General features: G+C 62.9%; 192 protein-coding genes, 1 tRNA gene, 2 pseudogenes and 2 riboswitches (2 of these 197 only partly in view). Of the genes and pseudogenes, 100 read left to right on the plus strand and 95 right to left on the minus strand.

All coding sequences use genetic code 11. The features are described 5' to 3' along the window. Together RHP72_RS04565 and RHP72_RS04570 are read left to right on the plus strand one after the other, a co-directional pair. Positions 1-894: the 3' portion of a TetR/AcrR family transcriptional regulator gene (locus RHP72_RS04565; RefSeq protein WP_007734242.1), read on the plus strand. Its footprint begins 366 nt before the window's first position; only the last 894 of its 1,260 coding nucleotides appear in the window; its start codon lies off the left edge, out of view; the stop codon is at positions 892-894. A gap of 34 nt (positions 895-928) precedes the next feature. Beyond that, complete coding sequence (locus tag RHP72_RS04570; protein WP_007734244.1) at positions 929-2,134, plus strand: winged helix-turn-helix domain-containing protein; 1,206 nt, start codon at positions 929-931, stop codon at positions 2,132-2,134. Positions 2,135-2,379: 245 nt separating this feature from the next. Here RHP72_RS04570 and RHP72_RS04575 read toward each other — a convergent pair whose 3' ends face one another. Together RHP72_RS04575 and RHP72_RS04580 are read right to left on the minus strand one after the other, a co-directional pair. Next, the gene (locus RHP72_RS04575) at positions 2,380-3,534 is read right to left on the minus strand and encodes a Rieske 2Fe-2S domain-containing protein (RefSeq protein ID WP_007734246.1); all 1,155 of its coding nucleotides are present in this window, start codon (positions 3,532-3,534) and stop codon (positions 2,380-2,382) included. Positions 3,535-3,617: 83 nt separating this feature from the next. Continuing rightward, positions 3,618-4,382 (minus strand): SDR family NAD(P)-dependent oxidoreductase, encoded by a 765-nt coding sequence (locus RHP72_RS04580; protein WP_007734247.1) that lies wholly within the window; start codon positions 4,380-4,382, stop codon positions 3,618-3,620. Between the two features lie 250 nt (positions 4,383-4,632). On the opposite strand from RHP72_RS04580, the gene RHP72_RS04585 reads away from it, so the two are divergent. Beyond that, entirely contained in the window at positions 4,633-5,352 is a 720-nt protein-coding gene (locus RHP72_RS04585; RefSeq protein WP_007734248.1) for an IclR family transcriptional regulator, read from the plus strand. Between the two features lie 78 nt (positions 5,353-5,430). On the opposite strand, the gene RHP72_RS04590 is transcribed toward RHP72_RS04585, so the two are convergent. The 4 genes from RHP72_RS04590 to echA20 are packed head-to-tail and all read right to left on the minus strand — an operon-like array spanning position 5,431 to position 8,933. Further along, positions 5,431-6,492, minus strand: coding sequence for a nitronate monooxygenase family protein (locus RHP72_RS04590; protein WP_007734249.1), 1,062 nt, complete (start codon positions 6,490-6,492; stop codon positions 5,431-5,433). Continuing rightward, a complete protein-coding gene (locus tag RHP72_RS04595; protein WP_042920450.1) occupies positions 6,489-7,244 on the minus strand; it encodes a CoA-transferase subunit beta in 756 nt (251 codons plus the stop codon). The genes RHP72_RS04590 and RHP72_RS04595 overlap by 4 nt, the downstream gene beginning before the upstream one ends. Next, positions 7,241-8,149, minus strand: a complete 909-nt coding sequence (gene ipdA, locus RHP72_RS04600) for a cholesterol ring-cleaving hydrolase subunit IpdA (protein ID WP_042449482.1) — start codon at positions 8,147-8,149, stop codon at positions 7,241-7,243. Before ipdA ends, RHP72_RS04595 begins: the two co-directional genes overlap by 4 nt. Before the next feature lie 7 nt (positions 8,150-8,156). After that, complete coding sequence (echA20, locus tag RHP72_RS04605; RefSeq protein WP_003945611.1) at positions 8,157-8,933, minus strand: (7aS)-7a-methyl-1,5-dioxo-2,3,5,6,7,7a-hexahydro-1H-indene-carboxyl-CoA hydrolase; 777 nt, start codon at positions 8,931-8,933, stop codon at positions 8,157-8,159. A 102-nt stretch (positions 8,934-9,035) separates the two neighbouring features. Here echA20 and RHP72_RS04610 point away from each other — a divergent pair, with 102 nt between their 5' ends. Beyond that, positions 9,036-9,950 (plus strand): SDR family oxidoreductase, encoded by a 915-nt coding sequence (locus RHP72_RS04610; protein ID WP_003945561.1) that lies wholly within the window; start codon positions 9,036-9,038, stop codon positions 9,948-9,950. A gap of 67 nt (positions 9,951-10,017) precedes the next feature. On the opposite strand, the gene RHP72_RS04615 is transcribed toward RHP72_RS04610, so the two are convergent. From RHP72_RS04615 to RHP72_RS04630, 4 genes are all read right to left on the minus strand, one after another. Then, positions 10,018-10,689 (minus strand): GNAT family N-acetyltransferase, encoded by a 672-nt coding sequence (locus RHP72_RS04615; protein ID WP_003945460.1) that lies wholly within the window; start codon positions 10,687-10,689, stop codon positions 10,018-10,020. A gap of 94 nt (positions 10,690-10,783) precedes the next feature. Beyond that, positions 10,784-11,197: a hypothetical protein gene (locus tag RHP72_RS04620; RefSeq protein WP_007734258.1), complete on the minus strand. Its 414-nt coding sequence runs from the start codon at positions 11,195-11,197 to the stop codon at positions 10,784-10,786. Positions 11,198-11,254: 57 nt separating this feature from the next. Continuing rightward, positions 11,255-11,743 carry a nitroreductase family deazaflavin-dependent oxidoreductase gene (locus tag RHP72_RS04625; protein WP_054188074.1) on the minus strand — a complete coding sequence of 163 codons (489 nt, stop codon included), beginning with the start codon at positions 11,741-11,743 and terminating at the stop codon, positions 11,255-11,257. A 1-nt stretch (position 11,744) separates the two neighbouring features. Continuing rightward, the gene (locus RHP72_RS04630; protein WP_003945509.1) at positions 11,745-12,908 is read right to left on the minus strand and encodes a steroid 3-ketoacyl-CoA thiolase; all 1,164 of its coding nucleotides are present in this window, start codon (positions 12,906-12,908) and stop codon (positions 11,745-11,747) included. A 174-nt stretch (positions 12,909-13,082) separates the two neighbouring features. Here RHP72_RS04630 and RHP72_RS04635 point away from each other — a divergent pair, with 174 nt between their 5' ends. Beyond that, entirely contained in the window at positions 13,083-14,333 is a 1,251-nt protein-coding gene (locus RHP72_RS04635) for a cytochrome P450 (protein WP_007734267.1), read from the plus strand. 194 nt (positions 14,334-14,527) lie between these two features. Here RHP72_RS04635 and RHP72_RS04640 read toward each other — a convergent pair whose 3' ends face one another. The 6 genes from RHP72_RS04640 to RHP72_RS04665 form a co-directional block, all read right to left on the minus strand. After that, positions 14,528-14,908 (minus strand): VOC family protein, encoded by a 381-nt coding sequence (locus RHP72_RS04640; RefSeq protein ID WP_020906296.1) that lies wholly within the window; start codon positions 14,906-14,908, stop codon positions 14,528-14,530. A 173-nt stretch (positions 14,909-15,081) separates the two neighbouring features. Beyond that, a complete protein-coding gene (locus RHP72_RS04645; protein ID WP_007734269.1) occupies positions 15,082-15,492 on the minus strand; it encodes a nuclear transport factor 2 family protein in 411 nt (136 codons plus the stop codon). A 9-nt stretch (positions 15,493-15,501) separates the two neighbouring features. Next, positions 15,502-16,365 carry a TIGR03619 family F420-dependent LLM class oxidoreductase gene (locus RHP72_RS04650; RefSeq protein ID WP_019746978.1) on the minus strand — a complete coding sequence of 288 codons (864 nt, stop codon included), beginning with the start codon at positions 16,363-16,365 and terminating at the stop codon, positions 15,502-15,504. Between the two features lie 36 nt (positions 16,366-16,401). Next, on the minus strand, positions 16,402-17,583 hold the full coding sequence (locus RHP72_RS04655) for a thiolase domain-containing protein (RefSeq protein WP_007734272.1): 1,182 nt from the start codon (positions 17,581-17,583) through the stop codon (positions 16,402-16,404). Next, positions 17,583-18,653 carry a thiolase domain-containing protein gene (locus RHP72_RS04660; RefSeq protein WP_007734273.1) on the minus strand — a complete coding sequence of 357 codons (1,071 nt, stop codon included), beginning with the start codon at positions 18,651-18,653 and terminating at the stop codon, positions 17,583-17,585. Before RHP72_RS04660 ends, RHP72_RS04655 begins: the two co-directional genes overlap by 1 nt. Positions 18,654-18,663: 10 nt before the next feature. Further along, positions 18,664-19,641, minus strand: a complete 978-nt coding sequence (locus RHP72_RS04665; RefSeq protein WP_019746979.1) for a Zn-ribbon domain-containing OB-fold protein — start codon at positions 19,639-19,641, stop codon at positions 18,664-18,666. Positions 19,642-19,714: 73 nt separating this feature from the next. On the opposite strand from RHP72_RS04665, the gene RHP72_RS04670 reads away from it, so the two are divergent. Together RHP72_RS04670 and RHP72_RS04675 are read left to right on the plus strand one after the other, a co-directional pair. Then, the gene (locus RHP72_RS04670; RefSeq protein WP_019746980.1) at positions 19,715-20,752 is read left to right on the plus strand and encodes an LLM class F420-dependent oxidoreductase; all 1,038 of its coding nucleotides are present in this window, start codon (positions 19,715-19,717) and stop codon (positions 20,750-20,752) included. Positions 20,753-20,928: 176 nt separating this feature from the next. Next, entirely contained in the window at positions 20,929-21,903 is a 975-nt protein-coding gene (locus RHP72_RS04675) for a hypothetical protein (protein WP_042920440.1), read from the plus strand. Between the two features lie 137 nt (positions 21,904-22,040). Here RHP72_RS04675 and RHP72_RS04680 read toward each other — a convergent pair whose 3' ends face one another. Beyond that, entirely contained in the window at positions 22,041-22,865 is an 825-nt protein-coding gene (locus RHP72_RS04680) for a crotonase/enoyl-CoA hydratase family protein (RefSeq protein ID WP_007734275.1), read from the minus strand. Between the two features lie 79 nt (positions 22,866-22,944). Here RHP72_RS04680 and RHP72_RS04685 point away from each other — a divergent pair, with 79 nt between their 5' ends. Both RHP72_RS04685 and RHP72_RS04690 read left to right on the plus strand, forming a co-directional pair. Continuing rightward, positions 22,945-24,618: an acyl-CoA synthetase gene (locus RHP72_RS04685; RefSeq protein WP_039973409.1), complete on the plus strand. Its 1,674-nt coding sequence runs from the start codon at positions 22,945-22,947 to the stop codon at positions 24,616-24,618. Continuing rightward, positions 24,618-25,733, plus strand: coding sequence for a nitronate monooxygenase family protein (locus tag RHP72_RS04690; RefSeq protein ID WP_007734277.1), 1,116 nt, complete (start codon positions 24,618-24,620; stop codon positions 25,731-25,733). The genes RHP72_RS04685 and RHP72_RS04690 overlap by 1 nt, the downstream gene beginning before the upstream one ends. A 55-nt stretch (positions 25,734-25,788) precedes the next feature. Here RHP72_RS04690 and RHP72_RS04695 read toward each other — a convergent pair whose 3' ends face one another. The 6 genes from RHP72_RS04695 to RHP72_RS04720 form a co-directional block, all read right to left on the minus strand. Beyond that, positions 25,789-25,944, minus strand: coding sequence for a hypothetical protein (locus RHP72_RS04695; protein WP_003945810.1), 156 nt, complete (start codon positions 25,942-25,944; stop codon positions 25,789-25,791). A 67-nt stretch (positions 25,945-26,011) separates the two neighbouring features. Continuing rightward, complete coding sequence (locus RHP72_RS04700) at positions 26,012-26,749, minus strand: FadR/GntR family transcriptional regulator (RefSeq protein ID WP_007734278.1); 738 nt, start codon at positions 26,747-26,749, stop codon at positions 26,012-26,014. A 60-nt stretch (positions 26,750-26,809) separates the two neighbouring features. After that, positions 26,810-27,628, minus strand: coding sequence for an ABC transporter ATP-binding protein (locus tag RHP72_RS04705; protein WP_042449495.1), 819 nt, complete (start codon positions 27,626-27,628; stop codon positions 26,810-26,812). Next, entirely contained in the window at positions 27,625-29,703 is a 2,079-nt protein-coding gene (locus RHP72_RS04710) for a dipeptide/oligopeptide/nickel ABC transporter permease/ATP-binding protein (protein WP_039973385.1), read from the minus strand. Before RHP72_RS04710 ends, RHP72_RS04705 begins: the two co-directional genes overlap by 4 nt. Continuing rightward, on the minus strand, positions 29,703-30,662 hold the full coding sequence (locus RHP72_RS04715) for an ABC transporter permease (RefSeq protein WP_003945671.1): 960 nt from the start codon (positions 30,660-30,662) through the stop codon (positions 29,703-29,705). The genes RHP72_RS04710 and RHP72_RS04715 overlap by 1 nt, the downstream gene beginning before the upstream one ends. Before the next feature lie 43 nt (positions 30,663-30,705). Then, positions 30,706-32,331: an ABC transporter substrate-binding protein gene (locus RHP72_RS04720; protein WP_007734285.1), complete on the minus strand. Its 1,626-nt coding sequence runs from the start codon at positions 32,329-32,331 to the stop codon at positions 30,706-30,708. Positions 32,332-32,605: 274 nt separating this feature from the next. On the opposite strand from RHP72_RS04720, the gene RHP72_RS04725 reads away from it, so the two are divergent. From RHP72_RS04725 to nagB, 9 genes are read left to right on the plus strand one after another with little or no spacing between them, the layout of a single operon-like run. Further along, positions 32,606-33,664: a Gfo/Idh/MocA family protein gene (locus tag RHP72_RS04725; protein ID WP_065456125.1), complete on the plus strand. Its 1,059-nt coding sequence runs from the start codon at positions 32,606-32,608 to the stop codon at positions 33,662-33,664. Next, positions 33,661-34,656 (plus strand): Gfo/Idh/MocA family protein, encoded by a 996-nt coding sequence (locus tag RHP72_RS04730; protein WP_007734295.1) that lies wholly within the window; start codon positions 33,661-33,663, stop codon positions 34,654-34,656. Before RHP72_RS04725 ends, RHP72_RS04730 begins: the two co-directional genes overlap by 4 nt. After that, positions 34,653-35,711, plus strand: a complete 1,059-nt coding sequence (locus RHP72_RS04735; protein WP_311094397.1) for a Gfo/Idh/MocA family oxidoreductase — start codon at positions 34,653-34,655, stop codon at positions 35,709-35,711. Before RHP72_RS04730 ends, RHP72_RS04735 begins: the two co-directional genes overlap by 4 nt. A 46-nt stretch (positions 35,712-35,757) precedes the next feature. Next, positions 35,758-36,687 carry a dihydrodipicolinate synthase family protein gene (locus RHP72_RS04740; protein ID WP_007734313.1) on the plus strand — a complete coding sequence of 310 codons (930 nt, stop codon included), beginning with the start codon at positions 35,758-35,760 and terminating at the stop codon, positions 36,685-36,687. A 1-nt stretch (position 36,688) separates the two neighbouring features. Further along, the gene (locus RHP72_RS04745) at positions 36,689-37,618 is read left to right on the plus strand and encodes an ROK family protein (RefSeq protein ID WP_007734314.1); all 930 of its coding nucleotides are present in this window, start codon (positions 36,689-36,691) and stop codon (positions 37,616-37,618) included. Continuing rightward, positions 37,615-38,322 carry an N-acetylmannosamine-6-phosphate 2-epimerase gene (locus RHP72_RS04750; RefSeq protein WP_218749156.1) on the plus strand — a complete coding sequence of 236 codons (708 nt, stop codon included), beginning with the start codon at positions 37,615-37,617 and terminating at the stop codon, positions 38,320-38,322. The genes RHP72_RS04745 and RHP72_RS04750 overlap by 4 nt, the downstream gene beginning before the upstream one ends. Beyond that, positions 38,319-39,011: a GDSL-type esterase/lipase family protein gene (locus tag RHP72_RS04755; protein WP_047269587.1), complete on the plus strand. Its 693-nt coding sequence runs from the start codon at positions 38,319-38,321 to the stop codon at positions 39,009-39,011. The genes RHP72_RS04750 and RHP72_RS04755 overlap by 4 nt, the downstream gene beginning before the upstream one ends. Further along, positions 39,011-40,192, plus strand: a complete 1,182-nt coding sequence (locus RHP72_RS04760) for an N-acetylglucosamine-6-phosphate deacetylase (protein ID WP_042449511.1) — start codon at positions 39,011-39,013, stop codon at positions 40,190-40,192. The genes RHP72_RS04755 and RHP72_RS04760 overlap by 1 nt, the downstream gene beginning before the upstream one ends. Before the next feature lie 11 nt (positions 40,193-40,203). Further along, a complete protein-coding gene (gene nagB, locus RHP72_RS04765; RefSeq protein WP_042449513.1) occupies positions 40,204-40,983 on the plus strand; it encodes a glucosamine-6-phosphate deaminase in 780 nt (259 codons plus the stop codon). Between the two features lie 9 nt (positions 40,984-40,992). Here the strand turns inward: nagB and RHP72_RS04770 are convergent, their stop codons facing one another. From RHP72_RS04770 to RHP72_RS04780, 3 genes are all read right to left on the minus strand, one after another. Further along, positions 40,993-42,624, minus strand: a complete 1,632-nt coding sequence (locus RHP72_RS04770; protein WP_042920426.1) for a long-chain-fatty-acid--CoA ligase — start codon at positions 42,622-42,624, stop codon at positions 40,993-40,995. A 61-nt stretch (positions 42,625-42,685) separates the two neighbouring features. After that, positions 42,686-43,807: an acyl-CoA dehydrogenase family protein gene (locus RHP72_RS04775; protein WP_311094398.1), complete on the minus strand. Its 1,122-nt coding sequence runs from the start codon at positions 43,805-43,807 to the stop codon at positions 42,686-42,688. 12 nt (positions 43,808-43,819) lie between these two features. Next, positions 43,820-45,001 carry an acyl-CoA dehydrogenase family protein gene (locus RHP72_RS04780; RefSeq protein WP_311094399.1) on the minus strand — a complete coding sequence of 394 codons (1,182 nt, stop codon included), beginning with the start codon at positions 44,999-45,001 and terminating at the stop codon, positions 43,820-43,822. A gap of 265 nt (positions 45,002-45,266) precedes the next feature. On the opposite strand from RHP72_RS04780, the gene RHP72_RS04785 reads away from it, so the two are divergent. The 12 genes from RHP72_RS04785 (at position 45,267) to RHP72_RS04840 (ending at position 57,239) form a co-directional block, all read left to right on the plus strand. Beyond that, positions 45,267-45,458 carry a ferredoxin gene (locus tag RHP72_RS04785; RefSeq protein ID WP_007734330.1) on the plus strand — a complete coding sequence of 64 codons (192 nt, stop codon included), beginning with the start codon at positions 45,267-45,269 and terminating at the stop codon, positions 45,456-45,458. A gap of 109 nt (positions 45,459-45,567) precedes the next feature. Beyond that, positions 45,568-46,485 (plus strand): 3-oxoacyl-ACP reductase, encoded by a 918-nt coding sequence (locus tag RHP72_RS04790; protein WP_007734334.1) that lies wholly within the window; start codon positions 45,568-45,570, stop codon positions 46,483-46,485. A gap of 501 nt (positions 46,486-46,986) precedes the next feature. Beyond that, positions 46,987-47,751, plus strand: coding sequence for an ABC transporter permease (locus RHP72_RS04795; RefSeq protein WP_003945687.1), 765 nt, complete (start codon positions 46,987-46,989; stop codon positions 47,749-47,751). A 64-nt stretch (positions 47,752-47,815) separates the two neighbouring features. Continuing rightward, the gene (locus RHP72_RS04800; RefSeq protein ID WP_003945759.1) at positions 47,816-48,667 is read left to right on the plus strand and encodes an ABC transporter permease; all 852 of its coding nucleotides are present in this window, start codon (positions 47,816-47,818) and stop codon (positions 48,665-48,667) included. Between the two features lie 11 nt (positions 48,668-48,678). Further along, complete coding sequence (locus RHP72_RS04805; RefSeq protein WP_042449518.1) at positions 48,679-49,863, plus strand: MCE family protein; 1,185 nt, start codon at positions 48,679-48,681, stop codon at positions 49,861-49,863. Then, positions 49,863-50,882, plus strand: a complete 1,020-nt coding sequence (locus tag RHP72_RS04810) for an MCE family protein (protein WP_311094843.1) — start codon at positions 49,863-49,865, stop codon at positions 50,880-50,882. The genes RHP72_RS04805 and RHP72_RS04810 overlap by 1 nt, the downstream gene beginning before the upstream one ends. Continuing rightward, positions 50,879-51,937 carry an MCE family protein gene (locus RHP72_RS04815; protein ID WP_054781758.1) on the plus strand — a complete coding sequence of 353 codons (1,059 nt, stop codon included), beginning with the start codon at positions 50,879-50,881 and terminating at the stop codon, positions 51,935-51,937. Before RHP72_RS04810 ends, RHP72_RS04815 begins: the two co-directional genes overlap by 4 nt. After that, entirely contained in the window at positions 51,934-53,238 is a 1,305-nt protein-coding gene (locus RHP72_RS04820; RefSeq protein ID WP_007734341.1) for an MCE family protein, read from the plus strand. Before RHP72_RS04815 ends, RHP72_RS04820 begins: the two co-directional genes overlap by 4 nt. Further along, complete coding sequence (locus RHP72_RS04825) at positions 53,238-54,485, plus strand: MCE family protein (protein WP_020968506.1); 1,248 nt, start codon at positions 53,238-53,240, stop codon at positions 54,483-54,485. The genes RHP72_RS04820 and RHP72_RS04825 overlap by 1 nt, the downstream gene beginning before the upstream one ends. Beyond that, positions 54,482-55,876 carry an MCE family protein gene (locus tag RHP72_RS04830; RefSeq protein ID WP_065351964.1) on the plus strand — a complete coding sequence of 465 codons (1,395 nt, stop codon included), beginning with the start codon at positions 54,482-54,484 and terminating at the stop codon, positions 55,874-55,876. The genes RHP72_RS04825 and RHP72_RS04830 overlap by 4 nt, the downstream gene beginning before the upstream one ends. Then, positions 55,876-56,694: a hypothetical protein gene (locus RHP72_RS04835; protein ID WP_311094400.1), complete on the plus strand. Its 819-nt coding sequence runs from the start codon at positions 55,876-55,878 to the stop codon at positions 56,692-56,694. Before RHP72_RS04830 ends, RHP72_RS04835 begins: the two co-directional genes overlap by 1 nt. Then, on the plus strand, positions 56,691-57,239 hold the full coding sequence (locus tag RHP72_RS04840) for a hypothetical protein (protein WP_007734345.1): 549 nt from the start codon (positions 56,691-56,693) through the stop codon (positions 57,237-57,239). The genes RHP72_RS04835 and RHP72_RS04840 overlap by 4 nt, the downstream gene beginning before the upstream one ends. An 88-nt stretch (positions 57,240-57,327) precedes the next feature. Here the strand turns inward: RHP72_RS04840 and RHP72_RS04845 are convergent, their stop codons facing one another. Then, a complete protein-coding gene (locus tag RHP72_RS04845; protein WP_085989962.1) occupies positions 57,328-58,791 on the minus strand; it encodes a trehalose-6-phosphate synthase in 1,464 nt (487 codons plus the stop codon). 103 nt (positions 58,792-58,894) lie between these two features. Then, positions 58,895-59,068, minus strand: a complete 174-nt coding sequence (locus RHP72_RS04850; protein ID WP_164490548.1) for a hypothetical protein — start codon at positions 59,066-59,068, stop codon at positions 58,895-58,897. Between the two features lie 156 nt (positions 59,069-59,224). Between RHP72_RS04850 and RHP72_RS04855 the strand changes: the two genes are divergently transcribed. After that, the gene (locus RHP72_RS04855) at positions 59,225-60,979 is read left to right on the plus strand and encodes an ABC transporter ATP-binding protein (protein ID WP_082239007.1); all 1,755 of its coding nucleotides are present in this window, start codon (positions 59,225-59,227) and stop codon (positions 60,977-60,979) included. A gap of 23 nt (positions 60,980-61,002) precedes the next feature. Next, the gene (locus RHP72_RS04860) at positions 61,003-62,778 is read left to right on the plus strand and encodes an ABC transporter ATP-binding protein (RefSeq protein ID WP_311094844.1); all 1,776 of its coding nucleotides are present in this window, start codon (positions 61,003-61,005) and stop codon (positions 62,776-62,778) included. A gap of 44 nt (positions 62,779-62,822) precedes the next feature. Here the strand turns inward: RHP72_RS04860 and RHP72_RS04865 are convergent, their stop codons facing one another. Beyond that, positions 62,823-63,758 (minus strand): methionyl-tRNA formyltransferase, encoded by a 936-nt coding sequence (locus RHP72_RS04865; RefSeq protein WP_007734348.1) that lies wholly within the window; start codon positions 63,756-63,758, stop codon positions 62,823-62,825. 109 nt (positions 63,759-63,867) lie between these two features. Here RHP72_RS04865 and RHP72_RS04870 point away from each other — a divergent pair, with 109 nt between their 5' ends. Continuing rightward, the gene (locus tag RHP72_RS04870) at positions 63,868-64,671 is read left to right on the plus strand and encodes an alpha/beta fold hydrolase (RefSeq protein ID WP_003945829.1); all 804 of its coding nucleotides are present in this window, start codon (positions 63,868-63,870) and stop codon (positions 64,669-64,671) included. Between the two features lie 59 nt (positions 64,672-64,730). Here the strand turns inward: RHP72_RS04870 and RHP72_RS04875 are convergent, their stop codons facing one another. The 3 genes from RHP72_RS04875 to RHP72_RS04885 all read right to left on the minus strand — a co-directional run bounded on the left by RHP72_RS04875 (position 64,731) and on the right by RHP72_RS04885 (position 67,752). Next, positions 64,731-65,000 (minus strand): metal-sensitive transcriptional regulator, encoded by a 270-nt coding sequence (locus RHP72_RS04875; protein ID WP_007734349.1) that lies wholly within the window; start codon positions 64,998-65,000, stop codon positions 64,731-64,733. A gap of 90 nt (positions 65,001-65,090) precedes the next feature. Next, positions 65,091-65,501 (minus strand): DUF302 domain-containing protein, encoded by a 411-nt coding sequence (locus RHP72_RS04880; protein WP_003945447.1) that lies wholly within the window; start codon positions 65,499-65,501, stop codon positions 65,091-65,093. A gap of 103 nt (positions 65,502-65,604) precedes the next feature. After that, on the minus strand, positions 65,605-67,752 hold the full coding sequence (locus tag RHP72_RS04885; protein ID WP_311094401.1) for an MMPL family transporter: 2,148 nt from the start codon (positions 67,750-67,752) through the stop codon (positions 65,605-65,607). Positions 67,753-67,895: 143 nt separating this feature from the next. Here RHP72_RS04885 and RHP72_RS04890 point away from each other — a divergent pair, with 143 nt between their 5' ends. The 4 genes from RHP72_RS04890 (at position 67,896) to RHP72_RS04905 (ending at position 87,017) form a co-directional block, all read left to right on the plus strand. Then, positions 67,896-68,480, plus strand: a complete 585-nt coding sequence (locus RHP72_RS04890; RefSeq protein WP_070161487.1) for a bifunctional 2-polyprenyl-6-hydroxyphenol methylase/3-demethylubiquinol 3-O-methyltransferase UbiG — start codon at positions 67,896-67,898, stop codon at positions 68,478-68,480. A gap of 85 nt (positions 68,481-68,565) precedes the next feature. Then, complete coding sequence (locus RHP72_RS04895) at positions 68,566-85,275, plus strand: amino acid adenylation domain-containing protein (RefSeq protein WP_397517605.1); 16,710 nt, start codon at positions 68,566-68,568, stop codon at positions 85,273-85,275. 150 nt (positions 85,276-85,425) lie between these two features. Further along, entirely contained in the window at positions 85,426-86,772 is a 1,347-nt protein-coding gene (locus tag RHP72_RS04900; protein ID WP_007734359.1) for a lysine N(6)-hydroxylase/L-ornithine N(5)-oxygenase family protein, read from the plus strand. Continuing rightward, positions 86,769-87,017, plus strand: coding sequence for an MbtH family protein (locus tag RHP72_RS04905; protein ID WP_003945538.1), 249 nt, complete (start codon positions 86,769-86,771; stop codon positions 87,015-87,017). Before RHP72_RS04900 ends, RHP72_RS04905 begins: the two co-directional genes overlap by 4 nt. Positions 87,018-87,108: 91 nt before the next feature. Here the strand turns inward: RHP72_RS04905 and RHP72_RS04910 are convergent, their stop codons facing one another. Next, entirely contained in the window at positions 87,109-88,536 is a 1,428-nt protein-coding gene (locus RHP72_RS04910; protein WP_003945646.1) for a threonine/serine exporter ThrE family protein, read from the minus strand. A gap of 122 nt (positions 88,537-88,658) precedes the next feature. On the opposite strand from RHP72_RS04910, the gene RHP72_RS04915 reads away from it, so the two are divergent. After that, a tRNA-Thr gene (locus tag RHP72_RS04915) sits at positions 88,659-88,730 on the plus strand. Between the two features lie 70 nt (positions 88,731-88,800). On the opposite strand, the gene RHP72_RS04920 is transcribed toward RHP72_RS04915, so the two are convergent. The 5 genes from RHP72_RS04920 to RHP72_RS04940 form a co-directional block, all read right to left on the minus strand. Further along, the gene (locus RHP72_RS04920; RefSeq protein ID WP_003945473.1) at positions 88,801-89,598 is read right to left on the minus strand and encodes a GAF and ANTAR domain-containing protein; all 798 of its coding nucleotides are present in this window, start codon (positions 89,596-89,598) and stop codon (positions 88,801-88,803) included. Positions 89,599-90,076: 478 nt separating this feature from the next. After that, the gene (locus tag RHP72_RS04925; protein WP_311094403.1) at positions 90,077-90,892 is read right to left on the minus strand and encodes an ABC transporter; all 816 of its coding nucleotides are present in this window, start codon (positions 90,890-90,892) and stop codon (positions 90,077-90,079) included. Positions 90,893-90,939: 47 nt separating this feature from the next. Then, positions 90,940-91,254, minus strand: coding sequence for a multidrug efflux SMR transporter (locus RHP72_RS04930; protein WP_007734365.1), 315 nt, complete (start codon positions 91,252-91,254; stop codon positions 90,940-90,942). Between the two features lie 14 nt (positions 91,255-91,268). Next, a riboswitch (guanidine-III (ykkC-III) riboswitch) is annotated at positions 91,269-91,334 on the minus strand. Between the two features lie 43 nt (positions 91,335-91,377). Then, positions 91,378-92,649 carry a hypothetical protein gene (locus tag RHP72_RS04935; protein ID WP_081557391.1) on the minus strand — a complete coding sequence of 424 codons (1,272 nt, stop codon included), beginning with the start codon at positions 92,647-92,649 and terminating at the stop codon, positions 91,378-91,380. Then, the gene (locus RHP72_RS04940) at positions 92,636-93,136 is read right to left on the minus strand and encodes a hypothetical protein (protein ID WP_063314994.1); all 501 of its coding nucleotides are present in this window, start codon (positions 93,134-93,136) and stop codon (positions 92,636-92,638) included. Before RHP72_RS04940 ends, RHP72_RS04935 begins: the two co-directional genes overlap by 14 nt. 146 nt (positions 93,137-93,282) lie before the next feature. Here RHP72_RS04940 and RHP72_RS04945 point away from each other — a divergent pair, with 146 nt between their 5' ends. After that, positions 93,283-93,999, plus strand: coding sequence for a response regulator transcription factor (locus RHP72_RS04945; protein ID WP_007734368.1), 717 nt, complete (start codon positions 93,283-93,285; stop codon positions 93,997-93,999). Further along, on the plus strand, positions 93,996-95,447 hold the full coding sequence (locus tag RHP72_RS04950) for a cell wall metabolism sensor histidine kinase WalK (RefSeq protein ID WP_003945873.1): 1,452 nt from the start codon (positions 93,996-93,998) through the stop codon (positions 95,445-95,447). The genes RHP72_RS04945 and RHP72_RS04950 overlap by 4 nt, the downstream gene beginning before the upstream one ends. A gap of 25 nt (positions 95,448-95,472) precedes the next feature. Here RHP72_RS04950 and RHP72_RS04955 read toward each other — a convergent pair whose 3' ends face one another. Both RHP72_RS04955 and RHP72_RS04960 read right to left on the minus strand, forming a co-directional pair. Then, a complete protein-coding gene (locus RHP72_RS04955) occupies positions 95,473-96,783 on the minus strand; it encodes an alanine racemase (RefSeq protein WP_311094404.1) in 1,311 nt (436 codons plus the stop codon). Between the two features lie 47 nt (positions 96,784-96,830). Beyond that, complete coding sequence (locus RHP72_RS04960; protein ID WP_218695518.1) at positions 96,831-98,306, minus strand: amidohydrolase family protein; 1,476 nt, start codon at positions 98,304-98,306, stop codon at positions 96,831-96,833. 203 nt (positions 98,307-98,509) lie between these two features. Between RHP72_RS04960 and RHP72_RS04965 the strand changes: the two genes are divergently transcribed. The 7 genes from RHP72_RS04965 to RHP72_RS04995 all read left to right on the plus strand — a co-directional run bounded on the left by RHP72_RS04965 (position 98,510) and on the right by RHP72_RS04995 (position 106,674). Continuing rightward, positions 98,510-99,355, plus strand: a complete 846-nt coding sequence (locus RHP72_RS04965; protein WP_276116537.1) for a M55 family metallopeptidase — start codon at positions 98,510-98,512, stop codon at positions 99,353-99,355. 208 nt (positions 99,356-99,563) lie between these two features. Beyond that, on the plus strand, positions 99,564-100,844 hold the full coding sequence (locus RHP72_RS04970; RefSeq protein WP_311094405.1) for an MFS transporter: 1,281 nt from the start codon (positions 99,564-99,566) through the stop codon (positions 100,842-100,844). A gap of 14 nt (positions 100,845-100,858) precedes the next feature. Then, complete coding sequence (locus tag RHP72_RS04975) at positions 100,859-101,716, plus strand: tryptophan 2,3-dioxygenase (protein ID WP_003945883.1); 858 nt, start codon at positions 100,859-100,861, stop codon at positions 101,714-101,716. 143 nt (positions 101,717-101,859) lie between these two features. Next, the gene (locus RHP72_RS04980; protein ID WP_007734375.1) at positions 101,860-102,954 is read left to right on the plus strand and encodes a M20 family metallopeptidase; all 1,095 of its coding nucleotides are present in this window, start codon (positions 101,860-101,862) and stop codon (positions 102,952-102,954) included. A gap of 2 nt (positions 102,955-102,956) precedes the next feature. Next, a complete protein-coding gene (locus tag RHP72_RS04985; protein WP_202426978.1) occupies positions 102,957-103,895 on the plus strand; it encodes a GNAT family N-acetyltransferase in 939 nt (312 codons plus the stop codon). Next, the gene (gene menC, locus RHP72_RS04990) at positions 103,892-105,007 is read left to right on the plus strand and encodes an o-succinylbenzoate synthase (protein WP_311094406.1); all 1,116 of its coding nucleotides are present in this window, start codon (positions 103,892-103,894) and stop codon (positions 105,005-105,007) included. The genes RHP72_RS04985 and menC overlap by 4 nt, the downstream gene beginning before the upstream one ends. A 47-nt stretch (positions 105,008-105,054) precedes the next feature. After that, on the plus strand, positions 105,055-106,674 hold the full coding sequence (locus RHP72_RS04995) for a CdaR family transcriptional regulator (protein WP_058039306.1): 1,620 nt from the start codon (positions 105,055-105,057) through the stop codon (positions 106,672-106,674). Positions 106,675-106,745: 71 nt separating this feature from the next. On the opposite strand, the gene RHP72_RS05000 is transcribed toward RHP72_RS04995, so the two are convergent. The 3 genes from RHP72_RS05000 to RHP72_RS05010 form a co-directional block, all read right to left on the minus strand. Then, positions 106,746-107,642, minus strand: a complete 897-nt coding sequence (locus tag RHP72_RS05000) for a serine hydrolase (protein WP_007734380.1) — start codon at positions 107,640-107,642, stop codon at positions 106,746-106,748. 156 nt (positions 107,643-107,798) lie between these two features. After that, complete coding sequence (locus tag RHP72_RS05005) at positions 107,799-108,434, minus strand: ScbR family autoregulator-binding transcription factor (protein WP_007734383.1); 636 nt, start codon at positions 108,432-108,434, stop codon at positions 107,799-107,801. 238 nt (positions 108,435-108,672) lie between these two features. After that, positions 108,673-109,101, minus strand: coding sequence for an HIT family protein (locus RHP72_RS05010; protein ID WP_042449536.1), 429 nt, complete (start codon positions 109,099-109,101; stop codon positions 108,673-108,675). Between the two features lie 87 nt (positions 109,102-109,188). On the opposite strand from RHP72_RS05010, the gene RHP72_RS05015 reads away from it, so the two are divergent. After that, positions 109,189-110,430: a glycosyltransferase gene (locus RHP72_RS05015; protein WP_007734387.1), complete on the plus strand. Its 1,242-nt coding sequence runs from the start codon at positions 109,189-109,191 to the stop codon at positions 110,428-110,430. Further along, the gene (locus RHP72_RS05020) at positions 110,427-112,574 is read left to right on the plus strand and encodes a glycosyltransferase family 39 protein (protein WP_161120918.1); all 2,148 of its coding nucleotides are present in this window, start codon (positions 110,427-110,429) and stop codon (positions 112,572-112,574) included. Before RHP72_RS05015 ends, RHP72_RS05020 begins: the two co-directional genes overlap by 4 nt. A gap of 85 nt (positions 112,575-112,659) precedes the next feature. On the opposite strand, the gene RHP72_RS05025 is transcribed toward RHP72_RS05020, so the two are convergent. The 6 genes from RHP72_RS05025 to RHP72_RS05050 form a co-directional block, all read right to left on the minus strand. Continuing rightward, complete coding sequence (locus RHP72_RS05025; RefSeq protein WP_311094408.1) at positions 112,660-113,964, minus strand: DUF222 domain-containing protein; 1,305 nt, start codon at positions 113,962-113,964, stop codon at positions 112,660-112,662. A gap of 70 nt (positions 113,965-114,034) precedes the next feature. After that, the gene (locus tag RHP72_RS05030) at positions 114,035-114,682 is read right to left on the minus strand and encodes an ATP-binding cassette domain-containing protein (protein ID WP_311094409.1); all 648 of its coding nucleotides are present in this window, start codon (positions 114,680-114,682) and stop codon (positions 114,035-114,037) included. A gap of 1 nt (position 114,683) precedes the next feature. Beyond that, entirely contained in the window at positions 114,684-115,601 is a 918-nt protein-coding gene (locus RHP72_RS05035) for an ABC transporter ATP-binding protein (RefSeq protein ID WP_042452684.1), read from the minus strand. After that, positions 115,598-116,419 (minus strand): ABC transporter permease, encoded by an 822-nt coding sequence (locus RHP72_RS05040; protein ID WP_007734397.1) that lies wholly within the window; start codon positions 116,417-116,419, stop codon positions 115,598-115,600. The genes RHP72_RS05035 and RHP72_RS05040 overlap by 4 nt, the downstream gene beginning before the upstream one ends. Continuing rightward, entirely contained in the window at positions 116,412-117,446 is a 1,035-nt protein-coding gene (locus tag RHP72_RS05045) for an ABC transporter permease (protein WP_083059453.1), read from the minus strand. Before RHP72_RS05045 ends, RHP72_RS05040 begins: the two co-directional genes overlap by 8 nt. Further along, positions 117,443-119,065, minus strand: a complete 1,623-nt coding sequence (locus tag RHP72_RS05050) for an ABC transporter substrate-binding protein (RefSeq protein ID WP_311094410.1) — start codon at positions 119,063-119,065, stop codon at positions 117,443-117,445. Before RHP72_RS05050 ends, RHP72_RS05045 begins: the two co-directional genes overlap by 4 nt. A 171-nt stretch (positions 119,066-119,236) precedes the next feature. Here RHP72_RS05050 and purD point away from each other — a divergent pair, with 171 nt between their 5' ends. Further along, positions 119,237-120,493, plus strand: a complete 1,257-nt coding sequence (purD, locus tag RHP72_RS05055; protein WP_007734401.1) for a phosphoribosylamine--glycine ligase — start codon at positions 119,237-119,239, stop codon at positions 120,491-120,493. Positions 120,494-120,735: 242 nt separating this feature from the next. Beyond that, positions 120,736-122,304: a GMC oxidoreductase gene (locus tag RHP72_RS05060; protein ID WP_197487702.1), complete on the plus strand. Its 1,569-nt coding sequence runs from the start codon at positions 120,736-120,738 to the stop codon at positions 122,302-122,304. Positions 122,305-122,378: 74 nt separating this feature from the next. On the opposite strand, the gene RHP72_RS05065 is transcribed toward RHP72_RS05060, so the two are convergent. Further along, entirely contained in the window at positions 122,379-122,834 is a 456-nt protein-coding gene (locus RHP72_RS05065; RefSeq protein ID WP_054188021.1) for a MarR family winged helix-turn-helix transcriptional regulator, read from the minus strand. 99 nt (positions 122,835-122,933) lie between these two features. Between RHP72_RS05065 and RHP72_RS05070 the strand changes: the two genes are divergently transcribed. Then, the gene (locus RHP72_RS05070; RefSeq protein ID WP_311094411.1) at positions 122,934-124,016 is read left to right on the plus strand and encodes an iron-siderophore ABC transporter substrate-binding protein; all 1,083 of its coding nucleotides are present in this window, start codon (positions 122,934-122,936) and stop codon (positions 124,014-124,016) included. A gap of 3 nt (positions 124,017-124,019) precedes the next feature. Here the strand turns inward: RHP72_RS05070 and RHP72_RS05075 are convergent, their stop codons facing one another. Both RHP72_RS05075 and RHP72_RS05080 read right to left on the minus strand, forming a co-directional pair. Further along, positions 124,020-124,670: a DedA family protein gene (locus RHP72_RS05075; protein ID WP_311094412.1), complete on the minus strand. Its 651-nt coding sequence runs from the start codon at positions 124,668-124,670 to the stop codon at positions 124,020-124,022. Next, complete coding sequence (locus tag RHP72_RS05080) at positions 124,667-125,473, minus strand: phosphatase PAP2 family protein (protein ID WP_223304466.1); 807 nt, start codon at positions 125,471-125,473, stop codon at positions 124,667-124,669. The genes RHP72_RS05075 and RHP72_RS05080 overlap by 4 nt, the downstream gene beginning before the upstream one ends. A gap of 117 nt (positions 125,474-125,590) precedes the next feature. Here RHP72_RS05080 and RHP72_RS05085 point away from each other — a divergent pair, with 117 nt between their 5' ends. Beyond that, entirely contained in the window at positions 125,591-126,265 is a 675-nt protein-coding gene (locus RHP72_RS05085) for a response regulator transcription factor (protein WP_037132434.1), read from the plus strand. Between the two features lie 3 nt (positions 126,266-126,268). On the opposite strand, the gene RHP72_RS05090 is transcribed toward RHP72_RS05085, so the two are convergent. The 4 genes from RHP72_RS05090 to RHP72_RS05105 all read right to left on the minus strand — a co-directional run bounded on the left by RHP72_RS05090 (position 126,269) and on the right by RHP72_RS05105 (position 134,196). Further along, on the minus strand, positions 126,269-127,657 hold the full coding sequence (locus RHP72_RS05090; RefSeq protein ID WP_311094413.1) for an ATP-binding protein: 1,389 nt from the start codon (positions 127,655-127,657) through the stop codon (positions 126,269-126,271). Positions 127,658-127,744: 87 nt separating this feature from the next. Beyond that, positions 127,745-129,142, minus strand: coding sequence for a serine hydrolase (locus RHP72_RS05095; RefSeq protein WP_007734413.1), 1,398 nt, complete (start codon positions 129,140-129,142; stop codon positions 127,745-127,747). Between the two features lie 20 nt (positions 129,143-129,162). Continuing rightward, a complete protein-coding gene (locus tag RHP72_RS05100; RefSeq protein WP_311094414.1) occupies positions 129,163-132,531 on the minus strand; it encodes a serine hydrolase in 3,369 nt (1,122 codons plus the stop codon). A gap of 54 nt (positions 132,532-132,585) precedes the next feature. Continuing rightward, positions 132,586-134,196, minus strand: coding sequence for an ABC transporter substrate-binding protein (locus RHP72_RS05105; protein ID WP_218679725.1), 1,611 nt, complete (start codon positions 134,194-134,196; stop codon positions 132,586-132,588). A gap of 162 nt (positions 134,197-134,358) precedes the next feature. Here RHP72_RS05105 and RHP72_RS05110 point away from each other — a divergent pair, with 162 nt between their 5' ends. From RHP72_RS05110 to RHP72_RS05130, 5 genes are all read left to right on the plus strand, one after another. Next, the gene (locus RHP72_RS05110) at positions 134,359-135,519 is read left to right on the plus strand and encodes a pyridoxal phosphate-dependent aminotransferase (RefSeq protein WP_042920356.1); all 1,161 of its coding nucleotides are present in this window, start codon (positions 134,359-134,361) and stop codon (positions 135,517-135,519) included. Between the two features lie 64 nt (positions 135,520-135,583). Further along, positions 135,584-136,189: a TetR/AcrR family transcriptional regulator gene (locus RHP72_RS05115; protein ID WP_003945736.1), complete on the plus strand. Its 606-nt coding sequence runs from the start codon at positions 135,584-135,586 to the stop codon at positions 136,187-136,189. Positions 136,190-136,244: 55 nt separating this feature from the next. Continuing rightward, the gene (purB, locus tag RHP72_RS05120) at positions 136,245-137,666 is read left to right on the plus strand and encodes an adenylosuccinate lyase (protein ID WP_003945775.1); all 1,422 of its coding nucleotides are present in this window, start codon (positions 136,245-136,247) and stop codon (positions 137,664-137,666) included. 66 nt (positions 137,667-137,732) lie between these two features. After that, complete coding sequence (locus RHP72_RS05125; RefSeq protein ID WP_042920316.1) at positions 137,733-138,146, plus strand: HIT family protein; 414 nt, start codon at positions 137,733-137,735, stop codon at positions 138,144-138,146. A gap of 55 nt (positions 138,147-138,201) precedes the next feature. Beyond that, a complete protein-coding gene (locus tag RHP72_RS05130) occupies positions 138,202-139,590 on the plus strand; it encodes a DUF1254 domain-containing protein (RefSeq protein WP_070162184.1) in 1,389 nt (462 codons plus the stop codon). Between the two features lie 13 nt (positions 139,591-139,603). On the opposite strand, the gene fes is transcribed toward RHP72_RS05130, so the two are convergent. Then, positions 139,604-140,839: an enterochelin esterase gene (fes, locus tag RHP72_RS05135; protein ID WP_070162186.1), complete on the minus strand. Its 1,236-nt coding sequence runs from the start codon at positions 140,837-140,839 to the stop codon at positions 139,604-139,606. Between the two features lie 66 nt (positions 140,840-140,905). Here fes and fepB point away from each other — a divergent pair, with 66 nt between their 5' ends. The 3 genes from fepB to RHP72_RS05150 all read left to right on the plus strand — a co-directional run bounded on the left by fepB (position 140,906) and on the right by RHP72_RS05150 (position 143,985). Beyond that, entirely contained in the window at positions 140,906-141,901 is a 996-nt protein-coding gene (gene fepB, locus RHP72_RS05140; protein WP_311094416.1) for a Fe2+-enterobactin ABC transporter substrate-binding protein, read from the plus strand. Between the two features lie 111 nt (positions 141,902-142,012). Beyond that, on the plus strand, positions 142,013-143,326 hold the full coding sequence (locus RHP72_RS05145) for a sensor histidine kinase (protein ID WP_003945842.1): 1,314 nt from the start codon (positions 142,013-142,015) through the stop codon (positions 143,324-143,326). Further along, the gene (locus RHP72_RS05150; RefSeq protein WP_003945911.1) at positions 143,323-143,985 is read left to right on the plus strand and encodes a response regulator transcription factor; all 663 of its coding nucleotides are present in this window, start codon (positions 143,323-143,325) and stop codon (positions 143,983-143,985) included. Before RHP72_RS05145 ends, RHP72_RS05150 begins: the two co-directional genes overlap by 4 nt. Before the next feature lie 96 nt (positions 143,986-144,081). Here RHP72_RS05150 and RHP72_RS05155 read toward each other — a convergent pair whose 3' ends face one another. After that, a complete protein-coding gene (locus tag RHP72_RS05155; RefSeq protein WP_054781000.1) occupies positions 144,082-145,014 on the minus strand; it encodes a tyrosine-protein phosphatase in 933 nt (310 codons plus the stop codon). A gap of 250 nt (positions 145,015-145,264) precedes the next feature. Between RHP72_RS05155 and RHP72_RS05160 the strand changes: the two genes are divergently transcribed. The 3 genes from RHP72_RS05160 (at position 145,265) to RHP72_RS05170 (ending at position 149,459) form a co-directional block, all read left to right on the plus strand. After that, complete coding sequence (locus RHP72_RS05160) at positions 145,265-146,299, plus strand: ABC transporter substrate-binding protein (protein WP_277376622.1); 1,035 nt, start codon at positions 145,265-145,267, stop codon at positions 146,297-146,299. Positions 146,300-146,454: 155 nt separating this feature from the next. Then, the gene (locus tag RHP72_RS05165; protein ID WP_003945463.1) at positions 146,455-147,348 is read left to right on the plus strand and encodes a phosphoribosylaminoimidazolesuccinocarboxamide synthase; all 894 of its coding nucleotides are present in this window, start codon (positions 146,455-146,457) and stop codon (positions 147,346-147,348) included. Next, positions 147,345-149,459: a S9 family peptidase gene (locus RHP72_RS05170; protein ID WP_158170189.1), complete on the plus strand. Its 2,115-nt coding sequence runs from the start codon at positions 147,345-147,347 to the stop codon at positions 149,457-149,459. Before RHP72_RS05165 ends, RHP72_RS05170 begins: the two co-directional genes overlap by 4 nt. A 44-nt stretch (positions 149,460-149,503) precedes the next feature. Here RHP72_RS05170 and RHP72_RS05175 read toward each other — a convergent pair whose 3' ends face one another. Beyond that, entirely contained in the window at positions 149,504-150,193 is a 690-nt protein-coding gene (locus tag RHP72_RS05175; RefSeq protein ID WP_003945570.1) for a response regulator, read from the minus strand. Continuing rightward, positions 150,190-151,776: a sensor histidine kinase gene (locus RHP72_RS05180; RefSeq protein WP_054826964.1), complete on the minus strand. Its 1,587-nt coding sequence runs from the start codon at positions 151,774-151,776 to the stop codon at positions 150,190-150,192. Before RHP72_RS05180 ends, RHP72_RS05175 begins: the two co-directional genes overlap by 4 nt. Positions 151,777-151,895: 119 nt before the next feature. On the opposite strand from RHP72_RS05180, the gene RHP72_RS05185 reads away from it, so the two are divergent. After that, a complete protein-coding gene (locus RHP72_RS05185; RefSeq protein WP_007734438.1) occupies positions 151,896-153,308 on the plus strand; it encodes a C4-dicarboxylate transporter DctA in 1,413 nt (470 codons plus the stop codon). Between the two features lie 128 nt (positions 153,309-153,436). Here RHP72_RS05185 and RHP72_RS05190 read toward each other — a convergent pair whose 3' ends face one another. From RHP72_RS05190 to RHP72_RS05200, 3 genes are all read right to left on the minus strand, one after another. Beyond that, positions 153,437-154,660 (minus strand): acyl-CoA dehydrogenase family protein, encoded by a 1,224-nt coding sequence (locus RHP72_RS05190; protein WP_311094419.1) that lies wholly within the window; start codon positions 154,658-154,660, stop codon positions 153,437-153,439. After that, entirely contained in the window at positions 154,657-155,934 is a 1,278-nt protein-coding gene (locus RHP72_RS05195) for an acyl-CoA dehydrogenase family protein (protein ID WP_311094421.1), read from the minus strand. The genes RHP72_RS05190 and RHP72_RS05195 overlap by 4 nt, the downstream gene beginning before the upstream one ends. 125 nt (positions 155,935-156,059) lie before the next feature. Then, on the minus strand, positions 156,060-156,884 hold the full coding sequence (locus RHP72_RS05200) for a sucrase ferredoxin (protein ID WP_231917209.1): 825 nt from the start codon (positions 156,882-156,884) through the stop codon (positions 156,060-156,062). Between the two features lie 277 nt (positions 156,885-157,161). Here RHP72_RS05200 and RHP72_RS05205 point away from each other — a divergent pair, with 277 nt between their 5' ends. The 4 genes from RHP72_RS05205 (at position 157,162) to RHP72_RS05220 (ending at position 161,042) form a co-directional block, all read left to right on the plus strand. Continuing rightward, on the plus strand, positions 157,162-158,100 hold the full coding sequence (locus RHP72_RS05205; protein ID WP_311094422.1) for an iron-siderophore ABC transporter substrate-binding protein: 939 nt from the start codon (positions 157,162-157,164) through the stop codon (positions 158,098-158,100). Between the two features lie 47 nt (positions 158,101-158,147). Continuing rightward, positions 158,148-158,645: a glutathione peroxidase gene (locus RHP72_RS05210; RefSeq protein ID WP_003945816.1), complete on the plus strand. Its 498-nt coding sequence runs from the start codon at positions 158,148-158,150 to the stop codon at positions 158,643-158,645. A 94-nt stretch (positions 158,646-158,739) separates the two neighbouring features. Next, the gene (locus RHP72_RS05215; RefSeq protein WP_007734443.1) at positions 158,740-159,444 is read left to right on the plus strand and encodes a DUF2334 domain-containing protein; all 705 of its coding nucleotides are present in this window, start codon (positions 158,740-158,742) and stop codon (positions 159,442-159,444) included. A 227-nt stretch (positions 159,445-159,671) separates the two neighbouring features. Beyond that, the gene (locus tag RHP72_RS05220; protein WP_311094423.1) at positions 159,672-161,042 is read left to right on the plus strand and encodes an Ig-like domain-containing protein; all 1,371 of its coding nucleotides are present in this window, start codon (positions 159,672-159,674) and stop codon (positions 161,040-161,042) included. Positions 161,043-161,050: 8 nt separating this feature from the next. Here RHP72_RS05220 and RHP72_RS05225 read toward each other — a convergent pair whose 3' ends face one another. Continuing rightward, positions 161,051-161,698, minus strand: a complete 648-nt coding sequence (locus RHP72_RS05225) for an MBL fold metallo-hydrolase (protein WP_054825454.1) — start codon at positions 161,696-161,698, stop codon at positions 161,051-161,053. Positions 161,699-161,863: 165 nt separating this feature from the next. On the opposite strand from RHP72_RS05225, the gene purS reads away from it, so the two are divergent. Both purS and purQ read left to right on the plus strand, forming a co-directional pair. Next, positions 161,864-162,103, plus strand: coding sequence for a phosphoribosylformylglycinamidine synthase subunit PurS (purS, locus tag RHP72_RS05230; RefSeq protein ID WP_003945817.1), 240 nt, complete (start codon positions 161,864-161,866; stop codon positions 162,101-162,103). Further along, complete coding sequence (gene purQ, locus RHP72_RS05235) at positions 162,100-162,777, plus strand: phosphoribosylformylglycinamidine synthase subunit PurQ (protein ID WP_003945887.1); 678 nt, start codon at positions 162,100-162,102, stop codon at positions 162,775-162,777. Before purS ends, purQ begins: the two co-directional genes overlap by 4 nt. A 79-nt stretch (positions 162,778-162,856) precedes the next feature. Here the strand turns inward: purQ and RHP72_RS05240 are convergent, their stop codons facing one another. Then, a complete protein-coding gene (locus RHP72_RS05240; protein ID WP_311094424.1) occupies positions 162,857-164,077 on the minus strand; it encodes a pyridoxal phosphate-dependent aminotransferase in 1,221 nt (406 codons plus the stop codon). Between the two features lie 138 nt (positions 164,078-164,215). Between RHP72_RS05240 and RHP72_RS05245 the strand changes: the two genes are divergently transcribed. Together RHP72_RS05245 and RHP72_RS05250 are read left to right on the plus strand one after the other, a co-directional pair. Continuing rightward, entirely contained in the window at positions 164,216-165,622 is a 1,407-nt protein-coding gene (locus RHP72_RS05245; RefSeq protein ID WP_311094425.1) for a PLP-dependent aminotransferase family protein, read from the plus strand. 57 nt (positions 165,623-165,679) lie between these two features. After that, complete coding sequence (locus RHP72_RS05250) at positions 165,680-166,126, plus strand: hypothetical protein (protein ID WP_311094426.1); 447 nt, start codon at positions 165,680-165,682, stop codon at positions 166,124-166,126. A gap of 6 nt (positions 166,127-166,132) precedes the next feature. Here the strand turns inward: RHP72_RS05250 and RHP72_RS05255 are convergent, their stop codons facing one another. Next, entirely contained in the window at positions 166,133-167,341 is a 1,209-nt protein-coding gene (locus RHP72_RS05255) for a macrolide family glycosyltransferase (RefSeq protein WP_218749186.1), read from the minus strand. 162 nt (positions 167,342-167,503) lie between these two features. Between RHP72_RS05255 and RHP72_RS05260 the strand changes: the two are divergent. Then, positions 167,504-167,794: pseudogene (locus tag RHP72_RS05260) on the plus strand (YiaA/YiaB family inner membrane protein). On the opposite strand, the gene RHP72_RS05265 reads toward RHP72_RS05260, so the two are convergent. Next, positions 167,778-168,914 (minus strand): ATP-binding protein, encoded by a 1,137-nt coding sequence (locus RHP72_RS05265; RefSeq protein WP_311094428.1) that lies wholly within the window; start codon positions 168,912-168,914, stop codon positions 167,778-167,780. The pseudogene RHP72_RS05260 and the gene RHP72_RS05265 overlap by 17 nt on opposite strands. After that, complete coding sequence (locus tag RHP72_RS05270) at positions 168,911-169,624, minus strand: response regulator transcription factor (RefSeq protein WP_311094429.1); 714 nt, start codon at positions 169,622-169,624, stop codon at positions 168,911-168,913. Before RHP72_RS05270 ends, RHP72_RS05265 begins: the two co-directional genes overlap by 4 nt. Before the next feature lie 216 nt (positions 169,625-169,840). On the opposite strand from RHP72_RS05270, the gene RHP72_RS05275 reads away from it, so the two are divergent. Then, on the plus strand, positions 169,841-170,491 hold the full coding sequence (locus RHP72_RS05275; protein WP_054188009.1) for a DUF305 domain-containing protein: 651 nt from the start codon (positions 169,841-169,843) through the stop codon (positions 170,489-170,491). A 142-nt stretch (positions 170,492-170,633) separates the two neighbouring features. After that, on the plus strand, positions 170,634-172,682 hold the full coding sequence (locus RHP72_RS05280) for a heavy metal translocating P-type ATPase (protein ID WP_230691615.1): 2,049 nt from the start codon (positions 170,634-170,636) through the stop codon (positions 172,680-172,682). 18 nt (positions 172,683-172,700) lie between these two features. On the opposite strand, the gene RHP72_RS05285 is transcribed toward RHP72_RS05280, so the two are convergent. From RHP72_RS05285 to RHP72_RS05300, 4 genes are all read right to left on the minus strand, one after another. Beyond that, positions 172,701-173,471, minus strand: a complete 771-nt coding sequence (locus RHP72_RS05285) for an alpha/beta fold hydrolase (protein WP_311094845.1) — start codon at positions 173,469-173,471, stop codon at positions 172,701-172,703. Positions 173,472-173,613: 142 nt separating this feature from the next. After that, entirely contained in the window at positions 173,614-174,195 is a 582-nt protein-coding gene (locus RHP72_RS05290) for a hypothetical protein (protein WP_235808455.1), read from the minus strand. Between the two features lie 8 nt (positions 174,196-174,203). After that, a complete protein-coding gene (locus RHP72_RS05295) occupies positions 174,204-175,805 on the minus strand; it encodes an ABC-F family ATP-binding cassette domain-containing protein (protein ID WP_042452635.1) in 1,602 nt (533 codons plus the stop codon). 218 nt (positions 175,806-176,023) lie between these two features. Next, the gene (locus RHP72_RS05300; RefSeq protein WP_311094431.1) at positions 176,024-176,578 is read right to left on the minus strand and encodes a hypothetical protein; all 555 of its coding nucleotides are present in this window, start codon (positions 176,576-176,578) and stop codon (positions 176,024-176,026) included. Between the two features lie 96 nt (positions 176,579-176,674). On the opposite strand from RHP72_RS05300, the gene RHP72_RS05305 reads away from it, so the two are divergent. From RHP72_RS05305 to RHP72_RS05315, 3 genes are all read left to right on the plus strand, one after another. Continuing rightward, positions 176,675-178,492 carry a penicillin-binding transpeptidase domain-containing protein gene (locus RHP72_RS05305; RefSeq protein WP_058227302.1) on the plus strand — a complete coding sequence of 606 codons (1,818 nt, stop codon included), beginning with the start codon at positions 176,675-176,677 and terminating at the stop codon, positions 178,490-178,492. A 107-nt stretch (positions 178,493-178,599) separates the two neighbouring features. After that, the gene (locus tag RHP72_RS05310; RefSeq protein WP_193595592.1) at positions 178,600-180,279 is read left to right on the plus strand and encodes an NTF2-like N-terminal transpeptidase domain-containing protein; all 1,680 of its coding nucleotides are present in this window, start codon (positions 178,600-178,602) and stop codon (positions 180,277-180,279) included. Positions 180,280-180,309: 30 nt separating this feature from the next. Continuing rightward, positions 180,310-181,047, plus strand: a complete 738-nt coding sequence (locus RHP72_RS05315; protein ID WP_003945554.1) for a sulfite exporter TauE/SafE family protein — start codon at positions 180,310-180,312, stop codon at positions 181,045-181,047. 6 nt (positions 181,048-181,053) lie between these two features. Here the strand turns inward: RHP72_RS05315 and RHP72_RS05320 are convergent, their stop codons facing one another. The 4 genes from RHP72_RS05320 to RHP72_RS05335 all read right to left on the minus strand — a co-directional run bounded on the left by RHP72_RS05320 (position 181,054) and on the right by RHP72_RS05335 (position 185,389). Then, positions 181,054-182,526 (minus strand): peptide MFS transporter, encoded by a 1,473-nt coding sequence (locus RHP72_RS05320; protein ID WP_003945468.1) that lies wholly within the window; start codon positions 182,524-182,526, stop codon positions 181,054-181,056. Between the two features lie 57 nt (positions 182,527-182,583). Beyond that, positions 182,584-182,961, minus strand: coding sequence for a DUF3054 domain-containing protein (locus RHP72_RS05325; protein WP_311094433.1), 378 nt, complete (start codon positions 182,959-182,961; stop codon positions 182,584-182,586). A 64-nt stretch (positions 182,962-183,025) separates the two neighbouring features. After that, a complete protein-coding gene (locus RHP72_RS05330) occupies positions 183,026-183,574 on the minus strand; it encodes a YceI family protein (protein WP_003945643.1) in 549 nt (182 codons plus the stop codon). A 78-nt stretch (positions 183,575-183,652) separates the two neighbouring features. Further along, positions 183,653-185,389 carry a 2-isopropylmalate synthase gene (locus tag RHP72_RS05335; RefSeq protein WP_064111939.1) on the minus strand — a complete coding sequence of 579 codons (1,737 nt, stop codon included), beginning with the start codon at positions 185,387-185,389 and terminating at the stop codon, positions 183,653-183,655. Between the two features lie 163 nt (positions 185,390-185,552). Here RHP72_RS05335 and RHP72_RS05340 point away from each other — a divergent pair, with 163 nt between their 5' ends. Next, complete coding sequence (locus RHP72_RS05340) at positions 185,553-186,233, plus strand: FadR/GntR family transcriptional regulator (RefSeq protein ID WP_007734477.1); 681 nt, start codon at positions 185,553-185,555, stop codon at positions 186,231-186,233. Here the strand turns inward: RHP72_RS05340 and RHP72_RS05345 are convergent. Beyond that, positions 186,230-187,336 (minus strand): YbhN family protein, encoded by a 1,107-nt coding sequence (locus RHP72_RS05345; RefSeq protein WP_042452628.1) that lies wholly within the window; start codon positions 187,334-187,336, stop codon positions 186,230-186,232. The two genes, RHP72_RS05340 and RHP72_RS05345, sit on opposite strands and share 4 nt — an antisense overlap. A gap of 9 nt (positions 187,337-187,345) precedes the next feature. After that, the gene (locus RHP72_RS05350) at positions 187,346-188,824 is read right to left on the minus strand and encodes an adenylate/guanylate cyclase domain-containing protein (RefSeq protein ID WP_003945952.1); all 1,479 of its coding nucleotides are present in this window, start codon (positions 188,822-188,824) and stop codon (positions 187,346-187,348) included. 192 nt (positions 188,825-189,016) lie between these two features. Between RHP72_RS05350 and RHP72_RS05355 the strand changes: the two genes are divergently transcribed. Genes RHP72_RS05355 through RHP72_RS05370 form a run of 4 tightly spaced genes read left to right on the plus strand, consistent with a single transcriptional unit; the run spans position 189,017 to position 192,809 of the window. Continuing rightward, positions 189,017-190,195: an AI-2E family transporter gene (locus tag RHP72_RS05355; protein WP_007734480.1), complete on the plus strand. Its 1,179-nt coding sequence runs from the start codon at positions 189,017-189,019 to the stop codon at positions 190,193-190,195. Next, entirely contained in the window at positions 190,188-191,411 is a 1,224-nt protein-coding gene (macS, locus tag RHP72_RS05360) for a MacS family sensor histidine kinase (RefSeq protein ID WP_058039158.1), read from the plus strand. Before RHP72_RS05355 ends, macS begins: the two co-directional genes overlap by 8 nt. A gap of 28 nt (positions 191,412-191,439) precedes the next feature. Then, on the plus strand, positions 191,440-192,072 hold the full coding sequence (locus tag RHP72_RS05365) for a response regulator transcription factor (protein WP_047269712.1): 633 nt from the start codon (positions 191,440-191,442) through the stop codon (positions 192,070-192,072). A 17-nt stretch (positions 192,073-192,089) separates the two neighbouring features. Then, the gene (locus RHP72_RS05370; RefSeq protein WP_007734485.1) at positions 192,090-192,809 is read left to right on the plus strand and encodes a DUF1707 domain-containing protein; all 720 of its coding nucleotides are present in this window, start codon (positions 192,090-192,092) and stop codon (positions 192,807-192,809) included. A gap of 4 nt (positions 192,810-192,813) precedes the next feature. On the opposite strand, the gene RHP72_RS05375 is transcribed toward RHP72_RS05370, so the two are convergent. Both RHP72_RS05375 and RHP72_RS05380 read right to left on the minus strand, forming a co-directional pair. Next, on the minus strand, positions 192,814-193,266 hold the full coding sequence (locus tag RHP72_RS05375) for a MaoC family dehydratase (RefSeq protein ID WP_003945664.1): 453 nt from the start codon (positions 193,264-193,266) through the stop codon (positions 192,814-192,816). A gap of 35 nt (positions 193,267-193,301) precedes the next feature. Further along, entirely contained in the window at positions 193,302-193,829 is a 528-nt protein-coding gene (locus RHP72_RS05380; protein WP_311094434.1) for a cupin domain-containing protein, read from the minus strand. Between the two features lie 152 nt (positions 193,830-193,981). On the opposite strand from RHP72_RS05380, the gene RHP72_RS05385 reads away from it, so the two are divergent. Together RHP72_RS05385 and RHP72_RS05390 are read left to right on the plus strand one after the other, a co-directional pair. Further along, a complete protein-coding gene (locus RHP72_RS05385) occupies positions 193,982-194,554 on the plus strand; it encodes a TetR/AcrR family transcriptional regulator (RefSeq protein WP_042920278.1) in 573 nt (190 codons plus the stop codon). Positions 194,555-194,691: 137 nt separating this feature from the next. After that, entirely contained in the window at positions 194,692-196,554 is a 1,863-nt protein-coding gene (locus tag RHP72_RS05390; protein WP_311094435.1) for a DUF2339 domain-containing protein, read from the plus strand. Here the strand turns inward: RHP72_RS05390 and RHP72_RS05395 are convergent. Genes RHP72_RS05395 through trmB form a run of 3 tightly spaced genes read right to left on the minus strand, consistent with a single transcriptional unit; the run spans position 196,529 to position 200,941 of the window. Further along, complete coding sequence (locus RHP72_RS05395; RefSeq protein ID WP_007734492.1) at positions 196,529-199,468, minus strand: MMPL family transporter; 2,940 nt, start codon at positions 199,466-199,468, stop codon at positions 196,529-196,531. The genes RHP72_RS05390 and RHP72_RS05395 overlap by 26 nt on opposite strands. A 10-nt stretch (positions 199,469-199,478) precedes the next feature. Further along, positions 199,479-200,186: an NYN domain-containing protein gene (locus tag RHP72_RS05400; protein WP_003945733.1), complete on the minus strand. Its 708-nt coding sequence runs from the start codon at positions 200,184-200,186 to the stop codon at positions 199,479-199,481. Next, positions 200,183-200,941: a tRNA (guanosine(46)-N7)-methyltransferase TrmB gene (gene trmB / locus RHP72_RS05405; protein WP_007734493.1), complete on the minus strand. Its 759-nt coding sequence runs from the start codon at positions 200,939-200,941 to the stop codon at positions 200,183-200,185. Before trmB ends, RHP72_RS05400 begins: the two co-directional genes overlap by 4 nt. Before the next feature lie 199 nt (positions 200,942-201,140). On the opposite strand from trmB, the gene RHP72_RS05410 reads away from it, so the two are divergent. From RHP72_RS05410 to epsC, 6 genes are all read left to right on the plus strand, one after another. Continuing rightward, positions 201,141-202,037 (plus strand): GTPase domain-containing protein, encoded by an 897-nt coding sequence (locus RHP72_RS05410; RefSeq protein ID WP_165638638.1) that lies wholly within the window; start codon positions 201,141-201,143, stop codon positions 202,035-202,037. A 181-nt stretch (positions 202,038-202,218) separates the two neighbouring features. Then, positions 202,219-203,370, plus strand: a complete 1,152-nt coding sequence (locus tag RHP72_RS05415) for a hypothetical protein (protein WP_311094436.1) — start codon at positions 202,219-202,221, stop codon at positions 203,368-203,370. A 134-nt stretch (positions 203,371-203,504) separates the two neighbouring features. Then, positions 203,505-203,843, plus strand: coding sequence for a DUF6802 family protein (locus RHP72_RS05420; RefSeq protein WP_042920271.1), 339 nt, complete (start codon positions 203,505-203,507; stop codon positions 203,841-203,843). Between the two features lie 277 nt (positions 203,844-204,120). Then, entirely contained in the window at positions 204,121-205,950 is a 1,830-nt protein-coding gene (locus RHP72_RS05425) for a phosphoenolpyruvate carboxykinase (GTP) (RefSeq protein ID WP_029254577.1), read from the plus strand. A 181-nt stretch (positions 205,951-206,131) separates the two neighbouring features. Next, the gene (cysK, locus tag RHP72_RS05430; RefSeq protein WP_003945916.1) at positions 206,132-207,067 is read left to right on the plus strand and encodes a cysteine synthase A; all 936 of its coding nucleotides are present in this window, start codon (positions 206,132-206,134) and stop codon (positions 207,065-207,067) included. 5 nt (positions 207,068-207,072) lie between these two features. Further along, complete coding sequence (gene epsC, locus RHP72_RS05435; RefSeq protein WP_003945907.1) at positions 207,073-207,651, plus strand: serine O-acetyltransferase EpsC; 579 nt, start codon at positions 207,073-207,075, stop codon at positions 207,649-207,651. A 57-nt stretch (positions 207,652-207,708) separates the two neighbouring features. Here epsC and RHP72_RS05440 read toward each other — a convergent pair whose 3' ends face one another. The 3 genes from RHP72_RS05440 to RHP72_RS05450 are packed head-to-tail and all read right to left on the minus strand — an operon-like array spanning position 207,709 to position 209,942. Further along, on the minus strand, positions 207,709-208,017 hold the full coding sequence (locus tag RHP72_RS05440) for a hypothetical protein (RefSeq protein WP_007734501.1): 309 nt from the start codon (positions 208,015-208,017) through the stop codon (positions 207,709-207,711). A gap of 28 nt (positions 208,018-208,045) precedes the next feature. Further along, on the minus strand, positions 208,046-208,993 hold the full coding sequence (locus RHP72_RS05445; protein ID WP_214924770.1) for a cation diffusion facilitator family transporter: 948 nt from the start codon (positions 208,991-208,993) through the stop codon (positions 208,046-208,048). 10 nt (positions 208,994-209,003) lie between these two features. Next, positions 209,004-209,942, minus strand: coding sequence for an alpha/beta hydrolase (locus RHP72_RS05450; protein ID WP_007734503.1), 939 nt, complete (start codon positions 209,940-209,942; stop codon positions 209,004-209,006). Between the two features lie 52 nt (positions 209,943-209,994). On the opposite strand from RHP72_RS05450, the gene RHP72_RS05455 reads away from it, so the two are divergent. The 5 genes from RHP72_RS05455 (at position 209,995) to RHP72_RS05475 (ending at position 214,451) form a co-directional block, all read left to right on the plus strand. Beyond that, the gene (locus RHP72_RS05455; protein WP_081557423.1) at positions 209,995-210,603 is read left to right on the plus strand and encodes a TetR/AcrR family transcriptional regulator; all 609 of its coding nucleotides are present in this window, start codon (positions 209,995-209,997) and stop codon (positions 210,601-210,603) included. A 6-nt stretch (positions 210,604-210,609) separates the two neighbouring features. Then, positions 210,610-210,757, plus strand: a riboswitch (cobalamin riboswitch). A gap of 115 nt (positions 210,758-210,872) precedes the next feature. Further along, entirely contained in the window at positions 210,873-211,880 is a 1,008-nt protein-coding gene (locus tag RHP72_RS05460) for an iron ABC transporter permease (protein ID WP_007734507.1), read from the plus strand. Further along, complete coding sequence (locus RHP72_RS05465; RefSeq protein ID WP_064074124.1) at positions 211,877-212,695, plus strand: ABC transporter ATP-binding protein; 819 nt, start codon at positions 211,877-211,879, stop codon at positions 212,693-212,695. Before RHP72_RS05460 ends, RHP72_RS05465 begins: the two co-directional genes overlap by 4 nt. Further along, positions 212,692-213,753: an ABC transporter substrate-binding protein gene (locus RHP72_RS05470; protein WP_311094437.1), complete on the plus strand. Its 1,062-nt coding sequence runs from the start codon at positions 212,692-212,694 to the stop codon at positions 213,751-213,753. Before RHP72_RS05465 ends, RHP72_RS05470 begins: the two co-directional genes overlap by 4 nt. Beyond that, the gene (locus RHP72_RS05475; RefSeq protein ID WP_064688528.1) at positions 213,750-214,451 is read left to right on the plus strand and encodes a (2Fe-2S) ferredoxin domain-containing protein; all 702 of its coding nucleotides are present in this window, start codon (positions 213,750-213,752) and stop codon (positions 214,449-214,451) included. The genes RHP72_RS05470 and RHP72_RS05475 overlap by 4 nt, the downstream gene beginning before the upstream one ends. 331 nt (positions 214,452-214,782) lie before the next feature. On the opposite strand, the gene RHP72_RS05480 is transcribed toward RHP72_RS05475, so the two are convergent. The 5 genes from RHP72_RS05480 to RHP72_RS05500 all read right to left on the minus strand — a co-directional run bounded on the left by RHP72_RS05480 (position 214,783) and on the right by RHP72_RS05500 (position 220,393). Further along, entirely contained in the window at positions 214,783-216,228 is a 1,446-nt protein-coding gene (locus tag RHP72_RS05480) for an aldehyde dehydrogenase (RefSeq protein ID WP_311094438.1), read from the minus strand. Positions 216,229-216,232: 4 nt separating this feature from the next. Beyond that, positions 216,233-217,402, minus strand: a complete 1,170-nt coding sequence (locus RHP72_RS05485; protein ID WP_042452600.1) for a hypothetical protein — start codon at positions 217,400-217,402, stop codon at positions 216,233-216,235. Position 217,403: 1 nt separating this feature from the next. Further along, a complete protein-coding gene (locus tag RHP72_RS05490) occupies positions 217,404-218,591 on the minus strand; it encodes a phosphotransferase family protein (RefSeq protein WP_007734522.1) in 1,188 nt (395 codons plus the stop codon). Between the two features lie 139 nt (positions 218,592-218,730). Then, positions 218,731-219,618 carry an ROK family protein gene (locus tag RHP72_RS05495; RefSeq protein ID WP_118602740.1) on the minus strand — a complete coding sequence of 296 codons (888 nt, stop codon included), beginning with the start codon at positions 219,616-219,618 and terminating at the stop codon, positions 218,731-218,733. A 4-nt stretch (positions 219,619-219,622) separates the two neighbouring features. After that, on the minus strand, positions 219,623-220,393 hold the full coding sequence (locus RHP72_RS05500; protein ID WP_311094440.1) for a class I SAM-dependent methyltransferase: 771 nt from the start codon (positions 220,391-220,393) through the stop codon (positions 219,623-219,625). A gap of 173 nt (positions 220,394-220,566) precedes the next feature. On the opposite strand from RHP72_RS05500, the gene RHP72_RS05505 reads away from it, so the two are divergent. Continuing rightward, on the plus strand, positions 220,567-221,781 hold the full coding sequence (locus tag RHP72_RS05505; RefSeq protein ID WP_058039147.1) for a glycosyltransferase family 4 protein: 1,215 nt from the start codon (positions 220,567-220,569) through the stop codon (positions 221,779-221,781). Here the strand turns inward: RHP72_RS05505 and RHP72_RS05510 are convergent. Continuing rightward, a complete protein-coding gene (locus RHP72_RS05510) occupies positions 221,728-223,467 on the minus strand; it encodes a hypothetical protein (protein WP_311094441.1) in 1,740 nt (579 codons plus the stop codon). The two genes, RHP72_RS05505 and RHP72_RS05510, sit on opposite strands and share 54 nt — an antisense overlap. A 33-nt stretch (positions 223,468-223,500) precedes the next feature. Here RHP72_RS05510 and RHP72_RS05515 point away from each other — a divergent pair, with 33 nt between their 5' ends. Continuing rightward, complete coding sequence (locus RHP72_RS05515; RefSeq protein WP_007734534.1) at positions 223,501-224,727, plus strand: lipopolysaccharide biosynthesis protein; 1,227 nt, start codon at positions 223,501-223,503, stop codon at positions 224,725-224,727. Here the strand turns inward: RHP72_RS05515 and RHP72_RS05520 are convergent. Both RHP72_RS05520 and RHP72_RS05525 read right to left on the minus strand, forming a co-directional pair. Beyond that, the gene (locus RHP72_RS05520) at positions 224,708-225,664 is read right to left on the minus strand and encodes an ABC transporter substrate-binding protein (protein ID WP_058039145.1); all 957 of its coding nucleotides are present in this window, start codon (positions 225,662-225,664) and stop codon (positions 224,708-224,710) included. The two genes, RHP72_RS05515 and RHP72_RS05520, sit on opposite strands and share 20 nt — an antisense overlap. A 169-nt stretch (positions 225,665-225,833) precedes the next feature. After that, entirely contained in the window at positions 225,834-226,967 is a 1,134-nt protein-coding gene (locus RHP72_RS05525) for a DUF3068 domain-containing protein (protein ID WP_209448369.1), read from the minus strand. A 216-nt stretch (positions 226,968-227,183) separates the two neighbouring features. Between RHP72_RS05525 and RHP72_RS05530 the strand changes: the two are divergent. Then, a pseudogene (locus RHP72_RS05530) lies at positions 227,184-228,233 on the plus strand (acyltransferase family protein); the annotation flags it as partial. A gap of 23 nt (positions 228,234-228,256) precedes the next feature. Here the strand turns inward: RHP72_RS05530 and RHP72_RS05535 are convergent. Further along, positions 228,257-230,686, minus strand: partial view of an alpha-(1->3)-arabinofuranosyltransferase gene (locus RHP72_RS05535; RefSeq protein ID WP_311094846.1) — the 3' portion only. 1,905 nt of this gene lie beyond the right edge of the window; the window shows 2,430 of its 4,335 coding nt (coding positions 1,906-4,335); its start codon lies beyond the right edge, outside the window; the stop codon is at positions 228,257-228,259.

Here is a 230,686-nt window from a genome sequence, read left to right on the forward strand (position 1 = left end):
AATCGGCGTACGGCCGGAATCTATCGTTGGGAGAGCCGGTTTCTCGACACCGATGATCGGAAATCCGTTCGAGCGCAAGCCAGTACGGTCAATCGCCGAGTAGCCCGGTATCTTTCGCGCTCCGAACCCGCGATGACGGCGAGGGACGAGACCCTTGTCGTGGCAGCGATGTTCAGCGTCATCGGCAGTATCACCGTCCATAACCTGTTGCTGCCCCAGCGAGCGATGGAGAAGGTTCTGCTCGACGCGTGTCTGGCGATAGATCAAGGTGAGGGTGCAATCACCGCTAGCCGCTTGGAGCAGTCCTCGTTACCTCGAACCGTGACCACGAACAAACGTGAACGTCTCTTGCAGGAAGCCGTGCGCCTTTTCGACTCTCGCGGGTATCACGACGTCAGCATCGAAGAGATCGCCGCGGCCGCCGGCTTGAACGCGTCCGGTATGTACCGCTACTTTCCCAGCAAGGCAGAGCTTCTCGGCGCCGTGTTCTATCGAGCTGCAGATCGCTTGGACTTGGCGACGGCAGCGGTCTTCGACTCCGCGACTTCGCACGAACAAGTGCTCCGGTCACTGTCGGCGATGTACGTGGAGTTGTCGTTTGCACAGCACGAATTGATGTCGGTCTACTTCTCCGAGATGAACAACCTTCTGCCGAGTCATCGAAGCGATCTGAAGAATCGCCAGAAGCTTTACGTGGTCGAATGGGCGCGAGTGCTCGGCGAGATTCGTCCTGAGCTGTCGGCAGTAGAGGCGAAGTTCGTAGTTCACGCTGCGCTCAACCTGGTCCCGGATGTCGGCCGCATGATGAAGTTCGACGCTGCCGCAGAGAACGCGGCCATGTTGCAGGTGTTCATGTCGGCAGTACTGTTCGGCCGTCGGGCTTCGGCCGCCTGAAGCGTGTCGGTGGGTGTGCGTAGTCTGGCCCACTATGAGCGAAGTCGTGTCACTGGCAGCTGCCCGTCGCATAGCGCTTGCCGCTCAGGGATTCGGCAAATCGCATCCCACGACGGTGACGCGTCGCAATCTGGTCGGCGTGATGGACCGGCTGCAGGTGCTGCAGATCGACTCGGTCAATGTCTTCGAACGCAGTCACTACCTACCCGTTTATGCGCGATTGGGCGCATACGACAAATCCAGACTCGATCAGCTTGCCTTCACCCCCGGTTCGGGATACCTCGAATACTGGGGTCACGAAGCAACGTTCTTGCCGGTGGACATGTGGCCGTTGTTCCGCTGGCGGATGGACCAGTTTCGCGCCAAAGCGTTGAGTGACAAGGACGGGTGGGCTTCCGATCGGCGCGTCTTCCTCGATTGGTTGCGGCAGGAGTTGCGCGACAACGGTCCGATGGCGGCGAGCGAGATCGAACACGAGGCGAACACGCGGCGCGGTCCGTGGTGGGGGTGGTCCGACGTGAAGGTCGGGCTCGAGACGCTGTTCCGTTGGGGCGAGGTGGTCTCGGCGGGGCGCGCCGGTTTCGAGCGTCGTTACGGCCTGGCCGAGCAGATGCTTGCACCCGAGATACTCGACGCACACGTCGAGCGGTCGGAGGCGATACGCGAACTGGTGCTGCGGGGTGTGAAGGCACACGGTCTCGGCACCCTCGACGACATCGCCGACTACTTTCGTCTGCCCAGCGCAGAAGCACGAACGGCCTTGCAGGAACTCGAAGACGCCGGCAGCGTGCGCCGGGTGTCCGTCGACGGCTGGGAGCGTCGAGGCAAGGCAAGGGAGGTGTGGATCGATCCGCGAGCGAAGCGTCCCAGGTCCATCCGTGCGGATGCGCTGTTGTCACCCTTCGACCCGGTAGTGTGGGCACGCGATCGAGCGTTGCGGCTCTTCGACTTTCACTACCGGATCGAGATCTACACTCCGGCGCACAAGCGAGTTCACGGATACTACGTGCTCCCGGTGTTGATCGACGACAAGATCTGCGCCCGAGTCGATCTGAAGAACGACCGTCAGAACCGTCGACTGCTTGTCCGCGCGGCGTGGGCCGAACCCACCGCGGACGCCGACACTGCGCCGCGGTTGGCGGAACTCCTTCGGAGAACTGCGCGTTGGCAGGGCTGCGACACCGTCGAGGTGGAGAACAAAGGTACGTTGTCTCAGCAGTTGGCCGCCGCTATGACGTGAGCCTTCAGGTCGCGAGGACGATTGTCATTCGGGAACTGTTATGCGTCCGTCGGTAGCTGCCTGATTGATGGAATTTCTCAATGCGGAACAACTTCCGGATCGAATTCTCGGCGGTTCAGCATCGTCGCGGTACTCCAAACATGCCGTGCGCGAATCTGATCGCCACTGGGTCGACGTGTGATGCCAGCTGTTCTTCTCCACCAGGACGTATGTTCCGCACCGCTCGCAGTCCAGCGGTTCCATGGTCATTGCCCTACTCCTGCGGCGGCCCTGCGTGCGATGTTGTCAGCGACTTCCTGCTTCCACACTTCGATGGGTTTGCTTGTGTCCATCTCGAATTCGAAACGGTCGACCATGTCCGGGGTGATGTCGGCGACGTCCACGTAGAACTGTTCGTACCAACGGCGTAGTTGGTAGACCGGGCCGTCCTCGGTGCAGAGCAGTGGATTGTCGATACGGGTCTTGTTCTTCCAGATCTCGATGTCCTGTTCGAATCCGACGCCGATGTACCCGATCATCGCGTCGACAAGTTGATCGGCGAACTCGGCGGGCATCTCTGCGGACTTCTGGACGGTAATGCCGTACATGAGTACGAATTTGTTCGGGCTCACCGGGTAGTGGCAGTTGATCAGCACCGAATCGGTCGTGAAGTTCTCGTAGACGTAGCGCAAGTCGTCGATCATGAACGACGGTCCGTGGTAGGCCGCTGTCGAAAGATTCGACACCAACTTCGGTACGTCGGGGTCGGTCCAGGTCACGATGTCGTCGCGGTTGATGCCGCTCTGCTCCTGGATGGCGACGTGTCCTTCGAAGACGTTCTTGAAATAGGTGGGGAACGAGAAGTGCACGTAGAAGAAGTGCGCCATGTCAACGACGTTGTCGACGATTTCTCGGCAGTTCGTATCGATGACTATCGACTTCCAGACCCAATCGGTCCACTCGTGCTCCGCAGACTTGATGATCGGTATAGCGACTTCGGCAAGAGGCGGATTGCCTTCGGGGTCGTGCCAGACGAAGAGCAGCCCGTCTTGTTCGAGCGCAGTCCAAGCGCGGGTCTTGGCAAGCGGGGGGACACGTCGAGCATAGGGAATCGCGGTGCACTTACCGTTGCCTCCCCACCTCCAGTCGTGGAAGGGGCACGCGATCGAATCGCCCTTGACCGTGCCCTGACTCAGGTCGCCGCCCATGTGACGGCAGTACGCGTCGAGGATCTTCAGTTCGCCATGCGAGTCGGAGAAGACGACCAGTTTGGTACCGAAAGCTTCGACGGAATGCGGGTTCCCGTCGCTGTAGTCCTTGGCGAGGCCGAGGCAGTGCCATCCGCGGGCAAATCGAGTGGGAGGTTCTCCCTGGTCGATGATGCGAACCTCTTCCGATTCATTGACATCCGCAATTGTCATGTTCTTCCTTTCGTGAGTGCACCCGGTGGGCTGGACCGAGCGACGTTGTACGACAGTCGAAGGGGTGTGAATCTCTGGGCAAGTCACATACGTTGCGACGAGATGTTGCCGCCGTCGACAACCAATTCCGTTGCGGTGATGTAACTTGCTTCGTCGGACAGCAGGAAGCGGACAGCGTGTGCGATTTCCTCCGGGCGACCGAGCCTGCCGAGGAGGATGCGTCGTTCGAATGCCCCGTCACCCAATGCGTCTACGGTCGGCTGAAGCAGAGGGGTCAGAATCTGTCCGGGAGAGACGCAGTTGATCCGAATGCCGTCCGGGCCCAGTCGGTCCGCCAGCGATCGGACCATCGACAACATCCCACCCTTTGCAGCGGAGTAGACAGGGTTGATTGCATTGCCCAAAGTTGCGTTGATCGAAGCGATTCCGACTATTGCCGAACCGGGATTGGCCGTGAAATCAGGCATCAACTGTTGAACCAACAGGATGAGCGGACGTAGATGGGTGTTGATACCCGTCTCCCACACGTCGAGCGTCACTCCTTCGAGGGATCCGATATCGACGACCCCGGCGGAGTGAACAAGTCCGCCGATGGAGGGAAGTGAGGAACGGGTTGTGGCCAATGCGGCCGCGTAGTCGTCCGCTCTCGTGAGATCGATTCCCACTCCGATGGCGTCGATGCCGAATTCGGAGGAGATCACTGCTGCCTGATCGACCGCTTTTGCCTCGTCGATATCCCAGAGAGCGACTGGTCGTCGGATCGCCGCGAGCGCGCGGGCGGAGGCCAATCCGATTCCGGATGCGCCGCCGGTGATGATCACGCCTGTCGACGGGGATGAAGCATTCATGTGTCCTCCTGATTTTGAAGCGTTCTGCTCGGCGCCGCATGATCTGATGGGCTCCGGTCATCACTGTGACGAGGGATGGATTCGGGCTCAACGAACATGACCGATCATCGGTATAGGTGCTGGTGAGAGCCCATGCAGATGCATCTCCCGCTGCGTGGGAAACGTACTGGCGTCGTGTGTCCACGGAAGCTCAGATGGGCGGAACGAATGTTGGCTGCCGAAGCGGCGGGCCACCGGAACGGAGACATCGATGTTGGTCGGACCGATCACCGAAGAGTCCATCCCCATGTCAACTCTCGACAGACTGTCGGTGGTGGTGGACTGCTTTCGTGACGCGCCTCGGCTGACATTGGGGGAGGTGGCGCGCCGAACCGGGATTCCGCGATCGTCCGTGCACCGGATGCTACTGAAACTCGTGAGGATGAACTGGCTACGCCGCGAAGGACTCGAGTACGAGATAGGCGACAAGCTAGGAGATCTGGGCGCGCTCTCGCTGTATCGAAACAAAGTGGATCGAGTGGTTACGCCCCTACTTCAGCAATTACATTTCGTGACTGGACACGCCGTGCACCTCGGGGTGTTGGAAGGAAACCATGTGCGCTACATCCAGAAGATCGGGAGCCTGATGGTCCCCGACCTTCAGACTCGCGTCGGCTCACGTATCCCAGCGCAAGCGTCGACCATCGGGAAGTCACTGTTGAGCGCCGGCAACAGATCGGTGGCATCGTCGCACAACGCCAATGGCGTTCGCCAACACTCAGTTGCGTTCGGAATCTGCAATTCCGGGATGGGCTGTATCGGTGCGCGAATCGGGGTGCTCGACCACATGCCAGTAGGTCTCTCGATTTGTGGGCCCTTGATTCGCGGCACGATAGACAAGCGGAACGCCGCTCCCGTACAGATGGCGGCAGCAGCGATCTCGCAGTATTTCGGAATGATCGACGGGTTCGAGCAGGAGAAGACGGGATAGTCCGACAAACGCAAAGAGTGCGCCTCCCCCCACTACGCGTAAAGCGCAGTGGGGGAGACGCACTCGGATAGAGCTGTGTCAGCGAAGAGCCGCAAGCGCGTCGATACGCCCCGCGGCACCTTCCATGATGCTTTCGATCAGTTCCTTGCAGCTGGGCAGATCGTTGATCATGCCGACAACCTGACCCGAAGCAAGAACACCGGCTTCCGTGTTGCCCTCGACCAGTCCGGCCTTGAGCAACATCGGGGTGTTGGCTGCCATGATGATCTGCATCAGCGTGCGGTCACCCGACCGCTTCATCGCGAGACCGTCCTTGGCGAGGGTCGACCACTTCATGCCCGTCATGGCCTTGAACTTTGTGGCATTCTTGGCCGCGGCGATCAAACCGGTTGCATAGCTGGAACCTTCGAGGCTGTTGACCAGGTCGGTGTTGAGCACACGATGAGGCATGCCATCGACCTTGCGGGAGACAGTCGTATCCGTCAGTCCGCGCTTGAGATACTCCTGTTTGACGGAATCGGGCACCGAAGAGTCGCTGGTGAGAAGGAATCGCGTTCCCATCGCGACACCGGCAGCGCCGTACGCCAGTGCGGCAGCCAGCCCGCGGCCGTCGAAGAATCCGCCACCGGCGATGACCGGAATATCGACCGCGTCGAGAACCGAGGGGAGAAGCAATGTCGTGGCCACACCGCCGGTATGGCCACCACCTTCGCCGCCTTGGACGATGACGGCGTCCGCGCCCCAGGATGCAACCTTGACCGCGTGCTTCGCGGCACCGATCGAGGGCACGACGACGATGCCGTGGTCCTTGAGCTTGGCGATCAGTTCCTTCTTGGGAGCCAACGCAAACGACGCGACCTTGACGCCTTCACGGATCAGCAGATCCGCGCGTTGCGGGGCGTCAGTGGCGTCGGCACGCATGTTGACGCCGAACGGCTTGTCCGTGAGCTGCTTCGTCTTCTTGATCGCGTGCTCGAGCTCGTCGTACGTCATCGTGGCCGAAGCCAGGATGCCGAGACCACCGGCGTTAGCCGTTGCCGACGTGAGAGCGGGACCGGAAACCCAGCCCATACCCGTCTGCACGATCGGGTACTCGACACCGACCAGTTCGGTCAGCGCGGTCTTCAGGGTGGGGGTCATGCCGAGACCTCACGGTCCCGGAGGTTGCGCGGATCGAGGGTTTCGCGGATGAGGTGAAGTTCTTCGACGGTGGGGTCACGGGTGATACCGGCCTCGGCGAGTCCGGCAACCTCGAACGAGGTGTTCTCGGCTACCTCTTCGGCGGTGACGCCGGGGTGAAGGCTCAACGCGCGGAAGGTGTTTCCTGGTCCGCCGAAGTCGAAGACACCGAGGTTGGTGACAACGCGGGGGATGTTCAGGTACTTGTAAGCCGGATTCTCGGGATCGATCTGGTCGTAGCCGACACCGCACACCACGTCGACCTTGTCGACGAACACTCGCTTGGAGTGCTTGGGGACGAAGTAGCTCGTCGCGTGGTTGATGGTGTTACCCGGGGCGCCGCGCACACCGAACATCTGACGCGTCGGCTGCTGAAGCGGGCCGAAGGCGGAGAGGTTCTGGTTGCCGTGGCGATCGAGCTGATTGGCGCCCATGACTACGTGACGGCGGCCGGAAGCGACGACGTCGAACACCTTGCGGAAAGGCATCCATCCTTCGACGGGGCCCTTTGTTCCGACGGCCGGAGTGTCCTCGAGAATGAGGGCTTCACCATCGGTGATCAGCAGGTCGGGTTCGGTGGTGAGTCGAGCCAGGCGAGCGCCGATGGTGGACGACGTCGACATCGGGCTGGCCATGATTTCGCCTGCACCGGAGAAGATTTCAGCGCAAGCGAGAACAACGTACTCTGCGCGGGTGACGGTGGATTCGCTCATTTTGCCTGCTCCCCTGCCTTTGATGAATCGGCAAACTTCTTTACTGCGGCTTGGTAGTCCTCTTCGCTGCCGGAGAGGAAGGTGTCGACGAACGCCTGCCACGACTCGGGGGTCTTGGCGGACTCGGCGTAGTGACGCTGGAACTTCTCGTCGCGGCCGTAGCTTTCGCCGGCCAACGTGAAGTGCGCACCATTGGGTGCCTCGACGACGGCGTCAACCATCATGCGGTTGAGCAGAAGGTTCTGCAGTGGAACGGATTTGACCAGTTCCTCGGTCTCGACAATGCGTTCGACGGAGACGTATCGCTTTTCGGCGGCCATGCAGTACAGGTCGTCGAAGTACGGGTCGACGCCGTTGTACGCGGCATTGCCGTGCTTGTCACCGAGATTGAGATGAACGAACGACGCATCGAGGTTGAGCGCAGGCATCGCGATCAAGGTCTCGGAGCGGCCGTCGGCCTCGGGGTACGGGGAGGTGACGGTCTTGAGTTCGTCGCCCCAGAAGTTGCGGACATCCGAACCCAGGCCGGCGCGGATCGGGAGGAAGGGAAGGCGAGCGGCAGCTGCTTCGAGGCCACACTTGACCATGCCCTCGTCCATCTCGCGGACTTCGATCTCACCGGCGGTGCGTGCCTTGGCAAACCACGGGTCGTAGAACGGCGCGGAGTCGAGGGACACGAAACCGTAGTATGCCTTCTTGACCTTGCCGGCCGAGCACAGCAGTCCGAGATCCGGTCCGCCGTAGGTGACCACGGTCAGGTCTTTGACGTCCGAACGCAGAATCGCACGCACGAAGGCCATCGGCTTGCGGCGAGATCCCCAGCCGCCCAAGCCGATCGTCATTCCGCTGCGGAGTTCGCCGACTACCTCGTCGAGCGACTTCGTCTTGTCACGCTTGCTAGCCATGTTTGTCTCAGCCTTCCTTCTGGGTTGCGTTCTCGCGCGGCTTGCCGGTGGCGACGAACTCGTCGCGGTGTTCGTCGGACACGCCGAGGAGGTTGAGTTCGAAGGTGTAGCCCTGCTCGAGGCGGTAGCTGCCCTTGACGTCCACCGGGTCGATGCCGTTGATGGCTTCCTTGGCGCACCGGATGATGCGGGTGTCCTTGGCGGCGATCTTCGCGGCGATCTCGCGAGCGCACTCGTCGAGCTTCTCGCGCGGGACCACGTCGTAGACGCTGCCGAACTGCTTGAGTGTGTGTGCGTCGACGCTCTGTGCGGTGTAGTAGAGCGTGCGCATCATGTGCTGTGGCACCAGCCTCGAGAGGTGTGTGGCAGCGCCGAGTGCGCCGCGGTCGACCTCGGGGAGGGAGAAGATCGCGTCGTCGGAAGCGACGATCACGTCCGCGTTGCCGACGAGTCCGATGCCGCCGCCGACACAGAATCCGTTGACGGCCACGACGACGGGTACAGCACAGTCGTAGACGGCCGCGAAGGCCGCGGCGCAACCGCGGTTGGCGGCGACCAGCGCGTCGAATCCCTCGGTGGCCTGCATCTCCTTGATGTCGACGCCGGCGTTGAATCCGCGTCCCTCGGCTCGCAGGATCACCACGTGAGTGTTGAGATCCTTGCCCGCGTCGAGGATGGCGTCGGCAAGCTCGAACCATCCCTTGGACGGGATTGCATTGACCGGCGCGTAGTCGATGGTGACCGTGGTGATGCCGGTTCCGTCGGAGGAGGTGCTGATGCCCATATCGGGATTCCTTACGTCTGTGTACCAAACCAAGCGATTGCTTGGTAAGTTAGCACACAAGCGGAGCCGACAAGCCCGAGCAGAGTGCATTAGGAGACAAATATGAGTGGATTGGTCGACGGACGCGTAGTCATCATCACCGGGGCTGGCCGCGGTATCGGACGTGCGCATGCATTGGCATTTGCTGCCGAGGGCGCCAAGGTTGTCGTCAACGACATCGGTGCGGGTGCCGACGGTTCCGCGACCGGTGAGAGTCCGGCCGAGCAGGTTGTCGCGGAGATCATCGCCGCCGGTGGCCAAGCAGTGGTCAACGGAGACGACGTCGCCGACTGGGCGGGCGCCGAGAATCTGATCAAGACCGCGATCGACACCTTCGGTGGCCTGGACGTACTCGTGAACAACGCAGGCTTCCTGCGGGACCGCATGCTGGTCGGTATGAGCGAGGGCGAGTGGGACGCGGTGATCCGCGTGCACCTCAAGGGGCACTTCGCGCCGCTCCGTCACGCAGCTGCCTACTGGCGCGCCGAGGCCAAGGCAGGCAAGACCGTCGACGCACGCATCATCAACACCAGTTCGGGTGCAGGACTGCAGGGTTCGATCGGCCAGGGCAACTACGCCGCGGCCAAGGCCGGCATCGCCGAGATGACCATCCAGGCCGCCGCCGAGCTCAAGAATTACGGAGTCAGTGTCAACGCGATCGCGCCTGCTGCGCGCACACGCATGACTGTCGGCGCGGGCGGGGCGATGGCAGAAGCGATGGCAGCTCCGGAAGAGGGCTTCGACGCCATGGCTCCCGAGAACATCTCGCCGCTGGTCGTCTGGCTCGGTAGCGCCGAGTCCAAGGACGTCACGGGCCGGGTGTTCGAGGTAGAGGGCGGAAAGATCACCGTCGCGGAGGGCTGGCGTCACGGCCCGAGCGAGGACAAGGGAGATCGCTGGGACCCGAAGGAGATCGGGCCCGTCGTGGCAACGCTGTTGGAGAAGGCGGAGATTCCGACGCCGGTGTACGGGGCGTAGGGCCTCCGGCCCTGTGAGTGGTTAAGGAGTGCAGGAACTCCTCAACCACTCACAGGCGGCGTGCCGCCTACGCGGGCGCCCGAACCACCAAGACGGTGCCGGGGAACTCAGCTGCGAGTTCGCGCCGCGAATGCTTCACGCAGGCGGTGCCGTAGCCCTTCTTGCGAGATTCCGGCGCGATCCAGATCGCCACGTTCACCTCTTGGCCGTCGAGTTCGCCGAATACCAGGCCGACGCTCTTCGGGCCGTCACCGGAGACGTCCTCGGCGACGAACCAGGCAGCGCTCTCGTCGTCGATCCGACCGAGACCGCCGACGCGCTCGGCTTCGATCCGATCCTCGCTCCACGGCTTGCCGTCTTCGCCGAGCTGCTCGGCCGAGCGAATCGTGAACAGTGCCTTGTCTTCTGCGCTGTCGCTGAACGGACGCAGGGTGAAGTTCTGCCCGCTGCTCGCGGGACGATCGAGCGTCGTCCATTCGAGAGTGGCGTCGAGATTCTCCAGCTCGCCCTGGATGCGATCGCGCGCTGCCTTGGTCAGTGCGCTGAACTTGAGGCTCAGAACTGCTTCGGCATTTGCTTCCGACGTGCCGAGGAGTTCCGCGACGGTGGTCAGTGCCTCCTGGTGGTCCTTGCTGTCGACCACTGCGTCCAGCACCTCGTGGCGACGCTCCAGCGCACGCACGAGGGCTGAGGTGATCTCGCGTCGGTCCAGGATTTGATCTTGAATATGCGTCGTCATATATGCGACTCCTTGCTGTGTTCGAGGCTCTGTCGAAACGCCGTGCGGACCGTACGAGTCAATAGTGCTCCAACTCGCCGGTTATGGCACGCGTTCAGCCTCCGGTGCGGCGAACGAGCCGTTCGTAGCGCTGGCGGGCGGCTTGAGTGCTTCCGAGTCCCAGTCCGAAAGCGATGTCCTGCCAGGTCATGCCCCGTTCGCGGGCAATCCCGAGGAACAGTGCTTCCAGCTGTTCCATTTCGGCTCGGGCCTTGGGGATCAGAGTCAACGCAGCCATGACGTCGGCATCGTCGACCTCGGGTTCGTTCGGCTGCGGTGTGTCGGTGCCACCCGCAAGACGAGCCACGACGCGCACCGCGCCGTAGGGCTCGAGCATCTCCGGATGAGATTGCCGCGCGCGCTGGCTTGGGGTCGCGCCGTGGCGCTCGCTGATTCGAAAGAGTCCGGCGTACTCGCGATGTGCGCGTTCGCGGCCGGAATCGATCGGTCTGAACTGGTCATCGGTCATGAACCCAGGGTGGCACGAACCCGGGTCGATGTAAACGTTTTGTTGTAAACAGTCCGTTTAATTCTTCAGTGGCTCGCACACGATGACGGGAATGACCCGGTCGGTCCAGGCCTGATAGTTGTCGAAATCCGGATACATCGCCCTCAACATCGGCCACAGCCGAGCACGCTCGTCCTCGGTCGCGACGCGGGCTTTCATCGAGCGGATCCGAGACTTGATCTGCACCGTCACCACCGGGTCTGCCTTGATGTTGAGGTACCACATCGGGTTCTTCGGAAGACCGCCTTGCGACGCCACCAGAATCACGTTCTCGCCGTCCTCGAGGAACAGCAACGGACTGATCCGCTCCTCGCCGGATTTGCGACCGGTGGTGGTCAGCAGGCAGATCGGCAGCCCGCGAGGGAACGCGCTGCCGACCCGCCACTTGCTACCCAGCCGCCCGTCGGTGGCGCGATACATCGCGACGTTCGCCTTCGACATCCACTTGATGATCTTGACCGTCGCCGGAGCGTCGAGTCCCTTGGGTTTGGCTGGGGGAGTAGTCATCTCAGATACGCTCGATGATGGTTCCGGTGGCCAGTGCGCCGCCGGCGCACATCGTGATCAGAGCCGTCGAGCCGTTGCGACGCTCGAGTTCGTGCAGTGCGGTGGTGATCAGGCGAGATCCCGTGCTGCCGACCGGATGGCCGAGAGCGAGCGCGCCGCCGTTGACATTGACGTTGTCGAAGTCAGGTTCGTGAACCTGAGCCCAGGACAGTGCGACGGATGCGAATGCTTCGTTGATCTCGAACAGATCGAGATCGCCGATCTTCATTCCGCTCTTCTCCAGGACACGGCTGGTTGCCTGCACCGGTCCGTCGAGGTGGAATTCCGGTTCCGAGCCGACCAGCGCCTGGGCGATGATGCGGGCTCGCGGCTTCAATCCGAGCGCGCGAGCCTTGTCCTCGTCCATGAGCAGGACTGCGGCCGCGCCGTCGGAGATCTGGGAAGACGTTCCGGCCGTGTGAATCCCGCCTTCGAGGACGGGCTTCAGTCGGGCAAGGGACTCCGCCGTCGTATCGCGCAGGCCCTGATCGCGATTGACGACCTTGGTCTCGCCCGTGAGGTTTCCTTCCTTGTCGACCTGGGGTGCCGAGAGTTCGAGAACCTCGCGGTCGAAACGTCCTTCCTCCCAAGCCTGCTTGGCCAGCGCCTGCGAGCGGACGCCGAGGGCTTCGACGTCGTCGCGGGTCAGTCCGCGTCGACGCGCGATGCGTTCTGCAGCTTCGAATTGGTTGGGCATGTCGATGTCCCACGTCGCGGGTCGGCGCGGTCCGGCCTGATCGCCGACGTTGGCGCCGAGGGGAACCTGGCTCATGGCTTCGATGCCGCAGGCGATACCGGCGTCGATGGCGCCGGTGGCGATCAGACCGGCGATCAGATGGTTCGCCTGCTGGGCCGAACCGCACTGGCAGTCCACGGTGGTTGCGCCGGTCTGCCACGGAAGTCCGGCGTGCAGCCAGGCCGTGCGCGTGATGTTGTTGGACTGAGCGCCGGCCTGGGTGACGCAGCCGCCGATCACCTGCTCGATCAGCAACGGGTCGATTCCCGACCGGTCGAGAACTCCCTTTTGTGCAGCTCCGAGGATCTCGGCGGCGTGCAGACCGGCGAGCCAACCTCCGCGCTTGCCGATCGGTGTACGGACAGCCTCGACGATTACTGGTGTGCCCACAGCGGGCTCCTTTCCTTGTAATGAAAAAGTAGAACAGGTTCTCTGCGGGAAGCAAGACCTGCCGACGTTTCCTTTCCTAGTAAGCAGGCTTGTGTTTCAATGAGAGTAGAACGTGTTACACATCACGGATCCCCATCACCCCTGTGATGAAAAGGCTTAGGGCAGGAGACATCAGTGGCACAGCCCGCATTCCCCGAGGGAATCGACTTCACGGACCCCGACATCTACGCGGAACGCATGCCGTTCGAGGAGTTCGCCGAACTCCGGAAGACGGCCCCCGTGTGGTGGAATCCGCAGCCCCCGGAAATCGGTGGATTCCAGGACGAGGGCTTCTGGGTGGTCACCCGTCATGAAGAGGTCAAGGAAGTTTCGCAGCGAAGCGACATCTTCTCGACCCACGAGAACACTGCGATTCCTCGCTTCGCCGACGACATCCCGCGTGAGAACGTCGAGATGCAGCGATTCATTCTCATCAACAAGGACGCTCCGGAGCACACCAAGCTGCGCAAGCTGGTATCTCGTGGATTCACCCCGCGCGCCATCAACAGCCTGCGCGAGGAACTGACCGAGCGTGCCGAAAAGATCGTCACGACCGCGGCTGCCGGCGGTGCCGGTGACTTCGTGGTTCAGGTCGCGTCCGAACTTCCGCTGCAGGCAATCGCCGAGCTTCTCGGTGTGCCGCAGGAAGATCGAATGAAGCTCTTCGACTGGTCCAACCAGATGACGTCGTACGACGATCCCGAGTTCGACATCGACCCGCAGGCAGCCTCGATGGAGATTCTGGGATACGCGTACCAGATGGCGGATCAGCGCAAGAAGTGTCCCGCCGATGACATCGTCACCAAGCTCATCGAAGCTGACATCGACGGAAATGAGCTCTCCCCAGAGGAATTCGGCTTCTTCGTGATCCTGCTTGCGGTCGCGGGTAACGAGACCACTCGCAATGCCATCACACACGGCATGGTTGCCTTCCTCGACAATCCCGACCAGTGGGAGCTGTACAAGAAGGAACGCCCCAAGACGGCGGCCGACGAGATCGTTCGTTGGGCGACCCCGGTGACTTCCTTCCAGCGCACCGCGCTCGAAGACACCGAACTCGGCGGACAGAAGATCAAGAAGGGCGATCGCGTCGTGATGATGTACGCGTCGGCCAACTTCGACGAGGACGTCTTCGAGAACCCGACGAAGTTCGACATCATGCGTGACCCCAATCCGCACCTCGGATTCGGCGGCACCGGTGCGCACTACTGCATCGGCGCCAACTTGGCCCGTCTGGAAATCGATCTGATCTTCAATGCGATCGCCGATCACCTACCCGACATCACCAGGCTCGGGGATCCCCGACGCCTTCGCTCGGGCTGGCTCAACGGCATCAAAGAGTTTCAGGTTGATTACAAGACATCGGGCTGCCCGGTCAAACACTGATCCGGACATATACTGACCTGGTAACCGGCGAGTAGGTTCTGTGTAGGTTTTCGGGAGTTGCCTCTGCGCTCTCGAACACGCAGAACTACAGTAGACGTTCCGGGAAGCCACTTGTTGGCAACCTGGAACTGCGGCGGCGTCTGCGGGATCCCTCATCTCCCGTAGGCGCCGCCGTTTGTAGTTCAATCTCCAATTCAGCCGCCGTACGGTTTGGTGATGGCTTCCAGGAAATGTCCCGACGGGTCGAGGAAGTAGACCCCACGCCCACCGTCGTTGGTGTTGAAGCCGGTACTCGACTGGCGCGGATCGGCCCAGTGATCCAGTTTCAACGCCTGTATCCGCTGGTAGATGCCGTCGAAGTCATCCTCGGAGACGAGGAAGGCATAGTGCTGAGACGCAACCTCGGCGCCTTCTTCCACCTGTGCGAAGTCCAACGTCACGCCGTGCTCGAGTTCAACGCCGAGAAAGTAGCCGGCTTCGACTGGGCCTGGAAGACCGAACATGTGAGTGAAGAACCACGCCGACTCTTGTCGGTCTTTTGCGGCGATGATGGTGTGATTGAACGAAATGGTCATGAGTGACCCCTTGCGGTACGACGCCTCCATGCCTGACGCAGTCCGTCATCGACACGCGACGTTGGGAACCAGGAAACCATTTCGAGGTTCTCGGTGCAAGTACGACAGGCTGATTCGAATACGACGAGCGCGGCCCCGGTCGATGACCGGGGCCGCGCTCGTACTGTGGGTTCTCAGGCTTTGCGTGCCGTCTTCATCGCACGGTCCACTTCCCAGAATGCTCGAAGCGACGCGATCTTGCCGTCGTCGTTCACGCGATAGACGAACACGCCCTCGGCGTCGATGATCGAGCCGCCGATGGTGGTCCGGATCTTGCCGATGTTGACGTTCTCGTTGCCGCACACCAGTGAATCGTCGATCAGAAATTCGAGCTTGTCCGCGTTCGCGATCGTCATGTCGTAGAACTTGGAGATCGCTTCGCGCCCGTGATGGCCTTTGCCTTCGGGATCGAAGCCCGAAGGCCCGACCGGATCTTCCACCCAACCGTCCTCGGCGAAGAGGTCCAGCCAGGCTTCCTTGTTTTTGCCACTCGCTGCGGCGCGCGAAGCGTTACCCGCGACGCGGGCGGGGTGTTCGTCGGTCATCGCGGCTCCTCAGTTGATGTACTGCTCGGCGAATTTGCGCATCGAATCCTGCTTTGCCTCCAGCGGGGCATCGAATCCGATTCCGTCGAAAACCCAAGGCACGGTGATGATGTCCGTGACGCCGGCATCTTCGAGCTCTGCGTAACCGTCCTTGCCGAAACGGTCGATGCACACCGTCTGGATTTCGAATGGCTCGTTCTCGCGGCCGTACTCGGCGCGCAGTTCGCGTAGTCGTGCGATCACACCCACCAGGTCGTCGAACTTGATCATCGCCGAGGTCCAACCGTCGCCGACTCGCGCAGCACGCTTGAGTGCGACCTCGGTGTGGCCGCCGACGTAGAACGGAACCGGCTTGGTGGGGGCCGGGCTCATCTGCAGGCGATCGAAATCGAAGAACTCACCGTGATACTCGACCATGCCGCCGCCGAGGATCAGTTTGAGGACGTCGATCATCTCGTCCACACGTGCGCCCCGACGCTTGTACGGAGCGCCGCACCACTCGAACTCTTCCGGAGCCCAACCGATTCCGACGCCGAAGCCGAAACGGTTGTTCGTCAATGCGGCCACGGAACCGACCTGCCGCGCGAGCAGGACGGGATTGCGGCTACCCAGCTTGAGCACCTGGGTGTAGAACTCGATCTTCTCGGTCACCGCGCCCATTGCAGCCGCGGCGATGAGCGGATCGACCCAGGGGGTCTCGGCATTCCACATCCGAGACCCGTCCGGGGTGTACGGGTAATCCGCCGCCTGCGTTTCCATGAAGAACAGTGAATCGGGGAGAGCGATCGACGAAAAGCCGCATTCCTCGGCAGTTTTGGCGATACCGGCTAACTGGTCCAAGGGGTTCATGGCAACCCCGACGGTGTACTTCATCTTCGGCCTCTTCCTGATCGGCGTGTGTGCTGCTGCTTACGTGGTGGGACGTTCGGAGCCGACGACCCACATCGAGAAGTACTGCGAGCCACCGCCGTAGGCATGGCCGAGAGCCTTGCGAGCATCGGCTACCTGGTGATCGCCGGCGCGGTGCATGACCTGCATCGCCGACTCGGCAAAACGGATCATGCCCGAGGCGCCGATCGGGTTGGAGGAGAGAACACCGCCCGAGGCATTGACCGGGAGCTTGCCGCCGATCGCGGTTTCACCCGCCTCGGTGAGCTTCCAGCCCTGGCCTTCCTCCGCGAAGCCGAGGTTCTCGAGCCACATCGGCTCGAACCACGAGAACGGGACATAGATTTCGGCGCAGTCGATCTCGTTGAGCGGATCGGTGATTCCCGCTGACTTCCACAGTGCTGCTGCAGCGTCACGGCCGGCCTGCGGATTGACCTGATCGCGTCCGGCATAGAAGGTCGGCTCGGTGCGCATCGCCGTCGCGTGGATCCACGCGACCGAACGACCCTCGGCCTCGACCTGTGCGGCCGCTTCCTCGTTGCCGATCACCAGAGCGCACGCGCCATCCGAGGACGGGCAGGTCTCGTCGTAGCGGATCGGATCCCAGAGCATCTGAGATGCCTGTACCGATTCGAGAGTGATGTCCGGCTGCCGCAAGTGCGCATACGGATTGAGGCTGCCGTTGAGTCGATCCTTCACAGCGACGAGGTAGCCGATGTGCTCCGGTGCGCCCGATCGACGAATGTACGAACGGACGTGCGGCGCGAAGTATCCACCGGCACCGGCGCCGACGGGCATGTTGAACGGAACCGGTACGGACAGCGCCCACATGGCGTTCGACTCGGACTGCTTCTCCCAGGAAACCGTCAGAACCCGCTTGTGGACACCGGATTTGACCAGGCTGGAGGCGACGATAGCCGTCGAACCGCCCACCGATCCGGCAGTGTGAACACGCAGCAACGGCTTTCCGTTTGCGCCCAGAGCATCCGACATGGCGAGTTCGGGCATCATCGAACCCTCGAACAGGTCGGGGGCCTTTCCGATGACGACGGCGTCGATGTCGTCCCAGCCGACGTTGGCGTCGAGCATCGCGGCGTCGATGGCTTCACGAACCAAGCCCGCCATCGAGACATCGTGACGCTTTGCGACGTAGTGAGTTTGGCCGGTGCCGAGCACGGCCGCGAGTTGAGGCGTTCCGGCCATCAGTTCCGTCCCTCCAAGACTGCTACCAGGTTCTGCTGCAGCACAGGGCCGCTTGTTGCATGGGCCAGAGCGCGATTCGCCTGGCCGTCGAAGATTGCCTTGGCGGCGTGGCCGATTCGTTCCAGACCACCGGCGAACAGTGGGTTGCCGCTGAGCGGACCGCCGGACGGATTGATCGTGGTGGCGTCGGTCAGGCCGATCGCTTCCTTCAAGATCAATTCCTGGTGAGTGAACGGTGCGTGCAGTTCGGCGACGTCGATGTTGCCGACCTCGCCGCCCGTTGCCGCCTTGGCTGCGGACGTAGTGGACGGTGAGGTGGTCAGGTCACGTGCACCCAGGTTGGGGGAGTCGATGCGATGCTCGAGTCCGGTGATCCACGCCGGCCGCTCGCAGAGATCGCGGGCGCGGTTACCCGAGGCCAGGACGATTGCTGCCGCGCCGTCGGTGATGGGCGCACAATCGTGTGCGCGCAACGGATCTGCGAGGAAGGGGCTGGCGAGAAGGGCCTCGATGTCGACCTCGCCTGCGAGCTGAGCCTTCGGATTGCTCAGCGCGTGACGACGGCTACGAGCGGCAACCTCCGCCATGTCCTCGTGCGTCCACTTACCCGCGTCGAGTCCGAGTCGGGCTTGAAGTCCGGCGATCGAGACGGAGTCCGGCCACAGCGGAGTGACGAGGTACGGATCGAGCTGCATGGACAGGATCTTGCGCAGGTGCCCGGCGGAGGATTTGCCGAAGCCGTATACCAGCGCGGTCTCGACCTCGCCGGTCAAGATCTTGATCCACGCTTCGTAGAAGGCCCACGCAGCGTCCATCTCGACGTGAGATTCGTTGATCGGCGGGACCGCTCCGATGGAGTCGATGGCCGAGATGAAGGAGAACGCTCGTCCGGCCAGGTAGTCGGAAGATCCGGAGCACCAGAAGCCGATGTCTGACTTGGTGATTCCCAGATCGCTGTAGAGCTGCTGGAAGCACGGGACGAGCATCTCGACGCCGTTGGTGGTGCCGTTGGTTTCGCGGACGTGGGGTGCCTGAGCAAAGCCCACGACTGCGATGTCTGCAGAAGTCATTTCAGGAGCCTCACAGGTGGTGTTGGAAGGTGGAGTACTCGGCGTCGGGTTCACCTGTCGGCCGGAAGTATTCGATGTTCTCGAGGGTGTAACCCCACTCTTCGCGAGGCTTCCACTTGGCTTCGACGCGCATGCCCATCCGTACGTCCGCGGCATCACATTCGAGAATCAAGTGCAGGAACGGAATGTCAGCCCCGTCGAGAAGCACGTAGGCGGCCACGTAGGGCGGTTTGATTCGCTGCCCGAGGAACGGGACGTTGACGATGCAGAAGGTGGTGACAATTCCCTTGTCCGGCAGTTCGATCTGCTCGCTCGTCGGCTTCCCGTTGGTGGGATTCGCGCCGCGCGGTGGGATGTAGATCTTGTCTTCGGGTCCGCTGCGACCACCGATCAGCTTGCCTTCTGCGAGACCACGGAGGTAGAAACTCTCCTCGGCCGAAGCGGAATGCATGAAGTGCAGGTCGACAGGCGTCGTGATCATGGTGACAGGATCGGCGCTGGAATCGACTGTCGCGATTCCATTTTCGCTCTCACCTGGTTCGAAGCACTCGATATCCTTGATCTGCCCGATCCGCTCCGACGCCCAGCGAGCACGAACCCGCAGGCCGGTGCTGATGTCGTCGGGGGAGTCGACGTCGACTGCGTGGAGCATGGACGTGTCCGCGCCGTCGAGCTTGATCAGGGCCCACGCGAAAGGCTTCGTCAGTGGTTGACCCTCGATGGGTTCGGGCATCCACGTCCAACTCACGACCGTTCCGCCGTCGGAGACTCCGACGAAGTCGGTCAGTGGCTCGGCCGTGTCCGGATCGAATTCCGGTGGCGGAACGAAGACACGACCGTTCGACCCGCGTGCGCCGATCACCTTGCGATCACGCAGGGCAGTCACGAACGCGCCGATGGTCGGTCCCGTCGATCTGGTGTAGTCGAAATGGAGATTCAATGGTGCGCTCAGGGGCTTGTCGGCCACCCCGCTCTTTCCGATGGTCACAAGATCGAGTAGAACAGGTTCTAGAGATTGTGGCAAGAGTCACTTCTGATCACCGGCAATGTGGAGGCCTGCGATGAAGCTTGGGTTGCAACTCGGATACTGGGGCGCACAGCCGCCGGCAAACGCCCCGGAACTGATCGAGGCCGCGGAAGGCGCGGGATTCGACGCGGTTTTCGCGGCGGAGTCGTGGGGCTCGGACGCTTTCACCCCGCTCGCCTGGTGGGGATCGCGCACCGAGAACGTCCGTCTCGGCACCTCCGTCGTACAGATTTCGGCGCGAACACCGACCAGCTGTGCCATGCACGCGCTCACTCTCGATCACCTCAACGGTGGGCGAACGATCCTCGGGCTCGGCGTATCCGGACCGCAGGTCGTCGAAGGTTGGTACGGCCAGCCGTTCGAGAAGCCGCTCGCGCGCACCCGCGAATACGTCTCGATCGTGCGCCAGGTCCTCGCCCGTGAAGCGCCCGTCACCAGCCCCGGCCCCCACTACCCTCTGCCGTATGCGGGACCGGGCAGTTCGGGACTTGGCAAGCCGCTCAAGCCCATTACGCACCCGCTGCGTGCGGACATCCCGATCTGGCTCGGCGCCGAAGGGCCGAAGAACGTCGCGCTCGCCGGTGAAATCGCCGACGGCTGGCTGGCGATCTACTACACCCCGCGCCTGGCCCCGATGTACAACAAGTGGCTCGACGAAGGGTTCGCGCGCGCCGGGGCCCGTCGCAGTCGCGAAGACTTCGAGGTGGCCGCCACGTGCCAGGTCATCGTGACCGACGATCGCGCCGCTGCCATCGCTGCTCTCAAGCCGATGACCGCCCTCTACGTGGGGGGAATGGGCGCCCCGGAGTTGAACTTTCACGCGCAGGTCTACAAGCGGATGGGCTACGAGAAGGAGGTCGACGAGATCGGTCGCCTCTTCATGTCGGGCCGCAAGGACGAAGCTGCTGCCGTCGTCCCCGACGAGATGGTCACCGAGACCATGATCATCGGCAACGTCGACGAGGTGCGCGCAGACGTGAAGCGTTGGGAGGAAGCCGGAGTCACGATGCTGCTGGTGACCTGCCGCGACGCCGACCATGTGCGAGAGCTCGCGGCCGCGGTGGGTGGTTGAGCGGGGCACCCCCTTTTTTTTCGAGCGGTACCCCCCTTTTTTCTTCGAGCGAACGGCACGTTCAGCGCATCTGAGGCGCTGAACGTACCTTTCGCTCGCCCAAAGTTATCCACAGGCGCACCGAAACCCCAGTTCGCCGCCGGGGCCCGCGCTGATGCTCGAGTCATGCTGCAACCATGCGGCGAGGAACGTGGGGCGATGATCTGGACGCGATTTACCGCGTCAGTCGAAGCGGAGTGATCCGAACGGCGGAGTTGGCGCGATTGGGCGTGTCCAACTCCGCAGTGCACACCCGGTGTCGGGTAGGTGGACCGTGGCAGCGCATATTGCCGGGGGTCATTCTGCTCAGAAACGGTCAACCGACGCCACGTCAACGCTCGATCGCTGCGCTCATGTTGAGCGGTGACGATTCCCTGCTGACGGGGCGATCAGCCATGTCGGAGTACGGATATCGAACGCACTCGGGGGATGTGCAGGTGCTCATCCCCATCGACCGTCGAGTTCAATCGGTTGGGTTCGTCACGGTGGAGCGCACTGTTCGACTGCCCGAGCCGGAGATTCGGAACGGTCTGCGCTGTGCTCCGCTGCCGCGAGCGTTACTCGACGCTGCGAGGCGGTACAAGGCGCTCGATCCCACACGGGCACTCATCGCTGAGGCTGTTCAGCGCGGCGATGTCTCGGTGCGCGAACTTGCGAAGGAACTCGAAGCGGGTAGCAGTCGGGGTTCCGCGCTACCTCGGGTCGTGTTGCGCGAAGTGAACGCGAACGTCCACTCGGTTCCGGAGGTTCACGCGCGAAAATTGTGGCAGCGGAGCGGGCTGCCGGAAATGTTGTTCAACCATGAGATCCGGGATGCCAACGGGGACTTCATCGCAGTTCCGGACGGATGGATCGATTCGGTTGCCTTCGCGTGGGACATCGACTCCTTGGAATGGCATGCCGCACCGACGGACTACAAGCGCACGGTGGAGCGTCGGACGCGTATGCAGAATGCGGGAATCATCGTGTTGCCGACGGTGCCCAGTGCACTGCGAACGGACCCTGATCGCGTGATCGAGGACCTGCGTGCGCACTACAGATTGGCGCAGTCACGTCCCCGGCCGCAGGTGTTCGCGAGGTCGAGATGGGTGAAATTGGACGAAACCGGCTGAGCGAAAGTGCCTTTCGGCGCACTGAAGGCGCCGAAAGGTACGTTCGCTCGAAAAGGGGGTGGGTGGGACCGAGAGCGGACAGGAAAGGGGGCTCAGGCGGGGGTCGGTCAGACGGGGGTGGCTCAGACAGGGGTGGGTCAGACACCCTTGAACTGGGGCGCCCGCTTCTCACCGAAAGCCCGCGGGCCCTCCTTGGCGTCGGCGCTCATGAACACCTTCATACCCAGCTGTGCGTCGATCTGGAAGGCCTCTTCCTCATGCATGCCCTCGGTGTCGCGGATGGTCTTGAGAATCGCCTGCACGGCGAGAGGGCCGTTTGCACTGATCAGGTCCGCGAGCTCCAGCGCCTTGTCGAGGGCCTGGCCGTCCGGGACCACGTGGCCGATGAGCCCGATCTCCTTGGCCTCCGGAGCCTTGATGTGACGACCTGTGAGCAGGATGTCCGCCGCGATCGTGTACGGAATCTGTCGCACCAGACGCACTGCGGAACCGCCGAGCGGGAAGAGCCCCCACTTGGCTTCGGAGACGCCGAACTTGGCGCTCTCACCCGCGACGCGGATGTCGGTGCCCTGCAGGATTTCGGTTCCGCCGGCGATAGCTGCACCCTCGACGGCGGCGATCAGTGGCTTGGTCAACCGACGGCCCTTGAGGAGGCCTTCGATCTTGGACATGTCGACGCCACCGCCCGCGAAGGAATCTCCCGGCGGCTTGGCGGACATGTTCTTGAGGTCGGCGCCGGCGCAGAAGTCGCCGCCCGCACCGGTGAGGATGGCGACACGAATTTCGGGGTCGTTGTCGACCTGATCCCAGGCGTCGACCATGATCGCCATCATCTCGCCGGTGATGGCGTTCTTACGCTCGGGGCGATTCATGGTCACGATGAGAACGTGGCCACGCTTCTCCACGAGGCAATGCGGCGCGGTTTCCGAAATGTCTGATTTTTCGGTCGTCGAAGTGGACACTGATGGCTCCTGGCGGGTCTGTGAGCTGGCTCTCAAATTGGGTCTTGCCAGAAACGGTAACACGTTCTACTTTGAACTCGTGGCCCTTAACATCGCAGACTTCGTAGAGCACGCAATCGACCTCGTTCCGGACCGCGTTGCGCTGGTCTCGGACAACCGCGAGATGACTTATGCACAGTTGGAGGACCGAGCAAACCGCCTCGGTCACTACCTGCGTGAACATGGCGTTCAGCCGGGTGACAAGGTCGGCATCTACTGCCGGAACGTCATCGAGGCGATCGAGGCCATGGTCGCGGTCTTCAAGATCCGGGCCGTGATGGTGAACATCAACTACCGGTACGTCGAGAACGAGTTGCAGTACATCTTCGACAACTCCGACATGGTTGCGCTCATTCACGAGCGCCGCTACTCGGACAAGGTCGCGAACGTCCTGCCGAACACTCCCAAGGTCAAGTCCGTCATCGTGGTCGAGGACGGCACCGATCTGGACTTCAGTGCTTTCGGCATCGGCTACGAGGACGCACTCGCGCAGAGTTCGGGTGAGCGTGATTTCGAAGAGCGCAGCAACGACGACATCTTCATGCTCTACACCGGCGGCACCACCGGAAGTCCCAAGGGCGTCATGTGGCGTCACGAGGACTGGTGGCGTGTTCTCGGCGGAGGCATCAACTTCGTCACCGGAGTTCCGGTCGAGGACGAGTACGAGATGGCGAAGGTCGGCGCAGCCAACCCGAGCATGATCCGCTACCCGATCCCTCCGATGATTCACGGCGGTTCGCAGTCGGCGGTATTCCACAGCCTCTTCGGCGGTGGAACCTGTTTGATGCACCCGGAATTCGACGCCCACGAGGTGTGGCAGAACATCGACAAGCACAAGGTCAACCTGATCTTCATCACGGGTGACGCGATGGGCCGTCCGATGCTCGACGCACTCATCGCCGGAAACCCGGAGACCGGTGAGCCGTACGATCTTTCGACGCTCTACGTGATGGCCAGCAGTGCTGCACTCTTCTCGCCGAGTATCCAGGAGCAGTTCCTCGAACTGTTGCCCAACCGCCTGCTGACGGACTCCATCGGAGCATCCGAGACCGGCTTCGGTGGACTCGCCGTGCTGAGCAAGGGCCAGAAGCACACTGGCGGTCCGACGGTCAAGATCGACGCCTCCACAACGGTTCTCGACGACGACGGCAACGAGGTCGAACCCGGATCGGGCAAGCGCGGCATGCTCGCTCGCAAGGGCAACATCCCGCTCGGCTACTACAAGGACGAGGTCAAGACGGCCGAAACCTTCCGCACCATCAACGGCGTTCGCTACTCGATCCCCGGCGACTATGCGCAGGTCGAAGCCGACGGCACGGTCACGATGCTCGGCCGCGGTTCGGTGTCGATCAACAGCGGCGGCGAGAAGGTGTACCCGGAAGAGGTCGAGGGCGCTTTGAAGGCGCACCCGGACATCTTCGACGTCCTGGTGGTCGGTATCCCCGACGAGCGCTTCGGTCAGCGCGTTGCCGCAGTGGTCCAGGTACGCGAAGGCACGTCGCCGACGCTGCACGACATCGCCACCGCAGCACGCAAAGAGATTGCCGGATACAAGGTTCCGCGCAGCGTGTGGTTCGTGGACCAGATCAAGCGCAACCCGGCAGGCAAGCCCGACTACCGCTGGGCGAAGGCCGAAACGGAATCGCGCGAGGCCGATGATCACAACGGAAACGGCGCTCCTGTGGCGTCCGCAAACGAAAGCGTGGAAGCCTGATGCGTTCGGATCTCGCCGACAAGTTCGGCATCGAATACCCGATTTTCGGATTCACTCCTTCCGAGCACGTCGCGGCCGCGATCAGCCGCGCGGGAGGTCTGGGCGTGCTCGGTTGCGTCCGGTTCAACGACCCGGAAGAGCTCGAAGCCGCACTGACGTGGATGGACGAGAACACCGACGGTAAGCCGTACGGCGTCGACATCGTCATGCCGGCCAAGGTGCCGACCGAGGGCGGCGCCGTCGATCTCGACAAGCTGATTCCGGAGGAGCACCGCGCCTTCGTCAACCGCACGCTCGACGAGCTCGGTGTGCCGCCGCTTTCCGACGACGTCGAGCATGCGACCGGCGTACTGGGATGGCTTCACTCGGTGGCGCGGTCACACGTCGATGTTGCTCTGGGACACCGGATTGCGTTGATTGCGAATGCACTGGGATCACCGCCGAAGGACGTCATCGATCAGGCACACGAGAAGGGCGTACCGGTAGCAGCGCTGGCCGGCGCCGTCGAGCATGCACGTCGTCACGTCGAGAACGGTGTCGACATCGTGATCGCGCAGGGCTACGAGGCCGGCGGTCACACCGGCGAAATCGCATCGATGGTTCTCGTTCCGGAAATCGTTGATGCACTGGGTGATTCAGCTGCCGTACTGGCTGCCGGCGGTATAGGCAGCGGCCGTCAGGTGGCTGCCGCACTTGCACTCGGTGCGTCCGGAGTGTGGATGGGCTCGTACTGGCTCACCACGTCCGAATACAAACTCGGCAGTGCATCGGGCGATGGCCCGTCCGCTATTCAGCGTGCACTGTTGGGCGCGACGTCGGCCGACACCGTTCGTTCGCGCATCTACTCGGGTAAGCCCGCTCGGTTGCTCAAGACCAAGTGGACGGAAGCCTGGTCGAACCCGGGAGCACCGGCGCCCTTGCCGATGCCGCTGCAGAACCTTCTGGTCAGCGACGCTCATCAGAGAATCGCTGCATCGGAGAACCCGGAAGTTGTGGCAATGCCCGTCGGTCAGATCGTGGGACGGATGAACGAGATCCGCCCGGTCGCCGAGGTCATGGCAGAGCTGGTGTCCGGGTTCGAGGACGCGCGAACCCGGCTGGATTCGATGAAGTAGTAGATGACACGTGCGTGTGCCCTCGGCCGAGTTTCGGCCGAGGGCACACGTCGTTTCAGCCGGCGAGGTCGTCCGGTCCGACGGTGTCCGACAACCATTCTCCGCGGCTGAGGGCGCCGTCGTCGCGGCGGCGTGCGATCACGAAAATGACCAGGGCGGCAGCGAGGACAACTGCGAGAACGCGCGAAGGCGTCAGGTTCGGGTTCTTCATACCCGTAATTTTGCCGGAAGAACGGGCGCGATGGTGAGACAGCGGAGCAAAATCACGTGTTTCGAAATTACTGCGCTTCCGACGCATGGAGACTGGCGATCCGCTCGCGCAGGCCACCGAAGTGCACATCGAGAGTGTGCGCCGCCTCGACTGCATCACCCGTACGGATCGCGTCGAGAATCGCACGGTGCTTCGACGCGATGTCGATCAGCGGCGTATCCGAATGCCCGATGGCCTGCTGGATCTCGCTGTACACCTGCCAGAAGACGTCCATCAACTGAGCGAGGACCTGGTTGTCCAGCGGGGAGTACAGGCGGGAGTGGAAGGTCGCGTCGATGTCGGAGAAGTTCTTCCCGGCAGCGGCACGGACCTCCATGCCGGTGACGAGTTCGTCGAGGTCGGCGTGGTCGGCCGACGTCATCTCGGCCATCGCCGCACCGATCAGTCCGGTCTCGAGTGCCTGACGAATGTCGACCAGTTCCATCGCCTCGTGCCCGGTGCCCTGCAAGGACAACCGGCCACGGAAGGTCAGGCCGTCGGCGAGAGCGTCGAAGTTGCTAGGGGCGACGAACATTCCGAAGCCGTGACGGATCTCGACGACGCCCAAGGCCTGCAGAACCTTGAGCGCCTCCCGAAGCGTGTTTCGGCCGATACCCAATTCCTCGGACAGTTCGGCCTCGGTGGGCATCGGGTCGCCGGGGGAGAGCCTGCGTTCGAGGATCAAGTTCATGATGTCCGTCTGAAGTGCGCGCATGCGGTTTTGCGCGCTGAAACGAGCGCCCTGTGTGCCACTCCGGACAGACATCGATTCCCCTTTTCTGATACGAACGTCCTTCATCCTATGTCCGGTCATCCGCTCCATTGGTCAACCCACGTCAACGGTGCGTTGCAGGAGGCTGGGCGCCGCACCCAGCAGTTTGGCCGTGTACGCATCCGACGGGTTGTCGAATACTTCCTGGGCCGTTCCCTGCTCGACGATCCGCCCGGCGTTCATGACGACGATGGTGTCGGAGACGTACCGCACCGTCTGTATGTCGTGCGAGATGAACACCATGCCGAGCCCCAACCGAGCCTTGATGTCGCTGAGCAGATTCAGGATCTGCGCTCGCACCGAGACGTCGAGCGCCGACGTCGGCTCGTCGGCCACGATGACGTCAGGTTCGAGCGCGAGTGCACGCGCGATCGCGACACGTTGCCGCTGACCGCCGGAGATCTGGCTCGGGATGACTTCGAGCGCAGATTGGGGGAGTCCGACCAAACCGACCAGCTCGCGAACTCGGGCGGTCCGGCTCGCGCGGTTGCCGATGCCGTGGACGTCGAGTGGATCGGTGAGGATGTCGGCCACCGTCATTCGGGGATTGAGCGCGGTAGCCGGATCCTGGAAGACGATCGAAATCGCCCGGCCGAACTCCTTGCGCACGCCGGCCGACCGGGTCAGAGCGCTTCGGCCGCGAAAGACCACGTCGCCCGACGTCGGTTTCTGCAGTCCGACCATGACTTTGGCCAGAGTGGACTTGCCACAACCCGACTCGCCCACGATGCCGATCGTCGTCCCTCGTCGTACGTCGATACTGACATCGTTGACCGCGTGAACTGTGCCCGGTTTGAACAGTGATCCCGAACGGGTCTTGTGGACGACGTGAATGTTCTTCAGTTCCAGGATGGGTGCTTCAGCTGTAGTCATCGCACGCTCTCCAATTCCGATTCTGTACGTACGGGAGTCGCGGACTGGTCGGCGAACCAATGCTCGGTCCCGTCGACCCGGACCATCTCCGGCTTTCGGAGGGGGTCGGAGTCCGGGCGAGTGGAACGCTCGGCGAAACGGTCACCCGGCGCGAAGTTTCCGGGCGAGGGAACAGTTCCCTGAATCTGATGCAGTCGCGGCGCTTCGTCCTCGATCGAGAGAACGGCACCGAGAAGGCCCTGGGTGTATTCGTGGCGGGGATCGACGAGCAGATCACTCGTGGGCGCCGACTCGACGACCTGACCGGCGTACATCACCGTGATCTTGTGAGCGAGTGAAGCAACGAGTGCAAGATCGTGGCTCACGAAAACCATGGCAAACCCCAGCTTTTCCCGAAGATCGTTGAGCAAGTCCACGACCTGGGCCTGGACGGTGACGTCGAGAGCGGTGGTGGGCTCGTCCGCGACGATCAACCGCGGACTGCGGGTGAGCGACATGGCGATCAGAACGCGCTGACGCTGACCACCGGAAAGCTCGTGTGGGTAGCTGGAGAGAGTGCGCACCGGATCGAGTCCGACGAGTTCGAGCAGTTCCTCGGCTGTGCGGGTACCGCCGCGCTTGGTGAGCTGCTTGAACTGCGCGCGGATCAGCATCGCCGGATTCAGTGAACTCAGCGCGTCCTGGTAGATCATGGCCATGTCGTGCCCGCGCAGCTTGTTTCGCTCTCGGTTGTTCAGCTCGAGGACGTTGACTCCGTCGAACAGGATCTCGCCGGTCACCACTGCCGTCTTGGGTAGCAGACCCATGATCGCCAGCGACGTGAGCGATTTTCCGCAACCGGACTCGCCGACGAGTGCCATCGTCTCGTTCGGGCGGACGGTGAAGCTCACGTTGTCGACGATCGCGGTGTCTCCGTAGCGTTCCGGGAACCGGATCGTGAGATTGCGGACCTCGAGGAGTGGCGCGGCATCGCCCTCGTACACAAGACGATCGGAGCGGGACCGCTCGGTTTCCGCCAGGATCTTCAGGTGCGTTTCGAGAGGAGTCGGCTCGGCGGCCGGCTCGAGAACATCTTTCACGACGCTCGGATCGGCGAAGTCGTCTATCAACCCCGGAGTGTCGGTGACCGATGCGGCTTCGTCCTCCAGAATGAGCTCGTTGGAGGTCTCCTCCGCTGCAGCGGTCTGCGCTGCTTGGAGCGCGGAGGGCGTCTTCTTGGTCTTCTTCAGACTCGGATCGGCCATCGCGTCCGTCAGGCCCTCGGCGAGCACGTTGAGGGAGAGCACCGTCAGCAGAATGAGCAGGCCGGGGAACACCGTTGCCCACCAACCACCGAGGAGGACCATGTTCTTGCCGTCCGCGATCACCGATCCCCACGACGGGTCCGGGGGACGCACACCGGCGCCGATGAACGACAGGCTGGCTTCCAGCACGATGGCGTCGGCGACCATGACAGTGCAGAAGACGAGAACGGGCGCAGCACAGTTGGCTACGACGTGCTTGACGACGATGTGTGAAGTTCTTGCGCCGATGACCTTTTCGGCCGCGACGTAGTCCTCACCGTACTGAGCGAGAACGTTCGCGCGAACGACGCGAGCCACCATCGGTGTGTAGAGGAACGCGATAGTGACGATCAGAACCGGGATCGAACCACCGAAGGCCGCGACGAGTACGGCAGCGAGCGCAATGCCCGGGAACGCCATGACCACGTCGAGCACTCGCATGATGGTCTCGTCGACGCCTTTTCGGCTCGTTGCGGCCACCGATCCGATGAGAGCGCCGGCGCACAGTGCGAGGAAGGTGGAACCGAGACCGATGGTCAGCGACCAGCGTCCGCCGTAGAGCAAGCGGCTGAACAGATCTCGACCGAGACTGTCCTGACCGAACCAGTGCTCGGCGCTGGGGCCCGCGGTACCCACCGCCTGTTCGAGCGGGGTGTACTGCGTGATCAGCGGCGCGAAGAGGCAGGCGAGCACGATGATCGCGAGAACCGCCATCGACAGCCAGGCCGAGAGGGGGAAGCGAGAAAAGGTGATGCCGGGTCGCGAAAGCTTCTCGGTGAGTTTTCTTCTCATCATGCTGCGCTCCGAAGTCGTGGATTGACAAGCAGGTAGAGGATGTCGACGGCGAGGTTGACGACGACGAAGCCGACCGCGATGACGATGACAACACCCTGAACGACTGCGGGGTCACCGTTGGTGACGCCGTTGATCATGAGCTGACCCATGCCGGGCAGGCCGAAGATCTGCTCGATGACCACAGCGCCACCGAGGAGGTAACCGACACGGAGGCCCAGGACGGTGAGCGGGTTGATCAGCGCGTTACGCAACACATTCCGTCCGATCACCACGTGATAGGGCAGGCCGCTGCCGATCGCGGTCCGGACGTAGTCCTTGTCCAACTCCTCGACCATCGACGTGCGGATGATGCGCGTGAGTTGTGCTGCGACGGGCAGTGACAGGGACAGCGCCGGGAGCGCCATGTACCAGAGCCAGTCGCTGACGGAGTCGCTCGGATTGACGTAGCCACCGGTAGGGAACCATCCGAGTTGGACAGCAAGGTACTGAATCATCAGCAGTGCCAACCAGAATGACGGTGCCGCCACACCGCCGAGGGAGATCACTCGGATGACCTGATCCGGCCAACGATCGCGGAACAGTGCGCTGGTGACGCCGAAGATCAGCGAGAGCACGATGGCGATCACCAGTCCGAGAACCGTGAGCTGAATGGTCAGTGGCAGAGCGGTGGAGATCGAATCCAACACCGGGGTACCGGAAATCAGACTGTCACCCATGTTGCCGCTGACCAGATCGGTCACGAAGTGAACGTATTGCAGCGGAAGCGGATCGAGCAGTCCGTTCTCTTCCTTGAACTGCTGCAACTGTTCCGCAGTCGGGTTGCCACCGTTGAACGCCGCGGTTGCGGGATCGGTGGGCGCGAACTGCATCACGATGAAGACGAACGCGATGATGCCGAGGATCAGGGGGATCAGTATCAGTAATCGCCTGATCAGCATGGGGAGGACTCTTGCCATCGGGGGATCTCTCAGTTGTGGGAAACGGCCGAGCGGGCGGGTATCAGGCCGGCTTCGCCTGAAGCAGGTTGACGCCGGGGTACGGCAGCGGAGTGACGTCGGCGATCTTCTTCGGATCCCACGCAGTCAGGAGCTCCTGATGGAGAACCGGGTAGTAGACAGCATTTTCGGCGATCTGGTTCAGGTACGACTGCACGAGGGTGCTGCGCTTTGCCGGGTCGGTCTCGCGGGTGGCTTCGTCCATGGTGGCGTAGATCTTCTGCGCTTCGGGGGTGTCGTCCCACTTGGCGTAGGTCTTCGTCCACAAGCCGCCCTTGCTGTACGTGTAGCGGACGAGAAGGTCGACGTCGCTGCCGAATGCCTGCGGGTTGGACGTACCGGCGGCGATCTGGAACTTCTGGCCGCTGTTGAGCTTGCTCACCATGGCGCTGGTGTCCTGCGGTTCGAGTGTCGTGTTGAATCCGACTGCGTCCCAAGACTCTTTGATGGTCGGCAAGCAGTCGGCCAACCAGCTGACGTTGGTGGAGAGCAGCGTCAGGTCGAGGCCACTGACACCGGCGGCAGCGAGGAGCGAGCGGGCCTTGTCCGGATCGTACGAGTAGACGGTGGACGCTCGCGCGTAGTCGGGGTTGCGCTCGTACAGGTAGCTCGTGGCCGGTGCTGCCTTGCCGCCGAGGGCGATTTCGATCATCTTCGGGGTGTTGATCGCATAGAACATCGCCTGGCGAACACGAACGTCGTCGAACGGTGCCTGAGTCGTGTCGAAGAGCAGGTACATGAGGTTCATGCCCGGGTTGCCCTCGACGGTGCGCCCACCGGAGGTCAGAGTGGGGACGTTGGCGACGGGGATGTTGTCGGCGAGTTGTGCACCGGCATTGTTGCCCGAGACGCGCGCGATGCGTGAGGAGGTGTCGACGATGGAGAGCCAGTTCATGGTCGCGAAGTTGGCCGGACGCGGCCCGTTGTACGCCTCGAAGGCCTCGAAAGCTGTGTTGCTCTTGGGGGTGTGGCTCTTGAGCTTGTACGGACCGGAACCGACGACCAGCGTTCCGGACTTGGCCTCGTCCCAGTGGCCGTCGAAGACGTGCTTGGGCATGATCTTGGCGATCGAGAGACGCTGTGCGGCAGCGCTGAACGGGTAGTTGAAGTTCAGGGTCACCGTTTGGTCGTCGACCTTGGTGACGGACTGCAGCCAGGAGGAGAAGAAGGAGCGGATCAGTACGTTCTGCTGTGGATCGAGGATGCGATCGAAGGTGAAGACGACGTCGTCCGAGGTGACCGGAGTGCCGTCGTGCCAGGTTGCTCCCTCGCGGATTTTCATGGTCCAGCTCGAGGCAGTGGCGTCGGTCGGGACGGCCTGTGCGAGCGCCGCATACGTCTCACCGGTGCCTGGATCGTTTTCGAGCAGTCCCTCGTAGACGTGGTTGACCGCTGCCATGAGGAAACCGGATGCAGTCTGCATCGGGTCGAAGCTCTGGTCGTTGCCGTATCCGATGGCGGTGGTCAGATCGCCGGTGCTCGCGGAACCGCCGACAACCGAGGTCGACGACGGCCCGCCGCCACAGGCCGCGAGAGTCGCGGTGATACCTGCTGCAGCTCCCAGTAGCCCGGTGTACCGGAACAGGTCTCGGCGGGTGAACGCGGAGCTCAGCGGTCGTTCGTTCTTCAAGGCGGCCTCCAAGGCGGGGAGCGGGACATCAAGGGAGTGGATAGGGGATGTCCTATGTTCGACGTCCGATGTTGCGTAACTTACATTGTGGATCAGAAAGCGTCTAGAGAATCTTCGGAACTGGCGGCGCCGAACTTCGACGTTTCGCCGGTTTCGAGCCAAAAATAGTGCGCTCACCTGCATGGATGAAGACTGTGTTACCGGTGTCGAATTGACGAGCGATGACGCCGGCCGTATAACATAGGACATCCCTCATCCAATCTTTGGAGACTTCATGACCCGATACAAAGTCGGTGTGGTCGGTTGCGGATTCTTCGGTAGTTCCCTCGCTCGCGAGCTGGCTGCCCATCCACGTTTCGAACTGACGATGCTGTGCGACCGTGACTTCGAGCGGGCCAAGGACGTCGCCGCAGAGTTCTCGGCAACCCCGACAGACGATCACGACGCGGTGGCCGCTCACCCGGAGTTGGCCCTCGTTGTCGTCGCGACGCCCAATCACGCGCACGCCGAACCTGCCATCGCGGCGCTCGAACACGGCAAGGCAGTTTTTGTCGAGAAGCCACTCGCCGTCGAACTGGTCGATGCGCAGAACATGATCGCGAGCGCCGACGCGAGCGGTTCGCCGTTGATGGTCGGGCACATCATGCGGATGATGCCGGGTGTACGACGGCTGGCGGGCCTGCTGACGTCGGGGGAGCTCGGCGAGGTCGCTGCGATCGAAACGTCTCGCTCACGATGGATCGACACCGACGGCGCAGATCCACAGTGGTGGAAGCTCGACAAGAGCCGAACGGGTGGAGAACTGACTCACGAGATTCACGAACTGGACCTGATGTGCTGGCTCGGCGGCGAGGTGACTGCCGTGTCGAGCATCGCCACCGCGGACGACGGCTTCCGCAACACAGTGGTGTCGTTCGCCGGCGGCGCGATCGGCAGACACACCATCTCGACGCGTTCACACACTTCGTCGTGGCAGCTGACGGTCGATGCCACCGAAGGTTCGGTCCACGCGGACTTCCACACCGGCCGGGTCAGCCGAGTGCGCGGGGGACAGGTCGTAGAGTCGTGGCCGATCTTCGACGTCGACGCCGAGAACCAATCGTTGATCGACGCTGCGAGCAGGACGCAGAAGTACAACTCGGGAAACGGAGGATCCTCGCTGTGGATGCAGGCTGCGATTCGTCACGAAATCGACGAGATGGCAGCAGTTCTCGACGGCAAGGCTGATCCCGACTCGCCGTTGACGTACGCACGTGAACGCGCACTCGTCGTCGCCGAACAGGTGCGACTCGGTGGCGGCGAACCGGCAGCGCTCTCGGGAAGTGCCAAGTGACGGTGCGTGTAGCCGTCATAGGTAGCGGCGGAATCGCGCGGGACCACGTCAGCGCCTTGGCGCGCATCCCGTCGGTCGAAGTCGCCTACGTATTCGGCAGTGACTTGGACCGGGCCGCATCGGTTGCGGCGTTGGCGCCGGGCGCGAAGGCCAGTACCGATCTGGCGAAGATTCTCGCCGACCCGAGCGTGCAGGCGGTCAACGTCGTCGGGGCCACTCCCGACCACGCACCCGTGACGATAGCCGCGGGCCGCGCGGGAAAGCATGTGCACGTGGAGAAGCCGGCCGCGCTGACAGTCGCGGACTTCGACGCGATGGTCGAGGCCACCGAAGGTAACGGCACCTCACTGATGGTCGGACAGACCGTACGATTCCAGCCGTCGATCACCTCGATCGGAAACTCGGTTGCACAAGGTGCCATCGGCGACCCCCGGTTGATCCATCTCAGTTGGTACACCGGCCATGTCTGGCCAGGGGGCTGGCGAGGCTGGCAACACGACAAGGAACGTTCGGGTGGTCACCCCGTTCACAACGGAACCCACGCACTCGATCTGGTGACGTGGCTGATCGGTCGTCGTCCGACCCGTGTGTTCGCTCGTAGTTTCCCCACCTTCGCGGCGGGGATGCCCGTGCACGACAGCTTCCATCTGACCGTTCGCTTCGAGGACGGATCGCTGGCTCTGATCGAATTGGCCTACGCGCTACCACAATCGGGAAAGATGGTGCGTCGGATCGTGGTGTCGGGGACTTCCGGCACGCTCGCGCACGACACCGGCGACGACCCGGGACTGATGACGGACACGACCAACGCGCCGCCGTCGTCGATCGAGGACGCGATGTCGCATCAGATGCGTCACTGGATCGCCACTCTCGACGGTTCCGCGAGCCCGATAGTCGAGAACTGGCAGGTGCGTGCAGCTCTCGCGACTGCCATCGCTGCCCAGCAATCGCTCGACACCGGCCGCGCTGTCTCGATCGGAGAAAACCAATGACCGGCACCGGTTCGATCCGCGTCGGATTTGTCAGCGGCGTCAGGCATGCCGGCTCCTATGCGGACCTGTTGCGATCCGATCCTCGAGTGAGCCTGGTCGGGGCCTCCGACGAATCCTCGGTCCCCGATTGGATTCGTGAGGACGGGATCGCGATGGCAAAGGCCGCAGACATCGAGTGGATCGACGAACTCGGCGAGTTGCTCGACCCCGAACGGATTGACCTGGCGATCATCTGCAGTGAGCCGACCAGGCATGCGCGGCTTGCGATTGCCGCATTGAACGCCGGACTCGACGTCCTGGTGGACAAGCCGGTGGGTATCGACGAGTCGGAGGCCGCGGCGGTCGAGGAAGCGGCACGGTCGAACGGGCGAATCTGTACGGTGGTGAACCGCACTCATTCACCTGCGCTCCGGCGACTGCGCCGCTGGATCGACGCCGGAAATCTCGGACTGCCGCGCCACGTGGACATCGAGTTCCTCGCAAGCGGAACACATTTCGCGACGTCCGTCGAGCGTCCCGAACTGGTGGTGGATCCCGCGCTTTCCGGCGGGGGAGAAGTAGTGAACTTCGCCGGTTACGCCGCCGACTACCTCAGATACCTCACCGGCCTGGACGTCACCGAGGTGTACGCCGAGACGAGCACACTGTACGGCGGGGCCCACCAGCAGTTCGGCGTCGAAGACACGGCGTTGATCTCGCTCGCCCTGGAAAACGGAGTCACCGCGACGGTGACCGTCGGAAGAATCCCCGCAGCACCGGGTTTCGGCGCGAATACCGCGACGGTTCGGGTCCTCGGCTCCCACGGATACGCGAGTTCCGACGACGACAAACCTGCCGTGACCCACTTCGCGGCCTCGGGAGACGTGACCGCACTACCCATCGGCGGCTTCGGTTCGGACAACGCGGTGTCGAGCTTTCTCTCTCACGTGCTCGATCGACTTCCCACACGGACCGAACCCGACTACACCGTGGCAGACGCCCGCGCGTCGATGCGCGTGATCGATGCTGCCTATCTGTCCGCCTCGAGCGGTCAGCCGGTCTCCGTTTCTCCCTGACAGCCGCACCCACAACTCAATCCGACAACCAACATATGGAGACCCCATGAGCACGGAAACCACCACCTTCAGCGGAATCGTCCCGCCGATCGTCACACCACTGACGCTCGAGGGCGAGGTCGACACCACGTCGCTCGAACGCCTGCTCTCACTGCAGATCGAAGCCGGAGTCGACGGCTTGTTCGTCCTCGGTTCCTCGGGTGAGGTCGGTTACCTCACCGATGCTCAGCGCGCCCAGGTGGTGCAGACGGCCATCGGTCACGTCGGCGGCCAGGTACCGGTCCTCGTCGGAGTGAACGACATGACCACCAACCGGGTCATCGCCGTCGCCGAGCAGGCGCGCGAGGCTGGTGCGGATGCCATCGTCGCGACGGCGCCGTTCTACGCGATCACCGATGCAGCCGAGACGGCAACGCATTTCCGCTCCATCCACGCCGCAGTGGATCTTCCGTTGTTCGCCTACGACGTCCCGGTTCGTGTCCACAGCAAGCTCAGCCCGGCAATGCTGGTCGAGCTCGGTCGCGAGGGAGTCATCGCCGGCGTGAAGGATTCGAGCGGCGACGACGTCAGTTTCCGTATGTTGCTCCGTCAGTCGGCCGGGCTCGAAAACTTCGCCGTCTTCACCGGGCACGAGGTAGTCGTCGACGGATGCCTGCTGATGGGTGCTTCGGGCGCAGTGCCCGGCCTGGCCAACGTGGACCCGCACGGCTACGTACGACTGTGGCGCGCTGCGCAGGCAGGAGACTGGGCCGCAGCGAAGGCCGAGCAGGATCGACTCACCGATCTGTTCTCCATCGTCGAGGCGCCGACACCGGGTCGCGTCAGTGCCGGTGCCGCGGGTCTGGGCGCGTTCAAGACGGCTCTGGCCCTGCGCGGCGTCATCACCGGCAACACGATGTGCGCGCCGATGCTCTCGCTCGACGAGTCCGAGACCGCAACGATCAAGGTCGTTCTGGAACAGGCCGGGCTCCTCTGACATGACATCTGGGCAGAAGCGATGGATCGGTATCGACATCGGCGGCACCAAAGTGGCTGCCGCGGTGGTGACGTCCGACGGAGACGTGATCGACACCGTTCGTGCGGCAACACCGACGGCGGGTAGGGAAGCCGTTCTCGGGACCGCTACCGCGTTGATCGACCGTCTGAGGGCGAATCACACGGTAGCCGGAATCGGAGTCGGTGCACCGGGAATCATCGATCGGGTGCGTGGCCGCGTCGTCTTCGCCTCCGACATTCTGTCCGGATGGAGTGGCGCCGAGGTTCGCGGAGAACTCGAGGCACACTCAGGCCTACCGGTGACGGTGGACAACGACGTGCGCGCGATGGCTCACGGCGAGAACATGATCGGCGCCGGTCGCGGTCGAACCTCTGCACTGTTCGTCTCGATCGGTACCGGAATCGGTGGCGCGTTGACCGTGGGCGGTCAGCTGTACCACGGTGCCCACGGAACAGCCGGCGAGCTCGCGCATCTGTTGGTTCCGGTCTCCGGGGCGATAGGTTGCGGTTGCGGCAGAACCGATCACCTCGAGGCAGTCGCGTCTGGCCCGGCGATGGCAGCCGAGTACGCAGCGCGGGCGGGTGTGCCCACTCAACCGTTACAGGCAGTGGTGGCGCTCATGCACTCGGGCGATCCGATCGCCCGTGCCGTGGTCTCCGACGCCGGTACTCTGCTGGGCCGCGTCCTGGCCGGCATCGCGACTGCATTCGATCCCGAGGTGATCGTCATCGGCGGCGGCGCAGCCCAGATCGGAGCCGACCTCCTGTCTCCGCTGACGTCCGCTTTCCGGGTGGAAGCGATGGGCCCCATTGCCGAAACCGCCATTCTTCCTGCCCGTTTGGGGACCGATGCGCCGCTCGTCGGCGCTGCGCTCCTGGCCGCCGCAACACGAATCGAGGTAACACCGTGACTGTCGAAGAATTGCTCACGATGATCAGCGGGAAGCTGATCGTGTCCTGTCAGGCCGGACACGGCCATGCCCTGCGCGACACCGGGACCATCGAGAGGATGGCCCGCGCTGCGGTCGACGGGGGAGCGGTGGCTATCCGCTGCGGCGGTGTGGGCGGAACCCCGGATGTCGCAGCAGTCGTGTCGGCAGTGAAGGTACCGGTGATCGGTTTGACGAAGATCGGCTCGGAGGGCGTGTTCATCACGCCGACAAGGGAATCAGCCCTCGAAGTCGTGGATTCGGGTGCGCAGATCGTGGCTGCCGACGCCACGCTGCGGCCTCGTCCGGACGGGCTGACCTTTGCCGACACCGTCGACGCGGTCCATGATCGCGGCGGCCTCGTCATGGCCGACTGTGGAACACTCGAGGACGGCATCGCTGCCGCCGCGGCGGGCGCCGACGTCATCTCCAGCACACTGGCGGGATATACCGAGAACAGCCGACGGCTGGCCGGCCCGGACCTGGAGCTGATCTCGGAACTGCGGCAGGCACTTCCAGATGCAGTCCTCATCGCCGAGGGGCGGTACCACAGCCCGGAGGATGCGGCACGCGCCATCGCCCTGGGTGCAGACTCGGTGGTTGTCGGAACCGCAATCACGGATCCGGCGTTCATCACGTCGAAATTTGCAGCCGCAGTATCGGGCGCCGGAAGGCAGAGGGTGTGACCCCGACGTCGAAGGGTTTGAAGTCCAGGACTGCTGAACGGATTCGACTGGAGACTTTGCTCGTAGACTCCTCGACGCCGATACGGTGGGTCTTCACCGGCGACAGCATCACTCAGGGATTGACGCACACCGACGGTCATCGAAGTTACGTCGAACACTGCGCCGAGCGCATCCGTGGTGAGCTTTCCTTGTTCAACCACGTCCTTGTCAACACCGGGGTGAGCGGCAATCGATCCTCCGATGTGCGTGCGGGTTTCGCACACCGCATCGAGGTGTTCGAACCCTCGGTGGTGTTGATCATGCTCGGTACGAATGACGCATTGGATGGCGAAGAAGGACTGGAGCGGTTTCGAGACGACCTCTTGGACACGATCTTCCGGACACGAGCGATCGGTGCGGTGCCGATCCTGCAGACGCCGCCACCGATCGACGTCGAGAATGCGCCCACCAGAGCGGGATTGGTTCAGTACGTCGAGGTCGTGCGGCAGGTTGCCGCCTCGACGCGCGTGGTGTTCGTCGACCACTACGCGCAGTGGACGGCCCATTCTCCCGAGGGCCCACCGCCGGCTCTCCTGGCTGACGCATTCCATCCGAACGAACAAGGGCACTACGTGCTCGCGGACGCCGTGCTCCGTGAGTTGTCGATCGCGGATACCGAAGTTCCCGTTGTACCGCAGGTGATGTCGTGATGCATCGTAGACAAATTCTTCGTGGACAACTGGTGACCGGTGGGCAACTGCTTCCGGACGGTGTCGTCGAGATTTCCGGTGATCGTGTGGTGTGGGCCGGGCCCGCGTCGCAGCGAACCGACCCGTTACCCGAACGGGCAGCTGCGGGGACAACGATCATCCCGGGGTTGGTGGACGTTCACTGCCACGGCGCCGGCGGATTCGGTTTCCCCGAGGCAGACGAGTTCGGATCCACCGTGGCTGCCGATCACCACCGGACGAACGGCACGACCTCGGTGATCGGCTCGCTCGTCTCCGCGCCGCCGCAGATCCTGCGCAGTCGCATCGAGCTCCTGGCAGGACTGGTGGACGAGGGCACGCTGGCCGGAATTCACCTGGAAGGTCCATTCCTGTCGGTACTCCGTTGTGGCGCCCAGGATCCCGACAGCATTCTCGACGGCGACCCGGCTCTGCTCGAGTCGCTGCTCGAAGCCGGCCGCGGGCACATCCGCTCGATGACGATCGCTCCGGAGACAGCACACTTCGGCGAACTTGCCTCATTGCTGGAGCGTCACCGGGCCGTCGTGAGTATCGGACACACCGATGCGTCCAACCCGATTGCGACACGTTCGATCGCACACTCGGCGCATGCACCGCTCAGTGCCACTCACCTGTTCAACGGTATGGCTCCGATGCATCATCGCGCTCCCGGCGCAGTGGCGGCGTGTCTTGCCGCGGCCGCGAAAGGACAGATGGTGGTCGAGTTGATCGGGGACGGAGTACATCTCGCCGACGAGACGGTGGCGACGGTGTTCGATCTGGTCGGTCCGCATCAGATCGCGTTGGTCTCCGACGCGATGGCTGCGGCGGGAATGCCCGACGGGCGCTACCCACTCGGACCTCTCGACGTCGACGTGGTCGGTGGCGTGGCGCGGCTTGCCGGCCAGGGGGACACGGCCATTGCCGGCGGGACGAGTCGGTTGATGGACATTGTCCGCAGAGCCGTCAATCACGCGGGCGTCGATCTGCTTTCGGCTGTCATCGCAGCGACGGCAACGCCTGCTGCGCTGATGGGGCTGGCCGGAATAGTCGGCGATCTCGTGCCGGGTTGCCGGGCCGATCTGATCGTCACCGGTCCAGAACTCGAAACGCGCGCCGTCATGGCCGCTGGGAACTGGCTCATGAACTACACCGAAAGCTGAGGAATCAACCGATGGAAATTGTCATTGTCGACAGTGCGGAGGCGGCCGGCACCGTTGTTGCCGACGTCTTCGAACACGCGGTGCATTCAGGTGCACGGACTTTGGGCCTGGCGACAGGATCTTCACCGCTCTCGGTGTACCGCGAACTCGCGCGCCGTCACCGCGAGGAAGGGTTGAGTTTTGCCGGCGTGCAGGCGTTCCTGTTGGACGAATACGTCGGCCTGCCGGAAGGCCATCCGGAGTCGTATGCCCAGGTGATCCGCACCGAGCTGGTGAATCACCTGGACCTGGACGCGGCAAGGGTATTCAGCCCCGACGGAACCGCGCCGGATCCATTTGCCGCCGCGGCGGCCTACGACCGGGCGATTGCGTCGAATGGTCCGGTGGACGTTCAACTTCTGGGCATCGGCGGCAACGGTCATATCGGTTTCAACGAACCGACGTCCTCACTGAATTCGAGGACCAGGGTCAAGACGCTGACGGAACAGACTCGAACCGACAACGCCCGATTCTTCGAGAGTCCGGACGACGTACCACGGCACGTGATCACCCAGGGCCTCGGAACTATCTGCGAAGCAAAGCATCTGGTGATGATCGCGACCGGCGAGCACAAGGCCGCTGCGATTGCCGCTGCCGTCGAGGGGCCGCTGGCCGCGGTGTGCCCGGCATCGGTCCTCCAACTGCATCCACACGCGACAGTGGTGATCGACGAGGCCGCGGCGTCACAGCTTCGGCTCACCGAGTTCTACAAGACGGTGTCGGCGCACAAACCGCTTGCTCAGCACTACTGAGACATCGGACTAGACGGGCTCTCGCGTTTTCTCGAGTCCGAGTGCCATTTCGGGAGTGAGTAATTGGAAGTCGGATTCCCCACGCCGACGGATCCACACCGGATCGGAGGTGTTCCAGCGTTCGGCGCTCTGCGTTCGAGTGACCACCTTGAACGTCGCCGTTCTCGGGAACTCACTGCACACTCGGATCAAGGTCGGCTTCTGCTTCGGCCCGAGTTCCGGCCGGGAATCGATGTATTCGGCGACGGCTGCCGGGTCGAAGTTGTCGACATCGCCGACCGGAATCACCGACGCCATGACGCGGTCGCCGACGTCGCTGTCGGGGACTGCGTACACGGACACCTGCGCGAAGCCCGGGTAACCGACCAGGGAGCGTTCGATGGGTGCGGCACCGATGTTCTCGCCGTCCACTCGCAGCCAACCGGAACTGCGTCCCGCGAAGTAGACGTAACCGTCGACGTCGGTGTACGCCAGATCGCCACTCCAGTACTGGCCGTTGCGCATTCGCTCGGCGTCGGCTTCCGGGTTCTTGTAGTACCCGGCGAATGTGCCTGGGCCGGTGACATTGACCAGTTCACCAGTTGCCTCGTCGGCGTTGGTGATCCGGCCGTCGGCATCGAAGACTGCAGGCGGGCATGGCGCTCCGGTCTCGGGATCGAGGATCTTGACGCCGTCCGGGAGCAGTCCGAGGGCGCCGGGCCGGGGAACCGGTGCCGCGGAGATCGAAATGCCGCCCTCGGTGGAACCGAACCCGTCGATGACGCGAGCGTCGAAGCGCCGGACGAAGGTGGCGACGGCGGGCGCCGAACCCTCGTTGCCGTACATGATCTTCAAGGTGTTGTCCCGCTCGTTCGGCACCTCGGGGGTGGAAGCGATGAAGGACAACGGCTTTCCGACGTAGTTGGAGTACGTGATTCCGTACTTGTGAACGTCGGGTAGAAAACCCGAAGCGGAGAACTTGCGTCGCATGGCAATTCCCGCACGAGCGTGCAGCGCAACCGTCCACGCCGCCATCATCGCGTTGGAATGGAACATGGGCATCGCCATGTAGACGACGTCGTCGGCGCCGAGCCCGAAACGATCGGCAAGCATGACGCCGGGAGAGGCCAACTTGTGGTGCGTGCACCGAACCGCTTTGGGATCACCGCTGGTTCCGGAAGTGAAGATGAGCATCAACAGATCGTCGGGCTGCGCCGTCGACGCGTAGGCCGGCGTATCGGCGAAGGGCGCCAACAATTCCGCCCAGGCCGGAGAATCCACGTTGATCACTCGGACGTCGCCGAGATCGATGTCGTCGAGTAGATGTGCCTGGTTGTTCTCGGTGAAGATGACCTGGCAGTCGGAGAGCGCAATGTCTCGCGCCAATGCCGGGCCGCGCCTAGTCGTGTTCAGCCCGGCGGCGACCGAACCCGAGAACGATGCCGCTCCGAGCAGCAACGAGAACTCGGGGACGTTCTCCATCAGAAGTCCGAAATGCCTGGGGCGCGTTCGATCGAGCAGCGTGTCCAGCAGCGCTGCTCGATCGAACGAGCCTTGAACGTGCTCGCGCCAGGTGATGACCTGGTCCTCGAAACGGAGACCGCGGTCGTCGATCTCGCTGACTCCGAGGAGTAGATCGGAAACAGTGGGGCTCTGACTCATAGCTGCATCATCATCGATTCGTCTCGGACCAGGTCATGGATTTCCACTCGGTGGGACGCACTCAGGCAGGGACTGCGGCAAGTACCTTGCCGAGCGCGCGAAGCTGATCCGTTGCGTTGCCGAGCAGGAACTCGTGATGCTTGGCCGCGAGGAAGTAGCGGTGAACCGGATGGTCCTCGTCCAGACCGACACCGCCGTGAACGTGAACCGCAGTGTGCCCGACACGGTGTCCCGCATCTGCAGCCCAGAACTTGGCCGTCTGTACAGCGCCGTCGGAAGGAAGTCCTTCGCTCAGACGCCACGCTGCGGCCCAGAGAGTCAGGCGCACGCCCTTGACATCGATGTATCCGTCGGCGAGGCGCTGGGCCACGGCCTGGAAACTACCGATCGGACGGCCGAACTGCACACGCTCGGTGGCGTATTCGGCGGTCAGCTTCAGCGCTTGATCGAGCACCCCGTACTGGTAGGCGCTGGAACCGAGCTGAATTCGTTCGACGATCCATGCCGCGATGTCGGATCCTTGGGCAACCGAGCCGAGAACACGATCGGCCGGGATCTGCACCGAATCGAACTCGACCAGGGCCGCACTCGAGAAATCCGTGGTCGATTGCCTGGTAATGCTCACGCCCGCGTCCGACGGTTCGACGAGGAAGACCGCGACACCGTCCTCGGTGATGGCGGGGACGAGGAACAGATCTGCGAGCGGAGCACTGTCGACGGTGATCTTTGCTCCGTCGATGCGCCAACCGTCGGCGGTCTTCTCGGCACGCGTGATCGGGTGCGCCGGGTCGTCGTTGTATTCCTCGGCGAGGGCCGCGGTGAGTATCTTCTCACCGGCAGCGGCAGCGCTTGCCCAGTCGTCGCGCTGCTTGTCCGAGCCGAATTCGGCTATCGCTGCGGCGGACCCGACGATGGACGTCAGGAACGGAACAGCTGCGACGCCGCGGCCGAGTTCGGCCAGGATGCTGCACTGCTCGAGGACACCGAATCCGTCGCCGCCCACCGATTCCGGAAGAGCCGCGCCGAGAACGCCGGCCGAGGCCAGAGCATTCCACAAGAGGGCGTCGAAACGGTCTTCGGCGGCGTCGAGTTCACGAAGGCGGTCGTTGGTGACCAGTTCGGCGACGACGGATCGTGTCAGTCCGGACAGGTCCTGCTGGGCCTCGGTAAGGGTGAATTCCATGATCGTTGGTCCTTATCGCTTCGATGCGGGAAGCCGCAGAGCTGTCATTCCGATGATGTCGCGTTGCACTTCGTTGGTACCGCCGCCGAACGTCAGGATCAGCGAAGAACGATGCATGCGTTCGATGCGTCCACGCAGAAGAGCGCCGGGGGAGTTCTGCCTGATCGTGGCGGAGGATCCGAGGATCTCCATCAGCAAGCGGTAAGCCTCGGTGGCGAATTCGGTACCGAACACCTTGTTGGCCGACGCCGCTTCGGGGCCGGGAGCGTGATCGGTTGCGGAGGCGATTTCCCAGTTCATCAACTTCAGGTACTCGGCCTTGGCATGCACGCGAGCCAGATTGATCTGCACCCATTCCTGGTCGATCATGCGTCGGCCGTCGGGCAGCTTGGTGTTCTGTGCCCACTCGCGGACCTCACGCTGCGCGGTCAGAATCGGTCCGGCCGAGGTGAGGGCAACACGCTCGTGGTTGAGCTGATTGGTGATCAGTGCCCAGCCGCCGTGTTCCTGGCCGACTATCGACGACGCCGGGACCCGTACGTCCTGGTAGTAAGTGGCGCTGGTGTCGGGGCCGGCCATGGTGTGAACCGGGGTGTAGGAGAAGCCTTCTGCGGTGGTCGGGACGATCAGCATGCTGATTCCCTTGTGCTTCTTGGCTTCCGGATCGGTGCGGCACGCCAACCACACGTAGTCGGCGTACTGGATCAGGCTCGTCCACATCTTCTGCCCGTTGATGACGTAATCGCCACCGTCACGGACGGCCGACGTGCGCAGAGACGCCAGGTCGGTGCCGGCCTCGGGCTCGGAGTAACCGATCGCGAAGTGGAGCTCACCGCGGGAGATCTTGGGCAGGAAGAAGGCCTTCTGCTCGTCCGTCCCGAAATGCATGATTGTCGGCGCTACGGAATTGATCGTCAGGAACGGCACGGGCGCACCGGCAATGGCAGCTTCGTCGGTGAAGATCAGCTGGTCCATCGCGGAGCGTTCCTGTCCGCCGTACTCTTTCGGCCAACCCAGCGTGAGCCAGCCGTCCTGGCCCATCTGCGCGACGACTTCGCGGTACACATTGCCTTCGCCGTACTCACCCGTCGTGGCGGCGAGCGCTTCACGCCGCTCGGGAGTCATCAGTTGTGCGAAGTAGGCACGCAACTCCTCCTGGAGCTGTTGCTGCTCAGGGGTGTAGGTGATGTGCATGGTTACCTCTCCATAGAGATACGAATCAAAGCGTCAACCATTCGATTGACACAGGTTCTATCGATGCGTACATCGGCGACAAGGGACGCTCTCGCCGTCGCCGGCGGATCGTTCGACGTCCGTTCTCGGTACTTTTTCGAATCATTGCACACGACTGAAACAGGTTCTAGTGTTATCGCCAGGAACGGTGTGCGGCACAGCCCTGCGGCACTCGTTTCGTATCCGTGTTCGTGTGAGCAGTTGTGAGTAGAGAAGAGGAATCGCCATGGAGGTCAGGGTTGATCTGGACCGTTGCGAGGCAAACGGTGTGTGCGTCGGGATCGCGCCCGATATTTTCGACCTCGACGACAACGAGGAGCTCGTGATCAGTTCTGTGCGCCCACCGGAGGATCGCTGGGAGGATGTCCGTTCCGCGATCGCTCAGTGCCCGCGCGCGGCACTGACCGAACATCCGTGACGATGGTTGCCCAAAACAAGAACACGTTCTAAAGTTGCGAACTCGTGGGTCACGGCAATCGAGCCGGGTAACTCGACACACGACCGCAGAGAACCGGGAGAGCGCTTCGATGAATGCTGTGAACAGCCCAGAAACCAGTCTCGAAGGCAAGGTCGCCATCGTGACCGGTGCCGGATCGGGGCTCGGAAAGTTCGAGGCCATCGGTCTGGCGAAGGCCGGTGCTTCGTTGGTCGTCAACGATCTGGCCCCGAACGAGGCCGTCGAAGCGACGCTCGAGGAAATCCGTGGTCTCGGTGCCAAGGTCGAATTCGTGGCAGGCAACGTCGGTGAGCGTTCTACTGCCGACGCACTGATGGAAGCAGCGCAGGGTCAGTTCGGCAGTGTCGACATCGTCGTCAACAATGCAGGGGTCGTACGCGACCGGATGCTGTTCAACATGTCCGACGAAGACTGGGATCTCGTACTCGAAGTGCACCTTCGCGGCCATTTCCTCCTGTGCCGCAACGCCGCTGCCTACTGGCGGGCGAAATCCAAGGAAGCCGGGGCGCCGGTGTACGGGCGCATCGTCAACACTTCTTCGGAGGCGGGTCTCCTCGGACCGGAAGGGCAGCCCAACTACGGCGCTGCAAAAGCCGGAATCACGGCGCTGACGTTGTCGGCCGCACGTGGGCTCTCGCGCTACGGCGTTCGGGCCAACGCGATCTGCCCGCGGGCACGGACGTCGATGACCGAAGGTGTGTTCGGTGACGCGCCGGCCGACGGCATCGATCCGCTCTCGCCCGAGCATGTGGCATCGCTCGTCTCGTACCTGGCGTCACCGGCGGCCGACGCCGTCAACGGTCAGGTATTCGTGGTGTACGGACCGATGGTTGCGCTGATGGCGGCGCCCGTCGTCGAGCAGCGGTTCGACGCCGAGGGAGATTCTTGGTCGCCGGAAACGCTGTCCGCGGTGATGGGTGACTACTTCGCTGACCGTGACCCGGCAAAGATGTTCTCGGCATCGGCGGCCCTGCGCGCGTTGGGCTGATCGACGGCGCTGATTCTCGGGTGCGCGACACGTAGAACCGTTGTTCACACTCAGACGGTCTACGTGTCCACTTCCTGGTAGAAATAGCGTGTTCACGAGTCGGTGGGCGCGGCAGTTTGCCTGCGTTCTGTAACGAGACCAACGGTCTCGAAAAAACTGGACTGTGTTCCAATTTTGCATTCCTGCGAACGATGCGATATTCGATCGGCGTGCCCAGTCAAGGCTCTCGCATGGCTGAATTTCGAACCTGCGCCGAAAGGCGCCGATCATTCAAAAGTATTAATTTCCAGGATATTTCGGCGAAAATCGCATCGAAAAGGGATGCTTCCCATGTCTCCGATCTTCCGGTTTCGGATCGGCGCCGTGAGGCTACTCCTTAGAGTTGGACACTTGTTTTTGACAGGTGAACACGTTCTAGTTAATATGACCTGAGTCACAAGCTGTCGGGGGCTGGACTATGAGAACAGACAGTACTGCGGCAACCAAGGACGAGGAGGGCGAATGGTAGACCTCGTCGAGGTGCCATTACGAGCGGTCGGTGGCTTCTTTCAGATGTCCGCCCAAACCTTGAGGGCAGTCTTCTCCCGCCCTTTCCAGCGGCAAGAGTTCATCGATCAGGCCTGGTTCGTGGCCCGAGTCTCGATGGTGCCGACGGTGCTGGTCGCAATCCCGTTCACTGTGCTGGTCAGCTTCACCATCAACATTCTCTTGCGCGAGATCGGTGCAGCCGACCTCAGTGGTGCCGGAGCTGCCCTCGGCACCGTCACGCAGGTCGGCCCCATCGTCACCGTGCTGATCGTCGCCGGCGCCGGCGCAACCGCCATCTGCGCGGATCTTTCGGCCCGAACCATCCGCGAAGAGATCGACGCCATGAAGGTGCTCGGGATCAATCCCATCCACCGGTTGGTCGTTCCCCGAGTGCTCGCGTCGACAGGTGTGGCGCTGCTCCTCAACGGACTGGTCTGCACCATCGGCATCCTCGGCGGTTTCGTCTTCTCCGTGTTCATCCAGGACGTGAACCCCGGCGCCTTCGTCAACGGCATCACACTGCTCACCGGATTCGGTGAGCTCATGCTCTCCATGGTCAAAGCAGGGCTGTTCGGCATGATCGCCGGCCTGGTTGCGGCCTACCTCGGACTCAACGTCAAAGGCGGCGCCAAGAGCGTCGGTGACGCGGTCAACCAGACCGTCGTGTTCGCATTCATGGCGCTCTTCGTCGTCAACGTGCTCATCACGACCATCGGTATCAAGTTGACGGCCGGATGAGGCCCACGGCAGTCGGAGAGATCGAAGTGGACAGAACGACAAACGACAGACGGGAGGAGATCTGATGGCGTTGGCCGCAGCGGGACGCTTCCCGCGCACACGTCGACAGATCGGCTCGATCTCTCGCAGTATCGACAGCATCGGTGATCAAGCGCTGTTCTTCGCGAAGGCTCTCGGTCACGCTCCCAAGGCGCTGATGCGCTATCCACGTGAAACTCTGCGACTGATCGCCGAGATCAGCATGGGCACCGGTGCGCTCGCCGTCATCGGTGGCACCGTCGTGATCGTCGGATTCCTGACACTGTTCACCGGTGGCACCATCGCCGTTCAGGGCTACAGCTCGCTGGGCAACATCGGCGTCGAAGCACTGACGGGCTTCTTCGCCGCCTTCATCAACGTTCGCATCGCAGCGCCGGTCATCGCCGGAATCGGCCTCGCCGCGACCATCGGCGCCGGCTCCACCGCGCAGCTCGGTGCGATGCGCGTCTCCGAAGAGATCGACGCGCTGGAGACGATGGCGATCCCGTCGATTCCGTATCTGGTCAGCACCCGCGTCATGGCCGGCATGATCGCGATCATCCCGCTGTACTCACTGGCGGTCATCGCGTCGTTCGTCGCCAGCCGCTTTGCGACGGTGTTCCTCTACAACCAGTCCGGCGGCGTGTACGACCACTACTTCACGACCTTCCTGATACCCACGGACATACTGTGGTCGTTCGCTCAGGCGATAGTCATGGCGCTGGCCGTCATGCTCATCCACACCTACTACGGCTTCAACGCAACCGGTGGCCCGGTCGGCGTCGGTGTCGCGGTGGGTAACGCAGTGCGCGCCTCGTTGATCGCGGTCGTCACGGTCACCCTGCTCATCTCACTCGCCATCTACGGCGGGTCCGGCAACTTCAACCTGTCGGGATAGGCGGGCAAGCGATGACCGTACCCAGATGGCACAAGAAGTTGGCCGCAGCCGGCCTGGTCCTCGGACTCGTGGCGATCGTCGCCGTTGCTCTCACCATGTTCTCGGGTGGGTTCACCAAGAGCACGCCCATCACCGTGACGTCCACGCGTGCCGGCCTCGTCATGGAACCCAATGCCAAGGTGAAGTTGCGCGGAGTGCAGGTCGGCCGCGTCGAATCGATCTCCCTCGACGGGGACCAGGCAAACCTGAAGTTGGCGATGGACCCGGGCCAGATGTCGAAGATTCCGTCGAATGCCCGGGTGGAGATCAAGACCACCACGGTGTTCGGTGCGAAGTACGTCAACATCGTGATCCCCGACGATCCGTCGACCCAGCCGATCCAGGAGGGTGCTGTCATCGCTTCGGACAGCGTCACCGTCGAGTTCAACAGTGTCTTCGAACATCTTTCGGACGTACTCGCGAAGATCGAACCGGAAAAGCTCAACGCCACACTCGGCGCGATCTCCACCGCACTCAACGGGCGCGGCGAGTCGCTGGGTGAGGTTCTCGAGCTCGGTGACACCTATCTGAAGAAGATGAATCCGGTTCTGCCGCAGCTCCAGGAAGACTTGGTCGGCGCCGCCGATGTCACCAATCTGTACGCCGACGTGGCACCGGATCTGATGCGCATTCTCGACAATGCCACCGCGACAAGCGGATCGATCGTGGCCGAGCAGGCAAACCTCGACTTGCTGTTGCTCAACGTCACCGGCCTCGCGGACACCGGCAACGCGTTGTTGACCGACAACGAGCAGAACCTGACCACCGCCCTCGACACTCTGACCGCGACGACGACCCTGCTCGACAAGTACTCGTCGGGTCTGACGTGCTTCATCGTCGGGTTGAACGACGGCCGGATCAAGTTCGAGCCACTGGCAGGCACCGGTGACAAAGCGGCACTGATGCTGAGTGCGAGCTTCATGTACGGCGCCGAGGCGTACCAGAATCCGCAATCTCTCCCCAAGGTCGCGGCCTCCGGCGGACCCAATTGTTATGGTCTGCCCGAATTCGATCCGAAGGTCGACGGGCATGCACCGTTCGCAGTCACCAACACCGGCAACGTGCCCTTCGTTCCCAACACCGAACTGCGCGTTACCGTGCCGACCATTTTCCAGTATCTCTTCGGTGACTCCTACGAGCAGGAAGACGGGAAGTGATGAGACCGACCACGGTCAAGCTGCTGATTTTCACCGTCGTCATGGCGGTCATCTTCGCCGGACTGGCGATCGTCTTCAGTCAGGTGCGCTTCAGCAGCAGCAACGGATTTCACGCCACCTTCTCGGACGTCTCGGGACTCAAGTCCGGCGACAAGGTCCGCATCGCCGGTGTTCCGGTCGGGTCGGTCACCGGAGTGTCCATCGGTGACTCCAACCAGGCCGAGGTCGAGTTCGACGTCGACAGCAAGTACTCGCTGATGAAGAGCACCAAAGCGACTGTGCGCTACGAGAACCTGGTGGGCGATCGCTACATGGAACTGCTCGAGGGCGCCGGTTCCACCGAGACGCTTCCGTCGGGAGGATCCATTCCGGTCGATCAGACGTCGCCCGCTCTCGATCTGGATCTGCTGCTCGGCGGATTCAAGCCGCTGCTTCGTTCGCTCGACCCGCAGCAGGTCAACGACCTCTCCGGGGCCCTGCTGCAGGTACTCCAGGGCCAGGGCGGAACGCTGGTTTCGTTGCTGGGAAACACCAGTTCGTTCACCAGCACCTTGGCGGACCGAGACCAGCTGATCGGGGACGTCATCACCAATCTCAACGACGTACTCGGCACCATCAACGACAAGGGCGATCAGTTCTCCACCACGATCGATCAGCTCCAGCAGTTGGTCAGTGGATTGGCGAAGGACAGTGGCCCGATCGGTAATTCGATCACCGAGATCGCCGGTGCCACGGGAGATCTCGCGTCGTTGCTGCAGGCGACACGTCCGGACATCCAGACGCTGATCGGGGAGACCAACCGAACGATGACGCAGCTGGACCTGGGCAAGGACGACATCAACACCGCTCTCGATCGTCTGCCGTCCGACTACCGGAAGCTGATCCGAGTGGGCACGTACGGAGCATTCTTCCAGTTCTATCTGTGCGCCAACACTTTCAAGTTCTCCGGACCCGACGGGACGACGATCATCTTGCCCACGGCAGTTCAGGACACGGGAAGGTGCGCAAAAGTCTCATGACCCCAACCCGTGAACGTAATCCGGTACAGATCGGTGTCATCGGTCTCGTCCTGGCGGTGGCAACCGTCGGTGCCGCGCTTCAATACGATCAACTCCAGTTCATCAACGGTGGCATTCGCTACTCGGCGTACTTCCAAGATGCCGGCGGCCTGGTCACCGGCGACGACGTGACCATGGCCGGCGTGAAGGTCGGCAAGGTCAGCGACGTCGAACTCGACGACCAGAAGGTGTTGGTCACCTTCACCGTTCAGGACGGTGTCGCCCTGGGCGAGCAGACAGCGGCCGACATCAAGACCAACACGGTTCTCGGGCGAAAGTCGTTGGCGGTACGGCCGGAAGGATCCGGACTGCTGCGGACGGACACGCCGATTCCTATCGAGCGCACCAACTCCCCGTACTCGCTCAACGACGCTCTGGGTGACCTCGGGACAACGGTGTCCGAACTCGACACGGAACAGATCAACGATTCGCTCAACGCGATCTCGGACACCCTGGCCGATACTCCGCCAGAACTTCGCACCGCATTGGACGGAATGACGCGGCTTTCGCAGAGCATCAACTCACGCGACGAGAGCCTGCTCCAATTGCTCTCGCGGGCCGAAGATGTCACCAAGATCCTTTCCGACAGAAGCGGTCAGATCGATTCGTTGCTGGTCGACGGCAACAAGTTGTTTGCCGAACTGAGCTTGCGGCGTGACGCGATCAGCGAACTGATCGTCAACACCGGCGCAGTCTCACGTCAACTGTCAGCGCTGGTGCAGGAGAACGAGGCTCAGATGGGGCCGACCCTCGAGAAGCTGAATTCGGTCGCCGAGGTTCTCCAGCAGAACAAGGACAACATCGCGGGAGCGCTCGACGGACTCGGACCGTACATCACCGCGCTCGGTGAGACCGTGGCCAGCGGCCCGTTCTTCGACGCCTTCATCATCAACATTCTGCCGAGCAACTGGTGGAAGACCCTGGTGGACACCAGCGTCGCGCCCGAGCAGGTTCCGGGCGACCTGGAAGACTTCTTCCCCGGTATTCCACCGACGATCAGGGGGCCGGGAGAATGACCGAGACCATGACTTCACAGGATCCACAGGGCTCCACCAACCCACGCAAGAAGTGGGTGCTGATCGGAGCGGGTGTGCTGGTCGCGCTGCTCGTCGCCGGTGCGGCCTACCTCTTCATCCCAGGCCTGGGCAAGACCAAGATCTCCGCGCACTTCGTCTCGACCACCGGTCTCTACGAGGGCGACGTCGTGCGAGTGCTCGGTGTCAACGTCGGCAAGGTGACCAAGATCGAACCGCGTGATCGGGACACCTACGTCGAGATGAAGATCGATTCGAGCGTCGACGTTCCGGCAGATGCCAAGGCGCTCATCGTTGCTCAAAGCCTCGTGTCCGCACGCTTCGTGCAATTGACCCCCGTGTACTCCGGCGGGGAACAGATGCCCAACGGCGGCGAGATCCCGATCGAGCGCACCGCCGTTCCGGTGGAGTGGGACGAGATCAAGACCGAACTGACCAAACTGTCGGACGCACTCGGACCGGAGGGTCTGGACGATCAGGGTTCCCTCGGTCGATTCATCGACACCGTGGGAACGAACCTCGACGGTAACGGTGAGTCGATTCGGTCGACGCTGCGCGAACTCTCGGCCACGATGCACACGCTGTCCGAAGGCCGGACCGATTTGTTCTCCACCATTCGGAACCTGCAGGCATTTGTCACTGCGTTGTCCTCGAGTAACGAGCAGATCGTGCAGTTCAGCGGTCACCTCGCTTCGGTGACAAGCGTTCTCGCAAGCAGCTCCGACGAGTTGGGTACCGCCCTCAGTGATCTCGACCTGGCCGTCGGCGACGTCCAGCGGTTCGTCAAGGACAACAGCGAGGGACTGAGCGAATCGGTTGCGCGTCTCGCCGATGCCACTCAGGTACTGACTGACAAGCGCCCGGAGATCGAGCAGGTTCTGCACTCCGGACCGACGTCGCTTGCCAACTTCTATCAGATCTACAAGCCGGCTCAGGGCAGTATGACCGGCGCAATTGCACTGAGTAACTTCAAGAATCCGATCCAGTGGATCTGTGGTTCCATCGAAGGTATCGAGAGTGGTAACTCCCAGAACAGTGCCGACCTGTGTAAGCAGTACCTCGGGCCGGTGCTCAGCACGATGATCGGCAACTACCCCGGATTCCTGTTCAACCCGGTCGCGGGCGTGCAGGCTTTCCCGGATCAGATCGTCTACACCGAGCCGGGATTGGAAGCGGCAAGTCAGAATCAGCCGGAAACCGTCGCAGGACCGATGTCAGGTGCTCCCATGACGAGTGTTCCCAAGGATCTCGCCGAACTCTTCAACATGGGCGGAGGGAACTGATGCGGGTAGCTCGCAAGACCACGGTTGCGGTGTTGGCCACGGCAGTGGCTCTCGGCGCCAGCGGTTGTGAATGGAACGGTCTCAACTCGGTGCCGATGCCAGGCACTCAAGGCCGGGGCGAAGGCGCATACGAGGTTCAGATCGAGATGCCGAACGTGACTACGCTGTCGCAGAATTCGCCCGTCCGGGTGGATGACGTGGCAGTGGGAAGCGTTTCGAACATCGAGGTTCAAGGCTGGCACGCTCTGGTGACGGTGTCGCTGAATCCCGAGGTTCAGTTGCCGGCCAACGCGACGGCAAAAATCGGTCAGACCAGCTTGCTCGGCTCTCAGCACATCGAGTTGGCGCCGCCGGTAGGGGAGGAGCCCGAGGGCCGACTCGAAGCCGGTGACCTGATTCCGATCGAGCGGGCGGGCGCTTACCCGACGACGGAACAGACGCTGTCGTCGCTGTCGGTGGTACTGAACGGCGGCGGTCTCGCTCAGGTTCAGGACATCACGAAGGAACTCAACGCCGCTCTCGGTGGGCGTGAAGATTCGGTTCGCGACCTCCTGCCTCAGCTCGATCAGCTGGTCGGCAGTCTGGACAAGCAACGGGGCGACATCGTTTCGGCGATGGAGGGACTCGATCGACTGTCCTCGACGGTCCAGGCCCAGCACGACACCCTGAACAAAGCGCTCGAAGGTATTCCGCCGGCACTCGAGGTTCTTGTCGCTCAGCGTCAGGACATCACCAACGCGTTGACCTCCCTCGGTGGTCTCAGCGAGGTGGCCAGTCGCGTCATCCAGGAGAGCGGCGACGATTTCGCGACCAATGTTCGGGCTCTTTCGCCGACTCTGAAGGCCTTGGCGGATTCGGGTAACGCTCTCACTCAGGTTCTCGGAGTCCTCTTGACGTTCCCGTTCCCACAGAACGGAATCGACAACGTCATCCGCGGTGACTATGCCAACCTGGCGATGACCATCGACATCTCGCTGCCCCGACTCGACGCGAACTTCCTCACCGGAACTCCGTTGGCCGGAACACTCTCCGGACCAGAAGGCGTGTTGGGTAAGCAGGCGGGGCTCGCCGGACAGACAGGCAACCCGTTGAGCGATCCGCTCAAGCCTGCCGCACCGCCGGCACAAGCTCCCGCCGGACAGGCTCCCGCTGCGCAGGCCCCGGCAGCGGATCCGAATACCATTCAGATTCCGGGACTTCCGCCGATCAACATTCCAGGACTTCCTCAGGGGGCACCGGCACCATGATGCTCACAAAGTTCGTCCGTATCCAGCTCACCATCTTCGCCGTCTTGACGGTTGTCGGTTTGATCGTGATGGCCACTCAGTACGTGCGTGTTCCGGCGATGGTCGGTATCGGCCGTTACGACGTCACTGTCGAATTGCCCGCCACCGGTGGGCTGTACAAGAACTCGAACGTCACCTACCGCGGTCAGACCATCGGCGTCGTGAACGCGGTGGAGTTGTCGGAAACGGGCGTGAATGCGCGTCTGTCTCTCGAGAGCGGCGTCAAGGTGCCCTCGGACGTCGACGCTGCGGTCAAGAGTGTGTCGGCGATCGGCGAGCAGTTCGTCGATCTGATTCCGCACACCGACAGCTCCGGAGCGATCGTGGTCGACGGGCATCTGGAAAACGGATCGGTGATTCCCGAAGACCGAACCAGCATTCCGCAGGATGTCGGCGCGATGCTCGATCAGGCAGATGTGTTGCTGCAGAGCATTTCCGACACCAAGCTCAAGACTGTCATCGACGAATCCTTCAAGGCGTTCAACGGTGCCGGCCCGGATCTGCAGAAGCTGATCGACTCGGCTCGGCTGTTCGTCGAGGAGGCGAACAACAACTCCGACGCGACCAAGACCCTGATCGAGCAGGCCGGTCCACTCCTGGACACCCAGGTGGTCAGCAGCGACGCCATCCGTTCCTGGACAAGCAATCTGGTGACGTTCACCGATCAGCTCCGAGCCAGCGACCCTGATCTGCGTGCCGTCATCCAGAAGGGGCCGGCGGCAGCGGCGGAGGCGAATGCTCTTCTGCAAGACATGCAGCCGACATTGCCGATTCTTCTGGCGAACCTCGTGTCCGTCGGACAGGTCGGCGTGATCTACAACAACGCGATCGAGCAGATTCTGGTCATCTACCCGCCGCTGGCCGCGGCGCTGGTCACGGTGGCAGGCTCCGGCCCGGCTGCGGATGGTGCACTGGTGGACTTCCACATGGAGGTCAACGACCCGCCGCCGTGCACTACAGGATTCCTGCCCGCAGAGCAGTGGCGCAGTCCGAAGGACGAATCACCGATCGAGACGCCGTCGGATCTCTTCTGCCAGGTTGCCCAGGATTCGCCGATCGCCGTGCGCGGCGCGAGAAACCTTCCCTGCGAGGAGTATCCGGGACGTCGTGCGCCGACGGTCGAACAGTGCCGTTCCGGCTACGTACCGATGGGCACGAACCCGCAATCCGGGCCTCCGGAACCGATTACCGCGACCCCGAGCTCGTACACGTCGACGCCTTCGGTCTCGGCTCGTCGGTACGATCCGATTACAGGCACGTACATCGGGCCGGACGGAAGGACGTACTCGCAACCGAACCTCGGTGGCGGCGACGTCAGTCTCGAACAGTTCATGAAGGGTCAGCAGGGTTGATGACAGACGAAGATCCACAGGCCGGGCAGCGGGTGCGCCGTCGCGCGTCCCGCAGCGCCGGACCCACGGGTGCGGATGCAGACGCTGCCGCGGTAGTAGTGCCCACCGAAAAGAAGTCGGCCGAACAGAAGCCAGCCGAGCAGAAGGCGGCCGAGCAGAAGCCGGCCGAGCAGAAGCCAGCTGAGCAGAAGGCGGCGGCGCCAGTTGCTTTGGGCAAGCCCGATACTCCACCTGAGAAGGTCGCCAGCGGTGATCAGGTCACGACCGAGGCTGAGCCGACCGGTACCGCCGAAACCCCCGCAGAAACTGCTGTGGACACCCCTTTTCGTTCGAAGCCCAAGGCCGGGTTGGTAGTCGGGATCGCCATTGCTTCGGTGATCGCTGTTGCTCTTGCGGCCCTGACGGTGATTCTCCTCGTCGACCGGAACAAGGCGTCCAATGCCGACGAGGACCGAGCCCGCTACGTGGCCGGTGCCCGGACCACCGCACTGAATCTGACGACACTGCACGCGGATACAGCGGCTGCCGACCTCGACAAGTTCCTCGCCGGCACCACCGACGAGTTCAAGTCGCAGTTCGACGGACGCAAGGATTCGTTCGTCAACGTCCTCGGGCAGGCCGGAGTTCAAACCGACGGCGAGGTGCTCGAAGCCGGGTTCGAGAAGTCGGACGGTGATTGCGGGACTTCTCTTGTCGCGGTACGCGCGATGCAGAAGAACGGCGACGAAGCGCCCGCTGAACGCAACTACCGACTCCGAATCACCATGTGCGACGTCGACGGGCAGTTGCTTGCCTCGAATGTGGAGTTTGTGCCATGACCCCAGAAGTGAACCCCGAGACGTCCAAGCAAGTTTCGCCGAAGCCGAAGCGCGCCTCACCGCTCGCCATCATCCTGTGCGTCATCAGTGCAGTGGCCATCGCGTTGGCGGCAGTGTCGGCGTATCTCTACTTCGGTCCGGACGGAACGCGTGACACCGCAGCGATCGATCAGACCAGAGACGAAGTGGCACAGGCCTCTTCCGATCAGGCGGTAGCGATGTTCCAGTACGACTACAACAACGTCGACCAGCAGTTGCATGCAGCCACAGACGGTTTGACGGGCGATTTTCAAGGCACGTTCACCAACCTGATCGAATCGGTGATCATTCCGGGAGCCAAGGAAAAGTCGCTGACCGTTCAGGTCGTCGTCCAGGGCGCCGCGGTTCTCGACGCCGAGGCAGACAGCGCGACGACGATGCTGTTCCTCAATCAGATCACCACGTCTTCGGAATCGCCCGAAGCCGTTGCCAGTGGCAGTCGCGTGAAGATGAGTCTGGAGAAGCAGGATGGACGTTGGCTCGTGAACAACGTCCAACCCTTCTGATCAAACACACGAAGGCTGGAGCCGGGTACGAAAGAGGCTGGGGCCGCGGAGATTCACTCTCCGCGGCCCCAGCCTTTGTGCACTGTCCTCAGTGGTCTTGCGCTTCGGCCGGGGCGATCAGCGCCGGGCCTGCGGCACCGCCGTGTGCGAGCGCGTCGAGGAACGAGCGCGCCCAGCGGTCGACGTCGTGCGTCAGGACCTGACGACGTAGCGCACGCATGTGGCGCCGGCCGTCCTCGCGCGGTTGATTGAGGGCCTTCTCCATCGAATCCTTGACGTCGTCGAGGTCGTGAGGATTGCACAGGAATGCCTGGCGGAGTTCTGCTGCGGCACCGGTGAATTCGCTGAGCAGCAATGCACCACCCAGATCACTGCGGCAGGCGACGTATTCCTTCGCGACGAGGTTCATGCCGTCACGCAGCGGCGTGACGAGCATGAGATCGGCGGCGACGAAGAACGCGACCAGTTCGTCGCGTGGGATCGGCCGATGGATGTAATGGACGACGGGGCGGCCGACTTCGCTGAACTCGCCGTTGATCCGGGAGACCTTCTGCTCGATGTCTCCGCGCATCTGTACGTAGCTTTCGACGCGTTCGCGGCTCGGGGTCGCCAGCTGCACCATGACGGTGTCGGCGGGATCGATGCGCTTCTCCATGAGAAGTTCGTGGAGCGCAGCGAGCCTGACGTCGATGCCTTTGGTGTAGTCGAGGCGGTCGACGCCCAGCATGATGTGCTTGGGGTTTCCGAGTTCTTTGCGAATCTGCTTGGCGCGGTCTCGAATTGCCTTGGTGCGCGAGAGCTCGTCGAGCTTGCCGGAGTCGATGGAGATAGGGAAGGCGCCGACGCGGACGCTACGGAAACCTACTTGCACCACACCGAGTTTGGAGCGGACGCCGACGGTTCCACGTGAAGTCTGTTGCCCGGCAAGGCGTCTGGCCAGGTACAGGAAGTTCTGTGCGCCACCCGGAAGGTGGAAGCCGATGAGGTCGGCGCCGAGGAGGCCTTCGACGATCTCGGTGCGCCACGGCATCTGCATGAACAGCTCGACCGGGGGAAACGGAATGTGCAGGAAGAAGCCGATGGTCAGGTCGGGGCGCAGCATCCGCAGCATCTTCGGTACCAACTGCAGCTGGTAGTCCTGGATCCAGACTGTCGCGCCCTGTGCCGCTGCCTTGGAGGTGGCTTCGGCGAATCGCCGGTTCACCTCGACGTAGGCGTTCCACCATTCGCGGTGGTACTCGGGTTTGACGATGACGTCGTGATAGAGCGGCCAGAGGGTGGCGTTGGAGAATCCCTCGTAGTACTCGTTGATCTCCTCGGCGCTCAGCGGCACGGGGTAGAGCTCGAGTCCGTCTTCGACGATGGGGTCGAGCTCGGCGTCCGCCACCCCCGCCCAGCCCACCCACGCGCCTTGATTGCTGCGCAGGATCGGCTCGAGAGCGGTGACCAGTCCGCCGGGGCTTCGCTTCCAGCGGGTGGTGCCGTCGGGAAGCCGTTCCAAGTCGACGGGCAGGCGGTTCGCTACGACAACGAACTCAGCCTGCCCGGACACGGCTTCACCGGTCGAAGAAGCAGGTGCGCTGTCAGAATGGGTTGAACTGGTCGAATCCGGACTGACAGGCACGTGGTTCCTTCTCGGTCGGTGAGGGAAAGATTCAGTCGAGCTTGGCGGCGGGGGAGATACCGAGCATCGAGAGCAGCATCCTGCACTCGTCGGCATCTTCCGCGTAGGCAGCGACGACGCGCTGTGCCTGACGAGCAGTTTCGTCCGCTACGGGCTCGAGGTCCTCGTCCGCGATCTCGGTTTCGACGGTCGTGTTCTCAGCCATCATGTTCCTCTCGTGCTTGCCTGCACGGCGCAAGCAATGGTTCTTACTCGCGACTCTATGAGAACTGGGCGTGTCGACGCTAGTTGCTCATGTATTAGGGTCGACTTACTTATCTCTGTACTCAACTTTATCGCTTCCATCGATGCTTGGAGTTCCATGAGTTCGACCCCCTCGAGTGTGACCGTCGACTCGGACGAGCCGGATAGTGGCAATCACAGCGGTGCTGCGATTTTGCGACGTGTCCTCGTCCGTAACCGTGGCCCGCTCGCCATCGGCACGGTTCTGGTCTGTCTGCACCAACTGACCGAGACGGCGGTGCCGATCTCCATCGGTGTGATCATCGACCGTGCGGTGGAGACTTCGGACACCACGGCCCTGATCGTCTCCATCGTCGGTCTCGCGGCTCTGTTTCTCGTTCTGACGGCCGCGTGGCGCTTCGGCGCACGCTTCATCGTCACCGCGATGCAGCAGGAGGCTCATCGCCTCCGGCTCGAGGTGGCGCACCGCGTCCTCGATCCGCGTGGGGTGCGCACCGATCTGCGTTCGGGTGAATTGCTGACAGTCTCGACATCCGATGCCGAGCAGACTTCGTGGATCGCGGACATCGTCCCGCGCGCCGCTGCGGCCCTGACAGCTGCGGTGGCGTCGGCGGTGGCGTTGGTGTGGATCGACCTCTGGCTGGGGCTGGCCGTTCTGATCGGAACGCCGGTCATTCTCGGTCTGCTGCAATTGGCGGCGCCTCTCATCACGTCGAGGGCCACCGGTCAGCAGGCGTCGATCGCTCGGGCGTCGGCGATGGCTACGGATCTGGTCAGCGGATTGCGTCCGCTGCGCGGTATCGGCGGTGAGAAGACCGCGTCGGCGCGCTACCGCACGGTCAGCCGTCAAGCGCTCGCATCGACGATCGGCACGGCCAAGGCGACCGGTATCTACACCGGCGTTGCCGCGACCATCAGTGCGTTGCTCGCGGTCGGTGTTGCGGGGTTCGCGGGATACTTCGCGTTGCAGGGCCGGATCACGGTCGGTGAACTGATCACCGTGGTGGGGCTTGCGCAGTTCATCATCGAACCGCTCGGATTGCTTGCGTCCATTCCCGGATACTTCGCGGTGGCGCGAGCGTCGTCGGATCGACTGGCACTGGTCTTGGACGCGGAGCCACTGCGTGGCGCGGGTTCGCAGACCGAACTCGAAGGCACCGACCTGACTCTCGACAGAGTCGAGTACAAGTCACTCAAGGGCATCGACCTGCATCTGCCTGCCGGAGAACTGCTGGGCGTCGTGGCTTACCAGCCGCAGGACGCCGACGCTCTTGTCGCGGTCCTGTCCGGTCAGCTGGCGCAGGACGCGTATCGCGGAGTGGTGAGGGTTGGCGGAATCAGCCTGTCCGACATGGACTTGCGATTGGCACGTCGGACGGTGTTGGTGGAGCCGCACATCACCGATCTGTTCTCCGGGTCGCTTGCGTCGAACGTCACCGCGGGCGCCGGTGATGCCGCTGCTCTCGACATCCAGAGTGCTCTGGTGGCGTCGGCAGCGGCGGATGTCGTCGACGCACATCCGGACGGTCTCGACCTCGAAGTGACCGATCGGGGCGCCAGTTTGTCGGGAGGCCAGCGGCAACGCGTCGCCCTCGCGCGCGCCTTGGTGGCACAGGCACCCGTGATGGTCCTGCACGATCCGACGACGGCGGTGGACGCGGTTACCGAGGCATCGATCGCCGAAGGAATCGCACAACTGCGGCACGAGGGTGCCGGTGGCATCCACACGACGGTATTGATCACCAGCAGCCCCGCCTTGCTGGCCGTGACGGATCGGGTGATCGTGTTGAACGACGGAGTGATCGCCTCGACGGGCACACATTCCGAACTCTCTCGCGGCGACGCGAACTACCGAGGAGCGGTGCTGCGGTGACGGCCACGGACACGACAACCGAAATGCCGGCCGGGGAGAACGCAGAGAAGGTGACAGAGCGCGAGTTGTTGCCGATCGCGAGTGGTCGCCAGACCTGGAAGTGGTTGCGGGCGGCGCTGACCGAACACCGGATGCAGAGCCTGCTGGTCCTGATCGTCGCGGCTTCGGCGTCGGCGATGGCCTTGGTGCCGATTTACGTCTTCGGCGTCCTGGTCGACCGGGTCCGGGACAACGCGCCCACGTCGACGATCGTCGGGGTGGTCGTGATCATCGCCGCTGCCGCAATCGTGGGCGGTGTGTTCACCGGTGTGGCTGCCTATCTGATCAAGCGGCTCGGTGAGACGATCCTGGCGGATCTGCGAGAGCGGACCGTGGACCGGGCACTGCGACTGCCGATCCAGACCGTCGAGAAGGTCGGTAAGGGCGATCTGCTCTCGCGTGTCGGCGACGACGTGTCGGTGATCGCCAAGGCCGTGTCCGACGTGGTTCCCGGCATGATCGCGGCGGTTCTGCTCGTGGCTCTGAGCATGGTGACCATGCTCGGACTCGACTGGCGACTCGGTCTGGCCGGAATGGTCGCGCTGCCGATGTACGCGCTGGCGCTCAAGTGGTACCTGCCACGCTCGGCTCCTGTTTACGCAGCCGAGCGGGTAGCGATGGGCGCTCGTTCACAAGCGCTGATCAGCAGTCTCCAGGGTGCGAAGACGGTCCGCGCGTACAGCCTCGAGAAGGAACACCTCGGGCAGATCGATGCGGCGTCGGCAAAAGCGCGCGATCTGGCAGTCGGAGTGTTCGGCCTGTTCACGAGGTTCGCCGGTCGAGGTAACCGCGCCGAATTCGTGGGCCTGTCCATGATTCTCGTCGTCGGATTCCTGCTGGTCCGTGAGGACGTCGTGACAGTCGGCCAGACGACGACTGCTGCCCTGCTGTTCCACCGCCTGTTCAACCCGATCGGCTCGCTGCTCTACACCTTCGACGAAGTGCAGTCGGCCGGCGCCAGCCTCGCGCGACTGGTCGGCGTCGTCGAGATCGAGGAAACGGAGCCTTCGACGGATGCAGGTTCCGTTCCGGCCGACGGTTCGCTGCGTCTGGATGACATTCGGCACAGCTACGACGGTGGTCATGAGGTTCTCCACGGAGTGAGCCTCACACTGCGAGCGGGGGAGCGCGTGGCGCTCGTCGGTTCGACCGGAGCCGGAAAGACGACGCTCGCGGCGATCGCTGCCGGTTCGATCACTCCGACGTCGGGCCGGGTGTCGATCGGCGGTGTCCCGCTTGCCGACCTCGACGACCTACGACGCCACATCGCGATCGTGAGTCAGGAGGTCCATGTCTTTGCCGGACCCCTGATCGAGGATCTGAGATTGGCGGCTCCCGAATCCTCGGACGAGGACGTTGCCGCGGCACTGCGGACGGTCGGCGCGTACGAGTGGGTGGAGGATCTCGACGAGGGAATGCTGACCGTCGTCGGCGAAGGCGGACACGAGATGACAGCGGCGCAGGCGCAGCAGTTGGCTTTGGCGAGACTGGTGTTGGCCGATCCCGCCGTCGCCGTACTGGACGAGGCAACAGCGGAGGCGGGCAGCGCCGGAGCGCGGGAACTGGAAGCGACTGCCGACGCCGCTACGGAGGGCCGCACCACTCTGGTTGTCGCACACCGGCTTACGCAGGCTGCGGGCGCCGACCGAGTGATCGTGCTCGAACACGGACAGATCGTAGAAGAAGGCCCGCACCGCGAACTGGTGTCCGCGGGCGGGCGTTACGCACAACTGTGGGCGGCCTGGGAAGGTCGCGACTGAGGGGTTTGTACTGGGTTTTGTACTGAGGGGGTCTGATCCGGCGATCAGGTGAGGTACCCGCCGCCGTGGGGGAAGAACTCGGCGGCGGTGTACTCGCTGCCGTCGTCGAGTCGGACGCGCTCGATCCGCAGTCCCTTGTTCTTGCCCGACCACGCGTCGGGGCCCGCGACGATCACCATGCCGTCGTCTTCCTGGATGAACACTCGGCCGGGGGTTCCGCCGTAGTGCCCGCGTGAGACGGACGCCTTCAGGATGCGGATGCGCTGGCCCTTGAACTCGGCGAAAGCGTTGGGGTACGGATCGGACTGTGCCCGGACGAAACGTTCGATGACCTCGGCGGGCCAGGACCAGTCGACGTGGCTGTCCTGCGGTGCACGCTTGTGGAAGAACGTGGCCTGCGATCGGTCCTGCGGCGTCCAGTCGGTACGGCCGGACGCGATCAGATCCAGGGCGTCGAGTGTGATGGGGCCGATCATGTCGATCGTGCGGTGGAACAGATCGGTGACGGTGTCGGTCGGGCCGACCGTCGTCGATCGCTGCAGCACGATGTCGCCCGCATCGAGTTCCTCGTCCATCAGGTGCGCCGTAAGGCCGACTTCTTCTTCGCCGTTGATCAGAGCCCAGATGAGCGGGGAGAAGCCCGTGTACTTGGGCAGCAGCGAATCGTGGATGTTGAGGGTGCCGTACTTGGGTGCGTCGAAGACCTCCGCCGGCAACCAGGTACGCCAGTTGTTGGCGACGATGATGTCGGGAGCTGCTTCGGCCAGCGCGGCCTTGAAGGCGTCGTCAGGCTTGTTCGCCACGTGAACGGGTACACCGTTCTCGGCCGCCAGATCTGCAACCGAGTCCGCCCACATCTGTTCGTAGACGTGTTCGCTCTTCGGGTGTGTGATTGCCAGCACGACCTCGTGATCGGAGTCGATCAAGGCCTGCAGGGTACGGTGGCCCCAGGTTTGGTATCCGAGCGTAGCGACTCTCAACGGGGTCCTCCTGGACGAGCATGGGCTGGGGTTGCGGTCACACGACCGCCCATCAGCTTAGGCTATCCAACCAAAATTGTTGATCACACGTACGAGGAGGAAGGCTGACATGACGGTCGCCACAATCAACGGAATCCCCATCAATTACCAGGTCAAGGGTGATGGAGATCTGGTGGTGCTCATCATGGGGACCGGCAGCCCCGGCCGCGTCTGGGATCTGCACCAGACTCCGGCGCTGGTGGCCGCCGGCTACCGAGTATGCACGTTCGACAACCGCGGAATCGCACCGTCCGGCGAGAGCCTCGGCGGCATCACGATGCCCGACATGGTCGCAGACACCGCCGGACTGATCGAGCACCTCGGTGGCGGTCCGGCCCATGTCATCGGCACCTCGATGGGCGCCCGGGTGGCGCAGGAACTGACGCTCGCCAGGCCCGATCTGGTTCGCAAAGCAGTGTTCCTCGCCGGCCACGCCCGGATGGATCATTTCCAGCAGGTCCTGACCGAGGGCGAGCGCCAGTTGTTCGACAGTGGCGTCGCTCTACCGGCCAAGTACCGTGCCGCAGTGACCGCGGTGATGAACCTTTCGCCGGCCACGCTGGCAGACGATCACTCGGCGCGCGACTGGATGGATATCTTCGAGTTCACCGGCGGCGCAACGTCACCGGGTGTTCGCGCACAGCTCGGTATGGACCGCGCCTTCGATCGACGGGGTGCGTACAAGTCGATCATGCGCCCGTGCCTGTCCGTCGCTTTCGCCGACGACCGCATGATCCCGCCCTACCTCTCCCGCGAGGTGGCGGACTGCATCGCGACGGCGTCGTACGAAGAGATTCCCGACGCCGGGCACTACGGCTACCTCGAGCGTCCGGAGGCCGTGAACAAGGTGCTGATCGACTTCCTGGCGAAGTAGTTTTCCGCACGCGAGAAAGGGCCTGACCTGCTAACTGCAGGTCAGGCCCTTCTCATGTTTCAGGCCAGTGCCAGGAACAGCTTCTCGAGTTCGGCCTCGGTCATCGGTTCCTGACCTTCCGCGCTGTCACCGCTCAGGCATTCACGCAGCCCGGAAGCGACGATCTTGAACCCTGCTCGGTCCAGCGCCTTGGACACGGCGGCGAGTTGCGTGACGACGTCCTTGCAGTCGCGGCCGTTCTCGATCATCGAGATTACCCCGGCAAGTTGGCCGTGGGCACGACGCAGTCTGTTCAATACGAGCGCAATGCTCTCTTCGTCGCCGGTCATGGTGGCCCCTTCTCGAGTGTTCGTGCTGCGGTCAAGGGTACCCCTGGGGGCATGTCACTGCTTGATTCAGTGTTTGATCCGACTGCGGTGTCAGATCAGCGAGTCGACGGCCGCGCGCAACTTGACGGCTGCGTCGGCTGCCACGGACTCGAGGCCGGGTTCGCCGGAAACCTGAACCATGAGAGCAGGGTTCATCGCTTCGACGAAGAACGAATTCTCGGTAGTCGTATCTTCGCGGACGACGACGTTGCACGGCAGCAGGAGGCCGATCTGACGATCCACCGAAACTGCCCGATGGGCCAACGGCGGGTTACAGGCACCCAGGATCAGGTACTTTTCCATGTCCTCGTCCAGCTTCGCCTTGAGTGTTGCCTGCATGTCGATCTCGGTCAGGATGCCGAAGCCCTGCTCGGCGAGAGCGCCACGCGTGCGGGTGACGACGTCGTCGAAGGTTCCGGTGACCTTGGTTGCGATCGCTATCGGTTCTGTGGGTGTTGTCATTGCGCACTCCTCGTCGTGGGCTGTCACTGTCGCCGGCTTTGATTTCTCTTGTCCCCATCATACCCCTGGGGGTATCAGTAGGACAGTGATGTCGGGTACACGATCAGCCATGCGAGAAGCTGATGTTCGGCAGGACGCGACGCAGCCATGCCGGCGCCCACCAGGCTGCCCGGCCGGTGAGGCGTAGGAGAACGGGCAGCAGCACCAAGCGGACGAGCACTGCGTCCAGGAGGACAGCTACGCCGAGAATGATGCCCATTTCCTTGGGTGGCAAGGGATCTGCGAGCGCAAAAGTGAAGAAGACCGCAACCATCACCGCTGCTGCCGCCGCAATGACCCGACCCGAATGCGCGAGGCCGTCGATGTGTGCGATCGCGGGGTCGCCTGTGCGTTCGTAGTGCTCCTTGGCACTCGAAAGCAGGAATACGGTGTAGTCCATCGCGATCGCAAAGATCATGGCGAAGAAGAAGACCGGACCCCACCCGTTGAGGAAACCCTGGGGGGTGAAGCCGAGTAGGCCTGCTCCGTGACCGTCCTGGAAGATCAGCTTCGCGATTCCGAATGCGGCCCCAGTGGACAGCAGGCTGACCAGCGTGCCGATCAAGGCGATCAAAGGCGCCTGGAGGGCGATCAGCAGCAACAGGAATCCGAGCGTCAGAATCACGACCACGACGATGGGAAGGTAGTCGTCGAGTGCCTGCTGAAGGTCGAGATTTTCGGCCGGAGCGCCGCCGACGAGCGCCGATTCCGGCAGTTGCGACCGAAGGTCGGCAAGGATGGTTTCCATCGCAGGATCTGACGGGTCGACGGTGGGAACTGCTTGCAGCATAACAAGATCGGACCCGTCGGCAGCTTGTTGCGCTGGGGTGACCATGGCCACGCCGTCAACGCTCATGGCAATACGTGAGGTGTCGGCTGCATCGTCGGCGGACGTGACGATCTGCAACATCCCCGGGGCGCCGTCCCCGAATTGCTGCTGCACCAGTTCATAGCCCTGGCGAACCGGGGCGTCCTCGGGAACCACGGCGATGGAGGGCATTGCCACCTTCAGTCCGAAGACCGGAACAACGAGTGCGATCAGGATGAGTAAGGCGCCGAAGCCGAATGGCCACGGGTGCTTGTGCAGCAATGATGCCCAACCTGCGAACATCGGGGAGCGGTGCTGCTGGCGCTTTGCATACGGTAGAGAACCGCCGTTGACCTTCGCGCCGATCCTGCCGAGCACGGCAGGCAACAGGGTGAGTGTTGCGGCGAGAACGAAGATCACAGCGAGCATGATTCCGACAGCCATCGTGCGTACGGCCGGGGCTGGAACGATGAGAACCGCAGACAAACTGACCAGAACTGTGAGGCCGGAAAGGACCACAGCCTTGCCGGCGGTGTCCATGGTTTGAGCCACGGCGGCCCTTGGATCCGGATCGGCTCGCAATGCATCCCGGAACCTGGCGACGAGGAAGAGTGCGTAGTCGATGCCCAGCGCGAGAGCGAACATCATCGCGAAGTTCATGGCCCACACGGAAATCGGCGTGATCTCGTTGAGGATTACAAGCCCGCCCGCCGAAGCGACCAGGCCCGCAAGCGTCAGCAGTAGTGGTAGACCCGCGGCAACCAGGGAGCCGAAGGCCAACACCATGATCGCGAGAGTGACGGGCCACGACATCATTTCGGCTTTGATCATGGCTTCGTGATTGGCCTTGTTGAAATCGCTCCACAACGCCGACGCACCCGTCGGGTACACCTCGATGGTGTCGGTGGACAAGCCCGTGAGCTTCTTGCCGAGTTCGTCTACCGCGCTGACCATCTCGTCGGTACTCGCGTTGGCGCCCGCGACCATGATGCCGGTATGTCCGTCCGGGCTGATGGACATACCGGGCTGCGGGGCGATCACTTCGCCGAAGCGAGGGTCCGCGGAAAAGATTTCCGTTGCCGCGGCCAGGGTTTGCTGCATCGACGGATCCGTGATGGGTAGAGAATCCGAGTGAACGACCACCTGCACTGCGGCGGAGGAATTTCCACCGAAATGCTGCTCGGCCAACTCGCGAACTTGCACGGATTCGGATCCGTTTGCCTGCCAACCCGCGCCGGCCAGGGAGGTGAAGACACTGGGTGCTGCGGCGCCGAGTGCGATCAACGCGATCAACCAGACGCCGACGACGAGGCGGGTGTGAGTCGCCATCGATCGACCGAGACGAGCAAGTATGCCGTCGGCTCGGGTGGGTGGGTCCGCGGTGATTGTTCTGGTCGCTGACATCTTCACTCCTGATACGGGTGGGGGTATTCCTGTCCGTCACTTGTATACCCCCAGGGGTATCGATCTGTCACATTCGAGGGTTCTCTATGCTGCTGGGGGCACCGTCCGATCTGTGACGGTGAAACGGATATGGGAGAGCAATCATGGACGCACGCGACTGGGACGAGCGATACCGAGCGGTGACGGAGCCATGGGGAGTCGACCCGGCGGGAACCGTCGCAACAAGAATTTCCGATCTGAGACCGGGCACCGCGATCGATCTGGCCTGCGGCGACGGCCGTCACGCGCGGTGGATGGCTGCGCAAGGTTGGTCGGTGACTGCGGTCGACTACTCGTCGGTGGCGATCGATCTGGCACGGGCGAGTGACGGGGACAAGGCTGTCGACTGGCAGGTCGGCGACGCGACCGAGTGGCAGCCGGAAGGGCTGGTCGACCTGGTGTTGGTCAGCTTTCTTCACCTCGAGGTCGACCATCTGGCCGCAACCTTGAATCGCGTCGGGGAGTGGCTGACGCCCGGCGGACGGGTCCTCTATTTGGGGCATTCCATCGAGAACTTCCATCGTGGTGTGGGCGGTCCACCCGAACCGACCATTCTGCCCGGTATTTCCGATCTCGCTCGCGCTGCGGAGGGATCGAGGGTCTATGCCCTCGAACATGTCGTTCGGCCGCAGGACGGTAAGACAGCAATTGACGTTTTGCTCGAATTCGGTCCGTGGGAACAGGTCTGACCAGGGCGGGAGCGCACCTTCACGTTCCTGGGTAGCCTACCCTAAACTTGCGAGGGTGTTCGTCGTTCGATGAGCATGAACGACGATGATCGGATTCTTGATGTCTGACCACTCTCAGGTAGCTCACCCGGCGGTATCGGGCGGTGCCGATCTGGACGCAGCGCTCCCGGCGACGGCCGCTCAGCGTGAGGTGTGGGTTGCTCAGAACGTGGATCCGAGCAGTCCGGTCTACAACATCGGACTTGTCGTCGAGGTCGACGGCACGATCGACGTCGAGCGCGCGGCAGCGTCGATCGAGGCCAGCGTCGGACGCGTCGAAGCGCTGTTCGTGCACTTCGAGGTCGATGCCGACAACCAGCTGATCCAGGTGCCGATTCCGGATGCGCGCTGGGACGTGGAAATTCTCGACCTTCGGGCCGAGGCGGATCCCGATTCGACTGCGCAGTCGTGGATGGACACCGACATGGCTCGGGTCTTCGGTCCGGACGATCTGCTGTTCCGCCAGGTGCTTCTGCTGACCGCTGACGACCGAGTCATCTGGTATCAGCGCTATCACCACAGCGTGATCGACGGGTACGGCATCTCGCTCATCGTCGCCGACGTCGCCGAGCGATACGACGATCCGAATCTCGGGACTGCCGCGCCGCAGTGGTCACTCGACGCCGTGGTTGCAGCCGATCTGGATTACCGGAACTCTCCGCGATTCCAGACCGACCGTCAGTACTGGGTCGAACGCGTTGAATCGGGACCGGAAGCGACGCGTATTCTGCATGGGCAGGTGGATGATTCGCTGCCGCCGATCTCGGCGATACTCACGCTCGACGCTGATCGCGCGGCACAGCTCTACCGCTATGCGGCCGACGCCGGGATTCGACGAACTCGTCTCCCCATGGCCGTGCTGATCGCGTACATCGCACGAACCACGGGACAGCACGACGTTGTCGTCTCGGTACCGATGGCCGCTCGGGTGGGGCGCGACATGCGTCGCACTCCTTCGATGGCGTCGACGATTTTGCCGCTGAGTATTCGGGTAGAACGCTCGGAAACCATCGGCCAGTTGGCAACTCGTCTCGACACCGCCCTGGTCTCGATTCTCAAGCATGGGCGGTACCGAGGTGAGGATCTCGCTCGCGACATTCGGGCGATCGATCCCGACCGTCAGGTCTTCGGCCCCGGCATCAACTCGATGATGTTCGAACACACACTCACCTTCGGCGGATGCCCGGTGCGCGTGCGTAATTCGGTAACCGGTCGAGTCAGTGACCTGGATCTGAGTGTGCGCGGTGGTCAGGACGGGGAACCGATCGAGATCGACGTCCGCGCCCCGGCCGGATTCGACAGGGAGTTGGCCGATCACACCGCCAGAATCGAACAGTTCCTCGATCGATTCGTAGCAGAGCCGCAGCTTCCGATCTCGGCACTCGACCCCATGTCGCTCGCGGAGAGAGAACTCGTGCTCCACGGGTGGAACGACACCGCAGAGCCGCAGCCCGTCACGACGGTGCCGGATTTGTTGCGCAGCAGCTTCTCTGTCGATCGGAGCGTTGTCGCCGTGGTCGACGGGGACGTCCGGCTGACGTACGGCGAACTCGAAAGTCGGGTATCACAGCTCGCCGCGCACTTGATCTCTCGCGGTGTCGCGACCGAAACCGTTGTGGCGATCGGGCTTCCGAGATCCGCCGAGATGGTGGTGGGGTTGTTGGCCGTCATGTGTGCCGGTGGTGCCTTCGTGCCCCTGGATCCGTCATGGCCTGCCGAACGCCGCGAATCGGTACTTGCCGACGCGGGCGCCACACTGGTGCTCACCTCGGACGGTGTAGACGACTCCGTTCCGGTCGATCTCTCCGCGTGGGCGTACGAGGACGGGCCCTCGGACCTGTCCGAGACGATGACCTCCGACATTCGTAGTCACGGTGCCCAACTCGCATACGTCATCTTCACGTCCGGTTCGACCGGACGTCCGAAGGGCGCCATGATCCGCCACGAGGCAATCTGCGCAAGGTTGCTGTGGCAGCGGGAGCGGATTCTCGGGTTCGGGTCCGGCGATGCCTCCTTGTTCAAAGCCCCACTCTCGTTCGACATCTCGATCAACGAGATCCTGCTCCCGCTCGTCTCCGGCGGTCGATTGGTGATCGCGAAGCCCGAGGGGGAACGCGACCCGCAATACCTGCTCGACCTGATCGCCGGAGAATCGGTCACTTTCGTCTACCTGGTCTCGTCGATGCTCGACATCCTTCTGGATCTGGCGAACGGGACCGATCAGCTCGATTCGTTGAAGCACGTGTGGTGCGGCGGTGAGGTTCTCACGCCTGAACTCTTCGATCGGTTCCGCGATCAACTGTCCACGACGCTGTATCACGGCTACGGCCCGGCCGAAGCGACCATCGGTGTCTCCCATGTGATCTACCGCGAGGACGCGGAACGAATCGCCACATCCATCGGTCGCCCGAACCCCAACACTCGTCTGTACGTGTTGGACGGCGACTTGCAGCCGGTTCCGATCGGCACCGGCGGCGAACTCTACGCCGCGGGCTTCCTGCTGGGACGCGGATACGTGGGTGCTTCGGCACTGACCGCATCTCGTTTTGTCGCGGATCCCTTCGTCTCAGGTGATCTGGCCGGATCCCGCATGTATCGCACCGGTGACTTGGCCAGATGGACCGCCGACGGCACCCTCGACTTCCTCGGACGCACGGACAATCAGGTGAAGATCCGCGGCATGCGCCTGGAACTCGAGGATGTCGAAGCCGCCGTGATTTCGCACCCCGCAGTGCGTCACGTGGCAGTTCTGGTGCGCCAAGCACCAACAGGTGCAAAGTATCTCGCCGCCTACGTGAGCGCAGCGTCGGGGACGAACCTCGCGATCGACTCACGTGAGCTTCGCGAGTGGGCTGCGAGCAAGCTGCCCGACTACATGGTCCCGACCACCGTCACCGTCCTCGACAAGTTTCCGCTCACGGCAAACGGCAAACTCGACCGTCGCGCGCTACCCGAGCCCGATCTCGCCGAACTGAGTGCACATGTCGCTGCGAGAAACGAAGTCGAACAACAGTTCTGCACGTTGATTGCGTCGGCAGTCGGCCTCGATTCGGTCGGCGTTACCGACGACTTCTTTGCACTGGGCGGCGACAGCATCGTCGCGATCTCACTCGTGACCGCGGCTCGTGCTGCCGGTTTGTCGATCAGTCCTCGCGAGGTGTTCCAACTGCGCACCGCCGAGGCTATGGCGCGTGCCCAGTCCTCCCGAGTGGCTGAGATCGTCGACCACGCGGACCAACCGATCGGCCACGTAGCCACGACGCCGATTGCCGCCAAGGTTCTCGGAGTGTCGGACGCAGTACGAACCTTCCACCAGCGTGCGCTGATTCAGACCCCGTCAGCTTTGACCTCCGAGCACGCCGAGTCGGCGCTCGACGCCCTGGTGGCGCGCCACGATGCACTTCGTGGGACGTTGACTTCCGAAGGAACGCTGCTTGTTCCGGAGACAAACGAAGCGGCTGTGGTCTTCGAGACCCGTGCACTACCGGCACCGCTCGAAGAATGCGGACCGTTGATCGTCGCCGAGACCGAGCGAGCTGTCGGCCGTCTGAATCCAGCCGACGGCACGATGGTCAGCGCTGTTCTGTTCCGCCCTGTGACCGGTCCCGGACGGCTGTTGCTGGTCATCCACCACGCGGTGGTCGACGGCGTCTCGTGGCGCATCATCCTCGAGGACCTCGCGCGCGCCGGCATCGCAGCGATGAATGGCGACGAACCCGCACTCGCTCCGGTCGGCACGTCGGTGCGAAGGTACGCCGAACTCGTCTCGGAGGCGGTCGGAGCCGGGCGACTGGACTCGGAAATCGAGTTCTGGGACTCGGTGACGTCCGCACAACGGGCATCTCTCGGCCGTCGGGCACTCGACCCGGCAGTTGACCTCGCGCGCACCGCTGCGGCGCGGTCGATCACCCTACCTCCAGAACTTGCAGATCAGCTGTTGGGCAGTGTCCCACGGGCGTTCGGAGCCGATGTGAGCGAAGTGCTGGTCACCGCACTTGCCGTGGCGCTGACCCGTTGGAGCGGTGCCGGATCGGTGACGATCGACCTGGAGGGGCACGGACGCGACGAGGACATCGTTCGCGGTGACGGCGCTGCGCACGTCGACCTGACTCGTACCGTCGGATGGTTCACCACAGTGTTCCCGGTGGCGCTCGAGATCGGTACAGCCGCTCCGGATCTCGAAGCGAGCGGCGAGTTGGCGGGGGTTCTCAAGAGCGTCAAGGAGCAACTTCGACGCGTCCCCAACGCCGGCTTCGGGTACGGAGCATTGCGATACCTGGGCAGCTCGGATCAGTTGGGTAGCGTCGCAGCGCCGGAGGTGGTGCTCAACTACCTGGGACGTACTGCTGCAGCGGAGGGGGACTGGTTCCCGGTGTCGATGGACGGTGCTGCCGATCCGTCCATGCCGCTGGGACACGCGTTGTCTGTCGACGTCGTAGCCGAGGACGCCGCCGGTGGACCACGACTGCGAGCCACCCTGACCTGGGCGTCGAACATCTTCCTGCGTAGCGATATCGACAAGTTTGCGCGGTTGTGGCTGGACTCGCTCGAGGCCGTGTCCGGGCTCGCAGCCTTCGGCGGAGCCACACCCTCGGACTACCCTCTGGTGGCGCTCGCTCAGGCAGACGTGGACGGGTTACCGAAGGCTGAAGAGATTCTCCCACTCACTCCGCTGCAGGAAGGGATCTACTTCCATTCGGCGTTTGCCGATCCGGGGGCCGATCAGTATGTCGTGCAACAGGTTGTGGAACTGACCGGAGCCGTGGACAGTGCGGCGCTGCACCGCGCGCTGCAATCCGTCGTCGATCGGCATGAGGCGCTGCGCACCGGATTCTCGGTCCTGGGTGACGGCCGGGTCGTGCAGGTGGTGCACCCGAGCGCTGTCGTGGAGATGGCGGTAGTCGAGGTGGCCGGCGCCGATGTCGATGAACTGCTTTCCGCCGACCGCGCGCGCGGGTTCGACCTGGCGCAACCGCCGCTCGTCCGTTACACGCTTGTCCGTGCCTCTTCGGAGAAGTACCTTCTGCTGCAGTCGATTCACCATGCGGTCGCAGACGGATGGTCGGTTCCGGTGATGCTGCGGGAGCTGATGGCGTCGTACAGCGTTGGCGACTCCGGCGTGGTGCTCCCGACTCCGGCGCCGTACCGCAGCTATCTCGAATGGTTGGCCCGCCACGATCACGAGGCCTCGGCAGCGGTGTGGAGAGAAGCGCTGAACTCTCCCGGGCCCGCGGTCGAACTTCCCGCGCCGAGCGCGGGCAGCAGCGGCGTCTGTGCCACCCGAGTCGAGCTGTCCGACAGTGATACTCGCGCACTGGCGATCAACGGACGCTCCCATGGCCTGACGCTGAGTACGCTCGTGCACGGCGCCTGGGGGCTGGTGCTCGGCCGAATGACCGGCCGAACAGACGTGCTGTTCGGATCGACCGTATCGGGACGCGGTGGAGACCTGCCCGGCATCGAGTCCATGGTGGGCTTGTTCATCAACACCGTGCCGGCTCGGTTGCGGTTCGATCCGGCAGAGACAGCCGCGCAAGCGCTTTCCCGTTGGCAGAGGGAACAATCGGAACTACTCGACCATCAGTACCTGGGGTTACCCGAACTGCGACGGACCGGCGGACTGGAGCAGGACTTCGAATCACTCGTCGTGTTCGAGAACTATCCACTCGGTGACACGGCAATCGCTGATCCGACGAACTCGGTGCGACTGACGGGAATTCGATTCGACGAGCGACCGGCCTACCCGTTGACCCTGATCGTCGTCCCCGGCGATCGATTGGCGTTGGAGCTCAAGTACGACGCTGCTCAGGTGGACGGCGACGCCGCTGCGTCGCTGGCCGAAACTCTCGCAGTCGTACTCACCGAGCTCTCGCGCGATCTCGATCAGGTCATCGGCCGGATCGCGCTGGCACCCGCACAGCCGGGGAGCGTCGGCACGGCCTTGGATCGGCCGCGCGCAACGCTGACCGAGCTGCTGAAGGATCAAGCCGGGCGTACGCCCGAAGCCACCGCAGTGATCTTCCGTGAAGAGTCGTTGACCTACGCCGAACTTCACTCTCGCGCTGATCGTTTTGCGCATCTGCTGCGCGAACGTGGCGTCGGACGCGAATCGTTGGTAGCGGTGGCCTTGCCTCGCTCTCTTGATCTGATGGTCGCGATACTCGGCATCGGAAAGGCCGGGGGAGCATACGTTCCCCTCGACACCGGCTACCCGGCGGAGCGGCTGACGTACATGCTGGGTGACGCCGATCCTGTGTGCGTCGTGGTGTCGGAAGACTCTTCACTCGATTCGGGTTCGGTTCCGCGGGTGACGGTATCGGAGTCGGCGCAGTTCCCCGCCGATCCGCTGAGTGTCCCAGGATCGCCCGCGGATGCCGCGTACATGATCTACACTTCGGGTTCGACCGGTCGCCCCAAAGGCGTTGTGGTCAACCACGAGGGTGTGGTCAACCGATTGCTCTGGGCACAGCAGATACGTCCGATGGACGTCTCCGACCGGATGCTGCAGAAGACCCCGTCGAGCTTCGACGTCTCCGTTCCCGAATTCTTCTGGCCGTTCCTGGTGGGGGCAACTCTCGTGATGGCCGAGCCGGACGGGCACAAGGACCCTGGCTATCTGGCCGACGTCATCGTCGAACATTCCGTGACCCGAGTGCATTTTGTTCCGTCGATGCTCGACGTGTTTCTCGCGGAGCCGAAAGCAGCACTGTGCTCTTCGCTCGAGATCGTCAACTGCAGCGGTGAGGCACTGCCCGCTCACGTTGCACGCAAGGTCTCCGAGATCCTGCCGAATACTCTGGTGGACAACCTCTACGGCCCCACCGAGGCCGCCGTCGACGTCAGTTGGCAGCCGTCGGTGCAGGAAACTCCGGCAGACGCCGTCAGCGTCCCGATCGGCGCACCTGCCGCCAACACCGGCCTGTTGGTTCTCGATCCCTACCTGCAGAACGTCCCGGCCGGTGCCACCGGTGAGCTCTATCTGGCAGGGCCACAACTGGCGCGTGGTTACCACGGACGTGGGGGATTGACCTCCGAACGATTCGTGGCGAATCCGTACAGCGACGGCGGCTCGCGGATGTACCGGACCGGTGACATCGTGCGGTGGAATGCCGACGGCGTTCTCGAGTACCTCGGCCGTGCCGACGAGCAGGTGAAGGTTCGTGGATTCCGAATCGAACTCGGCGAAATCGAAGCGCAATTGGCGCTGTGCCCCGGAGTCACGGCAAGTGCCGTGATCGTCCGAACCGACGGTCCGAGCAACCGCGCACAGGTGGTCGCCTACCTGGTCGGAGATGCTGATGATGTTGCGGTTCGAGCTCAGTTGTTGTCAGTGCTACCGGAGTTCATGGTGCCAAGTGCCTTCGTGCGGCTCGAGTCGCTGCCGCTGAGCCCGAGTGGCAAGCTCGACCGAAAAGCACTACCTGCACCGGATTTTGCGGCACAGGTGGGCGACTTGACGGGAGTGGTTTCCTCGGGCGTTGCAGACCTCCTCGCCGGGCATTTCGCGACGGTTCTCGGACTGCCCCGTGTCGGGGTGCGCGACGATTTCTTCACTCTCGGCGGCGACAGTATCCTGGCGATCCGACTGGTCAACCTGGCTCGTCGTGATTCGGTAGTGCTGACCCCGCGTCAGATCTTCGAATTGCGCACTCCCGCTGCGATCGCTGCAGCGGTGGGTGATGTCGCCACCTCGGATGCCACCGTCACGGCCGACATCGGCGTGGGTGAGCTGGTTCCGCTGCCGGTGGTTCACCGCTTGTCCGAATGGACGGGTGGTACCGACCGCTTCAACCAGGCAGTTCTGATCCACTCTCCGGCAACATCTCTCGGTTCGATCACCGGCGCATTGCAGGCCGTGCTCGATCACCACGACGGACTTCGCCAAACCTTGATCCGACATGACCGCGGGATGTGGTCGGCGCGGATCGAGGAACCCGGTAGTGTCCGGGCAGCGAACCTGGTCGAACGCGTTGATGCTCGGGGACTGGATGACTCCGAGTTGCGAAGACTCGTCACTGAGCACTCTGAAACTGCGACCAGTCGATTGGATCCGTCTGCAGGGCGGATGGTCTCGGTGGTCTGGTTCGATTGCGGCGCTGAGAGTCTGGGCAGACTCGCGATAGTCGCGCACCACCTGGTCGTGGACGGGGTTTCCTGGGGAACCGTGCTCGAGGATCTCGCGATGGCCTGGGTGGCAGTCGAAGCCGGAGAGCCCGCCGCACTGGATGCCGTCGGAACTTCGCTCCGTACCTTCTCCCGTACGGTGGCCGAACACGCATACAGTGCTCATCGATTCGCCGAACTCGATCACTGGCTGACCGTGACCGCTCCGGGCGCGCAGTTGATCCCCGACGCCGCGGGCGATGCCGTCGTATCCGGAGGCTCGAGGCGCACGGTCACGGTGGACGGAGCAATCTCCGAGGCAGCACTTGGATCGGTTGCGGCAATGGTGGGTGCCGAGGGAACGGATGTTCTGTTGGCAGCGCTGACGATGTCCGTCGATCGCTGGCGCCGCTCCACCGGCCGCAGTGAGCACGAATTGCTGGTCGATCTCGAACGGCACGGCCGCGAGGAGTTGGTGGCGGGCATCGATCTGTCGCGAACAGTCGGCTGGTTCACCACGATTGCCCCGATGCGACTGCACGGCGGAATCGACCCGGTGGACACGCTACGCGAGGTGAAGGAGAGCCTGCGGGCGGCTCCGGACGGCGGTATCGGCTACGGGATGCTGCGATACGTGAATGCCCGCACGGCATCGACATTGGCGGGGCGCTCCGAATCTCAGATCCTGTTCAACTATCTCGGACGTACGACGACAGCAGGATCGACAGCATGGTCCTTGGCAGCGGAATCCGAAGCCTTGTCCACCGATCCCGACGCAGACATGGGAGGCCCGTACCGACTGATCGTGAATGTCGTCAGTGTGGATTCGGGGCTCCGCGCCGAGTTTGCCTGGGCAAGTGAAGATTTGTCCGAGGACGACGCGCAGTCACTCTCCGACGGCTGGGTTTCGGCCCTCGGCGATCTGGCGGCTGCGGCCGCGCGTCACGCCGGGCCTCCCATTCTGACCCCGTCCGATGTGACGTTGCTCGACCTGAGTCAGACCGAGATCGACGCGATAGCCGATGCGAGTCCGGCAGGTGTCAGCAGCATCCTCCCACTCTCACCGTTGCAGGAAGGCCTGTACTTCCAAGCCGGCTACGCGGGCAGCAGCGACAGCAGCAGTGGTGGGGACATCTACACGGCACAGTTCTCGATGGACTTCGGGCACACCCTCGATGTCGACAGGTTGGCTGCGGCCGCCCGGACACTTCAACGACGAAATCCCACGTTGCGAGCGGGTTTCGTGAGCGAAGGGCTGAACGAGCCGGTGCAGTTCTTCAGCGCTGGACTCGATGTTCCGGTCGTCGTCCACGATCTCCGTGAACTCGACGACTCGGTTGCTCGTGAGCGTGCCGAGGCCGTCGCCGCCCAAGACCGAGTGACGCCATTCGACCTGACCGCGCCGCCGCTGTGGCGTATGAGTGTGCTGCATCTGCCCGGCGGCCAGGATCGTCTGGTGATCAACAGGCAGTTCCTGCTGTGGGACGGCTGGTCCAACGGCCTTGTCGTCAGTCAGCTTCTGGCGCTTTACGATACCGGCGGCGACGACAGCGCATTCGGCGAACCCGAGGGGTCGTTCGAGACATACCTCGCCTGGTTGGCCGATCGCGACGGTGCAGCCGCCGACGAGGGGTGGCGCGGAGCGCTCGCAGGACTCGAGGAGCCGACGCTTGTTGCCGAGCCTGCGCCCGGCGTCGAAGTTCAGCTTCCGGATCGCCGCGATGCGGTTCTGTCGGAAACGCTTTCGCGTGCGTTGCGTGAGCGCGCTGCCGCGTCCGGCGTCACGTTCAACACGGTACTGAATGCAGCGCTGGCCCTCGTGCTGGCGTCGGCCACCGGTCGACAGGACGTCGTCTTCGGCTCCACGGTTGCCGGAAGGCCGCCGGAGGTACCGGGAATCGACACCGTGGTGGGCATGTTCCTCAACACCGTTCCCGTTCGGCTGCAACTGGATCCGAACGAGAGCGTCGAGGAACTTCTTCGTCGGACACAGGCGGATCGACTTTCGCTGATGCCTTTCGACTACCTCGGTTTAGCATCGATCCAGCGTGTTTCCGAGCATCGTCAACTCTTCGACGTGCTGATGGTCCTGCAGAACTTCGTGGACGAGAGGCAAGTCCACGCGCTCAACGCCGCTCACGACGTGAGTGGAAGCGACAGTATCGATCACACGCACTATCCGCTGACCGTCGTGGTCACACCGGGTGCCACCGTCAACGTCAAGTTCGAGTTCCATCCGCATCTGGTGACCGCGCGCCGGGCCGAGGACCTACTGCGTCACTTCGTCGACCTGCTGCAGAGTTGGTCGCAGGACATGGCGGGATCGGTTGTTGCGTCTCCGGTTCCCGCAGTAGCGCAGCAGACGCAGATCCGGGAGTTGCCGGAGCGCACCATTGCCGACCTGTTCGAAGAAGTCGCGTCGGCGCAACCGAACGACACGGCACTCGTGTTCGGGAAGCGCCGGATGACCTACGCCGATCTCGACGGCGAGATCAACCGGATGGCGCGGTTGCTGATCAATTGCGGCGCCGGCCCGGAAAAGATTGTCGCTCTTGGCCTACCACGTTCGGTGGACATGGTCGTCGCGCTCTTCGCGGTATTGCGCACGGGTGCTGCCTACCTACCCCTCGAACTCGACCATCCGGCCGAACGGTTGGCCGTGATGATCGACGACGCGGATCCTGTCGTGTTGCTGACAACCGTTTCGGCCTCACCGAGGTTCGAAGGTGCCGACGTCCGCACTATCGTGATCGACGAACCAGATACAGCAGCAAGGAGACTGACGATCTCGGCGCGGGCACTCTCCGCGTCGGAACTCGGAGCATTCGCTCCGGGGGCACCGCATCGACTCGACCACCCCGCGTACGTCATCTACACCTCCGGTTCGACCGGCAAGCCCAAGGGCGTGGTCACCGGTTACCGCGGCTTGACGAACATGCAGTTCAACCACCGCGAGGCGATTTTCGAACCCGTGATCGCCGCGGCGGGCCGGCGCCTGCGGATCGCGCACACCGTGTCCTTCGCCTTCGACATGTCGTGGGAGGAACTTCTGTGGCTCGTGGAAGGCCACGAGGTGCACATTTGCGACGAGGATCTGCGTCGTGATGCCGAGGCACTCGTTGCATACTGCGACGCACTGGACATCGACGTCGTCAACGTGACACCGACCTACGCGACGCACCTGATCGACAGCGGGCTTCTCGACGACGGTGTGGGACACCACCGCCCGCCGTTGGTCCTGCTCGGCGGTGAAGCCGTTCCGGATTCGGTGTGGAACAGGCTGCGCGACACCGAGGGAACCGTGGGGTACAACCTCTACGGTCCGACGGAATACACGATCAACACGCTCGGTGGCGGAACGTTCGACAGTGACACCCCGACCGTCGGCAAACCGATCTGGAACACCGCCGCGCATATTCTCGACGGCTGGCTGCGTCCGGTCCCCGATGGAGTTGCCGGCGAACTGTACATTGCCGGAGCCGGTTTGGCTCGCGGCTACCTCGGACGCTTCGCGCTCACGTCCGAGCGCTTCGTCGCAGATCCGGCTGGGACCGGTGGACGTATGTACCGCACCGGGGATCTCGTGCGGCGACGCGGTGACGGCAACCTGGACTTCCTCGGCCGCACCGACGATCAGGTGAAGATCAGAGGTCACCGCATCGAGCCGAGCGAAATCGTCTCCGTTCTCGAATCCGACGAACATGTGCGGCAAGCGGCAGTGGTGGTCGACGTCGGGGCAGGTGGAGTCAAGAGGCTCGTCGGCTACGTGACACCCGTGCGACTCGGCGCCGGGCACGACTACCGCGCGCAGGCGCGAGTTCTCCTACCCGACTACATGGTTCCGGCCGTGGTGATCGAGGTGGAGACACTACCGATGACCGTCAACGGCAAGCTCGACGTCAAGGCACTGCCCACCGCTGATTCGGTGCTGGGGGAGCGGAGTGGGGAGTCGATCGCACCGCGTAACCACACGGAAGAGGTCCTCTGCGACCTCTTCTCCGACGTACTCGATGTGGGCGATATCGGGGTCGACGACAACTTCTTCGACCTCGGTGGGCACTCGCTTCTGGCCACCAAGCTGATCAGTCGAGCTCGGATCGCCATTCCGAACAGTCTGACCATGCGTGATCTCTTCGAAGCGCCGACGGTGGCGGAACTTGCGGAACGTATTGTGGCCGAGCAGGGATCGACGCGACCGGTGCTGGTAGCGAAGCCGCGGCCGGACCACCTTCCTCTTTCTGCCGCTCAACAGCGATTGTGGCTGATCGGACAGATGGAGGAGAACTCCGCGGCCTACAATTTCCCGATCGTGCTCCGTTTGGACGGCGCACTGGACGTGGACGTCTTCGCCGCGGCGCTCGGCGACGTCGTGGAACGACACGAATCCTTGCGTACGGTGTTCCGGTTGGTGGACGGATCGCCGGAGCAGATAATTCTCGAATCGGCGACGATTCCGGTCGAGACAGTTCATCGAGACGAATCCGGTGTCGCCGGTGAAATTGCCGTGGCAGTGGGTCGTCCGTTCGACCTGTCTGACGAGATTCCGATCCGCGCACGTCTGATCCGGGTGGACGGTGCCGAGGTGGACGGTGCCGTAGTGGTCGTGATCGTCCTGCATCACATCACGACGGACGAATGGTCCGATCGGCCATTCCTGCGCGATCTGATGTCGGCATACTCCTCTCGGATCCAGGGCGAAGATCCAATTTTCGAACCGCTTCCGGTTCAGTACGCGGATTACACTCTGTGGCAACGGGAATTGTTGGGCAGCCCTGACGATCCGTCGAGCATCCTGAGCACGCAGTTGGACTTCTGGGCGAAGAGTTTGGACGGAGCCCCCGAAGAACTGCTGCTTCCCGCCGACCGGAGTCGACCGGCCAGACCGAGTTTCTCCGGTGGTGCAGTGGTGACACGGTTGGGCGTGGAGACAACTGCTGCACTGCGAGATCTGGCGCGCGAGAGCCGGAGTTCGATGTTCATGGTTCTGCACGCGGCGTCGGCGGCGTTGCTGACTGCGCTCGGAGCGGGTGAGGACCTTCCCCTCGGCGCTCCCGTCGCCGGACGTAGTGAGCAGGGACTCGACGAACTGGTCGGCTTCTTCGTCAATACGATTGTGCTGCGCACGGATACGTCAGGTAACCCGACGTTCCGGGAGTTGGTGGATCGCGTTCGTGAGAGAGACCTCGAGGCCTTCGCCAACGCCGACGTTCCCTTCGAAACTGTGGTGGAACGCCTCAATCCGTCGCGCACCTTGGCACGCAACCCGCTTTTCCAAGTCATGGTCGGCTATCACAGCCGGGAGGAGATGGGAGGGGATCCGTTCGAACTCGAGGAGTACACAGCCAAGTTCGATCTGGTGTTCAACTTCACCGAGTACCTCGGCGACGAAGGCTGCATCGACGTCCGACTCGAATACGGCAGCGACCTCTTCGATCGCGAAACAGCACAGCGGATTTCGAACCGATTGGAATCGGTGATCGCGGCAGTCGTGGAATCGGCCGACATCGAGATCGGCGACATCGACATCTTCTTGCCAGGCGAACTCGAGCAAGTTGTCACCTCGTTCAACGACACCGCCGTCGACGTGCCGGAAGAGACGTTCTACGACGCTTTCGCGCGTGGAGTCGTTGCTACGCCCGAGGCGATTGCGGTGCGCGACGAGGCGGGGCAGGCCACGTACCGCGAACTCTCCGAGCAGTGTGATCGGATCGCCGGCGTGCTGTATCGCCGCGGAGTGTCGGTCGAAGACGTGGTGGGGCTTGCCGTCCCGCGCTCGGTGGAAATGGTCGCGTCGGTCCTCGCCGTGCTCAAGCTGGGGGCCGCGTATCTACCCCTGGATTTGAGTCACCCGAGCGAACGCATCGCATACATGCTCACCGATTCCCGCGCCTCGGTACTTCTGTCCACTGCGGAGGAAAGCTCGCGGATCGAGGATGTGGTCGGCGTCGAGCGAATCCTCCTGGACGATCCGCTGATCCGTGCGGAACTGGACGAGGCAGTGATCGTCGAAACTCCCCGGCCACCAGTTGGCGTCAGCCACGCTGCCTATGTCATCTACACCTCGGGATCGACCGGCAAGCCGAAGGGAGCCGTCCTCTCCCATGACGGTATTCCGAGTCTTGTTGCCACAGCTGAGGTTCGGATGCGACTGGTACCGGGTTCGGTGGTGATGCAGTTCGCTTCGGTCGGCTTCGACGTCGCGGTATTCGAGCTGGCGATGGCACTGTGCACGAGCAGCACCCTGGTGATCGTGCCGCAGAATGCTCGAGTTGCCGGTCCGGCGCTGACCGATTTCATGACGAGCAATCGTGTCACCCACGCGATCATCCCTCCCTCGTTGCTGGCCGCTCTGCCGGCAGGATGTGAAGTGCCGCAGGGCTGCACCGTGTTGGTCGGAACCGAGACGGTGCCACCGGAGCTGATCGGGCGATGGGCGGAGCGGCTGAATTTGCTTGCCGCGTACGGACTCACCGAAGCCACGGTGAACAACACACTGTGGCAGGCGGCACCCGGTTGGAACGGTCCCGTGCCCATCGGAATCCCTGACCCCAACGAACAGGCGTACGTGCTCGACGATCAACTCCGTCCGGTTCCGCCGGGAGTATCCGGCGAGCTGTACATCGCGGGACGCGGCCTGGCGAGAGGCTATCTGGGCCGATTCGATCTGACGGCGCAGAGATTCATCGCCGATCCCTTCACCGCGGGCGATCGCATGTATCGCACCGGGGACCGCGCGCGGTGGCGCACTGACGGGAACATCGACTTCCTCGGCCGCGTCGACGATCAGGTCAAGATCCGCGGTTTCCGAATCGAGTTGGGCGAAATCATCGGAGCTCTCAGTGCCCATCCTTCGGTGAAGCAGGCAACGGTCGTCGCGGATCGGCAGGGCGAAATCACGCGCCTGGTCGGTTACGTGTCACCGGAACCCGGTGTCGTCGTCGACACGACTGCAGTGCGGAACCTCGCGGCAGTGTCGTTGCCCGACTACATGGTTCCGACCATGGTTGTCGCCCTTGACGGTCCGCTGCCGTTGACGCCCAACGGAAAGCTCGACCGCAAGTCGTTGCCCACTCCGGACTGGTCGGAGCTGGCGGGTGATGTTGCTCCTCGCACGGCAGTGGAGTCCACGGTTGCGGCTGCATTCGCGGAAATCCTGCAACTCCCTAGTGTCGGAGTCCACGACAGTTTCTTCGAACTCGGCGGCCATTCGATGGCTTCGATGAAACTGGTCGGTCGCATTCGGGAAGCGTTCGGCGTGGACGTCAGTATTCGAGACGTATTCGACGCGCCGAGTGTTGCGGAGTTGGCGGCCGTCGTCGCGCGTTCGGAAGGTGGGCGTCCGATCCTGGCGCCGGCGGTGAAACGTCCCGAGACGATGGGTCTGTCTGCGCCGCAACGTCGTCAGTGGGAGTTGTTCCGCGCGTCCGGCGCGCAACCGCAAGCAAGCCACGCTCTGGCGCTGACCCTGAAATCGAAGATCGATCCGGAGATTCTCGGGCACGCCTTGGACGATGTGACTTCGCGGCACGAACCCCTGCGGACCACCTTCGTCGAGGTCGACGGCATCGTCGTGGCAAGAGAATCGGTGCGTCCGACTGTCGATGTGGTCGATGTCGGCGCCGGCGATGTGGGTCGAGTGGTGTTCGAACTGGCTCAACTTCCGATGGATCTGCGTGAGCAATCACCGTTGCGGGTTCATCTGGTGCTCGGTGAAGACGGCTCTAGGACACTGCTTCTCGTCATGCACTACATCGCCGTCGACGAGTGGTCAGTAGTGCCGCTGTTGGGAGATCTGGTCTCTGCTTATGCAGCCCGGTCGCAGGGAGATCAACCGGTTTGGGACGAGCTTGCATTGACGTACGCCGATTACACCGTGTGGTCGGAGGAGCTGTTGGGAGACCCCCGAGACGTCGACAGCCGTGCGTCGAAGCAACTTGCATATTGGCGGGATGCGCTCGACGGAATACCGACCAGTGTGAATCTTCCGTTGCCGGAAGGTGACTCGGAGCCTCGAGGTGACGTGATCGCCGTCGACATCGACGCGGGTCTGCACGCCGGAATCGACGCCCTGGCTGCGCGCACCGGCACGAGTATGTTCATGGTCCTGCAGGCCGCACTGGCCAGCGTTCTCACGAAGGCCGGCGCGGGTACTGATCTTCCCATCGGTTCATTGGTTGCGGGCAGGTCGGATCCCCGTCTCGAACCGATGATCGGGTCCTTCTTCAATGTTGTTCTCCTGCGCACGGATACGTCCGGTAGTCCGACGTTTGCAGAATTGCTGGGCCGAGTGAGGGAAAGAAATCTGGAGGCGCTGAACAATCAGGATGTCTCATATGTGTATGTCGAGCAGGCGCTGGGTAATCCGGCGTCCATGAGACCTCAGGTGATGGTGATCCATCACCAGCAGGCGGATTTGGACGGGCTCGGCGACTTCGGTTCTCTCGTACCGATTCCGGTGGGAGTGCCCCATGCGGATGTGACGTTGAGTTTTTACGAGCCGGTGGGCGATGGGCCTGTCTTTGCAACTCTCGGGTTCCGTGCCGACCGCGTCGATGCGGGTGCAGTCCGCGTATGGGCAGGTCAGTTGGTCGACGTGATCGAGGCTGCAGTCGCCGCCGAAGGGGATGACGCGAGCGAGGGGGCGAAACTATGACATACGTCGCATCGCTCCGTGGGGTCGACCGCTATACGGGGGCTCACAGTGTTGATACCCTCACCTCATTAAGGGTAGCCTTTGCTACTTACTTCGGGACATCGATTGGCGGCCGTACCAGGTCGTTCCGTCGGGGATGGACTACCTGTAATGAGTGAATCACCAAGAGACTCCAGCGCCGAACCTGCCATTGTCGACATCGTCGGCGTCGGGTTCGGTCCGGCCAACCTCGCGTTGGCCATTGCTGTCGAAGAACACAATGCAAATTGTGCGGCCGTTGATCGGGTGAACGCGCGGTTCTTCGAAAAGCAGTCTCAGTTCGCGTGGCATCCCGGGATGCTGCTCGACGGTGCCACCATGCAGATCGCGTTTCCGAAGGACCTGGTGACGTTCCGGAATCCACAGAGCGGATACAGCTTCTTCTCGTATCTGTTCGAGCAGGGTCGACTGGTCGACTTCGTCAACCACCAGACCTTCTTCCCCACGCGCCACGAATTCAACGACTACCTGTGCTGGGCAGCTCGACGAGTCGACGCGGACGTGCAGTTCGGTACAACCGTCGACGGGGTCGAGGGCATCAAGAACTCCGACGGCGTTGTCGATCGCTTTGCGGTTCGCACCGCCGACGGTGAAACGGTGATCGCGCGCAACATCGTTGTCGGAGCCGGACTGAAAGAGCGGATCCCGGAGTGGGCGACGCCTTCGTCGCGGTGCTTCCACAATCACCAGTTCCTCTTCCATCTCGAAGCAATGCCGGAGCCCGTACACAACCGGTTCGTCGTTCTCGGCGCCGGCCAGAGTGCCGCGGAGATCGTGGACTACCTGCACGCGAACTACCCGAACGCCGAAGTTCACAGTGTTTTTGCCCGCTACGGCTACAGCCCGGCAGACGACAGCCCGTACGCGAACCGCATCTTCGATCCCGAAGCCGTCGATCAGCTGCACGGTGCAGACGCCGCGGAACGACGCCGACTTCTCGATTTGCACCGCAGTACCAATTACTCGGTCGTCGACATCGAACTGATCAACAAGCTGTATGCCACCGAGTATCAGGAGATGGTTCGTGGGCCGCGGCGACTGTTCATGCGTCGGGCCTCGGAGATCACGAGTGCCGTGGAGACCGAATCCGGCATCGAACTGGCTGTCCGTAGCAATCTCGACGGCTTGACCGACACGCTGGCGTGCGACGCACTCATTCTGGCCACGGGTTTCACCCCGGCACCTCTGGACGATTTGTTGGGTGAACTCGTGCCGGATTCGTCCGTTCCGCGTAACGTCAGTCGGGATTATCGACTGGCTGTAACGGAGGACGTGACAGGCGGTATCTATCTGCAGGGTGGGACAGAACAGACTCACGGATTGACGTCGTCGCTGCTGTCGAACGTGGCAGTGCGGGCGGGGGAGATTCTGGCGTCGGTGCTGAGCCACCAGAACCGAACTGGTGCGCTTGCTAGTCTGGGCGCACAAGACACGTACGTAACGAGTGAGGCGAGATGAGCACTAACCCTTTCGATGACGAAGACGGCCGCTTCTACGTGCTGGTGAACGACGAGGACCAGCACTCGCTGTGGCCCACGTTTTCCGAGGTCCCCGCCGGCTGGCGAGTGGTGTTCGGTGAAGACAGCCGCAAGGCGTGCCTCGAATACGTCGAGGCCAACTGGACCGACATGCGTCCGAAGAGCCTGCGTGAGGCCATGGAAGCCGATCAGGCTGCCGGTGGAAAGCACGCAGTCGAGAGCTGATTCTCTCACCGCTCGGAACCCCCGAGACCCCGAGTGAACAGAAAAGAGCTGGGCACCGTCAGGTGCCCAGCTCTTTCTGCTTGAACTACGCCTACTTCTCGGTGACGGGAACTCGACGCCTGCGCTTGCGGACCATCGGGCGACGTAGCGAGTCCACGCGCATCAGAATCCGTGGACGACGCAGCGTGCGCGCTCCCCATTCGCCGAGCGTGACGCCCGCGGCCAGGGCACAGCCGATACCGAACGCCGACAGCAAGGCAGTCAACCCGATCAGTACCTGGTCGTTGAGCAGCGCGTACAGGCCTCGGTACAGCGACAGACCGGGGAGCAGGGGAGTGATGCCTGCGACCGCGACAACCAGCGGAGGCGTCAGTGCGCGGCGAGCCATCAGGCCACCGGCAAGACCGACCACGGTTGCGGCGATTGCGGCGGCGATCACGGGACCGACGTCGAGTGTCTGCACGAAGATCGACACACCACTGCCTGCCGCACCGCCCAGGAACGCCGCGGTGAGTGCACGCCGCTCGGCGTAGCAGGCGAGCGCGTAGAACACCGACGCACACGCACCGGAGAGCATGAGGATCGGCAACTGCGTGATGGTGGAGACTTCCACATTGATCGGTGGAAGCGTCGAACCCAACATCCCGGTCATTCGCAACGAGATTGCGACGCCCGCGATGATGCCGCCCGTCATCATCACCACTTCGAAGAATCGCGCGACAGCTGTAATGGGTGCACCCATGATCGCGTCCTGGACCGAGCCCACCAACGACAGCCCGGACAGCAGGACGACCACTCCGGCCGCGATGACCAACGACGGCCGGATACTGATCCCCAGCTGGTCCTGAAATGTATAGAGCGTGGCTGCGGGCGCAGCCGCGATGAGACCACCGACAACCTGCTGGAAGAAGAACGGTAATCCGAACCGGTTCAGTACGCGGTTGACTCGATCGATGACCATCGTCGTCAGAAACGCGACTGTGGCAACGAGGAACCCGCCGCCGAGCAGGACGGAGACCGAAGCCGCCATCGCAGCCCAGGCCATGGTCGCGGTCCATCGGTTGTACGGGTGCGGCGCCGTCGTGATGGCTGTGAGCGCGTCGTGCGCTTGGTCCGGTGTGATCGCCTCACGGCGGATACGACGTGTCAGACGGTCGACGGCCGCCAGCCGCGTGAAGTCCATCGAGCGGTAGTGGACGATGCGCATCGTGCTCGCCGGCGGTCGCGTCGGGCCGCGATAGGCAGAGAGCACAATCGAGTTGTAAGTGACGTCGACGTCACACTGGGCAAGGCCGTACGTGGCGGCGATGAACTGCACCTGCTCAGCGGTGTCCATGGCCGCGGTTCCGGATGCGAGGAGGACTTCGCCCACCCGAACCGCGAGGTCCAGGACCTCTGCGACGACGGCGTCGTCTGTCAGGTCGATCGGTTGAAGCGGTGCGGGAGCCGACGTGACCGTGTCGACGGTGGCTTGCCGGTTTCCCGTCAGGCGTGTGAGTACTTCGGTTAATTTCGCCATCAGGGGGCGGAGTGGGAGTTGCGCATGGGGCCCACGCTATCTAACGTGACCCGCGCGCGGCCACCGTGACGGCTTGGATATGATGGCTCCGCAAAGTCAGTCGCGGCAACGCGTCGGTCTTCGCCTCCTTAGCTCAGTGGTAGAGCACTCGCCTTGTAAGCGAAAGGTCGTCGGTTCAATCCCGACAGGAGGCTCCGAAAGAAGAGGCACTCACCAATGTGGTGAGTGCCTCTGTATTTGCTGAGGTGCCGATAGGCGTCCGGTTCAGTTGGTCTCGGGCTTGTTCGTAGCCTGGCGCGGGTCGATCGCGCCGTCGATGTACTGCTGGGCGATCACTCGCAGTTTGACGTTGCTGCGCTGCGAGTCCTGGATGAGAATGCGGAAGGCTCGGTCGGCGTCGACGTGGTGGGTGCCCATGATGATGCCCTTGGCCTGTTCGATGACGCCTCGCGATTCGAGTGCTCGCTCGAGGTCCATCGCGTGCTTTCTGGCGATGTCGAGGCGCTGCGAGCTGTGCAGCGCGTAGGCCGAGGTCACGGCGAACAGTTGGAGCAATGCCACGTCGGCGCCGGTGAAACCTCGGAGGTCGTGGCTGTAGAGATTGAGGGTTCCGAGCGGGCGTTCCCGGCCAGGCAGTGGCATGGACAAGAAGCTGACGGCGCCGACTGCCTTTGCCGCGCTTGCGAATTGAGGCCACCGGCTGTGGGCTTCGCTGGCATGTGCGCGGACAACCGTTCCCGTGCGTGACGACGTCACACTCGGTCCGTAGTCCAGTCGGAATTGGATCGAGTCGACGGTGCGAACAAGTTGGTGGGTGGCGGCTACGGTTCGGAATGTCGTATCCGAACCGCCGATCGTAATTCCGGCCATGTCGGCGTCGGCGATGAGATCGACGGCATGCCTGCAGACTTGTTCGAGAAATTGCTCGGCCTGGGCATGTGGATCGAGGTGTGCGTACAGCGATTGCAGGGCGTCCGAGGCGGCGTCCAGGCTGTCCTGCGACGCGGAATTTCGGCCCCCGGTAGGGCCGCGGTGTCCTCTGGCGATGCGCGGCGCCGTCATTGTCTCAACCACCCTTCCCCATCACGTCGCAGGCATGTCCGATTCGTCTTATTGTTGCACCGGACTAACTGTTGTGCACTCTGTTTCGGTGGACAAGTGTCTGATGGGGCGGACGGTTATGTGAAGTGGACTGCGTATGCCCAATCGTGATGTTTGATTCGGCCGTTAGCGGGTAGTGCGCCGATCTTGGAATTATGTTGTCCTGCAACAGTTAACGTGGAAACTGCGACCGGGGTACAAGTTTTCTCCGCAATGGCGCGCAGGTCACGAACTTGGCCTATTGTCAGCGCCAGCGCACAATCTTGTACGCGTAACCCGTAGACAGTGAAGGGGATACGACGATGAACGGACTGATCGCGGCTCTGAACAGTGGAATGACCGTTGGCTTGGCCAACACGATCCTGACTTTCGGCGGAATCATCATCAACCTCAACATCGTGATCAACAACTGACCGCGTAATCGGCGAGTAACCGTTTGTTATGCCGATTCGATCGGAAGGTCAGGCCCTGGGCGGTCGCTCTTGCTCTTGAGCCACCGGTTGGGAAGTTTGCCGGCAAGTTCTCCGAGTGGACCGACTGCAGCGCTGAGGATTCCGACGGTTTCCTGAAGGACCTCGATGCTCGCGCTCATCCGCTCGAGGTTGGGGGCGAGGGAAGTCAAGGTGTCGGACAGTGCAACGATCTGGTCAAGCGGGCCGCCTTCGGCGATGAGCCGTTCGAAGGCGCCGTTCTCTGCCAGGAGTGTTTCGAGGATGCCGTTCTCGGCCAGTGCGCGATCGATGACACCGTCCTTGGCAGTCAGGCGTTCGACGGCACCGTCTTGCGCTGTCAGGCGTTGCAGCGGACCGTCCTCCGCCATCATTCGGTCGAGGAGACCGTCCGGCGCGAGCAAGCGTTCCAATGCGCCGTTCTCGGCGAGCACCCTATCCAGCGGTCCGCCGGGGGCAAGAAGTCTTTCGAGTGGTCCGCCGGGAGCGAGCAGTCGTTCGAGAGTGCCGTCGGGTGCAGTCAGTTTGTCGACCGGGCCGCCGGGAGAGAGAAGTCGATCGAGTGGCCCACCGGGGGCCAAGGCCTGCCCGATGGGCCGATCGTCAGCGGTGAGCGATGACAACTGCTGGATCATCTGCATGGGTCCGCGGGGGCTTGCCAAGCCGGCAGCACCCGCCGTCACGGCGCCGGTATTACCGACGGCGATACGAACTGTCGTGACCGTCAGCTCGGCGATTCCCAAACTGATCTCTGCGGCTGCAATGCCCGCGCGTAGGGGAAGCGTGAGCATCTCCAGCAGTTTCATGCGTTAACTGTAACCGGTAACACACAAACACTCACCAGGATCGCCGGTCAGTGAAGGACCTTCAGACCGACGACACAGCCGACGATGCCCAGGATCAGCAGTATCTTGACGATCGACGTGGACTCCGCGCCGGTGATCATCGCATATCCCACGGTCAGGGCGGCGCCGATGCCGACCCAGATCGCGTAGGAAGTCCCGATGGGAAGGGTACGCATTGCATACGCGAGGCCGGCCATACTGACGATCAGGCCGAGGACGAAGACGATGGTAGGCGACATCTTGCTGAATCCGTCGGACTTACCGAGTGCGGTAGCCCAGACAGCTTCGAAAAGTCCGGAAATGACGAGCACGATCCATGCCATGGTGAACAACTCCCAAGGCACCGTCTTTTCGCTGGCCGGGTACGGTGCGCTCGTCCGGATGTCGTCGTTGACCACCCAACCATAGCAACAGAATTCTGCGTTCCGACCCGATCAGCTGGCGATTTAGGTCACCACCGCCGTTCGAACCCGCTTCAGATGGATGGTCGACACGGCCACCACGATCGTCGCCGTCGCAGCGAGAACAGTCAGAGGAATCGGCGTGTTCACGGCGGCCGGTCCGTGTTCGACGAGCACACCGGTAGACCACCCGAATTCCCGCGAGCCCGGGTCCAAGAAGGTCGGTGAAACCGAGAACAACGTGAAAGCGACGGGCAACATCGCCCCGCTCGAGACTGCTCCGACGGCAACAGGCATGCATGACGTGACGGCCAGTCCCAGCGCAAGCGGGAGGACGAGGACGTAGGCAACCGTGGTCGGGGCGGCATCCAGCAATCCCGAGAGTGCAGTCACGGCAAGGAGTCCCAGCCCGAGTTGCGCCATCGGTCTTCTCCAGCCGACGACGACGCCCAACGCCAGGGCAGCAGCTCCCGCGGGCATCGCCCAGGTCCAGTCGGATGGAAAGGAAATCGAGCTGACCGAAACCGCGCTGACTGCCATTCCGACGAGTACGAAACGACCGTCGTGTGGCGGCAACCGCCAAGCCAGTGCGACGGTAACGGCAACCGCCAATACCACCGCGATCACCCATGACCCAGGTGATGTCGTCGAGCCCAACCACACATAGAGAGCCGTGAATACCAGGGGCAGAACAACTCCCAGCTTCACCAGGCGTGCGTCGATGTCGCCCGGCTCCTGATTCGGTCGTGAGAGTGCGGCGACTCCACCCACGAGAAGAGTTGCGGCGAGCAGAATCCAGACGGGAACCGTGGACGGCACGGGGTAGGAATCGCCCGGAAGTGTGAGCGACCACCTGGGGACGCGATCGCGCCACAAGTCCGCTGCGCCGAAGTACAGGGTCGTCGTGGTTACGCCGAGTCCGAGAGCGGTTTGTGCTCCGCGGTGACCCTTCGTCGGAAATGCCGCTGCCGCGAGGAAAGCGCCTGCTCCGATTGCGTTCAGAGTCACCGAAATCTGGGCGGAGACGGGGACGAATGCAGGTAGCGCGATGGCGAGGGCGCCGACTACAGCGAAGACACTCGCGAGACCGCCACGTCCCCAGCGATGCAGTAGCGCTACGCCGACGGCCGCAACCACAGCGGCAGTTGCTCCCGCCCACTGCGGCGTGATCACCACCGAGATAACGCCGGCGTCGGAGAAGGAGAAGTCGTCAACTCGGGACTCGGCCACTGCGTACGCGGCTACCACACCGCCGACCAGCGCGGACGCCACAGGACCGTAGAGCTGAGCGATTTGAACTGGGCTACGTTGCTGCATAATTCGTCGAATTTTTGCACAACTCGCCTATACGACTTATCGTCACATCGCCGTGCGGATCAATCCACACCGGTTCCCCGTCTCGAAGTCGAGGAACCAGCAGATGGCGTCCTCGACTCGGCCACTGAACGAAGTCGTAGCCGGCCAAATTTGTCTGAACTGCGTCGGCGACCCACACCGCAGCGTCCGCGAATGCAGTCTCCATCGACAGTGCGTTGAAGTAGCTGAATCCGCTGATGTCACGTGTGCCTTGCCAGCCGATCGTGACGTTGTAGTCGCTGTTGATCGAAAATTCCCAGATCAAACGGTCGACAACAACTTCAGGTCCGAATCGCAGGCAACGCAGATCTTGGGCAACACCTGCGAGGGCCTGTGCCCAAGACTCCGGTGGCGCGAAGCCGGGATCCTCGCCGGTATCGGAGTTGTTGGTGAACAGAGGAATACGCCAGGTCAAGCACTCCATGTTCCACAGTGGGGGTAGTGACATGCCGCATCCTTCCGATTCGTGGGCCTGCACCCCAGCTTTTCAGCTGCACCCGGCTTTTCACCTGTACCTAGTCCATCACATGCACTCGGCCGTTCACAGGAAGCTCCCAGGGAACATACAGCGGGAATCCAGTGGCAGGGGAGAAGATGGTTCTCGTGACCGACAAGACCCCCGAAGCCCGCATCCTCGTTGTCGACGACGAACCCACCATCGTGGAGTTGCTCTCCGTGAGCCTCCGATTCCAGGGTTTCGAGGTGGCAACTGCTTCGAGCGGCGCCCAAGGCCTGGACGTCGCACGGACATTCCGTCCCGACGCGATCGTTCTCGACGTCATGATGCCCGGGATGGACGGCTTCGGTCTGCTTCGACGCCTGCGCGCCGACGGTGTGGACGCGCCCGTCCTGTTTCTGACGGCGAAGGATTCGCTCGACGACAAGATCAGCGGCCTGACCCTCGGCGCGGACGACTACGTGACCAAGCCGTTCAGCCTCGAAGAAGTCGTGACGCGGTTGCGGGTCATCCTGCGCCGCGCCGGTCGCGGGGTCGCGCCGGAGCAGTCGCCGCGGGTGAAGTTCGCCGACATCGAACTCGACGACGACACCCGCGAGGTCTGGAAGAAGGGCGAGTTGGTTGCACTCTCGCCCACCGAGTTCACACTGCTCCGATACTTCATGGTCAACGCCGGGACGGTTCTCAGCAAACCGCGGATTCTCGACCACGTCTGGAATTACGACTTCGGTGGGGAGGTCGGAGTTGTCGAGTCCTACGTTTCCTACCTGCGGCGCAAGGTGGACACGGGGGAGACACCGCTGATTCACACATTGCGTGGGGTCGGCTACGTGATGCGTGAACCGCGGCAATGATCGCCGCCGCGGAAAACGATCAGCTTCCGAAGCGGGGTCGTTTCCGTCTCCATTCACTGCCGCTGCGCTTCACCCTGGTTGCGGCCTTGCTGGTGTTGGCCGCGCTGGGTCTGTTGGCGTCGGGTGTAGCGGTCACTTCTGCTCTCGAGAACTCACTGACCCAGCGAACCGACAAAACGCTGTACGAAGCGGTCGACGGTTGGGCAAAGCCGCACAGCAGAGACCTGCAGCCGCCCAGTGACGTCGGCCCGGGCACCCGCCCACCCAGCCCCTTCTTCGTTCGGACCGTGACCCCGGACGGACGGGTGATCATCCTGAACGACAAGTCGACGACGACCGAACCCGACCTGTCGAAAGATTCCACCAACGGCCCGATCACCGTCGGATCGAGCGACGGTTCGGACGTGAACTGGCGGGTTCTCACGACGGTCCGCGACGGCACGACCACGACTATCGGTGTGCGACTGACGGATAACGAGCAGACCGTCGACGACTTGGTCGGCCTGCAACTCGGCATCGGCCTGGTTGTCCTGCTGATCCTCGGCGGCGCAGCGTATTTCGTGGTTCGTCGGAGCCTCCGTCCGCTTGTCGAAGTGGAGGAAACTGCCGCTGCCATTGCCGCCGGCGACCTTCATCGACGTGTTCCGGAGCGCGATGACCGCACCGAGGTCGGTCGACTGTCCGTGGCGCTCAACGGAATGCTCGCGCAGATTCAGCACGCATTTGCCGCGACCGAGGCTTCGGAGGAATCGGCCCGGCGTTCCGAGGAGAAGATGCGTAGGTTTGTCGGCGACGCGAGCCACGAGTTGCGCACACCCTTGACGACTATTCGTGGGTTCGCCGAGTTGTATCGCCAAGGCGCCATGACTGATACGGAAACGCTGATGAACCGGATCGAGGGCGAGGCGTCGAGGATGGGACTTCTGGTCGAAGATCTGCTCATGCTGGCAAGACTCGACGAACAGCGTCCACTCGAGAACAAGCCTGTGGATCTGCTTGCAGTTGCGGCGGATTCGGTACAGGCGGCACGAGCGATCGCACCGGATCGAACTGTCGAACTTCAGATGACCGGCGGCCCAGGCCTGCCCGAAGTGCATGGTGACGAGGCCAGACTGCGTCAGGTAGTTGCCAATCTGGTGGGCAACGCGATCAAACACACGCCGCCGGATGCGCAGGTCACCGTTCGTGTCGGTACGACCGAGAACTCCGCGGTGGTCGAGGTTTCGGATACCGGTCAGGGTTTGAGTGACGAGGATGCCGCGCGGATCTTCGAGCGTTTCTACCGCGCCGACACCTCTCGCACCCGTGAGACCGGGGGCGCCGGTCTCGGCCTGTCCATCGTTTCGGCTTTGGTTGCAGCGCACGACGGAACCGTCAGCGTCGAGACCTCCCTCGGGCAGGGGACGACGTTCCGCGTCGAATTGCCGCGTGACCCGAAGGACGACTGACGCCGGATTGCCGCAACCGGTCCCCTCAGAAGTAGGTGTGCACCGTGCCGACGACGCGGTAATCCGAATCGACCTCGGGAATCAGTGACCACTTGTCGAATGTGGTGCAGGGATGCGAGATTCCGCAACCGAGCAGATCGCCGACCTTCACGTCGAAGTCAGCCGGAATGTCGACGTACGCGTGCTGGTCGTTGAGTGCGGTGATCGTCAGCTCTCGCGCTGATCGGTTGGATCCGTCGCGTCGGCGCCACAGGACTATGGGAAAGCCTGCGTCGGAACCGACATCGCGGCGGCCGAAGCCCAGGATCACCCGTCCGGGTTCAGGTATGGAGAGCACTACGCCCCAGACCTCTGCGGCTCCCTGCAGAGTTCGCGGACCGTCAGCCCACGGCGAAGTTTCGGCATAGAGACCGTGATCATGGGTGATATAGCAACCGCTGCGCAGCACGATGCGTACACCGTTGTCGAGTGCCCACCGTCCGGCCAGTTCGCGCACAACGAGATCGTGAAATGCGCTGCCGCCGAAAGTGACCAGTGGCCGGGGAGCCTTCGGAGAATTGTTCTCGAAGAGGTTCTCGGCCACACAGATTTCCGTGAAAACCCGCGCGGATTTGAGATACGAATCGACGGAGATACGGCGGGCTGCTACCGAGGCTCCGGGCATCATGCCCTCGAACCCCTCGACTCCGGTGAGAATCAACGAAGGTGCCTGCGATGCTGCGCGTGCGACGTCGAGTGCTTGCTCGACAGTGCGAGCGCCCGCGCGTCCGCTGTCGTAGCCGAGTTCGACGAGAACCCGGATACGGCTGGCCGGTGAGACTTTCGCGATCAACTGTTCCATCAGGCGGACGCTCTCGACCGAGTCTACGAGGGTGGTGACGAAGAAATCGGGGTCGGTGGCCTGGGCGTCGCAGATCCACCGAATACCGGCGGGATCGAGAACCTGGCTGGCGATGATGATGGTGTCCACACCGAACTCACGCAGAATGCGTGCCTGCGCAACGGTTGCGGCTGTCATCGCCCAAGCCCCGGCGTCGAGTTGCCGTCGAACCAGTTCGGGGCTCATCGTGGTCTTCGCGTGAGGCGCCAGATCCACATCGTGGTCGGAGCAGAACTGTGCCATGAGGTCGACATTGTGCGCGATCGCTGCACGGTTGAGTGTCATCACGGGTAGCAGGAGGTTGCCGTCGAGTGCCGAGATCCCCAGCGGCTCGAGGTCGGAACCGTCGCGACCTTCGAGGTCGGTGCCGAAGGCCTTGTGCTGCCAACCGATCGGGGGGTTCGCGAAATCCGTCATGGCATCGATTGTGCCGTTGATTGCAGACGATGTGTTCATGTGTGGTGACTTTCTGTCAGAACTATGCAGGTCAGGATGAGATCCGGCTACGAGCGGCGTACCGGGCGACCAGGCAACGCGTCCTGGACCACGACACCGTCTTCGACGACGGGTACTCCGCCGACCAGCACGCGGCTGATACCGGTGGAGGGGCGGGTGCCGTCGATGTACGTGGCGTTGTCGGTGATTCGCTCGGGGTCGAAAACGAGGATGTCCGCGTCGCTACCGGGGCTGATCCGACCTTTCGTCGCCATCGAGGGAACCGACTCCTCCAGAATCTGCGCAGGGATCAACGAGCAGCGCGCGATTATCTCCGACAGCGACAGCAGTCGACGCTCGCGGTACAGCGTACGAATCGCACGTGCATAGGTGCCGGCGCCGCGGGGGTGGCCGAGTGCCTTCTCCGGCAGTGGCCACTGCAATGCGTCGGCAGGCGAACGGCCGGGCCAGGTCAGTGGCATCGCGTCGCTCGCGATGGCGGCGCGATCGAAAGTCATCGCCCGTTCGAGGAATTCGCGCTGCACGGTGTCGTTCTCGTCGAGGAACTCCACCAGCACCAACCCACCGGGGTCGGTGGCCCGAAGATGTTCCAGCTGCTTGCGGTCCGCGATACGTTCACCGGTGGGTACGAATGTCAGCGACCGTGGTGTCAGATTCATCAGGTGCAGCTTGTCGGGATCGAGAAACGCAGCTCCGACGGCCGTCGACCCGGAACCGTACGGATACGCCTCCGTCGTGACGCGCGATCCGGCTGCCTGAACCTGTGCCACCACCGACAGCGCGTGGTCGACGTGCATTCCCGAGGTGCTGTTGACGTGGCAGTAGTGCATGTGTGCGCCGGTTTCGGCTGCTGCACGGGCGATTTCGACGGCACCATCCACCGGGCTCGACGGATCGGCCGAGATGAGAGGGCGCGCATGGGTATAGGTGGGAACACCGGCTCGCGCCGCGAGATCCGCCACCTGTAGGTACTCCACCGGATCGGATTTCGGCGCGTACCCGACCACCACGCCGATGCCGAGAGCGCCTGCGGCCAGATCGTTTTCGAGGAGTTCGAGAATGTGGGCGCGCTGAGAGGCGGTGGGCTCGCCCTGCCAGCTCGGGGAACCGAGATGGTGCAGGAGCGTTCTGATGTCGCCGTCGGGATCGGCCCCTGAGAGTTCGATCATTCGGGCGTGCGCCCACGACGTCGCGTAGCCGTAGTTGATCGGGCGGCCCTCGGCGCCGGCCCGGGCATATGCCTTTGCAACAGGAATGACGCCGGCTTCCAGTTCGAGGGCCGTCGTGACTCCGTCCAATGCCTGAAGTCGCTGCTCGGCGATTTCCTGTCCGTGGCTGTGCAGGTCGATGAATCCGGGGCAGATGACCTGACCGGTCACGTCGATCGTCTGCCGGGCTTCGATCGCGTCGCGACCCCACGCCGAGACCTTGCCGTCGGTGATCGCGATGCCCCGAACCTCGTCGGTCCCCGATGCGGGATCGACGACACGGCCGCCGGTGAACACGATGTCGTGGACCTGCATCAGCGCTGCACTCCTGTCGTTGGTCGAACCGCCTGGCCCGGCGAATGTCCCGATGGTTTCACGGCTCGGGTATCGGATTCTGGTGTGAACGTCCCAAATGGAGGCCGACTCACCGTTCGAGCGGACAAGAAACGGATGCGCTCGAGTGTGAAGGTGAAAGCGAAGTTATCAATTCAGCCGATTGAGATCGATGGAGGACAGGAATGCACGTCTATATTTCGGTGGACATGGAGGGTATCGCGGGTATCGCGACGCTCGATCAGACGATCCGCGGCGGTGGCGGCTACCACCGTGCGCAGATGCTCATGACCGCCGAGACCAATGCCGCGATCGCCGGTGCGTTCGACGCCGGTGCGACGAGCGTCCTGGTCAACGACAGCCACGGAACGATGGACAATCTGCTTCACGCCGACCTGGATCCACGGGCGCGTCTGATCTTCGGAACACCGAAGATGCAGTGCATGGCGGAGGGACTGACGTCCGATCACGACGTCGCTCTGTTTGTCGGCTATCACGCACCAGCCGGTGGGCCCGGCGTCCTGGCGCACACGTTCTCGAGCTTGTTCGCCGACGTCCGCCTCGACGGCAAGTCCGTCTCGGAGACCGACGTCAACACCCTCTACGCTGCCACCCAGGGCGTTCCCGTCGGCCTGGTGACGGGTGACGACATCATCTGCGGCTTGGTCGACGCGGCCTCGCCGACAACCGAGACCGTCGAGGTCAAGAACGCACATGGATGGTCGGCAACCAATTCGCTGCCGCCGTCGCTGGCGTGCGAGCAGATCCGAGCAGGAGCCGAGCGCGCAGTGCGTAAGGCCGACACACTGAAGCCGGTCGAGCTGCGTGACGAATGGACCCTCGAGATCGTTCACCCCACCACCACGGGAGCTGAACTCGCCGAGGCTGTTCCCGGCTCGCGACGGATTTCGGATCGTACGATTTCGCACACACTCGGCAGCGTCGACGACATTCTCGGTCTGATCACTGTCAATGCCCGGCTTGCAGCCGCAGGCGTCTCGACGATCGTGGCAGTCGCCAATCGCACGTGATGAAGTAGCGACTCCATCGCGAAATGCCGTCGACGCCGTGTGCGCCGGCGGCATTTGTCATCTCTTGGGGCAGAACATGTTCCGACCGACCAGACGTTGCTTCGGCTATTGGTGAAACGGACCAATGCGGTAGACGTGTTCGCTGTCACACTTCATCAGTCTTTTCAATGTTTCAGTCCATGCGGCACAAGACAATTCGGGAGGCTTGATGAAGGTGGAACGCGTCACAGTGGAAGCGCCGTCGCGGGCGAGCGACGGTTCGGTTCGAAAAATGATGGACAACAAGTCGATTCGTCGTACGACCACCGTTACGGTGGGGCTGCTCAGTACCATCTGGTTGATCGACATGGTGGATCGCGTCATGATCGGGCTTGCGCTTCCGATGATCGGCGACGAATTCTCGCTCAGCAGTACGCAGTTGGGTGGCGTGGTCTCGGTATTCGCGATCTTCTACATGCTCGGGCAGGTCCCCGGCGGAATGTTGGCCGACCGCTTCGGACCCAGGCCCCTGTTGATCGTTGCTTTGATCCTGTGGTCGGTGTTCACAGCGTTGACAGGGTTCGCGTGGGGTCTCGTCTCGCTGATGGTCATGCGTGCGATGTTCGGCATCAGCCAGGGGCTCTTTCCAGCGGCGTCGTTCAAGGCTTTGGCTGAGCGGACGCGTCCGAAAACCAGGGCGACCGCGATGGGTTTCATGCTCGGCGCCAACAACCTCGGCCCCGGCATCGCACCGCTGATCATCGCGCCGGTCCTCATGGCCGTGGGGTGGCGTGACGCGTTCTGGCTGGTGGCGATCGTCGGCGCAGTGATCGGCACGGTGGTGTGGTTGGTGCTGCCCGCACCGCTGGACACGGAAATCTCGGAAGATCCCGAGGCAGCCTTGCAACCTCTGGCGAGCGAGCACTCTCGCGCCGCGGTGTTCAAGTCCGCGTCGGTGTGGAAGTTCGCGATTCTGTTCTGCCTGGCCAACATGTCCGCGTACGGGCTGATGACCTGGGTGCCGAGTTATCTGCTCAACGACAAGGGACTCTCGCTGATCGACACGGGAATCTTTGCCGCAATCCCCTTCATCGTCACGGCGCTGGCCACGATTGTGGGCGGGCGGTTGGTGGACAAGTACTTCCACGACCGGGCCAGGATCCTTCTGGTTCCGTGTATGGCCACGTCGGCAGTCCTTTTGTTCCTGATGACCACCGCTGACACCGTCGCGATGTTCACGTTCTACGAGACGTTGGCTCTAGGCATCAGCGGTCTGTGTTCGATGTCGATCTTCGCGATGCCGTTGCGGGCACTTCCGGCCGAATTCCTCGGTTCCGGAATGGGTTTGATCAACGGTTGTGGTCAGTTCGCCGGTTTCATCACCCCGCTCGTGATGGGATGGATGGTGGACCAGTTCTCGTACATGGCTGCATTCGGAGTCCTGGTCGGAGCGACGAGCGCTGCCGCATTGGTGGCCATGATCGTTCCGCAGACCCCGGCGAAATTCTGACAAGGAGACCGAAGATGTCGGCAACGGACGGCACACGAAAGATCGAAGACGACGTCGTCACCGATTTTTCCGGGAAGATGAGTTACGGGGCCTACCTCGGACTCGATACCCTCCTGGATTCGCAGCACCCGGTGAGCGAGCCGGAACACCACGACGAACTCTTGTTCATCATTCAGCACCAGACCAGCGAGTTGTGGCTCAAGCTGTTTCTCCATGAGATTCGGGCGGCCAGAGCAGCGATCGCTGCCGACGACATTCGGGTTGCGTTCAAGCGGATCGCACGTGTCAAACACATTCAGGCCACCTTGACCGAGCAGTGGTCGGTGTTGGCGACACTGACGCCGGCGGAGTATGCGGAGTTCAGGGGCGTTCTCGGCAACTCATCGGGGTTCCAGTCGTACCAGTACCGCGCCGTGGAATTCGTGCTCGGAAACAAGAACGCGGGCATGCTGAAGGTGTTCGAATCGGATCCGTCCGCCCATCGATTGTTGGAGACCCTGCTCGGGGAGCCGACACTGTACGACGAGTTCTGGCGGTACCTGTCCAGGCAGGGGTACGACGTTCCGGCGTCGGCTCTCGAACGAGACGTCAGCGCGCCCTACGTGCGAAACGACGAACTGATTCCGCTGGTCAAAGCAATCTACGAGAACGTCGAACAGCACTGGACGGCGTACGAGGCGTTCGAGGAGTTGGTCGACCTCGAGGAGAGCTTTCAGCTGTGGCGGTTCCGGCACCTTCGGACCGTGCTGCGGGTGATCGGCATGAAGAAGGGGACCGGCGGTTCGAGTGGTGGTGCCGGCTTCCTGCAACGTGCGCTGGAGTTGAGCTTCTTTCCCGAGCTGTTTGCCGCCCGAACAGAGATCGGTACCTGACACACCTGCTTGATGACACCCAGCTGTTCGTGACACACGACGAATCCGAGCCCGAAGGACAGGAGTCTTGGACAAGATCCGACAGGGTCGCTTCGACCAAGCTTGACTGCGAAGTTGCAAGTCGGTGACAGGAGAGCGTCGGAGTGGACAAGAAATCAATGGTGGCAGACCTGGCGGCGTTGGTAACCGCCGAGTCGCCCAGTTCCGATCTCGGCGCAGTCGATGCATGTGCGGACGTGGTGGCCGAAATCGGCGAACGCCACCTCGGAAGCACCCCCGAACGTATCCGCATCGACGGGCGCCAGCACTTGCGTTGGTCGTTCGGCGCGGAGCCGAAGGTGATGCTCCTGGGCCATTTCGACACCGTCTGGCCGCTCGGAACGCTCGCGGAGTTGCCCTGGTCTGTCACCGACAACATCGCCACCGGACCCGGAGTCTTCGACATGAAGGCCGGCATCGTCCAGCTCTTCCACGCGCTCGCATCGCTTCCGTCGCTCGACGGGGTGGTCGTGCTCCTCAATTCCGACGAGGAAATCGGCTCCCCGACCTCGCGCGCACTGATCGAGGAGCAAGCACGTCAGGTCGACGCGGTGCTGGTCCTCGAAGCCGCAGCCGACGGCGCAGTGAAGACCGCGCGCAAGGGTATGTCGCTGTACTGCGTCGACATCGAGGGACGCGCTGCACACGCCGGACTGGAACCGGAACGAGGTGTGAACGCTGTAGTGGAGCTCGCACACCAGATTCAGGCCGTGGTGGAGCTCGCGGACCCGGCGGCGGGAACGTCGGTGGTTCCGTCCGTGATCAGTGGCGGCACGACCACCAATACCGTTGCAGCGCAAGCGCAACTGTGGTGTGACGTTCGAATGTGGTCCGCGAAGGAACAGGAACGCATCGACCGTTCGATCCGTGCACTGACACCGGCGCTGGCCGAAAGCCGAATTTCGGTATCCGGAGGACCCAACCGTGGGCCACTGGAATCAGCGTCTTCGGAGAAGCTGTACTTTCTCGCTCACCAGGTCAGCAGTGAGAGCGGGTTGGGAATGCTTCGCGACTGCGCAGTCGGCGGTGCGTCGGACGGAAATTTCACCGCTGCAGTCGGAACTCCCACGTTGGACGGCCTCGGTGCCGTCGGCGGTGGTGCCCACGCAGCGACAGAACACGTAGAGATAGATCAGATGATCCCGCGCGCCACCTTGTTGGCCGGTCTGGTGACTCGAATCCTGGAGGGAGGACTGTGACGATGACGTCGCCGAACAATGTCCAACGCAAGACCGTTCAACCATTCGGAGGTGTATCGCCTTCACGGATGCGGCAGGCAATCAGCCAGGCCGAGCAGGCCGCTCTGCTTGCATGTGTGACTATCGAAACCGTCACCGGGCATGCCGAGTTGGAACAGGTATTCGGTCTGTTCGAGAAGGTATGGCAGCCGGAGAGCGGTAACCCTCCCGTCCATCGGGACATGATGAAGGCGCTCGCACACTCCGGTAACTACGTCGCCGGCGCGTTTCGTGGCGGGGATCTGATCGGCGGCTCGGTTGCATTCTTCGAGGAACCGCAACACCGTTCGTTGCATTCGCACATCACGGGGATCCTCCCGAACGTGCAGAACGGGCACATCGGCCTCGCGTTGAAACTGTTCCAGCGTGCGTGGGCACTGGAACGGGGAATTCTCCACGTGCGGTGGACTTTCGACCCGCTCGTCGCACGCAATGCCTACTTCAACGTCTCGAAACTCGGTGCGTTCCCGATCCAGTATCTGCCGCGTTTCTACGCGCCGATGAACGACAGCCTCAACGGCGGCGCAGACAGCGACCGGTTGTTGATCGACTGGGAAATCGGTAGTAGCAAGGTTGCCGACGTCGTCGCCGGTTCGGGAGAAGTCCCGACTCCCGAGTCCTTGGGGGCGAGCGAACTGCTGTCCGTCTCCGAAGCCGGCCTGCCCGTGTTGAAGTCGACCAAGAATCGATTCGTCACGGTGGCTACACCGAATGACGTGTACACACTGCGTAAGTCGGACCCGACGGCAGCGAACGACTGGCGCCTGGCAGTCCGCGAGACTCTCGGTGGTGTGCTCGCCGAGAACGGAGTGGTTCTCGCAGTTACCAGAACCGGAAAGTACGTGCTGGACCGTGCGCCGGGAACACAGGCAGGCAGGACAACAGCGGAGGTTACATCGTGAAGATCGAAGGAGTTGAATTACGCCGGGCAACAATGCCGTTGAAAGCGCCGTTCCGTACCTCGTTCGGCACCGAGACCACCAAGGACGTGTTGTTCGTCAAGGTCGTCACCTCGGAGTCGGAGGGCTGGGGCGAGTGCGTGGCGATGTCCGAGCCTCGCTACTGCTCCGAATACACGGACGGCGCCGCCGAAGTCCTTCGTAAGTTCCTGATTCCGTCTCTGGGTGAACTCACCGATCCCGACGTGCACGCACTGAGCGCGACGATGGAACAGTTCGCCGGGCACCCCATGGCCAAAGCGGCATTGGAAACCGCATTTCTCGACGCCGAGTTACGGGCTGCCGGGACGAGCATGTCTTCGTACCTGGGTGCAGTAGTCGATCGCGTACCCGCGGGTGTCTCGGTGGGTATCAAGAATTCGATCGATGAGCTGCTAGAGGAGGTAGGCGGGTTCCTCGATGCCGGATACCTGCGCATCAAACTGAAGATCGAACCGGGCTGGGACATCGAGCCGGTTCGCGCAGTCCGCGAGAGGTTCGGCGACGACGTACTCCTCCAGGTCGACGCGAACACCGCGTACACCCTGGCTGACGCCCGCCATCTCCAGCGGCTCGACGACTTCGACCTCCTGCTGATCGAGCAGCCGCTTCCCGAAGAGGAACTGCGTGGCCACGCCAGGCTGGCCGAGATGATGCGGACGCCGGTCTGCCTCGACGAGTCGATCACCTCCGCGAAGGTCACCGCCGACGCGCTGGCAATCGGTGCGTGCAGCGTGGTGAACATCAAACCGGGACGTGTGGGCGGTTATCTGGAATCGCGTCGTATCCACGACGTCTGCAAGGCCAACGGAATTGCCGTGTGGTGCGGCGGAATGCTCGAGACCGGAATCGGCAGGGCCGCCAACGTCGCGCTTGCCGCGCTCCCCGGATTTGCCCTACCAGGCGATACATCGGCTTCCGACCGGTACTTCGCCGAAGACATCACCGAGCCGTTCGTACTCGACAACGGTTACGTGAAGGTTCCGGAAGGACCGGGTATCGGCGTCGAACCGATCCCCGACCTGCTCGAAGCAATTACCACGTCGGTCGAATGGATCGGCATGGATCGGCTTTGACGAATCACTATGACACACTTCGTTCACCGGACGAAGGAGTGATAGACGTGGGCACCGTACGACCTCGCATCAGTTTGGTGCGGCTTCTCGAAGACGTGGGAACTACGGTGCTGAATCCGGTTGTCGGCGACCCGGAGGCGGTCCAGGAGATCGCCTCGGTGGTCATTCACGACCCCGACGACGACTCACCCTCGACACCGGACTCCATGGTGCTGCTCGTCGGCGTCACCGGAGGCGAACGTATCGCGGAGTCCGTGGCCGGCCTGGCCGAGCGCGGAGTACGCGTGGTGGTCGCGCGAGTGACCGCCGAGGTCAGCGATGCGGACCGCGAATCCGTCATCGCCTCGGGCGTCGTGCTGTTGGCCTTGGCGCGAGGAGTCTCGTGGGTTCAGCTGACAAGCCTGCTTCATTCGGTGCTCTCGGCCCGAAACGAAGTCGGGCACATCCACTCACGCGGAGGCGGCCCGGCCGGCGATCTGTTCGCCTTCGCCAACGCTGTCAGCGCACTTCTCGATGCGCCGATCACGATCGAGGACCGCAGCTCACGGGTCATCGCCTTCTCCGGCCGCCAGGAAGAAGGAGACGGTCCACGTATCGCGACCGTTCTGGAGCGGCAAGTTCCTGACCAGTACATTCGAGTGCTCGAAGAGGCCGGGGTCTTCGACCGGCTCTATCGCAGCGACGATCCGGTGTGGGTCTCGGCCGAGACCCTCGGTACCAAAATGGGTCGTATCGCCGTGTCCATCAGAGCCGGCGACGAGTTCCTCGGCTCCATGTGGGTGGCAACCGGTGAGCCGATGTCCGACGACCGGATGCGTGCTCTGCGCGATTCTGCCGGGTTGATCGCGCTGCAGATGTTGCGGTTGCGCGGCGGTGCCGACGCCGAGCGCCGACTGCGCGCAGACCTGATCGCAACCCTTCTCGACGGTGGGTCAGGTGCGGTCGACGCGATGAATCGCCTCGGTCTCGGGACCGGTCCCGCACTCGTGATGGCTTTGGGTCGTAGGTCTTTCGAAGGATCGTCGAAGCCGGACGATGCCGCCCACGTGGTGCGACTGACCGACGCTCTGGCCATGCACCTCGGCGCCGTCCACTCGCAGTCGGCGGCAGCCTTGGTCAACGGAACCGGCTACGCGGTGCTGTCTGTGCGAGGGCATTCCCCGGCCGAAGCCGAGTTGCAGGCGTTCCGTGTGGCCTCGGACTTCCTGGACCGCACCGGAGCGTCCGGCGACACGATCATCGGGATCGGCCGGGTCGTGACCAGACCGGCGCAGCTGAGCCGATCGAAGCGCGACGCCGAACATGCCCTCGAAGTGTTGTTGGCGGGACGAGCGTCGGGCAGCGTCGCCACCTTCAGTAGCGTCCACGTCGATGCCATCCTGTTGGAGATCGCGTCGGAAGCTGCAGCCGAAGGGTTCTCGGACCTCGGACCGATCGAGGCGATCGCCAGCCACGACGCCGCTCATGCGACCTCGTTCGTGGACACTCTCGATGCGTGGCTCAACGCGTTCGGTGATGTCGGTGACGCCGCGGCGTCATTGCACGTGCACCCCAACACCTTTCGGTATCGTCTCAGCAAGTTGAAGGGTATGGCCGCGTTGGATCTCGACGACCCCAACGTCCGCTTCCGGTTGATGGTGCATCTTCGTCTGCGCGGTCCACGCTAGCTCGAAAGCCGAAAAATGCGGGTCGCACTGATTTCTCAGCGCGACCCGCATTCTTTGTCAGTGGGTTCGGATCAGCTGTTGTTGCGAAGTGCTTCGACAGCGATGCGGCCGACGGTTCCGATGGAGGCGTCGATCTTCGGGGCGCGGTGGGTGAGCTCGTGGGACTTGGTGAAGACACCGACGGCGTAACGCTTGCCGTCCGGGTACGCCACGACGCCGGCTTCGTTTCGTACCAGTCCCAGCGTTCCGGTCTTGGCGGCGACAGTGACCTCGTCGGGGAAACCGGACGAAAGGCGGTGCGGCCAGACCTGCTTGCTCATGATGGTTCGGACCTCTTCACAAGCCGATGCGGGGCCGGCTTCATCCCTCCAGATTGCAGCCAGCAACATTGTGATCTCACGAGGAGTACTGGAATTGGAGCGGGCGGGATCCATGACGGAAATTGTCCGAAGAATTTCGATGGGGGGCATTTCCAGCAAGGTGCCCTTGTCGACGCCGAGGTCGTCGTAGACCGTCTTGAAGAGGCCTCGGCAGTCACGGACCAAGTTGGTCTTCTCCAAACCGAGCCCGCGCAGCGTTGCGACGATGTTGTCGAGTCCGAGACGCTCGTACAAGAAATCCGTGGCGGCGTTGTCGCTGAAGCTCATCATGAGCAGAGCGAGGTCTCGCCAGCTTGCAGTCACGTCGTCGGCGCAGCCGCCGATACCGATGCCGCCGGAGCGGAACTCGGCGGTCACCGTGGCGTGCTCGGTCGGATCAAGGGTGCCTGCCGCTACTTCACGGGCGTACTGAAGCACAACAGGAATCTTGAAAACGGAGGCGAGGATGACACCTTCGTCCGCGCCGTAGCCGAACTCTTCGCCGGAATCGATGTCGCGTGCGTGGACGTAGGCATCGGTCTTCGCTTCGGCGAGTACAGCAGCGATCTCCTGCTGTGCGCTCTCAACGTACGTGGCGGTTTCGGTCATTCGAGAAGCCCTTTCGTCGGTATCCATGTATCTGGGTTATTCGTGGATCTGACGATAGTGAGTCGACGACGGGGGGTCTTGTACGAATCGACGAAGGTTGGCGCACGGTTCGGTGCTGTTGCGCCGAATCATCCGGGCGTCGGGGTGTTCTCCGGATCAGGACGCATAAGTTTCGAGGCGACATCCGACCAGTTCGGCGACGGCGCTGCGTCGCTTGTCGGAGACCACGCCTGCCAACAGGAGGGTGAACAATTCGTCGATACGGTCGTTCAAATCGCTTCGTCTGGTGAGCACGTTCGAAACCAGTTGAACGCCGGTGAATGCCGAGATCACCACGCGACCCACCGATTCCGGCTCCACATCGTCGCGGATGTCGCCTTCGAGCTTCGCGGCCTCGGCCAGTTTTCGAAGCTCGCGGATCCACGCGACGTACGGGCCTTGCGAACCGTCGGCAGAGGCCAACTCGAGGGTAAGTCGGATTCCCGCACGAACAATAGGTTCTGCGACGAGTTGGCGGCCCATCTCGTGGCACACCATGACGAGCTGTTCCAGTGCCGGTGCGCCTGTGGCTGCAACTGCGGTGAAGGCACTGATCGAGATCTGGTGCTGTTCTTCGATCACCGCCTGAGCCAGTTCGTCTTTGGACGAGAAGTGAAAATAGACCGCGCCCTTGGTCATCTGCGCCGCGGACACGATGTCATTCATGCTCGTGCTGCCGTACCCCGTGACTTCGAACCGATCAGCAGCACCTTGAAGAATCTGTCGGCGACTGATCTTGGCACGTTCCTGCATTGCTCCCTTGTCCTCCGACTGTTAACACGTGAACCAGTTTTAGGGCCCTAGGTCCCGGACCAGCGACCCACGGTAGCAGCGAATCTCGTGCTCGCGCGACAGCGCGAAACGGACTGTTCGGTGTGCAATCGCAGGTCACGGTCGGTAGGAGCGACAAATGCGACCGCCGCAACCTCCGTTGGAGGCTGCGGCGGGGAGTCCAGTTATCGGCCAGCGAAATTCGGTCGAAGGTATGCGATCAACGAGTCGAGACAGTTGCCTCGAAGCCGAGGTCGCGTAGCGCCGACTTGAGTTTGGTCTGTGCCTCGTCGAGAGATTCGGGTGACGGCGAGGTGTCGGCGCCACTGATGTCGAAGTTCCCCATGTCGTATGCGGGGAAAACATGAACGTGAAGATGCGGAACTTCCAGACCTGCGATGAGGAGACCCGACCGAGGCGCGTCGAACGCCTTCCGCACGGCTTGGCCGAGGTTGCGGGCAACAGCGGTGACCTTGGCAAAGAGTTCAGGATCCACGTCCTGCCACTGATCGACCTCGGCTCGCGGAACCACAAGCACGTGGCCCTGCGTTACCGGCGCGATGGTCAAGAACGCGACGACGTCCTCGTCCTCCCACACGAAACGTCCTGGTAGATCCCCGTTGATGATGGCACTGAAGACTGAAGGCATACCCCGAGATTAGCCCGCGTCCGGTTGCCAGGAAACTCCCAGGCTGGACGCAGGTTCGTCGGAGCCGGCCCGACAAATCTAGGACGCATGACGACAGAAGCCATGCAGACCGCGGGCAGCACGGACGCAGAGGAGGTCTCCGCGACGACTGTAGTGCTGGACGTGGTCGTCCCGGTATACAACGAAGAGGCAGGCCTCGAGACGTGCGTGCGGCGCCTGCGCCGGCATTTACGCACGCAGGTGCCATTCTCTGCACGAATTACCATCGCGGACAACGCCAGTGTCGACGGCACGTTGGCACTCGCCCGTTCCCTCGCCGAAGAATTCGACGACGTCCGGGTCGTCCACCTGGATGCGAAGGGTCGTGGTCGAGCACTGCGGCAGGTATGGAGCGACTCCGATGCCGACGTGGTCGCGTACATGGACGTCGACCTCTCGACCGACCTCAACGCCCTGATGCCGTTGATTGCTCCGTTGCTCTCCGGACACTCGGACATCGCCATCGGTTCCCGGCTGGCACGATCGTCCCGCGTGGTGCGCGGCCCCAAGCGTGAGTTCATCTCACGTAGCTACAACCTCATCCTCCGAAGCGCACTGCATGCTCGCTTCTCCGACGCCCAGTGTGGATTCAAAGCCATGCGCGTCGATGTTGCACGGCAACTACTTCCGCTGGTGGAGGACACCGGGTGGTTCTTCGATACCGAATTGCTGGTGCTGGCCGAGCGAGCGGGCATGCGGATTCACGAGGTCCCTGTCGACTGGGTGGACGACCCGGACAGTCGGGTAGACATCATTGCCACGGCAGTTGCCGACCTCAAAGGTGTGGTCCGTGTCGGGCGAGCACTGTCTACCGGTTCCCTTCCATTGGCCGAGCTCAGGGCAAGTTTCGGACGTGAACCGTTGGTTCCCGGAGTTCCACGAGGAATGGTCGGGCAGCTCTCACGCTTTGCCGTGGTGGGAGTCATTTCGACGCTCGCGTACGCGCTGCTCTACCTCGCTCTGCACTCGATCATGGGTGCGCAGTGGGCCAACGCCGTCGCATTGCTGGTGACCGCGGTATTCAACACCGCCGCCAACCGGGCCTTCACCTTCGGGATCCGAGGGTCGGAAGGATCCGCTCGTCACCAGATGCAGGGCCTGCTCGTGTTCGGGTTCGGTCTACTGCTCACCAGCGGATCGTTGTTCGTGCTCGACGTCATGGCGCCCGACGCTTCCAAGCACGTGGAGCTTGCCGTACTCGTCATCGCCAATCTTGTTGCCACAGTCAGTCGATTCATCGCACTGCGCTGGGTGTTTCGCACCGCACAATCCGTAGGAGCCAATCGATGACCGCCACTGCAGAGACACTCGCCGCGCCGCTGCCAGCGCCGGAACCGCAACGTCAGGTGCGCTGGGAACCGTGGGCACTGGGAGTGTTGTTGGTGGGCACCGGAGTCGCCTACATCTGGGGCCTGGGTGCGTCCGGATGGGCCAACTCGTTCTATGCCGCTGCGGTACAGGCAGGTTCGGTGTCGTGGAAGGCTTTCTTCTTCGGCTCCTCGGACGCTGCAAACTCGATCACCGTCGACAAGCCGCCCATGTCCCTGTGGTTGATGTCGCTGTCGGTTCGCATCTTCGGACTCAATTCCTGGGCGATGTTGGTGCCGCAGGCACTCCTCGGGGTCGGATCGGTTGCACTGTTGTGGGGAACGGTTCGACGGTATTTCGGTGCGGCCGCCGGCCTCCTCGCGGGCCTGGTACTTGCGCTCACACCCGTAGCGGCGCTGATGTTCCGGTTCAACAACCCGGATGCTCTGCTGGTGCTCCTGATGATCGCAGCAGTGTGGGCGATGATGCGCGCCGTGCAGGACGGCCGCACCCGCTGGCTCGTGTTGGTCGGTATCTTCTGCGGATTCGGTTTCCTGACAAAGCAATTACAGGTCATGTTGGTGGTTCCACCGCTGGCGCTCACCTATCTGATCGCCGGACCGCCGAAACTGGGTAAGCGCGTACTCCAACTGTTCGCGGCACTGGGCGGACTGATCGTTTCCGCCGGATGGTGGTTGGCAATCGTCGAACTGTGGCCGGCCGACTCGCGTCCGTGGATCGGTGGTTCACAGAACAATTCGATTCTCGAACTGACGCTCGGCTACAACGGGCTCGGGCGCTTGAGCGGCAACGAGACCGGAAGCGTCGGCGGCGGCGGCATGCGCGGTGCTGGTGATGCCGCGGCCGGCGCTGCTGCGGGCGGTTTCCCCGGGATGGGCGAGGCCGCAGGTGGTATGGCCGGGGGAGGTATGGCACCAGGTGGTGGGGCCGGCGGTGGTATGTGGGGGAGTACCGGCATTACCCGACTGTTCGAATCGGCCCAGGGCGGACAGATCGCCTGGTTGATTCCTGCTGCACTGATACTTCTGGCGGCTGGAATCGTGCTGCGAGGCAAGGCACCCCGCGCTGACACGCAGCGTGCGTCATTCATCGTCTGGGGGCTCTGGCTGTTGGTGACCGGACTGACCTTCAGTTTCATGGCGGGAATCTTCCACGCCTACTACACCGTTGCGCTGGCGCCGGCGATCGCCGCGCTGATCGGTTCAGGATCGGTAGTGGCGTGGCGTCATCGTGACGTCCTCTGGGTTCGCATCATTCTGGCGGTGTCCTTGGCCGCAACCGTCGCGATGGCGTGGGTACTGCTCGGACGCTCGCCTTCGTTCGTACCGTGGCTTCGCTGGACCATTCTGGTGGTCGGCATCGTCAGTGCCGTGGCAGTGCTGATTCCGGCAGTGACGCGAGGTCGATTGGCTGTAGCAGTGATTCTCGCAGCGATCTTCACCGGTCTGGCAGGTCCGACTGCATACGCGATCGACACGATCAATACTCCGCATACCGGTTCCATAGTTTCGGCCGGACCGAGCGTCGAAGGTGGAATGGGCGGGCCCGGCGGTGGCCGCGGAGGCTTCGGTGGATTCGGTGGCTCGGCTGATGGCGGTAACCGTCGGACTGACGGGGCTGGGACCGGAATGCCGGGCACGCCCCCTGCAGGAATGGGTCAGATGCCCGGTGGTGCAACAGTTCCGGGCGGTACCACGCCGACCGCCGACGGGACGCGAGGCGCAATGGGAGGCGGTGTCGGTGGTCTACTGCAGGGCAGCACGCCGGGAGCCGCTGTTGTGTCCACACTCGAAGAGAACTCCGACCAGTTCACGTGGGTAGCCGCGGCAATCGGGTCCAACAGCGCCTCGGGTTATCAGCTTGCGACGCAGTCACCGGTCATGGCTATCGGAGGGTTCAACGGGAGCGATCCGTCGCCGACGCTCGCGCAGTTCCAGCAGTACGTGGCAGAGGGCAAGATTCACTTCTTCATCGCAGGCGGTGGGATGGGTGGCGGTATGAACGCCGAAGGCACCGCTACCGCTATCTCGACGTGGGTGACCGAAAACTTCACCGCCACAACGGTAGACGGAGTAACCCTCTACGACTTGACGGTTGCAGGCTGACCAACAGGAACGCACGCCAGGTCCGCATCGGAGGTGCTTCCTCCGATGCGGACCTGGCGTGAAGTTGTATGCCTGAGGTTCGTCCTCAGGTTTTGAAGGTGGTGTTCGCCGGCCGCGGGTGCTGCTGCGGGTCGATCGAGGGTGGCGGGATGAACCAGGGTTTGTTGTCGACTCCGATTCGGATTTCCCATTTCCCGACGAACCCTGATTTTCGGTGCATCAGTCGGTGGTGTGAACGGCACAGCAGGACCAGGTTGTTCATCACCGTCGGGCCACCGTTCGCCCAGTGCTTAATGTGGTGCGCATCAGTCCACGCGGGTACGCACGTGCAGCCGGGGAAGGCGCAGCCTTTGTCCCGGGCGATCAACGCCACTCGCTGTTCGGCGGTGACCAATCGTTTTCCTGGTTGCGCATCCAAGGGCGCGCCGTGATCGTCGAGCAGAACGGTCGACAGGAAACAATCACACCCGAGAAGCCTGGTCTGCGACACGGACAGTGGTCCGAGCCAGGGCATGTGCCCGACATCAAGATCCGACACAGCCATTCCGTCATCAGCAGTGGAGGGTGTTGCGGCGCAGTCCCGATGCTCCGCGAGATCCCGAGCATTGATGTGCACATTCACGTGCGGACGCTGACCACCATCGGTTCCGGTCTTAGCGCAATCGAGATACCGGCGGATTAGTTCCGTGAACCCGTCCGCCGTCCGTTTCGCCGCCGACCGAGAATCCGGCGTCCCATCCGGTGCCGGGGTGGGCATCGTCAGATTCGACAACGCCGACAACAACATTTCACCGGTGAGGGCATCGAAATCCCCACGCACCACCACCCGACCGTTCAACGTCGACGCGATCCGCAACTCATTCCGATCCACATCCTCGGCGGGCGGAATCTCATCCGATTCGAAAATGCGCTCTAACGTCGCGATCACGTTCCGCACTTTCGTGGTTGTCGCTTCCACTCCGGACGCGGCAGCCAACAACAAATCGATACAGCGAGGGAGCGCTTCCTCCGGCATCCCCTTCGGCGGTGACTCACAGAACGCCACGATCAACACAGCATGATCGAACGAACAATCCCCGCCATCGAACCGAGCAGCCACCGCCGGAAACGGCCGCAAAGCCGCACCCAACGCGGCGATCTTCTTCCCGTCCCGAACCTGCAACATCGTGTTCGCCGCCAACCACGCACCCACCCCGCGGCTCGCAATCACCTGATCATCCGGGCGCAACGAGAGTTCGTCCACCACAGCCACTCGAACGGCTTCCAGGCGCAGAATCTCCGCACTCGCCTCGACAGCAGCAGCACGCAACTCAGAAGCAGACAACCGCCACAGGCGTCCGCGCAAACCCACCGCAGAACCCGACACCACATCCGACAACAAGACGCTCATTGAATCCCCCGATCCCCTGCCCAAATCATACTCGAACACATGTTCGAGTCAAGAGTTGATTTCGCAGGGGCTAAGCGCTGATACTGTCGAGGTCGTGGACCACGTCGCAGCAGGTGTCGAGTAATTCGCGATCATGGCTGATGAGTAATACGCCGACGCCGGTTTCGGAGGCGCGACTCTCGATCAATCGAATGAGCGCGGCCGTCGTGGCGGCGTCGAGCATCGCAGTCGCCTCGTCGCAGATGAGGTATTTCGGTTGTTGCGCCAGCGATCTCGCCAGGCAGGCGCGCTGTAGTTGGCCGTCGCTCACCTGGTGGGGTCTACGGGACAAGAGATCGGGAGTGAGGCCCACTTCTGCTGCCAGTGCGACCACATCGATTGACCTACTGGCAATATCGCTGGGTTGACCGATGATCGAGGCGAGCGTCTGCCGAGGGTCGGTTGATGCGCGAGGTGACTGAAACAGCATGGACACCGTCCCGCGTAGTGCCGCGGGTACCGAGAATTTGGTACCCACGACGGGTGATCCGTCGATCCGCACCTCGCCTGACCACGGTGCGTCCAACGTGGCGAGAATCCTTGCAAGTGTTGTTTTTCCGGTGCCCGAAGTCCCGCTCAGGCCGATCAGCCTTCTCGGCGGAATTTCGAGCGAGACGTTCTCGAGCACCGGTCGGTCCTGGTGGTAACCGCTGGTAATTCCCAGAGCTTGCAAACTCATGTCAGCCCACCTTCCGCAGCGTTCGGTACGTGCGGTCACCCAGTGTGACGAGTTCGGTCGGGCCACCGGATTGTTTCGACTCCGGGCGTCGTAGGTGATAGACGCACTCCTCGGGGAGATCGGTGAGTTGCGGTGGCGATCCCGGCATGGGAGTCAAACCTCTGGAAGGTAAGGCGCCGAGAAGGTCTCGGGTGTAATCGTGAAGCGGATCTTTGAACACCAGCGCGGCCGGACCGGTCTCCATGATGCGTGATGCGTACATGACGGCAAGTCGATCAGCGACACCGCTGCGGGTGAGGGATGCCAGGTCATGGGTGATGAGCAGGACCGCCGCTCCGGCGTCCGCGCACTCTCGAAGTAATCCCATGACGTGGTCGGTGAGTTCGCGGTCGAGGTTGGCGGTGGGTTCGTCTGCGACGATCACCGACGGATTCCCGGCCAGCGCACCGGCAATGGCCACGCGTTGCGCCATGCCGCCCGACAGTTCGTGCGGGTAGCAGTCCAGGGCCGACGGTTCGAGTCCGACGCGAAGTGCCAAGGCATCGCAAGTGTGATCGCTGCCGAGTGCGTCGATCGTCTCCTGTAGTTGCGATCGCGCAGTCCGGACGGGGGTGAGATGTGTTGCGGCGGATTGTGGAACGAGAGCCACGTGCCGCCCACGGAACGCGGCGCCGGAGAAGACGTCGATCTCGAGGTCCGGTGTTCCGACGGTGACCGTTCCGGTTCGAGAAGCATTCGGCGGCAACATGTTCATGACCGAGGTGGCGATGATCGACTTGCCACACCCCGATTCCCCGACAAGTGCGGTCACCGTGCCGGCTGGAACGTCGAGGTCGATGTCGCTCGCAGCGTGAACTACCGATCCTCCGAGTAGAGGGATCCTGACGGTGAGAGATTCGATGCGCAGGCCGTGGTTCACAGTCGCAACTCCGAAGGTCGAGGTGGTGTGAGCATCGACCGCAGGGCCGAACCGGCGACGGCAACTGCGACGGTGGCGATCACGAGAACTGCGGCGGGGAATGCCAGCGTCCACCAACCGCCGAGGAGTAGAGAACTGCGTGCCTCTTCGAGAAGCGTCCCGAGACTGGGCTTGTGCGGGGGAAGGCCGAATCCCAGGAAGGACAACGTCGATTCGTGCCAGACGGCGTGGGGCAGCAGGAGAACGACTGCGATCAAAGCCTGCGGCGCCGTCGCCGGCACGAGGTGGCGCATGATCACGTGACGTCGACTTGCTCCCGCGAGAATGGCGGCGTCGATGTAGGGACGCTCGCGCAGACTCAAGATCTCGGAGCGGATGATCCGGGCCACTTGGGTCCAGTGGGTCAGTGCGATCGAAAGCACGATGGCGGCAATGCTTCCACGGAACATCGCGACGATGACGATGCCGAGCAACAGGTGGGGGAGTGCGTTGACGGCATCGGTGCCGCGCATGACGAACCTGTCCACCCAGCCACCGACCAGTCCGGCCGTAGTGCCGACGGCGACGCCGATCACCGTGGCGAGCAGCGCGCAGGCGAGTGCGATCAGAAGTGAGGTTCGAATGCCTGCAGCTATGCGCACGAACAGATCTCGGCCCGCCGAGTCCGTTCCGAACGGGTGATCGAACGACGGAGCCAGGCGAGCCGCCGAGAAGTCTGTGACTCGGTCGTCGACGTCGGCCAACCATGGGACCAACGCCGCGTACAGCGCAACGAGAATCAGCACGCCGACGGCGATCTTGAAGCGTCGTTCAGCCATCGGTACTCACTCTCGGGTCGAGTACTGCAACGAGGACGTCGGCAAGCAGTGAGCCGAGCATGACCGTCAATGTCGTACCGACGGTGAGGAACGCGAGCAGTGCCATGTCGAGGTCACGGGCTGACGAGACGATGGCGCCGGCGATCCCTGGCCAACTGAAGACCTCTTCCACCAGCACTGCCCCGACTATCAGCTCGGGCAGTCGCACGCCGACGATGTTCACGAAAGGCGCCAGTGAGGTCGGCAGTATGTGGCGTTTCGTGATGGTCGGCGCCGGGATTCCGCGTGCTACGGCGCCCGCGACAAATCCCTCACTTTTCGAACCCACGACGGATTCTCGGACCGCGAGTAGGAGCCACGGCATCTGCGAGATGGAAAGGACCGTCACCGGTAGGACCAAGTGCCGGATCACCTGTCCCGGTGTGGGATCGGCACCCCCGTCGGTCAACCCGGCGACCGGGAGCCAGCCGAGAGTCAACGCGAAGAGCGCGATGGCACCCAGCGACAAGACAAACGGCGGAAGTCCTTGGACCACGACGCTCAGCCCGGACACGGTCTTGTCCAAGAATCCTCCACTGCGTATTCCGGCGAGAACACCGAGTGTCAGCGAGGCGAGAATCGCGATGAGGAGTGAGATACCGACCAGCAGCAGGGTCCATGGCAGACGCTCGGAGATAACTTGGGAAACAGGCTGATTGAACGATCTGGAGATCCCGAGATCACCGGTGAACACGCCCTGGAGCCAATTCCAGTACGTGCTGTACCAGGGGTTGTCGAAACCCATCTGATCGGCGATCAACGCTTTGTCCGCGTCGCTGGTCGTCATGTATCGCGTGCCCAGGTAGCCGACAAGTGGATCGAACGGTGAGATCGCGGCGGCGGCAAAGAGTCCCGCGGACACCACGGCGATCACCGGCACGATGAACAACGCCCGCCGACCGACCATCGTGAGGATGGCCTTTCGGCGGGAGTTGCCACGGTGGTCGAGCGATTGCCTCGCGTCCACCCGAACGTCGACCGCTGTCATTGCCCTCTGGCCCACGTCTGCAGTGACCACCACGGGCCCCAGGTCACACCGTGTGAGTGTGGCTCGAGTACAGGTCCGGACATCTGCCAGTCGGAATCCTTCGAAACGTACGTATGGTCGAGGAATACGAGGATGACAAATCCGGGATCCTCGACGTACGCCTGCTGCACGTCGCGATACGCGGCGTCACGCGTTGCCTGATCCAGGCTGCGGCGTCCTACTTCCAGGCCTGCGTCGACTGTTGGATTGGAGTAGTCGCTGGCGTTGTCGTAGATGCTGCCGACCCCGGGCGCTATGTACTTCGAGTTCAGCGCGTCGTACGCCTGCGTGTCTGGATCGAAAGGTTCGTCTCCACCACCGAGAAGCGTCGAATCCTGGTTGATTCGAGGGTCTATGCGGTCCCAGGAGAGCGCTTCGAGATCCACCTCGATGCCGACAGCGAGAGCATCGGAGGCAAATGCCTGAGCGAGATCACGTCGAACGGTGTCGACGGAGTTGTACATGATCGTGAACTGCGCCCGCTGACCGTCTTTCGAACGGATTCCGTCGGCACCTTCGATCCAGCCCGCTTCGGTGAGAATTCGCTCGGCCTCGGCCGGGTCGTAGGCGAAGGTTGCGTTCGGGTTGTACGAATCGCCGTAGACCTCGGGGATCGGAGTGGCGGCGACGCGGCCGTGTCCGCCCAGGACGTTGTCGATCATCGACTGGCGATCGGCGGCGAGGTTGAGCGCCATCCGTACGGCTTTGTCGCCTGCCACGGGATTGTTCGTCGGAAGTGAGAGACCGCGCCAGTCCGCTGACTGATGGGCAGTCACCGACATGTTGTCTTTGCCCGAGAACGTATTGGCAAGCAGTGGAGGGAGATTGGTTCCGTCGATCTCGCCGGATACCATACGTTGGGCGCGGGTGTTGTCGTCCGGAACGTAGAGGAGAGTGAGCTTCTTGATCTCCGGTGCACCGTCCCAGTAGTTCTCGTTCGCCTCGAAGACCGCTCGATCCGGTGAGAGATCGACGAGTGTGTACGGACCCGTACCGACAGGCGCGGTGTTCAACGGCGATTCGGCGGCCAGTCCGGGTGTCGCGAGGGATTCCGACGGGACCATGCCGATCAGCATCTTCGTCAGCAGGGGCGCATACGAGTAGGCGAGACGAAACTCGACTGTGCTGTCGTCGACGGCCACGACGTCGCTGATCATGTCGTACGACGAACGCGCTTCGGAGGCGGAAGCGGGATCGAGGATCGCCTTGTACGTGGCAACCACGTCGGCGGCGTCGAAGGTCGACCCGTCGGAGAAGGTGACGCCGTCACGTAGCTTGACCGTCCAGACTGTCGCGTCGGCATTGGCAGTGGGCATCTCCGCGGCCAGAGACGGCTCGAATCCCGGCATGCCGGTCCCTCCGGTGAGCCGGACGAGGCCGTCGTACATCTTGGCCTCACCGGCAGCGCCGAAGCCTGCGACCGGGTTGTAGCCGCCCAGCTCGTAGCCGTCGGCCAAGACCAGGCCGTCGTTGTTGCCCGAGGAGTCGGTGCCAGTCGGGCTACTGCACGACGTGATCAGAAGTGCGCCGATTGCGGCGGTTGCGGTGAGCGTCAGAACGCCTGGTTTGTGGAGTTTCACGGGTGTCCTTTCCTTGGTGGACAGGTGTACGAAAACATCTGTTCACCTATTCAGGTATTCATATGATCTCATCTCGAAACGGATATTTCGCACAAAGGCCGAACGCTGGGACCTTGGCCCCGCCAGTGGCACTCCGAGAGCCCTGTTATCGCAGGCCGTAGTCTGTTCACCGTGCGCGTACTAGTAATCGGCTCCGGAGCCCGTGAACATGCCCTCCTTCTCTCTCTTGCTCGCGATCCAGGTGTCACGGCCCTGATCTGCGCGCCTGGCAATGCCGGGATCGCAAAAATCGCCGAGCAGCACCCCATCGACGTCGCTTCGGGTGACGCGGTTACCGCGCTGGCCCAGAAGGTCGAAGCCGACCTCGTCGTCATCGGACCCGAGGTTCCGCTGGTCCTCGGTGTCGCAGACGCGGTGCGCGCAGCAGGTATCGCCTGCTTCGGGCCTTCGGCCGACGCCGCCCGCATCGAGGGATCGAAGGCTTTCGCCAAGGACGTGATGGCTGTCGCCGGCGTCAAGACCGCTCACAGCGAGATCGTCGACAATCCGGCCAAGCTCGACGAAGCACTCGACCGCTTCGGTCCCAACTGGGTGGTCAAGGACGACGGACTGGCCGCGGGTAAGGGCGTAGTCGTCACGACGGATCGTCTCGCCGCGCGCGATCATGCCGCAGAACTGCTCGAGACCGGACACCCGGTTCTCCTCGAGTCCTTCCTCGACGGTCCGGAAGTTTCGCTCTTCTGCCTCGTCGACGGCGAAACTGTGATCCCGCTGCTCCCGGCTCAGGACCACAAGCGAGTAGGCGACGGAGACTCCGGACCCAACACCGGCGGCATGGGCGCGTACACCCCATTGCCGTGGCTGCCCGACGAGATGGTCACGCAGATCGTCGACGACGTCGTCAAGCCTGTCGCTGCCGAGTTGGTCGCGCGCGGTAGCAGTTTCTCCGGCCTTCTCTACGCCGGTCTGGCGATCGGTGTCGACGGCCCGGCCGTCGTCGAATTCAACTGCCGGTTCGGTGACCCCGAAACTCAGGCCGTGCTTGCTCTCCTCGAAACGCCGCTGGGCGGTCTACTCAATGCGGCCTCGACCGGAACACTCGATTCGGTCGGTCCGTTGCAGTGGCGCGACGGTTCCGCTGTCACGGTCGTGATTGCCGCGGAGAACTACCCGTCAACCCCACGCACCGGCGACGTGATCACCGGAGCCGACGCCGACGGAGTCCTGCACGCCGGTACCAAGAAGCGTGAAGACGGTGCCGTCGTCTCGGCCGGCGGGCGTGTGCTGAGTGTTGTCGGAGTGGGCAAGGATCTGACCGAAGCTCGCGACGACGCCTACGCAAAGATCGCCGACGTCAAGCTTCCCGGCGGTCATTTCCGCAAGGACATCGGACTCGGCGCCGTCGAAGGTCGCATCTCAATTCCCTGACTCGTTCTTTCGGAGGGCCGGTGAACTTTCTGTTCATCGGCCCTTTTCATGGAAAATCAACGGTTCCTCGAAGTTACCCACGAGTATGGACTTCTCGTTCGGTTTCTCCCGGTATATCTCAGCGCGGGGGTCACGGAAAGAGAAGGGCACACTTGAGCATTCGCGCTGGATCCAACGAACGGCACGCACGTACCAATTCCACGCTCTCGCGTAGAAACTTCTTGGCAGCAACAGGATTAGCTGTGGGGGCCGCCGCACTCTCGTCCTCGTGGACCACGGCGGCCGCTGCGCCCAGACGAGCATTGAACGACGGAGACCGTGTCCCCGCGCTCGTGATCGGCAGTGGATACGGCGGTGCCGTTGCGGCACTTCGCCTGACACAGGCCGGTATCGACACGCACATGGTCGAGATGGGGAAGTCGTGGACCACACCAGGGTCCGACGGCAAGATCTTCTGCCCGATGCTCTCGCCCGACGGTCGGTCCTTCTGGCTCAGAGACCGTACAGTTCAACCGGTTTCACACTTCTCCGGCGGCTCGGTGGACAAGAACATCAGCCGCTACGTCGGTGTTCTCGACGCCGAGGACTTCGGCGGGATCAAGGTCTACCAGGGCCGAGGGGTCGGCGGTGGGTCGCTGGTCAACGGCGGTATGGCCGTCACACCCAAGCGTAACTATTTCGAAGAGATCCTGCCCGGTGTCGATTCCAACGAGATGTACTCGACGTATTTCCCGCGCGCGAACGCTGCGCTCGGAGTCAACAACATCGACCCGGCCTGGTTCGAATCGACCGAGTACTACAAGTTCGCGCGGACGGGGCGAAAGACCGCTGAGAGATCCGGTTACACAACAACGTTCGTGCCGAATGTCTACGACTTCAACTATATGAAGCAAGAAGCTGCCGGCCAGGTCACCAAGTCCGCTCTGGTCAGTGAGGTCATCTACGGCAACAATGCCGGAAAGAAATCTCTGGACAAGACGTACCTCGCTGCGGCATCCGCCACCGGCAAGCTCACCATTTCAGCTCTGCACGTCGTGACCTCGGTTTCCCCGGCCGCGACCGGCGGTGGCTATCAAGTGGTGATGAACCAGATCAACGAGCAGGGCAATACCGTCGGCACCAAGACAGTGACGGCGGACAAGGTCTTCTTCGCGGCCGGCAGTATCGGGACCAGCAAGCTCCTGGTCGCGATGAAAGCGCAAGGGCAGCTGGCGAATTTGCCGGGTGCAGTTGGACAGGAATGGGGTCACAACGGCAACGTGATGGTGGGCCGCGCCAATCACATGTGGGACGCCACCGGTGCGAAGCAGTCCGCGATCCCCGTGATGGGTATCGACAACTGGGCCGACACATCCGCTCCCGTCTTTGCGGAAATCGCACCCTTCCCGGCCGGTACCGAACTGTGGGTCAGCCTGTACTTGGCGATTGCCAAGAATCCGCAACGTGCTCAGTTCCAATTCAACTCGGCAACAGGCAAAGTCGGATTGAACTGGCAGCGCTCGCAGAACCAGCCGTCGATCGACATGGCGAAGAAGCTCTTCGACAAGATCAACAAGAAGGAAGGCACGATCTACCGGACCGACCTCTTCGGCCCGACGCAGACGTGGGGCGATCAGTTGACGTACCACCCCCTCGGCGGTTGTGTGCTCGGCAAGGCGACCGACGGCTACGGTCGTCTGCCGGAGTACCCGGGTCTGTACGTCATGGACGGATCCCTCGTACCGGGCAATGTGGGAGTCAATCCGTTCGTCACCATCACCGCTCTGGCCGAACGGAATATCGAGAACATCATTGCGAACGACATGAACTAGGGCGGTAACTCGTCAGCAGGTGCGGTGCGGTGCGGCAGGTGCTGCACCGTACCGCTTCTGTATGTCCCGGAGTGTCATCGCGGCGCGTGATCTCGCAATGATCGATTGACTCGGTCGAGGATACCGACGGCAGTGGTCAATGTGTCGAGGGCGCCCTCGTCGAGGGACGCCAATTCTTCGGCGAGAACGCCGATGCGTAGTTCGGATCGACGGTCTCGTCGCGCGCTTCGCTCGTCCTTCACGAAAAGTGTGCTCACTCGGCCGTCCGTGGGATCGGGTCGCCGTTCGATCAGGTCTTTGTCGGAGAGTGTGCGCACCAGCGTGCTGACGGTGTTCGGGCGTCTGGAGAGACGATCGGCCACGGCCCCGATGCGAGTGCCCGGATGGTGTGCGACATCGTGAAGTACTTCGGATTGTGCCTCTGGCAGAGTCGCGTCGGTACCCGACGTATCCATGTATTCCCGCAGCGCTCGACGCAATTCGAACGCCGCAGCGATGAGTGATCTCGATGCTTCTTCCGCGGTGGGCACGTGATCAGAGTAGCGATCGACCCCGTGTGATCCTCGCCCTGGAACTGTATCTGACACAGATATAGTTTACAGTTCTTCATAGGGTAGGGTCACCTAACCATGGCGGAAGATGAAGCTGTCATGCTTCACGACGTACGGGACACGATCATGAATTTTCGAAAGAAGTCACGCAGTGTAATGCTGATCGGCGCACTGACATTGGTGGCAGCTCTCAGTGGCTGCTCGAGCGAGGACGCGTCGCCCACAGATGCCGAGATCAGTGCGTCGGCTCCGGCGGACTCTGCGTTTGTCGCTCCGCGAGAAGTCCCGGTTGGAATGGGGAGCGGAAAGTCGGACGGCGAGTTCCCTCGTACCGTCTCACACTTCAAAGGGGACACCACGATCGAATCGCAGCCCGAAAAGGTTGTCGTCATCTCGACCGGGCAAGCAGATGCACTCCTGTCGCTCGATGTCGTGCCCGCAGGTTCGACGCGTGGTGACGGTGCGGACCTGGTGCCTCCGTACTTGTTGTCTGCGTACCCCGAATTCCGTACTCAGCTAAGTGATGTCGTTGACGCAGGTGGACGCTTCACACCGAATTTCGAAGCGATCGTCACGCTCGATCCTGACCTGATCTTGATGAATGTTGCAGGAAAGGACGCTGATTCGCTGTACGACCAGCTTTCCGCCATCGCACCCACGGTGGCAACACAGGGAACCGGCGTCTACTGGAAGCAGGACTTCCTGCTGGTTGCCGACGGGGTAGGTAAGACGCAGCAGGCGGCGGCACTGCTGGATACCTTCAATACCGATGCCGCGGCCCTCGGTGCTTCCCTCTCGTCGCCGCCGACGGTGTCGTTCACGCGCCAGAACGGAAATCGTCTGCGCATCTTCGGTATTCCTTCGTTCACCGGCAGTATCGCCGAGGATGCCGGCTTGACCCGTCCGCAGTCGCAGCAGTTCGACGACACTTCCCGAGACATCAGTGAAGAAGAGTTGAACGTGGCGGACGCCGACTGGATCTTCTACGGCGTGCAGGGCGGGGACCCGGCGACATTGACGAACGCGCCGTTGTGGGGGCAGTTACGTGGTGTGGTCGCCAACCACGCCGTCGCTGTTGACGACGACGTCTTCTACCTCAATACCGGGCCGACTGCGGCTCGTGAAGTGCTGAAGGTTCTGCAGAGCACACTGCAGCGGTAGTAATTACTCGGGAATCTCGATTTGTTCAGCCTGGATGGTCGGTACTCGCAGTGAGCGCAAGTAATTCACAGCGATGGGCAGAATCGAGACGACGACGACAGCGATGAGGATGATTTCTATGTGGGCGCGAACGAACTCGATTCCTCCGAGCATGTAGCCGAGTACCGGAACGAGAACTCCCCAAGCGACTCCTCCGATGACGTTGTATGTCAGGAAGGTTCGATACGGCATCCGTGAAGTACCCGCCATTACTGGGGTGATGGTTCGGATGACGGGAACAAATCGCGCAAGGACGACGGTACGAGGTCCGTGCTTCTCGAAGAATGCTTCTGCCCGCGCAAGTTGATCGGGACCAAGTCGCTTGGCTCCAGGTCGATCGAAAACCGCAGGACCCGCTGCGCGTCCGACAAGGTAGCCGCATTGGTCGCCGACCACAGCGACGATGGGGATAGTCACGAGGAGAACCCATAGTGGAACGAATGGCTGCTCCTGTGCGACGAGGACACCAGCTGTGAACAAGAGCGAATCGCCGGGAAGAAAAAACCCGAACAGAAGACCGGTTTCGATGAATACCGCCCCAAGCAAGCCGATCAGACCGAACGTGGAGAGCAGGGTATCGGGGTTCAGAATTCCGCTGGTGAGTGCGAGCGTCATACGAGCGCCCGATCGCGAGAGGCAGAGGAAGTGCGGTCGGTCGTCTTGGAGCGGCCTTCGACGAACCGGAAGACGGCTCCGCCCACGGTGACTGCAAGCGTTGCGAGAATGGCCCCGGCGATGACGTCGGTGAGCCAGTGAACTCCCAAATACAGGCGAGTCAGGGCTACGACGATTGTGACTGTCACGGCGAGGAGCATCAGCAGTCTCTTGACGGCGGGTGTGCGGTGCGCGCTCAGAACGAGGACGACGATGCCGAACAGTGCAGCGGTCCCGGTGACGTGACCAGACGGGAACGAGTGGTCGGTCTCGAGAAGCACCTGGATGTTGGTCGGCGGACGTTCGCGACCGACGAGCGCTTTGATTACCGTGCTGGCGACCGCCGCGGCGCCAACCGTTCCGATCACGATCAAGCCCGGAACGACCGAACGCGCTCGCCAGGAGATGAGCACTCCGCAGGTGATCCCGAGCAGCGCGGTGGCGACGGGGCTACCGAGATCCGTGACGGCGACCGCGATCTGGTTCAGGGCGCCGCTCCGGTGATCGACCATCCAGTCGGTCACCGGCCCGTCGAAGCTCGTCAACCATCCGCTTCCATACACCTGGATCGACAGCGTCACCAGTGCAAGCACGAGTCCGCACGTGCGAAGGGCTGTAGACCGAACGCTGGAAGCTCGGTAGATCGAACCGAACGCGAACAGAGCTGCGGCCACCACGATTGCGGCAACCGCGATCTCTGCGGTGGTGCTCTCGGTCAGGACTTCGGTGACCACGTTTCGCACGGTCGACACAGTTGCAGGCATGAATGCAGTGTGACGAGCCGAAGCTGAAGAAACGCTGAACGGAACTCGGCTCTGGGTCTACCGTCTGCTCTACTGGGTGCATCCGAACAACTGCGTGGCGACGAAACGGGGCCGGTGGTGCGAGTACTGGTGGTCGAAGACGAAGTGCGCCTGGCCGAGACGATCCGGCGGGGATTGGTGGCCGAGGGATTCGTGACCGCCGTCGAACTCAACGGTGACGACGGATTCGCGACTGCGTGCAGTGACGAATTCGACGTGATCGTTCTCGACATCATGTTGCCGGGCAAACACGGGTACGACATCGTGCGGGATCTACGCGCCCGGGAGATCTGGACGCCGATCCTCATGCTCTCGGCAAAGGACGGCGAATACGACCTGGCTGATGCATTCGATCTCGGCGCCGACGACTACCTGGTCAAGCCATTCTCGTTTGTCGTGCTTCTCGCTCGGCTGCGCGCACTGGTGCGTCGCGGCGCTCCACAACGTCCGGCGATACTCTCCGTTGGAGACCTGTCCCTCGACCCGGCCAAACATCAGGTGAGCAGAGCGGGAATCGAATTGACCCTGACGCCAAGGGAGTACAGCGTTCTCGAATTCTTGATGCGCAACAATGGTGTGGTGGTCACGAAGACCGAGATCGTTCGCTCTGTCTGGGACACCAACTACGAAGGTGACGAGAACATCGTCGAGGTGTATATCGGTTACCTTCGTAAGAAGCTCGACCTCCCGTTCGGAACTCAGAGCATCGAAACGGTCCGAGGCGTCGGGTACCGCTTTGTCGGCACTGCCTGATCGTCAGTCGTTCGGTACCGGAATCGTCACCTCGAATCGACTTCCACCGCCCGCCCTCTCGCTGACGGAAATGGTTCCGTGGTGCGCCGCAACTATTTCCGACGCGATGGCGAGTCCGAGTCCGGACCCGCCTCCCTGCCTCGACCGCGGCTGGTCCAGGCGGACGAAGCGTCCGAAGATTCGTTCGCGTTCTGCTGCAGGGATTCCGGGCCCGTCGTCCTCGATCACGATGTGGGCTTCGTTTCCGGCTTCGGAGCACTCGAGATACACGAGGGTCTCCGCATGCCGCACTGCATTGTCCACGAGGTTTCGCACCATCCGCGTCAATGCTCTCGGGTCTCCGGAGACCCGAACCGGAGCCACGGCAGCGGCGACCGTAACTTCGGAGATACCGTCGATCCTTTTCTGCTCGGCGAACAAGATGTCATCGAGGTCGACGTCGACGACGACGCCGAACTTTTCGAGTTCGCTTTCGTCCGAGCGTGCGAGAATCAACAGGTCTTCGATCAACTGCCGCATTCGGCGCGCCTCGGGAAGTAGTGCGTCTTCGATCAACGCGTCGTCGAGGAGATCCGGGCGTCGGTGTGCCAGTTCGAGGGCCGTCGTGATCGTGGACAGCGGACTGCGTAACTCGTGTGAGGCATCGCTGACAAATCGTTGCTGGGCCAGCGCACCTTCGTCGAGGCGCGCCAGCATGTCGTTCATTGTTGTTGCCAGTCGGGCTATCTCGTCGTTCCCTGACGGTACAGGCACTCGTTCACCTTGACGCCCACTAGAAATCGACGCTACCCGAGCGCGGATGCGTTCGACGGGAGCGAGGGCCGAACCGACAAGGCGGTAGGTGGCAAACGCAGCCAGCCCCAGGACCAGGGGTCCGACGATGGCTAGCAGAACGGCAACGGTCGTCACCACGGTTTCAACCGGTTCGCGGTCGGCGCCGACGAAGACGGTGACTGGTGCGGTCGGCGTCTGAGCGCCTCGCCCGATCAGCCAGTAGTCCTCGTCGTCGGACTTCTTGACCCTTCCGAGAGCGTCCGACTCGTCAGGGCCGAGAAAACGTTCGGACAGGAGGTCGCTGTCGGTTCCCGGTGATTGGGCGACTATTCGGTGATCGGCGTCGACGATCTGCACGATTCCGATCTGACTGTCTGTGGACAGAAGCGAAGGGTCGAGATCGGCCGGATTCTTTCCGTTGAGCTGCTGGACCAATTGCGTGGCGCGAGCGTCGGAGCTGTTCAGCGCGGACAGATGCAGGGAGTTTGCCAGCACGAAAATCAGTGCAAGCCCGGCGATCACCAGGCAGAAGGCGATCACGAGTGTCGATGCCACGGTCGAACGGGCACGCACGCTCCACCGGGAGGGGTGCAGAAGCGACTCGCCGATGAAGTTCATGGCGTCCAGTCTGTACCTTCTCGGCTGTGCATTTACGAAGACGGGTGACGCGGTCCCGTAATCGGACCGCGTCACCCGTCTAGAGGATCAGGCCACTCGCTTGGCGGTGCGGCCGCCGAATTCGAGCATCACGGCGCGACCGGTGTCGTCGGTGACGAAGCGTCCCAACGCCCGGGTGGTGTCGGCGCGCGCAGCGAAGTCACGGTCGTTGAGGAAGGCGATCGGGATTGCCGGCGGCCAGACGATGTCCTCGTATTCACCGAGATCCTGCGCGCTGCCCATCCGGATGCCGATTCCCTCGTCACCGGGGGCGACGGTCATCGTCAGTGAGCCGGCCTGATACTTGCCCAGGACTGCGTCGACGGCAGCGGGTTCGGGCTCGACCACGTCCAGGGATGCCGGCGTGGGTAGTTCAGTGAGGTTGGCCATGCACCAGTCGACGATCTTCTTGCCGATTCCGCCGCCGAGGGCGTTGGTCAGCACGGTGACGGCGAAGTTCTTCTCGGGCACTGTCATGAACTCGGAGACCTGGAGGTTGCTCACGTTTCCGCCGTGCCGCACTACCTGTGTGGTTCCGTATCGAGTCAACAGCCATCCCAGGCCGACTTCTTCGAACATCATCGCGGCGGGACGCTGCGGCTTCTGCATCAACAACCGGGTGGACTCGTCGAGCGGCTGTCCTTCGCCGGGGTGTTCGCCAGACAGTGCGTAACGTGCCCAGACGAGTTGGTCTCGCACCGAGGACCACATTCCGCCGCAAGGGATCATGCCGCGGTCCAGCCCGGTTTCGTTGGACACGAACGGCACACCGTCGCGGATGTAGTGACCGAGTGCGAACCGGTGGGTCATCACGTCCCAGGGCAGGAAGGCCGAGTTCTTCATTTCGAGGGGGTCGAGCACGCGCTGCTTGACCAGCTCTTCGAAGGTCAATCCGCTGATCTTGGCCACGACATGTCCGGCGAGAACGAATCCGGAGTTGCTGTAGGAGAAGACTTCTCCGACGGGAAATTCTTGTCGCAGTTCGTTCAGCCGTGAAACCGAGCGTCCCAGGGCGTCTTCGCCCCAGCCTGCCGAGAGGCCCGCGTCGCCGGTGAATCCGCCGGTGTGGGTGAGGAGGTGACGCATCGTGACTGTGCGCGTGGCTGTTTCGTCGGCGAAGGTCAGTTCGGGGACGTACTCGACCAACGGGGTGTCGAGATCGAGTAGGCCGTCCTCGACGAGTGCCATCGCGGCTGTTGCGGCGAACACCTTTGTGGTGGAGCCGATCATGAACATCGTCTTGTCGGTGACCGGGAGTTGGGTTTCGACGCTCTCGATGCCACTGGTGACGACGATGTCCTTGTCGCCGTGAACGATGCCGACCGAGACGCCGGGGATGTTTGCCTCGACCCTCCACTGATCGACGAGTTCTTGAAGCTGTTCTTGCATCTTTGATTCCTCGAGTTCGCTGGCGTTCTGTGTTTCGGCGTTCTGTGTTTCCGTCATCGTATGTGTATCGGTCATCGTCACGCGTTAACCCGTGGTAGGAAGCGGAATCCGACGTACACTCCGTCTCGGTGCGGCCGTACCGTCGTCCAACCCGCGGCCCCGGGTTGACGGGTGGTCCAGGTCCCCGGGATCTGCGACGGTACGAGAGTGGCTACCGTTGCAGGCTTCTTCGGAGCTGTCTCGTCTTCCTCGGGATTCGGGATTACGTCGCCGATGACGGTGATCACGGCCTCGTCAGCGGACTCTCCACGACGGAACTCGATTGCTATTCCGCCCGAGCTGTACTTTCCCAGAACCGAATCCGGAATCGACTCCACACTCGCGGGGTTCGGGGCGAGGGCTTGCGGAGGTTCGAGTCCGACCAACGCGGCCGCGGCTTCGGTGAAGAGATCACGGTAGAGGCCGTCGGCCTTGCCGCCGCTGGTCAGCAGTGCGATCGCGACATTGTGGCGGGGGAAGATGCGCAGATACGCGTGCTGGCCGATGGTGCTGCCGTCGTGCCCGAAAATCTCTTCGCCCGACCAGGTTTCGTGGAACCAGCCCAAGCCCCAACCCGACTTGTCCGGGAACAGTTCGCTGATGTCGATTTCGGGTGTGCGCATCGCGGCGGCTGACTTTTCCGACACGATCCGTACGCCGTCGACGCTCTGTCCTTCGAGAAGACCGAGTTCCGCGAACGTGAGTAGATCTCCGATGCTGGCAGTGATGCAACCCGCGGGCCCCATCGAGCGCGTGATCGGCCAGACGGGCATCACGACGGAGTTCCCCGTATGACCCGCTGCCACAGAGTATCTCGGTGTATCCCCGGTCAACGTGAGTGTGTGCGCGAGGCCGAGCGGATCGATGATCCGCTCCTTGAGGATGTCGTCCCAGATGCCACCGCGAAGAACCTCGACGATACGAGCTGCAAGGACGTACGCGGAGTTCGAGTACGCGAAGCCGTCCTCGAGTGGATGAACCTGACGGAAGTCACGCAGGCCCTCGACGTAGCGTTCGACGACGTCGTCGCCGCGACCCTTGTCGATGAACAGGTCACCGTCGATTCCGTTGCGATGGTTCAGAAGTGCGCGAACCGTGATGCGGGCAGCTGTTTCCTCGTCCTGCAGTGCGAAATCGGGCAGGATCGACCGGACGGTCGCGTCCAGGTCGAGCAAGCCTTCGTCGACAAGCTGCATGACCAGCATCGCGGTCCATACCTTGGTGATGGATCCGATCTGGAACAGGGAGTCGGTGGATACCTCGACCCCGGTGTCTGCATTGATCACGCCGGAAGCCACCGTCGTACGGGTGATTTCCTTGCCGTTGGAATCGAGTGTGAGAATACCGAATTGAGCACCGGTGACGCCGTAACGCTCACACAGTACGTCCAGCGAACGCTTCCACGCGTCGGCTCCGGCAGACGCGTTGGCCAGGCCGGTCTTGGGCAGCTTCGCGGAGGTGTATCGCTTGACCCATTCGATGAGTCGTGTGCTGTAGTCGATTCGGTGCGAGATCGAGCCGTTGACGAGGAACCCGTGGCTTGCACCGGGATACGCCACCAGACGGGTGGGTACGTGCTGCTGGCGCAGTGCGGCGAACCAGGCCTCGGCTTGACCCAGCGGGCACCGCTCGTCCGACTTTCCGTGCAGGATCAGCGTCGGGGTCACCACGTTCTTCACGGCGGCGAGCGGTGAGGCTGCCAGGAGCCCCGCGGAGTTCTCGGGAACAGTCGTGCCGGTGGCGAGTGACGCGAGGTGCGGACCGAAATCGCAGACTCCGGCCATGGCGTTGAAATCGCAGATCAGCCCGCCGGCAACCGCAGCGGCAAAACGATCCGTCACGGACGTCAGGTGACACGTACTGTATCCGCCGTAGCTGTACCCGGTGATCGCCAGACGGTCCCCGTCGACAAGTCCCTCGGCGACAAGCGCGTCGATCGGCTCGAGGAAGTCTGCTTGGTCGGAGGTACCCCAGGCGCCGTTGACGGCGTACATGAAGTCTGCGCCGTACCCGTCCGACCCACGTGGATTGAGGGTCAGGATGCGCCAACCCTGGGCGGCGAGAACCTGGTGGGCGGGGTGATAGGTATCTGCAACGCCGGTCCACGCGTTGTGCGGTCCGCCGTGAATGTCGAGCAGAAGGGGTGCGGCACCACTGGTTTCGGGAGCGGACAGCAACCAACCATGCACGGTGCGGCCGTCGGAGATGGTGAACTCGCGTTCCTCGGCGGCAAACAGTGTCACCTCGGGGAGTGCTTCTGCGGTGAATTTCGTCAGCGTGGTGACCGCGCCGCTGTCGAGATCGACGAGTGCGACCTCGCCGAAGGACTGCTGCGTGGTGACGATGACGGAGGCGACGCGGGCGTCACGGGCAACGGAGAGCGCCGAGACGACCTCGTTGGGATTGGCGACGAGGGATCGAGAGGTGCCGGTTTCGATGTCGGCCGCGTACAGATGCGTCCATCCACGATCGCGTAGGCAGAACACGATTTCGTCGCGAGTATTCGACAGTGCCGGTGTGCCGCCGGGGTAACCGGGTGCACCGGGCATCACGTTGCGATCGAGATGAGCTGTGAGGGTGACGTCGACCGGTGTCTCGGTTGGGCCGGGGACGGACAGCCGGATCAGGTCTGCAGTTCCGACACGGACCTCGGGAGTGCCGATGGCGACGACCGAATCTCCCTGCGGATGCCACAGTGTGGAGCCCTGCACTCCGGTGGCATGACCGAGTCGCTGCGGGGGAACCGACAGATCGTCGACGAGGATGCGGTAAGCGCTGAACGTGAGGTTCAGATCGCTGTCCGGTTCGAGATTCGCGGTGAAGGCAAGGGCCGTGCCGTCGGGCGACCAGGACGGAACGTCGGCATTCCAATCACCGTCGGTGAGCCGTCGAACTGCCTTCGTCTCCAGATCGACGGTGTGAAGGTGGCGACGGAAGGTGCCGAGCCAACCGGCACCGTCCACCTTGTATCCGAGTCGGTCGGTGACGATGGGAGCATTCGGATCGGCGGAGTCCGAGCGTGAGACCACAGCGGCGAACGCGATGGCATTTCCGTCCGGGCTCCAGGCTGCTGCACCGGCGCCGAGGGGGAGTGATGCTGATGTGGTGAGAGTTTCGGCCTCGCCACCGGCGAGCGGGATCAGGTGCAGCTGCGCGGAGTCGCCGACCTTACGCAGGAAGGCAATCGAGGTTCCGTCCGGAGAGAACCGAGGGGCAGAATCGGCGGGCCCTGCGGTGAGGCGGCGAGCCTGGGAATCGCGGGACACCGCCCAGAGCGATGTAGTTGCCTTTCCGGCAACAATTTCCGAGCGAACGAAGACGACCACGGTGCCGTCGGGAGAGATTGAGGTCTCAGTGGGTGTGACCACACGGTGGAGGTCGTCGAGAACAAATGGACGGTCAGTCATGTAGATCCTTCGAATCGGAGAAATAGATGCAGACGTAAAGCTTTGTCTTCCGGCTTATTTCAGAACGCGAATGCCAGGGCCGGCCAGGGTGCCGCCAACTGGTGCATACAGGGCCGTTGCGCCGTTGAAGAACATGAAGTTCGGCGACGTGGACACCGGAATGACGTCGGACGAGGTGAACAGTGCTTGTTCCGCTTCCTTCCACACCGAGCAGGATTCCTGCCCGGGCAGAACCGAGGCCTTCGCCGCCAGTTCGGCGTACTTTTGATTGTCGATCGATGCGAAGTTGACACCCGACGGTGGGGTGGGGCCGGCGAAGTACGGAACGAAGATGCTGGGGGTATCGCTCTGGACGGTCAGTCCGATCGAGATCGACCATGACGTCAGGTCTTTCGCTGCGAATGTGTTGGAAATGATGAAGTTGTTGTCACCACCATGAAGCTCTACCTTCGCACCGAGCTCCTGCCACTGCTTCATCGCGTATTCTGCTGCTGCAGAGGTGGTGTCGCGGTAGTTGGCAAAGATGACCGTCAATTGCAGCGCTTGACCGTCCTTGGTCAGGACACCGTCGGATCCGGGCTTCCAACCGGCGTCCGCAAGAGTCTTTTTCGCAGCGGCCATGTCGAACTTCGGAACTACACCGGTGACGCTGTCGAAGTCACACGCCCGCGGATCGACTACTGCCAGTGCCGTAGCTCGTGAGCCTTTGCCACCGGTGTTGATGTCCGTGTAATCGTCGAGATCGATCGCTTGCACGAGTGCGGTGCGTACGGCTTCGTCCTTGGTGGGGAGAGCCGCATTGTGGTTGAAGATGAACTGTCCGCTCAGGGTGTTGGACGTCATCGACTCGAGGCCTGAAGCTTCCACACGTTCGATATCCGCGCCGGCAACCGGGGCCGCGTTGACCGTTCCGGTGAGGACGAGATTCGCCGTCGTCGCGGCGTCGGTCACGACCTTGATCGTGACCGTCTTGGGCACTCCGAGCGTGTCCGACGTGGTTTCGCCGTTCGGCCCCCAGTTGTATCCGTCGCGGCGTTCGAGCGTGACGTGATCGTTGGCCACTACTTCGGTGATCTTGAACAGTCCGGTTCCGTTGCTGCTGCCTCGAACACTGGCAGGGTCGTCGAGGGCTGCCTGGCACGCCATCTTGAGAGCGCCGATGCGCTCGAGGAGGAAGGGCGCGGGTTCCGTTGTCTTGATCGTGAGCTCGTCACCATCAGCGGTTGCTACCGCAGTTTCGGGTACGGATGCTCCCAACCACGGCGAGCCGTTGGTCGTGTCGACGACCCAGTTGATGTTGTTTGCCGCTGTCTGGGCAGTGAAGGTCGTGCCGTCTTCACACGTGATCCCCTTTTTGAGGGTGAAGTTCAGCGAAGTTCCGTTCTCGCTCCATTTTTCGGCCAGATACGAGCCCGCTGCGCGGGTTTTGGGGTCGATGGCCAACAACGAGTCGTTCGTATAGCTGTTGATCGCCTGCGTGGCAGTCAGATTGGTGATCAGGGGATGAAGGTTGCCGGGATCGGTGTTCACGATCGTGGTGAAACTGCCGTCCTTCGCGTAGTCGCCGGAAGAATTGCCGCCAGGATCAGAGGTGCTTCCGCACGAGGCAACCGTGAGAACGCCGATCGTGACCAGAGCCGCAGTGGGCACTGAGCGAGCTTTCATCTGATGCACCTTTTGATCGAAGGAAGTCGTTGATCAATGTTGCGCGAGGGACGTGGCCCAGGTCTCGTTGAATCGACTCATGCTGAGCGCCTGAATCTGTCGGATCGTCACAATGGGTGGTCGTCGTTTCTTGCCGCACCACGGTTCGACTACCGTCGGAGTGTGCGCTCAGAATCTCGTCGATCAGATATCCAGACCTTCCATGTCATGGATGTATGGAAGGCCGCGACCGAACGTCAGCGGACACATGGTGACGTCCTGACCTTGGCGGCAGGTCAACCGTCGACGCCCGCGCCGGCACCGGTGCTACGTGCGACGCGAGAGATTCTGGGCACCGAACTACTCGGGTATACCGAGACTTTCGGGATCCTGCAGCTACGCGAGGCTATTGCGCGCTACCACAGCGAGCGATCGGGAATCGCCGTCGACGCCGAAGACGTGGTGGTGACGACCGGTTCGTCCGGGGCGTTCACCTTGCTCTTCCTGGCCGCGTTCGACGAGGGCGACACCGTGGTGGTTGCTCGACCCGGATATCCCGCGTACCGCAATACCCTTGCCGCTCTCGGCTGCAACGTCGTCGAACTCGACTGCGGGCCGGCAACTCGATACCAGCCGACAGTGGAAATGCTCGAGGCTTTGCCGTCGCCGCCTGCCGGTCTGATCGTCGCGAGCCCGGCAAATCCCACGGGCACGGTGATCTCGCCCGAGGAGCTCGCTGCATTGGCGACGTGGTGCGAGCAGCACGGAACTCTTCTGATCTCGGACGAGATCTACCACGGCATCGGATACGGCGATCAGGGCACGTCGAGCGCCTGGGAGACCTCACGCGAATCCGTTGTAATCGGCTCGGTGTCCAAGTACTTCTCGATGACGGGTTGGCGACTCGGGTGGATGTTGGTGCCGACCTATCTTCGGCGCCCGCTGCAGAGACTCGCGTCGAACATGACCGTGTGTCCGCCCGCGATCTCTCAGTACGCCGCCGTCGAGGCGTTCTCGGACGAGGCGAAGGTCGAGTTGGACGGGCACGTTCAGCGGTACGCCGTCAATCGTGAACTGTTGTTGACCGGGTTGCCGAAACTGGGCATCACCGAGTTGGCTCCCGCCGACGGTGCGTTCTACGTCTACGCGGACATCGGCCATCTGTGTGGCGACGAGGGCGCCACCGCGTGGTGTGCCCGGTTGCTGACAGATACCGGGGTCGCGCTGGCACCTGGAATCGATTTCGACACCGTCCACGGAAACCGGATGGTCAGACTCTCGTTCGCGGGTGCGACAGCCGACATCCAGGAGGCACTGGCCCGCCTCGAGAAGTGGCTCGGGTAACAAACAGCAGGGTCTTCGAGCTGTTTCGCCATGCGGAGGTGCCCTCTGCTGGCACGATGTCGTGGTGTCTTCTGCAGCTACGCCCAAGGGCGAACGACGTCGCCAAGCTCTGGTGGCGTCCGCTGCTGAACTTTTGCTGGAGGGCGGGTTCGACGCCGTTCGTCACCGAGCGGTGGCAACCAGAGCTGACCTTCCACTGGCTTCGACGACCTATTACTTCGACTCACTCGACGATCTGATCGCGTGTGCCGTCGAGCTCAACGGCAACGCCGACATGGAAGCGATGCGCGCGAGAGTGGCTGCGGTGACCCAACGTCGGCGGGGCGCGGAATCAACCGTCGAACTGTTGGTCGAGCTGCTGCTCGGAGACGAAGAGAAGCGGCCGGAGAGCCGCGAGCGTTTGATCTCGCGCTACGAACGATTTGTGGCATGTGCCCGTCATCCCGCACTTCGTGACGTGCAGTTGCGCCTACGAGCCCAGCTCGACGACCTGTTGACCGATGCGCTTCGACGCTCGGGCCGGTCGGCTCCCGAGGGGCAATTGCGCCGTCTTGTCGCGATGGTCGACGGTGCGATGATCACGGCTCTGGGGGAGTACGACCCGGACCCACGGGGGTTGGCCAGGGGAATGCTCTTGGAATCGATCGACGTGATGGCGCCGCCGGTCTAGCTCGGTCTCTATCGGGGGTAACGGCACTGCTTGGCCCCCGTTAGACTGAGGCCTCGTGAGCCGCATCCCGAATGTCCTTGCCAACCGCTACGCCAGCCCGGAGCTTGTTGCTCTGTGGTCTCCCGAGTACAAGATCGTGCTCGAGCGTCAATTGTGGGTGGCGGTGTTGCGTGCGCAGGCAGAGCTGGGCATCGACATTCCGGCCGACGCCATCGACGACTACGAGCGTGTCATCGACAACGTCGACCTCGAGTCCATCGCGGACCGCGAGCGGGTCACCCGCCACGACGTGAAGGCACGCATCGAGGAATTCAACGCACTTGCCGGGCACGAGCAGGTCCACAAGGGCATGACCAGCCGCGACCTCACCGAGAACGTCGAGCAGCTGCAGATCGTGCGTTCTCTCGAACACGTCTACAACCACGGCATCGCCGTCGCCGCCCGTCTGGGTGAGCGCGCTGCCGAGTACTCGTCCATCGTTATGGCCGGCCGCTCGCACAACGTCGCAGCTCAGGCCACCACCTTGGGCAAGCGTTTCGCTTCGGCCGCCGACGAGCTGCTGGTTGCACTGACGCGTCTGCGCCAGCTGATCGACCGGTACCCGCTGCGCGGGATCAAGGGCCCGATGGGGACCGCTCAGGACATGCTCGACCTCCTCGACGGCGATGCGGCCAAGCTCGAGCAGCTCGAAGCGAAGGTTGCGGAGCACCTCGGATTCGCTCACGTGTTGACCAGCGTCGGCCAGGTGTACCCGCGTTCCCTCGACCACGACGTCATCTCCGCGCTCGTCCAGGTCGGCGCGGGCCCGTCGTCGTTTGCACACACGATCCGCCTGATGGCCGGCCACGAGTTGGTCACCGAAGGCTTCCAGCCCGGCCAGGTCGGCAGCTCGGCGATGCCACACAAGATGAACACCCGCTCGTGCGAGCGAGTCAACGGACTTCAGGTGATCCTGCGCGGATACGGCTCCATGGCAGCCGAGCTTGCGGGTGCACAGTGGAACGAGGGCGACGTCTTCTGCTCCGTCGTGCGCCGCGTCGCGCTCCCAGACGCGTTCTTTGCGATCGACGGCATGTTCGAGACCTTCCTGACCGTGCTGATCGAGATGGGCGCGTACCCGGCCGTCATCGAGAAGGAACTGACCAGGTATCTGCCGTTCCTCGCCACGACGCGCGTGCTCATGGCCGCCGTCCGCGCCGGCGTCGGACGCGAGACCGCACACGAGGCGATCAAGGAGAATGCCGTCGCAGTTGCGCTGGCGATGCGTGAAGAGGGCAAGGAGCCCGACCTGCTCGATCGCCTTGCCGCCGACGACCGTTTGCCGCTCGACCGCGTTGCACTCGACGAGGCCCTGGCCGACAAGGCTGCTTTTGTCGGTGCTGCTTCGGCTCAGGTCGATGCCGTTGTCGCCGAGGTGCAGAAACTTGTCGACGCCAACCCCGAAGCTGCGGCGTACGCGCCGTCGCCGATTCTGTAAGGGCTACGCCCCGTGCGCCTTTTCGGTGGTCACCACTACCGAAAAGGCGCACAGGGGCCGGAGACCATGGACTGCATCTTCTGTTCCATCATCGCCGGTGAGGCCGAGGCCAGCGTCGTCTACGACGACGCGAATGTCCTTGCCTTCATGGATATTCGGCCGTTCACATCCGGCCATCTCCTGGTCGTGCCGAAGCGCCACGCCAGTGGATTGTCCACGCTCGATCCCGACGACGGTGCCAGGATCTTCGCCGTCGCGCAGAAGATCGCCGCGGCGATGCGTACCGGATCTCTCCCCGTCGACGGAGTGAATCTGCACCTCTCCGACGGAGCTGTTGCGGGGCAGGAAGTCTTCCATGTTCATCTGCATGTCATTCCGCGAAATCGCGGCGACGGCTTCGGCCTGCGCGCCCTACCTCGCACGCCCAATCGGACAATCCTCGACAGCACGGCTGCCGTCATTCGAGGCGCACTGAACTAGAGGTTCACCCGGTGTGGGTGATTCGCGCCGAGGTTTCTCCCAGCACCATCTGGGTATGGCCGACATCGAACTGACGTATTCCTGCGGACTTGTCCCGAGGGACGGAGAGCTTCCCGCTCGCGAAACCATCGCAACGGTCTTCGACGAGCTCGACTTCCAAACAGCAGTGCAGGCGTACTTGTGGGCCATACCCATCGTGTCCTGGGCTCAGTGGATGGACGTGCATACCAACATCTTCGGAGCAACTGCCTCCGATATCGTCGTCTACCGCTCATATCGTGACCGACTAGGCCTGATCACCGCCAACGCGACGACTCCGTACATCTTGAACTTTTTCGATCTCGGTGCAACGGGGCCGTTGGTGATCGAATTGCCGCCAGGGCCGACCGCCGGGGGCATCGCAGATTTCTGGCAACGAGAATTCGCGGTGCTCGGTGAGATGGGCCCCGATGCAGGCAAGGGTGGCAAGACCCTGGTAGTCGGCCCAGGCCAGAGTGCCGAGGACACAGGCGATTACACCGTTGTCCACTCCCCGATGATGCACATCATGTTCGGCTTCCGCACGCTCGATCCCGACCCGGCGCGCTCGGACGCGTTGGTCGACGCCGTCCGGGTGTACCCGTACTCCGATCGTGAGAATCCGAGTCCGACGCGTCTGGTCTCACCGGACGGCAAGCCCTGGAGCGGAATTCAGCCGCGAGACCTTCGATACTGGGAACTCCTGCACGACATCGTGCAGGACGAACCTGTCGAAGAGCGCGACCGCTTCCCGATGGCGTGGCTTCGGCAGCTGGGGATTGAGAAGGGCAAGCCCTTCGCCCCGGATGATCGAGTGAGAAAGATCTTGCAACGGGCCGTCGAAGTGGGGGAGGTGTTCGCCCAGGCGAATGCGTTCGTCAAACGCTTCCCCGGTTCGCGCTACTGGCCGGATCGCCAGTGGGACTTGGCGATTGTCCTGGACAACTCAGCTCAGCGAGGGGACAACTACGACGAGTTCTACGAACGCGCGTCGTGGTTCTACGAGGCGGTCACCTTCTCCGAGGCGATGAAGAGTACGACGCCCGGACTCGGGCAGGCATATCTGGGTAGCTACGCCGACGCCGAGGGCCACTGGTTGGACGGAGCAAAGAGTTACACACTCCACGTACCCGCCGATGTCCCGGCAAAGTTGTTCTGGTCCGCGACGGTCTACTCGGTCGACACACGCTGCCTTGTCGACAACGAGCAGGGCCGAGGTGACCGTGGCTCGCGAGATCCCGATCTTGTTGTCAACGAGGACGGTTCGGTGGATCTTTACTACGGACCTACAGCTCCGGTAGGGAAGGAACCCAATTGGGTTCAGACCATTGTGGGTCAGCACTGGTTCTCGTACTTCCGCTTCTACGGACCGCTCGAACCGTATTTCGATCGGACTTGGAAGCTTGGTGACATCGAGCCGGCCTAGAGCGTGGTCTGTCTCACGGACTGCCGATCAGTTCGACAACGGAGTCCAGAAGGACACTGCGCCAGCACAACCAGTCGTGGCCGCCGTCGAAGATCCGACACGATACTTGCGCTCCTGCGGCCTTCAGTGCCTGTGCGACCGCTGCGCTGTGCCCGACCATGTCGGACTCGTGCTTACCTACTTCGAGGACAACGCGTAAACCGTCCGGTACGCCGTCGCGCTCGATCCGTGCGGCTATGTCTCCACCCGGCGGGCCGTCTTCCCCGCGCTTCAATCCGGTTGGCCACCAGAACGAACCGGACCCGCTGGCGACCAGCGCGAAGTGTTCGGGGAATTCGAGTGCTGCGAACATCGAAGCCAGGCCGCCGAAGCTCTGCCCCGAGACCACCGTTCGCGTTCGATCAGACGAGAAGGGTGTGACGGCGCGCACCTGCGGAAGCAGTTCGTCGACGACTGCACTCCAGTAGTCGCGGTTGCACGGCAATTCCTGCGAACGGCGTTGATTGTCAACGGAATCGATGGCCAGCAGAACGCAGGATTTCAGTTTGCCGGTCTGGACCGCACGATCGAACGCGGCGCCTGCCGGCATGACCTCGGCCCAGTGACGCCCGTCGAGAAGTATCACGAGCGGCCGTTCTTCGAGCGGTGTCAATCCGTCGTCCACGGTCTCGTAGATCCACACCGGCCGCTCGACGTCCAAAGTCGAACTAGCCCAGGTGAGCTGTATCGACTTCCTGAAAACTGGAGCATCCCAACCGAACTGGACCGGCGCCGAGGGCATCTCGGCGACGGAACGCCTTGTGTCCACACCTGCGGAAAGCGGATTGAGTGGGTCGGCAATTCGGTGCTCGAGCAACCCCAACCAGCGGGTGCGGCGGGTCGAGTCTTCCTTGCCTGCTCCCGGATAGTCGAACTCGTCGACTACGGACTTCGGTACCGGGATGATGCTGTAACTGCTACGCCAGGTGTTCGAGACTTCGGCGGTGTAGAACCACACCGGACTGTCGCCGAGTCGCTGCATCACGCTGAGTTGTTCTGCGTGATGGTCGGTCAGCGAATTTGCATCCAGGTAAACGCGCTCGACCTCGGTCTCCTCGGGCTGACGCCAGAGGAACGTAACTCGAACAGTCTGTGTATCAATGCTTTCGATGATCGGCGTTCCTTGTTGCACTATCCGATTCCAGGACGTCTCGATGTCGGGCGAGGCTGCGAGGGTAGCGGACAATTCGGTCACCGCCTGAGTTAGCATGAGCACAGCCTAACCTAATTTGATGGGCTTTTGAATTCGAGGAGTGGTCCGGCAGTGGGCGTCACAATGAAAAAATCACGCACCCTGAAGGTGCTCTCCGCAGTCTTGGTGGCAGGGTTCGCCCTCGTCGGTTGTAGTTCTGCGGATGCCGATTCCGATGCTGACTCAGCTGCATCGCAGGGTAATTGGCCGCGTACCGTGGAAACGCCGAAGGGGCCGGTGGAGATCACGTCGAAGCCGGAGAGGATCGTCTCGACCAGTGTGACGCTGACGGGCACGCTGTTGTCGATCGACGCTCCGGTGGTGGCTACCGCATCGACGGGACCGAACACCGACGTCTCGGATGCGCAGGGGTTGTTCACACAGTGGGGCGAAATAGCAGAAGAACGCGGACTTGCAGTGTTGCCGATGGGCGGTGCGAACGCGGAATCCGTTCTGGCGCAGAACCCGGACCTGATCGTCGTCTCGGCAACTGGAGGTGACTCCGTCGTCGATCTGTACGAACAGTTCACGGCCATCGCGCCGACAATCGTGGTGGACTACGGCGGAAGTAGTTGGCAGGAAGTCGCCGCTGTGCTGGGTAAGGCGACAGGTCTCGAAGACAACGCGGCGGCCACGGTCGCGAAGTTCGACAGCGCAGTAGAGGCCGCGAAGGCCAAGATCACACTTCCCCCGCAGCCGACCACTGCGCTGGTCTACTACGAGGACGGCAGCGGCGCCAATATCTGGACGCACGAGTCGGGGCAGGCGAAGTTGCTCACGGCGATGGGTTTCACGGTCGCCGACATTCCCGAGTCCGCGAAGAGCAGTGAATCCATGGGTAAGCGCAAGGACATCATTCAGGTCTCGGCGGAGAACCTCTACGACGGTATCGCGGGCAACACCCTGATCTTGGTCAGTGCCGACGACGGTGCGGTGAAGGCGGTCGAGGCACTTCCACTGTTGGCCCAGCATCCGGCAATTCGTGATCACCACGTCTATGCCGTGGGTCTGGACACCTTCCGTCTCGACTACTACAGCGCAACCAACATGGTGAACCGGTTGGTCGAGCAGTTCAGCTGAGCCATAAGTACTAGGCCTTTCACCTTCAACTAGTGCTTTGGTAGGAGCCGGGAATCGAACATTCCCTTCACGTTCGCCGAATGTGGGACCAAGTGGTGCGCGCATGCCACCATGAACGTCAATCATCGGATGCGGAATGGGGAGTGGATGTTCGACTCGGCTGGTCAGAATGCCCCGGGGCAAGCCCTGGCATCGCGAGGGTGGGGACGTTTCAACCTGAACAACCCGGCCACGGCGGCCGTGATCGTCGGCCTGCTGAGTGTGCCGTGGGTGTTCGGTCTCGCCAGTCTCAAGACTGAACCCGAGACGAGCAATCGAGTGCTGAGCGATCCGGGAACCGTCGTCGGCATCATGGGTTTCCTGACGGTGTTGACCGTTGTGGCGTGTGCGCGCCGGCGGTACCCGATCGCGTACTACCTCCTGACGTTGGCAGGATCCGGCGGATTGATGCTCTTCCTCGGCAGTCGATCGCTGGGGGCCACGCCGCTTTTCTGGTTCGCGATCATGGCAGTGTCCATCCGAGTGACAGGCATGCGCCTGGTCGGACTGCTGGTCCTCGGAATGGCGATGGACGTGATCTTGGCGATGTATCTCACCGAACGGGACGGGCTGACGGTCGCCGAGGTTCAGGTGGGGGAGTTGCCTCACTTGTTCCTCGAACCGGCGGCAAACACCGTCACGAGTTTTCTGGTCGTCGCAGCCATGGGAAAGATCGTCGCGCGCCTGCGAAAACAAGCAGTGGAGAACAGTCAGGCAGTAGCGGATCTGCACCGGGACCGCGAACGCAAGATTGCGAATGCCGTTGTCGCCGAACGGCAGGACATGGCACGTGAACTGCACGATGTCGCTGCCCACCACATGACCGGCATGATCATCCAGGCTCGTGCCGCCGACAAGTTCTTCTCGAGCAATCCCGAACAAGCACAAGCCCTTCTGGGGGGCGTCATCGAGCAGGGTCAGCGGGCCCTCAACAGCTTGCGGCAGATCGTGGGGATACTTCGCCTGGGTGAGGAAGACCCCGATTTCCCGACGCCCATGGTCTCCGACATCGACGAGTTGGTGGACGACTGCAAGCGCACCATCTCGTCGATCTCGTTGGAGAAGGTCGGCCGCTTCGACGACCTGGACAGCGGAGTCCAGTTGACGTGTTACCGCATCGTGCAGGAGGCGTTGTCGAACGTCCTTCGCCATGCGCCGGGTAGCGAGTCCAAGGTGTGTCTGAGTCGAGAAGCCGGTGCGGTGAGGGTACGGGTGGTCAATACTCTCGGGAATGCTCGCCCGGCCTCCGACGGGCAAAACCTCGGAATTGTGGGAATGCGCGAACGCGCGACGCTCATGGGTGGTCAACTGGACGCCGGACCGAATTCGGAAGGTGAGTGGGCTGTGCAGGCACTGGTGCCGGTGAACGGGAGGATCAACGCATGATCGATGTCCTTATTGCAGACGACCAGCAGGTGGTACGGCAGGGGTTCGAGCTGTTTCTCTCCGGTCACCCCGAGATTCGCGTCGTCGGGCATGCCAAGACGGGAGTCGAGGCGTACGAGCAGGTGCGTGCACTGCGTCCGGACGTCGTGCTGATGGATATCCGAATGCCGCACGGCGACGGGTTGACTGCGACTCGGGAGGTCCTTGCCGAGTTTCCCGGGACCCGCGTCATCGTGATCACCACGTTCGATCTCGACGAGTACGTTTTCGAGGCGCTCGACAGCGGTGCCGCAGGGTTCTTGCTCAAAGACGCCGATCCCGAAGAGCTCTCGTCGGCAGTGTTGACCGTGGCCGAAGGTGGTTCGGTGCTCTCGCCGAGATTGACGTCGAGACTGATCGTGGAGTTCGCGAGGCGCAAGCCGGCACCGATGTCCACGGCGCGCTCCGGATCGGATCACGGTCTCAGTGCGCGTGAGATGGATGTGGTGCAGTTGCTGTCACAAGGCTTGGGAAACAACGACATCGCAGATTCCCTCAGCCTCGAACAGAGCACGGTGAAGTCGCACATCAGCAACATCTGCAAGAAGCTGCAGGTGCGTACCCGTGTGCAGATCGTCATCTGGGCGTACCGAAACAACGTGATCGCCGTATCGCGCTGACGCACGGGACGCTGCGGCGCATCCGCCGCGGCACGGGCAGAGAAGTACACGTGCCCCGGGTCCGATCCCTCGTCGAACCCGGGGCATCCGTGCCACTCAGCCCAGCAGTTTGGCTTTGAGCGTCATGACAGTCGCCGGGCTCAGACCCAGGCCCTCGGTCAGGTACCGATCGACCGACCCGTAGGTCTGGTCCAACTGGGCGAGACCGGCATCGAGATAGCTTGCCTCGACACCCAACAGGGGCTCCATGTTGACGGCCATCTGTTCGCCCAGGCTCGCCGCGATGCCCGCGCGCGTGGCCTTCATGCCTTCGGCTGTGTACTCGTTGGTCAGCAAGTAGTCGTTCATGATCACCGAGCGGTCGACACCGGCGATACTCAGCAGCAGAAACGACGTCCAGCCGGTGCGGTCTTTGCCTGCGGTGCAGTGGAAGACCTGTGCACCTTCGGTTTCCGCGAGACCCGTGAGCAACTGCGCGAACCCGGCTCGCTCCGTCGCTCCGGTGACGAAGGCGCGGTTCATGTCCTGCATCATCGATCGTGAGTCCTCGGGGGACTTGATCTTCGCGATCATCTCGGCGATGTTCCCGGACAGGATCGGAATGTTCTCGTACGCAACCCCGTCGGGCAAGACATCGGGCTTACTGGCGATCTCAGGTTCAGTGCGCAGATCGTAAACCTTTGTCAGTCCCAGCTTTTCGAGATTGCTCATGTCATCGCCCTTGGGCGTGATCGCGTTCGCGCGGTAGAAGACTCCCTTGTTCACGGGCAGGCCGAAAGTTCCCGAGTATCCGGCGCCGGTGCCTGCGACGTCGCGGAAATTGTCGATCCCGGTCAGCCGCGGCGCATCTGGGGTCTGCTCGGAACTGCCGAAGTTGCTGGATCCGAAATCCAGCGAGCCGAACAGCGGAGCCGAGGGGCCAGGTTCGGCCTGCGCGATCGAGGCGCCGAAACCGGTGATGAGAAAGCTACTGGTCAACGCAATGGCCGCGGCAGACCGTAGTGAGCAGGTACGGGTGGATCGGGACATGTGTGAGCCCTTCGTCGAGCGGAGAGAGTGGCGAGTCGATGAGGTATCGCGAAGGCAAGGTAGCGAGTTCGCGTGTCCGATTCGAGAGGAATCTTGCTTTGCTCCCTCTCAGTGGGAGGCGTGCTGCTGTGAGCGTGGGCGGCTCGGGAGGCGCAGTTCATTCCTCGGGACCTGTGTTTGTGTAAAGGTCCAGTGCCCTGATATTGGTTAGCCTCACCAAATCAATTCCGGAGCAGTCCGGTGCGTTCAGATGGAGTTCAACATGCGGGTTCAAGGTCTGTCGCGGTTTCGCCGCGCAGTGGTGATCGGCGCAGCAGCTGCGCTGGCGGTCGGCGTCGCCGGCTGCAGCAACTCCGAGGAGGCGTCGTCCGAATCGTCGACGACAGCCGCGAGCTCGCAGACCCGTGTCTTCGAGGCACAGAACGGATCCATCGAGATCCCGAGCGACCCGCAACGGATCGTGGCCTGCGGATACGCAGTTCTGCCGCTGATTCAGGCGGGAGCGAACCTGGCAGCAGTATGCGAGTGGACCCGTGAACTCGGCAACATGGACGACAAGACCAAGGCCGCTTACGAAGCTCTGCCGAAGGTCGCGCCCGACGGCAACGTCTCCCAGCTCAACTACGAGGGAATCGTCGCTGCCGAGCCCGATCTGATCATCATGGGTGTTCCCGCTCGAGTCGAAAGCCAGCTGGACATGGCGCAGCTCGAGGCGGCCGCTCCCGTCGTCTTCCTGGGGCCGACGGTTCCTGCTGATTGGCGAGTGCTGGGCGAGCAGTTCGCCGATGCCGCGAATGTCTCCGGCAACTACGGCGAGTTCAAGGACGACTACGACGCCAAAACCGCCGAACTGGCCGCGAAGTACAAGGACAAGCTCGGCTCGCTGACCTTCGGCGGCGTGTGCAACGTCTGCAAGCCGGAAGCCGGCACCTTCTCACGCGAGTACGCGTCCTCGTACACGACCAATCTCTTCGACGGACTCGGACTGCAGTTCCCCGGCACCCCCGCAGACCCCGCCGACATCCACGTCGAACAGGTATCCATCGAGAAGATCGGCGAAAATCTCGGAAATGTCGACGTGATCGTCTACGGCCTCAATGCCGACGGCTCGATGTCTCCGCAGTTGCAGGAGCTGGTCAATTCCGAGCTGTGGAAGGAATTGCCCGCAGTGAAGGCCGGCAACGTCGTCCAGGTCCAGCATTCGCTGGCCGCGACCTATCAGACGGCTCTTCTGACGCTGGATTCGATCGACGAGGGCCTGTCGAAGCTGCCCGCAAACCAGTAGTTCATCGACTGTGACGGTGGCCTCTCGCCTGCTGGCGAGGGGCCACCTGCATATCCGGATGAGCAGGGCGGACAGCTCTCCGATCGGCGAGGACGCTTACCTGTCCCGGCTACCGGGGTTCTGTACGAACTGCGAACGCCCGATAGGGTGACCGGGTGCGTCCTACACTTGATTCCTACACTCATCTGGCCGGTGGCAAGGTCCGTGACCTTTACACGATCGACGACGAGCATCTGCTGCTTGTCGCGAGTGATCGGATCTCGGCCTACGACCACGTGCTCAGCACGCCGATCCCGGACAAGGGTCGCGTGCTCACCGCGATGAGCGTGTTCTTCTTCAACGTCCTCGGTGGCACCAACCACCTGGCCGGCGAGCCCGACGACGATCGCATCCCGGAAGAGGTTCTCGGCCGCGCTCTCGTCGTGCGCTCCCTCGACATGGTTCCCGTCGAATGCGTCGTTCGTGGCTTCCTCACCGGCTCTGGCCTGGTCGACTACAACAACACCGGCGCAGTGTGCGGCGTCGCGTTGCCCGAGGGCCTCGTCGAGGCGTCGCGTCTGCCCGACCCGATCTTCACCCCGGCGTCCAAGGCGGCTCTCGGGGATCACGACGAGAACATCAGCTTCGATCAGGTAGTGGAGAAGGTCGGCCAGAAGCTGGCAGTGCAGCTTCGCGAGGACACTCTCGACGTCTATGCCCGCGCCTCCAACTTCGCAGCCGATCGCGGAATCATCCTTGCCGACACCAAGCTCGAATTCGGTCTCGACTCCGCTGGAAACCTCGTGCTCGCCGACGAGGTGCTCACCCCCGACTCGTCGCGCTACTGGCCTCTCGAAGGCTACGAAGCGGGCAAGGTGCAGCCCAGTTTCGACAAGCAGTTCGTGCGCGACTGGCTCACGAGCCCTGAATCCGGCTGGGACCGTAGCTCGGACACGACACCGCCGCCGTTGCCGCAGGAGATCGTCGACGCGACCCGTGCACGCTACATCGAGGCGTACGAGCGCATTTCCGGTCTGTCCTTCGACGATTGGGTCGGTCCCAGCGCATGAGCCTGATCCCGCCGGTCGCAAAGAAGGTCCCCGCCGAACGTACCCATCACGGACACACGTTCGTCGATGACTACGAGTGGCTGCGGGACAAGGACAACGCCGAGGTAGTCGCATACCTCGAAGCCGAAAACGCGTACACCGACGAGCAGACGGCCGCGCTCGAGCCGTTGCGCGAGAAGATCTTCCAGGAGATCAAGTCGCGGACGCAGGAAACCGACATGTCGGTGCCCACGCGCATGGGTAAGTGGTGGTACTACTCGCGCAGCGTGGAAGGCAAGTCGTACACCGTCCAGTGCCGGTGCCCCATCGCCGGTGAAGACGACTGGACTCCGCCCGACCTGACGCCCGGCGTCGAGCTGGCCGACGAGCAGATCCTCATGGACGGTAACGTCGAAGCCGAAGGGCACGAGTTCTTTTCGCTCGGCGCGTTCTCCATCAGCGAGGACGGCACGTTGCTCGCGTACTCGGTGGACATCGTCGGCGACGAGCGGTACACCTTGCGGTTCAAGAACCTCGAGACCGGTGAGATGCTCGCCGACGAGATTCCCGATACCGCGCCTGGCGCCACCTGGGCGATCGACCACAGTCACGTCTTCTACATGACGGTCGACGACTCCTGGCGTCCGGACACGGTGTGGCGTCACAAGCTGGGAACGCCGCAGAGTAAAGATGTTTCGGTGTTCCACGAGCCCGACGAACGGTACTGGGTTTCGGTGGGGTCCACCCGCAGTGAGAAGTACCTGATGATCTGGGTCGGTTCCAAGGTGACCAGCGAAGGCTGGATGCTGGAATCGGCGAACCCGGAAGGCGAATTCCGCGTCATCATCCCACGTCGCGAGGGCGTCGAGTACGGGGCCGAGCACGCCGTGATCGGGGGAGAGGACCGTTTCCTCATTCTCCACAACGACGTCGTCGACGGCATCAAGGCCGAGAACTTCGTGTTGGTGGAAGCTCCCGTGTCGGATCCGACGAACATGACGACGCTGATCGAGCACAGCGCCGACGTTCGGCTGGAAGAAGCCGAAGCCTTTGCCGGACACCTCGTCCTGAGCTACCGACGCGAGGCGCTCACTCGGGTTGCCGTGTGGCCGTTGACGGATGACGGCTACGGCGAACGCCACGAGATCGACTTCGACGAAGAACTCTTCAGCATCGGCATGGGGTCCAACCCGGAATGGGCGCAGCCCACTATCCGGCTCGGCTTCACGTCGTTCATCACTCCCGGGCAGGTGTACGACTACTACGTCGCCAGTGGTGAACTGGCACTGCGCAAGTCGCAGCCTGTTCTCGGTGACTTCGATGCGAGTAACTACGAGCAGCGTCGCGACTGGGCAGTAGCCGACGACGGAACCCGCATTCCGCTCTCGATCGTGAGGCGCGTAGGTGCGCCGGAAGGTCCCGCGCCGCTGCTGTTGTACGGCTACGGTTCCTACGAGGCGAGCATCGACCCGTCGTTCTCGGTTGCCCGCTTGTCGTTGCTCGATCGCGGCGTCGTCTTCGTCGTCGCACACGTGCGCGGCGGCGGCGAGATGGGCCGTCACTGGTACGAAAACGGCAAGACGCTCACCAAGAAGAACACCTTCACCGATTTTGTCTCTTGCGCAAAGCATTTGATCGACACCGGTGTCACATCGGCCGACCGGATGGTTGCCGACGGCGGTAGTGCAGGTGGATTGCTGATGGGCGCTGTCGCCAACATCGCTCCGGAACTGTTTGCCGGCATTCTCGCCAATGTTCCGTTTGTCGACCCGTTGACGTCGATTCTCGATCCGTCGCTGCCGTTGACGGTCATCGAGTGGGACGAATGGGGAGATCCGCTGCACAACAAGGACGTCTACGACTACATGCGCTCGTACAGCCCGTACGAGAACGTGGAAGCCAAGGACTATCCCGCCATTCTTGCGATCACGAGCATCAACGACACCCGTGTTCTGTACGTGGAGCCGGCCAAGTGGGTCGCAAAACTGCGCGCCACCAAGACCGGTGATGCTCCGCTACTTCTCAAGACCGAGATGAGCGCCGGACACGGCGGTGTCAGCGGTCGGTACGAGAAGTGGAAAGAGGTCGCGTTCGAGTTCGCCTGGGTTCTCGACACGGTTGGCGCAAACTAGCTTCGGTGTCAATCAGGTTCCGCGTCAATCAGGTTCCGCGTCAATCAGGTTCTGCGGTAACGAACCTGAGGGCGCCCAGCGCGCCCGTACTCGGTCTCCCGGGTGAGCATGCCGTCGTCTGCCAGCTTTTCCAGGTAGCGCCAGGCTGTCACCCGGGACACGCCGACCGACGCTGCCACCTCTGCAGCGGTCACGGGTCCCTCAGAATCCCGGACGGACGCTGCGACGAGTCCGAGTGTTTGAGACGCAAAGCCTTTCGGTGCCGCTGCTCGATCGTCGGACGTTCGTAGCGCGGACATCGCGCGGTCGATGTCGTGTTGACTGACCGCAGACTCTCCAGCGGGAAGTGCTGCACGATATTCGAGGTAGCGCTCGAGCTTGTCGCGGAATGCTGCGAAAGTGAACGGCTTGAGAAGATAGAGGACGATCCCGCGAGCCACGGCGCTTCGGACCACCTCCAGATCGCGCGCCGAGGTAACCGCGATGATGTCCGGACTGGGCCGCAAACCGCCCAGGGCGGAAGCCACGTCGAGACCGCTGGCGTCGGGCAACCCGATGTCGAGCAGGACCAGGTCGATGGGCTGGTCGGTGGCGTTGGCCGCCGTAACTGCACGCACGGCGGCGTTCCCGGAATGAACCACGCCATGGACCACGAATTCCGGCACACGCTCGACGTACGAACGGTGCGCCTGGGCGATCAACGGTTCGTCGTCGACTATCAGCACACGGATCATCGCGGTGCTTCCGCCTCGCGCAGCGGGATACGGACAACCAGCATGGAGCCCATCGCCGGCTCGCTGGTGAGCGTGCCGCCGTGCCGTTTCACAACTTGAGAGACCAGTGCGAGACCGAGTCCGCGAGAGCCGGATTTTGTGGAGTAGCCACGGCCCTTGGCCTTTTCGAGTGCTTCGGGTGTCATTCCCGGGCCGCTGTCGGCGACGGCAACAACCATCATCGAATCCTCTTCCATTACCGTCACTTCCACCCACGGAGACTCGCTCGCGCGCGATGCGTCAATAGCATTGTCCACGAGATTGCCGACCAGCGTGACCAACTCGCGTGCATTGAGCGAAGGAACCGGACCGAGCGCGGTGTCTTCGGTGATGGTCAGGTCGACCCCGCGTTCGGTCGCTTCACTCATTTTCCCGAGCAGCAGTGCGGCGAGCGCCGGTTCGTGGACCGCATTCATCAGACGATCTATCAACTGTTGGGACACTCGCAATTCATTGGTGGCGAAGGCCACTGCGTCTTCGTTCCGGCCCAACTCGACCATCGTGATGATCGTGTGCAGACGATTTGCACTCTCGTGGGCTTGCGATCGAAGCGACTCGGCAAAACTGCGTACCGAATCCAATTCCCCGAGTACGTTCTGCAATTCGGTGTGATCGCGAATTGTCAGCACGGTGCCAATTCTGTTGCCCTCCCACTCAACCGGGTGTTGGTTGACCACCAGCACACGCTTGTCGGTGAGGTGCACTTGATCCTTCGCGGGAGAGGCGTCGTCGACTCGCATGGTCTCGGGGATGGACGAAAGTGGCACGGGCCCGTCCGGTAGATCGAGGAGGCGACGCGCTTCGTCGTTGACGATATCCACTCGCGCATCTCTGCTTCGGCCTCGCCCGATCACCACCAGACCCTCACCGATGCTGTGCAGGACGGCGTCGTGGTGTTCGTACATGGTGCGCAGTTCATCCGGCGCCATCCCCAGGGTCTGTCGCCGGATACGCCGACTCACCAGAAGTGAACTCAGGAGGGCGGCAAGAAGACCGCCGCCGGCAACGAACAGGATGACCGGAACACTTTGGGCGAACTGCTTGCTGATCTGCTCGCGGGTGACACCGGCAGAAACCAGACCGACCAGGGTTCCGCCGGAATCGTAGACAGGAGTGACTGCGCGGATCGACGGCCCCAGCGACCCGGCGTACGTCTCTGTGAAGGTCACGCCGGCAAGTGCGCGGTCGATGTTCCCGGTGAAGAGTTGACCGATCAGCTCCGGGCTCGTGTGGGTGAACCGAGTGCGATCAGGCGCCATCACCACGATGAAATCGACGCCGGTTGCCTGTCGGATCTTCTCGGTCTGTGGTTGCAGAATCGCGGTCGGGTCCGGACTCGTCAGGGCTGCCGCCGTCGAATCCGACAGGGCGAGAGTCTGCGCTATCGAGCTCACCTGCCTGCGGATCGCGTCGTCGCTGTCTCGGCGTTCGTCGACAACTGCAAGCGCGGCCCCCACGCCGATGACCAGCGCCAACAACGCCAATTGCAGGAGCAGGATCTGCCTGGCGACGCTCATACGTCGGCCGGTCTTTCGTTCGACCATCGAGCGCCTCCTGAACGTAATGAACACAAACTTCCGGGCCCACCTGTTTGCAACAAGAATTCTCCACGACTCGAAGTGATCCCGATCACTTCACAGATATCCGATCCAAAGGACACCCCATGAGCAGCACGGCAACAGGGACAGTAGACGGTTCCCCACAGCCCGAGGGCACCAAGGCAAAGCGCGACAAGACGCATTGGCTCTACATGAGCGTCATCGTCGCGGTCATCGGCGGCATCCTCGTCGGTTGGCTCGCACCCGAGTTCGGTAAGTCCGTCGGTGTACTCGGCACGTTGTTCGTCAGCCTGATCAAGATGATGATCAGCCCGGTCATCTTCTGCACCATCGTGCTCGGCATCGGCTCGGTTCGAGCGGCGGCCAAGGTCGGCAAGGTCGGCGGCCTCGCACTCGCCTACTTCATCGGGATGTCCACCATCGCACTCGCGATCGGCCTGGGCGTCGGCAACCTGCTCAACCCGGGCAGTGGCCTGAACATCACGCCCAATGCGGCCTCCGTGGCCAAGCTTGCAGATCAGGCCCACAGCGCGGGCGGTACCTGGGACTTCATCGCGTCCATCATTCCGACGTCGATGCTGTCCTCCCTCACAGCCGGCAGCGTGCTGCAGACTCTGTTCGTCGCCCTTCTGGTCGGCTTCGCGATCCAGTCGCTCGGCAAGTCGGGTGAACCGATCCTCAAGGCCGTCGGATACATCCAGAAGCTCGTGTTCAAGATCCTGACGATGATCCTCTGGCTCGCCCCGATCGGTGCTTTCGGTGCCATCGCCAGCGTCGTCGGCCAGACCGGTTTGAACGCCGTCGTCCAGCTCGGCACGCTGATGATCGGCTTCTACCTGACCTGCCTGATCTTCGTCTTCGGTGTTCTCGGAACGCTGCTGCGCGCGGTCACCGGATTCAACATCTTCAAGCTGGTCAAGTACTTGGCCCGTGAGTACCTGCTCATCTTCGCCACGTCGTCCTCCGAATCGGCACTGCCGCGTCTGATCGCCAAGATGGAGCACGTAGGCGTCGAGCGCACCACGGTGGGCATCGTCGTTCCCACGGGCTACTCGTTCAATCTCGACGGCACCGCGATCTACCTGACGATGGCCTCGATCTTCATCGCCGACGCCATGGGACAGCCACTCGGTTTCGGTGAACAGCTCTCGCTGCTGGTGTTCATGATCATCGCCTCCAAGGGCGCTGCCGGAGTCAGCGGCGCCGGTCTGGCCACGCTGGCAGGCGGACTGCAGAGCCATCGCCCCGAGCTTCTCGACGGCGTCGGACTCATCGTCGGAATCGACCGCTTCATGTCGGAAGCGCGAGCGATCACCAACTTCTCGGGCAATGCGGTTGCGACTCTCCTGGTCGGCGCCTGGACCAAGACGATCGACAAGGAACGCGTCGTCGAGGTACTCGACGGGAAGATTCCGTTCAACGAAGCCACGATGCTCGACGACGAGGACGAAGAAGAGCAGCACAAGCTCGAAACGGCTCCGACCGGCACCAAACAGTCGTTCGTGAGTCATCACTAGAAACGTCCGCTCTGCTGAACATTTGACTGCGCTGCAGGCGCGGAACCCGATCTACGATCAGTGATCCTGGTCGTAACGATGAAAGAGACCGCCGCACCAACCGTGCGACGGTCTCTTTCTGTTCGTGGCTAGGTGTACCAGGTCGGTTCGGGAATCTCGCCGGTCAGAAAACGACTACCGACTTCACGGCGCTTGTACGCGAGCGGATCGTGAAGGGTATGCGTCCGGATGTTGCGCCAGTAGATGTCCAGGCCGACGTCGTTGGACGTGGCTCGGGCACCGGTCAGTTCGAAGATCTTGTTGCTGATCTCCAAGGAGACGTCGGCGGCGCGAAGTTTTGCGGCCGCGATGCGTACGGCGAGGTCGCCGCGAGCCTGCTCGGTGAGGTTTTCGCGAGCGTCGTGGAGCACTGCGTCGGCCTCACGGCTGACCTGATCCACGAAGGCCTCCGCTGCCCACAGCTTGGATTGCAAGTCGCCGTAGCCCTCACGGAGGTACCACTCGTCGGTTGCGATTTCGCGGTTGTCACCGCCGTACGGCCATGGACGCGTACGGGTTCGGGTGTACTCGGCGGCAGTGCCCAGTGCGCCACGAGCGATCCCGAGGTAGAAGTTGGCGAACACGATCTCGATCGCCGGGAAGTTCAGGGTGTTGTAGACCAGAGGTTGGAATTCCTTGTCGACAAAGCCTGCCGCACTTGCCCAGTCGACCTCGACGTCGTTGATCTCGACACTGCCGGAATCGGTGAGGCGCTGCCCGAGATTGTCCCAATCACCGCGGAAGACTATGCCGTCCTGAGCAGTCGGCACGATTGCGAACACATGCGTCGCAGTTCCGTCGATGATTCCTTCGAGCACCGTGAGGTCGGTGACTCGGCCGCCGGTGGAAAACGACTTCACACCGTTGAACACCAGGGTGTCTCCGCGGTCCGCGACGGTGAGGTCGGTGTCTCGAGGGTTGACCGCGCCGCCGAAGAAGAATCGGTTGCTCGTGTACAGCTCCTCGACAGCGGAGATCTGCGGATCGGTTCCGACCAATCTGGCTGCCCATGCCCACAGGTAGTGGTATCCGAGCAGTTGTCCGATGGAGCCGTCGGCGCGGGCGATCTCCCGAACCACCTTGTAGGCGGTCTCCCATCGCTGCCCGCCGCCGCCGAACTCGACCGGGCCCAGGAGCGTTACAAGACCACTGTCCTTGAGTAGCTGAACTTCTCGGAACGGTGGTTCGCCGGCTCGGTCGCGGGCGAGTGCGTCGGCGGCAAGGATGTTGCTCACCTCGCGAGCCCGGTCGATCCAGCCCTCGGATGTGTCGGGAACGCCGACGAAGACTTCGGTTTCACTGGTCACGGTCATGCCTGTTCATCCTTTTCGGTCGGTGCGGTCCCGATGGCCCACACGTAAATCGGTTCGGTTCCGTTGATTTCGTAGTCGCCGACAACTTTGGATTTGAAGACGACCGGATTGTGGCTGGCGACGGTGCGGGCGTTGCGCCAGAATCGATCGAGATCGAGGTCGCGGCTGACTCCGGAAGCACCGAGTGCGTCGAAGATCTTGGCCGTGGCCGGCACGACGAGTCCGATCGAGGCGACTTGCCCTCGCCCCGAATCGATTTCGGCTGCGATGTTGGCGGCCTTCTCTTCCTCCGGCGAGCCGGAGAATGCGGCTTCGTAAGCCCATTGGGACGACTGTGCTGCGTGCAGTGCAACGGCCTCGGCTGCAAAGGCAGCAGAGGACACCTCGCCGACAACTTGCTGGATCTGCGAATCCTGCGCGTATCTCGGAGCGTTGCCGTGACTGAAGGTTCGAGTACGAGAGGCAACTCGACGAGAGATCTCGATCGTAGCAGCCTTGGCGATGCCGGCGAGAGTGGCGAGGTGGAACAATTGGTAGAACGCGGTCTGGTATTTGAATCGTGTCGAGAAGTCGAAGATGTTCTCCGGCTGTACAATTGCGTCCTCGTAGACGGACGAACCGGAGCCAGTCGTCTGCTGACCGAACCCGTTCCAATCGTCACTGTGTGTGACACCGGGTTGTCTCGCCTCGACCGCCGCGATCACGAATGCGCCGGTGTCGGTGCGCTGCGAGTACAGGTCGATCCAGTCGGCGAAGATGGAACCCGTGCTGTAGAACTTTGCCCCGTTCGCCAGGAAATGGTCGGCATCGGGTGCGGGCGAGACCTTGGTGTTGGCTTCGCCCAATGCAACGTCGCCGATTTCGGTCCACGCGTTGCCGACCAACTGTCCCTCCGCAAAGCGTCGGAGCCAGATGTCACGCTCCGGGCCTGGGTCGGCGACCAGTCGGTCTTCGACAAATGAGAAATGTCCGCGCAGGGCCTGGGTGATATTGGAATCGGCGCTCGACAGCTCGACTAGTAAGCGGATCAATTGCGGGATGCTCGCACCGGATCCACCGTGTGTTGTCGGCACCCGAACGGCGCCGAAGCCTGCATTCTTGAGTGCGTCGATCTGTTGGAAGGGAAGTACGTGATCGCGTTCGCGTTCGACGACGCCTTGTGCGATGTCCGCGAAGATCGGACGGAATTTCTCTGCCAGTGTTTCGTAGTCGACCTCACTTTTGATCGGATCAGCAGACCGGGGTACGGCATTCGGCGTCAGTGCGGTGGTCATGGGAAGAATGCAAGCTGTAAACACCAGGGGCGTCGATCCTTCATCGCGACCTGATTCGAAGTGTTGTCAGTCCGCGCAAATCTCGGTTCGATGGCCTGCCGGGCACTCTTGTCGAAATCGAGTGGTCAGTGGGGTTGCTCGTGAACGTGCTCGACGGTCCATCCGCTCCATTCGACGGTCCCTCCGGCACCACAATCATGTCGGAACGGCAGCCCTGGAGGACCGGAGCGAACGACGACGCGAAAGTCTCTCCCCTCCAACCGAAGATCGACAGTCGTGTGTTCTCCGTCCATACTCTCGCTGATGCTCTCGAGTGCGTCCGTGGCGACGATGTCGGTGGCGCGTCGGACTGCGTGTTCGGCGGCCTGAGCGGCCTGTGACAGTGCCGCCCGGCCGCGCAGGTGCAGCAGCTCCAATTCTCCGGCTTGGTATTTTTCGGCTGCATCGATTGCGGAGTTGCCGTCCAGTCGGCTGAAATAGACTGCGGCAGGCCACGCAATCATGTTGGCCGCGAAACGATCTCCGCCGATGTGACTGCATTCCCACACATCTGCGATCTGTGCCGCGTTCAGCGCCGAAACGACCGGGCGGCCGAGTTCCGCGCAGCACGCATCCTTCTTTCCATGCGTGCAGACTGCGAAGAGCGGTTCCGTGCGGGAGCGGCCGAAGTCGGGTTCCGCTCCGGCGGCCATCGATTCGAACGGCAGTACCGACAGGTCCTCGTATCGGTCGACCGCCCCTTCCCGCATCCATTGGCGTGTGCCGTCCGTCCAGGCGAGTACACACGTCGGGGTGAGCACCCGGCGGTTGCGGGTCCGCCGGATCACCACGACACGGATACGGCCCTGCGCTGCGTAGATCTTTTCGGTGAGCGCGACGGGGAGAATGTCGTCAGGGGCGGACGCCGGCCAGGGGCCGGGATGCTCGATCAATACCCACAGATGTGTCATTCCGGCGCGACCGACCATAGGTTCGCCGGCGGTCGACGACTGCCGTGTACAGGCGTGAGGGCGTCGACTGGTTTGCGGATTGGCGACAAATTCCGAAAGGCACTGCATAGATCCTTTCCCCAGGACACCGTCGCTGTGGCAGGGGAGGGAAGACATGATGAGGCTCCAGTCTCGTAGGTTAGGCTCACCAGACTATTGGATGGTGAATCCTTTGCTCAGCCGCGGTGAATGCACGTGGCTGTGACGGTCGGAAGCAGTCGGTAACAGGAGTTTGTGAATGAAACGCAGTAACTCGCGGACGAAGTACATGCTGGGTGGTTTTGTCCTCGCCGCCATAGTGGCAACGACAACGGCGTGTGGCAGTGACGACAAGACGGATACCGGCAGTCAGTCTGCCGACACCGTGCACGCGGTCACCCACGCCCGCGGAACTACCGACGTACCGACGAATCCACAGCGAGTTGTCGTGCTCGAGCCGGTTCAGCTCGACACGTCGGTAGCGCTGGGCGTGATTCCCGTGGGCACCGCGGTACTCAGCGAGACGACCGGCGTTCCGGCGTACCTCGGTGAGAAGGCGGCGGAGATCGAGATGGTCGGAACGGTCGCGGCACCGAACCTCGAGAAGATCGTCGCACTGAGCCCGGACCTGATCATCGGAACGGAATCGCGGCACGGTGATCTGTACGAGCAGCTCGCTGCCATCGCGCCGACCGTCTACATGGCAACTCAGACCGATCCGTGGCAGGACAACGTCCAGTTCGTCGCAGAGGCGTTGAACAAGACCGATCAGGCAGGTGAACTGCTCGGTGACTACACGGCACGCTGCGAGGAAGTGGCGAGCAAGCACAGCACCGAGGGCAAGACCGCTCAGCTGATCCGCCCACGCGACGACGTTCTGACGCTGTACGGACCCACGTCGTTTGCCGGAAGCACTCTCGAATGTGCTGGACTCACGATTCCCGCACGCGACTGGGAGAACTCGATCTCCGTCGACCTCTCCCCGGAATTCGTCTCCGGAGCCAACGCCGACCTCATCCTGGTCACCTCCGCGAAACCGGCCGATGCCGGCACGATGCCGAAGGCCGTGGCCGACAACGCCGGATTCTTCCCGAACCCGCATCTGGTGGACATGTCCTACTGGATCACCGGCGTCGGACCGCTCGGCGGCCTCACCGTTCTGGACGACCTCGATCGCATTCTCGGAGCGTCGAATTAGCAGTGCGCGAAGGAGCAGTGCGTGAGAGAGTCGCTAAGTTGGAGCCTATGACAACTCCAGTACAGAACATCGCGATCAACACCCTCGGTGGCGTGCCCACCTCTTTGGGTGAATACGACGGCCGCGCCGTCCTCGTGGTCAACGTCGCGTCCAAGTGTGGACTGACCCCGCAGTACTCGGCGCTCGAGAAGCTGGCCAGCGAGTACGCCGATCGCGGTCTGACCGTGATCGGTATCCCGTGCAACCAGTTCATGGGGCAGGAACCGGGTACCGCCGAAGAGATCGAGACGTTCTGCTCCACTACCTACGGCGTCACGTTCCCGCTTCTCGAGAAGATCGAGGTGAACGGCGAAAACCAGCATCCGCTGTACGCCGAGCTCACCAAGGCGGCCGACGCCGAAGGCGCTGCGGGAGACATTCAGTGGAACTTCGAGAAGTTCCTGATCGGACCGGACGGCACCGTCGTCAACCGCTTCCGTCCGCGGACCGAGCCTGACGCACCCGAGGTTGTCGCCGCGATCGAAGCTGCGCTTCCCAAGAACTAGAGGTTTCCAAGAACCAGTAGGTGCGCTGAAAACTGCCGCCGGATGATCATCCGGCGGCAGTGTGCTGTTCACCCACAGCTGCCACTATCGGAGTATGTCCGCAGAACTGATCGTGTCGGTATCCGGAATCAGAGACGAGACATGTTATCTCGCTGCCGGATTCGCAGACGAGATGGACACTCGAGGTGTCCGCTTGTCGCTCCTGGTGGCGCCGCGACTGAAGGACAAATACCGACTGGCCGACGACGCGGTGACGACGGCTTGGCTGCGTGAGCGTCGCGAGCACGGCGATGCCATCGTTCTGCACGGCTACGACCAGGCCGCGACCAAGCGTCGCCGAGCCGAGTTCGCCACTCTGTCGAAGCACGAAGCGAAACTGCGACTACTCGCTGCGGACCGCGTTCTCGAGCATGCAGGCCTTCGGACCCGGGTGTTCGCACCGCCGCGCTGGGTGGCATCGCCCGGTGCCATGTCGGTGTTGCCGGAGACGGGCTTTCGCACGATGGCAGGCCTCGGGGCAGTACATGATCTGACCCGCGGAACCTTGCAACGGGGAAGGGTTTTCGGGATCGGCGAAGGCTTCAAGGCCGAGCCGTGGTGGTGTCGCGCATTGGTTCTCGGAGCCGGGCGTGCCGCCAAACGTGGGGGACTGGTCAGATTGTCGATCACGGCCAAGCAGTTGGGAAACGAGGGCCCACGTCAGGCCGTCCTCGACGCCGTCGACCTTGCCCTCTTCCACGAAGCCGACTCGCAGGTGTATCGGTGGAACTCCCCGTCTCAGGAGCTCGGCGCTGCCTGAATTCGGTAGTTGGCAACTATTTGATAGCTACGAGACTATGTCGTCTGTCCGGGTTGTCCGAGCGGGCAGACTCTTCGCGTTTCTCCACTTCCTTGCTGGTAGTAGTGCAGAATGGGTCAAAATCGCATAAAACGGACGATTAATTAGAGCGCTGGGTCAGCCAACTCTCCCACTGCTAGAGTGCGTGCAGTTAATCTGCCGCTAGTAGATGGGATCGGGATCTCGCCATGCGCACGAGAGTGTTCTCCAAGTCGGCCGAGGGTCTTGTCGCCGTGGCTGTGGGCGCAGTCGTCTGTGCTGCGTTCGTTCCGGCGCTCGCGTCTGCCGCTCCGACCGGCGCGGTTCACACGCTGCCGACGGGCAGTGTCGACGGCGGGTCGAGCGGGTCGAGCGATGGCGTCCGCACCGCAACCGTCGACGATGAAGGTGAGCAACTCACACTGCGCCTTCACAAGATGAACCTGCGGGGATCCGAGTTCTCGATGGCTGTGCAAGACGGCGACGGAGAGCTGACCGACGCGGTGATCCCGGCGCCCCGTTCGTACATCGGCAGCGTGGAAGGGCGTCCGGACGCAATCGTCTCGGCCATCGTCGACTCCGCCGGAACACTGCGCGGGCAGGTGATTTTCGATCGTGGTGTTTCGATAGAGTTCGTCGGATCCGAGGTGGTCGGTCGCAGCACGGCGCCGATCGACGCAAAACCCAAGTGGCCCACCGCGGCCATTGCGCCGGCCTCGGCCGCAAGGGTCGGCAAGACGGTCAAGCAGTTCGTGGTCGGACTGGACCTCAGTGGCGAGTGGTACTCCGCGCACGGCGCAGGCAGTGCCGCCGTCGCTCTGGATCGGGCCGAGGAATCAATGGCCCGCACCGCTGCCATCTGGATCAGAGACGTCGGGATTCGGCCGGTCCTCGGTCGAGTTGTCCTGCGGGCAGATTCCGCCGGCGATCCGTACTCGAGCAGTTGTGAAAATCTCGAGCAGTTAGAAGAGCTGTGGTCCGATCAGGTCGGGTCGAGTGTCGATCAGGCGACCGTCGTGTGCGCATCCGGTGGCGGAAATGCCTACTACTCGAAGTTCGAACTCGACCACAGCTACGCGCATGTCGGTGCCGAGTCCGACGGCAACTTCAGCCGCGTTCTCCGCCACGAGTTGGGCCACAACTTCTATGCCGACGACTACCACGGCGGCGGCGCCGAGGGATCGACCATCATGAACGGTAACGACCTCTCACGCTTCGACGGCACCGAATTCGCTGCCATCGTCGATGCGGCGGAGGTTGCCTCGGCTCGACTCGACGACGTCGGTCGGTACACGGCAAGCCCGATCCCGCCGTACGCCGCACTCGACACCGCGCGGGTCCGCTCAGGCGGCACAGTCACCGTCGACGCCGTCGCGAATGATCATGACAGCAACGGAGATTCGATCAAAGTGACCGGCGTCGGGGCGACGTCACTTCTCGGTGGCACCGTCAAGCTCGAAAACGGCGAAGTGGTGTTCGAAGCCGGAACGAAGGCAGGCACCGACAGGATTCTCTACACACTCACCGACGCAGCCGGTGGCACGAGCACCGGCTGGATCATCGTCGATGTGAGTGCGTGAGAACCGAATCAGGCGACTTCGACGCTCGACTCCTCGCCGAGAACTCGGAACTCGGTGCCGTCGGCAGCCATTTCCGAGTAGCGACCGTAGAAGATGCCTGCGGCCTCGTCGCGGATGATCGCTTGATGAATGGGAACCGCAACGCGCGGCGCCACCGCGCGGAGGTAGTCGATGGCCTCCGAGATCTTGAGCCACGGTGCGGCGGCGGGGAGGGCGAGAACGTCGATCTTTTGTTCGGGGACGTAGAGGGAATCGCCGGGATGCATGAACCGTGCCGGGTTGGTGGCGTCACCGAGGAGGAACGCGGTGTTGTCGATCATCGGTAGGTCCGGATGGATGATTGCGTGCTCTCCGCCCGTTCCGGTCACCTCGACGTCGCCGATGCTGAACCGGTCGCCCGGCCGGACGCCGGTCCAGCGCCCACCGAGCTTTTCAGCCGTCTGCGGATCGCTGTAGAGCACGGCGTCGGGATTCGCTTCGGCCAGTTCGGGCAGCCGCGCCGGGTCGGCGTGATCGGGGTGTTGATGTGTCACGAGGATGGCGTCGAGGCCGGTGATGCCTTCGAATCCGTGCGAGAAGTTGCCGGGATCGAAGAGGATCTTCGAGCCGTTCAACTCCACGAGCACACAGGAATGGCCAAAATGTGTCAGTCGCATGATTTCGAGTATGCGCCGCCCCGAAGGGACTCGCAGGCGGGTTTCACAGGTGGTGGCCGTCACGCCCCGATCACTCGATGCGAACCATCTCGGGTCCGCCCGGTAAACTGGCCATCACCCGAGCGTTTCACTCCGGGTTCGCGCACTAGTACCGAGGAGCAGCACGTGGCCCGTGTCGTCGTCGAAGTCATGCCCAAGGCCGAGATTCTCGACCCCCAGGGACAGGCAATTGTCGGGGCACTGTCTCGCCTGGGCTTTGCAGGAGTATCCGATGTCCGTCAGGGCAAGCGGTTCGAGTTGGAGATCGACGGCAGTGTCGAAGACGCCGAACTCGAGAAGATCGCCGAAGGCCTGCTGGCCAACACGGTGATCGAGGATTGGACCGTCAGGCGAGTCGAGGCATGAGCGCACGTATCGGAGTAATCACTTTCCCCGGCACGCTCGACGACATCGACGCGGCTCGGGCAGTGAACCTGGCCGGCGGTGAAGCTGTCGAACTCTGGCACGGCGATGCAGACCTCAAGGGTGTCGACGCGGTCATCGTGCCCGGCGGATTCTCGTACGGCGATTACCTTCGTTGCGGCGCGATCGCACGTTTTGCTCCCGCGATGGGCAAGGTTGTGGAAGCAGCCAAGGGCGGCATGCCGGTCCTGGGCATCTGCAACGGTTTCCAGATCCTCTGCGAAGCAGGATTGCTGCCCGGTGCCCTGACCCGTAACCAGGGTCTGCACTTCATCTGCCGCGACGAGTGGTTGACGGTCGAGGCCAACAACACGGCGTGGTCCTCGCGATACGAGGCCGGCGCGCAGATCCTCATCCCCCTCAAGTCGGGTGAAGGTCGCTTCCAGGCGTCCGAGAAGGTTCTCGACGAACTCGAGGGCGAAGGCCGCGTCGTCTTCCGTTACTCGGAGGAGAACCCCAACGGCTCGCAGCGTCGTATCGCCGGCATCTCCTCGGCCAACGGCCGGGTCGTCGGTTTGATGCCGCACCCCGAGCACGCCACCGAGGCTCTCACCGGTCCCAGTGACGACGGATTGGGCTTGTTCTACTCGGCCCTCGACGCGATCGTCACTGCCTGATCGCCTGCTGATTTTCACCACTGAACGCCGACCGGAAATCCGGTCGGCGTTCAGTCGTATGTGGGCCCGGTACCCAGGGCTACTGGCTGTAGGAACTGAGGAAGTTGCCGAGTCGCTCGAGTGCCGTCGAGAGATCGTCGGTGTTGGGGAGAGTCACCAACCGGAAGTGATCGGGTTCGATCCAATTGAACGCGCGACCGTGGCTGACAAGAATCTTCTCCGATTCCAGTAGATCGAGAACGAACCTCTCGTCGTCGACGATGCCGAACTTGTCGACGTCGAGCTTGGGGAACAGGTACAGCGCCCCGTCGGCCTGTTGGCAACTGATCCCGTCGATGCTGTTGAGCGTGGTGTGTGCGAGATCGCGCTGGGCCGTCAGCCGACCTTGTGGAAGCAACAGGTCCTCGGTGGACTGACGTCCGCCGAGTGCAGTCTGGATAGCGTGCTGCGCCGGCACGTTGGCACACATTCGCATGTTGGCCAGCAATTTGATGCCTTCGATGAAGCTCGACGCCCGCTCGAGTGGTCCGGTGATGGCCAGCCATCCGGCTCGGAATCCGCACACGCGGTAGGCCTTGGACAGTCCCGAATACGTCAGACACAGAACGTCTCGCCCGGTCATCGTCGCAAGGTTTGTCATGGATCGGCCGTCGTAGACGATCTTTTCGTAGATCTCGTCGGCGAAGAGCATCAGATCGTGTTTGCGCGCTAGATCCACGAAGCGTTGCAGCACCTCCGTCGAGTAGACGGCGCCCGTCGGATTGTTGGGATTGATGACGACAATCCCTCGGGTGCGCGGCGTGATCCGAGCTTCCAGATCGTCGAAGTCCGGTGCCCAGCCTTGGCTTTCATCGGTGAGGTAGTGGACGGGCGTGCCGCCGGCAAGTGAAACCGAAGCCGTCCACAAGGGATAGTCGGGAGCGGGAATCAGGATCTCGTCCTCTGGATTGCAGAGGGCCTGCATCGTCAGGGTGATCAGTTCGGACACACCGTTTCCGAGATAGATCTCGTCGACGGTGACGTCGGTGATACCCCGCGTCTGGTAGTACTGGACCACCGCAGTGCGCGCCGAATACAGTCCGCGAGAATCGCAATATCCCTGCGCGGTAGGGAGATTGCGGATCATGGCCATCATGATTTCGTCCGGAGCTTCGAACCCGAAGGGGGCCGGATTGCCGACGTTGAGTCGCAGGATCGTGTGTCCCTGATCCTCGAGTTCTTCGGTCTTGTCGAGAATTCGCCCTCTGATGTCGTACCTGACATTCTCGAGCTTGCGGGCCTGATCGATGGGTGTGTTCACGCGGTTACGTACCTCTCCGGTTCGGGTGGGCGAGTTGTGTTTCAGATGAGAAGGGCGCCTCAGGGTTCGGTCTGGAAACGGACATTGATTCGCGATAGCGCTAGCGGCGAAAGAGGAGTAGCGCTACTATGATTCGACATGTCCAATGATAGCAGTTCGAGGATTGTCGCAGCCTTGCGTGAGTGGATCGCGACGGCTCCTCCAGGCGCGAAGCTTCCGTCCACTCGGTCGCTCGTCAGCCTGCACGGGGCGAGTCCGGTCACCGTGCAGAAGGCGCTGCGAACACTGGTATCTCAGGGGGTTGTGGAGGCTCGTCCCGGTGTGGGGACCTTCGTGCGCGCGGCGCGCGTCGTGCGACCCAACGACTACGGGTGGCAGACAGCGGCGCTTGGATCGCCGAACTATCGTCTGCAGTTGCCCATGGCGCTGCAGTCCACCTCCAACGACGTGATCGCGCTGCATTCCGGCTATCCGGCCCGAGAGCTGTTGCCGGAAGGTCTGGTTCGTGCAGCCTTCACCAGGGCGACGCGAACCGACGCCGTGTTCAATCGGCCCCTCGCTGCCGGGCTTCCGGAACTGCAGTCCTGGTTTGCCTCCGAATTGGGTTTCGCCACTCCTGCCGGGATCACTCCGCCGGGGCCGAACGACGTGGTTGTACTTCCGGGCAGTCAGGGTGGGCTTGCGACGTCCTTTCGCGCGTTGGTGGGGGAGGGACGTCCGTTGCTCATGGAATCGCCGACCTACTGGGGAGCGATCCTGGCCGCCGCACAGGCTGGAGTCACGGTCATTCCGATTTCCAGCGGCGCCAACGGTCCTGATCCTGAAGAGCTTTCGCGTGCATTCGAACAGACCGGTGCCCGTGCGTTCTACGCACAACCGAGCTTCGCGAGTCCGACCGGAGCGCTGTGGTCGCCGTCGTTGGCCGACAAGGTTCTCGACACCGTCCGTCGGCACGGCGCATTCCTCATCGAGGACAGTTCGGCGCTCGACTTCGGAATCACCGCAGATCCCAGCCCCATCGCTGCACGAGACGACAGCGGTCACGTCGTCTACCTTCGTGCGCTGACCAAGAGCGTGTCCCCATCGGTGCGAGTTGCCGGATTGATCGCTCGGGGTCCGGCGTACGAGCGGATTCTGGCTGATACACAGGCAGATTCGATGTATGTCAGCGGGATGCTGCAAGCGGTAGCGCTCGACGTCGTGACCCAACCGGCCTGGCGAACGCACTTGCGCAGGCTTCGTCACCAACTCGAGGCCAGACGCGACCTCCTCGTGTCGAGTCTGCGCGAGTACGCGCCGGACGCTCACCTCGACGCCGTACCGAAAGGCGGACTCAACCTCTGGCTTCGGCTCCCGGACACCACGAACGTCGAACGCGTGGTGCAGGACTGCCGGTCGGCCGGCGTCATCGTCGGGGCCGGTGACGATTGGTTCCCGGCAGAACCGACTGGAAAGTTCTTGCGGCTCAACTACGCCGGACCGAACCCGGGTGAGTTCCCCGACGCCGCCCGCATTATCGGCCGAGCAATCACGCAACATATGTAGAACTTCACCTCGCTGGTGGTTGACCTGAACTTCCGTTGAGGTTTTATCGTCGTGTGCATGAACAAACAAGCGATGCAGCCACCGGCCAACCAGCCGATCGGATTCTGGACCGCGCGAGCCGGTGAAGCGATTCGCACGCGCACGCGCGGAGCACTCGAAGCGATCGGCGTCACCCAGCCGGGGTGGTGGGTCCTGCACCAACTTTCGCTGTACCCTGAAGGAGTGGAGCGCGCTGTCCTCTTGCGGACGATCGGTCCGAACGAATCCACCGATGTGATCGATGACGCCGTCGACTCTGCCCTCGAACTGGGGTGGGCGCGCGAAGACGGGTCTGTCCTTCGCCCGACTGATGCGGGCTCCGAGCAGTTCGATCGCGCCGCGCGGGTACAGCAGATGCTGCAGGAAGAGCGGATGCAGGGAATCACCGAAGAGGAGTTTGTCACCACCATCACTGTGCTGCAGCGAACCATCAAGAACGTGGGCGGCGACGCCTGGCACTGGTAGCAGACATTATCTGGGCCCGCTGCCGGGTAGAGCGGCTTCGATCAATTCGACGGCACGGGACACACCGCCCGCCGCTGCGAGTTCTTCTGCCAACTCCGCGCTGCGTCGGCGGAACTCGTCGGCGCTCACCAGAGTCAGCGCCTCACGAAGCTCTACTGCCGTGACGGTAGCGCTGTCGACGCGTACTGCGACACCGGCGTCGACGAGCGAGTCGGCGTTGCCGAACTGATCGACGGCTTGCGGCACTGCGATCATGGGTGTCCCGGTCACGAGTCCCTCGCTGGATCCGCCCATACCCGCGTGGGTCACGAACGCGTCGGCCTGCTGCAGAATCGCGAACTGCGGTACCCAACGGTGTATTTCGACGTTGTCGGGCAATGGTCCGAGATCTGAGATCTGCACCTGCTTTCCGATCTGGAGGACGACGTGCCAGCCGTCCATCTGGCCGAAAGCCTCGACGCAGGTGCGGTAGAAATCCGGATGATCGGTGAATGCTGAACCCAGCGAGATCAACAAGAGCTTGCGTTCGGGATCCGGGTTCACCCAAGGTTGACTGCTCGGTTCGAGTGCGGGGCCGACGAACGTGTAGACGTCGCGGTTCACGCGATCGGCGTTGGGCTGCATCGATTCTGCGATCAGCACGATTGCACGGGGTGGGCGTCCGGTGAACTCACGTGGATCGACCTCGACGCCTTCGGCGCGGAAGAACCGGGTCTCCCGATCGAGCAGGTCGACGCCTCTCGGATCGGAACGAATTTCGTCGTACATCGGTGCGGCGTCGGCTTCGTAACCGTCCCAGGCAACGTACGTCGGCGACAACTGGATGATGGGAACGCCCCACTGCTGAGCCAGTATTCGTGCCGGAATGCCGGCGATGTCGTAGAGAAAGAGGTCAGGGCGATCGTCTTCGTAGATTCGGCGTAGCTGCGGCAGCATCGACTCGTAATCGTCCTGGAAAATCGTCAACTGATCGATCAGATCCCCGTCCCAGCTCTTCTCGGGTTCGGCGCCGTCGGGAGAAGGGACGAGGCTGGGCAGCGTGGAGACGTACGGTGCGAATTCGGCCCCGGTCGCCTCGATGATCTCACGCATCGACTCGTCGTTGGCATAGGTGACGCGGTGACCGGCGGCGACGAGACGCGCGATGATCGCCAGGCTCGGATTGACGTGGCCCGGTGCCGGAATGCTCACCATGGCTATATGTCTGCGGGTCATCGATCACTCCTGCCGTCTGACTGTTCTGGAACAACTCCGGATACGGGACCGAGACTATCCACCAGGATGGGTGACGGCATCTGATTTTGCCGGGGAAGTACCGTGCGCACTCGAGTAGGACTACGCATCCGAGTGCCGGGATGGGCGAGCAGACTTCGAAGCATGAGCACACCGACAACACCCTCGAAGACCACTGCAGCCTTCTATCTTCAGGCCGGAATAGCCTTTGCCGTCAGTTTTGTCGGCACCCTCCTCGGAATTGCGTATCTTCCGATCGATGCGTGGCAACGCGGATTTCTCGGAATGTCCTTGCTGTTCTTGGTCACCAGTACGTTCACGTTGGCCAAGGTGATTCGTGATCAGTAGGAGGCATCCACTGTCAGGGTTCGAGTGGACGAGGCTCGACTCGAGAAGCTGATCGCCGAGCACGATCCGTTCAAAGCGGCAGCCTGAAACCTGTCGGCAAGGTGAGGATCAGCGTGCTGCCGAGAGGTTGCTCGTTTCGGAGCGCCGACAGATCGCCGCCGTGTGCGAGCGCGAGGCTGCGCGCAATCGTGAGCCCCAAACCGGAACCGTCGGATCGATCACCGCGATGGAAACGGTCGAAGACTGATTCGAGTTGGTCTGCGGGAATTCCGTCACCGGTGTCGGTGACGGACACCGAGAGGTGGTCACCTTCCCGTGCGAGTGTCACCGTCACCGAACCTCCGCTCGGAGTGTGCCGCAATGCGTTTTCGAGCAGATTGGCGAGGATCTGTTCGATTCGTTGGCGATCGACCTCGGCCGTGATCGGTTGCGGAGGTAGCGCGGTCGTCAATTCGACTCCACGATCGGCGAAACGTGGCGCCGCTGCTGCCGTTGCGCTGCAAACGATGTCGTCGATCTTCTCGTCTCGGCGATCGAGTTCGAGAGCGTGTTCGTCGGCCGCGGAGACGTCCGCCAGATCGCAAGAGAGCCGACGCAGTCTTTCGAGTTGATCGCGCATGACCGACCATGAAGAGTTGTCCGTGGGGAGGACGCCATCCTCGATGCCGTCTACGTACGCAGCCAAAGTCGATACCGGAGTGCGTAATTCGTGGGCAAGATCGGCAAGCAGGCGTTTGCGGACCCGATCCGAATGATCAAGGCGTGCCGCCATGTCGGCAAAGGCAGTTTCGAGACGCGTGAAATCGGCATCTACGTCGGACCTGCCGATAGTCACGTCGAAGTTCCCGTCTGCGACGCTTTGTGCCGCCTCCGCCAGCGTTGCGATCGGGGCCGTGATGCGTCGGACGATGTAGACCGCGGCGATGCTTGCGCCCACCAGTGCGACCGCGATCCCGCACAACAGTGCAATGGTCATGGTCTGAGCGAATGCCTCTTCGGTGTGGGTACGGACATTCGAGTCTTCGATGCCGGCCATCATGAGGTGGTTGTGAAAGAGCGGGGCAGCGACGGCAATGGCGACTGCGGCGATGGCGAGGCAGGAGACGAACAGGACGACAAGCTGCGCCAGCAGCAGTTTTCCGCGTAGCCCGAGTTTCTTCATGACGACCTCGTTCATGACGACCTCGTTCATGACGACCGCGTTCATGACGACCTCAGGGAGTATCCGACGCCCCTGACGGTTCTGATGAACCGAGGATCGGTCGCGTCGTCGCCGAGTTTGCGGCGTAATGCACGCACATGGACGTCGACGATGTGCTGGTCCCCGAACCAGGACGAGCCCCATACCGAGGCGATGATCTCGGCCCGACTCCAGGCAGCGTCGGGTCGGGATGCAAGCGCGGAGAGCAACGCGAACTCGGTGGGAGTGAGATCGACCAGGGTGTCGTCGACACGGACCGTGCGGGCCAGGACGTCGATGTCGAGACCGGGAGGCGTCGGCAGCACTTTTGGCAGCAAACTCGACGCGCGTGGCCGTCTGAGCAGTGCTTTCACTCGCGCAACCAGTTCGCGGGGGCCGAAGGGTTTGACCACGTAGTCGTCAGCGCCGGCCGCCAGACCCGTCACCTTGTCCGACTCTTCACCGCGGGCGGACAGCATCAGGATGTACGCATCGGAGAAGGTACGGATTCGTCGGCAGACTTCCAGACCGTCGAAGCCCGGGAGCATCAGATCGAGCACTATCAGCGCGGGCTCGAATTCGCGCACCGAACGTACTGCGCTCGGCCCGTCGTGGGCGAGGCGCACGGTGAATCCTTCGCGTGTCAGATAGTTGGCGACAACCTTGGCGAGGGCAGTCTCGTCGTCGACGACAAGAACGCGCCCCGGTTCCTCGCCAGGTCGTAGTTCGGCGCTCATCAGACCGAGGTTAGTCGACTGCGTGTCTGCATTGCTGGCGCGTGGTGGTTTCCACTCGACTGTGAAGATTCGATGAAGGAAGCCTGTTCGAGCCGGTTATCGGGCTTCGCGGTGGATTTTCGCCGGTAACGTGGCAACTGTGCATGTGCAGCACTCTTGTCAAATCAATTGTGGTGCAGTGCATATCGAACAGAATCAATTCTCGGGAGTGAAAACATGTCTTTGACGGTCAGGAAGAGCGCCGCGCGGTTCGTTCCGGTTGTGGCAGCGGCAGCACTGTTGATTGCCGGATGCTCGGACAACTCCGGGGAGAGCATCAACCATTCTTCCGAAACAACCAGTGTTGCAGCACAGTCGGAGATTCCTGCGGGTGTCAATGCTGCCGACATCGAGTTTCTCGAAGGGATGTACCCGCATCACGCGCAGGCATTGGACATGGCCAGGATGGTCGACGGTCGAACCGACAATGCCGAACTTCTCTCTCTTGCAGCGCAGATAGAGGCAGCGCAAGGCCCGGAGATGGCTCAGATGACCGAATTGTTGACGGAGTGGGGACGCCCCGAGCCTTCGTCGAGTTCGATGGAGGGCATGGATGAGTCGGCGCACGCGGGACACGGCGTCGGGATGGCCGAGATGCCGGGAATGATGTCGGCCGACGACATGACCGCCCTCACCGATGCCAGTGGCGCGGAGTTCGACAAGTTGTGGCTGACGATGATGATCGAGCACCACAAGGGTGCCATCACCATGTCCCAGACCGAACTCGACAACGGGCTCGACCCGTCGGCGGAGAAGATGGCAGAAGCGATCATTGCCGGTCAGCAGGCGGAAATCACTCAGATGGAAGCGATGTTGAAGGGGAGTTGAACAGGAGGCCTTGGCCGCGTGACCTTGCTCGGGTGGCTACCTGGGCATACGTTCGAGGCTGATGGCTTGACCGGTGCTGTGCTGCAATCACACGCGAGGGGATGACCGCCACATGGATCACAGTCAGATGGACCATGGCCAGATGGACCATAGCGAGATGAGCCATGGCCAGATGGAGCATGGGGCACACGGTGGTCACGGGGATCACGTCGCACAGTTCCGGACGTTGTTTGCAGTCATGCTGGTCATCGCGGTTCCGGTCGTTGCGGCAGACGCGATGTTCGCTGATCTGGTCGGGTACACACTGCCGGAAAACTCTCTGGTGGAATGGATCTCACCGGTACTCGGCACGGTGATGTACTTCTGGGGTGGCAAGCCGTTCCTCACCGGCGCTGTTGCCGAAATCCGTTCTCGGCAGCCGGGAATGATGCTGTTGATCGCGCTCGCGATCACCGTGGCCTTTTTCGCGTCATGGGCTGCGAGTCTGCACTGGGTGGATCACACTCTCGATTTCTGGTGGGAGCTCGCGCTTCTGATCGTGATCATGTTGTTGGGCCACTGGATCGAGATGCGTTCGCTCAGTCAGACATCGAGCGCCTTGGATTCACTTGCCGCTTTGCTGCCCGACGAGGCAGAACGGGTGGTGGGGGAATCGGTGGAAACCGTGCCCACCGCAGCTCTGGCGACCGGCGACCTGGTGATAGTTCGTCCCGGCGCCCGTGTTCCCTCGGACGGAACGGTGGTCGAGGGAAGCGCCGACATGGACGAATCCATGATCACGGGCGAGTCGAAGACCGTCCGCCGGACTGTCGGAGATCAGGTGGTGGCCGGCACGGTAGCCACCGACTCGGCACTTCGGCTTCGAGTCACCGCCGTGGGAGAAGACACCGCGCTCGCCGGTATCCGGCGCCTGGTCGAGCAAGCCCAGAACTCGTCGAGTCGCGCGCAGGTGTTGGCGGACAAGGCCGCTGCTCTGCTGTTCTGGTACGCACTCGGCGCGGCAGTGCTCACCGCGATCGCCTGGAGTATCTGGGGCACCCCGGAGAGCGCAGTCACCCGGACGATCACCGTTCTGGTGATCGCCTGCCCGCACGCGCTCGGGTTGGCGATTCCACTGGTCGTCTCGATCGCGACGGAACGGGCGGCTCGGGCTGGGATCTTGATCACCGACCGCATGGCCCTCGAGGCGATGCGTAACGTAGACACCGTTCTCTTCGACAAGACCGGCACTCTCACCAAGGGGGAGCCCGCAGTGGTCGGTGTACGCGGTGTCGACGGGTATTCCGACGACGAAGTTCTCAGCGCAGCGGCTGCCGTCGAGTTCGACAGCGAACATCCACTCGGGCGCGCCGTCGTCGCGGCGGCGCGGGAGTTGTCGCTCGAATTCACCTCGGGTTCCGACTTTCAGGCGCACAACGGGATCGGGGTTGCTGCGGACGTCGCCGGTGCACGCGTCGGTGTCGGCGGACCGGGGATGCTGCGGTCGGTCGGGGCCACCGCGATCCCGGGGACCGAAGAGTGGCTCAGTGACGGGTCGACCGTCCTGCATGTAGTGCGTGACGAGAAGGTAATCGGCGCATTGGCATTGGCCGACGAGATTCGCCCGGAATCAGCATTGGCCGTCGACGCCCTCCATGCTCGCGGTGTGCGGGTGGCCATGGTCACCGGAGACGCGGAGGCCGTGGCCCATTCGGTGGCTCGCAGGCTCGGGATCGACGAAGTTTTCGCCGAAGTGCTTCCGCAGGACAAGGGAGCGCAGGTATCTCGGCTTCAGGCTGCGGGCCACCGCGTGGCGATGGTCGGTGACGGGGTCAACGATGCGCCGGCACTCGCCCAGGCGGATGTGGGCATCGCGATCGGTGCCGGAACCGACGTGGCGATCGCGTCGGCGGGAGTTGTTCTGGCCAGCGATGATCCGCGTTCGGTGAGCTCGGTCATCGAGCTGTCCCGCGCCACCTACCGGAAGATGGTTCAGAACCTTTGGTGGGCAGCGGGATACAACGCGATCTCGGTTCCCCTCGCTGCGGGAGTACTGGCGCCCGTCGGGTTCGTGCTGCCGATGGAGGTCGGAGCAATCCTGATGTCGGTATCCACTGTGGTCGTTGCCGCGAATGCCCAGTTGTTGAGGCGCTTGGACTTGCGGCAACCACCGGTGACCGCGTTGGAGTCGAGAGTGCTCACATCGCAGTAGCGAGAGGTTGAAGGCGGACTACTGTCGGCTCAGGAACGGAATGAGCGCACGCAGTACAGCATCGGAGTCTGCGACTGCGCTTGCGTGGTCAGCCCCTTTGATCACAGTCAAGGCACTGTCCGGGATCAGCGACGCGAGATGCTCGGTATCCGGCAGGCGCTCGCGATCTCTCGATCCGACGAACAACAACGCCGGTGTGGTGATCCGTTGCAGCACGGCGTCGTCGATGCCGTGCTCCTTCTCTGCGCGGCGCATGTAGGCAGCGAGCGCGAGGGCATCATTGATTCGGAAGGCAGTCGCAGTCTGAGGATCCACCGGTTTGCCGCGCCTCACGCCCCAACCGGTCAGAAATCCCTCGATACCGCCGCTTTCGAGTACGTCGATGCAACCCGGGAAGAACAATGCGTCGAACGCGCCCGTCATCGGTCGGCTGCTACCGCCCCCGACGGTCAGCGATCGCACCCGTTCGGAGTGCTCGACTGTCAGCGACATCACCGAACGTCCGCCGAACGAGTATCCGAGGACGTGTGCCGGCTCGAACGGAGACTCCGTGTCGAGGATCTCCAGGAGATCGCCGACCACCAGATCCATTGCATACGAATCGGAGTCGTGTGGTTTGTCACTGCGTCCGTGACCCCGCATGTCGACGAGGATCAGACGATATTGCTCCTGAAGTGCCTTGACGTACCCGAAGCCACGCCAGATGGAGCGCGACAACGCTGTGCCGTGCACCATCAACAGGGGTGGGCCATCGCCCACGATCTGATAGGTGATCCGCGCACCGTCCACCGGATTTCTCACGTCGTGCAACACCCGTCCAGTATGGGTGCCCGTTGCTACGCACGTGAACTCGAGTAGTCGTCCGGTCCCATTCGACGGATGGCGTGGACTCTCACGAACAGTCGGGCCGTCAACTCGGCCTCCCTCAGAGCTACCGGTCACTGCCCGGCGGGGCAGTACCCACTGTTCCAAGCAATGCATCGGTTGAGGGGTCTGCAGTGCTGACGCCTGCGGCTATGCCCCGAATCAGAGCCTCGAAATCAGCGGCGACGATGGTGACCTCCTCGAACTCCGGCTCTCCTCCACGGACAACCTGACCGTCGGGTGCGAGCGCCAAGTACTCGTACCCATTGCGCACCGACAGCAGGACCGGGAGGTGAGTGGACCAGAAGGCGTTGATCGCCGCGCGCTCCGCCGGCCCGGAAGCGACCGCTAGGCTCTCGTGCCGGAACGCATTCCAGGGAAACGCCTCATCGCTGACGCCAACGCCACCGGCATAGTTCTCCGCCGAGAGAAACCACACCTGGTCGTCGGAACTGGCAAGTACGGAGAACGAACTCGCCCACACTACGAGTTGGTCACAACCGCCGACCAGTGGTTGCGGAACTGGGGCAGAGGCCGATCGAGTGGGTTCTTCGCGAACCCAACCTGCGAGCGACAGCGCGGCGGTTGCGTCGAGGTGAAGGCACATCGCCCCACGGTAGGCCAGACCGTCGAGCGCCGACAGCGTCAACCGTCGGCCTACTCGGGATCGATGTCTCGAATACCAGTCTCGTCCATGCTGATCCATCGCGTTATGCCGATGCCGCGAAGGAACGGCAGATCGTGACTCACCACCACCATGGCGCCGCGAAAATCGGAAAGTGCCTGCGTGAGGTGGGCGAGACTCGGTAGGTCCAGGTTGTTGGTCGGCTCGTCGAGAAGAAGCAGCTGGGGCGCGGGTTCGGCCAGCAGGATCGTGGCTAACGCCGCACGCAATCGTTCACCGCCGGAGAGTGCGGATGCCGATACGTCGGAATCCGTTCCCCGGAAAAGGAACCGTGCCAACTGCCCGCGAATTTCCTCGGCTGTCGCGTGTGGCGCGGCCAACGCGACGTTGTCCGCCACCGAGAGGTCCTCGTCGAACACGTCGAGACGTTGGGGGAGCGCACGAGAGGCTACGAACGGAGTCGACGCGGCGAGTGCATCGAGCAACGTCGTCTTGCCGATTCCGTTGCGTCCCACTATCGCAATCCGCTCCGGTCCGGTGATCTGGAGCGATACCACTTGGCCGCTCTGCAACGTCACCTCGTCGAGCCGCGCAACCTGCTGCCCCGGATGAACCTCTGTAGCAGGCAGATCCAGACGAATCTCGCGATCGTCTCGAAGGAGTTCCTCTGCCTCCGACAGGACAGACTTGGCCTCGTCCACCTTCCCGATATGGTTGAGGGCCAGCTTTCCCGCTGAAACTTGGGCCTGACGTTTTCGTGTCTGCGCAATGATCGGCGGCATCCGCTTGTTCTCGAACATCTTCTGCCCATAGCGCTTACGCCGGTCCAGTTTCGTTCGAGCGTCGATCAGCTCGCGGCTCTGCTTTGCCAGATCGGCCTTGGCGTCGCGAACGGTGGCGAGTGCGTTTTCCTGCTCAGCGGTCACGACCTCCTGGTAGTGCGAGTAGTTGCCGCCGAACACGCGTAGATCCCCCCGACGTAGTTCGATCGTGTACTCCGCGGTGTCGAGCAGTTCCCGGTCGTGGCTGACGATCAGCACGGTTCCCGGAAACTGTTGGACTGCAGCATGAACTCGTGATCGAGCGTCGCGATCCAGGTTGTTGGTCGGCTCGTCCAGGAGAAGTACCTGTGGATTCTTCAGCAGCGTTGCGGTCAAGCCGAGTAAGACGGTCTCTCCGCCGGAGAGGGTGCCGACAGTTCGGCTCAATGCTGCGGTATCCGGAACCACCTTCTCGAGGCCGAGTCGATGCAAGGTGGAGAGGGCGCTCTCCTCGATATCCCAGTTGTTGTCCACGAGCGCAAAGTCGGATTCGGAGCCGTCGCCGGTTTCGATGCGGTGCAATGCGTTTCGGAGTTCGTGGATACCGAGGATGTCATCCACCCGAACGCTCGGATCGAGTGTGATGTCCTGACGGAGGTAGCCGACCTCGCCGGAAGCGGTCACGGATCCGGATTCCGGTGAGAGCTCTCCCGCGATCAACCGCAGCAGAGTCGACTTTCCCGATCCGTTGAGTCCCACGAGACCGACACGGCCACTGGGGAATACAAAATTGGTGTGGGAAAAGACTGATTCGCCGTCCGGCCAGATGAAGGTGAGATCCGAGAGCGACAGAGAAAGATGGGATTGGGTCATGAGTACTCCAGAGGGTGCTTGGACTGTGCGCCCGGCTCAGCAAGTGCTGATGGGTGCGAGTGCCTTCGCGTGATGAACCTCTAGAGGAGCAACGGCCCGTTTCCTGTTCTGTCGGGAATGATTCGTGTTCCAGGTTAGAACACTCGAACGGTCCCGTGCAATCGAATTATTCTGTGCTGTCGGTCTCGTCGGTGTTCGGTGCTCAGATTTTCGGGCCGTCAGATTTTCGGACCCTCGGATCGGAGGTCGTCGACCTTCGACATCGCTTCGCGGAGTTCGGTGAGCCATTGTTCGCTGTGCTTGCCCGCCAACCGGACTGTCCACATGAGAGCGTCCGCTCGGGAGCGAGCAACTCCCGCGTCCACCAAGGTGTCGAGAACCTTGCGTTCGGGCTGACGTAGTCGTGTCATCACCGGAACTGCGAGATGTGTGAACAGGACGGTCTTTTCGTCCAGACGTACACCCCAGGCGACCTTGCGCCCGTAGCGAGCCTCGGCCTCGTCGGCGATGCGCATCCGGTCGGCGCGCGTGGTTTCGCGAAAGCGTGAGATCCTTCCGTCCGCGGCGGCCTCGCCACCGTCGACTGCCGGGAGTTCACCGATCACGACGAGTTCTTCGCGGTCGACCTGGACGTCGGCCGTTCCGGTGAACCAGTCATCTGGAAGTCGACCGGCAAACCAGTCGGACGCATCACTCGCGTCGGGAACCGACGCCTGTTGCCAACCTCCGGGACGGCCGAACCTGCGGTCGCCGGAGTTTTGTGAGTTCTTCATGGCGTTCTCCTCGGAGAGCTGGTGGAGTGTGGCGTGCATTTATTGCACTGATTACATGATTACACCGATAGTCGAACTGGCGCCACAAATTCGGGCATGATCGGAGTCGTGCGCCTTTCACACGCTCGTCAGAGCTTCCGAACTTTCCGTCGTCCCGTGGCTGCCGTGGCTCTGGGGGTATTGGCCGCAGGATCGGTAGTTGCCTGCAGTTCTGGCCCTGACCAGCCGAAATCAGTGGCAGAGGAGTTCGCCTCCGCGCTCACGTCCGATGACGTGCAAGCGGCGGCAGCCCTGACCACCGATCCGGCGGCGGCGTCGACTGCGATTTCGGCTCTGATCGACGGGCTGGGCAAGGACGAGGGAACATTCACCGTCTCCGACGCCACCGAGTCCGGTGATTCTGCGGGGAAGTTCACACTCGATGCGGCGTGGAAGTTCGGTGAAGGTCAGGACTGGAACTACTCGACGCAGGGAAACGCGTCGAAAAGCGGGGACAACTGGCTGATTCAGTGGGACCCGGCGCTGTTGGCTCCGGATCTGACCTCCTCGACGACCTTGCGCTACACACCCACCACCGGTGCTCCGCCGTCGGTGCTGGACGCGGCGGGCCAGCCGATCATGGAGCAGCAGGTGGTGACGCTGGTCAATCTCGATTCCGCCGCGGTGCCCCCGGTGGACACGGCAGCCGTGGCGGCCCTTCTCTCGCCCGTCGCACCGACGATCACGGCGGCATCGCTGAGCGGCGATCTTGCGTCGGCAAGTGGGAAGCCGGTCACCGCAATCACTTTGCGGGCCGAGGATCTTGCACCGATCGAGGAGAGGTTGGCGGCGATTCCCGGAGTGAGCTTGGCGCCGCAGGCTCGGCTGCTCTCGGTGGACAAAACTCTGGCGTCGCCGACTTTCAGTGGGTTGTCCGATCTGTGGCAGGAGGGGCAGGACAAGTCCGCGGGCTGGGCGGTACAGCAGGTGAAGCAGAACGGAACCGTCACCACCGTCGCCGGCCAAGACGGGCCGGTTGCTCCGAACATCGCGACAACGATCGACCGACCGATGCAACTCGCGGCCGAGAATGCGCTCGCCGGGGTGACACAACAGGCGGCGATCGTTGCGCTGCAGCCGTCGACCGGAGCGGTGTTGGCGGTGGCCCAGAACGCCCCCGCCGACGCACAGGGCCCGATCGCTCTGACCGGCCTGTACCCACCGGGTTCGACGTTCAAGACCGTGACGACGTCCGCGGCCCTGCAAGCCGGCGTCGCTACACCGGACACCGTTCTGCCGTGCCCGGGTACCGAGAACATCGAGGGCCGTCAGATTCCCAACGACGACGAGTTCGACCTCGGATCGGTTCCGCTGCACACCGCGTTCGCGAAGTCGTGCAACACCACAATGGCGAGGATGGCCGTCGGTCTGCCCGCCGATGCTCTGCACAAAGCGGCGCTGCAGTTCGGGCTCGGCGTCGACTACGTCACCCCCGGACTCACGACGGTGACGGGCAACGTCCCTGACGCGAACACCCCCGCCGAACGCGTCGAGTCCGCGATCGGACAGGGCACGGTGACCGCCACGCCCTTCGGGATGGCTCTCGTGGCGGCCTCGATCGCCAACGGAACGACACCCGCGCCGATGTTGGTCAAGGGACAGCCCGGCGTGGCAGATCAGACCGTTGCACCGGCTCCCGCGGAGGTGACCGAACAGTTGCGGGTGATGATGCGCGAGACCGTCACAGGCGGTACGGCGACGTCGTTGCAGGACATTGCGGGGCTTCTCGGCAAGACCGGCACGGCCGAAACCGAGGGTGGCCCGGCACATGGGTGGTTTGTCGGAATCAAGGGAGACCTCGCATTTGCGGTATTCATCGCGGGTGCGGACAGCTCTTCGCCTGCAGTGCAGGTAGCGGGCACTTTTCTGCGCTGAAACCTGTTTTCCGTTGCAGTTGGATCACACCGTCGTAGCTCAACCGTGACACGTTCGTAGGCATCCCGTGCTTGTTACTCGTGTGACAGAAGTAAAGAGTTACATGCATGGGGCCCGGAGGACAGCACAACCGTCGTGGAAAATATGTCGTTGCGTCGATAACTGCTGTCGTTCTGACAGTGGCGCTCGCGTCGTGTGTCATCGGTGGGGAGAAGAAATCCGACGCCGCGTCGGTGGTGGAGGACTTCGTCACCGCCCTCAACAACCACGACGCCGAAGCTGCTGCGGCGCTCACGTCGTACCCCAACGCGGCGCGGCCGTCGATCCAGCAGATGTTCGACGGACTGGCCGCCAAGTCCACCGACTTCGACGTCGCTCAGGTCATGGATCTGGGTAGCGACTCCGGACTCTTCACACTCGACGCGTCCTGGAACTTCGGCGAAGGCAAGGACTGGAGCTACCAGTCGCAGGGTGAGGTTCGTGATCTGTCGGTCGGCTGGCGTGTGTCCTGGGACCCGTCGGTCCTCGTCCCCGACCTCGGCAACGGTCGCACCGTTTCGTACACCCGCACGGACGCAGCGCCGCCGAAGGTAGTCGACAGCACCGGCACCCTGCTCATGAACGAGCAGACCATCAACGCGATCACTCTCGACCCGGCCACCATGCCGGACCCCGTCGACACCACTCGTCGCCTCGCCACGGTGCTCGAACCTGTCGCCCCGTTGGTCACTTCGGAGTCGATGTTGGCCGACCTCGCTGCAAACCCCGGCAAGCCCGTCACCGCCGTACTGCTCCGCGATCCCGACTACGCCTACCTGGAAAGCGATTTTGCGATCCCCGGTGTCGTCGTGGTCAAGACACCCAAGCTGATCGCCTCCGACCGTCGAATCAACTCGCCGTTGCTGGACCCACTGCGGACCGTGTGGCAGGCCAATCGCGACGCCACCGCCGGCTGGGCGGTCAATCTGGTCGAGCCCAACGGATTCCCGATCAAGCAAGCCGGCTTCCAGGGACCTCCCGGCCCCGACGTCGCCGCGACCCTCGACTCGCACGCTCAACTCGCCGCGATCGAAGCTGTCGTCAGTGCAGGTACTCCTGCGGCCATCGTCGCGATCCGCCCGTCGGACGGCGCCATTCTGGCTGCCGCACAGAACAATCAGGCCATCGAACAGGGCCCGATCGCCTTCACCGGGTTGCGCCCGGCCGGCGGCGCCCTCGATCTGGTCCGTCTCGCATCGTCGATGCAGAACGGCGTCGACCCCGGCGCCGTGTCAGCCGAGCAGTTGGCCGACACCGGGCAGCAACTCGGACTCGGCAACGGCTTCCACATTCAGGGACTCGAACAGCAGACAGCAGTGCTTGCCGCGAACCGCCCCGGCGTGGACCAGGCGATGAACAACGTCATGGCCAACAAGACGTCCAACGACGCGAGCGCGCCGACGGTAACTCCGTTCGGAATGGCGATGCTCGCGGCATCGATCGCCCGCGGCAGTGCCCCGATGCCGATGATGGTCTTCGGACAACCGGCTACCGCCGACGTCACGCCGACGGCATTGCCCGGCGACGTCAACAATCGTCTGCGTGACGCCATGCGAGGCGCCGGCGGACTGGCTGGGTACCCGGACATGATGGCGGCCGGTGCAGTGAGCGGTGACGATCGCTGGTTCTACGGATCACGCGGAGACTTCGCATTCGCAGTGTTCGTCGCAGACGCCGACGGCGGCGATCGAGCAATGCAGATGACGGACAAGCTCTTCCAGGAACTCGGCAAGCCTGCCGACAAGTAGTACCGGGCACCGCGAGTAGATTCCTGGTTCGTGAACCTGCTCGATTTCCTTTTCCTCGTCGTAGCGGGATTCTTCAGCGGTCTAGTCGGTTTTGTCACCGGTCTTGCATCGATCGTTTCGTATCCGGCGCTGCTGAGCGTCGGGCTCTCACCGGTCAGCGCGAACATGACCAATACCGTCGCGTTGGTGGCCGTCGGCGTCGGAGCGTTGGCGAACTCGTCCCGTGAAGTTGCCGATACCGGTCCGAAACTTGTTCGCTGGTCTCTCTATTCGGCGGCCGGTGGCATCATCGGTGCCCTCATCCTGTGGCTGGCACCGGAAGGTTCGTTCGAATCCGTTGTGCCGGCGATGGTCGTGTTCGCCTCGCTCGCGCTGCTGCTGCAACCGAAGATTCGTGAGTTGTCCGGCGGCGGCGACCGCCCCGGAATCTACTCGGCAGCACTGTTTGCCGTCGCGGTTTACGGCGGCTATTTCGGTGCCGGTGCCGGAGTCATCTTCCTGGCTGCGACGCTCATCCTCACTTCCGAAACGGTGTGGCGTGCAACGATCCTGAAGAGTTTCTTTCTCGGCATCGCCAATCTTGTGGCTGCACTCATCTTCGCCTTCTCCGGACAGGTGCATTGGGTGGCCGCGTTGGCGATGGCGCTCGGCGCGTTGGCCGGAGGTTGGTGTGGCCCGCCCGTCGTCAAGAAAATCCCGCCATCGGTACTGCGTGTGGCAGTAGCGATAGCGGGATTCGTGTTGGCTCTGTGGTTGTGGGTGAAGTGAGCCCGTCTACTTCACGCCCTGCATCAGCTTCTTGATCCACGGCGAGGCAAGAGCAAGAATCACTCCGATTCCGATCGACGAGAAACCGATGATCAGGAAGAACGGGCGACTGTCGTCGATGTCGAAGTAACCGGCCAAGGTTCCCGCCATCGAAGAACCCAATGCAACGGACAAGAAGAACAACGCCACCATCTGAGTGTGGAAATGCTCGGGCGCGAGTTTGGTTGCAAGGGAAAGGCCGACGGGGGACAGGAAGAGTTCGGCGAAGGTGAAGAGCAGAAGCACACCGGCAAGGCCGAGGAGCGGTGCACTGTTCGGTCCGCCCCCGGTGATCGGGATGAACGCCAGGAACGCCAGACCCATCGTGCCGGTACCGAGCGCGAACTTGATCGGCGACGACGGCTGACGGTCACCGAGTTTGGTCCACATCGCTGCGAACACACCGGCAAAGATGATGATGAACACCGGATTGATCGACTGCACCCACGTCGGCGGGAAGTCCCAACCGAAGAGATTGCGGTCCAGGAGCTTGTCTGAGATCACCGGCACGGTGGTGAACTGCTGCTGAAACAGCGACCAGAAGGCCGCGCTCGCGATGAACATCGGGATGAATGCAAAGACTCGACTGCGTTCGACCTTGGTGACCTTCTTGCTGGTGAGCATGAGGAGGAAGTAACCGACCGACGCGACGATCGTGAGTCCGACAACGACGTCGGACATGTTGTCCGCCGTGATCAAGCCGGTGACGGAGGCGACCGCGACGACGACGATCGCGGCAATGCCGATCCCGATGTAGAGTGCGCGCTTGTCCGCGGGCAACGGGTTGCCTGGTTCGGCACCGATTCCGTGAAGATGCTTGCGGCCCAGCGTGTACTGGATCAGGCCGAGCGCCATGCCGACGGCAGCGAGAGCAAAACCGGCGTGGAATCCCCAGGCGTCCTGGACGGCTCCGGTGAGCAGCGGACCGACAAGACCGCCGATGTTGATGCCCATGTAGAAGATGGAGAATCCGGCGTCGCGGCGAACATCCTGTTCGGAATAGAGATCTCCGACCAGAGAGGTCGCATTGGCCTTCAAGCCGCCGCTGCCGAAGGCGACCATGACGAGGCCGACGCCGACACCCCACATGCCGGGAAGAACCGACAGTGCGATGTGGCCGGCCATCACCAGCGAAGCACTGTAGAAGAGCGTGCGCTCGGAGCCGAGCAGTCGGTCGGCCACCCACGCCCCGAGAATCGTCGACAGGTAGACGGTGCCGCCGTACGCGCCGACGATGCTGGTCGCTGCCGCCTGGCTGATGCCGAGGCCGCCGTCGCTGACGCTGTAGTACAGGTAATAGATGAGGATGCCTTGCATCCCGTAGAAGGAGAACCTCTCCCACATCTCGACGCCGAACAGGTTCGCCAGCGCAAAGGGTTGGCCGAAGAACCCCCGGTCTTCCTTCTCGCTACGTTCGACGGGCTCCGTAGTGTTGCTCATCCGAAAAGTGTCCTACGTGCTCGGGCATTTCGGGTGGTTCCGAGCCGTGGAGTTTGGTTACGACTTGGTGCGGATTTTCACTACCAGCGGAGCGAGTGCGCGCCAACCGAGAAGGAACGCGCCGAGGACCAGCGTCGCGACGACGATGAAGCTGAACTGGGTGCCCTGGCCACTCAACACTCGCAGGATCATCCCGAAGACGACGGCGCCGAGCCAAACGACAACGCCGGTGGGAACAAGGAGAACGGCGTTGAACTTGTCGCGGTAGAGCGCGAACGTGGCAGCCCATCCGATCACCAGGCCGGTCAGGAAGGGCCAGGATGTCTTCGCCAGACCGGCGAGCGCATTGGCTTCTTCGTGGGTACGGCGCCCTATCGCGCAGAAGATTATGACAAGAATGGCGTCGATCAGCAGGAATGGTGCGAACTTCTTCACGCTCACACCATACGACTGTGCGCCTTTATTAACCGCGGGCGGTTAATAAAGGCGCACAGTGCTGTTAGGCCTGGAGGCCGGCTTCGATCTCGAGGGTGATCGTGATCTTGTCGCCGACAACTGCTCCGCCGCCTTCGAGGGGCATCTCGATGGAGATGTCGAAGTCCTTGCGGTTGATGACGGTGGTGGCCTCGAATCCGGCGACGGGGCCCTGGCCCATGCCCGGGTTGACGCCGTTGAACTCGAGGTTCAGCTCGACCTCGCGGGTGACGCCGTGGAGCGTGAAGTCGCCGGCGAGGACGAAGTCGCTGCCCTTGGAGCGCACTGCGGTGGACTTGAAGGTGGCCTTCGGGAACTTCTCGACGTCGAAGAAGTCAGCGGACTTGATGTGGCCGTCGCGCTGCTCGTTCTTGGTGTTGATGGAGTCCACGGAAATCTCGGCCTCGACGGCGGGGGTTCCGTCTTCGGCAACGGTGATCGTTCCGGAGAACTCGTCGAACGTTCCACGAACCTTGGAAACCATGAGGTGGCGAACCGAGAATCCGACAGTGGAGTGGACGGTGTCGATGACCCAGGTTCCGGCGGTCAATGCGGGCAAGGTTGCGGTGGTCATGGAAGCTCCTGAATAAGTAGTTGAATGTTCAAGTTCTTGTAGCTTCAACTATGGACCCCGGGAAATCCTTCCGCAAGATCATGTGAGCTGCATCACAGTGTTTGTGCTTGCGCCATAGACCGCGTGAAGCGCCGACGCTGTCACCGACTGATGCACCGCAATGCCCCAGCGTCCTTCACCGTTCACCACGCACTCTGCAATGGTGACTGCCGAATTCGCACTCCCGGAAGAATTCGGGTTGCGGGGCAGTGAATGCTGGGTGAGCGAGACGACCTCGACAGCCGAGCCCTGTTCGGTCAGGATTTTGCTCAATGCCTCGACTGGGCCGGACGCACTGGCCGCGGCGGTGACCTCGCGCCCGTTGCGATCGATGGCAACGAACAACTGATCACCGTCGGCGGTGTGTTCCAGTGAGTACCGACGCACTCCTCCGTTGTACCCGTACTCGCGCAGCAGCAGTCTCCACAGTTTGTCGGCAGTCATTTCGGTGCCCGAGTCGTCGGTTTCGAGCTGCACCCGCGAGGCGAAGTCGATCTGCAGGCGCCGGGGGAGTTCGACCCCGTACTCGGTCTGCAGCAGATATGCGATTCCGCCCTTGCCCGACTGGCTGTTCACACGAATGACCGCCTGGTAGTCGCGGCCGACGTCGGCGGGGTCGATCGGCAGGTAGGGGACCGCCCACGGCGCCGATCCCGGATCGACGCCGGCAGCCTCCGCGCTCTCGTAGTGATGCGCGAAGCCCTTCTTGATCGCGTCCTGGTGGGTTCCGGAAAATGCCGTGTACACGAGATCGCCGCCGTACGGGTGGCGCTCGTGGACGGGAATTCGGTTGCAGTACTCCACCGTTCGACGGATCTTGTCGATGTCGGAGAAGTTGATTTCCGGATCGACGCCCTGTGCATGCAGATTCAGCCCCAGTGTGACCAGGTCGACGTTGCCCGTCCGCTCGCCGTTGCCGAACAGGCATCCCTCGACGCGCTGTGCGCCGGCCAGCACTGCCAGTTCGGCGCACGCAACGCCGGTGCCGCGGTCGTTGTGCGGGTGGACCGAGAGGATCACCGAATCGCGTCGGGCCAGATTCTGGTGCATGTATTCGATCTGATCGGCATAGATGTTGGGGGTGGCGATTTCGACTGTGGCAGGGAGGTTGTGGATGACCGGGCGATCGGGACTGGCGTCCCAGAGTTCGGTGAGACTGTTGCAGACCTGCAGGATGTAGTCGGGTTCGGTGAGGTTGAAGACCTCGGGTGAGAACTCGAATCGCCAGCCGTCGTGGCCTTCGCCGCCACGAGCAACGTCTTGCGCGGCGCGGAAAATCATGTCGTGCAACTCTTCTCGCTCCTTGCCGAGAACGACGTTTCTCCACGTCGGCGCAGTCGCCGTGTACATGTGGACGACCGCGTCAGGCAGCCCCTCGATCGATTGATACGTCCGTTCGATCAAATCCGTACGCGCGGCAGTGAATACGACGATAGTGACGTCGTCGGGAACGAGATCGAAGCGCACCAGGTCGCGAACGAAATCGAAATCGGTCTGACTCGCGGAGGGGTAGCCGACCTCGATTTCCTTGTAGCCGATTGCCACCATCAGTTCGAACATTCGACGCTTGCGTTCGGGGTCCATCGGTTCTGCGAGGGCTTGGTTGCCGTCACGCAGATCGACGGGCACCCACAGGGGCGCCGCGGTCGTGCGATTGGACGGCCACGTCCGCTCGAAAGTCGGAATGTCGACGCGATCCCACGCGGCGCGATAGCGCTCGGACGGCATGGGTGACGGCTTCTGGTTGTTCCAGCGGTTGGCGCGGGTAGTACTCATCTTTGGTTTCTCCTGCGGTCGAGTCGAGAGACCGGCATGGCGAAACCCCGCGGAGGGGTGCCGGTCTTTCAGGCCCCGCCGCGGCAGTCGAGAAGGAGTGCTCCTGTAGCCATGCGGGCTACACTAGAACGAAATTACTTATCAGACAACCTGAGGAGTTCACGTGTCCCCGATCGTCGAGCGTCGGCTGCTCACCGACCAGGCCGCGGAGTTGCTACGCGCGCGGATCGTGAGCGGTGAATGGGAAGTCGGCGCCAAACTTCCAGGTGAAACCACTCTTGCTGCGCAGTTGGGTATCGGGCGGTCCACTATCAGGGAAGCAGTGCGGACTCTCGCGGGCCTCGGCATGCTCGAATCGCGGCAGGGCGCCGGGGTCTTCCTACGGAGTACGACGCCTCCGGATCAGTGGCCCCGAGTGCTCGAAGCCGAGGCGATCCTTCACGTCGTCGAGGTGCGCAACGCGGTCGAGATCGAAGCAGCTCGCCTCGCTGCGCAGCGGCGCGATGCCGTTGACGTCGCGGCTCTGCGGCAAGCGCTCGACGGTAGAACTGCCGCAGCGCACTCTGGCGACGCAGCGTTCGTCGACGCCGACATCGCCGTCCACCGAGCAGTGGTGGACGCGGCACACAATCCCGTGCTGTCGGAACTCTTCGAGACCTTTGTACCGCGTCTGCGGGCTGCGTTGATCGAGTTGATCGCGGTTCTGGACCTGCATCCCCACAGCCAGCCCGACGCGGACGAACATCGAATGTTGGTGGACGCCATCGAAGCCGGCGACGCGGAGGCAGCCGTTCGGATCAGCCGGGCACACCTCGACGACATGGCGGCAGCGTTGCGACGCTAGACGCCCGGCTGTTCGCGGCGTTCGAACTCGAGGTCCATCTCGAGGTCTTCGTGGTGGGTTGCACGGAAAGTGATCAAGAAGACGATCCAACCGACGACAGCGACCATGACGAGGCTGACCATCCGATACACGAACACCGACGCGATTGCCTGCGCTCCGCCGGCCCCTGCGATCGTCAGCGCGGTGACCAGAGCAGCGTCGACGTAACCCAGCCCGCCGGGAACCAGCGGAATGCTGCCGACTGCTTTTGCGGCGGCGAAAGCGATCAGGAGCCCAGCAAAAGAGGGCTCCGCGCCAACAGCCCAACATGCGAAACCCAAACAAGCGACATCGGCGACACGATGGATGGCCGACCACCCGAATGCGATGACCGAGTCGGTGCGGCTGAGCTCGACCGTATCCAGTTGCTTCAGGATCTCGGACCAGCGTCGCATCCCGTGGCCGAGCGGATTCTTGCGAATTCGGTTGTAGCGGGCTAGGACTCGATGCCCGATTCGCTCGATACTGCCGGGATTCTGGGCTATGTATCGCAACGCCAGGAACAGTGCCGCCATGCCGATGATCGAGATCGTGAGCGTTATAGGGCTGACCTTGGTGCCGAAGGCAAACGCGCCCGCGGCACCCAACAGCGCCAAAGTCGCCGCAGCGATCACTCCACACACCGCCAACTGCCAAGACGCGACAACTGGTGTAGCGCCCCACTTCCGAGTCTGCTTGTAGGTGAATGCGGTCGAGAAGACCTGGCCGGCTGGCAACGTCAGCGCCATCGCGGTGCTGGCGTAGATGACCGAGAGGTTCTTGAGGTGACCGGCAATCACACCGGCGGCATTGAGAAGACGTTGCTGAACGGACGCGTATCCGCTGAGCGAAATGAGTTGCGCCGCGACGCACGCGGCCACCCAACCCCAATGGATTTCGGTCAAGGCTTGCCAGGACTCACTGAGCTTGGACCACAGAATTGCACCTTCGACGATCAGAAGAGCGATCAGAGCCACCCCGAGCAGCCACTTCAGCCACCAGAAGCGCCCTCTGACCCGACTGGTCTCGGCCACGGGCGAGCGTGGTCGTCTCAGTCGCCGTGGGGTGTTTCCAGGCTGAGCCATCGACTCACCCTAACCAATTTGATCCGGATCGACCTCTGGATACTTTTCCGGCCACGCCAGATGCGTCAGTCGTCGGCGCCCACGCAGTTGGACTTGCTCTCCGAGTTCCCACTCGGCCTGTTCCTCTTCGTCGGCGAAGTACAACGCGCTCGTCGACGCCAGCACCCGGCTGGGCCGAAGTTTCGCGAGCTCGGTGAGCCGTGACGCCTCGTTGACCGGATCACCGATCACGGTGTACTCGAAACGTTCGGCAGCACCGATGTTGCCGGCGACCGCGAGCCCCGCGCTCACACCGATTCCGACGTCGAGGCCGGTGATGTCGTTGAGCTTGAACCGCAGCTCGCGAGCCGCAGCGAGGGCTGCCGTCGGAGCGTCGGGTCGATCGAGTGGTGCACCGAAGATGGCGAGCGCTGCATCACCCATGAACTTGTTGACAAAACCATGGTGACGATCGATGACGTCGACGACCACACGGAAGAACTCGTTGAGCAGTTCGACCACTTCACCCGGCGGGCGCTCGGCCGCGGCACCGGTGGATCCGACCATGTCGACGAACAGAACTGCCACGAATCGAGTTTCGCCGCCCAGCTCGGTACCGAACTTCAACGCGCGCCGGGCCACATCCTCGCCGACGTGCTGACCGAACAGCTCACGCAGCAGACGACGCTCGTCGGACTCTTTCATCATGCGGTTGAAGCCGACCTGCAGCCGGCCGATCTCACTGCCGTCGAACACCTCGACGCGTACGTCGGTGGCGCCGCGCTGCACCCGCTCGATGGCGCGTCGCAGTTGGCGGATCGGATCGGAGATCTGGGTAGCCGTCAGCATCGACAGCGCAAAGGCCTGCACGATCGCCATGATCGAGATGAGCAGGATCGCCCACGCGAGAGAGTCGGGGGAGAACTCGAGATCGGTCGTGAGCTGCGTCGAGCACAGCAAGATGATGCCTGCGACGGGCATCAGCGTGCCGAGACCCCAGGTCATCGCCAGCCGGGTTCCGACGCCAGGCGCCATGGTCCGATCGAATTCGCCCTCGCTCAAGGCCTGGGCGGCGACCGGACGCAAAATGCGCTCACCGAGCATGTAGGTGAACCCGAAGGTCGTGGTCGCGGCCATGCAGACCGTCACGATCACGGCGATCGCGAGTCCGGGCATCTCGGTGATGGTCAGGAACACGAAGATGATGCCGCCCAGAATCCACAGCACCAGGTGGACGATGGCCTGGCGAAGCGGCGCGTGCAGTGCCGCCATCTGCTCGGACCTCGTGGGTGGACCCCCGCGCAGCCGCCAGCGAATGACCGACTTCAACATCATCGCCGCCGCCGTGAGGCTGACGGCGCCGGCGAATGCCAGGTACACGCCGAAGATCGCGAAGTTGCGGACCCGGTCGGCAACTATCGCGTCGGACTCCTGGATCGGCACGCCGTACCGGACGAAGGCAAAGACCAGTACCGCGCCGATCAGATTGGCTGCGAGCATGGAGAGCATATAGAGGGGCCACCGGCTGCGGATGGTCACCGCTATTGCTCTGTATGAGGCCCGCACAGGGTTCAATTTAGCTGGCAGAGGTCGAAGTGTTGGTACGCGCGTCCGATTATTCGTCCGCTCACCTGTGTCGGCCGGGCCGGTTAGGCTCGCGATGTGAACGCAAACAGGGGGCGTGCGGAGCGAGCATCGAGGATGAACAAACCCATCTCCGCCGACGCTCGGGCGGTGCATCCCGGCGTGCGCATCGCTGCGGAATGGTCGTGGCGCCTCATTGTGATCTTCGCCGGACTGTTGGTTCTCGGGTACGTCGTACTCCGCCTCGAAACCGTGCTCATCCCGGTGGGGCTGGCTCTGCTGGCATCAGCTCTGCTGATCCCGATTGTCGATCGGCTACAGGTGTGGGGTGTTCCCCGCTCGGCAGCCGTCATCGTCGTTCTGCTTGCCTCGATCGGGCTGGTCGCGGGAATCATGACGTTTGTCGTCGAGCAGTTCATCGACGGGTTGCCCCAGCTCACCGACCAGTTCACGGCCAGCGTCACGCAAATTCAGAACTGGCTCACCAGCGGTCCGCTGCACTTCAGCGAGGATCAGATCCGCCAGGCAGGTGATTCGGTCGTCAAGTCGGTGCAATCCAATCGTGAGTCCCTGACCAGCGGCGCTTTGACCACGGCGACAGTCATCGGCGAGATCTTCACCGGGGCATTGCTGACGCTGTTCACTCTCATCTTCTTCCTCTACGGCGGCGATCAGATCTGGCAGTTCGTCACCCGGATAGTTCCCACCGACGCGCGTCGTCGCGTACGGATCGCCGGTTCTGCAGGTTTCGGGTCGCTGATCGGCTACGTGCGCGCCACGGTCGCGGTTGCCGCCGCCGACGCGATCGGTATCGGTGCCGGCCTGGCGATCCTCGGGGTGCCGCTCGCCCTGCCGCTGGCGTCGTTGGTGTTCATCGGCGCGTTCATTCCGATCGTCGGTGCATTTCTGACCGGTTTTCTCGCGGTGCTTGTCGCTCTGGTCACGAAGGGTTTCCTGACGGCGCTGATTGTCCTCGGCATCATCATCGGCGTCATGCAGCTCGAAGCGCACGTGATGCAACCGCTGTTGTTGGGTCGCGCTGTTCGCCTGCATCCGCTGGCAGTCGTTCTCGCCATTACAACGGGCATCGTTCTCGCTGGAATCGTCGGCGGGCTCTTGGCTGTTCCGATCGTCGCGGTCCTGAATACCGCTATTCGTTCCCTCCTCGCCGACGACCCGGACATCGCGTACGCCGAACTGCACGTCGAAGATCCGGAAACCCCACTGTTCCCCGCCGAACCCGACGAGCCGCGCGCCGAGCCTCGCATCGTGAACCCCACTCCTCCCGATGACTGAGCCCACCCGCCGTCGTCGGCTGCACTATCAGCCGACCGTTCGCGAGGCGTCGGGCGTCGACACCGACCCTGATGCCCCGCTGTGGCGGGCGGCGCAGGCATTTCGGCTCGTCACGCTGGTGTACGCGATCAGCTACCAGCTCGCCTCGGCCTCCGACTACACCAACTCTCGGCTCAGCTGGTTCTTCGTCGCTCTGATGGCCGTGTGGACCGGGGTGTCGGCACTGTTGCTCGGGACATCCGGTGCTTTGTTCGGGAAGAAGCTGCCGCGGTATCAGGTGGTGATCGCCGATCAGGTGGTCGTCATGTTGCTGATGGCGTCGACGAGGCTGGTCTCCGACCACGAGTGGTATCAGAATCACCAGACGCTGCCCACCACGCTGTGGGCCACCAACGCGGTCATCTCCGCGGCAATTCTCGGCGGGCCGTGGCTCGGTATGGCGTCCGGAGTTGTCATCTCGGCGGCCAGCGCGATCATCCGCGACCAGGTCAACCTGGACCTCTGGCGCGATGCGACGGCTCCCGTGCTCGTATCGGTCGGCCTGGCGTTGGGCTTGGCCACCACCACCGCTCGGCGCTCGCATCGACAACTCGAGCAAGCCGTCCGTCTGGCGGCGGCCACCGAAGAGCGCGAGCGTTTGGCACGCGAAGTACACGACGGCGTTCTGCAGGTGCTGGCGATGGTGCGCAGGCGAGGTGCGGCACTCGGCGGCGAGGCAGCTGAACTGGCTGCTCTGGCCGGTGAGCAGGAGGTCGCCTTGAGAATGCTGATCTCCGAGCAGGTTTCGGGCGCCGCGGCAGACGTCGGCGGACAGACAGTGGATCTGTGTCCGCTGCTGACCACGCAGGCAAGCACGTCAGTGTCGGTGTCGACGCCCGCGCACCCCGTCGTGATCGAGCGTGATCGAGCCATCGAACTGGCAGCCATCGTCGACAATGCTCTGTCCAATGTCGGGCTGCACGCCGGGCCCGCGGCGAAGGCATACGTATTGCTCGAAGATTTGCCGGACGAGGTGATCGTCAGCATCCGCGACGACGGCGTCGGAATCCCCGAGGGTCGCTTGGCGCAGGCCGAAGCCGAAGGCCGCATGGGAGTATCGAAGTCCATTCTCGGCCGAGTGCAGGTGCTCGGCGGCACTGCAGTCCTGCAAACCGGGCCGGGGGAGGGCACCGAATGGGAGATCAACGTTCCGAAGGGGAAAAGTGAGCGTGGCTGACGAACATGGCGAGAATCCGGTGACGGTGATGGTCGTCGACGATCACCCGATGTGGCGCGACGGTGTCTCCCGGGACCTCGAAGCTGCCGGCTTCACCGTGAGCGCCACGGCGGAGGGTGTCGAGAGTGCGCGCCGCCGGGCCGCCGCCGTGCAACCGGCGGTGGTTCTGATGGACATGAACCTGCCGGACGGAAACGGTGCCGACGCCACCACCGCAGTTCTCGAGGTTTCGCCGAAGAGCAAGGTACTGGTGCTTTCGGCCTCTGCCGAACGTGACGACGTCCTCGACGCGGTCAAAGCCGGAGCGTCGGGTTACCTGGTCAAGAGTGCTTCGGTGGCGGAACTGCTCGAGGCCGTGCGAGCGACTTTCGACGGACAAGCCGTCTTCACCCCCGGCCTCGCCGGATTGGTGCTCGGTGAGTACCGCCGGATGTCGACGGCACCGGCCGACGATCGCGCACCCGAGCTGCCTCGGCTCACCGACCGTGAGACCGAAGTGCTCCGTCTTGTCGCCAAGGGGCTGAGCGCAAAACAGATCGCCACGAGGCTCTCGCTCAGCCACCGGACCGTCGAAAACCATGTGCAGGCAACGCTTCGGAAGCTTCAGTTGGCCAATCGCGTCGAGCTCACGCGATACGCGATAGAACAAGGTCTCGAATAACGTTTATCCTGGAAATCATGGAGGCCAGGAATCTACGCGTATCCGATGCCGAACGAGAGCATGTCGGCGAGCTGCTGCAGAAAGCTGTCGGTCAAGGGATGCTTTCGCTCGGTGAGTTCACCGAGCGCATGGACACTGCCTTGGCCGCAAAGACACGAGGTGAGCTCAACTCGGTTCTCGCCGATCTTCCGGGCATCACACTGATCTCCGACTACGACCCACCCGCGTATCCCAATGCGGGTCAGCCGATGTACCAAGGCCAGCCCTACCCGGCGCCGACGTACCAACCCCAACCGCCGCCGGTTCACCCGAGCCCGCCTTACCGCGCTCCCGTCGGGGCTCCGGTTGTAGGTACTTACGGAGCGGCAAATGCTGCCGTGATCCGTGGACGAATGGCGACGGTGACGCGGAACGGTGCCTGGATCGTTCCACCAGCTGTCGTGGTCGACACCAGAATGTCCAGTGTGACTATCGATTTCACGCGTGCGGTGATGCAGACGCAGGTCGTGAACATCTCGATCGACGACTACGCCAGCTCGATTTCACTGATCGTTCCCGAAGAGGCGACGGTGGACATGAACGGTGTCGAGGCAGTCGGGGGAAGCGCGTCGAACAAGGTTCGGTCCGGCCCACAGATGGGCCCGCTGCATCTGGTGGTGCACGGCAAGGTGCGATTCGGCAGTGTCACCGCGAAGCATCCCTTCGGTACCACGATCCGAAAGATGTTCGGCTCCTGACCTTTCAGTGATACGCGCGGGTCAACATCTCGGCGACGCACACGGGCTTGTCACCGTGTTCTCGTTCGAACGTCTGCGTCACCGTGATCTGGACACCGCCGTTGATCGGTTCGACTTTGCTCAACGTCGCGCGCATGCGGACACGAGAGCCGACCGGAAGCGGAGCAGGCAACCTGACCTTGTCGAATCCGCAGTTGAGAGCAAACGCAAAACCTTCGAGCGAGAACATTGCGTACGAGAACTTGGGGCCGAGTGAGAGCGTGTAGTTGCCGTGCGCGATGGTTCCGCCGAACGGTGACTCCTTCGCGCGATCCACATCGACGTGAATCCACTGATCGTCGCCGGTGACCCGGGCGAACTCGTCGATGGACTCCTGGGTGACATCGTGCCAGTCGCTGACGCCCAGCTCTTGGTTCAGGTTGGCGCTGAGGTCTTCTGCTCCGGTGAGTACAAGCATGAATCTTCCTTCGATCGGTAGGTGCTGACAGTCGGTCAGTGACTTTCGATGCCGAATCCCACACCGTGTGTCTGTGCGATCTCGGCGGTGGCAACGAGATCGAATTCGATCCCGAAGTCTGCTTCTACCCGCGCTGCAACCGATTCCGCGGCGGAACCACCTTCGGCCAGTAGTTTCGGCATCAGTTCGAACAGGTCTTCCATTCCTCCGGGCGTGATGATTTCGAGAATCCGCGCTGGAGCGTCGTCGGGATTCCACACGGCGTGCCACTGGCCACGCGGTTTGAAGATCATGGCGCCGGTCTCCGCGTAGACGACCTCGTCTCCGACCATCGCTGCGACGCGGCCACTTTGAACCACCGTGTACTCGTCTTCCCGGCTGTGGCGATGGACCGGTGAGGTCATCGAATGCGGAGCGATGCGGTGTTGTACAAGAGAGAAACCTCCCTCGGTTTGTTTGTTACGAACCATCATCCGGACGCCGGTGGCCGCGAGGGTCCCGGCGAGGTCTTCGTCCGGTCCGAGGACGGTCGTGGTGGTGTTGTTCGGGGAATTCGGTGACATCGATTCAGTCCTTCGTCGTCGTGAGCGTCGTTGGCCGCGCTCCGGTTTGTTGATTCCCGAATCATGTACCAATCGGTCTAGTGATGCAAGGTTTTGACAATTTATGCACTTCAACTGTTGTCGATATGTGTACTGATCGGTATATTGAACGTATGTCTACGAGGGATTTGTTGGTCGATGCCGCTGCCGATCTGTTGCAGCGGAAGGGCTACGCCGGAACGGGTGTGTCGGAAGTTCTCTCGGCTAGTGCGACTACCAAAGGTTCCTTGTACTTTCACTTTCCCGGCGGCAAGGAAGAACTCGCAGGCGAGGCTCTGAGACGACGTGGCGAGGCAATGGCCGATTTCATCCGGCACCTGCTGGAGAGCTCACCCGATGCAGCCACCGCGATCTCGGCATTCGCCGCCGCATTGGCTGCGCGTTTGTCGGATTCGGACTACGAACGTGGATGCGCCCTGGCTACGGCAACACTGGATGCCGCAACCGAATCCGAGGTCATCCGCGGTGCTTGCGCGGACGGGTACAACTCGTGGCTCGCACTGCTGGCTCAGCGCCTCGAGGCAGACGGTTGGTCCCGCGAAGACGCCGAGTCCGAGGCAATTCTCGCTCTGTCCGCACTCGAGGGCGCGCTGGTCCTTGCTCGGGCGCGTCAGGATCCCGCTCCGCTTCACACTTCGGGTCGGCTTCTGTCCGAACGATTGCGGAACGCGGCACCTCGGCGTTAGTGCCCTGTCAGTCGATGATGCAGTCAGTCGAGGGTGCTGTCAGTCGAAGGTGTCCTCAGTTGAGTACGAGAAGTCCCCAGGCTGATCGAGTAGTACTACTCATCTGATCGGTTCGGCCACGCAGCAAGCTCGAAGCCATGACCACACCGAGCTCTTCCGCCGTCGATCCGCGACTGGTGACCGCCCTCTCGGCCGAGTGCGACAGCATCGGCCGGCAGTTGCGTCACATGGGCCAGAACCTGTCGATCCTGCAGACTCAGCTGGCCTCGGCTACTGCGACCCCGCCCATGCCGGTAGTCCCGGCACCCGCAGCTCCGGTGCCACAGGTGCCGCAGATGCCGCCAATGCGTCCTCAGCAGAGCGTGCCCGCGTGGCAGCCGCCGACGTATCCGGCTGCCGCACCTCGCCAGCCCTGGTGGCAACGCGACGGTGTCATCAGTCGACTCCTGGCCGCGGCCGGTGTTGCCGTCACACTGATCGGCGTCGTGATGCTGCTGGTACTTGCAGCGCAGGCCGGATTCTTCGGACCTCCGCTGCGGGTGCTCGGCGGTGCGCTCCTTTCCGGCGCCTTAGTGTTTGCCGGGGTGCGGGTCCACGGACGACCAGGGGGCAAAGTGGGGGCAATTGCCCTGGCTGCCACAGGTTTTGCAGGGATGTATCTCGATGTCGTCGCAGCCTCCGTTCTCTACGGTTGGGTGACGACACCGCTCGCGGTGGTGATTGCCTTCGGAATCGCCGCCGCCGGCGTTGCCCTCGCCGTGAAGTGGCATTCCGAATCGCTGGCGCTCATGATCGTTCTGGGAGCAGCGCTGCTGGCTCCCGTGTTGACGTCGGGAATATCGTTGACCCTCATCGGTTTCCTCTTCGCGATCCAGTCGGCGACATTCTCCGCCCAGCTCGGTCGTGACTGGAAGTACCTGGGCATGGCGCGCACCGTACCGGTGGTTCTCGCACTGCTCGCAGCGATAGCGTCGGAGTCCATCTTCGGCGAATCCGGTAACAGTGCAGTGCAATTGGTGATCAGTGCCGGCGTGGTTGCAATCGTGGGGGCCGGCTGCGCGATGGTTATGCAGTGGACGGGTTCGCCCTCGCGTGACGGCATTGCAGGGGCGTGGTCCACCGCTACCTTTGTCGTCTCGTCCCTTCCGCTGATGAGCGTCGGAGCCGTGCTCGGGCGCACCGAATCCGCAGTGCTGTACGGAATTGCTGCGGCACTACTTCTTTCGGCTGCAGCGGCGGCCAAGCCTTTGCCGACGCAACTGCGATTCGGACTGGGCGCAACCGGCGCCCTCGCATTGTTGCTCTGCTGCTTCTCCGGGGCGACTGAATCTCTGGTCGTACCGCTGATCCTCACGGTCGGAATGATCTTCCTCGGAGTCTCGCTGTATGCGGGTTCGCGCTTCGTCTTCGCACTCGGAACCGCCTTTGCGGCAATCGGATCGATCGGATACCTCACGACGGTTCCGCCGGAGGCGTTGACGACCGCTCGCGCCGCATCCATGCAACTCGGTGCGATCACGGCACTCTCGAGCCTGACGGCGATAGGTGCACTGGTGATGCTGGTCTGGGCGATTCACCGACTGAAGTTGATTGCCGATTCGAATGCAGCGGTTCTATGGGCGGCCGCAGGGTTCGGTGTCCTCTACGCGGTGACGTGCGCGCTCGTCTCATCCGGCGTCGAAATTTTCGACAGTGCAACCGGTTTCGTTGCCGGGCACAGCGTTGCAACCATCGTCTGGATGCTTGCCGCCACGTCAGCGCTGGTGCTCGGATTGAACAACCGCCAGCACGCTCGCGTCTTGCTCGGAGCCGGGCTTGCTCTCACCTGTGCGGCCGTGGCAAAGCTGTTCCTCTTCGACCTGGCCACACTCAGTGGGCTGGTGCGCAGCGTTGCCTTCCTGGTGGTCGGCTTGCTGCTCCTGCTGGTCGGGACACGTTATGCACGAGCCTTCGCCAAGCAGGAGCAGGAGCAGGTCAGCTTCGCTTCTGGCGAGCGATGAGCTCGCTCACGCTGATGGCGCCTGCGTCGTCAGGCCGGTGCCTGCCGGTGGCGTTGTCGTCGCCGTCAGGGGTGGCGTCCGAGACTCGGGGCTCGTTGGTAGGCGAAGGCGAATCCGTGAAAACCCCGTTACGACGCTCCGGAGCGGTCGGTGGAGGCGGCGACTGGGGGGTCGCCTCCACCGAGGTCGGGGCTGAACCGTTTGTTGCAGAGCCGTTGGTAGCACCGTTTGCGGAGCCGTTCCGGCTCGCGCCGTTGGAGCCTGAACTGCTGCTGGCAGCACCGTTGGTCGCCGAACCGTTTGTCCGCGAAGGCGTCCGGACTACCGGCAGTGGACGTGAGGCCGGGGGAGTCTGTTCCCGGGCCCGCAGGTCCGACAACCAACTCTCGATGGGACGCTCGGCCGGCGCAGCGGGCGTGGGGTTTCTGCGCTTGTCGCTGGCATTCGGTTGCGGCCGGTACGAGGGATTGGGTACAGGTGCCTCGATCAGGTTCTGGGGGGCGCTGGCTGCACTCCCGATATCGAGACGACGTCGCGGTGCCGGCTTCTCCGCGGCGGGAGCCTCCGTGTTGGGTGCCTTGATCGCCATTTCGCTGAGCGGAATGGGCTCGGTGAGAGGATCGGGAACGCGAGGTCCGCTTTCCGGCTGTGCAGCCGGGGCAGGCGGCGGCATGACCCGCGAGGCCGCTTCGATCTTGCGCGGCTGACCCGGTCCGGCGATCGCACCGACAGGCGCGATCTGCGGGACGTTCGCGAGTACCAGCTCGTTGTCGAGGATCGGCTCGCCCAGCCCGATCTTCTGCTGGATCCGCTTCATCCAGGCCGGAGCCCACCAGCAGTCGTCGCCGAGCAGTTTCATGGTCGCGGGGACCAGGAACATTCGGATGAGAGTCGCGTCGATGATCAGCGCGGAGATCATGCCGTAGGAGATGTATTTCATCATCACCAGATCGGACAGGCCGAATGCGCCGGTGACCACGATCAGAATCAGTGCGGCAGCGGTGATGATCCGGCCGGTATGTGCCGTGCCGATACGGATGGATTCGGTAGTACTCGCGCCCTGCGCGCGCGCTTCGACCATGCGGGAGAGCAGGAACACTTCGTAGTCGGTCGACAGGCCGTAGACGATCGCGATGATCAACACCAGGACGGGAGACATGATCGGTCCCGGCGTGAAGTTCAAGAGACCGGAACCGTGCCCGTCGATGAAGATCCAGGTCAGGATTCCGAGCGTCGAACCCAGTCCGAGCGCGCTCATCAATGCGGCCTTGATGGGCAGGACGAGCGAGCCGAACGTCAAGAACATCAGCAAGGTCGTCAGCAGGATGACGGATACGACCATCAGCGGCAGACGATCGAGCAATGCGTCGACGCTGTCCTGCTCGATGGCCGGAGTACCGCCGACCAGCACAGTTGTGCCCTCGGGCCAGTCCGCGGACCGCAGATAGTCGATGGTGGGACGTGCCTCGTTCCGCTCCGTCAGACCGGCCTTGAGGACGTTGACACCGTCCTTCGTCGCAACCTCCGGGGTGAACTTCTCGACCAGACCCGGCGCAGCATTTGCGGTCTTGGAAATCTGACCGAGGGTGGTGTTGTCGGCTCCCTCGATGACGAGTCGAACGGGCTCGGTGCGATTGCCGGGGAAGAGTTCGTCGAACTGCGCCTGCGCGACACGCGTGGGGCTGTCCGGGGGCAGGTACGTCTCGTTGATACCGCCGAACTTGATGCCCGTCAGCGGAATGATCATCAGCAGTAGAGCCGCGACGATCGGGACCGCGACCTTGAGCGGATGCTGCATGACCCAGCGGGTGAGCTTGCCCCAGAAACCGTTCTCGATTTCCTCGTTGGTCTTGGTCTGGCGCAGCTTCTTGAAGGTCAGCGCGTCGATCCGCTTGCCGAGAATGCCGAGAATCGCGGGAAGAATCGTGATGGACGAGATCGCGGCAAGCATGACGGCAGCAATGGCGCCGTAAGCCACCGATTTGAGGAAGCCCTGCGGGAACAACAGCAGACCGCCGAGGCTGACGGCAACCATGGTCGCCGAGAACATGACCGTTCTACCCGCCGTCATGACCGTTCGGCGTACAGCGGTCGGGGTGTCGTACCCCTCGGCTATCTCTTCTCGGAAACGGCTGACGATGAACAGTCCGTAGTCGATCGCGAGACCCAGGCCGACCAGAGAGACCACGGGCGCAACAAACGCGTTGACCTCGGTGAAGTTGGTGATCAGTCGAATGATGCCGTTGGCGCCGATGACGGTCAGACCGCCGACGATCAACGGGAGGGCAGCAGCGACGACGCCACCGAAGACGAAGAACAGCAGGACACCGACAGCAGGAATCGCGAGCATTTCCATGCGCTTGATGTCGTTGGCCATCGTGTCGTTGAGCGAATTCGCGACAGGTTGCAGGCCGGCGAGTTGCACGTCGACGCCGTCGATGTAGAACTGCGACTCGACGTCGCGGAAGTTGTTGGACACCGCGGTGTCGTTGTCTCCGGCGATCGCGATGCTGGTGACCGCGTGTTGCTTGGTCTTGTCCGCCAGGGCCGCCACCGAGAGACCGTTGTCGACCTTGAAGTACGAGCCGTTGATCTTCATGATCTGGTCGGGGTTGTCGGCGACGAGTCGCTGCAGATTGTCGATGACCTTCGCTTGGAACTCGGGGTCGTCGACGGTCTTGCCCTCCGGCGCGGTGTACAGCGCCAGAACGTCACCCGTCGTGCTGCGTCCGAACGTGCCGTCAGCGAGTTTGGCAGCCTCTACCGATTCCGACCCCGGATCGTCCCAGCCGCTCTGGCTGAGATGATCCTGCAGGCTCAGGCCGTACGCAGCGAGCCCGAGGAGCCCCGCCACCATGACAGCGATGACGGTGAAGCGGGCTCGATAGACGATGCTTCCCCAGCTGGCGAACACTGATCAACTCCTACTCGGCAACACTTTTTCGCCCGATGAGCAGGGCAGAAAGCGGTCGGAACGGCTGCAACCAGGCGCCCTCGTCGGGCAGGGTGTCCAGGCTTACCCGTGGCAGAGGCTCACGGAAGACACCTGGGATGTCCTCGAGATCGACGAAGTCCAAGATATCGGACGACACAGCCCAGCTGGCGTGTTCACGGAACCCGAGAACCTGGACCGGGATGCCGGTTGCTGCGATGTCCTCGAGAGGTTCGCGGAACGCTTGGCCGTCGGCGGACGCGACCATGATTCCGGCGAGGCCCTCGCCGTACCGGAGCGCGATGTGCTCGAGCATGTCCGAATCGACATCGCTGTCTTCATCGACCTTCGGCTTGGCGAACACCGCGAAACCCACGTTACGCAAGGCTTCGACCCAAGGACGAACGACGTCGGCGCTGCCGGACGCGATGTTGGTGAAGACGGTCGCTTCAGGCTCGAGCGTGCCGCTGTTCTGTGCGGACAGTTCGGCGGTGCGAGAGAGCAGCCAACGACCCAAAGCGTCGAATCGTGGCCGGTAGGCGGCGGTAGGCCGGCCACCGAGGATGGCGCCGAGGCCCATGTCGAGGTTAGGGGCGTCCCAGACCAGAAGCACCCGCTTGGGGTGGCGGGAGTCACGACCGAAGTCGAGAGGAGATTCCGACGACGTCACGTCGTCGGATAGCTGTTCGCTGACGCTCATGCTCTGATCTTCCCCCATATAAGCTCGGTGATTGCACTTCCGACCTTATGGGCTTTGTCCTCGAACTTGGTGACCGGACGCTCGTGGGTCATCGGAGACTCCCAGTCGAGTGCGGTCAGCAGCGGCTCGGCATTGCCGGCTTCTTCGATCCATTCGGCGTACTCGGCGTGATCGGTTGCCACGTGCAGGACTCCGCCGGGCTTGAGGCGGTTGGCGATCAGCGAGAACGTCGGCCCCTGCAGGAGGCGACGCTTGTGATGGCGGGCCTTGGGCCACGGATCCGGGAAGAACACCCGGACGCCCGTCAGGGACTCGGGGGCGACCATGTTCTCGAGTACGTCCATCGCGTCACCGCGCAGTACGCGGACGTTGGGAATTTCTTCGCGTTCGACCTGCTGGAGAAGCTGCGCCAGCCCGGGGCGGTACACCTCGATCGCGATCAGGTTCACGTGCGGTTCCGCCTTGGCCATTGCGGCCGTCGCGGTGCCGGTACCCGAACCGATCTCGATGATCAGGGGTGCTTCACGTCCGAACCAGGCGTTCGCGTCGAGCGGTGTGTCCGAGACGTCGGCGCCGATGAGCGGCCACTGACGGTCCCAAGCCTGCTGCTGTGCGTCGGTCAGCGCACCCCGGCGAGAGCGAAAGCTGGTCACTCTCGGATGGAGACGGGACCCCTTGGTGTGGTCCGTCTGCCCCGTGTCAGGGGTCTGCGGTGCATGCTGATCGGCTTCGTTCACGAACCCATTGTCACGCATGACCCCCGTTTAGCGCAGACGGGTCTGAAGTTTGAGTTGAGACTTTCCACGGAAAGTCCTGAAACCGTCGACTTCGGACTGTCGGCGAAAGGGTGGTGTCACCTGCCGTCCTTGCCGAGAACCTGACAGAATCTCACCGACACGATGGGGACGTGGGGTGGGGATGAACACAGGATTTGCATGCAGTAATTGGTCACGAATGTTGCCCGCAGAATCGATCGACGACGCCTGCGTGGAGCCGATCGATCAGTTGCGCGCTCTGGCATATCGGCTGACATCGATCGATTCGGGAGCCGCCGAGGCGGTTCACTCGGTGCTCGGATCGCTGACTGCGCCGCTCGAGCTGGTGGTCGCCGGGCGAGCCGGGGTGGGGCGGTCGTCGTTGGCGCGGATCCTGGGGCGCGACGACCGGTTCTCGCGCAGAGTTGTCGGCGCACCGGTTGTGGTGACCGAGTCGAGGGCATTCGATGTCCCTGGAACGTCGAACCCCGATCTGGGTCGTCGTTGCGTTGTCTACGTGGTGGTCGACGCGGTCCGCGACGTCGACGGCCGAGCCATTGCTCGAGTTTCCGATCGTGTGGTCGTCGCTGCGAACAAGGCTGACTTGTTCGGTCCGCGCTGGGACGAGGCGCTGGGACGGGCGGCGGAAATCTCGGAGAACGTCGGCGTGCCCACGGTTCCGGTGGAGACACTGACCGGGCGCGGCGTCGAAGAGTTGTTCGCGGCTCTCGGACCTGTTCTGGAGGCGCAGTGGTGGGGCCGGGTCGAGCAGATCGGCCCGGCGCTGAGGCGATCTGCCTCGCGCAGCGCTGCGGGCAGGGACGAGATCGAGTTGTATCTGAGTTCGGACTCCGCGGTGTTGTTCGGCGCTGCGGCGGCGATGATGAGCCCCGAAATTCGAGCCCTGCGTCAAGGCGAGCCTCCCGATCCTCGTACCGCTGACGACGCGGGCACGTGCAGCCGGTGGTGGGGCGAGCTCGTGGACGAGTCGGAACAGTGTCCGCAACAAAGGGTCTCACTGATTCGACGCGGGTATGTGCGTCGGTGGGCGCAGCTCGGAGGCGATCGCTCTGCCCCGGCGGTGACCGATGAATAGCGTTTCGGTACTTCCGGATTCGGTGCTGCGCGTGGTGCAGCGATGGAATCCGGCATCCGATCCGGGTCGCCAGGTCGCCGCCGAAACATGCAGGGGCACTCGCATTTACGTTGTCGGTCCACCAAGGTGTGGACGGGAAGACGTCGCGCAGATGTTCGATGCTTCGGATGATTGTTCGTCAGTGACACGCGAGGTGGACGCCGACGTCGTACTTCTGGTCGTCGACGCCGCCAGTGTGATCGGACGCGAGGATCTCCTTCTCCTCGGCGACGCTGCGGCGAGCGGAACCCCGGTGGTGGTGGCGCTGACCCGCGTCGACGTCTATCGAGACTGGCAGGCGGTGCGCCGGCGTGATGCCGAGATTCTCGCTTCGCACTGCACCACTTTTGCTCAGGCTCCGGTGGTCCCGATTGCGCCTGGTCAGGAGCAGTCACTCGTTGCGGTCGTGAGCCGGGCGGCACGGGAGAGGGAAGCAGGTGGTTCGGATTCCGGAGTCATCGCACAGACGCGCCGGATGATCGAGATGGAGATCCGGAATCTACGTGACGGTGTTCCTGGTGCCGAACTGCGGGCAGAGCGATCGCAGCTGCTCGCAGACCGTGACGGCCGGCGAGGCGAACGCCTGGTGCAGGTGCGAAGCCGACTGCAACGAGCGCGCGGGGATCTGTCACAACAAATCGCCGAGGCAACCCGGGCGACGGTCGCCGGGGCACGTGCCTGGGTCGACACGGCCTCGCGAGCCGAATTGGGCAGCGTGCCGACGCGACTGCAGCACGAGGTCGACCACCACACCCGGGTGTTCGACGCCGCGATGGCGGCAGCGGTGGAATCTGCGGGGACGAACGGATACATGCCTTCCCCGCAGATTCCGGAGGGCCTGCCGGGCCGTCAGCGCGGAAACGAGGACCGGGTGACAATTCTTGTCGGCGCGTCCGCGGGTCTCGGCCTCGGCCGTATCGCAGTGACTCCGCTGGAAATGATTCCGGCCTTGGAGTTCGCAAGTATCCCCGTGACGTTGATTCTGGGTGGCGCCGCGGCGTGGTGGTTGGCGCGAACTCGCGGGCTGACGGCCGATCGTGCCCACTCCAGGTCGTGGATCGTCGAATCGATGTCGGCGGTTCGCGCTCAGTGGGAGCAGCGAGTGCAGAGCGTGCTGCTCGAGGCCGAGGCGGATCTGGGAGCGGCGATCATGGCGGAGAGTCGCGAGCAGTTGGCGTCGGCGCAGGCTCGAATCGTGGAGATCGACGGTGAACTTCGTGAGCTTGCCGCGGCCAGATCGGGTCAGCTCGCGTCGTGCGAGCGCGACCTCGCCGTTTTGAACGCCGCCTACTGATCATTCCGCGAGTGCAGAGTTCTCCACAGTGCCGCAATTTCGGCCTCGACTGATCGTCGGGGTCTGGTAATACTGAGCGGACGGTTTCGGTAGGGGTTGCCGAAGCAGTAGGTCACCATCCAGTAGGGGGAGTAATGGACGCATTTCTGATCACGGCCGGACACATCGACGGGCACGAAGCCGAAGCGCTCGATCCTGGGCGTATCGAGCCCGAGACCTTCGGGCCCGCGTCGGGACCGGTCGATGCCGGCGACCTGAACTTCGACGCCTTCGACTTGGACGGTGACGGAACGGTCGACAGCCGTGTCGTCCACTCCGACGACGCCGTCGTGATCGTGTCCGATTTCGATCGCGACGGTAGCGCCGATCGCCTCACGATGATCGAGTCGGACGGCGACTACTCGGCCTGGGAATGCAGTCGAGACGACGAAGGCGCCCTCGTGTGGCAGAAAATCGATGCCGGAGCGCTCTGAAAAGCTTCCGTTTATGTGCTCTGAGCGCCGGGTAGGCACCTGAACACACCAACTGAATCGTTTCTGTGACATTTCTGACCGCACCCGATTACCTGCAGGTGAACAGCCAGCGTTAACCTCAATACATAGGACACCCGGCGTCCGTGAAATCCACGTGAGTGGATGACGCGGCTGGACCCCGTCGAGAGGGGGACACCGGGATCGACTGGTATCGGGGCGCTGCAGTTCGCATCCGGTGTCACGAGAACCCGGTTCCGGCTCACCCCAGGAGAGTTTGATGACCTCAGCGACCATTCCCGGTCTCAATGGAACTGACGGCACGCCCCCCACGCAGCACAAGGAACTGCTTGCATGGGTGCAAGAGGTTGCCGAACTCACCCAGCCTGATCGCGTCGTCTTCGCAGACGGCTCGGACGAAGAATGGGACCGACTGACAACGAAGTTGGTCGAGGCAGGAACCTTCACCCGCCTCAACGACGAGAAGAAGCCGAACTCTTTCCTCGGCAACTCCGATCCGTCCGATGTCGCGCGAGTCGAATCGCGTACGTACATCTGCTCGAAGGAAGAAATCGACGCAGGTCCCACCAACAACTGGATGGACCCGGCGGAGATGCGCACCCTCATGGGTGACCTGTACCGCGGTTGCATGCGTGGACGCACCATGTACGTCGTGCCGTTCTGCATGGGCCCCCTCGACGCCGAGGACCCGAAGCTGGGCGTCGAGCTCACCGATTCCGAGTACGTCGTCGTCTCCATGCGCGTCATGACCCGCATGGGCAGCAAGGTTCTCGACAAGCTCGGCACCGACGGATTCTTCGTCAAGGCGCTGCACTCGCTGGGCGCTCCGCTGGCCGATGGCCAGGAAGATGTCGCGTGGCCGTGCAACGACACCAAGTACATCACTCACTTCCCCGAGGATCGTGAGATCTGGAGCTTCGGTTCCGGCTACGGCGGAAACGCTCTCCTGGGCAAGAAGTGCTACTCGCTGCGTATCGCCTCGGCAATGGCGCACGACGAGGGCTGGCTGGCCGAGCACATGCTCATCCTCAAGCTCATCTCGCCCGAGGACAAGGCCTACTACATCGCGGCGGCATTCCCCTCCGCTTGTGGCAAGACCAACCTCGCGATGATCCAGCCGACCATCCCCGGGTGGCGCGCCGAGACCCTCGGTGACGACATCGCCTGGATGCGTTTCGGTGAGGACGGACAGCTGTACGCCGTCAACCCGGAATTCGGTTTCTTCGGCGTGGCTCCCGGCACCAACTGGTCCTCGAACCCCAACGCCATGCGCACCATCGATCAGGGCAACACGGTCTTCACCAACGTCGCTCTGACTGACGACGGTGACGTCTGGTGGGAGGGCCTCGAAGGCGACCCGCAGCACCTGATCGACTGGAAGGGCAACGAGTGGACGCCCGAGTCGGGCACCCATGCGGCTCATCCCAACTCGCGTTACTGCACCCCGATGTCTCAGTGCCCGATCATGGCTCCCGAGTGGGACGACCCGAAGGGCGTGCCGATCTCGGCAATCCTGTTCGGCGGACGCCGCAAGACGACGGTTCCGCTGGTCACCGAGGCTCGCGACTGGCAGCACGGCGTCTTCATGGGTGCAACGGTCGGCTCCGAGCAGACCGCAGCAGCCGAAGGCCAGGTCGGTACGGTTCGCCGCGATCCGATGGCAATGCTGCCGTTCCTCGGCTACAACGTCGGTGACTACTTCCAGCACTGGATCGACCTCGGCAAGTCCGCCGACGCGTCCAAGCTCCCCAAGGTCTTCTACGTCAACTGGTTCCGCCGCGGCGACGACGGACGCTTCCTGTGGCCAGGCTTCGGCGAGAACTCTCGCGTCCTGAAGTGGATCGTCGAGCGTATCGAGCACAAGGCTGCCGGCATCGACACCCCGATCGGCGTCGTTCCCACCGGATCGGCACTCGACATCGAAGGCCTGGACGTGTCGGACGCCGACATCACCGAGGCCCTCGCGGTCAACATCGACGAGTGGAAGGCCGAGATCCCGCTCATCGAAGAGTGGTTCGACTTCGTCGGCGAGAAGCTGCCGACCGGCATTCGCGACGAGTTCGAAGCTCTGAAGCAGCGGTTGGCCTGATAAACCGCCCCCGTATGTAGTGGCCTGATGCCGCATTGGTTCAATTTGATGAACCGATGCGGCATCGGTCGTCTGTATGCCCTTGCCTGTAGCCGTTAAGCAGTTCAGCCGTTATGCAGTTCAGCCGTAAAGCAGTGATCAGCGAGCGGGTCGACACACTCGATCCTCAGGAGGACCAGATATGAGCGGGATCTACAACAACGTGACCGAATTGGTCGGGCGCACCCCGATCGTGCGGCTCAACCGTCTGACCGAGGGCCTGGACGCACAGGTCGCCGTCAAGCTCGAGTTCTACAACCCGGCCAACAGCGTCAAGGACCGGATCGGCGTGGCGATTATCGACGCCGCCGAGAAGTCCGGTGCACTCAAGCCCGGTGGCACCATCGTCGAGGGAACCAGCGGTAACACGGGTATCGCACTCGCCATGGTCGGTGCTGCTCGCGGCTACAAGGTCATCCTGACCATGCCCGAGACCATGTCCACCGAGCGTCGCGTGATGCTGCGTGCTTACGGCGCCGAGATCGTGCTGACCCCGGGATCCGAGGGCATGGCCGGTGCGGTCGCCAAGGCCAAGGAAATCGTCGAGCAGACCGAGAACGCCGTCTCGGCCAGCCAGTTCGCGAACCCGGCCAACCCGGCCATCCACGAGGCAACGACGGGCGAAGAGGTCTGGGCCGACACCGACGGCGCCGTCGACATCTTCGTGTCCGGCATCGGCACCGGCGGCACTATCACCGGCGTCGGACGCACCCTTCGCAAGTACAAGCCCGAGGTCAAGATCGTGGGCGTCGAGCCCATCGACTCGCCGATCCTCAACGGTGGCCAGCCCGGCCCCCACAAGATCCAGGGAATCGGCGCGAACTTCGTGCCCGACGTCCTCGATCGCGAGATCTACGACGAGATCATCGACGTCTCGTTCCCCGATTCCATCGAGGTCGCTCGCGCACTCGGTACCAAGGAAGGCATCCTGGGCGGCATCTCGTCCGGCGCCATCGTCTGGGCAGCACTCGAGTTGGCGAAGCGTCCGGAAAACGCCGGCAAGCTGATCGTGGCTGTCGTGTGCGACTTCGGCGAGCGTTACATCTCCACCCCGCTGTTCGAACACATCCGGGACTGAGACTTGTGAGTATCCTCGGGACAATTCGCGAGGACCTGCAGGCTGCGCGCGGTCAGGATCCTGCCGCGCGCAGCAATGTGGAGAACGCGCTCGTTTATTCAGGGCTGCATGCCATTTGGGCACATCGGGTTGCGCATCGCATGTGGGCCGTCCCTGCGCTACGCGGCCCGGCGCGAGTGCTCTCGCAGCTGACACGCTTCGTCACCGGCATCGAGATTCATCCCGGTGCCACCATCGGTCGGCGGTTTTTCATCGATCACGGCATGGGCGTCGTGATCGGGGAGACGGCCGAGGTCGGTAACGACGTGATGCTCTATCACGGCGTCACTCTCGGTGGTCGCTCGCTCGAGCAGGTCAAGCGTCACCCGACGCTGGGAGACCGGGTCACCGTCGGCGCTGGTGCCAAGATCCTCGGACCTGTCGTCATCGGTGAAGGTAGCGCTATCGGCGCCAATGCCGTTGTCACCAGAGATGTTCCGGCCGAATCCATCGCGACGGGTATCCCGGCGGTGGCGCGGCCACGGACCACAAAGGAAAAACTGGTGGACCCGAACAGCTACATCGATCCTGCGATGTACATCTGAACGTATTCCTCGGATGGCCACCCCTCGTGTAGACGACGGGTGGCCATCGGCGTCTGCTCAGGCGCGTGTCAGGCGCCACCCGAGACGTCCCAGTACGGCCGCCGTCAGAGCGCCCAGTGCTGCTCCGATCAGGGGGTAGCAGGCGAGAATCAACCACTCGGGCGATTTGTCTGGGAGCGCCATGTAGGAGATGTCCAGGCTCGACTCGTAGTCGCGACTCATCTGCACACCCCGGATCGGTTCGTACGCACCCTGATAGACAATGGTGTCGTCACGACTGGTCAACATGTCGATCGCAATGCCCACCAGGGGAATTCCCCCGACTACAAATCCCAGAACCATCAGAATCACGATCAGTGCGCGCATCGAAAGAGCCTATCGCCCAGCCGGAAGTTCAGACTGCGATCGACGGTTCTTCAGGCGTCGAGAGGGTCAGGATCGCCCGCACGACGCGTGGGCTCTGCTCGAGTGAGCGTTCGAGTTCGCGCAACGTGTGGGCCACTCGGGATTCCGCGTAGTCACCGACCAGATCGACGCTGGCCACCAGGTAGACCTGTCGCGGCCCGAGGTATTCCATACGCAGGAACGTGATTCGGTTGATCTCGGGCAGTTGGGTGAGAGCTTCGACGGCTGCTGCCCGCAGCGTCGGTGAGGCCTCTTCGCCGACCAGGAAGCGGCGGTTCCGATCTATCAGGATGATTGCGATGATCCCGAGGAGAATGCCGACGAAGATGGAGCCGAGGGCGTCGGGGATGGGTGAACCGGTGACCTGGTGCAACAGAACACCGACGAACGCGATGACCAAACCGATAAGTGCCGCAGCATCTTCGGCGAACACGGCCCGAGTCGTCGGGTCGGATGTGTTGAGTGCCTGGGTCATGACGTCGCGGTTCACGGCGGACGCTTCGTTTCGGAGTTGTTTGTACGCCTGCCGGAACGAGATGCCTTCGAGGATGAACGAGACGCCGAGGACGGCGTAGGCGACACCGAAGTCGGAGGCCGGTTCGGAATGGAACAGTTCCTGGATGCCGTGGGTGATCGAGACACCCGCGCCGAGTGCAAACAGTCCGAGAGCGGCGAACATCGACCAGATGTATGCCTCCCGGCCGTAGCCGAGTGGCTGGTCTCGGTCGGGAACCCTTTTCGAGCGGCGGTTCGCGATCAGCAGCAGCACTTCGTTGCCGGTATCGGCCCAGGAGTGGGTGGCCTCTGCGACCATCGATGCAGATCCGGTGACGATGGCGGCCGCCGTCTTGGCACCGGCGATCAGCGCGTTCGCCGCAAACGCCAGTACGACTGTCGTGGTGCTCTCGTCGGCCGATGCTTCCGTTTCGGTGCTCACGATTCTCAGGCTAGGCGGGTGACGACGGTTTCGTGCGGTGACGCTCGGCGACGGAGTGCAGCAGTGTGGCGACGGCGTCGTGGAACTGCGTCAGGCCCGGCTCTTCGACGGGAAAGTGCCCGCACCCGTCCAGCATCACGAATTCGGTGGGTGCGTTGATGCGGCGGAGGAACTGCAGGCTCAGTTCGGGTGGCGTCCATCGGTCGTCGGCCGGGTGGGTGAGCAGAACGGGCGTCGTCCGAAATGCTTCGGGTGCGGTGTGCTCGAACGAGAAGTAGCTGCTGAGGAATCCGAGTGGCACCCGAACACCGCCACCGCGCGGATCGGTTGCGCACAGCGTTGCGAGCTCCCGATTGCTGCTCATGTTCGCCACGTCGGCGACCCAACGGATGGGCACGCGGATACGGCCCACCAGTCGTTCGGTGCGCCGCATCAGGGGAGCGCCGTAGACACCCATCGGGCCGAACCGCGCCGCGGCAGCTCTGGCCGATGGATCCGAGGGATCGAGCAGGCAGGTAGCGACGACGGCGTCGGCCAGACCGGTCCGCGCGGCTACCTCGTAGGCCAGCAGACCGCCGATGCTGGCTCCCAACAACACCAGCGGCCGATCGTCGGCTGCCTTCTCGGCCCGGACGAGATCGCAGAGGAGATCGACCCACTGCTCGTACCGGACGCCGGCGGGATCGGCTACGACGGTGTCGCCGTACAGCGGAAGGTCAGGGAAGAGGACTTCGGCTCCGAGTTTCACGCCGATCCCGGCGAACGGCCACAACGCGCCCGAGTAGCCGCCGGCGCCGTGGATGCCGAGAACACGAACCGGCGCGTCTGGAACCACGGCCCGTGCGACGTGGACGGTGTTGCCGTTCCACTCCCACCACGTCGGGGTCGGCGCCGGCATGTGGTCGGTGTACCGGTCGGGCATAAACTTCGAGTAATCGGCGCTGGTCACCTACACAATTCTCGGTATCGGCGTCGCGGCTGACAACTCGCATCGGAGGACCGTGTCGACTCGGCGGAAAAGGCCCTCCCAGCAGCGCTCGAGGGCTACCTACGACGCGATCCTGGAGGCAGCTACTCGCGTTTTCGCTTCGGAAGCCATGGCAGCGACCACCAACCGGATCGCTGACGAAGCAGGGGTGTCGGTGGGCTCGCTCTACCAGTATTTCGGCGACAAGTACGAGATCCTCTCGGAGTTGGCGAACCGTCACGTGAGTGCTGCGCGGGAGAGTTTTGCGCTCTGCCTTGCCGACATCGTCGAGCGTGAGCTCTCCCCGGACGAGGCCGTCCGGATGTTGGTGGAGTGCGCGGTCGAAGTGAACAGTAAGCCGCGAGAGTTCTTTCACCTGCTCTACGATCAGGTTCCGCGTACGCGTGAGCTCATCGAGCAGGTCGAAGAAATGAATCGTCAACTGGTACTAGGCTTTTCGGAGTGCCTCCAGAGCCACGGTTTCAGTGCGGAGGATGCGTTGCTGACATCGCGGCTGACCGTGACTGCCGTGGACAGTCAGGTGCATCGGGTTGTGCTGGAATCGGATTCACCCGAAGAACTTCGAGTGCGAACGGAAGCCGTCGTACGGCACGCGAGATCGATGATCGGGTCGCAACCTTGATCCGGTGTCGAGAATGGTGACCGCGGTCCGTTATGGTTCTGACGTCATCATCGAGGTAATGGGAAGTCGGTGCAATTCCGGCGCGGTCCCGCCACTGTGAGGTCGTCCCTGCGTCGACCGTAGCCAGATACCACCCTCGTTGACGTTGTGTCATGCCACGAGGATGGATCGGTCACACCATGAATGCTGTTGGCGGAGCTCTGTCTCCACCTACCCACCTGCTTTCGCCGAAGGCTGGTGCGCCGCGAGGACGGCTCAGTCCGGGTATCGTGCTGCCCGCTCTGCTGGTCGTCGCCGTGCTCTCTGCTGTGTGCGCGTTGGCATTCGGATCCGAGATGCTCCCCGTGTCCACTGTGGTGGACGTGGTGCACTCGCGCTTCGGAGGCCCACCCGTCACGCGTTCCGAACTTGCGATCGTGTGGGGGATCAGAGCACCTCGGGTACTGCTCGGTCTGGCCGTCGGCGCTGGTCTTGCCGTCGCCGGCGCGGTGGTGCAAACCCTCGTCCGTAACGCTCTTGCCGATCCCCACCTGCTGGGAGTGTCGTCCGGCGCGAGTGTCGGTGCCACCGCCGTCATCACCACCGGACTGTTCGCCGGCGCGGGAGTGTGGGCGCTCAGTTTCGGCGCGATGATCGGGGCGTTGGGAGCTGCGATTCTCGTCTTCACCATCGCGACGCTGCAAGGCGGTATCACTCCACTGCGATTGGTTCTGACCGGAACCGTTACCGCATCCGCCCTGTCGGCGATCGCGAGTTTTCTGGTGCTGCGTACCAATGATTCCCAGGCCGCGCAGTCCGTATTGTTCTGGCTCCTGGGAAGTTTGGCCGGGGCATCCTGGGACAAGTTGTGGGCGCCGGTCATCGTTGTGTTCCTGCTGACGGCAGCGGTGTTCGCGCTGCACGGTTGGCTGGACGCGCTGGCGGCCGGACCGGACGTCGCGGCTTCGCTCGGTATTCCCATCCGAACCCTGCGAAACGTGCTGTTCGGCGTGCTGGCAGCCTTGGTCGGCACGATGGTTGCGGTGTCCGGCGCGATTGCCTTCGTAGGCCTGGTCATACCGCACGTCACACGCATGCTTGTCGGAGCCAGACATCGAGTGGTGTTACCGGCGGCAGCACTGATCGGCGCGTCCTTCCTGGTGTGGGTCGACGTCGTGGCGCGGACCTCGTTGCGGCCGACCGAGATCCCGCTGAGCGTGGTGACCGGGGTGATCGGGGCCCCGCTGTTTCTCCTGCTTCTCGGCCGTCGGCGCTACCGATTCGGTGGCAGTTCGTGAGCGCCCGAGCCCTGGCGCTGACCGCGTCCGGAGTAGTTGTCCGCATCGACCGTCGAACCATCGTCAAAGGCGTCGACATCGCGGCCGACGCCGGTGCAGTAGTCGGCGTCGTCGGTCCGAACGGATCGGGCAAGTCGACGTTCTTGCGTGCTCTCGCCGGTCTCGGGCCGATCGCCGGCGGTGACATTCGTGTCGGCGGCGACTCCGTGCACGCGATGCCCGCGCGGTCGCGGGCCAAAGCCATTTCCTTTGTGGCGCAGGAAGAGCAGAGTCCCGCCGATTTGTTGGTTCACGAGTACGTGAGTCTGGGCCGCACACCACATGCAAAGCCCTGGAGCGTCGGTGGAAAGCACGAGAATGCCGTCGTCGATCGTGCTCTGGGCGAGGTCGGAATGATCGAGCACCGGTTCTCTTCGATGGACACGCTTTCCGGCGGTGAGCGTCGGCGGGTGTTTCTCGCCCGAGGTCTCGCGCAGGACGCCGGTGTGCTCATCCTCGACGAGCCGACCAATCATCTCGACATCCGGCATCAACTCGAACTGCTCGATCTGGTCCGGTCGTTGGACCGGACGGTGATCATGGCACTGCACGACCTCGATTTGGCTGCGGCAGTGTGCGATCGGGTGCTCGTGCTCGCGGATGGAGTGGCCAGGGCGTTCGGACATCCATCCGACGTACTCACCACCTCGGTGGTGGCAACTGTTTTCGGCGTCGAGACTTTCGAACTCGTGAACCCCGCGACAGGCCGTTCACACCTCGTATTCGAATCACGAAATTCTCAACCACAACACACATTTTCGGAGAGTGCACTTTGATACACGTAAAGACCCGCGCGTCGTTCGGTGCGGTTGTAGCCGCGACAGCGTTGTTGGCCGTGTCCGGATGCTCGGCAACCGCGCCCGTCGACGAAGCCGCGGACAAGACTTCGGTCACGCTGGAGAACTGCGGAACGGAAAGCACTTTCCAGCTTCCGATCGAAAAGGTTGTTGCCACAAGCAATGCGGCCAATATCGGTACCATTCTCCGAGTCGGCGGTCTGGATCGTCTCGCTGCCGTCGTGTTGAACACGAACAACGACGAGGTCATGGACTCGATGTTCGGTCCCGGAATCGCCGACGTCCCACACCTGGACGGAACGATCACGATGGAGACGATTCTGGGTAAGCAGGCGGACCTGGTGGTCGGCTCCTACAGTGGCTTGTTCAAGGGCGCCTCCGGTGTGACGCCGGAATCGCTGCAGAGCAACAACATCGATGCATATGTGATCTCCGATAGTTGTCGGCAGAGTGCCGCAGCGGATTCCGCGCTCGGCACGATGGGTCCGTGGGATGCCCTTCGTGCGGACGTGACCAATTACGGAAAGCTGTTCGGAACCGAGGACACCGCCGACGAGGCATTGACCGAATTGGATTCGCGTTTGGCACGTCTGGAGTCCGCGCCAGATGCCGCCGACAAGCCGAAGGTGCTGATCTACGACAGCGGTGAAGAAGATCTGTACACCAGCGGAGGCAACGGAGCCCCCAACGGAATCATCGACGTCGCCGGGGGAACCAATGTGTTCGCCGACGTCGACAACACCTGGTTCAAAGCGAGCTGGGAGACCGTCGCGAAGTCAGAACCCGACATCATCGTGATCATGGACTACAAGAAGAGTGCCGACGAAGTACAGGGCAAGATCGACGCGATCAAGAGCCGAGAAGGCCTACGCGATCTCGACGCAGTCAAGCAGAACCGTTTCGTCGTACTCCCGCTCGCCATGTTCACCAGTGGGTTCCCCAATATCTACGGCGCGGAAGAGTTGCGCGCGAAGATCGAAGAGTTCGGGCTTGCTCCGTCGAGCAGCATCGACTGGACAACCGCGCCGTCGTCATGAGCAACAACCGGTGCTCGCGTCGGGTGATTGTCGTCTTACGGCCGACCGTCAGCGGCCTCGACGAGTCGGCCGCGCGACGGATGTTCGACGCTGTTCGGGCCGGCACCGACGCCGACGTTCGCGTTGCGTACCTCGATGTCGCTTCGCCGAGCCTTCACGAGGAACTCGATCGAGCCCATGTCGATGACGTCGACAAGGTCGTGTTGATTCCAGTTGCGGTGCCGAGGGATCGGTACCTGCTCACGTGGACAAGCAAGGCGGTTGCGAACTGGCGCGAAACCCGGATCGACGCCGAACTGGAAGTGACGCTCCACGAATCGGAAACGCTCGAAGGTGCGGTGGCCGCGCAGTTGATCGACGAACTCGACTCGGCGGGAAAGCCGATCGCCGCGAGTCCGGCGTCGTATCGCAGTCCGGCTTGGTCCGTGATCGAGCAGCACGATAGGCATCTGTTGGTGTGCAAGGGCCCTCGCTGTATGGCGTACGGAGCAGGACCGTTGCACCGGGCGATGAGCGCGGCGGCCAAAGGCACTTCGGCAAAGGTGACCGGAACCGGTTGTCTGAGCCCGTGCAACCTGGGCCCGTTGGTGATCGCGAACCCCGGTGGCACCTGGTTCGGTCATGTGGACGCCGGTGATGCCGAGGCCTTGGTCTCCGGTCACGAGGATCGATTGGTGGATCACGTTCTGGACCGGTAGATACCGGGTCGGTAAAGCAGAGAACCCGCTGGGCGCGAAGTGCGCTCAGCGGGTTCTGTTGTCCTGTCTCAGGAACCGAAGGGAAGGGTTCCCGGCGGGATCTGGTATCCACTGCTGCCGACGGAGGCGCTGCCCCAGAGTGCGAGGAAAGCGTTGATGGCGTTGGTGAGCATATGAATGTCCTTTGTGAGATGACTGATTCGTTTTCGACGGTACCGGGTGGATCTGTGGATTCGCTGGGAGTTGGCACCCATTTCATGGGGCTGGCACCCGTTCCGGCAGGTCGGAACGGGTGCCAACTGTCAGCAAAGGGTGCCAACTCCCGGGTGGGTCAGCCCACGTAGCCGGGCGGCATGAGTACGGACTTGGTCTCGCAGAAGGCTTCGAGGCCCTCAGGTCCGTTCTCGCGCCCGATACCGGAGTTCTTGTAACCACCGAACGGCGATCCGGGATCGAAGGCGTACCAGTTGATCGCGTAGGTACCCGTGCGGATCTGCGCGGCAACTTCGAGTCCGTGATCGATGTCGGTGGTCCACACCGATCCGGCGAGGCCGTAATCCGAATCGTTGGCGATCTTGATGGCCTCGTCCTCGGAGTCGTACGGGATCACCGAGAGAACGGGTCCGAAGATCTCCTCGCGTGCGATGGTCATCGAGTTGTCCACGTTGGCGAAGATCGTCGGCTCGACGTACCAGCCCTTGTCCAGGCCGGCGGGGCGTCCACCACCGAGTACGACGCGCGCGCCTTCTTCCTTACCCTTGGCGATGTAACCCTCGACGCGCTCGCGCTGCTTCTCGGAGATCAGCGGGCCGAGTTGTGCTGCGGGATCGGACGGATCGCCGACGGTCATGAAGCCTGCCGCGGTCTTCATTCCCTCGATGACCTCGTCGTAACGCGAACGGGGAGCGAGGATTCGGGTCTGAGCGACACAGGCCTGGCCGGTGTTCATCAGGCCGGACATGACGAGCATCGGCATTCCGGCGGCGATGTCGGCGTCCTCGAGGATGATCGCGGCGGACTTGCCACCCAGTTCGAGGGAGCAGCGCTTTAGGTTCTGTGCGGCGATGGCACCGATCTTGCGGCCGACGGCACTGGATCCGGTGAACGTGATCTTGTCGATGCCCGCATGAGAGACCAGATATTCGCCGGTCTCGGCTCCGCCGGGGAGCACGGAGATGACGCCTTCGGGAACACCTGCCTCGGTGAAGATCTCGGCGATCACGTGGACGGAGAGAGGGGATTCGGGTGCGGGCTTGAGCAGTACGGTGCAGCCGGCGAGCAGTGCGGGGGCCAGCTTGTTGATCGCCAGGAACAGCGGGACGTTCCAGGCCAGCACGGCGGCGACGACGCCGACGGGCTCACGGGTCACCTTGGTCTGCCCGAATGCGCCGGTGCGCTTCTCTTCCCACGCGAACTTGTCGGCCAGCTCGGCGTAGTAGCCCAGCGTCGCCATCGACGGGGTCTGCTGCATCATGCCGACCATGGCGGGCGGCTGGCCCATCTCGTTGGAGATGAGCTGGTTGATCTCCGCGCTGCGCTCTTCGATCAGCTTGGCGGCCTTGGCGAGGATCGCGCCGCGCTCGGCGGGGGTGGTGCGTGACCACGGTCCCTCGAACGCCGCGCGGGCTGCGGACACGGCCGCGTCGATGTCTGCCGGTGCTGCGATGGGACAGCTGCCGACGCGCTCCTCCGTTGCGGGAGAGAACACTTCGAGTACCTGGTCGGTGGCCGGGGCCACCCATGCTCCACCGATGTAGAGCTTGTCGTAGTCAGTCATCAATTCATTCCTCGGTGTTGTCGGTCGCCGCGAGGGCATACGCGTCGTCTGCCTGTGCGGTGTCGGTGAAACTGGTGAATCCGTATTTCTCGTGCGGTCCGATGGCGGCTACCTCGAAAAGACCGGTGCCGGTGTTGGTGTTCGTGCCTTCGGTGAGCGTGAAGGACGCGAGGTTGTCGACGGGGGAGAACATGCGTTGGAACGGTTCGATCTCGTGGACCTTGTGGCGGAGCCCTTGTACGACGAGTTCGCCCTGCCACATTCCGTGACGCCAGTCCTGTTCGAGCCCGTAGCCGGTGCCGATTCCGATGTAGTTGGCCAGCAGCAGTTCGCAGGCGACGGTGAGGACTTCACCGCCTGGCCGGTGGAAGGTGATGGTCGCTCCGGTGACGTCGCGGGTGTCGGGGCAGAACGTCAGTTCGTGTTCGGGTCGGCCGAGCCATTCGTTGTCCCTGGCTTCGTCCGGCCACACTCGCATGGCTTCTTCGACGATGCGCCTGCCTTGCTCGTCTTCCTGCATGATCACCGAGATCGTGAACTCGTCGAACTGCATGACCGCGTAGATCCAGAAGAAGTTCTGGATTCCGTCGACGGCGCGTCTGCCTTGCGGTTCGGCTTCACCGACCGGACGCACACCCCACGAGCGGTCGCGGTTACCTCGCCACGTCTTCGGGTCGATCGCGAAGTCCTCCCCGTCGACGGTGAGCGATCCGGTCCACGTGCCGGTCTGCAGGAAGCGTGAGGTGTCGAACGTGACTCGTTCGAGTTGACGGCGAAAGTGCTTGGGCTCGAGCGCCGCGGGGATGGTGGCATCGAAGGTGATGTCGAAGGAGAGATCGTATTCGCTGCCCGGTTCGAGGACGACGCGGAGCTTCTGCAGCCCTTCGAGCACTTCGATGCGCAAAGGCCCGACGGTGGTGTCGGTGCGGTCGGCGCCCAGAGCCTTCGACATACGAGCAACGATGTGGTCGTCACCGCGGCGCAGTACCGCGAAGGCGTCCATGACGCCGAGGTTGGGGTACTGGCCGAGTCCGACGATGAGGAACACGTCGGGGGATTCGGTGGGGTAGCAGTTGAAGTAGTAGCGGTCGTAGAAGTTTCGATCCGAGGTGGCTACGTGACGGATCGGTTCGGCGATCTGGTGAACGGGATAGTCGTCCATCGGTGAGAGCATGTCAGGCCAACCTCTCCCAGTAGGTACCGTCGAGCATCGCGGCGAGCGAAGCGCGGTGCATGATCATGTCGTCGGGGTCTTCGGGTCGCTGTGACTGGCCGAAAGCTATGGCGCGAGCCTGGATTCGCCACATGATGACCGCCTGACGCAGTGCGGCATAGGTAACGTAGAACTCCAGATCGTGTGGGGTGTGGCCGGTGATCTCGGCGTAGGTCTGCGCGAGATCCGGCAGTCGAAGGAAGTCGGGAAGACCGGGTAGGTTCGCCAGTCCGGCGATGTCCTCGAAGAACCTGTGCAGGAATGCCATCCAGCCCAGATCCATCTCCCGCGGGCCGAGAGTTGCCATTTCCCAGTCCAGTACGGCTACCGGCGCGAAGTCCTGGTACATGACGTTGCCGATGCGCGAGTCGCCCCAACAGAGCACTGCCGGCGAATCGTCCGCGGGATTGTTCTCCTCGATCCAGTCGAGGGCACGTTCGATGAGCGGTGATCTGATCCCGTCGGAGACCACCCACTCGTAGTACGCGCGCTGCTCGGCGATGTGCGCCGTGAATGCTTCTCGTGCAGTCGTTCCCGAATTCGGGAGTCGGAGGAAGTCGAAACGCTCACCAGGTTTGTCGATGGCATGCAACTGAGCCAGGACGTCGACCGAGCTGCGCTGCAGGGTCTTTCGCTGCTCGGGTGACGCTTCGGTGACCCACGATCCGAAGTTGTACGGCATGACGTCCGGTGGCACGTCGCCGGAGATGCGTTCCATCACGAAGAACGGCGCACCCAACGCGTCCGGGTCGGATTCCGACCAGTACACCGCGGGTACGGGCACTGCCGAGTGCTCGCGCACCTGAGCCATGGTGCGGAACTGGGATTCGAGGTCGTAGGCAGGAAAGACCGGCATGGTCGATTCCGTCGGCGCCACCCGAGCGACCAAGGGATGATGTTCGCCGTCCCAGGTGGCGTCGAAGAGGATGGTTTCGCTGGACATGCCGTTGGCTGCGGGCAAGGTGACGTCGGCGACGGTCACAGTGGATCCGCTCGGCACCTTGCCGGCCATCCACCGTTCCAGGCGCTCACGGAGGTCTTCGGTGTCGCGGAGGGAATCGCTTGGTCGGGCGACCTGGGCGTGATGCTCGGTTTCATCGGTCGAAGAAGCAGTCGAGGCAACGTCAGATGAGGAAGCGTCTGGGCTCACGGTCACCTCCTTCCCGTAGGCGTCACGTGCAATGCCCGTAACGGTGTGAGTCAGAACACTAAAACACGTTACAGAAATTGGGAACAGGTGGCACCCGTTTAGTGGGACTCCCTGCGGATTTATCGGGGAAGAACGCGTGTCAGATAACGGCGGTGAGCGCGAGCAAGCCCGCACCGGTCAGAGTTCCGGCGCCACCCAGCTCGGCGGGAACGATCCGGAGCCCGGCGACGAACGACAAACGGGCATGTCGGGCAGCCGCGTCGAGCATCGGTTCCCACAGCGGTGTACCCGACTGGGCGAAACCGCCGCCGATCACCGCGAGGTCCACGTCCAGGAGGGCAGCCGCCGAGGCGATGGCACCACCGAGCGCCGTGCCTGCACGGTGAAGCGCGTCCACGGCGATCGCGTCGCCGCTGCGTGCACCCTCGGCTAGTTCACGGCCGGTGTTCCCCGACCAGCCCTGGCTACGAGCCCATCGCACCGCGGACGGTCCACTTGCCACCGTCTCGAGGCAGCCGACGCCCCCGCAGCTGCACGGTTCGGCAGATCCTGGAACGACGATGTGGCCGATGTGACCGGCGTTCCCCGTGCGACCCCGAGCAATCTCACCGCCGAGAACGATTCCTCCGCCGATTCCCGTCGAGACGACCAGGCTCAGGAGGTTCGGGGTTCCGCGTCCGGCGCCGTGGTGGAACTCCGCCAATGCCGCTGCGGCTCCGTCCATGGCGAGGGCGGTTCCGGCATCGGGAAAGAGGCTGCGGACGCCCGCTACGAGCTCGAATCCCTGTGCCCACTCGGTGATGTTGATGGGAGCGACGACGCCGGCGACGGTGTCCACCGGCCCGGCGCACGCGATGCCGACACCGTCGACCTCTCGGCCGTCTGCGACTCGTTCGAGCAGCGCCGCACAGGATCCCCACGGGTCGGTCTGCGGCGTCGGAACGCTGTCGAACACGGGAACGCGGCCGTCCTCGGACACGACCCCGGCAGCCATCTTGGTACCACCGATGTCGACTGCGAGGCGCATGTCGCTATCGCTTTTCGAGAACCACGACGAGGTTGCTCACCAGGAACTCCCGCAGACCGGGGACTCGGACCATCCACCACGCCCACGACGGGTGGTAGCGCGGGATCGCGGCGAGCAACGTGCCCTGGCTGGTTCCACGGGCCCAGCGTAAGCCGTCCGTGGCGCCGACTTTGAACAACGACACCCCGAATCTGTTCTTCGGTTCGCGTCCGGTCTTGCGTAGGTACCGCTTGGCTGCGTACTCGCCACCCAGCGCGTGCCACGGTCCGGTTTCGTGGCCGCCGAACGGACCCCACCACACGGTGTACGAGAGAACCATCAAGCCGCCGGGCTTGGTCACGCGCAGCATTTCCTCGGCCATCAGCCAGGGCTCGCTGACGTGTTCGGCCACGTTGGAGGAGAAGCAGATGTCCACGGACGAGTCCAGGAACGGCAGTGCCAAACCGGATCCACGCACCGCGCCGCCCACCGTCAGACCTGCTGCGTGCATCTCCGACGGATCGGGTTCGACGGGAATGTAGCGGGCACCTGCGGCCTGGAAGACCTCCGCGAAATAGCCCGGACCGCCGCCCACGTCGAGGACGGTGAGACCGTCGAGGGATCGTCCGGTGTGACCTTCGTGCAGGTCCGAGATCAATTCGACGGAGTCGCGCGCGAGCGCGCCGTAGAAGATGTCGGGCGCGGACTGCTCGTGGCGGAAGTCGCTGAGCAGGCCGAACGAGCGTTTCAGGGTTGCCCGTCGGCCGAAAATGCGGGTCACTGCGGGCTTGGTCACGGGTAGCAACTTTAGCCACTGGGGCACCCGGTCCACGAACACCGTCAGGAGCGCGGCAATACGGACGCTCGAACAGTTAGGGTGTTCGGCAGGGTTACCGGCCGGTCAGGCGGGGCATCCCGCAGGATCGCCCGAACCGGGGTGGCCACCGACCAACTCAGGGAGTAACGCACGTGCGCGAGGTTCTGTTGCTCTGCTGGCGCGATACCGGGCATCCCCAGGGCGGTGGAAGCGAGCGTTACCTCGAGCAGGTCGGATCCCAGTTGGCCGAGCGCGGTATCAAGGTGACGCTGCGGACGGCGTCGTATCCCGGGGCGCCCGCGTCGGAGGTTCGAGACGGCATCACGATCAGCCGGGCCGGTGGACGTTTCAGCGTGTACCCCCGCGCTCTGGCCGCCATTGCCGCCGGACGTCTGGGTTTCGGATCGCTCAAGGGCATTCGCCCCGACGCGGTGATCGACACTCAGAACGGCATCCCCTTCTTCTCCAAGACCGTGGCGGGTGCGCCGGTCACGCTTCTGGTCCATCACTGCCATCGTGAACAGTGGCCGGTGGCAGGCAAGCTCGTCGGCCGGATCGGCTGGTGGGTCGAATCGCGATTGTCACCGCGCACCCATCGACGTAGTCAGTATCTGACGGTGTCGCTTCCCTCAGCGGAAGAATTGGTGGACCTCGGTGTCGAGCGCGAACGAATTGCCGTGGTGCGTAACGGTGCCGATCGGCTCCCCGTCGGCGTCGACGCGGGTGGATCGATCACCAGGGCCGAGCGTCCCACCATCTCGGTTCTCTCACGGCTGGTGCCCCACAAGCAGATCGAGGACGCACTCGAAGCGGTCGCAGCCCTGCGGCCTACGCTTCCGGACATCCATCTCGACGTCATCGGTGGTGGTTGGTGGGAGCAGAACCTGCGCGATCGCGCCGCCGAGTTGGGGATCGGTGACGCCGTCTCGTTCTACGGCCACGTCGACGAGGCTCGCAAACACGAACTGCTGGCGCAATCGTGGATCCACCTCATGCCTTCGCGGAAGGAAGGGTGGGGCCTGGCGGTCATCGAGGCTGCGCAGCACGGTGTTCCGACGATCGGTTACCGCAGTTCGAAGGGTCTGACCGACTCGATCGTCGACGGAGTGACGGGCCTTCTGGTCGGGGGCGAGAACGCCGGCGAGGGCGACATCGCCGATCTGACGCAGGCTGCCGGCACTCTGCTCCGCGACCACGAACTCCGCATGGTGCTCGGTGAGAAAGCTCGCGTGTGGTCCGGTGAGTTCTCCTGGGAACAGACCGGCACCGGAGTGCTCGAGGTGCTGACCGCGCACAAGGACGGTCGGTGGGTCTCAGGACTGGCCGCGCCGCGCGAGTCGAATTCGGTTCTGGTTCAGTCCGACTGAGATCAGCGCGATCGCACCCATCAGGACCCACGCGAGATGCGCAGCGATGACGGCAGTTCGGGCACTGGTCGAGGCTTCCTGCGTGGCAATGTCTCCCGGTACTCGGAATAGCGCGAGATCGTTGTCGGCGAAGACCTGTTCCAAGCCGTCGAGCGTGGTTGCCGAGTTGCCGAGTTGACCTGGTGTCCCGCGCTCGATCAGTACCCATCCGACTCCGAGATCGGCCAACTGCGTAGGACTTCCGCCGGCCAGCAGTAGGTCCTCGACCCGAGTTGCCCGAGTCCCCTCGCCGCCGACAGCACCACCGGCAACCACCAGTTGGCCGGTCTGCAGCACGTCGAGGGGTAGGAAGCGTGGTGCTGGATCCAGTGCCGGCGCATCACCGCTGTAGGGGAAGGCGCGGAACATCCCGGCGGGAAGCACTGCAACGTCACCGGTTTCGTCTCGTAGTTGCTCGGCCACCACGGTCCAGGACCCGGGATAGTGCACGGGCTTCAACGCGCCGCCAACGCCCCACACCAGATCCGGTAGCGCCACGATTGTCACCACGACGGCGGCGATCGAGAATGTCGGGCGGGGAAGGGAGAACCGATTGCCCGCCCACATCACCGCGGCGGCGGCAGCGAGTGCGTAGAACGGTACGGCCAGCGCGACCCACTTCTGGGCGTCACGCAGTAGACCGGCGCCGGTGAACACCTCGACCGACCATCGGCCGACGTCGAGCCCCCACGGAGTAGCGCCCAGGGTCGGAGCGAGCACCGCGAACAGGGCCAGTAGTCCGAGTCCACCGACAACAGGATTCCGGCGTCGGCGCCACAGAGCGGGCACACCGGCAAACACCACGACAAGCAGAAGAACTGTTCCGACCAACGCGAAGAGTGTTGTGCGCGTGGACGGTACCGCTGCCGAGTTCCAGATACCGCCGAGCCCGGCGAGGCTGCCGAGCGTCGCGAGTCCCGGTTCTGCTCGGGCGGCAAAGGCGGCGACTCCCGCTGGATCGGAACCGTCGCCTGCTGCTCCGGATACGAAGGTGGCGACCAACCACGGCGAGGCGGCGACGAGGAACAGCCCGATAGCGCCGCAGACACGCCGCATGGCCGAGGTTCGGCCTCCGGGGGTGGCTACCACCACCAGCGCGGCTGTCAGAGCGAGCAGAGCGCCGGTAGGTGTCAGACCCGCGTATGCCAGTGACGCGGCCAACGCCCACCAGGACCCGGGCGTGGCTCGGCGAACTCCGATTCCGGCACACACGATCCACGGCAGTGCGGCATAACCGGTCAGCAGGCTCCAATGTCCTTGTAACAGGCGCTCGGCCACGTAGGGGTTCCAGAGCATCACCGTCGACGCGACCAGTTGTGGACCGAGACCGGCCGTCGGCAGCAGGACGGCGACCATGCGCGCCGCACCCCAACCGGCGAGCCAGAGCGCCACGAGCAGGATGAACTTGACCACCAGTCCGCCGTCGATCACGGTGCTCAACGCTGCGATCAGCGCGTCCTGGGGAACGGCGCGGGCTGCGGCGTCGGTGAGTCCGAGGGCGGAGTCGGTCAAGTACGAGCGCGGCGTGCTGACGGCGTCGCGCAGCAGGAGGTAGCCGGGGCCGAGCAGCGGTCCGAGGATCAACAGTGCCAGCGCCAGGCTGTACGCCGCAGGCAGGTAACGGCGGTATCCGGCTTGCACTGTCATGACGCGCACGATACGTGGTGCATCATTACTGCCATGCCTCGCCAACCACTCGATCGCGCCGCCGCGGCCGGGGTCGGCATGGTTTTGGTGGGATCGATGACGGCCAATGTCGCGTCGTACCTGTTGGCATGGTTGGCCAGCCGATGGTTGGGTCCGGTCGGCTACGGCGAGTTCGCGAGTCTGCTTGCCGCCCAGTTGGTACTTGCGGTTCCGGCTTTGGCGTTGCAGACGGTGGTCGCCCGCGAGGCGGTGCGTGGCAAGAGCACAGATGCGTTGCGGTCGTTGGGGTATCGATGCACCGCGATCGTCGCCGTCCTCGCGGTGGCGCTCGCTCCGGCGATGGCGTGGCTGCTCGACACCGGAATCGTGGCGTCGTTCTCGGCATTGGTGACTGCGCCCATGTTGGTTCTACTGGCAACGGAGCAGGGGTTGTTGCAGGGTCACGGTCGGTTCGGCACTCTCAGTGCCGTGCTGGCCGGAGCCGGGGTGATGAAAGTCCTTCCGGCAGTGATCGTTCTGGCTTTCGGTGGCGGAGCAGGCGCGGCATTGGTCGCCGGCGCGGCCGGAACTGCGTTGCTGGTGGCGATAGTTCGAGTGGTCGACCGAACCGTCTCGGTGAGCGAGGACCGTCCGGTGCGTATCGGCGTCGTCTCCGTGCTCGCGGCGTCACAAGTCCAGCTTGCGTTGATCGCGTTGTCTTCGCTGGACCTGCTGATCGTCCGCGTCGTCCTCAGTGAGTACGACGCCGGTGTCTACGCACTCGGCGCCGTCGCGACGAAGGTGGCGTTCTGGCTGCCACAGGCAGTGGGCGTCGTGCTGTACCCGAAGATGGCGAATCCGGCGCACTCGGCGCAAGCGGTTCGCTCGGCGTTGGCGGTGCTCGTCGGCATCGGCGCCGTGTTGGTTCTGGGGGCGGCGGTTGCCGGCCCGCTGGTGCCGATGCTCGTGGGCGACGCGTACGCCGCCGTGGCTCCGATGCTGTGGGCCTTCGCCCTGCACGGTGCAGCGCTAGCGGTACTCCAGGGTGCCTTGCTGTCCGCAATCGCATCAGAACGCACGCGAGTGGCCCTTCTGGCGTGGGCAGGACTGGTTGTGGAGGCGACGGTCATGCTGGTGTGGGCGAAGACGCCGGGAGAGTTGATCGGCGTTGCCGTGGTGGTTGCGTCGACGACGGCGTTGTCGGTGTCCGTCGCCGCAGTGCGAAGTGCCGACCGCGCCCGGCCGGCACCTCACACCGGCGTCAGTTCTCCAGACGCGTGAACAAATCGTCGAAGTAGTCGAGCGTACGCATCGCGGTGTAGACGGATCCGTAGTTGATGTTCCCGCCCGTGTAGACGACGTTGTCGCCTTGTACTGCGCGGATACGGTTCCACATCGCGCGGTCGTTGCTGACGGGATCCACGCCGGGCGCGGTGGTGACGATCATTCCGTCGGCCGAGTCGAGAGCAGTCACGAGGTTTTCGGTAGAGATCTCCTTCTGTCCCTCGACCGGCCACTGGAGTTGGACGCCGAGGTCTTCGGCCACCTGTGTGGAGATGCCCTTGCGGTTGACGCCGTTGACCTTCTGATTCACGTAGTTCAGCAGCACGATCTGCTTGCTCGCCAAGCTCGGGGCGTGGCGTTCCTTCAATCCGGCTGCCTTGTCCTCGTACGCTCCGATGACCTGACGGACGTCGGGGTTCTCGGTGCGATTCAGCCAACTCGCCAGCTGATCGATGTTCTCGCGCCACGGGCGCGTGAAGTCCATCGGAAGCACAGGCGCTGTCTGGCTCAACTGCTGTAGCGGCCACATGTCGGAGGCCTCACCGATGTCGGTGCAGATGATCAGGTCCGGTTCCAGCGCGAGAATTGCCTCGACGTTGACCGGTGCCTCGAACACCTGTGCCGTGGGATCGGCCGGAACCCACGGCTCGGCGGCGTCGAAGCTGTACGCGATGACCGGCAGGCCCATCGCAACGGCTGGTTCGAGGTCGAGTCGGGAGTCGATGGCGACGACGCGTTTCGGTGTCACCGGAATGTCGTAGGTTCCGAGCGAGGTCGTGACCGTGCGCATCCCGGCCGAATCGCCCTCGGTACCGGCGGACCTCGCGCAACCGGCGGCGAACAGCCCGGAGAATGCAGCCGTGCCGACAACAAATCTCCGTCGCGTCAGATCGCTGACACAGATGTGCGAACCCAGAACTGTTGATGCGGGCATGTGGCTCCTCGTGTTCGGGGTGGTCTGGACTTCCAGAAAACGCTAAGCCCGCAACCACGCGGAGGGAACGACCCGTTGCGCCAATCCGTACGCCGATCCGGCAACAAAGCCCCGAAACGCAGCAGAGCGCCCCTTCCGTGTGGAAGGGGCGCTCTGCTTACTGTCTGAATCAGTCCTTGCGCAGATCCGGACGCGGAATCACCTGAGTGTCGTCCGAGGTCCAGTCGTGCTCACCCGGAGCCGGCTCGGGCGAGCCCTGGCCGCTGGGATTCTGGTTCGTTCCGCCGTGTGCAGCGCGGGCCGGAGTTCCGCCCTTGCCGCCGCGAATGCCGAGGAAGATACCGGCGATCAGCGCGATGACACCGAGGACACCTGCCACGATCGGGACTGTGCGGCCGAACAGCGAGAGCTTGTCCATGCCGTCACGTGCCTGCTGGACCTGGTACTCGATGGTTGCTTCGTCGAAGGGCAGCGTGACCTTGAGAACCTCGACGTCGACCGAGTCCTTGTTGCGTCCGTAGTACTGGTGCAACTGCTCCTGGCCCTTGACGACGACGCCGGTCTTGGGCTCGACCCACAGGTCACGGACGTTGGTGTACCAACGCGTCATCGTGATCGGAGTAGCGCCACCGGGAACGCCCCAGGTGTCGGCGGGCAGGCTCAGCTTGTTGGTGGGGGAGTTGACGACCTTCGACAGGTCGACGGGATCGATCGTCTGCTGGAAGTGGTACACCTTCAGACCGTTGATCTCGGTCTCTTCGACGAAGTCGATGTCCTTCGTGGCGCGAGCGTTCAGGTCGAAGTAGGGGTAGCTCTTCTGTTCCGTGTTGAACGGGAACTTGTACTGCAGACCGTCGCGGGAAACTTCTTCGGCGGGCTGGTCGCTGGACGTCTGGACGGTTCCGACCGGATCGTTGGTCGGCATCGAGCTGACGCGATCGAGCGTGACGCGGTCCAGGGTTGCGGTCAGCAGTCCGGTGTCGCCCTGCTTGTCGGTACGACGGACGGTCTGGCCGGCTTCGACGGTGATGATGTCGGCGTCGGACGGGTCCTGCGTGGTGACGTAGCGCTGAGCGACGATCGGCACGTTGGTGTCGACCTGCGCCTTACCAGCGAGGAGGGCCGCCGAGTTGAGGACGCTACCGGTGCCTGTGGCGACGGTGGTCACCTCGAGGTCGAGTGGCGTCTTCTCCAGCTTGCCTACCGTGTAGGTAGGAATGAGGATGGCGATGGCCAAAAGGAAGGCACCGAGGCCCACCAGAATGCAAGGAAGTATCCGGCTCGGCCCTGAGCGTTCCGCCATGCTGTGACTCCTAACCCGTTAAGTCTTTCGAGGTTCCCCAACCGGCACAATATGAGCTGCGCAGATCGCATGGGGCCCCCGATGGACACCATGTGTGGCAGAACACTAACAGTCCACCGGCCCGGTTTGTCGCATGAGGGCATGAATTGGCCAGGCATTTTGTTGTGAGTCCCTGGTGGTTTCCCTCAATCGGCCTGGGGTGCACACTTATCCGTGATGATCAGTTCCACGAATTCCCCTCAGACGGTCCCGCCACAGGCTCGGGGCTTCGTTCCGGCATTGGACGGTATGCGTGGATTGGCGGCGCTCGGTGTCCTCGTCACCCATGTCGCGTTCCAAACCGGTGAAGCGCAGTCCGGCGCGATCGGGCGCGCGTTCGGTCGACTCGATCTCGCCGTAGCGGTGTTCTTTGCCTTGTCCGGATTTCTCCTGTGGCGCCCCCACGCGGCAAAGGCCCGCGGAATCGGGCAACCGCAGCCGACGGTCCGATATTGGATCTCGCGTGCAACGCGAATCCTGCCGGCGTACTGGGTGGCGGTGGTGCTGATCCTGCTGTTCCTGCCCGGAGCCGGCGGGGGTTACCAGGTATGGCTGGCGAATCTCGGGTTGGCGCAGGTGTTCGTGCCGTTGACACTCACCGAGGGCCTCACGCAGATGTGGAGCCTGTCGGTCGAGGTTGCGTTCTATGTACTACTGCCGCTGTTCGCGTATCTGATGGTGCGACTACGCGGAAACTCGGCCCGGTTCCGGCTACCGCTTCTGCTCGGGGTGTCAGTGTTGGCGCTGACGTGGGCTTTCATTCCGATCCCGACTCCGGACGCCATTCACCACGACAACTGGCTGCCGGGCTACCTGCCGTGGTTCGGCGCAGGCATGGTGCTGGCCGAGCTGGCCGTGGGCCCGTCGACGTGGATGCATCGCCTCGCGCACCGGCGGGTGCTCCTGACTTTTGTTGCGTGTGTGGCCTTCGTTCTCTCGTGCACCGATCTGGCCGGGCCCGAAGGTCTGGTGCGGCCGGAGCCGTGGCAGTACGCGATCAAGATTGCACTCGGCGCGATCATCAGCTTCTCGTTGATCGCTCCACTGGTTCTGCGCGATCAATCGCAGCATCGATTCCTGGCGAGCCCGCTGGCGTTGGCAATCGGACGCTGGTCCTACGGGCTGTTCATCTGGCACCTGGCCGTACTGAACGCTGTGTTCCCCGTGTTCGGCATAGTTCCGTTCTCGGGCAGCTTCTTCTACGTCCTGGCCCTGACGGTCGTCCTGAGCGTCGCTGTGGCCTCGGCCAGTTACGCCTTGGTGGAGGAACCGGCGCGCGTCGCGGTCACGCGCTGGGAGAAGCGCCGCCATATCGGTGAACCGGCAAAGGGCAACGCGGCCAACCCGGTCACGACCAAGGCCACCAACATCGAGAACTGAATCGCGAACGAATCGCCCACATAGCCGCCCGGTGCCCGCCACGGTCCGGTCGAGAGCAGCGTGATGCCGATCATCGCGGCCACGCCGGCGGTGCCGACGAGAATGCGTGCGGTCCGAGCGGGGCCGAAGATTCGCAGCGCGGCAAGTCCGAGGATCGAGCACACAACTGCGATCGCCGCTCCCACTCCGCCGCCGATGACGGTGGCCGCCGCGAGCACGCCCACCCATCCTGCCGCGACGCTGCGCCACGGACGGGGTGGTGTGAGGGACTTGGGCTCTCGGCGCGTAGGGACAAGTGCCGCGAACAGCAGTGGGATCAGCAACACGAGCCCGCCGAATATGCCGAGGCGGTACCAACGGTCGCTGGGGAAGTCGATGGTGACGGTTCCCGCGGTGCCTGCCGGCACGATCCAGCCCTGCTGCCAACCGTTCACGACCACCGGCGTCAGCTCGGAACCGTCCGGCGCGGTGGCGATCCAACCGATGCTGGTGCTCTCGGGATTGACGATCAGCTGATCGGTGGACGAGTTCGTGACGGTGAGTTCCCGGTGATTCGCCGTCCACGAGGTCGATTCGAGCGGTGTATTCCGTTGCGCGGCTGAAGGACCGACCGCCGTCAGATCGAGGTTGTCGACCGAGAATGCCGGGCCTGGTTCGACGACCACTTCGGGCTGGCCCGCCGGCAACGTCGCCGACGCGTCCAGACCGCACACACGTGCCTCGACGGGTGCGCCGGTCCGGAGTTGCGTCGCCGTCGCCGTGATCGAGGTGGGGAATTGCTGTCCGGCAACCGAAATGGTCGGGCCATCGCCACAGGTGACGGTGACGGTGCGGTTGTCGAATGAGTCCGAGCCCTGCACTCCCGAACCGGCGATCGGGGTTCCGTCGGCACCGATGACGCCGACCTCGGCGAGGCCGGTGGGCTGCGCCTGGGCGAAGCCGAGCGCCGTCTGATCGAGGACCGGTTCCCAATCGGTGATGCTCAGGACGATCTTGTCGGTGACGAAGGGGGAGAGGGTAATTCGACTGGTTCGAGGCGTGTCGTCCGAGGGTTCGGGCAGCTCTCGCACCTGCGGCCCGTTGCCGAGATTCACCGCGACGCTGGTCGGCAGCGACGGCAGGGTGCCGAGTCCCCGCGTGATGTCCAGGCCGGTGACCAGGGTCGGCTCGGGAAGATTGAGAGTCAGCGTCGGTTTCGGGCCGCCCGGTTCGGTGGTGCTCTGCGGCGCCGACCACGTGGTGCGTGCGTCGCCGTCGGTGGCAGCGAAGGCAGATCCGCGTGTGTCGCCGATGTCGCTCGAACCCGAAGCCGTGATTCGGCCGGGGACGGAAAGCAGATCTTCGAGGGCGTTGCCCTGACGCGCCCGGACGGTCAGTGTCGGTGCAACGACTGTATTTTCGGGCACCGTGAGTGTGCGTTGGAAACGGCTCGGCTCTTCGGGTATCGCCATGAATGCATTGCTGCACCGCACGCGGTCGGTCGAGTCCGCGCACGCGTTGCGACCGGGGAACTCCTGGCTCAGATTCCAGGCGGTCACGGATGCGCCCGTCGGCGTATTCGGCAGGACCGTGTCGAAACGGATCGGTACGGTCTTCGGTGCGCTGCGATCGGAGAAGTCTTCGACGGAGAGTTCGCTGATGCCGAACTGTGTTCCAGGCGATCCGTTTTCGGTGTGAGTCGCTGTGATGCGTACCCACGGAGTGGTGCCGCCCGGGATCGAGACGGTGATGGGCTCACCGGGACGCTCCACCTTCACCGCTGTGCTGCCGTTCGGTGTCGAGACCTCGAGCCATTTGACGGGAGCACCGATTGCCGCGGCACTGGTGGTCAGATGAAGCAACCCGCTGGAAATCGGTGTGTCGAAGTCGATCTGCAACCACTGGCCCAGGGCTCGCTCGATGCCGTTGCTGAACCAGCCGGTGGCGGGATCGCCGTCGACCGTCGACGCGGGACTGCTCGACGGTGAAGTGCCGCCCAGCTGGGTGGCATCCGAGGCGGCGCTGGAGACGGTGATCGAAGCTCCGCTCCAACGGCCTTCCACGAGAGGCGTGTTCGCAACCGGGTAGTCGGGCACCAGATTGTAGGTACGACGAGCGTCGTCGGGGGTGCGCAGGGCGGAACTGTGGTTGTCGACCTGACCGAAATCGGTTTCCCGATCGCGCGGTGTGTCGGTGACGGTGACAGAATCGACGGGCAGTCCCGCAGCTTCGGCGTCGGCGGCAAGAATCATCGGCCCGGTCCCCGGAACCAGCCCGCTTTCGTGAAGTCGCACAGACGATTCCGGCCCACCTTGTACACG

This window comes from Rhodococcus sp. SG20037 (genome assembly GCF_031763325.1).
In the GTDB taxonomy this organism is placed as follows: Bacteria; Actinomycetota; Actinomycetes; order Mycobacteriales; family Mycobacteriaceae; genus Rhodococcus_F; species Rhodococcus_F qingshengii.

What these genes read in the sequence shown, in the direction of transcription:
- RHP72_RS04705 (WP_042449495.1), bottom strand. Translation starts at nt 27,628, where the DNA reads ATGACTACAGCTGAAGCACCCATCCTGGAACTGAAGAACATTCACGTC.
- RHP72_RS04960 (WP_218695518.1), bottom strand. Translation starts at nt 98,306, where the DNA reads ATGCAGGTCCACGACATCGTGTTCACCGGCGGCCGTGTCGTCGATCCC.
- RHP72_RS05485 (WP_042452600.1), bottom strand. Translation starts at nt 217,402, where the DNA reads ATGCTCTCACCGATGGACGACTATCCCGTTCACCAGATCGCCGAACCG.
- RHP72_RS04710 (WP_039973385.1), bottom strand. Translation starts at nt 29,703, where the DNA reads ATGAGAAGAAAACTCACCGAGAAGCTTTCGCGACCCGGCATCACCTTT.
- RHP72_RS04855 (WP_082239007.1), top strand. Translation starts at nt 59,225, where the DNA reads ATGAGTTCGACCCCCTCGAGTGTGACCGTCGACTCGGACGAGCCGGAT.
- RHP72_RS04885 (WP_311094401.1), bottom strand. Translation starts at nt 67,752, where the DNA reads ATGTCAGCGACCAGAACAATCACCGCGGACCCACCCACCCGAGCCGAC.
- RHP72_RS05345 (WP_042452628.1), bottom strand. Translation starts at nt 187,336, where the DNA reads ATGGCTCAGCCTGGAAACACCCCACGGCGACTGAGACGACCACGCTCG.
- RHP72_RS05025 (WP_311094408.1), bottom strand. Translation starts at nt 113,964, where the DNA reads ATGAGCGTCTTGTTGTCGGATGTGGTGTCGGGTTCTGCGGTGGGTTTG.
- RHP72_RS05375 (WP_003945664.1), bottom strand. Translation starts at nt 193,266, where the DNA reads ATGCTTGTACTCACCGGAGCAGAAGACCTCAGCGCCAACCTGAACCAA.
- RHP72_RS05160 (WP_277376622.1), top strand. Translation starts at nt 145,265, where the DNA reads ATGGAGTTCAACATGCGGGTTCAAGGTCTGTCGCGGTTTCGCCGCGCA.
- RHP72_RS04715 (WP_003945671.1), bottom strand. Translation starts at nt 30,662, where the DNA reads ATGGCAAGAGTCCTCCCCATGCTGATCAGGCGATTACTGATACTGATC.
- RHP72_RS04655 (WP_007734272.1), bottom strand. Translation starts at nt 17,583, where the DNA reads ATGGCCGGAACGCCTCAACTCGCGGCCGTGCTCGGCACCGGCCAAACT.
- RHP72_RS05185 (WP_007734438.1), top strand. Translation starts at nt 151,896, where the DNA reads ATGAGCAGCACGGCAACAGGGACAGTAGACGGTTCCCCACAGCCCGAG.
- RHP72_RS05310 (WP_193595592.1), top strand. Translation starts at nt 178,600, where the DNA reads ATGGGGCCCGGAGGACAGCACAACCGTCGTGGAAAATATGTCGTTGCG.
- RHP72_RS04875 (WP_007734349.1), bottom strand. Translation starts at nt 65,000, where the DNA reads ATGACCGGCGACGAAGAGAGCATTGCGCTCGTATTGAACAGACTGCGT.
- RHP72_RS05390 (WP_311094435.1), top strand. Translation starts at nt 194,692, where the DNA reads ATGACCACACCGAGCTCTTCCGCCGTCGATCCGCGACTGGTGACCGCC.
- macS (WP_058039158.1), top strand. Translation starts at nt 190,188, where the DNA reads ATGACTGAGCCCACCCGCCGTCGTCGGCTGCACTATCAGCCGACCGTT.
- RHP72_RS04900 (WP_007734359.1), top strand. Translation starts at nt 85,426, where the DNA reads ATGAGTGAATCACCAAGAGACTCCAGCGCCGAACCTGCCATTGTCGAC.
- RHP72_RS05150 (WP_003945911.1), top strand. Translation starts at nt 143,323, where the DNA reads ATGATCGATGTCCTTATTGCAGACGACCAGCAGGTGGTACGGCAGGGG.
- RHP72_RS04935 (WP_081557391.1), bottom strand. Translation starts at nt 92,649, where the DNA reads ATGCAGCAACGTAGCCCAGTTCAAATCGCTCAGCTCTACGGTCCTGTG.
- RHP72_RS05245 (WP_311094425.1), top strand. Translation starts at nt 164,216, where the DNA reads ATGTCCAATGATAGCAGTTCGAGGATTGTCGCAGCCTTGCGTGAGTGG.
- RHP72_RS04660 (WP_007734273.1), bottom strand. Translation starts at nt 18,653, where the DNA reads ATGACTTCTGCAGACATCGCAGTCGTGGGCTTTGCTCAGGCACCCCAC.
- RHP72_RS05520 (WP_058039145.1), bottom strand. Translation starts at nt 225,664, where the DNA reads ATGCCCGCATCAACAGTTCTGGGTTCGCACATCTGTGTCAGCGATCTG.
- purQ (WP_003945887.1), top strand. Translation starts at nt 162,100, where the DNA reads ATGAGCGCACGTATCGGAGTAATCACTTTCCCCGGCACGCTCGACGAC.
- RHP72_RS05145 (WP_003945842.1), top strand. Translation starts at nt 142,013, where the DNA reads ATGAACGTCAATCATCGGATGCGGAATGGGGAGTGGATGTTCGACTCG.
- RHP72_RS04850 (WP_164490548.1), bottom strand. Translation starts at nt 59,068, where the DNA reads ATGGCTGAGAACACGACCGTCGAAACCGAGATCGCGGACGAGGACCTC.
- RHP72_RS05300 (WP_311094431.1), bottom strand. Translation starts at nt 176,578, where the DNA reads ATGAAGAACTCACAAAACTCCGGCGACCGCAGGTTCGGCCGTCCCGGA.
- RHP72_RS05330 (WP_003945643.1), bottom strand. Translation starts at nt 183,574, where the DNA reads ATGACCACCGCAACCTTGCCCGCATTGACCGCCGGAACCTGGGTCATC.
- RHP72_RS05005 (WP_007734383.1), bottom strand. Translation starts at nt 108,434, where the DNA reads ATGCAGGAACGTGCCAAGATCAGTCGCCGACAGATTCTTCAAGGTGCT.
- RHP72_RS04975 (WP_003945883.1), top strand. Translation starts at nt 100,859, where the DNA reads ATGTCGGCAACGGACGGCACACGAAAGATCGAAGACGACGTCGTCACC.
- RHP72_RS04820 (WP_007734341.1), top strand. Translation starts at nt 51,934, where the DNA reads ATGACCGAGACCATGACTTCACAGGATCCACAGGGCTCCACCAACCCA.
- RHP72_RS05170 (WP_158170189.1), top strand. Translation starts at nt 147,345, where the DNA reads ATGAGCCTGATCCCGCCGGTCGCAAAGAAGGTCCCCGCCGAACGTACC.
- RHP72_RS04690 (WP_007734277.1), top strand. Translation starts at nt 24,618, where the DNA reads ATGCGTTCGGATCTCGCCGACAAGTTCGGCATCGAATACCCGATTTTC.
- RHP72_RS05270 (WP_311094429.1), bottom strand. Translation starts at nt 169,624, where the DNA reads ATGAGCGCCGAACTACGACCTGGCGAGGAACCGGGGCGCGTTCTTGTC.
- RHP72_RS04795 (WP_003945687.1), top strand. Translation starts at nt 46,987, where the DNA reads ATGGTAGACCTCGTCGAGGTGCCATTACGAGCGGTCGGTGGCTTCTTT.
- RHP72_RS05295 (WP_042452635.1), bottom strand. Translation starts at nt 175,805, where the DNA reads ATGACCCAATCCCATCTTTCTCTGTCGCTCTCGGATCTCACCTTCATC.
- RHP72_RS05265 (WP_311094428.1), bottom strand. Translation starts at nt 168,914, where the DNA reads ATGAACGCGGTCGTCATGAACGAGGTCGTCATGAACGAGGTCGTCATG.
- RHP72_RS04905 (WP_003945538.1), top strand. Translation starts at nt 86,769, where the DNA reads ATGAGCACTAACCCTTTCGATGACGAAGACGGCCGCTTCTACGTGCTG.
- RHP72_RS05280 (WP_230691615.1), top strand. Translation starts at nt 170,634, where the DNA reads ATGGACCATAGCGAGATGAGCCATGGCCAGATGGAGCATGGGGCACAC.
- RHP72_RS05225 (WP_054825454.1), bottom strand. Translation starts at nt 161,698, where the DNA reads ATGCGACTGACACATTTTGGCCATTCCTGTGTGCTCGTGGAGTTGAAC.
- RHP72_RS05180 (WP_054826964.1), bottom strand. Translation starts at nt 151,776, where the DNA reads ATGGTCGAACGAAAGACCGGCCGACGTATGAGCGTCGCCAGGCAGATC.
- RHP72_RS05380 (WP_311094434.1), bottom strand. Translation starts at nt 193,829, where the DNA reads ATGTCACCGAATTCCCCGAACAACACCACCACGACCGTCCTCGGACCG.
- RHP72_RS04725 (WP_065456125.1), top strand. Translation starts at nt 32,606, where the DNA reads ATGACCCGATACAAAGTCGGTGTGGTCGGTTGCGGATTCTTCGGTAGT.
- RHP72_RS04585 (WP_007734248.1), top strand. Translation starts at nt 4,633, where the DNA reads ATGTTGGTCGGACCGATCACCGAAGAGTCCATCCCCATGTCAACTCTC.
- RHP72_RS04880 (WP_003945447.1), bottom strand. Translation starts at nt 65,501, where the DNA reads ATGACAACACCCACAGAACCGATAGCGATCGCAACCAAGGTCACCGGA.
- RHP72_RS04920 (WP_003945473.1), bottom strand. Translation starts at nt 89,598, where the DNA reads ATGACGGCGCCGCGCATCGCCAGAGGACACCGCGGCCCTACCGGGGGC.
- RHP72_RS04895 (WP_397517605.1), top strand. Translation starts at nt 68,566, where the DNA reads ATGATCGGATTCTTGATGTCTGACCACTCTCAGGTAGCTCACCCGGCG.
- RHP72_RS05155 (WP_054781000.1), bottom strand. Translation starts at nt 145,014, where the DNA reads ATGTCCCGATCCACCCGTACCTGCTCACTACGGTCTGCCGCGGCCATT.
- RHP72_RS04870 (WP_003945829.1), top strand. Translation starts at nt 63,868, where the DNA reads ATGACGGTCGCCACAATCAACGGAATCCCCATCAATTACCAGGTCAAG.
- fepB (WP_311094416.1), top strand. Translation starts at nt 140,906, where the DNA reads ATGAAAAAATCACGCACCCTGAAGGTGCTCTCCGCAGTCTTGGTGGCA.
- RHP72_RS04930 (WP_007734365.1), bottom strand. Translation starts at nt 91,254, where the DNA reads ATGGCATGGATCGTGCTCGTCATTTCCGGACTTTTCGAAGCTGTCTGG.
- RHP72_RS04645 (WP_007734269.1), bottom strand. Translation starts at nt 15,492, where the DNA reads ATGACCGACGAACACCCCGCCCGCGTCGCGGGTAACGCTTCGCGCGCC.
- RHP72_RS05525 (WP_209448369.1), bottom strand. Translation starts at nt 226,967, where the DNA reads ATGGCGGAACGCTCAGGGCCGAGCCGGATACTTCCTTGCATTCTGGTG.
- RHP72_RS04840 (WP_007734345.1), top strand. Translation starts at nt 56,691, where the DNA reads ATGACCCCAGAAGTGAACCCCGAGACGTCCAAGCAAGTTTCGCCGAAG.
- RHP72_RS04615 (WP_003945460.1), bottom strand. Translation starts at nt 10,689, where the DNA reads ATGACGACGCATATTCAAGATCAAATCCTGGACCGACGCGAGATCACC.
- RHP72_RS05440 (WP_007734501.1), bottom strand. Translation starts at nt 208,017, where the DNA reads ATGCGCGCACTGATCGTGATTCTGATGGTTCTGGGATTTGTAGTCGGG.
- RHP72_RS05175 (WP_003945570.1), bottom strand. Translation starts at nt 150,193, where the DNA reads ATGATCCGTGTGCTGATAGTCGACGACGAACCGTTGATCGCCCAGGCG.
- RHP72_RS04670 (WP_019746980.1), top strand. Translation starts at nt 19,715, where the DNA reads ATGAAGCTTGGGTTGCAACTCGGATACTGGGGCGCACAGCCGCCGGCA.
- RHP72_RS05020 (WP_161120918.1), top strand. Translation starts at nt 110,427, where the DNA reads ATGACCGCCACTGCAGAGACACTCGCCGCGCCGCTGCCAGCGCCGGAA.
- RHP72_RS05125 (WP_042920316.1), top strand. Translation starts at nt 137,733, where the DNA reads ATGGACTGCATCTTCTGTTCCATCATCGCCGGTGAGGCCGAGGCCAGC.
- RHP72_RS05275 (WP_054188009.1), top strand. Translation starts at nt 169,841, where the DNA reads ATGTCTTTGACGGTCAGGAAGAGCGCCGCGCGGTTCGTTCCGGTTGTG.
- RHP72_RS04770 (WP_042920426.1), bottom strand. Translation starts at nt 42,624, where the DNA reads ATGAGTCAGAGCCCCACTGTTTCCGATCTACTCCTCGGAGTCAGCGAG.
- RHP72_RS04740 (WP_007734313.1), top strand. Translation starts at nt 35,758, where the DNA reads ATGAGCACGGAAACCACCACCTTCAGCGGAATCGTCCCGCCGATCGTC.
- RHP72_RS04830 (WP_065351964.1), top strand. Translation starts at nt 54,482, where the DNA reads ATGATGCTCACAAAGTTCGTCCGTATCCAGCTCACCATCTTCGCCGTC.
- RHP72_RS05335 (WP_064111939.1), bottom strand. Translation starts at nt 185,389, where the DNA reads ATGAGTACTACCCGCGCCAACCGCTGGAACAACCAGAAGCCGTCACCC.
- RHP72_RS04785 (WP_007734330.1), top strand. Translation starts at nt 45,267, where the DNA reads ATGGAGGTCAGGGTTGATCTGGACCGTTGCGAGGCAAACGGTGTGTGC.
- RHP72_RS05000 (WP_007734380.1), bottom strand. Translation starts at nt 107,642, where the DNA reads ATGACCGAAACCGCCACGTACGTTGAGAGCGCACAGCAGGAGATCGCT.
- RHP72_RS04760 (WP_042449511.1), top strand. Translation starts at nt 39,011, where the DNA reads ATGCATCGTAGACAAATTCTTCGTGGACAACTGGTGACCGGTGGGCAA.
- RHP72_RS04805 (WP_042449518.1), top strand. Translation starts at nt 48,679, where the DNA reads ATGACCGTACCCAGATGGCACAAGAAGTTGGCCGCAGCCGGCCTGGTC.
- RHP72_RS05040 (WP_007734397.1), bottom strand. Translation starts at nt 116,419, where the DNA reads ATGGCTGAACGACGCTTCAAGATCGCCGTCGGCGTGCTGATTCTCGTT.
- RHP72_RS05205 (WP_311094422.1), top strand. Translation starts at nt 157,162, where the DNA reads ATGAAACGCAGTAACTCGCGGACGAAGTACATGCTGGGTGGTTTTGTC.
- RHP72_RS04940 (WP_063314994.1), bottom strand. Translation starts at nt 93,136, where the DNA reads ATGTCACTACCCCCACTGTGGAACATGGAGTGCTTGACCTGGCGTATT.
- trmB (WP_007734493.1), bottom strand. Translation starts at nt 200,941, where the DNA reads ATGCGTGACAATGGGTTCGTGAACGAAGCCGATCAGCATGCACCGCAG.
- RHP72_RS05425 (WP_029254577.1), top strand. Translation starts at nt 204,121, where the DNA reads ATGACCTCAGCGACCATTCCCGGTCTCAATGGAACTGACGGCACGCCC.
- RHP72_RS05100 (WP_311094414.1), bottom strand. Translation starts at nt 132,531, where the DNA reads ATGACTGACCGTCCATTTGTTCTCGACGACCTCCACCGTGTGGTCACA.
- cysK (WP_003945916.1), top strand. Translation starts at nt 206,132, where the DNA reads ATGAGCGGGATCTACAACAACGTGACCGAATTGGTCGGGCGCACCCCG.
- RHP72_RS04695 (WP_003945810.1), bottom strand. Translation starts at nt 25,944, where the DNA reads ATGAAGAACCCGAACCTGACGCCTTCGCGCGTTCTCGCAGTTGTCCTC.
- RHP72_RS05320 (WP_003945468.1), bottom strand. Translation starts at nt 182,526, where the DNA reads ATGAGCAACACTACGGAGCCCGTCGAACGTAGCGAGAAGGAAGACCGG.
- RHP72_RS04925 (WP_311094403.1), bottom strand. Translation starts at nt 90,892, where the DNA reads ATGAAACTGCTGGAGATGCTCACGCTTCCCCTACGCGCGGGCATTGCA.
- RHP72_RS05215 (WP_007734443.1), top strand. Translation starts at nt 158,740, where the DNA reads ATGTCCGCAGAACTGATCGTGTCGGTATCCGGAATCAGAGACGAGACA.
- RHP72_RS04675 (WP_042920440.1), top strand. Translation starts at nt 20,929, where the DNA reads ATGCGGCGAGGAACGTGGGGCGATGATCTGGACGCGATTTACCGCGTC.
- RHP72_RS04825 (WP_020968506.1), top strand. Translation starts at nt 53,238, where the DNA reads ATGCGGGTAGCTCGCAAGACCACGGTTGCGGTGTTGGCCACGGCAGTG.
- RHP72_RS05515 (WP_007734534.1), top strand. Translation starts at nt 223,501, where the DNA reads ATGCCTCGCCAACCACTCGATCGCGCCGCCGCGGCCGGGGTCGGCATG.
- RHP72_RS04950 (WP_003945873.1), top strand. Translation starts at nt 93,996, where the DNA reads ATGATCGCCGCCGCGGAAAACGATCAGCTTCCGAAGCGGGGTCGTTTC.
- RHP72_RS05385 (WP_042920278.1), top strand. Translation starts at nt 193,982, where the DNA reads ATGTCTACGAGGGATTTGTTGGTCGATGCCGCTGCCGATCTGTTGCAG.
- RHP72_RS04650 (WP_019746978.1), bottom strand. Translation starts at nt 16,365, where the DNA reads ATGAAGTACACCGTCGGGGTTGCCATGAACCCCTTGGACCAGTTAGCC.
- RHP72_RS05350 (WP_003945952.1), bottom strand. Translation starts at nt 188,824, where the DNA reads ATGCTCTCCATGCTCGCAGCCAATCTGATCGGCGCGGTACTGGTCTTT.
- RHP72_RS04835 (WP_311094400.1), top strand. Translation starts at nt 55,876, where the DNA reads ATGACAGACGAAGATCCACAGGCCGGGCAGCGGGTGCGCCGTCGCGCG.
- RHP72_RS05130 (WP_070162184.1), top strand. Translation starts at nt 138,202, where the DNA reads ATGGCCGACATCGAACTGACGTATTCCTGCGGACTTGTCCCGAGGGAC.
- RHP72_RS05095 (WP_007734413.1), bottom strand. Translation starts at nt 129,142, where the DNA reads ATGACGGAAACACAGAACGCCGAAACACAGAACGCCAGCGAACTCGAG.
- RHP72_RS05475 (WP_064688528.1), top strand. Translation starts at nt 213,750, where the DNA reads ATGAGCAACAACCGGTGCTCGCGTCGGGTGATTGTCGTCTTACGGCCG.
- RHP72_RS05365 (WP_047269712.1), top strand. Translation starts at nt 191,440, where the DNA reads ATGGTCGTCGACGATCACCCGATGTGGCGCGACGGTGTCTCCCGGGAC.
- RHP72_RS04570 (WP_007734244.1), top strand. Translation starts at nt 929, where the DNA reads ATGAGCGAAGTCGTGTCACTGGCAGCTGCCCGTCGCATAGCGCTTGCC.
- RHP72_RS05010 (WP_042449536.1), bottom strand. Translation starts at nt 109,101, where the DNA reads ATGCCTTCAGTCTTCAGTGCCATCATCAACGGGGATCTACCAGGACGT.
- RHP72_RS04815 (WP_054781758.1), top strand. Translation starts at nt 50,879, where the DNA reads ATGACCCCAACCCGTGAACGTAATCCGGTACAGATCGGTGTCATCGGT.
- echA20 (WP_003945611.1), bottom strand. Translation starts at nt 8,933, where the DNA reads ATGGGCATCAGCACCTCCTCCGACGGAACCGGCATCACCACGGTCACC.
- RHP72_RS04810 (WP_311094843.1), top strand. Translation starts at nt 49,863, where the DNA reads ATGAGACCGACCACGGTCAAGCTGCTGATTTTCACCGTCGTCATGGCG.
- RHP72_RS04620 (WP_007734258.1), bottom strand. Translation starts at nt 11,197, where the DNA reads ATGACCGATGACCAGTTCAGACCGATCGATTCCGGCCGCGAACGCGCA.
- RHP72_RS05075 (WP_311094412.1), bottom strand. Translation starts at nt 124,670, where the DNA reads ATGACGCTCGCACTCACCAGCGGAATTCTGAACCCCGATACCCTGCTC.
- RHP72_RS05090 (WP_311094413.1), bottom strand. Translation starts at nt 127,657, where the DNA reads ATGAACTTCATCGGCGAGTCGCTTCTGCACCCCTCCCGGTGGAGCGTG.
- RHP72_RS04955 (WP_311094404.1), bottom strand. Translation starts at nt 96,783, where the DNA reads ATGAACACATCGTCTGCAATCAACGGCACAATCGATGCCATGACGGAT.
- RHP72_RS04610 (WP_003945561.1), top strand. Translation starts at nt 9,036, where the DNA reads ATGAGTGGATTGGTCGACGGACGCGTAGTCATCATCACCGGGGCTGGC.
- RHP72_RS04735 (WP_311094397.1), top strand. Translation starts at nt 34,653, where the DNA reads ATGACCGGCACCGGTTCGATCCGCGTCGGATTTGTCAGCGGCGTCAGG.
- fes (WP_070162186.1), bottom strand. Translation starts at nt 140,839, where the DNA reads ATGCTAACTCAGGCGGTGACCGAATTGTCCGCTACCCTCGCAGCCTCG.
- RHP72_RS05480 (WP_311094438.1), bottom strand. Translation starts at nt 216,228, where the DNA reads ATGACTGACTACGACAAGCTCTACATCGGTGGAGCATGGGTGGCCCCG.
- RHP72_RS04640 (WP_020906296.1), bottom strand. Translation starts at nt 14,908, where the DNA reads ATGACCATTTCGTTCAATCACACCATCATCGCCGCAAAAGACCGACAA.
- RHP72_RS04965 (WP_276116537.1), top strand. Translation starts at nt 98,510, where the DNA reads ATGCACGTCTATATTTCGGTGGACATGGAGGGTATCGCGGGTATCGCG.
- RHP72_RS05410 (WP_165638638.1), top strand. Translation starts at nt 201,141, where the DNA reads ATGTTGCCCGCAGAATCGATCGACGACGCCTGCGTGGAGCCGATCGAT.
- RHP72_RS05200 (WP_231917209.1), bottom strand. Translation starts at nt 156,884, where the DNA reads ATGACACATCTGTGGGTATTGATCGAGCATCCCGGCCCCTGGCCGGCG.
- RHP72_RS05190 (WP_311094419.1), bottom strand. Translation starts at nt 154,660, where the DNA reads ATGACCGTGACCAGTGAAACCGAAGTCTTCGTCGGCGTTCCCGACACA.
- RHP72_RS04775 (WP_311094398.1), bottom strand. Translation starts at nt 43,807, where the DNA reads ATGGAATTCACCCTTACCGAGGCCCAGCAGGACCTGTCCGGACTGACA.
- RHP72_RS05495 (WP_118602740.1), bottom strand. Translation starts at nt 219,618, where the DNA reads ATGCGCCTCGCAGTCGACATCGGTGGTACCAAGATGGCTGCCGGGGTC.
- RHP72_RS05070 (WP_311094411.1), top strand. Translation starts at nt 122,934, where the DNA reads ATGGCGGAAGATGAAGCTGTCATGCTTCACGACGTACGGGACACGATC.
- RHP72_RS04745 (WP_007734314.1), top strand. Translation starts at nt 36,689, where the DNA reads ATGACATCTGGGCAGAAGCGATGGATCGGTATCGACATCGGCGGCACC.
- RHP72_RS04590 (WP_007734249.1), bottom strand. Translation starts at nt 6,492, where the DNA reads ATGACCCCCACCCTGAAGACCGCGCTGACCGAACTGGTCGGTGTCGAG.
- RHP72_RS05420 (WP_042920271.1), top strand. Translation starts at nt 203,505, where the DNA reads ATGGACGCATTTCTGATCACGGCCGGACACATCGACGGGCACGAAGCC.
- RHP72_RS05255 (WP_218749186.1), bottom strand. Translation starts at nt 167,341, where the DNA reads ATGACCCGCAGACATATAGCCATGGTGAGCATTCCGGCACCGGGCCAC.
- RHP72_RS05305 (WP_058227302.1), top strand. Translation starts at nt 176,675, where the DNA reads ATGATCGGAGTCGTGCGCCTTTCACACGCTCGTCAGAGCTTCCGAACT.
- RHP72_RS04910 (WP_003945646.1), bottom strand. Translation starts at nt 88,536, where the DNA reads ATGGCGAAATTAACCGAAGTACTCACACGCCTGACGGGAAACCGGCAA.
- RHP72_RS05400 (WP_003945733.1), bottom strand. Translation starts at nt 200,186, where the DNA reads ATGAGCGTCAGCGAACAGCTATCCGACGACGTGACGTCGTCGGAATCT.
- RHP72_RS05210 (WP_003945816.1), top strand. Translation starts at nt 158,148, where the DNA reads ATGACAACTCCAGTACAGAACATCGCGATCAACACCCTCGGTGGCGTG.
- RHP72_RS05510 (WP_311094441.1), bottom strand. Translation starts at nt 223,467, where the DNA reads ATGACAGTGCAAGCCGGATACCGCCGTTACCTGCCTGCGGCGTACAGC.
- RHP72_RS05080 (WP_223304466.1), bottom strand. Translation starts at nt 125,473, where the DNA reads ATGCCTGCAACTGTGTCGACCGTGCGAAACGTGGTCACCGAAGTCCTG.
- RHP72_RS04970 (WP_311094405.1), top strand. Translation starts at nt 99,564, where the DNA reads ATGAAGGTGGAACGCGTCACAGTGGAAGCGCCGTCGCGGGCGAGCGAC.
- RHP72_RS04625 (WP_054188074.1), bottom strand. Translation starts at nt 11,743, where the DNA reads ATGACTACTCCCCCAGCCAAACCCAAGGGACTCGACGCTCCGGCGACG.
- RHP72_RS05105 (WP_218679725.1), bottom strand. Translation starts at nt 134,196, where the DNA reads ATGAAAGCTCGCTCAGTGCCCACTGCGGCTCTGGTCACGATCGGCGTT.
- RHP72_RS05045 (WP_083059453.1), bottom strand. Translation starts at nt 117,446, where the DNA reads ATGACAGCGGTCGACGTTCGGGTGGACGCGAGGCAATCGCTCGACCAC.
- RHP72_RS04595 (WP_042920450.1), bottom strand. Translation starts at nt 7,244, where the DNA reads ATGAGCGAATCCACCGTCACCCGCGCAGAGTACGTTGTTCTCGCTTGC.
- RHP72_RS04700 (WP_007734278.1), bottom strand. Translation starts at nt 26,749, where the DNA reads ATGTCTGTCCGGAGTGGCACACAGGGCGCTCGTTTCAGCGCGCAAAAC.
- RHP72_RS04800 (WP_003945759.1), top strand. Translation starts at nt 47,816, where the DNA reads ATGGCGTTGGCCGCAGCGGGACGCTTCCCGCGCACACGTCGACAGATC.
- RHP72_RS05370 (WP_007734485.1), top strand. Translation starts at nt 192,090, where the DNA reads ATGGAGGCCAGGAATCTACGCGTATCCGATGCCGAACGAGAGCATGTC.
- RHP72_RS04790 (WP_007734334.1), top strand. Translation starts at nt 45,568, where the DNA reads ATGAATGCTGTGAACAGCCCAGAAACCAGTCTCGAAGGCAAGGTCGCC.
- RHP72_RS05250 (WP_311094426.1), top strand. Translation starts at nt 165,680, where the DNA reads ATGAACAAACAAGCGATGCAGCCACCGGCCAACCAGCCGATCGGATTC.
- RHP72_RS04860 (WP_311094844.1), top strand. Translation starts at nt 61,003, where the DNA reads ATGCCGGCCGGGGAGAACGCAGAGAAGGTGACAGAGCGCGAGTTGTTG.
- RHP72_RS05355 (WP_007734480.1), top strand. Translation starts at nt 189,017, where the DNA reads ATGAACAAACCCATCTCCGCCGACGCTCGGGCGGTGCATCCCGGCGTG.
- RHP72_RS05030 (WP_311094409.1), bottom strand. Translation starts at nt 114,682, where the DNA reads ATGAGTTTGCAAGCTCTGGGAATTACCAGCGGTTACCACCAGGACCGA.
- RHP72_RS05220 (WP_311094423.1), top strand. Translation starts at nt 159,672, where the DNA reads ATGCGCACGAGAGTGTTCTCCAAGTCGGCCGAGGGTCTTGTCGCCGTG.
- RHP72_RS04985 (WP_202426978.1), top strand. Translation starts at nt 102,957, where the DNA reads ATGACGTCGCCGAACAATGTCCAACGCAAGACCGTTCAACCATTCGGA.
- RHP72_RS04780 (WP_311094399.1), bottom strand. Translation starts at nt 45,001, where the DNA reads ATGCACATCACCTACACCCCTGAGCAGCAACAGCTCCAGGAGGAGTTG.
- RHP72_RS04580 (WP_007734247.1), bottom strand. Translation starts at nt 4,382, where the DNA reads ATGAATGCTTCATCCCCGTCGACAGGCGTGATCATCACCGGCGGCGCA.
- RHP72_RS04575 (WP_007734246.1), bottom strand. Translation starts at nt 3,534, where the DNA reads ATGACAATTGCGGATGTCAATGAATCGGAAGAGGTTCGCATCATCGAC.
- RHP72_RS05195 (WP_311094421.1), bottom strand. Translation starts at nt 155,934, where the DNA reads ATGACCACCGCACTGACGCCGAATGCCGTACCCCGGTCTGCTGATCCG.
- RHP72_RS04890 (WP_070161487.1), top strand. Translation starts at nt 67,896, where the DNA reads ATGGACGCACGCGACTGGGACGAGCGATACCGAGCGGTGACGGAGCCA.
- nagB (WP_042449513.1), top strand. Translation starts at nt 40,204, where the DNA reads ATGGAAATTGTCATTGTCGACAGTGCGGAGGCGGCCGGCACCGTTGTT.
- ipdA (WP_042449482.1), bottom strand. Translation starts at nt 8,149, where the DNA reads ATGGCTAGCAAGCGTGACAAGACGAAGTCGCTCGACGAGGTAGTCGGC.
- RHP72_RS04945 (WP_007734368.1), top strand. Translation starts at nt 93,283, where the DNA reads ATGGTTCTCGTGACCGACAAGACCCCCGAAGCCCGCATCCTCGTTGTC.
- RHP72_RS05015 (WP_007734387.1), top strand. Translation starts at nt 109,189, where the DNA reads ATGACGACAGAAGCCATGCAGACCGCGGGCAGCACGGACGCAGAGGAG.